Annotated in this window: 211 protein-coding genes, 5 pseudogenes and 1 riboswitch (2 of these 217 only partly in view); of the genes and pseudogenes, 137 read left to right on the top strand and 79 right to left on the bottom strand. The window is 40.1% G+C overall.

Annotation, left to right across the window (positions count from 1 at the left end; all coding sequences use genetic code 11):
- The 4 genes from A7P55_RS17610 to A7P55_RS17595 form a co-directional block, all read left to right on the top strand.
- A protein-coding gene (locus tag A7P55_RS17610; protein ID WP_171553107.1) for an FAD-binding oxidoreductase crosses the window boundary here: on the top strand, positions 1–526 show its 3' portion. It extends 893 nt beyond the left edge of the window; only the last 526 of its 1,419 coding nucleotides appear in the window; the start codon falls outside the window, past its left edge; the stop codon is at positions 524–526.
- Between the two features lie 167 nt (positions 527–693).
- A complete protein-coding gene (locus A7P55_RS17605) occupies positions 694–855 on the top strand; it encodes a hypothetical protein (protein ID WP_016163432.1) in 162 nt (53 codons plus the stop codon).
- 168 nt (positions 856–1,023) lie between these two features.
- Positions 1,024–1,458, top strand: a complete 435-nt coding sequence (locus A7P55_RS17600; RefSeq protein WP_171553106.1) for a DUF333 domain-containing protein — start codon at positions 1,024–1,026, stop codon at positions 1,456–1,458.
- A gap of 186 nt (positions 1,459–1,644) precedes the next feature.
- Positions 1,645–2,208, top strand: a complete 564-nt coding sequence (locus A7P55_RS17595; RefSeq protein WP_171553105.1) for an FxsA family protein — start codon at positions 1,645–1,647, stop codon at positions 2,206–2,208.
- 46 nt (positions 2,209–2,254) lie between these two features.
- On the opposite strand, the gene A7P55_RS17590 is transcribed toward A7P55_RS17595, so the two are convergent.
- On the bottom strand, positions 2,255–2,440 hold the full coding sequence (locus A7P55_RS17590; protein ID WP_171553104.1) for a hypothetical protein: 186 nt from the start codon (positions 2,438–2,440) through the stop codon (positions 2,255–2,257).
- 241 nt (positions 2,441–2,681) lie between these two features.
- Here A7P55_RS17590 and A7P55_RS17585 point away from each other — a divergent pair, with 241 nt between their 5' ends.
- Positions 2,682–2,939 carry a hypothetical protein gene (locus A7P55_RS17585; RefSeq protein WP_004807761.1) on the top strand — a complete coding sequence of 86 codons (258 nt, stop codon included), beginning with the start codon at positions 2,682–2,684 and terminating at the stop codon, positions 2,937–2,939.
- 59 nt (positions 2,940–2,998) lie between these two features.
- Here the strand turns inward: A7P55_RS17585 and metK are convergent, their stop codons facing one another.
- Positions 2,999–4,165 (bottom strand): methionine adenosyltransferase, encoded by a 1,167-nt coding sequence (gene metK / locus A7P55_RS17580; protein WP_004653111.1) that lies wholly within the window; start codon positions 4,163–4,165, stop codon positions 2,999–3,001.
- Between the two features lie 383 nt (positions 4,166–4,548).
- On the opposite strand from metK, the gene tkt reads away from it, so the two are divergent.
- Both tkt and A7P55_RS17570 read left to right on the top strand, forming a co-directional pair.
- Positions 4,549–6,537 (top strand): transketolase, encoded by a 1,989-nt coding sequence (tkt, locus tag A7P55_RS17575; protein ID WP_171553103.1) that lies wholly within the window; start codon positions 4,549–4,551, stop codon positions 6,535–6,537.
- A 179-nt stretch (positions 6,538–6,716) separates the two neighbouring features.
- Positions 6,717–7,217 (top strand): hypothetical protein, encoded by a 501-nt coding sequence (locus A7P55_RS17570; RefSeq protein WP_171553102.1) that lies wholly within the window; start codon positions 6,717–6,719, stop codon positions 7,215–7,217.
- 13 nt (positions 7,218–7,230) lie between these two features.
- Here A7P55_RS17570 and A7P55_RS17565 read toward each other — a convergent pair whose 3' ends face one another.
- Positions 7,231–7,641 carry an OsmC family protein gene (locus A7P55_RS17565; protein WP_171553101.1) on the bottom strand — a complete coding sequence of 137 codons (411 nt, stop codon included), beginning with the start codon at positions 7,639–7,641 and terminating at the stop codon, positions 7,231–7,233.
- 227 nt (positions 7,642–7,868) lie between these two features.
- Here A7P55_RS17565 and A7P55_RS17560 point away from each other — a divergent pair, with 227 nt between their 5' ends.
- A complete protein-coding gene (locus A7P55_RS17560) occupies positions 7,869–8,447 on the top strand; it encodes a YceI family protein (RefSeq protein ID WP_171548295.1) in 579 nt (192 codons plus the stop codon).
- Between the two features lie 123 nt (positions 8,448–8,570).
- On the opposite strand, the gene A7P55_RS17555 is transcribed toward A7P55_RS17560, so the two are convergent.
- The gene (locus A7P55_RS17555) at positions 8,571–9,248 is read right to left on the bottom strand and encodes an XRE family transcriptional regulator (protein ID WP_005316102.1); all 678 of its coding nucleotides are present in this window, start codon (positions 9,246–9,248) and stop codon (positions 8,571–8,573) included.
- Positions 9,249–9,382: 134 nt separating this feature from the next.
- On the opposite strand from A7P55_RS17555, the gene A7P55_RS17550 reads away from it, so the two are divergent.
- From A7P55_RS17550 to A7P55_RS17530, 5 genes are all read left to right on the top strand, one after another.
- Entirely contained in the window at positions 9,383–9,790 is a 408-nt protein-coding gene (locus A7P55_RS17550; RefSeq protein WP_171553100.1) for a hypothetical protein, read from the top strand.
- A 60-nt stretch (positions 9,791–9,850) separates the two neighbouring features.
- The gene (locus A7P55_RS17545) at positions 9,851–10,402 is read left to right on the top strand and encodes a hypothetical protein (RefSeq protein ID WP_171553099.1); all 552 of its coding nucleotides are present in this window, start codon (positions 9,851–9,853) and stop codon (positions 10,400–10,402) included.
- Positions 10,403–11,136: 734 nt separating this feature from the next.
- The gene (locus A7P55_RS17540; protein ID WP_171553098.1) at positions 11,137–11,877 is read left to right on the top strand and encodes a hypothetical protein; all 741 of its coding nucleotides are present in this window, start codon (positions 11,137–11,139) and stop codon (positions 11,875–11,877) included.
- Positions 11,878–12,014: 137 nt separating this feature from the next.
- The gene (locus A7P55_RS17535; RefSeq protein ID WP_171553097.1) at positions 12,015–12,410 is read left to right on the top strand and encodes a hypothetical protein; all 396 of its coding nucleotides are present in this window, start codon (positions 12,015–12,017) and stop codon (positions 12,408–12,410) included.
- A gap of 58 nt (positions 12,411–12,468) precedes the next feature.
- Positions 12,469–13,068: a hypothetical protein gene (locus A7P55_RS17530; RefSeq protein ID WP_171553096.1), complete on the top strand. Its 600-nt coding sequence runs from the start codon at positions 12,469–12,471 to the stop codon at positions 13,066–13,068.
- A 14-nt stretch (positions 13,069–13,082) separates the two neighbouring features.
- Here the strand turns inward: A7P55_RS17530 and A7P55_RS17525 are convergent, their stop codons facing one another.
- From A7P55_RS17525 to A7P55_RS17515, 3 genes are all read right to left on the bottom strand, one after another.
- Complete coding sequence (locus A7P55_RS17525) at positions 13,083–14,150, bottom strand: bifunctional HD family hydrolase/N-acetyltransferase (protein WP_171553095.1); 1,068 nt, start codon at positions 14,148–14,150, stop codon at positions 13,083–13,085.
- Between the two features lie 112 nt (positions 14,151–14,262).
- Positions 14,263–14,520, bottom strand: a complete 258-nt coding sequence (locus A7P55_RS17520; protein WP_004807702.1) for a YjhX family toxin — start codon at positions 14,518–14,520, stop codon at positions 14,263–14,265.
- A 233-nt stretch (positions 14,521–14,753) separates the two neighbouring features.
- Positions 14,754–15,287, bottom strand: a complete 534-nt coding sequence (locus A7P55_RS17515; RefSeq protein ID WP_171553094.1) for a lecithin retinol acyltransferase family protein — start codon at positions 15,285–15,287, stop codon at positions 14,754–14,756.
- Positions 15,288–15,452: 165 nt separating this feature from the next.
- On the opposite strand from A7P55_RS17515, the gene A7P55_RS17510 reads away from it, so the two are divergent.
- Entirely contained in the window at positions 15,453–16,190 is a 738-nt protein-coding gene (locus A7P55_RS17510; protein WP_171553291.1) for a phosphodiester glycosidase family protein, read from the top strand.
- A gap of 50 nt (positions 16,191–16,240) precedes the next feature.
- Here A7P55_RS17510 and A7P55_RS17505 read toward each other — a convergent pair whose 3' ends face one another.
- The 4 genes from A7P55_RS17505 to putA form a co-directional block, all read right to left on the bottom strand.
- Positions 16,241–16,468, bottom strand: coding sequence for a hypothetical protein (locus tag A7P55_RS17505; RefSeq protein ID WP_005152392.1), 228 nt, complete (start codon positions 16,466–16,468; stop codon positions 16,241–16,243).
- A gap of 249 nt (positions 16,469–16,717) precedes the next feature.
- The gene (gene trmA, locus A7P55_RS17500; RefSeq protein WP_171553093.1) at positions 16,718–17,803 is read right to left on the bottom strand and encodes a tRNA (uridine(54)-C5)-methyltransferase TrmA; all 1,086 of its coding nucleotides are present in this window, start codon (positions 17,801–17,803) and stop codon (positions 16,718–16,720) included.
- Between the two features lie 82 nt (positions 17,804–17,885).
- Positions 17,886–18,368, bottom strand: coding sequence for a GrpB family protein (locus A7P55_RS17495; protein ID WP_171553092.1), 483 nt, complete (start codon positions 18,366–18,368; stop codon positions 17,886–17,888).
- A gap of 103 nt (positions 18,369–18,471) precedes the next feature.
- Positions 18,472–22,233, bottom strand: coding sequence for a trifunctional transcriptional regulator/proline dehydrogenase/L-glutamate gamma-semialdehyde dehydrogenase (gene putA, locus A7P55_RS17490; RefSeq protein WP_171553091.1), 3,762 nt, complete (start codon positions 22,231–22,233; stop codon positions 18,472–18,474).
- A gap of 120 nt (positions 22,234–22,353) precedes the next feature.
- Here putA and A7P55_RS17485 point away from each other — a divergent pair, with 120 nt between their 5' ends.
- Positions 22,354–22,845, top strand: a complete 492-nt coding sequence (locus A7P55_RS17485) for an Lrp/AsnC ligand binding domain-containing protein (RefSeq protein ID WP_004807694.1) — start codon at positions 22,354–22,356, stop codon at positions 22,843–22,845.
- 44 nt (positions 22,846–22,889) lie between these two features.
- On the opposite strand, the gene putP is transcribed toward A7P55_RS17485, so the two are convergent.
- Complete coding sequence (gene putP, locus A7P55_RS17480) at positions 22,890–24,386, bottom strand: sodium/proline symporter PutP (RefSeq protein WP_171553090.1); 1,497 nt, start codon at positions 24,384–24,386, stop codon at positions 22,890–22,892.
- A gap of 479 nt (positions 24,387–24,865) precedes the next feature.
- On the opposite strand from putP, the gene aspA reads away from it, so the two are divergent.
- Both aspA and A7P55_RS17470 read left to right on the top strand, forming a co-directional pair.
- Positions 24,866–26,308 carry an aspartate ammonia-lyase gene (gene aspA, locus A7P55_RS17475; protein WP_171553089.1) on the top strand — a complete coding sequence of 481 codons (1,443 nt, stop codon included), beginning with the start codon at positions 24,866–24,868 and terminating at the stop codon, positions 26,306–26,308.
- A gap of 261 nt (positions 26,309–26,569) precedes the next feature.
- Positions 26,570–27,727: a lytic polysaccharide monooxygenase gene (locus A7P55_RS17470; RefSeq protein ID WP_171553088.1), complete on the top strand. Its 1,158-nt coding sequence runs from the start codon at positions 26,570–26,572 to the stop codon at positions 27,725–27,727.
- Between the two features lie 89 nt (positions 27,728–27,816).
- Here the strand turns inward: A7P55_RS17470 and gcvH are convergent, their stop codons facing one another.
- The 4 genes from gcvH to A7P55_RS17450 all read right to left on the bottom strand — a co-directional run bounded on the left by gcvH (position 27,817) and on the right by A7P55_RS17450 (position 31,713).
- A complete protein-coding gene (gene gcvH / locus A7P55_RS17465) occupies positions 27,817–28,191 on the bottom strand; it encodes a glycine cleavage system protein GcvH (RefSeq protein ID WP_005211933.1) in 375 nt (124 codons plus the stop codon).
- A gap of 80 nt (positions 28,192–28,271) precedes the next feature.
- Entirely contained in the window at positions 28,272–29,297 is a 1,026-nt protein-coding gene (locus A7P55_RS17460) for an AraC family transcriptional regulator (protein ID WP_004807680.1), read from the bottom strand.
- 128 nt (positions 29,298–29,425) lie between these two features.
- Entirely contained in the window at positions 29,426–29,866 is a 441-nt protein-coding gene (locus A7P55_RS17455; RefSeq protein WP_171553087.1) for a MaoC family dehydratase, read from the bottom strand.
- A complete protein-coding gene (locus tag A7P55_RS17450; RefSeq protein WP_171553086.1) occupies positions 29,866–31,713 on the bottom strand; it encodes an ABC transporter ATP-binding protein in 1,848 nt (615 codons plus the stop codon). Before A7P55_RS17450 ends, A7P55_RS17455 begins: the two co-directional genes overlap by 1 nt.
- A gap of 680 nt (positions 31,714–32,393) precedes the next feature.
- Between A7P55_RS17450 and A7P55_RS17445 the strand changes: the two genes are divergently transcribed.
- Entirely contained in the window at positions 32,394–32,756 is a 363-nt protein-coding gene (locus tag A7P55_RS17445) for a hypothetical protein (RefSeq protein WP_171553290.1), read from the top strand.
- Positions 32,757–32,866: 110 nt separating this feature from the next.
- On the opposite strand, the gene A7P55_RS17440 is transcribed toward A7P55_RS17445, so the two are convergent.
- Positions 32,867–33,814, bottom strand: a complete 948-nt coding sequence (locus A7P55_RS17440; protein ID WP_171553085.1) for a metal-dependent hydrolase — start codon at positions 33,812–33,814, stop codon at positions 32,867–32,869.
- Between the two features lie 605 nt (positions 33,815–34,419).
- Here A7P55_RS17440 and A7P55_RS17435 point away from each other — a divergent pair.
- The 8 genes from A7P55_RS17435 (at position 34,420) to A7P55_RS17400 (ending at position 40,022) form a co-directional block, all read left to right on the top strand.
- Complete coding sequence (locus tag A7P55_RS17435; protein WP_171553084.1) at positions 34,420–34,614, top strand: hypothetical protein; 195 nt, start codon at positions 34,420–34,422, stop codon at positions 34,612–34,614.
- A gap of 92 nt (positions 34,615–34,706) precedes the next feature.
- Positions 34,707–35,003 carry a hypothetical protein gene (locus A7P55_RS17430; protein WP_171553083.1) on the top strand — a complete coding sequence of 99 codons (297 nt, stop codon included), beginning with the start codon at positions 34,707–34,709 and terminating at the stop codon, positions 35,001–35,003.
- Between the two features lie 197 nt (positions 35,004–35,200).
- Positions 35,201–35,854, top strand: coding sequence for a hypothetical protein (locus A7P55_RS17425; RefSeq protein ID WP_171553082.1), 654 nt, complete (start codon positions 35,201–35,203; stop codon positions 35,852–35,854).
- A 186-nt stretch (positions 35,855–36,040) separates the two neighbouring features.
- Positions 36,041–37,912 (top strand): phage capsid protein, encoded by a 1,872-nt coding sequence (locus tag A7P55_RS17420; protein ID WP_216078078.1) that lies wholly within the window; start codon positions 36,041–36,043, stop codon positions 37,910–37,912.
- Between the two features lie 258 nt (positions 37,913–38,170).
- Positions 38,171–38,503, top strand: coding sequence for a hypothetical protein (locus A7P55_RS17415; RefSeq protein WP_171553081.1), 333 nt, complete (start codon positions 38,171–38,173; stop codon positions 38,501–38,503).
- A gap of 125 nt (positions 38,504–38,628) precedes the next feature.
- Positions 38,629–39,141, top strand: a complete 513-nt coding sequence (gene lptA, locus A7P55_RS17410; protein ID WP_171553288.1) for a lipopolysaccharide transport periplasmic protein LptA — start codon at positions 38,629–38,631, stop codon at positions 39,139–39,141.
- A 160-nt stretch (positions 39,142–39,301) separates the two neighbouring features.
- Positions 39,302–39,583, top strand: coding sequence for a hypothetical protein (locus A7P55_RS17405; RefSeq protein WP_004653154.1), 282 nt, complete (start codon positions 39,302–39,304; stop codon positions 39,581–39,583).
- Positions 39,584–39,770: 187 nt separating this feature from the next.
- Positions 39,771–40,022: a hypothetical protein gene (locus tag A7P55_RS17400; RefSeq protein ID WP_171553287.1), complete on the top strand. Its 252-nt coding sequence runs from the start codon at positions 39,771–39,773 to the stop codon at positions 40,020–40,022.
- Between the two features lie 36 nt (positions 40,023–40,058).
- Here A7P55_RS17400 and A7P55_RS17395 read toward each other — a convergent pair whose 3' ends face one another.
- The 10 genes from A7P55_RS17395 to A7P55_RS17350 all read right to left on the bottom strand — a co-directional run bounded on the left by A7P55_RS17395 (position 40,059) and on the right by A7P55_RS17350 (position 50,726).
- On the bottom strand, positions 40,059–41,300 hold the full coding sequence (locus tag A7P55_RS17395) for a mechanosensitive ion channel domain-containing protein (RefSeq protein WP_171553080.1): 1,242 nt from the start codon (positions 41,298–41,300) through the stop codon (positions 40,059–40,061).
- 120 nt (positions 41,301–41,420) lie between these two features.
- Positions 41,421–41,960 carry a DUF2058 domain-containing protein gene (locus A7P55_RS17390; protein WP_005316025.1) on the bottom strand — a complete coding sequence of 180 codons (540 nt, stop codon included), beginning with the start codon at positions 41,958–41,960 and terminating at the stop codon, positions 41,421–41,423.
- Between the two features lie 3 nt (positions 41,961–41,963).
- A complete protein-coding gene (locus A7P55_RS17385) occupies positions 41,964–42,644 on the bottom strand; it encodes a YoaK family protein (protein WP_171553079.1) in 681 nt (226 codons plus the stop codon).
- Between the two features lie 6 nt (positions 42,645–42,650).
- A complete protein-coding gene (gene sstT / locus A7P55_RS17380) occupies positions 42,651–43,853 on the bottom strand; it encodes a serine/threonine transporter SstT (protein WP_171553078.1) in 1,203 nt (400 codons plus the stop codon).
- A 197-nt stretch (positions 43,854–44,050) separates the two neighbouring features.
- Positions 44,051–45,751, bottom strand: coding sequence for a sulfate permease (gene sulP / locus A7P55_RS17375; protein ID WP_171553077.1), 1,701 nt, complete (start codon positions 45,749–45,751; stop codon positions 44,051–44,053).
- A gap of 81 nt (positions 45,752–45,832) precedes the next feature.
- Positions 45,833–46,144, bottom strand: coding sequence for a metalloregulator ArsR/SmtB family transcription factor (locus A7P55_RS17370; RefSeq protein ID WP_004807645.1), 312 nt, complete (start codon positions 46,142–46,144; stop codon positions 45,833–45,835).
- Between the two features lie 563 nt (positions 46,145–46,707).
- Positions 46,708–47,274 (bottom strand): TetR/AcrR family transcriptional regulator, encoded by a 567-nt coding sequence (locus tag A7P55_RS17365; RefSeq protein WP_171553076.1) that lies wholly within the window; start codon positions 47,272–47,274, stop codon positions 46,708–46,710.
- Between the two features lie 481 nt (positions 47,275–47,755).
- Positions 47,756–48,268, bottom strand: coding sequence for a hypothetical protein (locus tag A7P55_RS17360; RefSeq protein WP_171553075.1), 513 nt, complete (start codon positions 48,266–48,268; stop codon positions 47,756–47,758).
- A gap of 37 nt (positions 48,269–48,305) precedes the next feature.
- Complete coding sequence (locus A7P55_RS17355) at positions 48,306–49,361, bottom strand: linear amide C-N hydrolase (RefSeq protein WP_171553074.1); 1,056 nt, start codon at positions 49,359–49,361, stop codon at positions 48,306–48,308.
- Between the two features lie 198 nt (positions 49,362–49,559).
- Positions 49,560–50,726: a cupin domain-containing protein gene (locus tag A7P55_RS17350; RefSeq protein WP_171553073.1), complete on the bottom strand. Its 1,167-nt coding sequence runs from the start codon at positions 50,724–50,726 to the stop codon at positions 49,560–49,562.
- A 202-nt stretch (positions 50,727–50,928) separates the two neighbouring features.
- On the opposite strand from A7P55_RS17350, the gene dnaX reads away from it, so the two are divergent.
- The 19 genes from dnaX (at position 50,929) to A7P55_RS17255 (ending at position 70,977) form a co-directional block, all read left to right on the top strand.
- The gene (dnaX, locus tag A7P55_RS17345; RefSeq protein WP_171553286.1) at positions 50,929–52,929 is read left to right on the top strand and encodes a DNA polymerase III subunit gamma/tau; all 2,001 of its coding nucleotides are present in this window, start codon (positions 50,929–50,931) and stop codon (positions 52,927–52,929) included.
- Between the two features lie 110 nt (positions 52,930–53,039).
- Positions 53,040–53,678, top strand: coding sequence for a VWA domain-containing protein (locus tag A7P55_RS17340; RefSeq protein WP_171553072.1), 639 nt, complete (start codon positions 53,040–53,042; stop codon positions 53,676–53,678).
- A gap of 34 nt (positions 53,679–53,712) precedes the next feature.
- Entirely contained in the window at positions 53,713–54,354 is a 642-nt protein-coding gene (locus tag A7P55_RS17335; protein ID WP_171553071.1) for a TerD family protein, read from the top strand.
- A gap of 36 nt (positions 54,355–54,390) precedes the next feature.
- Positions 54,391–55,026 carry a VWA domain-containing protein gene (locus tag A7P55_RS17330; RefSeq protein WP_004807629.1) on the top strand — a complete coding sequence of 212 codons (636 nt, stop codon included), beginning with the start codon at positions 54,391–54,393 and terminating at the stop codon, positions 55,024–55,026.
- Between the two features lie 34 nt (positions 55,027–55,060).
- On the top strand, positions 55,061–56,119 hold the full coding sequence (locus A7P55_RS17325; RefSeq protein WP_171548269.1) for a TerY-C metal binding domain-containing protein: 1,059 nt from the start codon (positions 55,061–55,063) through the stop codon (positions 56,117–56,119).
- A gap of 21 nt (positions 56,120–56,140) precedes the next feature.
- Positions 56,141–57,949: a PP2C family serine/threonine-protein phosphatase gene (locus A7P55_RS17320; RefSeq protein ID WP_171553070.1), complete on the top strand. Its 1,809-nt coding sequence runs from the start codon at positions 56,141–56,143 to the stop codon at positions 57,947–57,949.
- Complete coding sequence (locus tag A7P55_RS17315) at positions 57,942–59,471, top strand: lipopolysaccharide kinase InaA family protein (protein ID WP_171553069.1); 1,530 nt, start codon at positions 57,942–57,944, stop codon at positions 59,469–59,471. Before A7P55_RS17320 ends, A7P55_RS17315 begins: the two co-directional genes overlap by 8 nt.
- Positions 59,468–60,523, top strand: a complete 1,056-nt coding sequence (locus A7P55_RS17310; RefSeq protein ID WP_171553068.1) for an ATP-grasp domain-containing protein — start codon at positions 59,468–59,470, stop codon at positions 60,521–60,523. Before A7P55_RS17315 ends, A7P55_RS17310 begins: the two co-directional genes overlap by 4 nt.
- A gap of 42 nt (positions 60,524–60,565) precedes the next feature.
- Positions 60,566–61,705, top strand: a complete 1,140-nt coding sequence (locus A7P55_RS17305) for a phosphoribosyltransferase domain-containing protein (RefSeq protein WP_171553067.1) — start codon at positions 60,566–60,568, stop codon at positions 61,703–61,705.
- Positions 61,698–62,519 carry an HAD hydrolase family protein gene (locus tag A7P55_RS17300; protein ID WP_171553066.1) on the top strand — a complete coding sequence of 274 codons (822 nt, stop codon included), beginning with the start codon at positions 61,698–61,700 and terminating at the stop codon, positions 62,517–62,519. Before A7P55_RS17305 ends, A7P55_RS17300 begins: the two co-directional genes overlap by 8 nt.
- Positions 62,503–63,654: a cysteine protease StiP gene (gene stiP / locus A7P55_RS17295; protein WP_171553065.1), complete on the top strand. Its 1,152-nt coding sequence runs from the start codon at positions 62,503–62,505 to the stop codon at positions 63,652–63,654. Before A7P55_RS17300 ends, stiP begins: the two co-directional genes overlap by 17 nt.
- A gap of 4 nt (positions 63,655–63,658) precedes the next feature.
- Positions 63,659–64,540, top strand: coding sequence for an HpcH/HpaI aldolase/citrate lyase family protein (locus tag A7P55_RS17290; protein ID WP_171553064.1), 882 nt, complete (start codon positions 63,659–63,661; stop codon positions 64,538–64,540).
- A gap of 25 nt (positions 64,541–64,565) precedes the next feature.
- Positions 64,566–65,765 carry a TerD family protein gene (locus A7P55_RS17285; RefSeq protein ID WP_171553063.1) on the top strand — a complete coding sequence of 400 codons (1,200 nt, stop codon included), beginning with the start codon at positions 64,566–64,568 and terminating at the stop codon, positions 65,763–65,765.
- 104 nt (positions 65,766–65,869) lie between these two features.
- Complete coding sequence (locus A7P55_RS17280; RefSeq protein ID WP_171553062.1) at positions 65,870–66,448, top strand: TerD family protein; 579 nt, start codon at positions 65,870–65,872, stop codon at positions 66,446–66,448.
- Between the two features lie 59 nt (positions 66,449–66,507).
- Positions 66,508–67,578 carry a DUF475 domain-containing protein gene (locus A7P55_RS17275; protein WP_171553061.1) on the top strand — a complete coding sequence of 357 codons (1,071 nt, stop codon included), beginning with the start codon at positions 66,508–66,510 and terminating at the stop codon, positions 67,576–67,578.
- An 87-nt stretch (positions 67,579–67,665) separates the two neighbouring features.
- A complete protein-coding gene (locus A7P55_RS17270; RefSeq protein ID WP_171553060.1) occupies positions 67,666–68,241 on the top strand; it encodes a TerD family protein in 576 nt (191 codons plus the stop codon).
- Positions 68,242–68,320: 79 nt separating this feature from the next.
- Positions 68,321–69,619: a VWA domain-containing protein gene (locus tag A7P55_RS17265; RefSeq protein WP_171553059.1), complete on the top strand. Its 1,299-nt coding sequence runs from the start codon at positions 68,321–68,323 to the stop codon at positions 69,617–69,619.
- 14 nt (positions 69,620–69,633) lie between these two features.
- Positions 69,634–70,353 (top strand): TIGR00266 family protein, encoded by a 720-nt coding sequence (locus A7P55_RS17260; RefSeq protein WP_004807604.1) that lies wholly within the window; start codon positions 69,634–69,636, stop codon positions 70,351–70,353.
- Between the two features lie 42 nt (positions 70,354–70,395).
- A complete protein-coding gene (locus A7P55_RS17255; RefSeq protein ID WP_016540361.1) occupies positions 70,396–70,977 on the top strand; it encodes a TerD family protein in 582 nt (193 codons plus the stop codon).
- 76 nt (positions 70,978–71,053) lie between these two features.
- Here A7P55_RS17255 and A7P55_RS17250 read toward each other — a convergent pair whose 3' ends face one another.
- Together A7P55_RS17250 and A7P55_RS17245 are read right to left on the bottom strand one after the other, a co-directional pair.
- Entirely contained in the window at positions 71,054–71,488 is a 435-nt protein-coding gene (locus A7P55_RS17250; protein ID WP_171553058.1) for a thioesterase family protein, read from the bottom strand.
- Complete coding sequence (locus A7P55_RS17245) at positions 71,485–72,645, bottom strand: iron-containing alcohol dehydrogenase (protein ID WP_171553057.1); 1,161 nt, start codon at positions 72,643–72,645, stop codon at positions 71,485–71,487. Before A7P55_RS17245 ends, A7P55_RS17250 begins: the two co-directional genes overlap by 4 nt.
- A gap of 764 nt (positions 72,646–73,409) precedes the next feature.
- Between A7P55_RS17245 and A7P55_RS17240 the strand changes: the two genes are divergently transcribed.
- Entirely contained in the window at positions 73,410–74,123 is a 714-nt protein-coding gene (locus A7P55_RS17240) for a hypothetical protein (RefSeq protein WP_171553056.1), read from the top strand.
- A 196-nt stretch (positions 74,124–74,319) separates the two neighbouring features.
- On the opposite strand, the gene A7P55_RS17235 is transcribed toward A7P55_RS17240, so the two are convergent.
- The 3 genes and pseudogenes from A7P55_RS17235 to A7P55_RS22675 form a co-directional block, all read right to left on the bottom strand.
- Entirely contained in the window at positions 74,320–74,952 is a 633-nt protein-coding gene (locus A7P55_RS17235) for a glutathione S-transferase (RefSeq protein WP_171553055.1), read from the bottom strand.
- Between the two features lie 106 nt (positions 74,953–75,058).
- Positions 75,059–75,388 (bottom strand): hypothetical protein, encoded by a 330-nt coding sequence (locus tag A7P55_RS17230; protein WP_171553054.1) that lies wholly within the window; start codon positions 75,386–75,388, stop codon positions 75,059–75,061.
- Positions 75,389–75,404: 16 nt separating this feature from the next.
- Positions 75,405–75,526 (bottom strand): annotated as a pseudogene (locus A7P55_RS22675) (SOS response-associated peptidase); the annotation flags it as partial.
- A 213-nt stretch (positions 75,527–75,739) separates the two neighbouring features.
- On the opposite strand from A7P55_RS22675, the gene A7P55_RS17225 reads away from it, so the two are divergent.
- The 7 genes from A7P55_RS17225 (at position 75,740) to A7P55_RS17195 (ending at position 81,502) form a co-directional block, all read left to right on the top strand.
- Positions 75,740–76,255: a low molecular weight protein-tyrosine-phosphatase gene (locus A7P55_RS17225; RefSeq protein WP_171553053.1), complete on the top strand. Its 516-nt coding sequence runs from the start codon at positions 75,740–75,742 to the stop codon at positions 76,253–76,255.
- A gap of 6 nt (positions 76,256–76,261) precedes the next feature.
- Positions 76,262–77,296, top strand: a complete 1,035-nt coding sequence (murB, locus tag A7P55_RS17220) for a UDP-N-acetylmuramate dehydrogenase (protein WP_171553052.1) — start codon at positions 76,262–76,264, stop codon at positions 77,294–77,296.
- An 8-nt stretch (positions 77,297–77,304) separates the two neighbouring features.
- Complete coding sequence (locus tag A7P55_RS17215; protein ID WP_171553051.1) at positions 77,305–78,441, top strand: YdcF family protein; 1,137 nt, start codon at positions 77,305–77,307, stop codon at positions 78,439–78,441.
- On the top strand, positions 78,441–79,469 hold the full coding sequence (locus A7P55_RS17210) for an alpha/beta hydrolase (protein ID WP_171553050.1): 1,029 nt from the start codon (positions 78,441–78,443) through the stop codon (positions 79,467–79,469). Before A7P55_RS17215 ends, A7P55_RS17210 begins: the two co-directional genes overlap by 1 nt.
- An 83-nt stretch (positions 79,470–79,552) precedes the next feature.
- Positions 79,553–80,071, top strand: coding sequence for a DUF4124 domain-containing protein (locus tag A7P55_RS17205; RefSeq protein WP_171553049.1), 519 nt, complete (start codon positions 79,553–79,555; stop codon positions 80,069–80,071).
- A 49-nt stretch (positions 80,072–80,120) separates the two neighbouring features.
- Positions 80,121–80,849, top strand: coding sequence for a hypothetical protein (locus A7P55_RS17200; protein ID WP_171553048.1), 729 nt, complete (start codon positions 80,121–80,123; stop codon positions 80,847–80,849).
- Positions 80,850–80,869: 20 nt separating this feature from the next.
- The gene (locus A7P55_RS17195; RefSeq protein ID WP_171553047.1) at positions 80,870–81,502 is read left to right on the top strand and encodes a hypothetical protein; all 633 of its coding nucleotides are present in this window, start codon (positions 80,870–80,872) and stop codon (positions 81,500–81,502) included.
- A gap of 50 nt (positions 81,503–81,552) precedes the next feature.
- On the opposite strand, the gene A7P55_RS17190 is transcribed toward A7P55_RS17195, so the two are convergent.
- Positions 81,553–83,223, bottom strand: a complete 1,671-nt coding sequence (locus A7P55_RS17190; protein WP_216078076.1) for an FMN-binding glutamate synthase family protein — start codon at positions 83,221–83,223, stop codon at positions 81,553–81,555.
- Between the two features lie 272 nt (positions 83,224–83,495).
- On the opposite strand from A7P55_RS17190, the gene A7P55_RS17185 reads away from it, so the two are divergent.
- Complete coding sequence (locus A7P55_RS17185) at positions 83,496–84,245, top strand: IclR family transcriptional regulator (RefSeq protein WP_171553046.1); 750 nt, start codon at positions 83,496–83,498, stop codon at positions 84,243–84,245.
- Positions 84,246–84,287: 42 nt separating this feature from the next.
- On the opposite strand, the gene A7P55_RS17180 is transcribed toward A7P55_RS17185, so the two are convergent.
- Genes A7P55_RS17180 through A7P55_RS17170 form a run of 3 tightly spaced genes read right to left on the bottom strand, consistent with a single transcriptional unit; the run spans position 84,288 to position 88,412 of the window.
- Positions 84,288–85,784: a CoA-acylating methylmalonate-semialdehyde dehydrogenase gene (locus tag A7P55_RS17180; protein WP_171553045.1), complete on the bottom strand. Its 1,497-nt coding sequence runs from the start codon at positions 85,782–85,784 to the stop codon at positions 84,288–84,290.
- A gap of 35 nt (positions 85,785–85,819) precedes the next feature.
- A complete protein-coding gene (locus A7P55_RS17175) occupies positions 85,820–86,983 on the bottom strand; it encodes an iron-containing alcohol dehydrogenase (RefSeq protein WP_171553044.1) in 1,164 nt (387 codons plus the stop codon).
- 37 nt (positions 86,984–87,020) lie between these two features.
- Positions 87,021–88,412 carry a GntP family permease gene (locus A7P55_RS17170; protein ID WP_171553043.1) on the bottom strand — a complete coding sequence of 464 codons (1,392 nt, stop codon included), beginning with the start codon at positions 88,410–88,412 and terminating at the stop codon, positions 87,021–87,023.
- A gap of 432 nt (positions 88,413–88,844) precedes the next feature.
- Here A7P55_RS17170 and A7P55_RS17165 point away from each other — a divergent pair, with 432 nt between their 5' ends.
- From A7P55_RS17165 to A7P55_RS17130, 8 genes are all read left to right on the top strand, one after another.
- Entirely contained in the window at positions 88,845–90,551 is a 1,707-nt protein-coding gene (locus tag A7P55_RS17165; RefSeq protein WP_171553042.1) for a ShlB/FhaC/HecB family hemolysin secretion/activation protein, read from the top strand.
- A gap of 327 nt (positions 90,552–90,878) precedes the next feature.
- Complete coding sequence (locus A7P55_RS17160) at positions 90,879–102,716, top strand: hemagglutinin repeat-containing protein (RefSeq protein ID WP_252727878.1); 11,838 nt, start codon at positions 90,879–90,881, stop codon at positions 102,714–102,716.
- On the top strand, positions 102,716–103,147 hold the full coding sequence (locus A7P55_RS17155; protein WP_171553041.1) for a hypothetical protein: 432 nt from the start codon (positions 102,716–102,718) through the stop codon (positions 103,145–103,147). The genes A7P55_RS17160 and A7P55_RS17155 overlap by 1 nt, the downstream gene beginning before the upstream one ends.
- Before the next feature lie 458 nt (positions 103,148–103,605).
- Positions 103,606–104,043, top strand: a complete 438-nt coding sequence (locus A7P55_RS17150) for a hypothetical protein (RefSeq protein WP_043969833.1) — start codon at positions 103,606–103,608, stop codon at positions 104,041–104,043.
- 475 nt (positions 104,044–104,518) lie between these two features.
- Positions 104,519–105,073 carry an SMI1/KNR4 family protein gene (locus A7P55_RS17145; protein WP_171553040.1) on the top strand — a complete coding sequence of 185 codons (555 nt, stop codon included), beginning with the start codon at positions 104,519–104,521 and terminating at the stop codon, positions 105,071–105,073.
- A gap of 91 nt (positions 105,074–105,164) precedes the next feature.
- The gene (locus A7P55_RS17140) at positions 105,165–105,635 is read left to right on the top strand and encodes an SMI1/KNR4 family protein (protein ID WP_171553039.1); all 471 of its coding nucleotides are present in this window, start codon (positions 105,165–105,167) and stop codon (positions 105,633–105,635) included.
- Between the two features lie 233 nt (positions 105,636–105,868).
- Positions 105,869–106,399: a DUF2247 family protein gene (locus A7P55_RS17135; RefSeq protein ID WP_171553038.1), complete on the top strand. Its 531-nt coding sequence runs from the start codon at positions 105,869–105,871 to the stop codon at positions 106,397–106,399.
- Between the two features lie 143 nt (positions 106,400–106,542).
- The gene (locus A7P55_RS17130; RefSeq protein WP_252727877.1) at positions 106,543–106,758 is read left to right on the top strand and encodes a hypothetical protein; all 216 of its coding nucleotides are present in this window, start codon (positions 106,543–106,545) and stop codon (positions 106,756–106,758) included.
- Here A7P55_RS17130 and A7P55_RS22490 read toward each other — a convergent pair.
- A complete protein-coding gene (locus A7P55_RS22490; protein ID WP_216078075.1) occupies positions 106,740–106,973 on the bottom strand; it encodes a hypothetical protein in 234 nt (77 codons plus the stop codon). The genes A7P55_RS17130 and A7P55_RS22490 overlap by 19 nt on opposite strands.
- A 469-nt stretch (positions 106,974–107,442) precedes the next feature.
- Between A7P55_RS22490 and hppD the strand changes: the two genes are divergently transcribed.
- Positions 107,443–108,498 carry a 4-hydroxyphenylpyruvate dioxygenase gene (gene hppD / locus A7P55_RS17120; protein ID WP_016163504.1) on the top strand — a complete coding sequence of 352 codons (1,056 nt, stop codon included), beginning with the start codon at positions 107,443–107,445 and terminating at the stop codon, positions 108,496–108,498.
- 65 nt (positions 108,499–108,563) lie between these two features.
- Here the strand turns inward: hppD and A7P55_RS17115 are convergent, their stop codons facing one another.
- The 4 genes from A7P55_RS17115 to fahA all read right to left on the bottom strand — a co-directional run bounded on the left by A7P55_RS17115 (position 108,564) and on the right by fahA (position 112,120).
- Positions 108,564–109,343 (bottom strand): IclR family transcriptional regulator, encoded by a 780-nt coding sequence (locus A7P55_RS17115; RefSeq protein WP_023269921.1) that lies wholly within the window; start codon positions 109,341–109,343, stop codon positions 108,564–108,566.
- Positions 109,344–109,628: 285 nt separating this feature from the next.
- Positions 109,629–110,177 carry a VOC family protein gene (locus A7P55_RS17110; protein ID WP_004653219.1) on the bottom strand — a complete coding sequence of 183 codons (549 nt, stop codon included), beginning with the start codon at positions 110,175–110,177 and terminating at the stop codon, positions 109,629–109,631.
- 19 nt (positions 110,178–110,196) lie between these two features.
- A complete protein-coding gene (gene maiA, locus A7P55_RS17105) occupies positions 110,197–110,829 on the bottom strand; it encodes a maleylacetoacetate isomerase (RefSeq protein ID WP_171553037.1) in 633 nt (210 codons plus the stop codon).
- Positions 110,816–112,120, bottom strand: coding sequence for a fumarylacetoacetase (gene fahA / locus A7P55_RS17100; RefSeq protein WP_171553036.1), 1,305 nt, complete (start codon positions 112,118–112,120; stop codon positions 110,816–110,818). The genes maiA and fahA overlap by 14 nt, the downstream gene beginning before the upstream one ends.
- Positions 112,121–112,476: 356 nt before the next feature.
- Here fahA and A7P55_RS17095 point away from each other — a divergent pair, with 356 nt between their 5' ends.
- Together A7P55_RS17095 and A7P55_RS17090 are read left to right on the top strand one after the other, a co-directional pair.
- Complete coding sequence (locus A7P55_RS17095; RefSeq protein WP_171553035.1) at positions 112,477–113,865, top strand: amino acid permease; 1,389 nt, start codon at positions 112,477–112,479, stop codon at positions 113,863–113,865.
- A gap of 294 nt (positions 113,866–114,159) precedes the next feature.
- Positions 114,160–115,080 carry a LysR substrate-binding domain-containing protein gene (locus A7P55_RS17090; protein ID WP_171553034.1) on the top strand — a complete coding sequence of 307 codons (921 nt, stop codon included), beginning with the start codon at positions 114,160–114,162 and terminating at the stop codon, positions 115,078–115,080.
- Between the two features lie 84 nt (positions 115,081–115,164).
- Here the strand turns inward: A7P55_RS17090 and A7P55_RS17085 are convergent, their stop codons facing one another.
- Both A7P55_RS17085 and A7P55_RS17080 read right to left on the bottom strand, forming a co-directional pair.
- The gene (locus tag A7P55_RS17085) at positions 115,165–116,463 is read right to left on the bottom strand and encodes a Xaa-Pro peptidase family protein (RefSeq protein ID WP_171553033.1); all 1,299 of its coding nucleotides are present in this window, start codon (positions 116,461–116,463) and stop codon (positions 115,165–115,167) included.
- A gap of 166 nt (positions 116,464–116,629) precedes the next feature.
- Positions 116,630–118,294, bottom strand: a complete 1,665-nt coding sequence (locus tag A7P55_RS17080; protein WP_171553032.1) for a BCCT family transporter — start codon at positions 118,292–118,294, stop codon at positions 116,630–116,632.
- 525 nt (positions 118,295–118,819) lie between these two features.
- Here A7P55_RS17080 and A7P55_RS17075 point away from each other — a divergent pair.
- The 9 genes and pseudogenes from A7P55_RS17075 to A7P55_RS17040 all read left to right on the top strand — a co-directional run bounded on the left by A7P55_RS17075 (position 118,820) and on the right by A7P55_RS17040 (position 127,868).
- Positions 118,820–120,010, top strand: a complete 1,191-nt coding sequence (locus A7P55_RS17075) for an aromatic ring-hydroxylating dioxygenase subunit alpha (RefSeq protein WP_171553031.1) — start codon at positions 118,820–118,822, stop codon at positions 120,008–120,010.
- A 1-nt stretch (position 120,011) separates the two neighbouring features.
- Positions 120,012–121,442, top strand: coding sequence for an aldehyde dehydrogenase family protein (locus A7P55_RS17070; RefSeq protein ID WP_171553030.1), 1,431 nt, complete (start codon positions 120,012–120,014; stop codon positions 121,440–121,442).
- Between the two features lie 27 nt (positions 121,443–121,469).
- Positions 121,470–121,631: pseudogene (locus A7P55_RS22670) on the top strand (rubredoxin); the annotation flags it as partial.
- Positions 121,620–122,843 carry an FAD-dependent oxidoreductase gene (locus A7P55_RS17065; protein WP_252727894.1) on the top strand — a complete coding sequence of 408 codons (1,224 nt, stop codon included), beginning with the start codon at positions 121,620–121,622 and terminating at the stop codon, positions 122,841–122,843. The pseudogene A7P55_RS22670 and the gene A7P55_RS17065, both read left to right, overlap by 12 nt.
- Positions 122,840–124,156: an FAD-dependent oxidoreductase gene (locus A7P55_RS17060; protein WP_171553028.1), complete on the top strand. Its 1,317-nt coding sequence runs from the start codon at positions 122,840–122,842 to the stop codon at positions 124,154–124,156. Before A7P55_RS17065 ends, A7P55_RS17060 begins: the two co-directional genes overlap by 4 nt.
- 11 nt (positions 124,157–124,167) lie before the next feature.
- Positions 124,168–124,521, top strand: coding sequence for an ethanolamine utilization protein EutQ (locus A7P55_RS17055; protein ID WP_016540333.1), 354 nt, complete (start codon positions 124,168–124,170; stop codon positions 124,519–124,521).
- A 145-nt stretch (positions 124,522–124,666) separates the two neighbouring features.
- Entirely contained in the window at positions 124,667–125,842 is a 1,176-nt protein-coding gene (locus tag A7P55_RS17050) for a hypothetical protein (RefSeq protein ID WP_171553027.1), read from the top strand.
- 80 nt (positions 125,843–125,922) lie between these two features.
- A complete protein-coding gene (locus A7P55_RS17045) occupies positions 125,923–126,540 on the top strand; it encodes a MarC family protein (protein WP_171553026.1) in 618 nt (205 codons plus the stop codon).
- Positions 126,541–126,698: 158 nt separating this feature from the next.
- Positions 126,699–127,868: an MFS transporter gene (locus A7P55_RS17040; protein WP_171553025.1), complete on the top strand. Its 1,170-nt coding sequence runs from the start codon at positions 126,699–126,701 to the stop codon at positions 127,866–127,868.
- A gap of 1 nt (position 127,869) precedes the next feature.
- Here A7P55_RS17040 and A7P55_RS17035 read toward each other — a convergent pair whose 3' ends face one another.
- Positions 127,870–129,360 carry an amidase family protein gene (locus A7P55_RS17035; protein WP_171553024.1) on the bottom strand — a complete coding sequence of 497 codons (1,491 nt, stop codon included), beginning with the start codon at positions 129,358–129,360 and terminating at the stop codon, positions 127,870–127,872.
- A gap of 204 nt (positions 129,361–129,564) precedes the next feature.
- Here A7P55_RS17035 and A7P55_RS17030 point away from each other — a divergent pair, with 204 nt between their 5' ends.
- Complete coding sequence (locus A7P55_RS17030) at positions 129,565–130,044, top strand: hypothetical protein (protein WP_004807536.1); 480 nt, start codon at positions 129,565–129,567, stop codon at positions 130,042–130,044.
- Positions 130,045–130,097: 53 nt separating this feature from the next.
- Here the strand turns inward: A7P55_RS17030 and accC are convergent, their stop codons facing one another.
- The 5 genes from accC to A7P55_RS17005 all read right to left on the bottom strand — a co-directional run bounded on the left by accC (position 130,098) and on the right by A7P55_RS17005 (position 134,727).
- On the bottom strand, positions 130,098–131,462 hold the full coding sequence (gene accC, locus A7P55_RS17025; protein ID WP_171553023.1) for an acetyl-CoA carboxylase biotin carboxylase subunit: 1,365 nt from the start codon (positions 131,460–131,462) through the stop codon (positions 130,098–130,100).
- A gap of 17 nt (positions 131,463–131,479) precedes the next feature.
- Positions 131,480–131,899 (bottom strand): acetyl-CoA carboxylase biotin carboxyl carrier protein, encoded by a 420-nt coding sequence (accB, locus tag A7P55_RS17020; RefSeq protein WP_004807532.1) that lies wholly within the window; start codon positions 131,897–131,899, stop codon positions 131,480–131,482.
- Positions 131,900–131,925: 26 nt separating this feature from the next.
- A complete protein-coding gene (gene aroQ, locus A7P55_RS17015; RefSeq protein ID WP_016163522.1) occupies positions 131,926–132,375 on the bottom strand; it encodes a type II 3-dehydroquinate dehydratase in 450 nt (149 codons plus the stop codon).
- Positions 132,376–133,101: 726 nt separating this feature from the next.
- Positions 133,102–134,136 carry an ABC transporter substrate-binding protein gene (locus A7P55_RS17010; protein ID WP_171553022.1) on the bottom strand — a complete coding sequence of 345 codons (1,035 nt, stop codon included), beginning with the start codon at positions 134,134–134,136 and terminating at the stop codon, positions 133,102–133,104.
- Positions 134,137–134,727 (bottom strand): ANTAR domain-containing protein, encoded by a 591-nt coding sequence (locus A7P55_RS17005; protein ID WP_004807526.1) that lies wholly within the window; start codon positions 134,725–134,727, stop codon positions 134,137–134,139.
- Positions 134,728–135,252: 525 nt separating this feature from the next.
- Here A7P55_RS17005 and A7P55_RS17000 point away from each other — a divergent pair.
- The 5 genes from A7P55_RS17000 (at position 135,253) to A7P55_RS16980 (ending at position 144,491) form a co-directional block, all read left to right on the top strand.
- On the top strand, positions 135,253–136,611 hold the full coding sequence (locus A7P55_RS17000) for an MFS transporter (protein WP_171553283.1): 1,359 nt from the start codon (positions 135,253–135,255) through the stop codon (positions 136,609–136,611).
- A 28-nt stretch (positions 136,612–136,639) separates the two neighbouring features.
- Positions 136,640–139,186, top strand: coding sequence for a nitrite reductase large subunit NirB (gene nirB / locus A7P55_RS16995; RefSeq protein WP_216078074.1), 2,547 nt, complete (start codon positions 136,640–136,642; stop codon positions 139,184–139,186).
- 11 nt (positions 139,187–139,197) lie between these two features.
- On the top strand, positions 139,198–140,817 hold the full coding sequence (nirD, locus tag A7P55_RS16990; protein ID WP_171553021.1) for a nitrite reductase small subunit NirD: 1,620 nt from the start codon (positions 139,198–139,200) through the stop codon (positions 140,815–140,817).
- Between the two features lie 270 nt (positions 140,818–141,087).
- Positions 141,088–143,868, top strand: a complete 2,781-nt coding sequence (locus tag A7P55_RS16985; RefSeq protein ID WP_171553020.1) for a nitrate reductase — start codon at positions 141,088–141,090, stop codon at positions 143,866–143,868.
- On the top strand, positions 143,865–144,491 hold the full coding sequence (locus tag A7P55_RS16980; protein WP_171553019.1) for an NTP transferase domain-containing protein: 627 nt from the start codon (positions 143,865–143,867) through the stop codon (positions 144,489–144,491). The genes A7P55_RS16985 and A7P55_RS16980 overlap by 4 nt, the downstream gene beginning before the upstream one ends.
- 5 nt (positions 144,492–144,496) lie before the next feature.
- Here A7P55_RS16980 and A7P55_RS16975 read toward each other — a convergent pair whose 3' ends face one another.
- On the bottom strand, positions 144,497–145,648 hold the full coding sequence (locus tag A7P55_RS16975) for a YbfB/YjiJ family MFS transporter (RefSeq protein ID WP_171553018.1): 1,152 nt from the start codon (positions 145,646–145,648) through the stop codon (positions 144,497–144,499).
- Positions 145,649–145,895: 247 nt separating this feature from the next.
- Here A7P55_RS16975 and A7P55_RS16970 point away from each other — a divergent pair, with 247 nt between their 5' ends.
- Complete coding sequence (locus A7P55_RS16970; RefSeq protein WP_171553017.1) at positions 145,896–146,804, top strand: LysR family transcriptional regulator; 909 nt, start codon at positions 145,896–145,898, stop codon at positions 146,802–146,804.
- A 60-nt stretch (positions 146,805–146,864) separates the two neighbouring features.
- On the opposite strand, the gene A7P55_RS16965 is transcribed toward A7P55_RS16970, so the two are convergent.
- Positions 146,865–148,190, bottom strand: a complete 1,326-nt coding sequence (locus tag A7P55_RS16965; protein ID WP_171553016.1) for a D-serine ammonia-lyase — start codon at positions 148,188–148,190, stop codon at positions 146,865–146,867.
- 82 nt (positions 148,191–148,272) lie between these two features.
- Complete coding sequence (locus tag A7P55_RS16960; protein WP_171553015.1) at positions 148,273–148,725, bottom strand: hypothetical protein; 453 nt, start codon at positions 148,723–148,725, stop codon at positions 148,273–148,275.
- Between the two features lie 344 nt (positions 148,726–149,069).
- Here A7P55_RS16960 and A7P55_RS16955 point away from each other — a divergent pair, with 344 nt between their 5' ends.
- From A7P55_RS16955 to A7P55_RS16925, 7 genes are all read left to right on the top strand, one after another.
- Positions 149,070–149,522, top strand: a complete 453-nt coding sequence (locus tag A7P55_RS16955; protein WP_171553014.1) for a hypothetical protein — start codon at positions 149,070–149,072, stop codon at positions 149,520–149,522.
- 83 nt (positions 149,523–149,605) lie between these two features.
- A complete protein-coding gene (locus tag A7P55_RS16950) occupies positions 149,606–150,085 on the top strand; it encodes a hemerythrin domain-containing protein (protein ID WP_171553013.1) in 480 nt (159 codons plus the stop codon).
- A 250-nt stretch (positions 150,086–150,335) separates the two neighbouring features.
- Positions 150,336–150,878, top strand: coding sequence for a glycine zipper domain-containing protein (locus A7P55_RS16945; RefSeq protein ID WP_171553012.1), 543 nt, complete (start codon positions 150,336–150,338; stop codon positions 150,876–150,878).
- Between the two features lie 552 nt (positions 150,879–151,430).
- A complete protein-coding gene (locus tag A7P55_RS16940; protein ID WP_005293645.1) occupies positions 151,431–151,592 on the top strand; it encodes a hypothetical protein in 162 nt (53 codons plus the stop codon).
- A gap of 184 nt (positions 151,593–151,776) precedes the next feature.
- Entirely contained in the window at positions 151,777–152,031 is a 255-nt protein-coding gene (locus A7P55_RS16935) for a hypothetical protein (protein ID WP_171553011.1), read from the top strand.
- 279 nt (positions 152,032–152,310) lie between these two features.
- Positions 152,311–152,730: a hypothetical protein gene (locus A7P55_RS16930; RefSeq protein ID WP_171553010.1), complete on the top strand. Its 420-nt coding sequence runs from the start codon at positions 152,311–152,313 to the stop codon at positions 152,728–152,730.
- Between the two features lie 60 nt (positions 152,731–152,790).
- Positions 152,791–153,018, top strand: a complete 228-nt coding sequence (locus tag A7P55_RS16925; RefSeq protein WP_171553009.1) for a hypothetical protein — start codon at positions 152,791–152,793, stop codon at positions 153,016–153,018.
- Between the two features lie 32 nt (positions 153,019–153,050).
- Here A7P55_RS16925 and A7P55_RS16920 read toward each other — a convergent pair whose 3' ends face one another.
- From A7P55_RS16920 to A7P55_RS16910, 3 genes are all read right to left on the bottom strand, one after another.
- Positions 153,051–153,728 (bottom strand): DUF421 domain-containing protein, encoded by a 678-nt coding sequence (locus A7P55_RS16920; RefSeq protein ID WP_171553008.1) that lies wholly within the window; start codon positions 153,726–153,728, stop codon positions 153,051–153,053.
- 101 nt (positions 153,729–153,829) lie between these two features.
- Complete coding sequence (locus tag A7P55_RS16915; protein WP_171553007.1) at positions 153,830–154,150, bottom strand: hypothetical protein; 321 nt, start codon at positions 154,148–154,150, stop codon at positions 153,830–153,832.
- 95 nt (positions 154,151–154,245) lie between these two features.
- Positions 154,246–154,428, bottom strand: coding sequence for a hypothetical protein (locus A7P55_RS16910; RefSeq protein WP_171553006.1), 183 nt, complete (start codon positions 154,426–154,428; stop codon positions 154,246–154,248).
- A gap of 464 nt (positions 154,429–154,892) precedes the next feature.
- On the opposite strand from A7P55_RS16910, the gene A7P55_RS16905 reads away from it, so the two are divergent.
- Positions 154,893–156,278, top strand: coding sequence for an iron-containing redox enzyme family protein (locus A7P55_RS16905; protein ID WP_171553005.1), 1,386 nt, complete (start codon positions 154,893–154,895; stop codon positions 156,276–156,278).
- Between the two features lie 48 nt (positions 156,279–156,326).
- Here the strand turns inward: A7P55_RS16905 and A7P55_RS16900 are convergent.
- Positions 156,327–156,497 (bottom strand): annotated as a pseudogene (locus A7P55_RS16900) (SDR family oxidoreductase); the annotation flags it as partial.
- A 169-nt stretch (positions 156,498–156,666) separates the two neighbouring features.
- On the opposite strand from A7P55_RS16900, the gene A7P55_RS16895 reads away from it, so the two are divergent.
- The 8 genes from A7P55_RS16895 to A7P55_RS16860 all read left to right on the top strand — a co-directional run bounded on the left by A7P55_RS16895 (position 156,667) and on the right by A7P55_RS16860 (position 164,797).
- Positions 156,667–157,545 (top strand): MaoC/PaaZ C-terminal domain-containing protein, encoded by an 879-nt coding sequence (locus A7P55_RS16895; protein ID WP_171553004.1) that lies wholly within the window; start codon positions 156,667–156,669, stop codon positions 157,543–157,545.
- 19 nt (positions 157,546–157,564) lie between these two features.
- Positions 157,565–159,844 (top strand): molybdopterin-dependent oxidoreductase, encoded by a 2,280-nt coding sequence (locus A7P55_RS16890; RefSeq protein ID WP_171553003.1) that lies wholly within the window; start codon positions 157,565–157,567, stop codon positions 159,842–159,844.
- Positions 159,845–160,136: 292 nt separating this feature from the next.
- A complete protein-coding gene (gene moaA, locus A7P55_RS16885; RefSeq protein WP_171553002.1) occupies positions 160,137–161,168 on the top strand; it encodes a GTP 3',8-cyclase MoaA in 1,032 nt (343 codons plus the stop codon).
- A 24-nt stretch (positions 161,169–161,192) separates the two neighbouring features.
- A complete protein-coding gene (locus A7P55_RS16880) occupies positions 161,193–161,444 on the top strand; it encodes a MoaD/ThiS family protein (RefSeq protein WP_171553001.1) in 252 nt (83 codons plus the stop codon).
- A gap of 2 nt (positions 161,445–161,446) precedes the next feature.
- Positions 161,447–161,962, top strand: a complete 516-nt coding sequence (locus A7P55_RS16875; protein ID WP_171553000.1) for a molybdenum cofactor biosynthesis protein MoaE — start codon at positions 161,447–161,449, stop codon at positions 161,960–161,962.
- 17 nt (positions 161,963–161,979) lie between these two features.
- Positions 161,980–162,903 (top strand): bifunctional molybdenum cofactor biosynthesis protein MoaC/MoaB, encoded by a 924-nt coding sequence (gene moaCB / locus A7P55_RS16870; protein WP_005188992.1) that lies wholly within the window; start codon positions 161,980–161,982, stop codon positions 162,901–162,903.
- Positions 162,903–164,132 carry a molybdopterin molybdotransferase MoeA gene (locus A7P55_RS16865; RefSeq protein ID WP_171552999.1) on the top strand — a complete coding sequence of 410 codons (1,230 nt, stop codon included), beginning with the start codon at positions 162,903–162,905 and terminating at the stop codon, positions 164,130–164,132. The genes moaCB and A7P55_RS16865 overlap by 1 nt, the downstream gene beginning before the upstream one ends.
- A gap of 182 nt (positions 164,133–164,314) precedes the next feature.
- Positions 164,315–164,797, top strand: a complete 483-nt coding sequence (locus A7P55_RS16860) for a helix-turn-helix domain-containing protein (RefSeq protein WP_004807462.1) — start codon at positions 164,315–164,317, stop codon at positions 164,795–164,797.
- A 1-nt stretch (position 164,798) separates the two neighbouring features.
- On the opposite strand, the gene A7P55_RS16855 is transcribed toward A7P55_RS16860, so the two are convergent.
- A complete protein-coding gene (locus tag A7P55_RS16855) occupies positions 164,799–166,196 on the bottom strand; it encodes a PLP-dependent aminotransferase family protein (protein WP_171552998.1) in 1,398 nt (465 codons plus the stop codon).
- A gap of 125 nt (positions 166,197–166,321) precedes the next feature.
- Here A7P55_RS16855 and A7P55_RS16850 point away from each other — a divergent pair, with 125 nt between their 5' ends.
- On the top strand, positions 166,322–167,185 hold the full coding sequence (locus A7P55_RS16850) for a DMT family transporter (RefSeq protein ID WP_171552997.1): 864 nt from the start codon (positions 166,322–166,324) through the stop codon (positions 167,183–167,185).
- Between the two features lie 8 nt (positions 167,186–167,193).
- On the opposite strand, the gene A7P55_RS16845 is transcribed toward A7P55_RS16850, so the two are convergent.
- From A7P55_RS16845 to tusD, 4 genes are read right to left on the bottom strand one after another with little or no spacing between them, the layout of a single operon-like run.
- Positions 167,194–167,505 carry a TusE/DsrC/DsvC family sulfur relay protein gene (locus A7P55_RS16845; protein WP_171552996.1) on the bottom strand — a complete coding sequence of 104 codons (312 nt, stop codon included), beginning with the start codon at positions 167,503–167,505 and terminating at the stop codon, positions 167,194–167,196.
- Positions 167,506–167,543: 38 nt separating this feature from the next.
- Positions 167,544–167,819: a hypothetical protein gene (locus A7P55_RS16840; protein WP_171552995.1), complete on the bottom strand. Its 276-nt coding sequence runs from the start codon at positions 167,817–167,819 to the stop codon at positions 167,544–167,546.
- A gap of 10 nt (positions 167,820–167,829) precedes the next feature.
- Complete coding sequence (locus tag A7P55_RS16835; protein WP_171552994.1) at positions 167,830–168,180, bottom strand: hypothetical protein; 351 nt, start codon at positions 168,178–168,180, stop codon at positions 167,830–167,832.
- A gap of 43 nt (positions 168,181–168,223) precedes the next feature.
- The gene (gene tusD / locus A7P55_RS16830) at positions 168,224–168,592 is read right to left on the bottom strand and encodes a sulfurtransferase complex subunit TusD (protein WP_171552993.1); all 369 of its coding nucleotides are present in this window, start codon (positions 168,590–168,592) and stop codon (positions 168,224–168,226) included.
- 66 nt (positions 168,593–168,658) lie between these two features.
- Here tusD and A7P55_RS16825 point away from each other — a divergent pair, with 66 nt between their 5' ends.
- The 4 genes from A7P55_RS16825 to A7P55_RS16810 all read left to right on the top strand — a co-directional run bounded on the left by A7P55_RS16825 (position 168,659) and on the right by A7P55_RS16810 (position 173,430).
- Positions 168,659–169,666: an NAD-dependent epimerase/dehydratase family protein gene (locus A7P55_RS16825; RefSeq protein ID WP_171552992.1), complete on the top strand. Its 1,008-nt coding sequence runs from the start codon at positions 168,659–168,661 to the stop codon at positions 169,664–169,666.
- 115 nt (positions 169,667–169,781) lie between these two features.
- Positions 169,782–171,176 carry a class II fumarate hydratase gene (fumC, locus tag A7P55_RS16820; RefSeq protein WP_171552991.1) on the top strand — a complete coding sequence of 465 codons (1,395 nt, stop codon included), beginning with the start codon at positions 169,782–169,784 and terminating at the stop codon, positions 171,174–171,176.
- 113 nt (positions 171,177–171,289) lie between these two features.
- Entirely contained in the window at positions 171,290–171,781 is a 492-nt protein-coding gene (locus tag A7P55_RS16815; protein WP_171553281.1) for a hypothetical protein, read from the top strand.
- 135 nt (positions 171,782–171,916) lie between these two features.
- Positions 171,917–172,006, top strand: a riboswitch (glycine riboswitch).
- A 179-nt stretch (positions 172,007–172,185) separates the two neighbouring features.
- Entirely contained in the window at positions 172,186–173,430 is a 1,245-nt protein-coding gene (locus tag A7P55_RS16810) for a D-amino acid dehydrogenase (RefSeq protein WP_171552990.1), read from the top strand.
- 47 nt (positions 173,431–173,477) lie between these two features.
- Here the strand turns inward: A7P55_RS16810 and A7P55_RS16805 are convergent, their stop codons facing one another.
- Positions 173,478–174,125, bottom strand: a complete 648-nt coding sequence (locus A7P55_RS16805) for a hypothetical protein (protein ID WP_171552989.1) — start codon at positions 174,123–174,125, stop codon at positions 173,478–173,480.
- A 98-nt stretch (positions 174,126–174,223) separates the two neighbouring features.
- Between A7P55_RS16805 and ispF the strand changes: the two genes are divergently transcribed.
- Complete coding sequence (gene ispF / locus A7P55_RS16800) at positions 174,224–174,715, top strand: 2-C-methyl-D-erythritol 2,4-cyclodiphosphate synthase (protein WP_171552988.1); 492 nt, start codon at positions 174,224–174,226, stop codon at positions 174,713–174,715.
- Here ispF and A7P55_RS16795 read toward each other — a convergent pair.
- The 5 genes from A7P55_RS16795 to glnL all read right to left on the bottom strand — a co-directional run bounded on the left by A7P55_RS16795 (position 174,703) and on the right by glnL (position 179,778).
- Positions 174,703–175,227, bottom strand: a complete 525-nt coding sequence (locus A7P55_RS16795) for a protein tyrosine phosphatase family protein (protein ID WP_171552987.1) — start codon at positions 175,225–175,227, stop codon at positions 174,703–174,705. The genes ispF and A7P55_RS16795 overlap by 13 nt on opposite strands.
- A 144-nt stretch (positions 175,228–175,371) precedes the next feature.
- Positions 175,372–176,292, bottom strand: coding sequence for an ornithine carbamoyltransferase (gene argF / locus A7P55_RS16790; RefSeq protein ID WP_171552986.1), 921 nt, complete (start codon positions 176,290–176,292; stop codon positions 175,372–175,374).
- 111 nt (positions 176,293–176,403) lie between these two features.
- Positions 176,404–177,045, bottom strand: coding sequence for a TetR/AcrR family transcriptional regulator (locus A7P55_RS16785; RefSeq protein WP_171552985.1), 642 nt, complete (start codon positions 177,043–177,045; stop codon positions 176,404–176,406).
- A 143-nt stretch (positions 177,046–177,188) separates the two neighbouring features.
- Positions 177,189–178,682, bottom strand: coding sequence for a nitrogen regulation protein NR(I) (gene glnG / locus A7P55_RS16780; protein WP_171552984.1), 1,494 nt, complete (start codon positions 178,680–178,682; stop codon positions 177,189–177,191).
- Positions 178,669–179,778, bottom strand: a complete 1,110-nt coding sequence (gene glnL, locus A7P55_RS16775) for a nitrogen regulation protein NR(II) (protein ID WP_004807423.1) — start codon at positions 179,776–179,778, stop codon at positions 178,669–178,671. Before glnL ends, glnG begins: the two co-directional genes overlap by 14 nt.
- 328 nt (positions 179,779–180,106) lie before the next feature.
- Between glnL and rimO the strand changes: the two genes are divergently transcribed.
- The 12 genes from rimO (at position 180,107) to lpxA (ending at position 192,448) form a co-directional block, all read left to right on the top strand.
- Entirely contained in the window at positions 180,107–181,450 is a 1,344-nt protein-coding gene (gene rimO / locus A7P55_RS16770) for a 30S ribosomal protein S12 methylthiotransferase RimO (protein WP_171552983.1), read from the top strand.
- 52 nt (positions 181,451–181,502) lie between these two features.
- Entirely contained in the window at positions 181,503–182,231 is a 729-nt protein-coding gene (gene pyrH / locus A7P55_RS16765; RefSeq protein WP_004807419.1) for a UMP kinase, read from the top strand.
- A gap of 76 nt (positions 182,232–182,307) precedes the next feature.
- Positions 182,308–182,862, top strand: a complete 555-nt coding sequence (frr, locus tag A7P55_RS16760) for a ribosome recycling factor (protein ID WP_005212140.1) — start codon at positions 182,308–182,310, stop codon at positions 182,860–182,862.
- Positions 182,863–182,869: 7 nt separating this feature from the next.
- Positions 182,870–183,619, top strand: coding sequence for a polyprenyl diphosphate synthase (gene uppS / locus A7P55_RS16755; protein ID WP_171552982.1), 750 nt, complete (start codon positions 182,870–182,872; stop codon positions 183,617–183,619).
- 2 nt (positions 183,620–183,621) lie between these two features.
- Positions 183,622–184,446, top strand: a complete 825-nt coding sequence (locus tag A7P55_RS16750; protein ID WP_004807412.1) for a CDP-archaeol synthase — start codon at positions 183,622–183,624, stop codon at positions 184,444–184,446.
- Positions 184,447–185,643 carry a 1-deoxy-D-xylulose-5-phosphate reductoisomerase gene (ispC, locus tag A7P55_RS16745; RefSeq protein WP_171552981.1) on the top strand — a complete coding sequence of 399 codons (1,197 nt, stop codon included), beginning with the start codon at positions 184,447–184,449 and terminating at the stop codon, positions 185,641–185,643.
- Positions 185,644–185,648: 5 nt separating this feature from the next.
- Positions 185,649–187,004 (top strand): RIP metalloprotease RseP, encoded by a 1,356-nt coding sequence (rseP, locus tag A7P55_RS16740; protein WP_033133061.1) that lies wholly within the window; start codon positions 185,649–185,651, stop codon positions 187,002–187,004.
- Between the two features lie 34 nt (positions 187,005–187,038).
- On the top strand, positions 187,039–189,552 hold the full coding sequence (gene bamA / locus A7P55_RS16735; protein WP_216078073.1) for an outer membrane protein assembly factor BamA: 2,514 nt from the start codon (positions 187,039–187,041) through the stop codon (positions 189,550–189,552).
- A 44-nt stretch (positions 189,553–189,596) separates the two neighbouring features.
- Complete coding sequence (locus A7P55_RS16730; protein ID WP_004807405.1) at positions 189,597–190,097, top strand: OmpH family outer membrane protein; 501 nt, start codon at positions 189,597–189,599, stop codon at positions 190,095–190,097.
- Between the two features lie 3 nt (positions 190,098–190,100).
- On the top strand, positions 190,101–191,171 hold the full coding sequence (gene lpxD, locus A7P55_RS16725; protein ID WP_171552980.1) for a UDP-3-O-(3-hydroxymyristoyl)glucosamine N-acyltransferase: 1,071 nt from the start codon (positions 190,101–190,103) through the stop codon (positions 191,169–191,171).
- A 6-nt stretch (positions 191,172–191,177) separates the two neighbouring features.
- Positions 191,178–191,663 (top strand): 3-hydroxyacyl-ACP dehydratase FabZ, encoded by a 486-nt coding sequence (gene fabZ / locus A7P55_RS16720; RefSeq protein ID WP_171552979.1) that lies wholly within the window; start codon positions 191,178–191,180, stop codon positions 191,661–191,663.
- Positions 191,660–192,448 carry an acyl-ACP--UDP-N-acetylglucosamine O-acyltransferase gene (gene lpxA / locus A7P55_RS16715; protein ID WP_171552978.1) on the top strand — a complete coding sequence of 263 codons (789 nt, stop codon included), beginning with the start codon at positions 191,660–191,662 and terminating at the stop codon, positions 192,446–192,448. The genes fabZ and lpxA overlap by 4 nt, the downstream gene beginning before the upstream one ends.
- Positions 192,449–192,497: 49 nt before the next feature.
- Here the strand turns inward: lpxA and A7P55_RS16710 are convergent, their stop codons facing one another.
- Complete coding sequence (locus A7P55_RS16710; RefSeq protein ID WP_171553279.1) at positions 192,498–193,430, bottom strand: AraC family transcriptional regulator; 933 nt, start codon at positions 193,428–193,430, stop codon at positions 192,498–192,500.
- Positions 193,431–193,619: 189 nt separating this feature from the next.
- On the opposite strand from A7P55_RS16710, the gene A7P55_RS16705 reads away from it, so the two are divergent.
- Both A7P55_RS16705 and gorA read left to right on the top strand, forming a co-directional pair.
- Positions 193,620–194,864 carry an alkane 1-monooxygenase gene (locus A7P55_RS16705; protein ID WP_171552977.1) on the top strand — a complete coding sequence of 415 codons (1,245 nt, stop codon included), beginning with the start codon at positions 193,620–193,622 and terminating at the stop codon, positions 194,862–194,864.
- Positions 194,865–195,022: 158 nt separating this feature from the next.
- Positions 195,023–196,375 (top strand): annotated as a pseudogene (gene gorA, locus A7P55_RS16700) (glutathione-disulfide reductase).
- Between the two features lie 32 nt (positions 196,376–196,407).
- Here gorA and A7P55_RS16695 read toward each other — a convergent pair.
- Both A7P55_RS16695 and A7P55_RS16690 read right to left on the bottom strand, forming a co-directional pair.
- Complete coding sequence (locus tag A7P55_RS16695; RefSeq protein ID WP_171552976.1) at positions 196,408–197,757, bottom strand: ATP-binding protein; 1,350 nt, start codon at positions 197,755–197,757, stop codon at positions 196,408–196,410.
- On the bottom strand, positions 197,754–198,425 hold the full coding sequence (locus A7P55_RS16690) for a response regulator transcription factor (protein ID WP_171552975.1): 672 nt from the start codon (positions 198,423–198,425) through the stop codon (positions 197,754–197,756). Before A7P55_RS16690 ends, A7P55_RS16695 begins: the two co-directional genes overlap by 4 nt.
- A gap of 109 nt (positions 198,426–198,534) precedes the next feature.
- On the opposite strand from A7P55_RS16690, the gene dsbD reads away from it, so the two are divergent.
- From dsbD to dsbG, 3 genes are read left to right on the top strand one after another with little or no spacing between them, the layout of a single operon-like run.
- Positions 198,535–200,484 (top strand): protein-disulfide reductase DsbD, encoded by a 1,950-nt coding sequence (gene dsbD, locus A7P55_RS16685; protein ID WP_171552974.1) that lies wholly within the window; start codon positions 198,535–198,537, stop codon positions 200,482–200,484.
- The gene (locus tag A7P55_RS16680) at positions 200,481–201,329 is read left to right on the top strand and encodes a TlpA disulfide reductase family protein (RefSeq protein WP_171552973.1); all 849 of its coding nucleotides are present in this window, start codon (positions 200,481–200,483) and stop codon (positions 201,327–201,329) included. The genes dsbD and A7P55_RS16680 overlap by 4 nt, the downstream gene beginning before the upstream one ends.
- On the top strand, positions 201,326–202,072 hold the full coding sequence (dsbG, locus tag A7P55_RS16675; RefSeq protein ID WP_171552972.1) for a thiol:disulfide interchange protein DsbG: 747 nt from the start codon (positions 201,326–201,328) through the stop codon (positions 202,070–202,072). Before A7P55_RS16680 ends, dsbG begins: the two co-directional genes overlap by 4 nt.
- 94 nt (positions 202,073–202,166) lie before the next feature.
- On the opposite strand, the gene A7P55_RS16670 is transcribed toward dsbG, so the two are convergent.
- The 6 genes from A7P55_RS16670 to paaZ all read right to left on the bottom strand — a co-directional run bounded on the left by A7P55_RS16670 (position 202,167) and on the right by paaZ (position 210,601).
- Positions 202,167–203,366 (bottom strand): acyl-CoA dehydrogenase family protein, encoded by a 1,200-nt coding sequence (locus tag A7P55_RS16670; protein WP_016540256.1) that lies wholly within the window; start codon positions 203,364–203,366, stop codon positions 202,167–202,169.
- 15 nt (positions 203,367–203,381) lie between these two features.
- Complete coding sequence (locus A7P55_RS16665; RefSeq protein WP_171553278.1) at positions 203,382–204,668, bottom strand: acyl-CoA dehydrogenase family protein; 1,287 nt, start codon at positions 204,666–204,668, stop codon at positions 203,382–203,384.
- Between the two features lie 276 nt (positions 204,669–204,944).
- Positions 204,945–206,156: an OprD family outer membrane porin gene (locus tag A7P55_RS16660; RefSeq protein WP_252727892.1), complete on the bottom strand. Its 1,212-nt coding sequence runs from the start codon at positions 206,154–206,156 to the stop codon at positions 204,945–204,947.
- 160 nt (positions 206,157–206,316) lie between these two features.
- Positions 206,317–207,729, bottom strand: a complete 1,413-nt coding sequence (locus tag A7P55_RS16655) for an MFS transporter (protein ID WP_171552970.1) — start codon at positions 207,727–207,729, stop codon at positions 206,317–206,319.
- 403 nt (positions 207,730–208,132) lie between these two features.
- On the bottom strand, positions 208,133–208,423 hold the full coding sequence (locus tag A7P55_RS16650) for a DUF1330 domain-containing protein (RefSeq protein ID WP_005188899.1): 291 nt from the start codon (positions 208,421–208,423) through the stop codon (positions 208,133–208,135).
- Between the two features lie 75 nt (positions 208,424–208,498).
- The gene (gene paaZ / locus A7P55_RS16645) at positions 208,499–210,601 is read right to left on the bottom strand and encodes a phenylacetic acid degradation bifunctional protein PaaZ (protein WP_171552969.1); all 2,103 of its coding nucleotides are present in this window, start codon (positions 210,599–210,601) and stop codon (positions 208,499–208,501) included.
- A 266-nt stretch (positions 210,602–210,867) separates the two neighbouring features.
- On the opposite strand from paaZ, the gene paaA reads away from it, so the two are divergent.
- From paaA to A7P55_RS16580, 13 genes and pseudogenes are all read left to right on the top strand, one after another.
- Positions 210,868–211,782 (top strand): 1,2-phenylacetyl-CoA epoxidase subunit PaaA, encoded by a 915-nt coding sequence (gene paaA, locus A7P55_RS16640; RefSeq protein WP_171552968.1) that lies wholly within the window; start codon positions 210,868–210,870, stop codon positions 211,780–211,782.
- A 54-nt stretch (positions 211,783–211,836) separates the two neighbouring features.
- Positions 211,837–212,127: a 1,2-phenylacetyl-CoA epoxidase subunit PaaB gene (gene paaB, locus A7P55_RS16635; RefSeq protein WP_005188892.1), complete on the top strand. Its 291-nt coding sequence runs from the start codon at positions 211,837–211,839 to the stop codon at positions 212,125–212,127.
- Between the two features lie 12 nt (positions 212,128–212,139).
- Positions 212,140–212,895, top strand: a complete 756-nt coding sequence (paaC, locus tag A7P55_RS16630) for a 1,2-phenylacetyl-CoA epoxidase subunit PaaC (RefSeq protein WP_171552967.1) — start codon at positions 212,140–212,142, stop codon at positions 212,893–212,895.
- 16 nt (positions 212,896–212,911) lie between these two features.
- Positions 212,912–213,412 (top strand): 1,2-phenylacetyl-CoA epoxidase subunit PaaD, encoded by a 501-nt coding sequence (paaD, locus tag A7P55_RS16625; RefSeq protein WP_171552966.1) that lies wholly within the window; start codon positions 212,912–212,914, stop codon positions 213,410–213,412.
- A 23-nt stretch (positions 213,413–213,435) separates the two neighbouring features.
- Positions 213,436–214,497, top strand: a complete 1,062-nt coding sequence (locus tag A7P55_RS16620) for a 2Fe-2S iron-sulfur cluster-binding protein (protein WP_171552965.1) — start codon at positions 213,436–213,438, stop codon at positions 214,495–214,497.
- Between the two features lie 13 nt (positions 214,498–214,510).
- The gene (locus tag A7P55_RS16615; RefSeq protein ID WP_171552964.1) at positions 214,511–215,284 is read left to right on the top strand and encodes an enoyl-CoA hydratase-related protein; all 774 of its coding nucleotides are present in this window, start codon (positions 214,511–214,513) and stop codon (positions 215,282–215,284) included.
- Positions 215,284–216,075: a 2-(1,2-epoxy-1,2-dihydrophenyl)acetyl-CoA isomerase PaaG gene (gene paaG / locus A7P55_RS16610; protein WP_171552963.1), complete on the top strand. Its 792-nt coding sequence runs from the start codon at positions 215,284–215,286 to the stop codon at positions 216,073–216,075. Before A7P55_RS16615 ends, paaG begins: the two co-directional genes overlap by 1 nt.
- 2 nt (positions 216,076–216,077) lie before the next feature.
- On the top strand, positions 216,078–217,616 hold the full coding sequence (locus A7P55_RS16605) for a 3-hydroxyacyl-CoA dehydrogenase (protein ID WP_171552962.1): 1,539 nt from the start codon (positions 216,078–216,080) through the stop codon (positions 217,614–217,616).
- A 12-nt stretch (positions 217,617–217,628) separates the two neighbouring features.
- Positions 217,629–218,840 carry a 3-oxoadipyl-CoA thiolase gene (gene pcaF, locus A7P55_RS16600; RefSeq protein WP_171552961.1) on the top strand — a complete coding sequence of 404 codons (1,212 nt, stop codon included), beginning with the start codon at positions 217,629–217,631 and terminating at the stop codon, positions 218,838–218,840.
- A 47-nt stretch (positions 218,841–218,887) separates the two neighbouring features.
- The gene (gene paaK, locus A7P55_RS16595; protein WP_171552960.1) at positions 218,888–220,177 is read left to right on the top strand and encodes a phenylacetate--CoA ligase PaaK; all 1,290 of its coding nucleotides are present in this window, start codon (positions 218,888–218,890) and stop codon (positions 220,175–220,177) included.
- Positions 220,178–220,239: 62 nt separating this feature from the next.
- Positions 220,240–221,199 (top strand): phenylacetic acid degradation operon negative regulatory protein PaaX, encoded by a 960-nt coding sequence (paaX, locus tag A7P55_RS16590; protein WP_171552959.1) that lies wholly within the window; start codon positions 220,240–220,242, stop codon positions 221,197–221,199.
- A complete protein-coding gene (locus A7P55_RS16585) occupies positions 221,186–221,788 on the top strand; it encodes a gamma carbonic anhydrase family protein (protein WP_171552958.1) in 603 nt (200 codons plus the stop codon). The genes paaX and A7P55_RS16585 overlap by 14 nt, the downstream gene beginning before the upstream one ends.
- Positions 221,789–222,003: 215 nt before the next feature.
- Positions 222,004–223,457 (top strand): annotated as a pseudogene (locus A7P55_RS16580) (benzaldehyde dehydrogenase).
- 54 nt (positions 223,458–223,511) lie between these two features.
- Here the strand turns inward: A7P55_RS16580 and pobR are convergent.
- On the bottom strand, positions 223,512–224,327 hold the full coding sequence (gene pobR, locus A7P55_RS16575) for an IclR family transcriptional regulator PobR (protein ID WP_171552957.1): 816 nt from the start codon (positions 224,325–224,327) through the stop codon (positions 223,512–223,514).
- Positions 224,328–224,466: 139 nt separating this feature from the next.
- On the opposite strand from pobR, the gene pobA reads away from it, so the two are divergent.
- Entirely contained in the window at positions 224,467–225,690 is a 1,224-nt protein-coding gene (gene pobA, locus A7P55_RS16570) for a 4-hydroxybenzoate 3-monooxygenase (RefSeq protein ID WP_171552956.1), read from the top strand.
- A gap of 61 nt (positions 225,691–225,751) precedes the next feature.
- Here the strand turns inward: pobA and A7P55_RS16565 are convergent, their stop codons facing one another.
- Positions 225,752–227,128: an AarF/ABC1/UbiB kinase family protein gene (locus tag A7P55_RS16565; protein WP_171552955.1), complete on the bottom strand. Its 1,377-nt coding sequence runs from the start codon at positions 227,126–227,128 to the stop codon at positions 225,752–225,754.
- A 195-nt stretch (positions 227,129–227,323) separates the two neighbouring features.
- Positions 227,324–227,629 (bottom strand): hypothetical protein, encoded by a 306-nt coding sequence (locus A7P55_RS16560; protein ID WP_016540236.1) that lies wholly within the window; start codon positions 227,627–227,629, stop codon positions 227,324–227,326.
- Between the two features lie 165 nt (positions 227,630–227,794).
- Between A7P55_RS16560 and ybaK the strand changes: the two genes are divergently transcribed.
- The 3 genes from ybaK to A7P55_RS16545 form a co-directional block, all read left to right on the top strand.
- Complete coding sequence (ybaK, locus tag A7P55_RS16555; protein WP_171552954.1) at positions 227,795–228,262, top strand: Cys-tRNA(Pro) deacylase; 468 nt, start codon at positions 227,795–227,797, stop codon at positions 228,260–228,262.
- 335 nt (positions 228,263–228,597) lie between these two features.
- Entirely contained in the window at positions 228,598–230,382 is a 1,785-nt protein-coding gene (locus A7P55_RS16550; protein ID WP_171552953.1) for an IucA/IucC family protein, read from the top strand.
- Positions 230,375–230,686, top strand: partial view of a SidA/IucD/PvdA family monooxygenase gene (locus A7P55_RS16545; RefSeq protein ID WP_171552952.1) — the 5' end (the start) only. Its footprint extends 1,170 nt past the window's final position; the window shows 312 of its 1,482 coding nt (coding positions 1–312); its start codon is at positions 230,375–230,377; its stop codon lies beyond the right edge, outside the window. Before A7P55_RS16550 ends, A7P55_RS16545 begins: the two co-directional genes overlap by 8 nt.

Raw genomic sequence — 230,686 nt, 5'->3', positions numbered from 1 at the left:
TACGGCGCCATTAGACATGCCAATTACTGAATTATTACCACAAGATCATCCTGTCTACGATACGCAATTACAGATTGATTACTATCGTGGCGTCTCCAAAAACCGTTTACTGTTCGGTGGGCAAGGAACAGGAACCAGTTGGTCTGCCGCTAAGATGAATCAGTACTTACTTGGGCGAATTCACAAAGTTTTCCCTCAGTTGGAGAATGTAGAGATGGATTTCTGTTGGAGTGGGGTCAGTGACCTGACCGTGAATGGCGCGACAGATAGCCGTAAGTTTGGAAATAAGTATCCAATTTATGCAGTACATGGTTGGAGTGGGCATGGTGTGGCGCAAACCGTCCGTATAGGTAAAGCAATTGCAGATGATTTTTCGGGTAAGAATACCGATTATGCAATGCTCACTAAAATTCAGCATAACGATATCCTCTTTGGACGTTTATTGGCACCGTTGGCGATTCCTATGTCTAAAGGCTGGTACGGCGTTACAGGAATGTTGAATCCAGGGAAAATGGTATCGTTTTAATATTTGCTTTTCTTCATTTCTAATAAAAATGTCTCCACTCTGTGAGACATTTTTTATGTTTCTTAAGCTTGAAAGATGAGAGGTGTATAAATGACTTATTCGACTTCAATTTGTTCTATATATGAATAAATATAATATGTTAGGCTAAATAAAAAAGGATGAAGTCCATGGATATTATACAAGTTAAAGATTTTTCAGCGGTAACGGGGTATACACAAGCTATTATGGCAATGGATGAGTGGGTGGATACACGACCTTACTTTTATATCATCAAAGAGCATTACTTGATTGATCAGGCTATTCGGTTGGAATACATCATTATTCAATAAGCGTATCTTTATTCTATTGGATAAGTTTATGAATGAAAAAGTATGGGCTACATCCTTATGCAGTCAGTCCATACTTGTTTACCTAAGTTCTTTTTGTTTCAAATCATAGACATAATAATCTACATTATTTTGTTATCTTTGCCTTTTCACTTTATCAGAATTCAAATTATGAAAAAGATCTTACTCTTAGGTGCAATTGTAGCCTCATTGGCAGCGTGTTCAGCAACACCAAATAAAGATATGACCCCACCAAAAATTGGTATGGCAAACCCTGCAAGCAAATATTGCGTAGAGCAAGGTGGTCAGTTGGAGATTCGAAATGAAGCCAATGGTCAGGTTGGATACTGTAAGTTACCAAATGGGCAAGTTATTGAAGAGTGGGAGTTGTTCCGCGCAAGCCAACCTAAATGTATCGCTGATGAAGCGACAAAGTTAATTGGTCAGTCTGGATTAAGCGAAAATCAAATCAAACAAAAAACCAAGTCTGAGATTGTTCGTAGTGTGGGACCAAATCAGCCTGTCACTATGGATTATCGTGAAAATCGTGTAACAGTAACGATTGATCCGCAGTCTAAGAAGATTATCCAAGCGACTTGTGGCTAATCGATAGAAATTATTGAGGCTCTCAATTAGATCAAATTTAATTGGGAGCTTTTTTATACAAGCTATCATATCAGACTTGATAAATTGAGAAATGTACCCATCAATTAGTTTATTGAGTTTATTTTATTTGTTGTGTCAGGATTGATTCTTCAAGATTGCACAAGGTTTTAATTTTCGAGATTTGACATGAATCTACTTCTTATCGTGGTATTTGGCACAATTGCCGAAGTTTTAGTTTGGATTGGCGTGGGTGACCTCGTTGGAAGTATGTGGTATGTCTTTTTCTGGTTCATTATCGCATTCTTCATTGGCTTGAATATGGTTCGTTCAAGTACATCGAGCATCATGCCTCAATTGCAGCAAATGCAGATGACAGGCCAATTAGGCAGTGATCCAGCAGTCACCAAGAAATTAGCACTGGCGATGTCTGGTTTTCTATTGATGGTTCCCGGTTTAATTTCTGATGTATTGGCAGTGTTGGTTTTAATTCCACCTGTTCAAACAGCTTTTCGTAATGCCTTGATGAAAACGATGGCCAAACGTCAGCAAGCCATGATGGATAAAATGATGGGAGGTATGGGCGCTGGTGGTGCTGCAGGACAGAATCCATTTGCTGATCTAATGCGCCAAATGCAGGACATGCAAAATCAGCAAGGTGGTGGTCAATATCGAGACTCAACCATTATTGATGGCGAAGCGCGTGAAGTAAAACCTGATCAAAAGAAAATTGAGTTTAAAGACGTGAACTGATTCAGTTTTATGTAGATAAAAAGGCACACCAATAGCGTGTGCTTTTTTATGTCTTATCTTTTTGTTGTTGTGGATTCTGAGCTGATTCTGGAGTAGTTGGCAGATCGGTTTCTTTGTTTTGTGGCTGATAGTGGCTTGGTTGAAGGGTTGTTATCTCATTTTCTGACTGTTTGTATTTACGGCTACGATTTGCACGTTCTCGAAATCCACCTTTATTAATTAATTCGGTCATGATGTATTCCAAAGTTTCAAAAGATTATTTTATCAAATTATGTGAAAGATCAAAATAATATTAAGAACTTAAAGATTTGTTTAAAATCGAAATTCTAATCAAATTGTCATAAAAAATTGTTAATTTGAATGAATCGGTCAGAAAACTAGATTGAATTCTCAGTTTTTTTTTCATAGGATAAAAGTGCGACATTTGAAATTGTTGTAAAAAGAAAATAAAAAATAAGTGGTAGGAGGAATTAATGATGTTATATCAATATCATTGTGCATGTTGTGACAAGGTTGTTGCATCAACTGATAAAGAGTGTCCGCATTGTGGCTCTCATCATATCCGTAGTCCGTATGGTCTATGGATGTTCTGTGTTGCGGCATGTCTAGCCGTTGTCGTTGTTATTAAGCTTGCGCATTTGTATACGCAACATCATCAAGAAGATCAGCCCGTTCAAAGCAATTCACTATTTGAGATGTTTAAACAAGATAATACAGATTCTGCTAAATAATTTTGGGGTAAATAAAAAAGCTCGCATTTGCGAGCTTTTTTATAGAAGAGCAGTATGGATTACAATCCAGCTGCATCTTTAAGAATTTCAACTTTATCTGTTTTTTCCCAAGTAAAGGCAGAGTCTGAACCTTCGCGGCCAAAGTGACCATAAGCTGCAGTTTGCTTATACATCGGTTGAATCAGGTTGAGCATACGTGTAATGCCATATGGGCGTAAGTCAAAGTGTTCACGTACGAGTTGAATAATCAACTCATCTGATACTTTACCAGTATTGAACGTATTAATAGAGATCGACGTTGGCTCTGCAACACCGATTGCATAACTCACTTGGATTTCACATTTATCTGCTAAACCTGCAGCAACAATGTTTTTAGCTACGTAACGACCAGCATAAGCAGCAGAACGGTCAACTTTCGATGGGTCTTTACCAGAGAAAGCACCACCACCATGACGTGCCATACCGCCATAAGTATCTACAATAATCTTACGGCCTGTTAAACCACAATCACCTACAGGACCGCCAATTACAAACATACCTGTTGGGTTGATATGGAACTTAGTGCCTGCATGGAACATTTCAGCAGGGATGATCGGCTTAACGATCTCTTCAATAATCGCTTCTTTAAGCTGAATTTGAGAGATTTCAGGGTCGTGTTGTGTTGATAATACAACTGCATCTAAACGAACAGGTTTGCCATTTTCATAAGCAAATGTCACTTGGCTTTTCGCATCTGGGCGTAACCACGGTAATGTACCAGAACGGCGTAATTCTGCTTGACGCTCCATTAAACGGTGCGCATAAGAGATAGGAGCAGGCATGAGAACATCAGTCTCACGGCTTGCATAACCAAACATTAAACCTTGGTCGCCAGCACCTTGATCTTCTGGCTTTTGGCGGTCAACACCTTGTGCAATCTCAGGAGATTGTTTACCGATCATGTTGATGACGGCACAGGTAGAACCATCAAAACCTAAATCGGAATGGTGATAGCCAATACCATTTACGGTTTGACGTACAATCGCTTCAAAGTCCACATTTGCTGTTGTTGTGATTTCACCAGCAAGAACAACCGCACCTGTTTTTACTAATGTTTCACAAGCGACACGCGCATACGGGTCTTCTTTTAGGATTGCATCTAAAATTGCATCGCTAATTTGGTCAGCCATTTTGTCTGGATGACCTTCGCTTACAGATTCTGAAGTAAAAACAGCATACTCGCGCATGAACGTCCTATCATTGGTATTTTCAAAAAGACAGAGTATGTTACATCGACTTGACGCAGAGGACTAGCACAAGCTGACTAAAAAGCATGAATTTATTTCATTTTCATTATGTTTTTATTGATATGTGTATCAGCGAAACTGATATTAATGTCTTTTTATATGAATAAATCTGTAATTTGCTGTTTAAATTTTTAGTTGAGCTTTGAGTGTTCTGTTTATCACTTGAACATTTACACAGATAATGCCAAATGAATGCGGGAAAAATAAGAAATATCGTGTATTGCACTTTACCCACTGGCGTTTTTTTAAGACAATAGTCTCAGTTTTTGAAAGATGATTTCTCATCTTCTCTCATCTTATTTGATTTAATCGGATTCTGACTTATGACAACCCCTTTAAATGAACGTCGTATTGCAAACGCAATTCGTGTCTTGGCAATGGATGCTGTGCAACAAGCAAACTCAGGGCATCCAGGTGCACCAATGGGGATGGCAGATATCGCTGATGTTGTTTGGCGTGAATTTTTAAATCATAACCCGACGAACCCACAATGGGCGAACCGTGACCGTTTCGTATTGTCAAATGGTCATGGCTCAATGTTGCAATATGCATTATTGCATTTGAGTGGTTATGAGTTATCTATTGAAGATTTAAAACAATTCCGTCAATTACATTCTAAAACACCAGGTCACCCAGAATATGGCTATGCGCCTGGTATTGAAACAACAACTGGCCCATTAGGTCAGGGTATTGCAAATGCAGTTGGTTTTGCATTAGCTGAAAAAACTTTAGCAGCTCAGTTCAACAAAGACGGCTTAAATGTTGTTGATCACTTCACTTACTGTTTCTTAGGTGATGGCTGCTTGATGGAAGGTATTTCTCACGAAGTATGTTCACTTGCAGGTACTTTGGGTCTAGGTAAGTTGGTTGCCTACTACGACGACAATGGTATTTCAATTGATGGTGAAGTTGAAGGTTGGTTCAGTGATGATACTGAACAACGTTTCAAAGCTTATGGTTGGCAAGTCCTTCGTGTAGACGGTCATGATGCTGATGCAATCCGTCAAGCGACTGTGGAAGCGAAAGCTGAAACTAATAAACCAACCATCATCATCTGTAAAACGATTATTGGTTTAGGTTCACCAAATAAACAAGGTAAAGAAGATTGCCACGGTGCGCCATTGGGTAAAGACGAAATCGTTTTAACCCGTGAAGCATTAGGCTGGAAAGAAGATTCATTTGTTATCCCTGAAGATGTTTATGCAGCTTGGGATGCAAAAGCAAAAGGTCAAACGTCTGAAGCAGCTTGGAATGAATTGTTTGCTCAATACCAAGCAAAATATCCGACTGAAGCAGCTGAGTTATTACGTCGCATCAATGGTGATTTACCTGCTGAATTTGCTGCGCAAGCAGATGCATTTATTGCTGAAACGAATGCAAAAGCAGAAACTATTGCAACACGTAAAGCAAGCCAAAATACCTTACAGGCATTCGGTCCATTACTTCCTGAATTATTAGGTGGTTCTGCTGACTTAGCTGGTTCTAACTTAACACTTTGGAAAGGTTGCCAAGGCGTACAAGAAAACCCAGCGGGTAACTACGTGTATTACGGTGTTCGTGAATTCGGTATGACTGCAATTGCGAATGGTGTGGCTTTACACGGTGGTTTCGTTCCTTACGTTGCAACATTCTTGATGTTTATGGAATATGCACGTAATGCAGTACGTATGTCTGCATTAATGAAGCAACGTGTGATTCATGTGTACACGCATGACTCGATCGGTTTAGGTGAAGATGGCCCTACGCATCAACCAATCGAACAAATTGCATCTTTACGTGGTACACCGAACCTAAATACATGGCGCCCATGCGACACAGTTGAAGCTGCAATTTCTTGGAAATCTGCTCTTCAACGTAAAGATGGTCCATCTGCACTTATTTTCTCTCGTCAAAACTTACCATTCCAAGCACGTAATGAAGCTCAAATTCAAAACGCTGCAAAAGGTGGTTATGTACTTGCTGAAGAAAAAGGTGAATTGAAGGCAATCATCATTGCAACAGGTTCAGAAGTTTCGTTGGCAATGGAAGCATATGCACAGCTTGAAGGTGTGCGTGTAGTGTCTATGCCATGTGCTGAAGAGTTTATGAAGCAAGATGCTGCATATCGTGAAGCGGTGTTACCAGCGCATATCCGTGCGCGTGTAGCGGTAGAAGCGGCTCATGTGGATTACTGGTGGAAGTTTGTTGGTTTAGACGGCAAAGTGATCGGTATGACCACTTACGGCGAATCTGCACCAGCAAAAGACTTGTTCCAATTCTTCGGTATTACCACTGAAGCGGTTGTTGCTGCGGTTAAAGAATTGACTGCTTAATTGAATTAAGTAGTATAAAAAAGCGTCCTGATTAAGGGCGCTTTTTTTTATGATGATTAAATGGAATATAAATATGAACGAGGAATACATATTCATTATATTGACCCAAAAAATGAAACAGATAATGATATAGCCGATTACTGGTACTTTATTGAAAATTAAAAGATTAAGGTGTTGTGATGAAAAAAGAATTCGAACTTCATGCTTTTGATGAAATATTAGATGATATTAAATATTGGTATTTGGAAAATTTGAATAAAAAAGAAATGTTTTGGCAGTGTGCACAATATAATTTTTTATTTCGCGCATTACAGGAAAGTTTCAAAAATGAAAATGGTGACCCAGCATTTGGTGGCGATTATAATTATCGTATGCAAGCCTATTTTGAAGAGGCTATTCAAGCTCGAGTTAAATGTCATGACATGCCCAGTTGGGCGAAGTTAAAGGGCAAAATATTAGTATTTGATGTGCACTCATCAATGTTTGACTGTTTAGCTGAGAGGGAAACAGGTCGGTTTATAGATGGTTGTGATACACCACCACCTGAGTTTTGGATTCATTTCGATGGAGAAAATTTATATTCATTTATTCCAAATGAGCTCACAAATATTGTCGACCTAGCAATAGATATTTCGATGAGTGGCTCATTGGAATGGTATACGGATGTAATTGAAATTTAATGTAATAGGTCACTCATCCAATACTTAATTCACTCTGAATTGAAATATTTGACGTCAATAACTTATGAATCGGGCAACTTTCGGCGACTTTTAATAAACGTTTATGCTGATCTTCGGTAAATTCACCTTTTAGGATAATTTTACGTTCAATATTGTTTTGTCCTGATTCCGGTTCACCATTCGGATTTAAGGCTAAATCGACATGAACATGATCAAGTTTGATTCCTTTATGTTTGGCATACATTTCTAGAGTAATCGTGGTGCAGGCACCTAAAGCCGAAAGTAAAAGCTGAACTGGATTCGGTGCAGTATCTTGACCACCTTTATCTGCAGGTTCATCTGCATACCAAGTATGGCCAGCAGGGTCTGTCAACGTAACGCGATAAGGTGTAGATGTGCTGAGTGCTTGTGCTGTATGTGTCATGTTTTACCTTGTTGTTTATCGTGAAGTATCTAAATCAAAATATACCCATTGATCATGTGATCTTGCCGATCAATTGTCTAGTATCGAATGGTCTTATGATATTGATTTTTGATAAGTGCTGTAACGCTTTTATTGTTGCACTGGTGAAACATATCGTTTTATAAAGACTAGTGAATAAAAATACTTGATCTATACACTAATCACTATATCAAACAAGGATACGAAAAATGCAATTTAAAACATTAAGCCTCGGTTTAGCAGTCGCTTTAGCTAGTTCGGTAGCATTGGCTGCGCCAGTCGACTATAAAATTGACCCAACGCATACTGCGACCGTATTCAGCTGGAATCACTTTGGTTTCTCTACACCAAGTGCAAATTTCACAGATATTCAAGGGACAATTAAAGTTGATACTGCAAAACCTGCAAATTCATCAGTAGAAGTGACGATTCCTTTAAGCAGTGTAAATACCAATGTTGCTGCTTTGGATAAAGAGTTCCAAGAAGAAGCTTGGTTTAATGCTGCGAAATATCCAAACATTACCTTCAAAAGTACTAAAGTAGAAACCAAAGACAAGAAACACTTCAAAATTACAGGTGATTTAACGGTTAAAGGTGTAACTAAACCTGTAGTATTAGATGCTGTACTGAATAAGCAAGGCGAGCATCCAATGGCGAAAGTACCTGCAATTGGTTTTAATGCAACAACAAGCTTTAACCGTTCTGCATTTGGGATCGGCAACTACGTACCCAATGTTGGTGACAAGATCACTGTGAATATTACAACTGAAGCAACTGCTGCGAAGTAATATCTTATTGAATAAAAAAGCCTAGACCATGATCTAGGCTTTTTTATGATTGTGATGGTCAGATATTATTAATATCCTAATATTAATTTAAAATAAGAATACTAATAATTAATCTCTTGAAAATTAGCTATGTTTTATTTTGGATCTGCGTTTGGATTGGTAGATATAGCGAATGGAATCGACCACTTCACCGACAAAAATACACTCTTCATCCAATGGAATGATATTAGGTTTGAATTCAGGATTGAGTGCTTGCAAGTATCTTGAATTATCAGTTTCGATCACTAGACGCTTAAATGTTGCATCTTCATGCTTTCTCACCACAATCATGTCACCTGACTGCATATCGCTATATTGCACGGTTGGATCAACCAAGATGTAATCGCCCTCATGAAAGACAGGATAATTACTGAGACCTTGTACTTTTAAATAGAAGCAGTGATCGCAATCATCTGGCAATGGCAGCCATTCTTCAACTTGTGTGATATCAACGGATTCCACATTGGTAAAAACCCCCGCTTGGACCCAGGAGAGCACTGGCGCCATATTGGCTTTTACAGGGGAGATATTGGAAGTATCTTCATGACCAGATTCTTTCGGTGTGGCATGCCCTTGACCCGTTTGTAACCAATAAGCATCCACACCTAGAAAATTAGCAATCGAAGGCAAATGTGATGATGAGCTTACCAGTCCTGTTTCAAGCTGGCTGAGAGCAGATTGTGTAATGCCAACAGCAGCAACCACGTCTTTTTGAGACTTCTTGGCTTTTTTTCTTGCTTCTTTGAGCCGATCTTTAAGCATTTTAATGCACCTTAAATCAATAAATTAAGAATATTAGCAAGCTAATGTGAAGTCAAATTAGTATTCTTATTGATTTAATATTAGTTTGCTAATATAATTGTCTTATTCATTAGGCTAAATGCTGGAGGTGCGGCATGAACAAGGCAATCAATCCAAACATGCATATTAAGCAAAATCTTGATGCGGAAATTGAAGCATGGTTGGCACAAGGCAATGTAATCACAAAGATTCAAAATACATATGAGCAGCGCTTGAAAGCAAGACCAAGTCATATTGTTAAGTTTGTATCACCAGAAAAAACCCAAAAAGAATTAAAGAAAATTGAACGAGCCGCTAATCAAGCAACAGGAGTTCAAATTCAGATGTTCAGCCAGTGGCTGGATGCGCACAAGGGACGAGCAAAAGCATTGGTGCAGATTCTAGGTTGTGCACATAGTTATATTTCTCAAATCAAAAGTGCAACTCGGCCATGTGCAAAAGCTCGATTTGAAGAAATTCATCAGGCCATGAAGATTGTTGAAGCGAGAGAAAAGTATCACTAAACGCGCCTAAAAGAATAATCGTTAAATTACAGAATATATAAATCAGTACGAGGTGAAGCTATGAATGCAAATGTAGCAAAATTTGAAAAATTTGAATGGTTAATGCAGGGGCTAAGCTTGCGTTCGCCAAATTTAGAACCTTTTGTGCGTGGTACAGGTGAGAGGGTATTGAATTATGAGGATCGTTTAGGGGTGATTGCCTCAATGCAAAGTCAATTGGCAAAGTCGGTTACCGCATTGATTGTGTTCGAACATAAAAGCAAGCAAGACTATGACGGTGTCCGTCAGTATTTGGCTAAAGTATTTATTGAACAAGCCGTACGAGATAAAAAGCGCGAGCCAGAACGTATTGCAATGTTCCATTTGGCAGAGTTGATATCACGGATGGTGTTGGATTTTGTTTTAGATCCAGATTTGGAGGAAAATTATACAGCCAAAGGGCGGTTAGCCTATGCGGGTATTAGTCGGCATCAGATGAGTGTCGATTGTTATAGAAAGACATGGAAAGGTTACGAGATTAAACTAATAAATGTGCTTGAAACTGCAATTCAAGAAGCAGAAATAGCAATAGAAAAATATAGAATAAATACTTATAAGATAATGAAGGTGTGATATTTTATAGATATAATTATTAGTTTCATATTTATTCTAATTTTATTGTTTAAATATTCTTTATTAAAAGCTCATTATAATATGGGCTTTTAATATGTAGGTAAAGTAAATCTATCTAAGAATAAGGAGGCTATTAATGTTAAAAAATATTTATCCATTTTGGATTTAATCTTTATTGTCTGTGGTGGAATTTTTTATTCAATGTATAGCTCGAATTTATTTTTTTCGAGAAAGCCTGTTCGATTAGATTCTAGATGCTATGGTGTTGATGTACATAAATCAATAAAATACAATCAGATGGAAAATTTTTGCTCATGTGTCCATGTCGGTGGGCATGTAAGTAAAGTGGAAAGCTACAAATATTGTGTAAACCTTTTTAATTCTAAATAAGAAAAATATTAAAAGAATATACAAATGATTCAATGACTGAACTTTAATTGTAGTGATTAATTTTAGTATTCATACGTTGATTTTAATGGGGTTAAGGAAAGAAATACTTACAAAGAGATAGTGATTTAATGATTCCATTTTTGAGGAAACTAAGTTATAGTTTTATTATGCTGGTCGTAATGTAAAATTTTCGATCATAATTAAAAAGCTCATTTGATAAATGGGCTTTTTTATTGCCTAAAAACTCGGTTTCTTATAGAGGCCGAGTTTTTTTATATCTACGGATTGTCAGCTGCTGTCTATTGATAGCGGCTTAAAGCCGAAAATAACTTAAGGTGATTAAAATGAATTGTACAAATAAAATGATGCAGGGCGCTTTCTCTATCAAACACTTAGATATTCTTTCTTATGCCGAGATCGTGCCTGCGATTATGCGAACAACAGCTGATCTCATAGAGACTGCATATTTTGAAGGGAATGCTCAATTAGGTTCTGTCAAAGTGAAGGATACGTGCCAACTATCTTTATCTGCTTATTTCCAAGCACAGAGAGGTCAATTTTCTTTTAGCAGCGCAAATACAACACATCGATCAATTGTCATTTTAGGTGTGGATCAGCAACCTGAACATCAGGTGAAGTTAAATCAAGTTGAGCGTGGATTTGTCATTCATAGCTATTTTTTAGATGATAAATTTGTGGTGACTTTGGGCGAATATAATAGTCTGAATAACGTCACTTTTATTGAAGATAATCCCTCAGAAAACCCAATTGTGACCTTTGAGATTACTGGTTCTCAATCGATGAAGGTCTATGTTGACTATGAACTTGTTGGAGAGTGGCATTCAACCAATTCCCTAAAATTGCCGAAGTATTATCACATTGTCGCACAAGAGGATTTAAAGCAACTCGATTTTGATCTGCGAGAGGCCTATGTCAGTCTGGATTATAAAATGCCATTAGCGCTTGAAGACAATATCTATTATCACTTAACCAGTAAAGGTGAAATCTTGGGCTTACAAGTGAACGCAGGTGATTTTGTACAGTTTCATGCTCAGCAAAGAGAGATCACTCATTTTCCGCAATAGTATGAATTTAAATTAAATAATTAAGTGATGGTGATCACAATGAATTGAGAGTAGTCCGCTATGTGGTTTTGCTTAAAATGTCAATCTAGGCCTTAACTTGCATATGTTAGGGCCTTTCTATTTATGGAGGAAAAATAATGACAGAGTTCGTTTCAACGGGTGCAGGGATTGCAGCCGTAATTAAATCTTATGGAGTTTTTTTTATTGTCATAATGGCACTCACTTTTATGTTTTTGGCTTGGATGGTTGTGATTATGACGCGGCTACCTAAGTCTCGACGTGAATGGGTGGTTTCACTCATTTCAACAGCCGTTGGCAGTATTGCAGGAGGTGCTTTTGTGATTCAGCATTTTGGCTTGCAAGAGTGGAGTCAAAACCCATATGGCGCATTTGCCTTGGGAGGTCTGTACTTCCTTTGTGGTTTGCCGGTATGGGCGATTATTCGTTGGACCTTTAATTATATTAATGCACGAGAAGATTCAACCATCTTGGATGTAGCAAAAGAGGTGAAAGACTTTAAAGACAAATTCTAAAGAAAAAACAATTCAATGCCGCCTTCGGGCGGTTTTTTATTATAAAGAGGAAAATGACATGAAAATAACACAAGACGGTTTTGATATTTTGCGCCATACATTTGGAAAATTAACTCAGTCTCAAGTCGATGGAATCAATTTCCTGATTTCAGTGCTTGATGAAGATGGGACAATCACATCTGTCCAAGCTGCTTATATCTTGGCAACGGCTTGGCACGAAACGGCTAAAACCATGCAACCCGTGATTGAATATGGTTCAGAAAAATATCTAAAGTCTAAGCAATATTATCCCTATATCGGCTATGGCTATGTCCAACTGACATGGTTGGCAAACTATAAGCGAATGGGGGATTACTTAAAAATTGATTTAGTGAAAAATCCGAAACTGGCCCTACAAGCGGATATTGCAGCCCGTGTCATGATTGTTGGAATGAAAAAGGGCATGTTTACGGGTAAGAAATTGTCTGATTACATCTATCAAAACAAGAAAGATTACATAGATGCTCGGCGAATCATTAATGGAACGGATAAAGCAGAGTTGATTGCAGGGTATGCAGAGACATTTGAGGCAGTCTTGCACGCTTCTGAAGTCACGATTTTTTTTGTTGAGAGAATAGAAGCTCATACCGATTCGATACGAACTTCTATTTTAATGTGATTTAGTCTGAGACCTTATGCCGTGGCATTAAATGCATCTGCATAAATTACTTCGCCTGTTGGTACATGCTCTGTAAAAGGCAAGATCTGAAAATATTCGGCAGGCACACCAGCTAACATCAGCCTTGAGTCTGCTTTAAAACCGAATCGGCTGTAATACTGTGGCTCACCAAGTAGAACGCAACCAACTGCATCTAAATCTTTAAGCGCTTCGATACCAGCATGCATCAGTTTAGAACCTACTCCTTGACCTTGATATTCTGGAAGTACCGAGATCGGACCAAGTCCATACCAACCTGTTGTGCCATCAGAAATCTGCACGGGTGAAAAGGCAATATGACCTATAATCTTATTGTTACAATCCGCGACTAGGGAAAGCGTAAGCTGATTGGAATTGCGTAGGGCATTCACAATAAATTGCTCGGTATGGCTTGAATGTTGTTCTGTTGCAAAAGCAGCTTTGGTTAAATCAAAAATGCTCTCAATGTCAGATGGATTTTCATCGCGAATGTGTATATTCATCTTCATTTTCTCTTGTGTTTCCTGATCTAAAATTGCACGAATTTGTTTAAGTAATGGAGCGTCATTTGTATATTTCTCTCCATAACTTAAGTTAAATTCATAATTAAAATCAGGTGAGTTGATTCCTTGATTGTGTTGAAGGATCGTTTCTAATTTATCTAATGCCTTGACGATTTTTGCTTCTGGTGTTGCTGCATCTTCATATTCTTGCCAAAGTGATCGAATCAACATTTGAGGTTGATCATCTAAACATTCGGTTAATTGATAAAGATCCTGCTTTTCCTGCTGATTCTTAGCTGGAAAATGATCTTTCAGAATGGCTGGAATATCACCATGAATGGCTTCGCCAAGGTCATGAATTAAGCACATTTTTAGTAATTTCTCCAAATCAATGTCTTTAAATTGATCTGCAAAAACTACCGCCATTAAGCATAAACGCCAGCTGTGTTCTGCGGTACTTTCCTGACGGCCATTCGATGTATGCGAAAAGCGAGTCATATTTTTTAATTTTTCCGCTTCACGTAAAAATGTTAAGCGATTTTGAATTAGGTTTAGTTCCATTTTCTTTCTCAAAAATAAACCATATATAATTTGGATAGACCCGATTGACCTAACAGTAGGATAGACATAGCTAAGACCAATCATGGGTTTATCCAAACCCAATGATTGTTTGTTAACGATTGTCTAACTGAGGACGTACAGATCTAAGCCCATGTAGATTAATTTGATAGGGCTGCCCATTACAGGATTTGATCAGTCTTTTCTTTCTTAGCTTATTAAAAACGTCAAGGTTGCAATCAGATAATAAGAAACCTTCTCGGCTATAGCATTCTACAGCGATGGTTTGACCAGCGTCATTGCGAAGTTTTACGATTTTTCCGCCTTTAGCCAAGACGTGAAGTGTCCGTTGTTCGGACTTAGATAAGTTCATGTTGTTATCCAGATATAAGTAATCAGAAGCAAAGTTAGGCTTGAAGCCAAAAAAATCGCGAAGATAACCAATTTCAATATGTGATTGAAATGTAGTTACCAGATTACTGCTATCTCCAACATAAAACCCTCGATATAGATGCGATACGATGTGTATCACTAGAAATACTAAAGCAAGATAAATTAAAAAGCAATAATTGCGTGAAAGATAACATTTTGAAGCAGAGTCAAATCTTATTTTTTCGGTCGTTTTTCTTTGAGACGTAAGTAGGCGGGTACAGATTTCTTTGCTTGCCGACGTAGCATAACTTTAATGTATAACACGATGGCAAAACATGCGGTGGCAACGGTGAGCATTAGGCTATTCATATAGCTCATTACAGAGCTAACGTAACCTATGGTTGCTAGACGGCGCTGCATACGTTCAACTTGAGTACTGGATTCAATTCCTGTAATTGCCCATGTGCATAAATGCTCACAGTTATTAATAATGAGGTGGTAGTGATTTTCATGCATGCGTGAGCGCATACGCTTTACAACAGCTTTGGCTTTGTAGCGTGGGGATTGATAATGTCTCGTATAAATTGGCTTACCACGGGCAAAACGCTGGATAGACGTCATTTCAATGGGATGCTTTTTAAAAATATGAGCAAACCCAGAATAATGAATAACCCGTCCACGACCTGCATAAATACCATGATGGCTATAGCCAAAGTGTTTTACGATGAGGTGAGCGCCAATCGAATAGCGTGGGTGTTTTTGCTGCATGTCGATACTATGATGTTTATACTCGTATTTTAGTGAAAAAATGTGAATCAATCGAGCCTATTTGCAGCATCAAGTTCATGATTATGTTTGGCGTTTGTATCTGCTATTTTGTGGTATGCGTTGCTATGGGACAATGAAGCAAATCCATGCTTAAACTTCGTATTTATGATTAAAAAATGGTTTTTCCTAACATCTGCATTTTTAGCGAGTTCGATTGTACATGCGATGCAGCATGAAACCTTGCAATTGAATCAGCAAAATTATGATGTGATTAAAGTTGAGCATCTCAATCAGTTGCAACTATTTTTAAAGCAACCTCAGAGCAATCGTTATTATCAGAAGTTTGCAGCTATCCAAAAAGCGCTACCTGCTTGTGAGAAGCTCAATTTTGCAATGAATGCAGGAATGTATCATGCAGATTTTCAACCCGTAGGCTTGTATATCGAAAATGGCAAGGAGTTGGCTAAGCTCAATGTCGCAAAGGGCTTTGGTAATTTCTTTATGCAGCCTAATGGCGTCGTTGCTTGGAATGATCATCATGCTGTGATTAAAAGCACTGCTGATTATAAGCATGATCAATTTAAAGCAAAATTTGCAACACAGTCAGGGCCAATGTTGGTCTATCAGGGGAAAATTAACAGCCAGTTTCTCGCTGACTCGAATTCATTAAAAATTAGAAATGGGGTTGGTGTTAAAGGTAATCAGTTGTATTTTGTGATTTCACAACAACGCGTCAGTTTTTATCAATTTGCCCAGTTTTTTAAGCAACAATTGAAAATCGACAATGCTCTGTATTTGGATGGTTCGATTTCTAGTTTGTATTCAGCACAAATTAAACGACATGATAAAAATTTTAACTTAGGACCAATTGTGGCAGAAGTGAATAGAGAGAAGTGTAAGTAATACTGATAACCCTAATCTCTTGATAGAAAGAGATTAGGGTGGGCTTATTTTTATTGGATTGGAGGGTTGATCATCGCAAGTAATTCTTTGCGGCTGTAACCTCGAGAAATCAGTACTTTTTTGATGCCCTTAATCACATCTTCATCTGTTGCTTTAACTAAAGCATCCAACAGTTGTTCATTGGTTTTGCATGAACAATCATTTTCAACGCAAGAAGTCTGGTTCTTGTGTTCGTTATATTGTTCATCTGCATTGAACAGTTTTTGCCAAAAACTCATAGAGCCTTCATATACAACCTAACATAGCTCGAAATATAGCCGCTTTAAAATAAAATACAAGTCAGCTTAAGTGATAAAAGCAGCAGTTGAACTTCAATTTTTTCGATGAGCCTTTGAATGTCTAACGAAATTATGACATTTGAATGACTTGATCTTTGAAAAATATCATTTTTTTATAAATATAGTTTGAATAAAAATAAAGGGTTACTGGAACCCTTTATTTAATATTGTTACATTGAAATAATTTGTTTAAATCTTTTCGAGCAAAACCCCTGACTCTATATGATGGGTAAAAGGGAATTGATCGAACATTGCGAACTTCACAATTCGATGGGTCTGACTAAGTGTTTTTAAGTTGTCATGCAGGGTATCTGGGTTGCATGAAATATAGAGAATGCGCTCAAAACCTTGTAATAGTTTAAGCGTTTCATCATCAATGCCAGCACGCGGTGGATCAACAAAAACCGTGTCAAAGTCGTAGCTTTGAATGTCGATTTCAGCTTCTTGTAAACGCCTAAATTCACGTTCACCTTGATATGCCTGAGTAAACTCTTCGGCAGATAAACGCGCAACTTGAATATTCTCAATCTGGTTTTGCTCAATGTTCCATTGCGCTGCGTAGACTGAAGATTTAGCAAGTTCAGTTGCGAGGACACGCTTAAATTTCAAAGAGAGTGGCAAAGTAAAGTTACCGTTACCACAATACAATTCTAAAAGGTCTTTTTCGGACTTTTGTGCAGCATCACAAGCCCATTCCAACATATGTTGACACACTTGCGCATTAGGCTGGGTAAAGCTGCTTTCAATTTGTTTGTACTTAAACTTGCGACCGTGAACATTCAGTTGTTCAACCACATAATCATCGCCAATAATCACTTTCTGGCCACGGCTACGCCCCATGATTTTAATATTCAGTTTTTCAGCTAACGCTTTAGCCGCTGTTTCCCATTCAGCATCTAATTTACGGTGATAAATCAGGGTGACTAACATCTCTCCACTTAAGGTTGAGAGAAAGTCTGCTTCGAAAACACGTTGCGATAAAATAGGAACTGCTTTTAATTCATCTAATAGACGTGGCATCAAGTCATTGATGCTTTGATCCGCAATCGGAAACTCATCCACGCGGATAACTTCTTTTTGTTTTCCATCTTCAGCACGTTCAAACATGGCATAGAACAAATCATCTTCGGTATGCCAGATACGAAATTCTGCACGCATACGGAAATGTTGTTCAGGCGATTGAAACACTTCTAAAGCTGGTGGATTGAACGATGCAAACTGTGTGGTAATACGTTCAACTTTCTCTTGAAGTTGCTGTTGGTAAGATATGGTCATAAAAAAGAAAACTACAGGTGAAATCTAAACGGGAATGGTATCAAAAAAAGCGTGCCAAGGTGCAGGAAATTATGACATTCACTTATTTAGATGCTGCGTCGATAGAGAGTACAGATCGGATAAAATCTGCTTTAATTTCCCGATATTGGTCTTGTGATAAGCCAACACATCTTTGTTTGAGCTGATTATATTGTTGGGTCAGGCTAGGTGAATTTCTTAATAGATCACGAAAGGTGATGAAATTGCAAAATTCTGAACCTGTCACCACGATTTGTAAGGCGACATCATGTTCTAACGATTCCAACATGCATAGCTCATGGGTACGCAATGTATCAAGTTTTTCTTTAAAGTTAAGCTGTTGTAATTGCTGAATAGCGTCAATGAAGCGATGAGCGGGGACTTCGATATAAATATCAAGATCACCTTTTGAAATTGCATTGGGAATGGCAGATGAACCAATATGCTCAATAACGGCAAAAGGGATGAGCGGCTGGATCTTATTTTTATAATCGTCAAAAAGCTGAGCGCAGTTGGGTTGATATTCAGCAGCTGATAAAAAATGCATATAAATGGTCTCATTTTTATAATAGGAATAAGATGATTTAGAAAATAATAAAAAACCCGAACCATGTAAACATGATTCGGGTTAGGAGATAGAAGACTGAAAATTAGTCCTCAGATAAAGTCATTAAACTCGCATTACCACCTGCTGCTGCAGTGTTTACGCTAATTGCTCGTTCAATGACTAGGCGTTCCAAAGGAATTTGTTCATTTGCTTGTAACTGGGTAATCCCGACAATCGCACCTGAACGATTCGCAACTTTGGTTTGCAAATCTTGCAACTGTTCAACAGAACCATGATGAAGCACTGCATCAAACGCATCTTTTTCTACACTTGAAATCACAGTGATTGCATCTAAAACATCTTTTGGTAAAGACGCTTTGTGTTTTGCCAAGAACGCATTGTCTTTCAACACAGCCGCAGTACTGCTAACTGAGAAAATCGCAAGTAATTGCTGTAACTGGCTTGCTTCATCATTCGCAATCGAAAGCACACGATGACGAGGTAAGATAATGTATTGGTTGCTTTCACCAGTAGGGCCTTGCAACTCGTAGAACTTACCTACACCAAATGCTGGAATCGTTGGAATTGCTTGAGGCATGTTTTGATTCGCCCAAGCCAATAAGCTTTGATAAGCAACATTTGACACAGCATCAAAGTTAGAGATTTCAGCTTTCACCGCAAATGGGGTTGCCAATACTTTCTCTGAACAATGTTCCATCAAGCGGTACATATAAAGCGGACCACCTGCTTTCGGACCCGTACCCGATAAGCCTTCACCACCAAATGGTTGAACGCCTACAACAGCACCAACGATGTTGCGGTTGATATATAAGTTACCCACCTCAGCACGTTGGATCACGGTATTAATGGTTTCATCAATACGTGTGTGTAGACCCATGGTTAAGCCATAGCCTTTGGCATTGATACGGTCGATCAATTGCTCAAGTTCACCGTACTTATAAGTGATGATGTGCAATACAGGACCAAATACTTCGCGCTCTAAGTCATCAAGATTTGGTAATTCGATCGCTGTTGGCGGAACAAAGGTACCTTGTGCAAGTGCTTGTTGGCTTACTGCATCGTTAAACATCAATTGATGAACAGGGTAGCCCTTAGATTTCATCTTTTGAATGTGTGTATCGATGGTTTGTTTTGCTTCAGTATCAATCACTGGGCCAATGTCAGTTTTTAAGATCGCAGGATGACCTACGATTAACTGCTGCATTGCACCTTTCAACATTTTGATGACGGTTGCAGCGCTGTCTTCTTGAACACATAAGATACGAAGTGCAGAACAACGTTGACCCGCACTGTCAAATGCAGAACTAACGACATCGAGAACGACTTGTTCAGTCAGCGCAGAAGAATCGACAATCATTGCATTTTGACCACCGGTTTCCGCGATTAACGGAATTGGTTGACCATTTGGAGACAAGCGTTTCGCAACCGTCTTTTGCAAGATTTTTGCAACTTCAGTCGAACCTGTGAACATGATGCCTTGAACGCGATCATCTTGGCTTAATTGCGCACCGACTGTTTCACCACGGCCTGGAAGAAGTTGAACAACGCCGTGTGGTACGCCAGCTTCCCAAAGCATTTGAACTGCTTGAGCTGCAATTAAAGGTGTTTGTTCAGCAGGTTTGGCAATCACACAGTTACCACTGACCAATGCAGCTGCAATCTGACCAGAGAAAATCGCAAGAGGGAAGTTCCATGGGCTAATACACAATACGGTGCCTAATGGCTTGACTTGCGCATTTACAGGTAATGCTTCGATTTGAGTTGCGTAATAACGCAAGAAATCTACTGCTTCACGTACTTCAGCAATCGCATTGGCATAGGTTTTACCACTTTCACGGCAAAGCAATACCATCAACTCTTGAATGCGAGCTTCCATCAAGTCAGCAGCGCGTTTTAAGCAAGCAGCACGTTCTACTTTATCTGTTGCAGCCCAGCTTTGTTCAGCTTGTACCGCTGCTTCTAGCGCCAGTTGTACATCTGCGCTGGTTGCTTCATTGACATGACCAACAACTTCACTGTTTTGTGCTGGGTTTGTAATTGCAATCGCATTGCTTTGATCGTGAACTGTTGATTCAAATCCAAGTAACGGTGCACTTTTCCACACGTGGTTACGAAGTTTTTGTGCAGTTGCATCAAGATCTGTTAATGGTTGATCGTTATTTAGATCAAAGCCATTTGAGTTTGGACGTAATGGGTAAAGATCATGCGGAAGTGGAATCGCAGGGTGTTTTAAGCCAAGCTGCCCTTCGTCTTTCGCAGCAGTTTGAATATCTTTGATTGGAGACTGAATCAAGTCTTCAACTTTTAAAGTCTTATCAGCAATACGGTTTACGAATGAGGTATTAGCACCATTTTCAAGTAAACGACGCACTAAATAAGCAAGTAAAGTTTCATGGTTACCAACAGGCGCGTAAACACGGCATGGAACACCTAACTTGCCATCTTCTTTAGAACCAGCCACTTGTTCGTACAATGGTTCGCCCATACCATGCAAGCATTGGAACTCGTATTGACCAGGATAGTATTTGCTTGGATCAGCCAAGGTGTAGATTGTGGCAAGTGATTGCGCATTGTGTGTCGCAAATTGCGGATACACTTGATCTGGTGCAGCAAGTAGTTTTTTCGCACAAGCGATATATGACAAATCAGTGTGAACTTTACGGGTAAACACAGGGTAGTCAGTCATACCATCAATTTGCGCTTTCTTGATTTCGCTGTCCCAGTATGCACCTTTCACCAAACGGATCATCAGGCGTTTGTTACTGCGTTTTGCAAGGTCAACGATGTAATCAACAACGTAGAAACAACGCTTTTGATAAGCCTGAATAACGAAGCCAATGCCTTTCCAGTCAGCAAGCTTAGGTTCAAAACATAAACGCTCAAGCAATTCGAGGGAAATTTCTAAACGTTCAGACTCTTCAGCATCGATGTTTAAACCGATGTCATATTGTTTTGCCAAGCACGCAAGTTCGAAGACTTTGTTGTAAAGTTCGTGATGAACACGCGCAATTTGTGCACGTTGGTAGCGTGGATGTAAAGCAGATAGCTTGATTGAGATACCAGGGCCATCATAAACGCCACGGCCATTTGATGCTTTACCAATGGCATGGATTGCCTGAGTGTAGTCGTTGTAATAACGCTCAGCATCATGTTCAGTCAGTGCAGCTTCACCCAACATGTCGTATGAGTAGCGGAAACCTTTGTGTTCAAATGGTTTTGCATGATCAAGTGCTTCTTCGATGGTTTCACCCGTAACAAATTGCTCACCCATCATACGCATTGCAACGTCGACCGCTTTACGGATGATGCCGCGACCACTACGTGCTAAAAGACCAGTCAAAACACTCGATAAGCTGGTTTGCTTCGGTGTTTCCATTAACTTGCCAGTTAACATTAAGCCCCATGCAGCAGCATTTACGAACATCAGGTTGCTTTGACCAACGTGATCTTTCCAGTTACCTTGGTTGATTTTGTCGCGAATCAATAAATCACGAGTTGCTGTATCTGGAATACGAAGCAAAGCTTCAGCCAAACACATCAACGCTACACCTTCCTGTGAAGAAAGTGAGAATTCTTGTAGAAGACCTTGAACAATACCAGCTTTACCCGCCGAGCTTTTACGTTCACGTAAATTATGCGCTAGGCTAAATGCAAGTTCATAAATTTTGTGGTCAAGATCAGGGGAAATGTTTGCTGCTTCAGCAAGTACAGCGACTGCTTCAGGCTCAGCACGTCGCCAAGCTGTATTAATGCGTTGCTCAAACTCACTTTTTTCTTTAAATTCGGTAATATAACCGTCGATGTGAGCTGTTTCCATTTGTGCGGGAGTATCCAATGTATTCATACTAAATTCCAATAACAATCTCTAGAACATATTGAGTAGAGAGGTTTAGTTAATTTATGATTACAGAATGAATCCCGAGTAACTCACTATAATTTACTTATTTTTTAGAGGAAAATTCAGTTGAATGGCCCTATTTATACATTAGATCGTACTGATCTGAAAATTCTGGATATTCTTCAAGCAGATGGGAGAATTTCTAATAGTAAATTGGCAGAATTAGTGAACCTCTCGCCGACTGCGGTGATGGCACGTGTCCAGAAGCTGACTAAGGACGAATTTATTTTGGGATATGAGGCAAAACTCAATCCGAATAAGCTGAATGCCAGCTTTTTAGTCTTTGTTGAGGTGCTACTGGATAAAACTACACCCCATGTATTGGATGATTTTATTGATGCGGTGACGCAATATCCTGAGATCGTGGAATGCCATATGGTCAGTGGTGGCTTTGATTTCTTGATTAAGCTGCGGAGTGCGGGGATGGAGGAGTTTCGCCGTATTGCAGGGCAGATTTTATGGCAGCTCCCAGGTGTGAAGGAAACACGGAGCTACCCAGTCATGCAGGTGGTGAAAGACAGCTCTAAAATAAAAATTAAATCAAAAACAAAATTTTAGACAAAAGAAAAGGGGCTCAAAAGCCCCTTAATTTTTTATCATAATTATTTCATTTCACGTGCATAGATTTCATCAGCTTGTTCGAAACGACTTGTTACCGCTGCATTTGGTGCCTTACCAAGTAAGCTCACCACAACGATACTGATCAAGGCAAAAACGAAGCCTGGAATAATTTCATAGATACCCGTGTAGCCGAAGAAGTTTTTCCATAGGATTACAGTCAAAGCACCAACAACCATACCCACCAATGCACCGTTTAACGTCATACGTTTCCAGAACAATGAAAGAATAATTAATGGACCAAATGCCGCACCAAAACCAGCCCAAGCATAAGCCACTAAGCCAAGAACTTTACTCTCAGGGTTTTGAGCAAGAGAAAGGGCAAGCATTGCAACAGCAAGTACCATTGCACGGCCAATCCAAACCAGTTCTTTTTGAGATGCATTTTTGCGGATAAAGCCTTTGTACAAATCTTCCGTCAAAGCACTAGAGCAAACCAGAAGCTGGCAGCTTAGTGTACTCATAACTGCAGATAGAATAGCAGCAAGGATCACACCCACAACCCAAGGGTTGAATAAAATTTTGGTGAGTTCCATAAATACAGTTTCAGGGTTAGCCGTTACCGCAGCAGCAAACTCAGGATGCATTTGGAAATAAGCGATACCGATAAAGCCTGAACCAACTGCGCCAGCTAGACATAGAATCATCCAGGTCATACCGATACGGCGCGCAGCTGGAATTGATTTTACTGAATCAGCGGCCATGAAGCGGACAAGGATATGTGGTTGACCAAAATAGCCAAGACCCCACGCTGCAGCAGAAAGAATCGCAACAACGCTTAAGTTTGTCGCAAAATCAAATGCATGTGGACGTACACTTTCAACAACCGCAGTAAACTCTTCCATACCAATGCCTAAAGACATGTAGGTCACGATTGGAAGCAGCAATAATGCAAAAATCATTAAGCCTGCTTGGAAAGTATCAGTCCAGCTGATTGCAAGGAAACCACCAATACACACATAACCAATGGTTGCGAATGCACCTAACCATAAGGCTGTGCTATACGGCAAATGGAATAATGTTTCGAATAAACGTGCACCAGCGACCATGCCAGAAGCACAATAAATCGCAAAGAAAACAAGAATAATCAATGCAGATGTGACGCGTAGGATTTTCTTCTGATCGTCAAAACGACCAGTAAAATAATCTGGTAAGGTGAGGGCATTGTTTTGTACTTCAGTGTGTACACGTAAACGTCCTGCAACCAAATACCAGTTTAGCCATGCACCAATAATTAAACCGATGGCAATCCACGATTCAGATAAGCCAGTTAAGTAAATAGCGCCAGGTAAACCCATGAGTAACCAACCACTCATGTCTGATGCGCCCGCAGATAAAGCGGTTACAAAACTGCCTAGACTTCGGCCTCCAAGAATATAATCGTCAAGGTTTTTGGTAGAAAAATAGGCGTATAAACCGATGCCAAGCATGGCCAGGATATATACCACGAATACAACAACTGTGGGATTAGAAAAATTCATAATGGATGCCTGTCCTTACATATCCATAATTTGCAATCACACCTGAATAGCTAAAAAATCATTGACTATTCTTGGGATTGATAAGGTCACAGATTCAAGCACAAATGATTTTTAAAATACTGTTATGTTTGTGTATTTAATTTGTATATTTTGTGTAATTTAAAATAAGTGTATGAATCTTAATTTTTTAATTCAAAAAATAGGATTTTTTTTCATCAAAATATGGATGGTGAGTGTTCAAAAAAAACTCAGAATGTATTCAAAAGTTACAATCCATAAAATGTACAGATGTAAATTAAATTAATTTAGTTAAAAAATAGGCAAAAATTCAGACACATAATGTTACATTGGCAACAATTCAGTGAAATTCCATTATAAAAAAATATAATGTTAAGCGTTTTTGCTAATGAAAATTCAGTTGCAATCTTTCATATTAATCCATTGCACCATTAGGGTGCATTGTCTGAGAGAAATGGAAAGTGGAAACGGTTCAAACAGCAACGATAAGAATAGAGCATGATTTGCTCGGTGCGAAAGAAGTTCCAACAGAATGTTATTATGGAATTCATACCCTACGCGCCATTGAAAATTTTAAGATCTCCTCACAAAAAGTTGGACAAAATAGTTACTTTATTCGTGCATTGGCGCAAGTAAAGAAAGCTTCGGCGCAAGCAAATTTAAGCTTTGGCAAACTCACTGAAACTCAAAGCCTGGCAATTCAACATGCTTGTGATGCGCTCATCACTGACACAGAAAAATGGCAAGATTCCTTCCCAATTGATATTTATCAAGGTGGAGCGGGTACTTCAATTAATATGAATACTAATGAAGTGATTGCCAACATCGCGTTGGAGTCATTAGGCCATCAAAAAGGCAAATATGAGCTGATTCATCCCAATGATCATGTCAATAAATCTCAATCGACTAATGATGTTTATCCGACCGCATTGCGCTTATCAACCTATTATTCTTTAGATGCTTTGTTCACCCAAATGGACAAGTTAATTACGTCATTTGAAAACAAGGCTATTGAATTCCGTTATGTATTAAAGATGGGGCGCACTCAATTACAAGATGCGGTGCCGATGACGTTGGGGCAAGAGTTCCGTGCTTTTGCAACTTTATTAAAAGAAGATGTACGTTTAATTAAACGAACTCGTGAATTATTGCTTGAAGTGAATTTGGGTGCGACAGCCATAGGAACAGGTGTAAATACCCCCAAAGGTTATGCCATTAAAGCGGTTTCCTGTTTAAAAGACATCACGGGTTTGAATCTAGTGGGTGCGGAAGATTATGTTGAAGCAACCAGTGACTGTGGTGTATTTATCATTTTATCCAGTACATTGAAACGCCTTGCATGCAAACTCTCCAAAATTAGCAATGACTTACGTTTGCTCAGTTCAGGACCAAGGACAGGTTTGGGCGAAATTCAATTACCTGAACTGCAGGCTGGCTCTTCGATCATGCCTGCAAAAGTAAACCCTGTGATTCCTGAAGTGGTCAATCAGATTGCATTTAAAGTGATTGGTAATGATTTAACCATTACCTTTGCGGCGGAAGCAGGGCAATTACAACTCAATGTGATGGAACCTGTGATTGCAATTTCATTGAATGAATCCATTGAATTGCTTACGCATGCAATTCAAAGCTTGGATGAAAAATGTGTACGTGGCATCAAAGCAAATGAACAAGCTTGTCATGATGCAGTGATGCGAAGTGTCGGGATTATTACGTTGCTCGATCCACTCTTGGGTCATGCGTTGTGTGATGAAATCGGTAAACAATGTATTGCTGAAAATAAAACCATTCAAGAGGTAGTTTTAGAGCGTGGTCTACTGACTCAGGCTCAACTGGATGAGATTTTCTCTTTTGAAAACTTGGTTTCTGAAGTCGATGGCATTCAAGTGGATTATGTCGCTTAAATCCTGAAAATTAAGTTGTGATAAAAGCCTAATTCAAATTGAATTGGGCTTTTTTGATTGCGCTGAGTAATAATGGATTTTTAAAATAATTTGATCGGGTCATCATAAGCTTTTATTCCTGTGATCAAGTCAACTGCCATATTACAGATTATTACAGAGTGGGTGGTTGTCTTGTCTAGACGGCTCACCTATGGTCTAAGAGGTGTCTTAAGAACACCAATGCTTAACAACAATAAATAACTGAAATGACAAAGGTAGAAAATGATGATGCATCACTTTATTAGACGCAGTTTAATCTCGATTGGAATATTGGTACTGCCTATCGTACCTTCATTGGTTTTTGCACATGGCTACGTACTGAAACTAGAATCTCGAGCTTATGCCTGTAAGTTAAATAAGAATACTCAATGTGGCAGTATTGTGTGGGAGCCGCAAAGTTTAGAAGCTCCGAAAGGTTTTCCGCAGTCTGGGCCACCTGATGGTCAAATTGCCAATGCAAATTTGAGTCAATTTTCAGAATTAAATGCACAATCACCGACACGATGGGTTAAAACAAATTTGCCCACAGGTGCAAATGACTTTACTTGGCAATTTACTGCACAACATGTGACTCAAGGCTGGCGTTATTTTATCACTAAACAAGGGTGGAATCCTTCAGCTCCCTTGGTGCGTGGCTCTTTTGATCTTAATCCCTTTTGTACGGTGGATGGTAAATATCAGAAACCTGCCAGTGTGGAAACACATCGCTGTCATGTGCCCGCTGACCGAAGTGGTTATCATGTCATTCTAGCGGTTTGGGATATCGGTGATACCAGTAATGCCTTTTATAATGTCATTGATGTAAATATCGGTTCAGGCAACCCAACGACACCAGTCGATCCGCAACCACCAAAACCAGTTCAAAGCTGGAATGATATTGGTGATATTAATCCGCTTGATGACCTATTGATAAATGATCGGGTATCGACGCGGGTGTTTGATCGTAATGGTGAAAATTCAAATTTAAAAACAGAATTACTGATTACAAGTACCGCCAATGGCAGTCGAAATATTTGGCCACGCTTATTAGCAGAAGCGATTAATCGAGAACATAGCGCGTTACGGGCAGGCGTTAAAAATACAAACGGTGAGATTATGCCTGTAAGTGGGAAAAATGATGTTTATAGTAGTTTAAATAGTGGCATCCAACGTGTCGAAATCAAAATTGAGCGTGCACCGATCAGTGGTGGTGGTTCTTATGATTTTGTTTATCCGAAGAATATCAGTACATATAAAGCAGGAACTAAGGTATTGGGCAGCGATGGGCGTATTTATCAGTGCAAGCCATTTCCTTATAGCGGCTGGTGTACGATCCAAGCGCATCAATATGTTCCTGCTACTGGTTCGAACTGGCAGGATGCGTGGATTTTAGTGAAATAATCAATGTACTAGGAAATAAAAAACCGAGTTAGACCTCAACTCGGTTTTTTAATAGATCAATCCAAATAGGTCGGTCTGATTTATAAAACTTATAAACCTGATTCGTATTCGCTATTTGAAAGCAATTTTTCAACATCAGCCATATTGTCTGGCTTAATCTTATAGATCCAACCTTTACCATACGGCTCGTCATTGACAAAGTCAGGATCATCTTCAAGATCAGTATTTACTTCAACCACAGTTCCAGACACAGGTGCGTGAATATCAGAAGCTGTTTTAACTGACTCAACAATACCTGCTTGTTCGGTTGCGGTGACATGGCTACCCACTTCTGGGGTTTCCACATACACTAAATCACCCAACTCATCTTGTGCATGGTCAGTAATCCCTGTAACAACGAGGTCGCCCTCAATTCTTACCCACTCATGCGTACGTGCATATTTCAATTCTGCTGGATGATTCATGACAACTCCTTAACAATCTGTCGTATCATTTTTATTTGGTTTATACATGCTTTTCAATAAAAACAAAAGCTTTGGTGAACTTATAAGTAAGGGTCTTTACGCCAGTTACTCGGGCTACGACCACTCCAACGCTTAAAGGCGCGGCTGAAATTCGCGACATCGGAATAACCCAATTCATCTGCAATTTGCTCCAAACTATAATCGGTTCGAGACAGCAAAGAGGTTGCATGACGATAACGGACTTCATCCACGAGCGTAGAGAAGGATGTACCTTCCGCAGCCAATTGGCGTTTCAAGGTACGATCTGACATGTGTAAGCGTTCAGCCACACTTTCAATACTGAGATAGTGCTGTTCTGAATTGGTTAAAATATCACGGACGCGCATGGCTAAACGACGACGCTCACCCAGTGCAGAGAGTTCAGTTTCACATTGGTTAATTGCAATCTGGCTGGCAATTGGATCTGCATTGACCATTTTTAAGCCAAGATATTTTTTATCGAAGCTTGAAATCAGATGGGGCTGATTAAAGCGTACTGTACTGGTTAATCGATCTTTATATTTTTCAAAGCCAGCTGGTTCAGGAAAGTCTAGATCGACTTCACCGCTGAGGTCATCAATTCCGGTTAAGGCTTTGGCCATGGTCATAATACCAATGGTTAAGCCTAAAATGATTTCAGTACGCAAGGGCTCAACTTCAATATCACATTGTAGTTGTAAAGTTGCTTTAGGGCCGAAAGTAGAGAAATATAACTGTAAAAAGGGAAGGCGTAACTGAATGAAACGGCTTGCCAGTGCAATAGCATCGGTAATGTCATGCGCCGTCATAATGGCATAGCCAATAAAACCATGAATGGAAATACGCATCTGCGTACCTAGATGAAAGCCCAGTGTACTTTCACCCGTAAGGCGCAAAGAATGTTTCACCAATTCATTCGCAATCGGTGTTGGAATTCGATAGTTTGGATCAGCCAGTTGTTCGCTGGTTAAGTGAAATGGTGCGAACAATGTTTCATCGCTATATCCCCAGCGAGAAACGACATCTAATAGCAATAAGCCATAGACGCCTGGTATTCCTTGATCTTGACGAGTTGAGGTTGTTTTCATGTGCTTTCCGTGGCGCTCATCAATTTTGCCAATATCTTTTAAACATTTAAGTCTTAAACATCTTTACATGAAAAAAAATAATCAATCATAAAAATTGTTGGACAAAAGAGTCACCGAATATTCAAGAATCAAATTGGTTTTCTAAACACCAGAATTTTGGTTGTCGATATTAATAGCACATCCCCATGTTGGTTCAAAGCTTGTGTTACGTAGCTGACGATACCACGATCATTTTTGGTTTTAGATGGCACAATTGCAGTAATTTCAATCTCTACGTGAATTTTATCGCCAACACGGGTTGGTCGAGGCCAACGTAAGCTTGATTCAGTGCCTAACAGCCCCCCTGCAACGGGAAAGCATTCCGTCCATAAACGCATAGTCACCGCAGAAGTATGCCAACCACTTGCAGCTAATCCTTGAAATATAGGATGTTCCGCTGCTGCTTGCTCATCCAAATGAAAAGGTTGGGGGTCATATTGACCGGCAAATTGTTTCACTTCTTCAAGTGTCATTTCATATTCGCGGCTGCTAAAACGATCACCAATATTTAAGTCTTCTAAATACAACATTATTCTGTGTCCTGAGTCACTCGCTGTTCAACTAAAAAACCACCTGTTTGGCGTTTCCATAATTGTGCATACAAGCCATCATTAGCAATCAGTTCCTCATGTGTTCCTTGTTCAGCAATTCGACCTTGATCAAGGACAATAAGGCGATCCATTTGAGCAATAGTAGATAAACGGTGCGCAATTGCAATGACTGTTTTGCCAACCATCAAGTCATTTAAACTACTTTGAATTGCGGCTTCGACTTCGGAATCAAGCGCACTGGTTGCTTCATCAAGGATGAGAATCGGTGCATCTTTGAGGAAAACACGCGATATTGCAATACGTTGACGCTGACCACCAGAGAGCTTCACACCGCGTTCACCAACGTAGGCATCAAATCCAACACGACCTTTTTGATCTGTCAGTTGTGGAATGAATTCTTCTGCTCTGGCTTTTTTCACTGCGAGTTGCACTTCAGCCTCAGTCGCATTTGGACGCCCATATTTAATATTTTCAGCAACAGTGCGGTGTAATAAAGAGGTATCTTGCGTAACTAATGCAATATTGGCGCGTAAGCTGTCTTGGGTAACATCATGAATATTTTGACCATCAATCAGAATACGACCTTGGTTGATATCGTAAAAATGAAGCAGTAATTGGATCAGTGTCGATTTACCAGCGCCTGAACGCCCGACAACCCCAATTTTTTCACCAGGTTTAATGGTTAAGTTAAAATGCTCGATGACATTTTTTTGGTTATAAGCAAAGCTAACGTCCTCAAATCGGATTTCACCATGTTGAACTTTTAATTCAGTCGCATCTTTCTTGTCCTGAATCTGGATCTGTTTACCTAGGGTGGTCATACCATCCTGAATGGTACCGACATTTTCAAATAGCATGGTGACATGCCACATTAAAAACTCAGCCATACTGTCTAGCTTCAGTACCATCGCTGTGGTGGCTGCAATCACCCCAATAGCAGCTTGCCCTTGTGTCCATAACCAAACTGAAGTGCCGATTACCCCAATATATAAAAATGTACTAAGTAAACGAATGCTGATTTCGTATTTAACCCCTAAACGCATTTGCTTATAAACCGTAACCATAAACTCTTGCATAGATTCTTTGGCATATTGGCTTTCGCGACCTGCATGCGCAAAAAGTTTTACAGTTTGAATATTGGTATAAGCATCCGTTATGCGGCCTGTCATAACAGCACGTGAATCTGCTTGTTTTTTGGAAATTTTACCTAAACGGGGGATAAAATAGCTGGCGATCACGATGAAAAAAACCAGCCACAACATTAAAGGAATAATAAGTACAGGAGAAATGGAGCCCAATACCACACTAATCGTAATAAAGTAGATCAGTACATAAACCAGCATATCACCTAAAATCATCCAGAATTCGCGCACAGCTAAAGCCGTTTGCATGACCTTAGCAGAAAGGCGCCCTGCGAAGTCCGTATGGAAGAAGTCTAGGCTCTGTTGTAATAACAAGTTATGAAAGCGCCAACGCATGCGCATTGGGAAATTACTAAACAAAACTTGATGTTTGACTACAGATTGCAGGCTGACAAAGAAGATATTGGCAAAAAGGATGCTAATCAGGATGGTGAGGTTTTGTTGGTTATTTTCTAAGAATGTACTTGGGTGACTTTGTGTCAGCCAATCAACCAATTTGCCTATATAAGAGAAAAATAGTGCTTCGAAGCTTGCTGCGGCTGCGGTACATGCAATCAGAATAAACAGATAAGGGCGGATGCCTTTGGTTGATTGCCAAACAAAAGCAAAAAAAGTGGTTGGTAATGGTTTGTTTAAGTCTTTCGTTGGATAGGGATCAACTAATTTTTCAAACCATTGCAGCATGCCGCATTTCCTCTAATTATACAGTACGATTCAGCTCACCCCTGTAGGATAGCAGAAAACCCGCCAGAAGATGGCAAAAGAAAACAAATGATGAGAAAGGAAACAGGCAAAAGATCAAACTTCTATTTTAAGCGAACAAGAGCGATTAGATGAATAGAGGATGGATATAGTAAGGATGTAATTTATAAAAATAGTGAGGTTTTTTAATCATCAAGCTCAAGAATTATACTCCTGATAATATGCTATTTTTTATGAATTAAATGTCTTCACGAGTAGTTAGAGACAGAAATGAATAGCCAAGATAATAAAATGGATGAATTGGAAAATGAGGATAAGCAGCAATAGAATTCGATCGCACATTTAATTGATGTTAATTCAGTAGATTTAGTTGAGTTGTAGTTGAAGTTGGAAATGGTGCATTAGATGTGGCTTCATCTATTATATATTGAGAATATTGATGTCGTTTTGATTGGAAAGTTTATCTTATAACTAAGTGTAGTTATTTAAAATAAATAGATATTAAATAAAGTTTTATTTAGTTATTCTTCATGCTTTGTTTTGTGCTTTTAAACGTAATGGTGTTTGGTTTTAAGGCGGTTTTTTGTCCAATATGATGTTATAATAAGTGAAAATTAATATATATAGAAACGGTGATGAAAATAATATCTATAGTTATACTTATGTTTTTATTCGGTATATGTCGTACAGCGGATGCTAAAAACTTTAAAGATGATTACGTTAATTTATCTGATGTTTATTTCAAATCTATAGATGATCAAATTCAATTTGAATACGGCTTAAGAGGAAAAGTAAAGTCGAAAAATGAGCAGTTAGAAGCAAAGCAAAAAGAATGCTTGGTTGAGAAGAGTAAAGTAAATCTACATAAGCTCATTATGGAACATTATTTAGAGTATCAGGGCTACATGCAGGATGCTGCTGAAAGTGTGATGGCCAAAGATGAATTTAATTTTACTCAAAATGAAGCACAAAAAAATTATGCAGTACTTAAAAATGAGTTAAAACAAACCAGATTTCCTTGTTAAGTAACGGTTAGTTCTTGTTTCTACCTGCTGTGTGTTTAAGCTCGAGTCTTGAAGAAAAACACCCTTAACGAATTAAGGGTGTGATATTGAAAAAAGATATTGCAAAAAATTTAACTTGCTACAGGTGTCTTGCCTGAGTTTTGGGTCATTTGTTCAAAATATTGTACGGCTGGTGAGCGGGCCATATATGCCAATGCCTGTTCAGTATCGCCTTCATGGACTGGGTTAAATTTTGGAGATGTCCAACGTAAAGTTGCTTTCCATAAATATTTAATGGTTGGCAGATTATCTGTTTGTGTTGCAGTTCTTTCAAATTCGCGGATAAATCTAAAGAATCCGCGACGCATTAATTTTTGAATATCTTTATGTTCCAGATCTTGTTGCCCAAGGCTTCGTGCAAAATCAGCAAGGAAGAAAATAAATAAAGGGAAAACACCCATCATAATCACTTGTCGAGACACATAAAAACCAAGTTTGTTGGTGAGTAAGTGTTCAAATAAATCATAAGCCACACAACGATGCTCAACTTCTTCGGCAAGGTGCCAACGAAACAAATCGGTCATGGCTGGATCTGCTGTATCCCAAGACTTGCTATCGAGTGTCCATTGTCCAATGGTTCCAGTAAAGTGCTCGATTGCAGCAATAACACCTACTCGGAACAGCAACCAGTATTCCTCCAACTTTTCACCCTTGAGGAATGGTATCCCTAAAGGTTTGTCACCTAAAAGAATATTAAAAATAAAGTGAGCACGATTTAACGGATCTTGGATGTCATAACCATTTTCTCTTAGAAAATCTTGCGCTTTTTCATGAGCACGGGCATGAGCAGCTTCTTGGCGCACAAATCCGATCACTTCTTGTTTTAATTTTTCATCAGCAATGTAGGGTATGGCTTTATTAAAAACCCGACAGAACCAAAATTCACCAGCAGGTAACAACATATTGATACCATTGGCAATGTGAGAACATAGCGGATCATTTGGCATCCAACAAACAGAAGATTCCGAAAAATCGAAATATACTTTTCTTGCTTTTAGTTGATGATTTTCTGTGATCATACCTGTCACCCAATATAAAATTACGAATCAATTTGCATAAGTAATTTTTAGCATTGAGTAAAATTGTTCACCATGTGCTTATAGGACAAAAATACCTGATCTAGAGATTTTAAAGATAAAATAACAAGAACTTCTCACTTTGAAGCTTGGAATGTCATACATAAAAAAGCCATATCGATTGAAGATATGGCATAAGTAAACTGAATTAAGCAAGCATTTTATGGTTGTGGAATTTACCAATGACAATAGTGTGTGTCATCATGAATCAAGCGGTTGAAAATAAATTGTGAACACTGGAACAAGCTAAACAGTTAGGTACATTGACTGAACAAAGTCTTAGAAAGACTATCGGTCTCGTGCTTCAAAATCTCAGTTTTCTGAAAAACAGTTGGCAAATGCTTTTGTAGGTTCCAATCGCAGCCGGTTTATCGGGTGTAAACCAAGCGAAATAATTTTGGTTTTAAAGGAAAGCCAACTTCATGTTGCACTTTTTTACTTTAGAAATATATAAGTTGGTTTTATAGTGCAATAGAAAAAGAAAATGCCCTAACTCTCAGAGTAGGCGTATACTGTTTATAAGTATTAGAATGATAAGGAACCAAAAAATGCTTATTAAATTTGCAGTTCGATTCATGGGTGTTCTATTTGCGGTATTGGCTCTGGTCGCTCTTGTGATTCATTTCTTTTTTTCCAGTAAGTTAACCACGGATTTATGGATTATCATGGTTCCTATTATTCTTGGTGTTCCAATGCTCACTTCGGTCATTGTTGCTAAAGATGATGAATTAAGCATCCAATAAGATTTATGTTTAATTGTATAAAAGCTTGTCAGATGATGGGCTTTTTATTTTTTTGTGGTATAAAAATAATTCAAATAATAAAGGAGCATAAAGTGGTTGTTTCTCAAATTATTCAAAAATTAGATCGTGAATATGAATTGTTCATAAACTCTCAAAGCTATCAGTCCTATAAAAAAAGTGACTTACAAATCAAAGCATTATTTTTAAAAAATGCATTGAAAGCGATTAAATATCCACATACTGGTTTAATCCCTTTAGGTGGTGGAGTGTATAAGCTACTGAATTTTGATCATTTTGAATTGGATATTAACTTGTTTAATACACCCCAATTTAGTAATAAAACAGATTTTATTGACTGGGTTTCTAAAAGTTTGTATCAAGATCTCTAAGCAAAATAGTTGAATCAATGACATTAGGCAGTCGAAAATGTTAAATAAAATATAAAAATCTTATTCACCCGATAAATGGCTTGACCAGATATCGGTTTCTCGCTTTTATTCATAGTCTTTCAACAAAAATGATTTTTAAAAAATTAAAAATAAATTATTCTCTAAGCTCTTCAATTCAAATAAAAATAGGCATTAGGATGAAAAAAATATTTGTCGGGGTGATGGGATTAACAGTATCTCTCATAGGAGTAAATGGGTGGGCAGATACACCTTTACAAGTCAATTATGGGGCACCTCAAGAGCTTGGACATCATACAGTCCAATCCATAGATCAGGGCGATCGTAGTGAGACCAGCAGCGGAATTCAGACCTCGGTATTTGCAGAATATTATGGCTCTAGATTGCAGTCGGACGAGATTGAAGGTCATGAGAAATTAAATGGCTTTGGTACAGGCGTTACATTTACAGCCTTGGATACCTTAAGTACAACATTTGGATTGAATTACCAAAAAAGTTCAGATTGGCACAGCACTGAAATCAATGTTAAAGGTGGCTATAAATTTTATAATCAAAACAATACTTATGCGAATGCAAGTATTGGCATTGGTTATGCATGGCTTGATGCAGATGACTATGATACTAAACTGCGTTATGTCACCTTACCGATTGATTTTGAATTAGGTCACTATATTCAAAAGGATCTTGCAGGCTATGTGGGACTTGGATATAAATGGTTGTACATCGAAAACTTTGATGACGTATGTACAGGTTATTTTTGTGATAGCACCGCGTCTGATGTGTTAGATCTAGATGGGATCACTTATAAAGTGGGTATTCGTTACAATTTCTAAGAATCTTTTTTTTTGCAATAAAAGAGCTCGTCATAAGATGAGCTTTTTTATTGACCTGATTAACTTTGCTTTTACATAAAGTCGAAATAAGTGTGTTCTTTTTAATCAATCCTTACTCATGCAAACAGTGAAAAAATCCTGATCGCTTAAGATAAAGATTCAATGATGAATGAGAGCATTTTTAAAATGACAAATACTTTTGAATATAAACAAAAAAATTTAAAAACAACTCCCGCAGTCAACATCCAAACGTCAATGATTAATCGTTTTAGTCCAAAGTACTGGCGCATTGATGGCCCTCAAACGATGTCTTTTGCGATTACCAATTATGGGAATGGCTTTGAAGCATCCTTCCGCTCACGTACCACAACCGATCTTGCGGGAATTATTTGGGATTCATATGATGCGAAAGACCATAAATTTTTGGCTTATGAAACCAAATATGATTATAGCGGTGTGATTTGGGACTTCGATATTGAACTGTCAGCATCTATGCCAATGTTAAATAACCCAACTTTAACACCAACATTGACGGTGCAATACAAAGCCAATGATGAGGACAAGGTCGCTTACATTGTCCTGTTCAATTATGCCAATCAGCCAGCATCTCGCTCGGCACATATTCGTATTAATTGGAATACGGTCAAGGCAGGCTTTTCAGCAACCGATTCTTTTCCTGTTACCAATATTCAGCGAATTTCTTTCTCCGGATTTACCTCGAACTACAATGCTCACTCGACGCAACCATTAACCCAAGCTGAAGATGGCTATATTCGTTTAACGAATTCGGTAACCACAGGACCAAATGCCAAACTTAGGCTTAAGCGTGTTTCTGTTCCGCAACATGACTACGGCATTTGTACCAGCTACGATGATCATTATGATCTGAATCCACAGCGCTTAGTCGATAATATGCAGGCTTTGGGCTATCACGGTTTGATCAATCACTATTGTGGCATGTCAAAGTATCCTGAGATGTCTTGGAACAGTAGTATTAATAAATGGCAAATTCCAGATACGTTGGTGACCAATCAATCTGTTGTAAATCCATGTACACGCAAATGGCATGAGCGTTTCGCTCAAGCATTGCAGAATGCTGGGATACAACCTGTATTTGGGGTGAGCTTTGAAATGTACTCGTTGGGCGCAAATGAATTCTGGGCACAGCGTGATTGGAATAGTAATTTAGGCCGTACCGGTTACGAGCCACCTAGTTATTTCTTTAGCCCTTGTGATCAAAATGCTTTGGCTTATCTACATAAAGCGTTTATTGAGTTTGCTGATACGATGGCTGTAGGCGGCTGCCCTGTAAATATGCAGATTGGTGAACCTTGGTGGTGGTATAACCAAGGTACAGATCTACCTTGTGTCTATGATTATCTGACTAAACTGGCCTTTAATGCCGATACTGGATTGTATGCACCAGATTTGGGAACCATCTATGACGCAGTAAATAAAACTGGAACGCCGTATGATGAATTCAAAGCTTGGTTAAAAAACAAATTAGGGCAAACATGCCAAGACATTCGAACCGTGATTAAAGCCAAATATCCAAATGCTAAAGTTTGTCCATTGATTTTTTTCCCAACCATTCGTACACCGATTGCAACTTTGGCGACAGATATCAATTATCCAAGTGAGCACTATAGCTATCCGAATTTCGATTACATCATGACGGAAGCCTATGATTGGATTTTGGAAGCGCGTTTAGGCTTGGCACATCAGGCAGTTGCAGAGATTCCAACACAAGATTTGAACTACCCAACTGATAAAGTGGCTTATTTGGCAGGATTTGTTCCTGATTCCTCAATTGCTCACCTTTATGGATTCGATAAGACTAAGCCTTATCGAACACCGATTTGGCAGCGTGTATTTGGGGATATGAAGAATAATCAACTTTTAGGACTGATGAAGCAGTTTATTTGGGCCTATCCGCAAGTGATGCAGGATTCTGTGACGATAGATACTGTACAGGCACCGAATGGATTCTTTGTTGAAAATACACTGTATACGCCGATTAGTGACGATACGCCATATCCACCTGAAATTTATCTATAAGTAATATCCAAAAAAGAAGTGGTTTTAAAATAGAGCCACTTCTTTTCTTATCATTTATTCAATTTTAAAACACAATCAACTGATGGCGATGTGGATATTGGAGAGACATCCATGGAGTTTTTACTTGTTCATACACAGCTAAATTTTTTCTTACCCAACTGGTACAAAAGATATCTGCGGTGTCGCACTTTAATGATAAATTAGAACAAATGACCCGCAATGGCGGATTTCTATGAATTTATTGTATGCAGCATTGTTATGAAAATCAGAATTCTATCTCTAGGCTTAATCTCAATCTTATTTGTTGGTTGTAACAAGCAACCTGAAGTTAAAAGTGAGAAAGCGCAAGAAAGTTTTGAAGTCGTGGACAATAAAATCTCCGAATACATGGACATCTTGGATAATCCAGATACGCCAAAACAAGAGCAGACACGTGTACTTTGTAAAGATTATCCTAATCTATATGAATCAAAGTATATTCCTGCTTTGCTAAAGCTCGCACCTAAGGACTATAGCAAAGAGAAGTTGATGTCTGATTTAAAAGTTTCGACGGATTATTATGCTGAAAAGTTGGATATCACCTGTAAATAACTGCTAAGAGAGGGCGCTGCGCTCTCTCTTTTGTTTTGAAAATAATAATTATTATCATTTATTGTGGGCTAGCTAGATAACTATGCTAAGATTCGCGGCTTATAAATTTATCGCTTAACAATAAAATCATGAAGAAAATTTTTTTGATTGCATCAATTTTGATGTGTAGTACATATGTTTATGCCCTTGAATCTGACTTTCAGCAGTCAATTTATATTGAAGCTATGGATACGCTTTATAGCCCAAATCGAAGCACCTTTTCGGCTTCTAATATCCAAATTAAACAAGGTACGATTGATATCCAAGCGGCTAAAGCGATAGGAACGCTGAAAAATGGCCAACCTTATCAACTTACGCTGACGGGAAACCCTGTGAGATTTCAGCAAAAAGTGAGTGATGAAAAGGGAATGGTTTATGGTAAGGCCAACCGCGTTGAATACAACACTTCAGCAACTGAAATTGTATTAAAAGGTAATGCATCCATTATCATGGATGGCTCAAGTATTTCAGGGGAAACGCTAAGATATAATTTAACCGTAGGTGATGTTGAAGCTCGTGGTAGCTCGAATAAACGCGTTCAGATGGTTATTCCACCACAGAAAAATGTGCAAATGAAGCCACTGATCAGAAGTCAGTAGGCTAGTCCTAGTACTTCGATTTGCTTCTTTACCTTGTAAAATTGTTATTCTTGTATTTGCGCGCCAAAATCTGTCGTTTAGTTGAGTTCATGGGCTTGAAAAACTGGAAATAGAACATATTATAATTTTTTTCTTATTCTGATATTACAGGCGGAATACGGTGAACGAAGAAGTTTTGTTACCTGCATCACGAGCGACTGCAATTTCTAATGCAAATGTTAAAAAATTAACAGTAGATAAAATTCTCTCAAAAATTTCCAGTACGATTAAATTAAGAGCCAGTGATGGTGATCGAGATGCCTTACAACAATTTTCAAAACATGAAGTTAGTAGCGAAGATGCGGATATTGTTGTGACTGAATTAAAGGAAGCAGGTTATAGAGTTTTCTTAAATCCTAATTTTACCAATACCAATATTCAGTTTCAGCTAGAGTGGGACTGATTTTTAAAGATCATAAAAAAGCCTCAAATGTTATTGGGGTTTTTTTTATGCGCCATAGAATTTTTCGCTTCAGTATAGAAAAAGACTGAAAATTGTTCGAAATTTTCTTTTACTAGAAGCAGAAACTTATCCCTAAATGTTTAATAAATTTGTTTATAATGTTGAAAAAATCAATTTAGAGCGATGGATGAGTTTAAAAGGATTGCTCTTTGTCATGTTAGGGATGACATTGGCTTTTGCCAGTTACTTCTACTGGGATTATAAAAAAACGGGTGGCTATCAGAAGAATAGTGATGGTTATTATGGTTATTCTTTTCCTAGAGACAATGGATTAAACAATCCAGCAGATTGTGAATTAGCAAATACAGAAAACCCAGAACAGCCGTCAGTATCAGAGGAGTGGATGCAAGGGTGTAAGAAGTACTTTGAGTTGAATTAAAAAAAGCACCCTAAGGTGCTTTTTTTAATTTTTAATTTAAGCTTTTGTTTCTTGCTCTGTAGTAAGCATTTGGAAATCATGACCTGATGGTGCTTGATAAATTCTCAAGCCAAATTCAGGAATAATTGCAATCAAATGATCAAAAATATCAGATTGAATTGCTTCATACGAAGCCCATGCAATGGTATTGGTAAATGCATAGATTTCTAATGGCAAGCCTTCACTGGTTGGTTGCATTTGACGTACCAAAATCGTTTGGTTTTGGGCAATCCCTTGATGCTGACGTAAGTAAAACTCAACATAAGCACGGAATGTCCCAAGATTGGTTAAACGACGTTGATTATACTGAGACTGATTACTCAAGTGGTTATTGAACTCTTCAATTTCAGATTTTTTAGCATCGAGGTATTGATCCAGTAGCAAGAAATCTTTTAATTTTTGCTGTTCCTCATCGCTCATGAAGTGAACACTACTTTGATCTAAGAACAGTGAACGTTTAATACGACGGCAGCCTGACTCACTCATCCCACGCCAGTTTCTAAAGGTGTCAGTCACCAGTTTATTTGTTGGAATGGTTGTAAATGTCTTATCAAAGTTCTGTACGGTCACCGTATGTAATGACATATCAATGACATCTCCGTCTGCATTTAAAGATGGCATTTCAATCCAGTCACCAATACGAACCATGTCATAAGAAGCGATTTGAACACTGGCAACCAAAGAAAGAATGGTATTTTGGAACACCAACATCAATACAGCTGCCATTGCACCGAAGCCTGCAAGTAAGGTAAACACATCTTTTTTCAAGAAAGTGCCCAAAATCATGAGGCCACAAACAACGAATAAGATCAGTTTAACAAGTTGCAGATAGCCCTTAATCGGCTTATTTCTAGACTTGGGATTACGTTGATATATTAAGTTAAAAATATTCAGCGCTTCACTGACAGTGAGTGCTAGTGTCAGGAAGATAAAAGCCTGCGCACCCATTTGCACAAAGCTGATGAATTTCTCTGGTAGATGCGGAATTGTGGTAATGCCATTCATGATGACAATTGCAGGAACGATATTGGCAAAACGCTGAGTCACACTATGTTGTGCGAAAATGGACTGATTTGGAGATTTAAATTTTGTAATTAAATGGCGAATACCACGGACGATAATTCTTTTCGCAATAAAGTTGGCAAGTGCCGCAAACAAAATCAAAATGATGAATGCAATCGCTGTTTCTAGCCATGGGTAATGGCTTAACTCACTACGCAAATACTTTAAATAATCCAAACCCAAAACACCTTATAAATTCTTTGAGCGGGAATTGTAAGGTGTAATGGTGTTTTATATTAACTTGATCACAGTTTATATACGATTTGTAAAGGCGTTTTTACATAACTGTTGGATGATTTACCACATCAGATCATCAGGAATCACATATGCTGCATATGGATCTTCCTCATCCGTAGTTTGATCATTTTTCTCGGTATTGTTATTTATCAAGATAAAGCCTTGCATTTTTTGATCAATTTTTTCCGCAAGCGCTTTAGGTAAATAAGCGTAGCTGTCTTGATCTTTGGCAATCACAAGTGAACCTGAAACAAGGGCATTATACACTTGCTGTGAAAGATAGACTTTTTTGATCTTAGCTTCATCAATAAATTGATAAGTGACATCACCTTCAATTTCTTTGACTTTGTGGTGCTTAATCATCTGAATGATCGAAGCTTTTAAGGCTTTCTCTTCGAGTACAGCTTGCTTTTCTTGATTCAATGCTTGGTCTTTGGCTAGTTTTTCTTGTTTGGCACGGTCGATTTCAGCTTTCAATGCCGCATCATCATTTTGTCCAGTGCGTTGTCCATGTTGTGCTTGCTTAGTTAATTTTTTTGCTTTCTTATTATCAACCAAACCCGCTTTTAACAATTGAGCTTGCAATGCATTTTTAACCATAATTCAATCCAAATTTGAGTTTGATGAAGAACGAAAATAGAAAATCCAGTAGGCGACACTCATTGCTAAGCTTAACGCTGCTGGAATGAGGAAGGTCTGTAAGTTTAAATAAGGATAAAGCAGACTCGCAATGAGTCCACCACATAAAAAACCGATAAAGATGAGAAGATGCAGAAAAATACGGCGTTTTTCTACTTTTAAACCACGTGCTTTATAGCCTAATGCTAAACCGATATCGGTCAGCACGCCAGATAAGTGCGTTGTGCGGATAATTGCCCCTTTATAGTGGCTCACCATTGCATTCTGTACCCCCATGGCAACACAGGCCCATAAGAGGCCGTAGCGTGGGAAATAGGGGAGTAAGAGCCAAGTGAGAAGCAGAAAGATCGCAACTAAACTAAGCGGTAGGCCATAACGTCGACCAAATGCAACGCTCCCATTGCCAAGTATTAAGCCACTATAAAAAGAGCCAATCACAAAGCAAAGGATAACCAGACTGAGGTAGATAAAATGTTCAGGCTGCCAGTCAAGCAAACTCATTGCTAACATACTGACGTTGCCTGTCATGTGTGAAACGGACTGATGCAGGACTGTAAATAAGCCCAAAACGTTTACCATCCCTGCATTCAGTGCGAGGAAGAAAGCACCGAGTTGAATCCAGTTAGGTAAACGTTGAAGTGGCATAGTAACCTATGATCTTGGATGGTCTTTGAAATCAACAGCAGCAGTAAATAAGACGTCAGTTGAAGAGTTTAATGCAGTTTCTGTTGAATCTTGCAGTACACTGATAATCATACCAATCGCAACGATTTGCATTGCAATTTCAGATGATATACCAAACAAACTACAAGCAACAGGGATTAATAATAAAGATCCACCCGCAACACCAGATGCGCCACAAGCAGAAACTGTTGCAACGACAGATAAAATAATCATGGTGCTTAAATCAACAGGGATACCAAGTGTATGTACAGCAGCAAGGGTAAGTACCGTAATTGTGACGGCTGCGCCTGCCATGTTGATGGTAGCACCCAATGGAATAGAAACGCTGGCGGTTGCTTCATTGACACCTAAACGTTGCGCCAAATCTAGGTTTACTGGAATATTGGCAGCAGAACTACGGGTAAAGAAGGCAGTGATGCCACTTTCTTTTAAGCAGGTAAATACTAATGGGTATGGGTTTGCCTTCATTGTAATCGCAACTAAGATTGGATTAATTACCAGTGCGACAAACAGCATTGTGCCGATTAATACGGCTAATAGATGGGCATAACTGGTTAGTGTTGCTAGACCTTCGCTTGCAAATGTCACGGCAACTAAACCAAAAATACCGATTGGAGCAAAACCAATCACGGTATGAATGATTTTATTGACTGCTCCAGCCACATCAGTCAAAACTTGCTTGGTCGTGTCAGAGCTATGGCGTAAAGCCAGACCTAAGCCAATTGCCCAAGCCAAAATACCAATAAAGTTGGCTTCACCAATGGCTTGAACAGGGTTTGCAATAAAACTTAAAAGTAAATTCTTTAAAATCTCTGCAAGGCTACCTGGTGCTTGAAGGCCAGTTTCTGCCGGTAAGTGTAAAAACAGTTGGCTTGGAAACAAAACACTTGCAGTTACTGCACTGAATGCAGCAAGTAGCATTCCGACTACATATAAAACCAGCACAGGTTTGATATTTGAGTTCTGACCAATTTGGAAATTTGCAATTGAAGATAGAACTAAAACAAAAACTAAAATCGGTGCAACAGACTTTAATGCTTTAATGAATAATTCACCCAATAAACTTAAGTAGGGTGTAAAGTTAGGAAAGAGCAAAGCGACGCCAATCCCTAAAAAAATAGCGATAATAATTTTGCTAACTAAGCTCAAGCGAGACAGTACATTAAACATATAAAGGCCTTATAAACCTATGCACGGTTTAAGGTTAAACAAGCGCGGTATTCTATACCTAAGAACCGTGAATAATAAAATTTTTTTTGCAATTCAATTACTTTAAAAATACCGAAAAAATTAACACAATGTTTTTTAAAAAAAATTATGAAAACATGACACATCCTTTTGTATAAAAAAAATCCAATAAAAGCTGTTCATTCTACAAGCATTTCAGGCGAAAGTGTTTGTATTGCTTGATAATGTGATAAAAATATTTGACCTGTAAGCTCATTTTTGAGCTGGGATTTACATAGTCGCTCCATAACAGGGCTCTTCACTTCGGATAGATGCAATTGAATAGTCAACTGAGCCAATTCTCGATTTAGGTCTTCTAACATTTCTAAAGCGCTAAGATCGATGTTGCTAATGCTTGAGCAGTTGATCACAACATGTTGCAGCAGCGAATTCTGGCTAACTTCTGTAATCACATGACCTTTCAGAACATGTGCATTTAAAAAGTTGAGGTTTTCATCAACACGAAAAGAAGCCACAGCTGGTGATGTAATGACATTGTAATTTGAGATATTTCTAAAGTGTTGAGTTCCTTCAATTAAACCAATGACAGCAATATGAGGGCGGCTGATACGCCAAAGCAGTAGAATAAAGGTCAGTACAATACCAATGATCAGTCCAGTTGAAATATTTATACAGGTCACACCAAAGAAGGTCACCCACATTGCCAGTCCGTCAGCTTTTGAATATTTCCATGTTTCAAGGAATGGAGTCAGTGTCACCAGCTTCCAGATAGAGACAAAAATTGTGGCGGCTAATACAGCGAGCGGCAGGTTTTGAAAGAAGCCTGTAAAGTAAAGGCTGACTGCAATCATCAATAAAGATGAAATAACACCAGACATTGGGGTTTTTGCCCCCGCATCAGCATTGACAACAGTACGAGATAGGCTACCAGAGACTGCAAAACCGGAATTAAATCCTGCAGCAATATTGGCTAAGCCTAAAGCAATCAGTTCTTGGTTACTGTCTAAGTCATCGCGCTTTTGTAGTGCTGTGGCTTGAGCAATGGCCAGTGATTCTACAAAGCTAATCATTGCAATCATAAATGCGCTTGGTAGCAGTTGAAGAATCAACTCAGTGTTCCAAGTCGGAAAATGAAAATTGGGTAGGCCTGTTGGGATGACGCCAACAGTTTTGATGACCTGATCATCGTTTCCAATAAAGGTGATGATTGCGATAGAGAGCAAAACCAGTAATAAAGGTAATATTTTGTTCAGAAAACTGGATCGAATCAGTTTCGGAAGCATAAACAAGAGGAAAACAGGAATTAGCCCACAGCTTATGCCTGTCAACGTAACTTGGTGCAAGTTTTGAGATAAGCTCAGTAAGAACTCAGGAATATTACCTGCTTGCAACGGCATATCCAGTAAAAACTTAAACTGTCCCAAGGCGATCAGTAACGCAGATGCGATGATAAAGCTTTGAATAACGGGATGGCTAATCAGCTGAATGAGAAAGCCGAAACGTAATAAACCTAAAAGCAGAGAAATGATCCCAACTAACAATGCTAATAAATAAGCAGCTTCAATATAGGCTGTTGATCCAGCAGCAAATAGCGGGTCGAGCGCTGTAAATACCATCATCGAAATAATGGCGACAGGACCAATGGAAAGGGTGGTACTACTTCCTGTAAAGGCATAGATAATCATGGGCAATATACTGGCGTATATCCCCATAATTGGCGGAAGTCCTGCCAGCATTGCATACGCCATACCTTGTGGTACCAACATAGCCAATACAATGCAGGCTGCGATCAGATCAGACTTTAAGCTGGAAAGCTGATAACAACTTAACCATTTTTGCGCAGGCAAAAGTTTAGATAGGTCTAGGTTTAGCAATTTCATGCGCAATAGTCTAAATCATAAATTTATATATATTATGCAGAAAAAATGCTAAAGAGGGTACGATTGAATTTTTTTTGAGAATTATGCCTGAGGGCAGTAATGCTCATACAGCGTATTCAAAACGACTTGCAGCTTCGGATCTAAAATTGAGTAAAAAATTTGTTTGCCATCGCGACGAGTAGAAACAACATTACTTTTTCTTAACATCATCAATTGCTGTGAAAGCGTAGGTTGGAAGATTTGGGTCAGTTCTTCAATTTGTGAAACATTAAGTTCTTGTTTAGCCAAATGACACAAAATAATTAAACGATCAGTATTTGCCAGAGATTTCAGTACAGTCACAATTGTACCAGCAGACTCTCTCATGGCGTCGATCTCGAAATCCTTTTGCATGCATATACTCTCTAGGTTACAGCCGAGGCTAGTATAAAGTCACGCAATGGAAAAATTGTAGTAAAACTGAATAATTGCAATGGTTTTTAATGAAAATGTATATCAGTAAAAGTGATAAAAGGGTGTTATACTGTTGATTAATCGGTTATTTGTGTAAAATACGTGATTAAATACACATTATTGTTGTTTTGGGAGGTTTATATCTAGTTTGAAGCCATTATGGTTCGATATTGTTTGATTTATTCTTTAAAAATACTAAATAATAAAATTAAGTGGTTAATATAATTAATGAATATAAAAAACTAAAAAAAAGATTGTGCTTCACAAAAAAACATATATAATGAGAAACAAGACAGAACGATCTGTCTGCATAAGAAGGATCGGAAGTGCGAGAGCGCAACCGCCAGAGGGTAATAATACTTATTATTCTTTTTACACTCAGACGCAAGCGTGAGCCACAATAATAACTATAAATCACGCTTTATTTTTTATGCAATGATACCTGATTTTTCAAACGTTTTTATAAAAAGATATCCCTTTATAAATAAAGGGATATCTCGTATTCATGCCAAAGCTTTTTCAAAACTGATCAAGTGTTCTACGCGCTTCCAGTATTCATCCATTGCAACTGAATGTTTGTTGACATGGGCTTGAATCGTCATACCATCTAAAATGCTGACAATCAATGTTGCAAGATGAGTCGGGTTACGAATATCAAGGTTCTTTAATAAGTTTTCAATTAAAGCCGTTAACCAAATCTTGTATTGGGTAGCAGGTTGTAAAGTAGAAGGATAGATTTTAATCACTTCTTCTAAAGCTTTCTGAAACATACAGCCATTAAAATCTTCACTGTTGAACCAGGCTGCATACCATCCAAAGATTGCTTTAAGTTGGTCAAGATGATCGTCTGGATCACATTCTGCCAAAGTTGCATTTAAAGAAGTTTGGAGATTAATGTTACGTTGCACTAAGCATTCTTCAATTAACTTTTCCTTTGAAGGGAAGTATTTGTAGAAAGTCATTTTTGCAACGCCCGATTCACTAATGATTCGATCTACACCGATCGAGTTATAGCTATGCGAATTAAAAAGTCTTAATGCAGTGGTAATAATATCTTCTTTTTTTGACATACAACGCCTCTAGTTCGCCCATCGCCAAGAGCATCATGTTGCATTTCATCATGCAATTTTGGCAGGGATTTTACATGGTATTTTGAAAATATCATAGGAAAAAATAACATTATTCATTTAAATGATTCTTTTGTCCGTATTTTCAAGTGCAGGGTTTGAAAATAATGTTTTCTATCTATAGAAAATAACTATTAATAAAATCTTAAAATGCGATAAAAGATTAGAATAACTTAAACTTATTTGATTCGTGATTATTCATCTAATTGTTTTCAAAGGATAACTGGTTTTATGAGGTGTTTAGATTTAATTATGATGGTTATGTTGAGATTTATTCTTGTTTGTAGATTTGTGTATATTTAAACAACAGTTCTACTTTTAATGCCTGCTCAGTAATCTGTTTTGAATAAGTACATAAATATAAAAAAAGCCAGTTAGTTATAGTTAAAATAAATAACTGACTTTCATCGTATAATTTTCTATTTTAAGATTTGTTTTGCTGTGATGGTAGTGTTGCAATTAGCTTTATAAAATTATGGTAAAGCATAGATTGCTGGCTTGGGGTATAGACTGAACGTTTGATGTTGCCTTTATCTGTTGCGATCGAAAGTTCGACATTTTTCGCTTTTTTCAGTTCGTAAAGGAATGTACTTGGCAGAATGAAGCTATTCGATGAGCGTCTTGGAATGAGTCGATTGATGTCTTTTTGCTGTGTTGGGCCAATTGGCTGATAAGTAAAAGTCTTATCATCGATTAAGAAAGTGAGGCTTTTGATATCATAATAATCATAACTACTGTCGAGTACCGTCTCGACTCTTAATTGCTCTTTGTGTTGTTTATCCCATTCAACAAAAACATTCGGGCAAAGTTCGTTGGCTTTGCAGTTCAAAGAGCCAGCGGTTGCGAGATTGCCTGTTGAGTTTGCAGAAGAGTCAGGTAAGGTCGCGCAGCCACTCATCACAATACAAAGGCTCAGTAAACTTAAAGTTTTTTTCATCTTTTTAACTCTCTAGGATGTACTCAATATTTCAATGTTAATGATGTAGTTGTGGACCAAGAAATTCAAATGGTTTTGATATTTTAAATTGATCGGTTGCATCACCAGCAAAAGTATTTTGTTGATCTTTGCCAAGATCAAGTTTACGCGCTAAACCATCTTTAAAGTTAATTTTCTTTAAATCTACCCAAAATACATTTGGAGAAACAGCAGATTCAAAGAAATAGAGTAGCTGTTTATGGTCTGCGACAGTTCGCCAGCGTGTAGATGAAATATTCGGTTCTTCTGCAGTATTTAAACCATAAGGCACAGATGCATTACGAATCACACTAAAGACCGATGCTAAAGCATCTTTAGGGGTGTCATTTTTAGGAATCGCATTGATATAAAAAGAAGCACGTGCAAAGCGATCAGCAGCACGATTGGTACCAGGTAACATCACTGTTCCGCCAATTTGTTGCCAATACGTATTCAGCGCCAGTTGTTGATCAAAGGTCGGGGAGTTGGTCATGACTTGGTATTTTTTATTATGATGAATGACTTGCTTGCCATCAATATATTCAATAATCGCACTATCACCAGTTTTATCTGAAATCGATAAATGTAACGTTGCGAGGCGTTGTTCGCCAGGCACGCTGTCAGTTATCAGATCAAAAGGCTCTTTTTCCAACGCACTGACAGCTTCAGCAACGCTGGCATAATTGTCGAGTACATATTGCGCCCAAGCGGAGATACTCAATTGGGGTTTTTTAGATTGCTTGGTGTCTGGATATTGTGACTCAACCAACCATAATACATTGGCAACCAATCCAGCCTCATTCATACCATCAGTCGTTGAAATATCATAACCTGTGGCAATCACACTGCCATATTTGGCTTTCCATTTTAAAGATTTTGGTCCTGCATTGCTGTCACGAATTACACCACTGGGTAAAATCCAGAGGTTGGTGGCCACATCAACTTTCCAGTCCATTGAACGGCCAGTAATAATATGATCATTATTGCCTAAATAAACGGCACGCGTACAAGCATGGCTAGTTTGTAGAATCAATGAAGATGCAATAAAAGAAAGGCATAATATTTTTTTAAACACGAGTAAGTCTCCAATTTGTTTTCATGAACTGATTTGTATGTGATGTTTTTGTAATGAATTAAATTTAGTCTATTAAAATAATTTTCTTTTTCAAGCTTTAAAATGTAATCATTAAAAAAAGTAGGGTTTTATTTTTTGATCTGTATTTTAGATAAATGTGGATAGAGTTTAATCTCTATCCACAGGAAAATGAATGTTCTAGTTTTCGTTTGGCGGTAATAACATCACAACGGCGGTATTAAGCAGCATTGTGATATCTTCTAGAATCTCGACGTCATTAAATCGTTCATCTAGCAAGAGGCTTTCACCATCTGCAATTTGTTTCAAAAATGGAATAAACGTTTCTGATACGCAAACGGTATCGCCATTTGCCCAAAATTCAAGAGACTCATCTTGTTTTCTGTAAAGCAAACGAGAGGCTGGTTCTAGAATAATTTGATAATCCGCACCAATAATCTCGGCAACATCATGAGCATCAACTTCTTCAGGTTCTGGAATGTTGTTTGGATAGCTTGCTTCACTCATATAGGCCATGATCGCTGCATCAAATTCAGGCGCCTGAGTGAGGAAATCAAGTAATTGAGTCTTTAAATATGAAAACTCAGTACTGTTAATTTCCCCTAGATGTGCTGTTTGCTGGCGTGCAATATCGATCAATGGATTTTTGAGTAAGGTATTTTCTGCAAATTTATCACTAACTTGATCAATCATTTCTGAAAGGTTTGGCATACGGAAGCCAAAAGAGTAGGTTAAGCAATCATCTTCCGCCACACCATAATGCGCAAGGCCTGGTGGTACATAAAGAAGGTCGCCTGGGGCAAGAACTTCATCAAAATGAATGTCTAAGTCGGCTAAAAGCTTCAGCGGTTGATCTGGCAAAAACTCAGTTGATTCATTGCACATTTGGCCCAATTGCCAACGGCGATGACCATGACCTTGAACCAAGAATACATCATAAAAATCGAAGTGCTTACCAACAGAGCCGCCTTTAGGTGCGTAAGACACCATGATGTCATCGTGGCGCCATTGAGGAATAAAAGGAAATTTCTTCCAAAGTTCCGAAATATCAAATGAATAATGATCTACTGCTTGAACCAAAAGTGTCCAAAGATTCGGCAGCTTTTGGAAATCACCTTTGGTTAAAGGGGATGATTTCACATGCCACTCATTTGGATTTTTATTCTTTTGACGGATTAAACGGGCAGTGACATCTTCTTCCAATGCCAGTTCTTGAACATCTGCTGGTTCTAATAAGCCAATAATTTCAGGCATTGCATTACGGACCAGCAACGGCTTTTTCTGCCAATATTCATTAAGAAATTGTTCTGCACTAATGCCGCCGAGTACCGTTAAAGATTGAGACATGGGAAATAAAACCAACAACATATAAATTAGTGCGTATTCTCCCTTGAGTTGAATATTGGTGCAAGTCTTGTCTGAACGTGATGAAAAACTCAGAAATAGTCATCAAAAGTGCAGCAATGTATTTAATCTTGATCAATTAGAAGCGGATTCATTCACAGACTTTCAAAAAAACAGTATGCTTAAGACGCAAAAAGGAGCATTCATGTATCAAGTACTGGCAAGAAAATACCGTCCACGTAATTTCAATGAGTTAGTGGGGCAAAACCATGTTTCTCGTGCTTTAACCAGCGCACTGGAACGTGGCCGTTTGCATCATGCTTACTTGTTTACTGGAACGCGAGGTGTCGGTAAAACCACGATTGCCCGTATTTTAGCCAAATGTTTGAACTGCGAGACAGGCGTGACTTCAACGCCGTGTGAAGTTTGTGCAACTTGTAAGGCCGTAAATGAAGGTCGTTTTATTGATTTAATTGAAATCGATGCGGCATCACGGACCAAGGTTGAGGATACCCGCGAGTTACTTGACAATGTGCCTTATGCGCCGACGCAGGGCCGTTTCAAAGTTTATCTAATCGATGAAGTGCATATGCTTTCAACGCATTCATTCAATGCCTTGCTCAAGACACTGGAAGAACCACCAGAGCATGTAAAGTTCCTCTTTGCAACGACAGATCCACAAAAACTGCCTATTACCGTCATCTCACGCTGTTTACAATTTACCTTACGTCCTTTGGCTGTCGATGAAATCACAGAACATTTGACTGCAATTTTAAATAAAGAACAGATCGAAGCCGATCAAGATGCGATTTGGCAAATTGCTGAATCTGCACAAGGTTCATTGCGCGATGCGTTATCGTTAACTGACCAAGCGATTGCCTATGGTCAAGGTGCTATCCATCATCAAGATGTCAAAGACATGTTGGGCTTAATTGACCGAACCATTATTTATGATCTGATTTTAGCGATTCATCAAAATCAGCAAGCACGGGTAAGTCAGCTCCTTCTACAATTTAGACAGCAAGCTTTAGACGTATCTTTGGTTTTGGATCAATTGGTTTCTACCTTGCATGAACTGGCATTGTTGCAATACTTGCCTGATCTTGCACTGAAATATAGTGAAGAAATTAACCAGAAGATTCTACAATTGTCGAAACTCATTTCTGCTCAAGATTTGCAGTTGTATTATCAAATTGCCTGTAAAGGTCGAGCTGAGTTGCAACTTGCGGTGACGCAAGAGCAAGGCTTTGAAATGACGGTGTTGCGTTTACTGGCGTTTAGACCTTTGACTTTGAATGAAGTTACCGTAACTGCAACACCTGTTGCGCAAATTACAGCGCCTGAAGCGCATCAGCCCGTACCGGATTTAAGTACAGAAAATCAGTTTGCAGTTCAGCAAGAAACGGTTAGCGTTGAACCTGAACCTGAACCTGAACCTGAACCTGAACCTGAACCTGAACCTGAACCTGAACCTGAACCTGAACCTGAACAGCGCAATCAAAATCCTCATCTCATGGTGTTTGATGCCGAGGACGGCCAGTTAATTGGATTGGATGTATCAGCGCAACAACACACGATTCAGTCGAATATCGTTGAGGCGGATGATGTGCTGGTTTTTCCTATTGAGCAAAATCCTCAAGTACAGCTGAAGCAGCCTCAAGCTGAACAGGAACTTGATCTCATCGCAGAGCCAGTGCTTGAAGTGGTTGTTTCGGAATCGATTGTTGTCGTAGATCAGCCTGTTGGATCGCTAATACAGCAGCAAGATTTTGGGCAAACAGACTTGATGCCTCAAGATATTTTAAAATTGCGTGAGCAGGTTTTGGAAGGTGAGTGGAATTTAGAAAAGTGGGAATATTGGTTCAGAACCAGCCAGCTTTCACCTGCTGTTCAAGAGTTAGCCCAACATGGTGTGATGCAAGGACAGATCAATGCCGTTTCTGTTTTTCAGATTCCTCAAGAGTATGAAGGCATGTTGTCGCAATTGCAGCATGGCTTGGAGGATGCATTAAAAACACAATGGCCACAAACGTTGTTCAGTGTGCAATATGCTGCGGTTGATTCCAATACGCCTTTAATGATGCAGAATGAGCGTAAAGAAAGAGCCTATCATCGTGCAGTCGAGCTATTACACCAAGAGCCGACAATTAAGAATCTGGTCGATACTTTTGATGCTGAATTGGTCAATATTCAGCTCAAGCCTTAGTTGGAATAGACAGAAGAGTATTTATTTTTTACTTTGTAATGATTTACATAGGTTAACAGTGTAATCTATGTTTAAAATTTAAATCATAACGAAATAAGGGTAAAAAAATAATGCGTCGTTTGCCAGTTTATTTATTACTTGATACCTCAGGCTCTATGCACGGTGAGCCCATAGAAGCCGTAAAAAATGGGGTACAAATTTTACTTTCGACTTTACGTCAAGATCCTTATGCGCTGGAAACGGCTTATTTATCTTTAATTAGTTTTGATAGTCAAGCCAAACAGTTAGTCCCTTTAACTGAATTGGCCGCCTTTCAAGCGCCAGATTTGCAAGTCACTGGGACTACAGCATTGGGTGATGCTTTAACGCTATTAGCCGATAAAATTGAACAAGAAGTGGCAAAAACCACAGTAGATGTCAAAGGTGACTGGAAGCCTTTAATTTTCATTATGACGGATGGCGTGCCAACAGATGATTGGCGTAAAGGGTTGCAACGTTTACAACAAGTCAAAACAGGCGTGATCGTGGCTTGTGCAGCAGGACATGGCGCTGATACTTCAATTTTAAAACAAATCACAGAAGTTGTTGTTGAATTGGCAACGGCAGATTCAAATACGATTAAAGCATTCTTTAAATGGGTTTCTGCCAGTATTTCAACAGGCAGCCAGAAAGTGGATGCTGGACAAAAAGAAGTCACTGGTTTAGGTGATCTGCCACCACCACCGCCTGAAGTCAACATCGTACTATAAAAGCAAAACAAAGATTAAATAAGAGGGTAAAACCATGGCTGTGAGTTTAAATAAAGGTCAAGGCATAAGTCTAAGCAAAACTGAAAATAATTTGTCTCAAGTGACCATTGGTTTAGGTTGGGATATTCAGGAGCAGAAAAAAGGCTTTCTTGGTGGATTATTTGGTGGCAATAGCGCTGAATATGATCTGGATGTGATTGCCTTCCTTGTGGGGAGCAATGGCAAGGTCAATAATCTGGGGCGAGATGCGCAGGGGAATGTTACCTTAGAAAATAGTGATGTTATCTTTTTTAATAATCAAAAACATTCTTCTGGACATATCTGGTTAACAGGTGATAACCGTACAGGTGCGGGTGATGGCGATGATGAACAAATTATCGTGAAGCTCAATGACCTTGGTCAACAATACCAGAAAGTCGTATTTGTGGTGCAAATCTATAAAGCTGCAGAGAATAAACAACATTTTGGGCAAGTCAAAAATGCATTTATCCGTGCAGTGGATACCACAGGCAAGGAAATGGTACGTTTCGATTTGTCAGGTATTGGGCAATATGATCAACAGCGTTCATTACTGTTTGCTGAACTTGTCCGCGAATCAGCAGGATGGAAATTTAATGCAGTCGGGCAGGCATCCCAATCTGATTCATTTGTGGAATGGTTAAAACAATACGCTTAAAATTTGATTTTCGGCTAAAGAAAGGTTTAGAACAACATGCGCCGTTTACCCGTTTATATTTTATTAGATACCTCAGGATCGATGCGAGGTGAACCAATTCATTCGGTGAACGTCGGCTTGCAGTCCATGTTAAGTGCATTGCGTCAAGACCCTTATGCATTGGAGAGCGTGCATTTAAGTATTATTACCTTTGATCTGGAGGCGAAGGTTTATTTGCCTTTAACGCCTTTAGATCAAGTACAGCTTGCCGATATCGATGTGCCGAGTGCAGGCGCAACTTTTATGGGAGCTGCGTTAGAGTTGTTGGCAGAACAAGTGAGCCAACAATTACAAAAAAGTACCGATGAGGTCAAAGGGGATTGGCGTCCGTTGTTATTTGTGATGACTGACGGCTCACCTTCAGATGTCTATGCTTACCAGCAAGCGATTCCTGTCATACAACAGTTAAACTTTGCCAGTATCGTTGCCTGTGCCGCTGGGCCAAAAGCCAAACAGGAGCACCTCCTGCAACTTACTGATAAAGTGGTGGTATTGGATACCATGGATGCAGCATCTTTTGCAGGATTCTTTAAGTGGGTGTCTGCCAGTGTCGTCGTTGGAAGCAGTAGTGCGGGGATTTCAGGCTCTGTTTCATTGCCGCCACCGCCGCCAGAAGTGCAGTTGGTGTTGTAAATAAAATAAAGAATACATTAAGGATAATCAGAAGATGCGCCGTTTACCTGTTTTTTTCGTATTGGATTGTTCTGAGTCGATGGCGGGGCAAAATATTCAACAGATGCAACAAGGCATCCAGTTGATTATGCAACAATTACGTCAAGATCCATATGCCTTGGAAACCGTGTATGTTTCTGTTATTGCCTTTGCAGGAATTGTTCGTACTTTAGTTCCGTTAGTTGAAGTATTTGCTTATTATCCTGCGAAATTACCTTTAGGTGGTGGGACACATTTAGGCAAAGCCTTAGAACATTTGATGAATGAATTTGATCGCCATCTGATTAAAACAACGGAAGAAACCAAAGGGGATTGGAAGCCAATCGTATATTTGTTTACGGATGGTCGTCCGACCGATGAATGCAAAGATGCGATTTACCGCTGGCAAAAGAAATATGCACGACGCTGTACGTTGATTGCCTTGGGGATGGGTAAAAACGTTGATTATGCAACGCTCAAGCAATTAACAGAGCACTGTATTGCTTTTGATGAGTTGAATGAACAAGACTTTAAAAAGTTTTTCCAATGGATTAGTGCTTCTGTGGTTGCACAAAGTAAAAGTATTGGGGATGGGCAGCAGCAAGATCATTTACCGCCAATTGATGAGCGTTATATGCGTCTGGTCAAGGATTTGCCAGCCAAGAAAACCTTAGTGGATGAAAACTGTGTCACCTTTGTCGGGCGCTGTGGCAAACTGAATCGACCCTATTTAATGAAATTTGAACGCGAAATTCAGTATCAAGCGCCCCAAGATCTAAATATCAACCTGAATTTATATCATTTTCAATTGACTGAATGCTGCAAAATTGATGAGGACTATTTCACTTGGTCTGATCAAACCCAGCATCAGCAGCAGGTTAATACCACGCTGTTACAAGGTACCCCAGAGTGTCCACATTGTTTGGCTGAAACGGCTTTTGCGATGTGTGGTTGCGGCCAATTGATGTGTTATGACGGTTTTAGCGAGGACGTGACTTGCCCATGGTGCCGTCGCCAAGTCAGTTTTGGTTATGGTGGAATGGACGGCTTCGATGTGCAACGAGGACGTGGTTAAAAGTTGGATTGAGGAAAAGCCATGTCGCAAACATTGACTCCTGACGTTCAGATAGCTTTTTTAAATACATTAAAGCAGCTGTTACAAGATCAAACTCAACTGAACCAATTTGTGGTGGATGATGAGTCCTTTAATCAATTGTTGAAAAATAAAGAAATTTATAATGCCTATCATGATTTGGCTGAACAGATATATGCGCTGATGGACTTTCAATTAGAGCAGTCGTCAGCGTTTCAACATTCTTCATTACAGCGAATTCTTGAGCAGGGTCGCTTGCCGATTTATGCCTCTATCAGCGCTGGACTCGATCCTACTGAACCAAATCAACAGCAATTCGATCATACGCAGATGATGCTGACTCCAATTCATGAGGCTGATGCATTGGAGTCAATTGATCAGCTTGATTTTCTAGACGAGCTTTATTTGTCTTCTCCTGTTGAAGCAGAAGCTGAACCATCTCTTATAAATGATCGTTGCACTGCGATGTCACTTCCGACAACCTCATTACTGTCAGTTAATTCGACCGCAGATATCGACTCAAATAATACAGACCACAATCAAAATAATGTCTCAGGAAAAAAAAATCATGAGGTGAAAATGGTGAAAAAAATGCCTCATTTTCAGATACCCAATGCACGCGTTGGGCAAGACTATCAAGCGCGTATTCAAATGCAATATCCAGTTAAAGAAGAAGTGCTGATTTGTTCTGAATCAATCAAAATCCCAGAAGACTTAGGCATCGTATTTGATGATGAAGCCCAACAATTACAGGGCATACCGTTGCAAGCAGGTGAATTTAAACTGGCATTTCAGTATAAAAACAATGAGGCGGTACAAGCGTGGTCATCGGGAGAGGTGACCTTTATTATTACTGCTGATCCACGTAGTTTGTGGCAAGTTAATGAACCTGATATCAATGCGCCTTATCAGAAAGCACATAGTGACCAACAACTGATTCAGACTGAGCATTTTAACCTTGCTGCCTGTAGCCAACGTGGACGTTCGCATGAACACGCAGGCACTTTCCGTGATGATGACTTTATAATTGCTCGTGTTGCAGAGACCGATTGGTCAGTATTGATTGTTGCGGACGGTGCTGGCAGTGCCAGTTACTCTCGACAAGGCTCTTTACTTGCGGTGCAAAGCGCAGCCAAAACGCTGACAGATTACCTCGAACAGCATCATCCACATCTGGATCGCTTATTGCAGCAATGGCAAGTTGGCAGGGATGATGAAATGACCAAGTCTGTTGCACAGCAGATTTATAAAGATTTTCACGATACCTTCTATAAAACAGCCCAAGTGGCGATTGAAGCCATTGAGCAGGAAGCCGAGTTAAAGCAGGTTGCAGCCAAGGCGTATGCCACGACTTTGTTGGTGGCTGTAGTTAAACAACGTGAGCAAAAAACCTTTATTAGTACCTTTTGGATGGGCGATGGTGCGATCGCTGTATATGCCAAAGATAAAGTGCGTTTAATGGGTAAACCTGATGGTGGAGAGTTTGCTGGGCAAACCCGTTTCTTAGATCGCAGTTTTGCACAACAGTTTGGTAGTCGCGTCAATATTGGCTATTACGATGATTGTGAAGCTGTGATTTTAATGACAGATGGTATCTCCGATCCGCGCTTTGAAACGGATGCTGGACTTGCGAACCACGAAAAATGGCAGGCATTATGGCAAGAAATTGAACCACAGTTACAGCAGACACACCCAGATCAAGCTTTATTGGAGTGGTCAAAATTCTTTAGCGCAGGGCATCATGATGATCGTACTTTGGCGATTTTATGGAACACGCCTGTGATTACGGCCGAGGATTCTGTCAATGACTAAGATTATCCAGTGTCAAACTTTAGATGGTCGGCAAGTTGCATTCGTTGATGAGGTCATTGGCTCAGGAGCGATGAAAGATGTCTATTTTTCGCCTGATAAATCTTATGTGGTGTGTTTTTTTAGCAAAGAGAAAAATCATTTCTATCAGTCACATGCTGAGCTAGAAAGACAGAAGGACCGCTTAAAGGAAATAGTTGGCAATAAATGGCAAGGTATTTTTAACAGTGCAGGTGGGGATTACTGGAAAAATGTCTTTTGCTGGCCCGATGGTTTGATTGAATATAATGGTTTATTGGGCATTACAGCCCCCACTTACCAAAAACAGTTTTTCTTTGAGCATGGCTCTAAAAATAATGATTTTTTAGGCATTAAAGGTAAGGAAAAAGAAGGGAAATGGTTTGCCAGTGCCAATAACCAAAATCGGTTTTTAGATGAAAAAGAAAAAGGTAATTGGTCGAATTATCTGCGAATTTGTATTTTAATCGCCCGTGCTGTGCGCCGTATGCATGCTGCAGGTTTGGCGCATTCAGATTTATCCTATAAGAATATTTTGATTGATCCTGTAACTGGCCGTGCCTGTGTCATAGATGTTGATGGTCTGGTCGTGCCTGGCAAATATCCGCCGGATGTGGTGGGTACGCCTGATTTTATTGCACCTGAAGTGGTGAAAACTAATCATTTAAAAAAAGATGACCCACAGCGAAATCTCCCAAATATCATGACCGATCGCCATGCTTTGGCAGTATTAATCTACATGTATTTGCTGTATCGGCACCCATTGCGTGGTGGCAAAGTCCATGATGTGAATGATCCGCAGCGCGATGAAAATCTGGCGATGGGTGATAATGCCTTATTTATTGAGCATCCAACTGATTCAAGCAATCGGGTAAAAGTCAGTCAGGTACGTCCAAGCGCTTTACCGTGGGCCGATCCAGAAAAAATTCCATTCACCGTGACAGGTCCTTATTTAAAAGAACTGTTTTTACAAAGCTTTGTGACAGGTTTACAGCAACCGCAGCAGCGACCTTCAGCCAATGATTGGGAAACTGCTTTGGTTAAAACGGTGGATTTGATTCAGCCTTGTTTAAATAGCGATTGCAGTCAAAAATGGTATGTATTTGATAATACAACAAAACCAGTATGTCCATTTTGTGGTACAGCCTTTAAAGGTAAGTTACCTGTACTGAACCTCTATTCGGCACGTCGAGAAGGCAGCTTTAGACCCGATAACCACCGTTTAATGGTCTGGACAGGGCAATCGCTTTACCCGTGGCATGCCAATAATCTGATTGCGCCGAATGAGCGCCTAACAGCAGAACAAACCAAACGTGTCGGCTATTTTATTTTTCACCAAAATCAGTGGTGGTTGGTGAATGAAAATCTGCCAGATCTCATGGATGTGGCAACCAAAACAAGCATTCCAATCGGCGAAAAAATTGAATTGCTAGATGGAAAACAAATTTTACTTTCACGTCAGGATGGAGGCCGCTTAGTGGTGGTGCAAATGGTGGAGTGTATATGACGCAAATAATAGTGAATGAGCTTGCTCAGATTGGCATTGCAGAAAATTCGATCGGGATTTGGTTTACCCAAGCACATTCTTGTCAGCGTGATTTAATTTTGGCAGCAAAAACGGCGCCGTTTGATACCCGAATTCATGTGGTGGCATCACATGCAGATGATCGTCCTGAAATTACTTCTGTTGCCGATATTGCTTTACAAGAACCACCTTTGTCAGAGCGAGTCGAGTGGGTGTTACAGCAGGCACAACGCTTAAACGTCAAATTGATCATTGCTGGGCATCATGCTGCAATTTATCTAGCGCAAAAACATCGCTTCGAGCAATTAGGCATTCGTCTAATGGCGGGCTGTGACACGGTTGAGCAGATCGAGCAACTGAATGACAAAGCTCTGTTCACTCAAATCTGTGTGACGCATGGCTTGGCGGTTGCACCAGCAACCATTGTTGAAAATGCTGAGCAATTACAAGATGCATATCATGACTGGCTGCAAAAAGGCGATGTGTGCGTCAAGCCTGCCAAAGGGGTTTTTGCTTCAGGGTTTTGGCATTTAGATCCTAAAGCGGATGCTTTTGATGTCTTTGCCAATAGCATGAGATTTAAAGCACATCCAGACACGTTCATTGAGAGCTATCGCCAGTTAGAACAACCCCCTGTGTATTTGGTCATGCCATTTTTATCAGGACTGGAGTGCTCAGTGGATATGTTGTGCATACATGGTCAGGTGCATGGTGCGATTGCACGTTATAAACAGAACAATGGTTGCCAAAACTTAACCTTTGAAGATCCAGCGATTGAGTTGGCACATCAGGTGGCTGCACTATTTGGTTGCGATGGACTCGTCAATATGCAGGCTCGATATAATGATCAACAGCAGTTATATATCTTGGAGGTGAACTCTCGACCTTCAGGTGGCATAGCACATACCTTTATGAGTGGCGTGAATTTGGTTCATTTGGCGATTGCGCAAGCACTACAGCTCAATTATCAACCTGAAAAGATGGAAAGTTCAATCACTGTACGCAGCATAAGTCAGAGTATTTGTGTAATATAAAGACCATTATGTATATTATTTTAACTTAGATTTAAGAATTATATGATTGAGATTGAATTACAACGTGGCAAACTGGATTTACAGCCCGATGAAAATAGCCATTGGAAATGGCAGGATTTACTCGGTTTTGCTGAACGAATAAATCCGAAAAGAGCTTTTTTATTTGTCTCAAAAGTCTTGGGGAGACATATTCCAGTTAGCCCGCTAGTCATGCGCCATGCGTTTACTGATTTAGCCCAACTGATTCCGAGTGATTTACCTGAACCAATTTTGGTGATTGGGATGGCAGAAACTGCGGTAGGTTTAGGCGCAGGTGTCCATCAAGTTTTACAAGAGCGCTATCCAGATGCACTCTATGTGACCACCACGCGTCATCCTGTTGAAGGCGCACCGTTATTGGCGCGCTTTTTAGAAGAACACAGCCATGCACAAGATCAATTGCTGTATGGTTCTCCTGACGCTGATATTCAAAACAAAATTTTAGCCAGTAAAAGTATTGTATTGGTTGATGATGAGGCTTCTACAGGAAAAACCTTCATTAATTTAGTATCAGCATTACAAGTGGCTGGCTTTGATCAAATTTCCCATATTGTGGCAGCCACTTTGGCGGATTGGTCATCTGGTATTCACATTGCTGGATTACATTGTCAATCCGTGGCATTGATGACAGGTAAATGGCAATGGCAAGATGCTGAAAATCCACCACAGATCAATATGCCTAAAGTGGATACCGTGGCTTTTGGTGAGTATGCGACTCTGTCTGAACCGACTTGGGGACGGTTACCGATTCAAGATACGTCTGCCTATATCCGTTTAAAAGTCGAACCTCAGCAACGGATCTTAGTGTTGGGAAGTGGTGAATATGTCTGGTCGTCTTTTCTATTGGCAGAAGATTTGCAGCGACAGGGTGCAGAGGTGAAATTTAGTGCGATCACGCGTTCACCAATTGCGGTTGGACATGCAATTCAATCTGCTTTGGCTTTTTCAGATAACTATGGTTTGGGTATTCAGAACTTTGTCTACAATATCAACCCATTAGAATATGATCGAATCTTCATTACAGTGGAAACCTGTGCTGAGTCTGTCGCCAATAGCCTATTAGACGCGATTCCAAATGCTGAAGTCATCAGCGCAGTAGAATTTCCACATCAAACTTTTAATCTGTGTAGTGCAAATGACTAATTTCTTATTTGACGCGCAAAATATTGCAACGCCGCTCATGTTGGTTGATCTGGATGACACTTTATTCCAGACCCATCGCCGTATTGCTCCCCAAGCTGACTTTAAAATGGTCACCACGGATAAACAGGGGCAAGCATTGGCGTATATGAACCCGATTCAGCAGCACTTTGTGCAGTGGTTGTTGCATAGTACACATTTGATTCCTGTTACGGCACGAAGTGCAGAAGCATTGTCTCGGGTCCATTTACCTTTCCAATACGGGGCCGTCTGCTCTCATGGCGGTACGGTACTGAATGCAGATTTCAGTGTAAATCTGGATTGGCATGCGCAGATGCAACATGCATTGGCCCCTTATCAGGCACGACAGCAGGCTTTGATTGAAGTGGTACAGCAACAGGCTACCCATTTTGGTTCTATCCGTACTTGGGTGGTCGAAGAACAAGGTTTAGGTTTATACGTGGTTGCCAAGCAAAATACCGAAAATGATAATCCCTATGCACCGAATTTCTTACCAGAATTATTAAATAGCTTAAGCCCAGCAGTTTTGGATGGGTTCTATTTTCATTTAAATGGCAATAATTTGGCTTTGATTCCAGAACCTGTGAGTAAAGCCAATGCTGCCCGTTTTTTATTGCAACAGTTTGCGTCTCAACAACGCCCAATTTTAGGTTTTGGCGATAGTTTATCCGATGTAGAGTTTTTGAATCTCTGTCATTGGTGGGGCATGCCAAACCACAGTCAATTGAATCGTTGGGTAAAACATAATTTGACGCAGCAATATAAACAAGAAGGATATTATGGCGATTATCAATAAAGATAAAGCAAATGAATTAATTTTAAAACAAGGGTTTAGCGGTAGTTATCAATCAGAACAAGTCACTTTTTTACTAAAACGGACGCATATTGAACCAACCGATACCATCGAAAAAGAACGTTTGATTCAATCAGGTGAAAAGCATTATTCGCAAATGATTAGCTTGGAGAGTGCACCGACGGAACGTCATTTACAGTTGTTTGAACAGGCCATGCAGCAAGGGCAACAACGTTTGGCTCGAGAAGTTCAACAGTTGGCACAAAGCTTGATTGCAGAATTCAAGGAACCAATTGTATTGGTGAGTTTTGTACGTGCGGGCGTACCCTTAGGCGTACTGCTTTATCATGCGATACAGGACTTAGGCTGTGACTGTGTACATTATGGCATCAGTATTATTCGAGACCGTGGTATCGATTTTGCTGCCTTGGAAACGATTATTGCTAAACATGGACACGAATCGATTGTATTTGTGGATGGTTGGACGGGGAAAGGTGCGATTCGCCAAGAATTACAACGTAGTTTAGGTGGAGATCCTCGTTTTGCAGGGCGACCTTTACCGTTGGTGGTTTTGTCTGATATTGCCGGTTGTGCATGGTTGGCGGCCAGTGGCGATGACTGGCTGATTCCATCTGGTATTTTGGGTTCGACCATTTCAGGTCTTATTTCACGTAGCATTTGTGAAGGTGAAGCTTTGAGTGCCGAGGAAATCAATGCGGATAACATTGATCAATGGCATCGCTGTATTGAATATAGTCATTTAAAAGAATTTGATATTTCGCAACAATTTATTCAGCGAATCAACCAAATTCGCACACAGCTTAATCCACAACCCAATGCAGTCTGGGGGCAAACACAACAACAGGCACAACAAAATCAAAGCCAGCAGGTGGTACAAAAACTGGCCCAAGAATATGACATTCAAAATATTAATCGGATAAAACCGAGTATTGCTGAAGCAACCCGAGCGATTTTAAGACGAGTGCCTGATCTGGTCTTACTTCGCGACGCCGATGATGCCGATACCCGTTTATTACGTCATTTAACCCAAGTCACAGAGACACCTGTACAAGTGGTGGGTGATCAAATTGCGCCATATAGAGCGATTACATTGATTCAAAAATTGGGGAAAGGATAATTCCATGTTATCTGCATTATCTTTAGGGGCAACATTATATATGCCTGCCACGCGGCCAGATTTATGGGCTGTGGTGAAGGGTGAAAAATATCCAGAGTTACGCTCTCTGGTGATCTGTCTGGAAGATGCGATCACTGAGCAGGAGATTGAGTTTGCTAAACAAAATCTCAAACAGTTATTGCAGCAAATTCAGCAGCAACAGCGCCTTGAGCAACATCCGAAAGTTTTTATTCGTCCGCGTGATATTGCGATGGCAGCTGAATTGGCAGAATGGCAAGAGATCATTGCTTTAGACGGCATGGTCTTGCCGAAGTTTGGTTTAGGCAGTTTTAGGCAATGGCACGGAGTCCTTCCGTCAGAACTACATTATATGCCAACACTCGAAACGGCAGACAGCTTTGATATGGGGCAAATGAAAGAGCTTCGTGCTGCTTTGCCTGAATTTCATAAAGTACTGGTACTTCGGGTTGGAGGCAATGATTTACTCAATTGTTTAGCTTTGCGTCGTCCGAGTGATATGACCTTATATCAAACTCCTATTGGTACACTGATTGCGAATCTCGCAGGTCAGTTTTTGCCTTATGGTTTTGCGCTGAGTGCACCTGTCTGTGAGCATTTTAGTCAGGTGAAATTGTTGCAGGATGAATTACATCTGGATTTACAGCATGGCTTATCGGGTAAAACCGTGATTCATCCTGCACAGATCTCGATTGTGCATCAGGCTTATCAGGTCAATGAAATCGAGTTGAAACAAGCGCAGGGTATTTTACAGGATGGCAGTAAGGCTGTGTTTGCTTGTCATGGCAGTATGCTTGAACCCGCAACACATCGTCGTTGGGCGGAACGGATTTTAGAACGGGCAAAAGTGTTTGGGCTAAAAGTATAAAAATCAAAAAATATAGGAATAATCGATGCAACAACTCATTACAGGAGCCAATTTGGCATTGAGCCAGTCACAGTGCCAAGTGAAAATTAAAACCACATTAGCGGCTGATATCGGTTTAGATGTCACTGCCTATGTCTTAAATGCTCAGGCGAAGGTTCGTGGTGATGCGGACATGATCTTTTATGGGCAAAAGCAGACGCCGAACCGCAGTGTGGAATTAGTCGAGGCAACCACAAAAGCACCGTATATCGCTCAATTTAATCTGAACACTCAATTATTCGATGCGGATATCAGCAAGCTTGCGATGTGTGCAACGATTGATGGGCAAGGTGCAATCAATGCGATTCAAGATATTCAGATTGAATTATGGGAAAATGGACAGCTCACGGCAACTGCAACAGTAAAAAGTGCTGAAAAGACTGAAAAAGCATTGATTTTGGCCGAAGTTTATCGTCATAAAGACCAGTGGAAATTCCGCTTTGTCAATCAGGGTTTTAATGGTGGTTTACAACCGCTAGCCGAACATTTTGGGGTAGAAATTAGTGGTCAAGCAACAACGCCTGAGCCTGTGCCTCAACCTGTACCAGCGCCGGTACCTCAGCCTAAAATTAATTTAAGCAAAATTACTTTAGATAAACGCAATAGCCAGATTAATTTACAAAAACAGGCGCATGGTTTTGGTGAGATCAAAATTAATCTGAATTGGAACCAACGGACTCAGCAGGCACAAGCAGGAGGCTTCTTTAAAAAGCTGCTTAACCAAAATCAAGGTATTGATTTGGATTTGGGTTGTCTGTTCGAGATGCAAGATGGTCGCAAATCGGTGATTCAGGCTTTAGGTGATCGATTTGGTGATTTTAACGGTTTCCCCTTTATCCAGCTTTCTGCCGATGACCGGACTGGTGCATTGACAGAGGGTGAGTGGCTTCGGATTAATGGACAGCACTGGTCGCAGATTCGCCGTGTGGTGTTGTTTGCCTTTATTTATGAAGGTGTGCCGAACTGGGCTGAAACAGATGCTGTGGTCACGATATATGTTCCAGATCAACCACCGATTGAAATCCGTTTAACTGAAGGGCAACCTTTAGGGATGTGTGGAATTGTTGAGTTAGTCAATCAAGGCGGTAGTATTCAAGTACAACGTCATGTGCGCTATGTGCCTGGACATCGTGAGCTGGATCAAGCCTTTGGTTTTGGTCTGCGCTGGGTTGCAGGTAGTAAATAAAATTGATATTTAAGTTAAACATTAGATAAGAAGAATTTCGATATCTATGTATAAATTATTTAGACCATTGAATTTAAAGTGTTCAAACGAGGAGAAAAAACAAAATGGCAATTAGTTTAAATAAAGGTGGAAATTTGTCCCTAAGTAAAACAGATCCAAATTTAGTACGAATTTTAATTGGATTGGGTTGGGATGAACGTGCAACTGACGGCGCAGCATTTGACTTGGATGCAAGTGCATTCTTATTAACTGCATCAGGCAAGGTTCGTGGTGATCACGACTTTATTTTCTACAACCAACTGAGATCTCAAGATGGTTCAGTAGAACATACGGGTGACAACCGTTCTGGTCAAGGTGACGGTGATGATGAAACCTTATTGGTTGACCTGTCAAAAGTTTCACCTGAACTTGAAAAAATTGCGATTACCGTAACGATTCATGATGCGCAAGCACGCGGTCAAAATTTTGGTCAGATTGCCAACGCTTTTATTCGTATTGTGAATCAGGATACCAATGTTGAAGTGGTTCGTTTTGATTTAGCTGAAGATTATTCGACTGAAACTGCCATGGTGTTTGGTGAAGTCTATCGTCACAATGGTGAGTGGAAATTTAAGGCTGTTGGTCAAGGCTATTCTGGTGGACTCGCTGCAATGTGCCAACAATATGGTATTCAGGTCGGCTAAGGTTCTCATTTCAACACATAAATGATGAATAGCTTAAAGCTGTTTAGAAAAGGAAAACAATGAAACATTTTCGTTTCTCAATTATTTTTACCGTAATCTGTCTAGGATTATCAGCATGGTGGGGCTTTACCCATGGCCCAAATGCTGGTTTTGCGATGATGCTCAAAGTATTGTTGATTACGACTGTACTGGCTGTCATGGAAGTGTCCCTGTCTTTTGATAATGCTGTTGTTAATGCTTCAGTGTTAAGAAACTGGGATGAGTTCTGGAAAAAACTGTTCCTGACTGTCGGTATTTTAGTTGCTGTATTTGGTATGCGTTTAATCTTCCCATTGTTGATTGTTGGTGTTACTGCTGACATGGGAATGATTGAGGTTGCGAAACTGGCACTGAATGATCCAAAAACTTATTCAGAAAAGTTACTTGCACACCATGCTGAGATTGCAGCCTTTGGTGGGATGTTCCTGCTGTTGGTGTTCTTAAACTTCTTGTTTGATGATGGTAAAGATACGCACTGGTTCCATTGGTTGGAAACCCATTTATCGAATCTAGCAAACATCCCAGCGATGTCAGTATTTGTCTCACTGATTGCTTTATTGACCATGGCTGCTTTTGTGCCTGAGCAACAGAAACTGATCGTGATTGTTGCGGGGATCTGGGGCATCGTGGTTTATATCGGTGTACAGGTACTGGGTCATTTGCTTGAAGGCAGCAGCGAAGATGATGAAGCTGATGAAAAACCGGTTACTGGTACTTCAAGTAATATTGTCAAAGCTGGTATTGGTGGTTTCCTTTACCTCGAAGTATTAGATGCGTCGTTCAGCTTTGATGGCGTGATTGGTGCATTTGCGATCACAAGTGATGTGGTTGTGATTATGCTTGGTCTGGCAATTGGTGCCATGTTTGTCCGTTCTATGACGATTTATTTAGTTGAGAAAGGCACATTAGAAGCATTTATCTATCTAGAGCATGGCGCACATTATGCGATTGGTGCTTTAGCTGCAATTATGCTTTATACCGGAACTGGTGGGCATGTACCTGAAGTTGTAACAGGCTTGATTGGTATTGCATTCATCATCTGGGCTGTATTATCTTCGATTGCTTACAGTAAACAACAAACACAAGCTTGATAAAAATGGATGAATACATCATTTATATGATGTCCATGATCCAAATGAAATAAACAATGAGTTGAAATTTAATAAGGAGAAACTCAAATGGCAATTAGTTTAACCAAAGGTGGCAACGTTAGCTTAACCAAAGAAGCGCCTGGCATTACTAAAACAACTGTAGGTTTAGGTTGGAACCCTCGTGTGACTGATGGCGCAGCTTTTGACCTTGATGCAATTGCATTTTTGGTTAATGAAAGTGGCAAGGTACGTGCTGATAATGACTTTATTTTCTTTAATAATTTAAAGTCATCTGATGGTTCAGTGGCTCACAATGGTGACAACCGTACTGGTGAAGGCGACGGTGATGACGAAACTTTAAGTGTAGACTTGAGCAAAGTACCTGCTGATGTCGCTAAAGTGATCTTTGCGGTTACGATTTATGATGGTCAAACCCGTAACCAAAACTTTGGTCAAGTTGCGAATGCCTACATTCGTGTAAGTAACGATGCGGGTGGTACTGAAATTGCACGTTATGACTTGTCTGAAGACAGCAGCACTGAAACTGCAATGATCTTTGGTGAACTTTATAAGCATGGCAGCGAGTGGAAATTCCGTGCAATCGGTCAAGGTTTTGCTGGTGGCTTAGGGCCATTAGCGGCTTCTTATGGTGTTTCTGTTTAAGATACCTGTGGAAGATAGTGTTTAGGCACTATCTTCTTTTTCGATATTTATAAATGATAAAAATAGGTTATTCCTTGATATGTTGAATTTAGTACGCGGACAAAAAATAAAATTAACTGATGTTTTACAGGGGCAATCCTCTTTTTATATCCAGATTCAATATCAAGCCGCTTTTGATTTAGATATCGCAAGTTTTGGACTTGATCCACAGTATCGTTTAAGTGATGAGCGATATATGACCTTTTATAATCAGCCAGAAACGCCATGCCAAGCGGTTCGTCTGATTGAAAATCACAATAAATGCAGTCGCTTTTTAGTTGATTCTGCAAAACTACCTGCAACTATTCAACATCTGGTTTTGACCGCTGCAATTGATGGCCAGAATGTCATGTCTCAATTACAGCAAGCTACGATTCAAATTCTTAACTTGCAGTTACAGCCAATTGCTGAACTGAAGTTAGATGGCAGCATCTTTGATCAAGAACGTGCCACCATGCTAATTGAGATTTATCGAAAAGACAGTATTTGGCGTTTAGCAGCCATTGGACAAGGCTTCAATGCCGGTCTTGCCGCCTTAATTCAACATTTTGGTGGTGAAGTTGCCGAAGAGCCGACAGCACAACAGACGGCACCTGCAGCACCGCAATCGAATATCGATTTAAAGAAAAAATTATCTTTGCAAAAAGCCGAAAAAACGGGCAATGCATCTATTATCGATTTGACCAAAAAATCATTGGTTCAACTGGAAAAGAGAAATTTACTGGGCGTGACCGCACGTGTTGCCTTAGTTCTAGATGCATCTGGCTCAATGGATGGGCAATATCGTCGTGGTGATGTGCAAAAGGTGGTGAATCGCCTAATGCCACTGGCCATTCATTTTGATGATGATGGTAGTTTCGAATGCTGGGCTTTTGCAGCCAAAACCACACAACTGGATGATGTAACCCTCAGCAATGTCAATGATTTCATTAATACCACCCAGCGTGGCTGGAAAAATTGGCAAGTGGGGGCGCGTTATAATGAGGAAATTCCAGCAATTGAAGCTGTGATTAACTATTTCCAAAAGTTCAAAGATCAAATCCCAACTTATGTTTTATTCATTTCAGATGGTGGCGTGGGCAGCCGTAGACAAATGCAGAAAATATTATCACAAGCCGCCAAACTGCCTATTTTCTGGCAATTTGTCGGGATCGGTGGACGAGATTATGGCGCACTAGAAAAGTTAGATGAAATGTCAGGGCGGATTGTCGATAACTGTAATTTCTTTAGTTTGGATCGCATTGATAGTGTTTCTGATGAACGCCTATATGAATTGTTATTGCAAGAATTTCCAGATTGGTTAAATGCAGCCAAGCAACATCAGATTGTCAGAAATTAAAAGGAATAAAGACGATGGCACAGTTTAGTTTAGTGGGTTCACCAGAGCCGTTCTTACATGTTTCGATGCGTCGTGGCGATAAAATCTATTGTGAAAGTAATGCCATGGTGATGATGGAAGCACCATTGGAATTAAAAGGGCGTTTGCAAGGTGGTTTAATGCAATCTCTATTACGCCGTTTTGCCAATGATGAATCGTTGTTCCAGCAGCATATCGAAGCGGTACGTGGAGATGGCGATTGTCTATTGTCAGCAGCATTGGATGGCGATATGCAGATTCTGGATGTCGGTGCGACGCAGTATTTACTAAGTGACGGGGCTTTCGTGGCAGCGCATGACTCTGTTGAGGTTAAAGCACGTTTAAATAGCAGTCTAGGTGGTGCATTTTTTGGTAATACCGGCGGTTTTCTGGTGATGGAAACCAGTGGGCAAGGCCAAGTGGTGGTGTCTGGCTGTGGTACCTTGTTTGAGCTTGAGGTTGAACCAAACAAAGAAGTCATTATTGATAATGGACATGTGGTCTGTTGGGATTCACGCTTAAATTATAATCTATCTGTATCTACTTCACAGAGTAGTGGTTTTCTTGGCAATTTGGTCAATAGTGTGACCAGTGGCGAAGGGATGGTATTGCGTTTTTCGGGTCAAGGTAAGGTGGTAATCTGTTCTCGAAATCGCAACAATTTCCTGCAATGGTTAACCTCGAAGTTAAACTTAAACCGTAATCAATCAAATTAAAACAATCATTTTTATCGTTCTATCCAGAGGAGTAAAAAACACATGGGAATTAATTTAGAAAAAGGCCAAAAAATCAGCTTGCAAAAAGCAGATGGCAGCAGCTTGCAACAAATCTTTTTAGGTGTGGGGTGGGATGTAGCGAAGAGCAAGGGCTTTTTCGGCTTTGGTGGCGGCGGTGGGGATATCGACCTTGATGCCTCTGTTATTTTATTTGATGATAACAAACAAGTATTGGATGTGGTTTACTTTGGTCAATTACAAAGTAAAGATGGCAGTATCCACCATTCAGGCGATAACTTAACCGGCGCGGGTGATGGTGATGATGAAGTTATTCGTGTTAATTTGAACCAGATTCCTGCACAAGTAAAATCTTTGGTTTTTACTGTAAGTAGTTTCCGTGGACAGACTTTTGAAAAAGTCGAGAATGCATTCTGTCGTTTGGTGGATCAATCCAGCAATCAAGAAATTGCAAGTTATAAGTTGTCTTCACAGGGGGCACATACTGGTTTGATTATTGCAAAGATTTATCGCCACAACGATGCATGGAAAATGCATGCCATTGGTGAAAATGTGCATGGTCGTACCTTCCAAGATATCGTGCCTTATGCTTTACCACATATCTAATGATTTAGATTAATCATGGCATGCCGCAACATCGTTCATGACAATGTTGCGGCATGTTTATTTCTACGATCTGAAATTACAGTAAATAGTGGTTTAGAGTGTCCCGCATCGCTTCTGGAATAGCGGTACTTTTTCGACTTTCTCGGTCTACAAAGACATGGACAAAATGCCCTTGAGCAGCGGCTTGCTGCTGACCTTGTTTAAAGATCGCCAGCTCATATCTGAGTGATGAATTCCCAATTTTGCCAATCGCAACACCAACCTCAACGACTTCTGGAAACGACAGTTCCTGTTGAAAGCTACAAGCTGAATCAACCACTAAGCCAATAATTTCACTGTGATGAATATCGAAACCTGTTTTCTGAATCAGTAATGAATTGGCTGCAGTATCAAAATAGCTATAGTAGGTCACATTATTAACGTGTCCATAAATATCGTTATCGGCCCAACGGGTTTGAATCGGGAAAAAGAACTTAAATTGTTCGCGCTGCTTTAAAGTCGGTTTGCTCATGCATAAATCGCCTGATAGATCTGTAATGCGTCTTGTTCGGTCATTTCTCTTGGGTTGTTTTGTAATAGTCTAGTTTGTAGCATGGCATCCTTGGCGAGTTGTGGTAGTTTTGCTTCAGCAATATTGAGTTCGCTTAACTTCAAGGTTAAGCCACTTTGGTCCAAATGATTCTGCATATGGTCAATAAACAGGTCACATAAACCATCCGTACAGCCCGTACTTCGAGGGTCTAATAATTGCATTAATTCTGCATAGTGTTGTTTGGCTTTGGGCGTATTAAATTTTAAAACTTCAACCAGTACCAAAGCATTGGTATGTCCATGCGAAAGATGAAAATGCCCACCTAATGGATAGGCGAGCGCATGCACTGCACCAACGGGGGCATTGGCAAAGGCTTGGCCTGCTAACATGGAACCCACCAACATGTTTTGGCGTGCTTCTAAATCAGCACCATTTTTCAAGACTTTGGCTAAATTATGGTTGAGTAATTTCAATGCGTTTTTAGCCAGCATATCGGCATAAAAGTTCTTTTTGATATTTGAGGTATAAGCCTCGATGGCATGCACCATGGCATCGATGCCTGTCGCTGCGGTAATATGCGCAGGTAAGCCTTGGGTAAAAGTTGCATCTAAAATGGCAACATCAGCATATAAAAAGGGGGAGACTACCCCCATTTTGGTGGTTGCACCTGTGGTGACAATTGAGATGGGCGTGACTTCTGAACCTGTTCCTGCTGTGGTTGGGATGAGAATCAGTGGTAAACGCGGTGCTTTGGCTTGGTTTACGCCATAGATTTCACTTAAGTTTTGTTGTTGTTCAGGATGGGCAAGTAGCGCGATGATTTTGGCAACATCCATTGAACTGCCGCCACCAAAGCCGATGATCACATCAATCTGTTCTTGTTTCGCAAAATCAACAGCTTCCAATACGATATGTTCTGGTGGATCTGCTTGAATATCGGAATAAATAATATACTCGAGACCAATCTGAGTCAGGATTTCTAAAATAGGCTGATGCAATTGATGCTGTATCATCCCAGCATCGGTGACAATCAATGCTTTATGGTAATTTTGTTGTGTTAAAACATTTTTAAGTTCTTGTATTGAACCTAGCCCCGCAATGATGTTGGGAACAGTTTGAAATTGAAACGAGTTCATACATACATCCTTATTTTTCATAATAAATACAACATTTTTATATCATGTGACTATAAGTTTCACTGACTAAATAAATTAACATAAGACACACTTGAAAAGTGTAACTTTGAGGTGATTATGCTGTTCAAAATGACCTATAAGCTCTTATGTCGTTTCGCCTATTCATCATGTTGAAATTATTAGATTTTATCGCAATATTTTGTTGATTTTTTTTGCAAAAACAGTACTTTTAGAACCTAATAAAAACAATAACTTAAGCAATAGTTTAGCAGCCCTTTCTTCTGTCACTTTTTAATACCAACATCATTATTTCAGAAGATTTCATGCCCAAACTCTTAATGCTCAGTCATTTTTGCCAAGCCTTGTGCACTTTTACCTTTTTTTATGTAGAAATTAGTGAGTGCGTGTATCTCATGAAAAGTAGAAATTTGCATCTTTTAAACAAGAATACTTTTTTTCGAAATCACTAAATTAGAAAAATGACAGCTGATTTTTTATTTATTTACCTCTAATGTTATTTCTCAATTTCAGTATTAGATCGAGATTCTCAGTTTGATATTTGATGAATTATAAATGGACTTGTAATGCTATTTTTCAGCGACCTAAAATTTTGTGAAGTCCGTTATTAATATTCTGTATTTCACAAAAATCTAATGTTAAAAATAAAAGAGTAGTTAATGCACTACAGAATAGCCTTTAAAAGCTATTATTTAAATAATCTAAATTTGAAAGCAACGAGCACATTATTATAAAGGAGTTTGCTCATGGTAAATAACGCAGTAGAAATGCTATTCAAACTTTTAACAGATACTAATATTCCAGAAGGCCATATTGCATTGGTACGGATTCAAGATGATCTAACTTATGATCAGGTTATGACTAATCTTGAGCAGGTTAATGCACTGCCAGGATTTACAGTAATAGGGGTTACTAGTATTCCTAATCGTGATACATCAGACTGGCAATTGACCAACTGTACATATGAGAATGGAGTTCTTAGCTGGACTGAGGGACAAATTGATTTAGGTACAGAAACCTCCCCAGATCTGGCATATGGCTATCATGCAGGCACTAGGGCAAATATTGGCGACAAGCTTGAAATGATTGTTCCCAACGTGATGTCTTTCGCATCTAGAGTATTGAGTGGCGCGCGACTAGCAGATGTAAATGGTGTCGCAGCAGGTCAAGCTAATATTGGAATTAACTGTATCAATAATAGTTTAGGAAGTCCGAATATTGGATTAACGCTGCTTGGCACTTCATATCAAACAACCGACTTGCCTGTAAAATACACAATGACTTATGTATCAGCAACTGCTGTAGAGCATGTTATAACTTCAACGGATGGAACACTTGAACTTTTCCGTGAAATACAAAACATCCCAGTATTTGAAGGAACAGCATATTTTAATGTGATTGCTACTGTTAACGAAGAAAATGAAATGTTTACAACCATTGTTTCAGTTATTAGAAGTTGAATCAATACAAGAAATGACCTTTAATGGTAATATATAAATAAGGATGAGTAGATATTAAAATACCTTTGGGTAATTTAATGTCTACTCATCTGTTTTAATAGTGTTTTATAGATTTTTATTTGTATTTAATATTTAATTAAAAAATATGCCTTTGTTTTTCTTATTTATTAAGTGACTTAACAATATATTTTTATTTTTAGACCAGCACACCATCTCGTTCAATTTTTTCTGCTGCCTTCCAACTTGGTAGTAAGCTCAAACGTTCTACATAACTTTTAATATGTGGATAATTTTCACCTTGTTGCATATGATGAATTAAGCCGTGAAGCCCAAATCCCATCATAAAGTCTGCTCCAGTCAAACGATCGTCTACTAAAAAGATTTTATCTTTTAAATAATCATTTAAAAAACCAAAAACTTTATCAAACTCAACTTGAGTATAGTTTTCTAGAAATACCAATTTCGTACCATGCTTAGCTTCTATCTGATTAAACATTTTTAATAAAAATGGCACCATCGCAGAGCTTTCAGCGAAGTGAATCCATTGTAGATAATCTGCATAAATAGCGTCATTTATATCTGGTGCAAGATGTGGAGCAAGTCTTTGAATTAACAACTCTACTATAGCACCTGATTCCGCAATCACTTTACCTTGCCATTCAATCACAGGAGATTTTCCTAAAGGATGAATATTTTTTAGTGACTCAGGTGCCAAATGAGTCGTTAAGTCACGGTAATAGCGTTGCAATTGATATGGTTGTTTGATTTCTTCAAGTAACCACAAAATTCGGAAAGAACGTGATTGGTCTAAGTGATGTAATGTAATCATGATAATGCCTGCTTTAAAAATCTTATGGGTAATTTCCCCAAGTTTTACGGTTTCCAATATACATGATAAGCTTATAGCTGCTGCTGATCACTTACTTGTAAGTAGCTTAAAGATCATCAAAAAACGAACCATCCAAAAGATTTTTTGCATTAGATTTTGCATACTCATCGGTAGTTTTTTCTGCTGCTTCTGAATCTAACCTACCATTATCATATATCCAATAGATAGCACCACAACTACTATAGTTCTTACCTCCAAGGCTTAATTTCTCTCCCTCATAGCCTAACTCCCTATATACCTCCTCGATGCTAGCAGTATGTTTTTGAATAACATCTATCATCCCTTTAGCACCATCATTCAAATACCCTCCATTTTTTTCAAAATCTTTAAATGAGTTGTAAATATTTTGTTTTGTCTGAGCGTCTAAAACTGTCATAGGTAGACCCGTCATCATGATTGGTTGGAATTAGGATAGAGCCATTATAGTCAGGGAATAGATCCATTTTATAGTCGAACGTTGGCTCATATAAATTTAATAGTTGTGCTCGGCTTCTGGTTTATAGTTGGCGCACATTGTTGATTCCCAAAAAGTACATATTCATACAGAATATTCAATAGAGACAAACACTATTTCCTTTCAAATCAAAGCAATTTTTGACAAAATAGCTGATGTCAGAAAGGTCAATTCAGGCATAATGACATTTAATCGTTTTGCGCTTATTTTGCAGGAATTTTGCATGCAATATTTTAATCTCCTTATAAAACATAATGTTGGATTATTTTTATAATGGCTACACAATATAAGGTGTTATGTGTCTGTTTAGGGAATATTTGCCGATCTCCAACTGCGGAAGCGATTCTCAGACATTATTGTAATGTGCATGGCCTAAATGTCACGGTCGACTCTGCTGGTACAAGTAATTACCATCCGAACAAAGCACCAGATCTACGTAGTCAAAAACATGCTGCAAAACGTGGTTATGATTTATCTGCGTTACGGGCTAGACAGATTGTTTTAGCAGACTTTGTTGAATTCGATTTGATTTTAGCAATGGACCATGAAAACTTCGATGATATTCAAACACTCATGTCTCAAGCTGTGCAACAGTTCGGTACACATCAGATTCGAGCCAAGTTAGCTTTGATGAGTGAGCATGATCCGCAGTTTAATCAACAAGCGGTGCCTGATCCTTATTATGGTGGTGCAGATGGCTTTGATCGAGTACTTGATCAGTGTGAATCCAGCAGCCAAGCATGGATCGATATTTTTAAAAAGCAAATCAAAGCAGGCAATAGGATTTAATTTAATATGCAGCTACAAGCGCAAGTTCAGCTTAAAAACTTAAATACATTAAATTTGAATGCGATTGCTTCACATTATGTGCAAATCAATCATCCAGATGAGGTCATTGCGGCATTAGCATTTGCGGAACAGCAGCATTTAAACGTTTTGGTGCTCTCGGGTGGCAGTAATGTTTTATTGCCACAGCAAGTACAGGCCTTGGTCATGCATTTAAATATTCAGGGCATTGAAGTCCTTTCTGAAGATGAAAATACTATTACGATTAAAGTGGGTGCTGGGCAAGTATGGCATGACTTTGTTTTGTATAGTACACAACAGCAATGGTTTGGATTGCAAAATCTTGCTTTGATACCAGGGTTAGTTGGTGCTTCTCCAGTACAGAATATTGGTGCTTATGGCGTTGAAGCGGGTGAGTTTATTGAATCGGTACAAGTTTATGATCGTGAACTAAAACAGTTTGATTCAATCTCTGCTCAAAATTGCCATTTTGCTTATCGCCATAGTATTTTCAAAGATCATCCCAATCGTTACATCATTGTCAGTGTGACTTTTAAACTATTAAAACAAGCTGAGCTTAAACTGAATTATGGTGATCTTAAGCAAGCAGTAGGCGATACACTGACCGCAGAAAACTTACAAAATCAGGTGATACAGATTCGCCAAAGTAAATTGCCAGACCCGAAAGAATTTCCAAATGTTGGAAGCTTTTTTAAGAATCCAATTTTGGCACAAGTTGAATTTGATAAAATTACTCAACAATTTCCAAACATTCCGCATTATCCGCAGGCAAATAGCAGTGTTAAAGTGGCTGCAGGCTGGTTGATTGATCAAGCAGGTTGGAAGGGTAAGCAATTAGGCTCGGTTGGGATGTTTCATAAGCAAGCTTTGGTTTTGGTGAATTATGCTGAGGCGACCCTAACGGATGTACAAAATACCTATCATGCTGTACAAAGTGATGTAAAACAAAAGTTTAGAATTCTATTGGAACCTGAACCTGTGTTATACAGTGAACAAGGTTTGATTCAAGCGCATAGTGGGTGAAGAAATCTATGGCGAAAGTACATTGGATGGTCAGTTTAGTACGGGTAATCACTATATTATTCGTGCTATTAGGCTGTTTTGTACTTTTTTTATATTCACCCTTTTACTCACAGTTTGTTGTAAAAGGTTTGAATCGTTTTGTCCCTGTAGATGTCAATGAAGTGGCTGCACAAAGTCAACGACCGGCAGCCTTAAGTGAACATGAAACGCTTGAGCCTGGTTCTAATTTATGGATTGCTCGTCAGGCTTATTTGAAGCTTATGGAAAAAACCTTTCAATCTGAAAAATCAGAGGATTTAAGGTTAATTCAAGCGCGTTATAAATTGCTGCAAGAATTGATTGCTGAGGAGCAGGAAAAAGAAAACCAAGATGAGAAAAAGCAACCGAATATTCCATTAATGAGTGAACAGCAGCCTGATCAGGATCAAGAAAGTTCAGCTGTTGTGATTAATACACCATTGGACTTTTTACAATGGAATACACCTGATAATCAGGCACTTATGGGGAAATATATTGCCTTTTTAGAAACTTATCCGATTGCATTGCCTGTGAGTGAGGATGATAAAGATCAAACCAATAAAGATCTGATTGAACTCAAAAAAAACAAAGATAATATGGTCGAGCAGCAAAGTATTTCGCAGCCAAATGCAATCGTCGTATTGGGTGGCGGGTTGACGCTTGGGGCAAATGGTAAAGATATTGTTGTGAATAATTACACTCGCTTGCGCTTAGAAAAAACATTACAAGTCGAGAAGAAATATGCATTACCTATCGTACTGAGTGGTGTTGAAGCACCCTACATGCAAGCATGGTTAAAAGAGCGTGGTGTTGAAGCGAAGCTACTTGAGAATCGCAGTATGAATACTTGTGAAAACTCTCGATTCAGTTCTTTATTGCTGCAAAAGAAAGGTGGCGCACCAACAGTGATCCTCATTACTGATGAATACCACATGCCACGTACTCGTCGCTTGTTTGCTTTAAATGGGATTGAAACGATTCCTGTCGTTGCTCCTATGCCAACAAAGTTAACCGAATGGCGTCCAAGTGAACAAAACTATGATCATAGCCGTCGTGCGAACTATGAAATGTTGGCAACAATACGTGATATGTTATTTGGCTCAAGTGATTGTCGAGAGATACCATAATGTCTGATCTTCCATTTTTAAATCCGACAATTTTAAAACAATTAGATTTACCTGTACCTAATCGAGAGACAACGCCACAGGTGCTTGAACCTTTGGATTTATCTGGTGTCACTGAAATCTCGAAACCATTACAAGCGTATCGTAAATTATATGGCTTACATTTACTGGACTGTGAACATTGGCAGGGTTATGTAGAAATGCCATTGTTCCGCGTACATGTCCAAGTATTTCAGCCCAAACAACAAAAAATCCAAGGTACAGTTTGTTTGCTACATGGCTATTTGGAACATAGTGGTATTTACCAGCCGATTATTAAAGAGATTTTAGATCAGGGCTTTAGTATCGTTACTTACGATCTGCCTGGGCATGGCTTAAGCAATGGTTCACCTGCCAGTATTCAGAATTTTGATCATTATCAGCAAGTTTTACACGCGGTTTATGATGCAGTTCGTGGTGCGAAACAACTACCTAAGCCGTGGTTAGGGATTGGACAGAGTACGGGTGGTGCAATTTGGATGCATCATTTACTGGAATATGCTGAACGTCGAGAAGACCCTATTGTCGATCGCGTATTATTATTGTCGCCATTGATCCGACCGGCGAAAACAGCATGGTGGCACAACTCTGTGGGTCTGGGCATTATTCGTCGGATTAAAAGCCAAGTACCACGACATTTCCGTCGTAATAACCATAATCCGGAGTTTCTCCGTTTTGTTCGTTTAAAAGATCCTTTACAACCTCGTATGATGGGCATGGACTGGATTCTGGCGATGTCAAAATGGATGCTGGAAATGGAACAACGACCTGCATGTCGTATTCCTGTGTGGCTCGCACAGGGTGCTTTAGACCAAACCGTAGATTGGCGTTATAACATTGAATATATTCGCCGTAAGTTTAGATTGCAGACTTTATTGATGTTGGAAGAAGGTTCGCATCAATTAATTAATGAGCGTGCAGATATTCGTGCTGCACTGACGGGTTTAATTCCTGCTTTCCTGCATGCAAAACCAAATCATCATTACTATTAATTTTGCTTTTTTCGTCATTATTTAAATGATAGAATTTTTCATATCATAAAAAAACATCAATAAATTAGATATTTGGGGCAATAATGAAAAAAGGTACATTAAGGGGTTTTTGTGTCTTTATATTGTTATGTTTTTCTTTTCCTGTTTTCGCACAAGAGTTATATAAGTGCGTAACCAGTCAGGGAACAACATATCAAAGTAGACCATGTGCAACAAAGACAGCACAAAGGACAGCATGCACAGGCTCAGTTGCGGACGGCTTTTCGGGCGATTGTCGTTCTATGGAACAGCAAAGGCAGCAAGGGATGTCGTATGAAAAAAATGCTTATACACAGGATTTAGCAAATAATAAAACCAGAACAGAGACGAGACAATCCGAATTTCAACGAGCAATTGTTGAATTTCCTGAATGTAAACAGCGCATTATGGCTTTGCAGAGATTTGCTCGTTATTCTGATCGTCGGTCTCAGTTAGTTGAGAATAACAGTCGATTTTATGCTGCAAGAGTTTGTACCGATGATGGCAGTGTATATGTGAGTTGTAATGCAGCAACCAATACATTGTTGACTCAGACTAGTCCGACTTGTCCATTCAAAAGGTAGATGTTTTTTAAAGACATAAATTGATAAATATTAAAAATGGTAATCAGTCGTGAAAGCAGCATTTATTGTAGTTGGGGTTATTTTTGCAACTTTTTTCTTGTTAAATCGTTGTTCTCATCACGATGCAACATCAGATCAGTCCATTAATTATAATCCAATTGAACAAAGACAACAGGCTTTAGATCAAATCGCTTTATTGCAACCGTTAAAGCAACATCTACCGAAGGAATACGAGACTATTCAGCAAACAGCAAATGCATCGGTACAGTCGAATGAGATGCTTGCAGCCGTCAGTAGCACATTGTGGTGGAAGTTGCGTGATATTGTCGAAAAACAAGCGGATGATGAAGGGCAAAGATTATGGAGCAAAGCATATTTGCAACAGTTGTATGATGCTAAACGCAAAGGGAATTGTTTTCCAATCGCTTTCCCGCTGTATGGCAAAACCAGCATAGATGAGAGAAGGGCATTACTGAGTTCAGCTACACAGCAGCAAACTGTAGCGGCATTAACATATATTCTCACGCATCAAGGAACGCATTCTTCGGCTGAGCTTATGCAAGCTCCACAGGCATGGGGGCAGATTGCCGATAAATTACGTCAAGATTATGGTCAGGATGCTGACTTACTCAATGCTGGAGAAACAGCGCAAGACAAGAATAAACAGTGTGAAGTGGTGATACGAACTTTTGAATATATTTTGTCTCTACCTTCAGAAGAACAAGCTCCAGTGATTCGTTGGATGTTAAATAGACATATTGCCGTGAGTGTTTTCTAAATGAAGGTTTTGATCAAAAGATGTATATAAATTTAAAAAACCAATTGGTTAAATCCACACTTCTATTATTCATGATGTTTAGCTTAGCTGCATGTGGAAAAGTTGCCCATGAACCTAAAGTTGGAGAATACGGTGAAAGCTTGGTGAACTCTGTTCTTTTAACACCGAGTGAAATTGATGCATTGAATAAAGCTGTTATTGATAAGCCAAAGGACACTTTTAAAAGACCGAATATAGGTATTAGTTTTCAAGCAGATCACAGTAAAAATCCATATCGTTTTGTTATTGTTGCGAAAGGAGTTACTCAGCAACAGGGCAAAGTCGAATTAAAATGGATTGGAGGTGTGCAGAGTGAGTCTTCTAACGGTTATCATCCAGAGGTTTTTCAAAGTGATGATAAGCACTCCTATGATTTAAATGAGCCTTTATTGCTGGTCATTAGTTCGGACCCATTCTCGGTGAGTGAACAAAATAACGGTATGAATTACAGTATCCACGCAGAACTGATGGAAGCTTCAAACGTTCAGTTTCGGTCTGTTGAGGTACAGGTCTGGCAGGGTAAAGGCTCGCAATATAATTGGACCTCTTATCTTAAATTTCTAGTGATTTTAATGGTTGTGATTTTCGGTATTTATCGTTTGATCAGTCGATAGTTCATTCGTTTTTAAATTAAAAAAGCCACCTTGAGGTGGCTTTTCAGTTATTAAAATTGATTGGCATCCGCCATTTTCCACATACGATAATAGAAATTCTCGTCATCATTTAAATCGCTATGCAGTAATTCATTTTCTTTTAAGAAGAAGTGGATCTGCGCATAGTTTTTGATTTCACGGTCATTCATACGCTGTGCCAAATGATGCGCTTTAATGTCTGATGGATGATGCAAACCTGCCGCTGCAATCATTTCAGATAAGGCGTGTAGAGTGTTTTTATGGAAGTTAAACACACGTTCAGCCTTACTTGGTACGTCGATGGCTTTTTGGCGATCTTTGTCTTGTGTCGCAACGCCAACAGGACATTGGTTGGTATGACAGCTTTGTGCTTGGATACAGCCTACAGCAAACATAAAGCCACGTGCAGAATTGACCCAATCCGCGCCTAAGGCAAAGGTGCTGGCAATATCAAAGGCACTGATCATTTTACCGCTGGCACCAATTTTAACTTGACTGCGAAGTCCTGCACCCACCAGTGTATTATGCACAAAGCGTAAACCTTCTCTGAGCGGTGTACCAATATAATCACTAAATTCGATTGGTGCTGCGCCAGTTCCGCCTTCAGAACCATCAACCACCACAAAGTCAGGCACAATTTTGGTTTCGAGCATGGCTTTGACAATGCTCATAAATTGCCAAGGTTGACCAATACATAATTTAAAGCCGACTGGTTTGCCACCTGAAAGCTCTCTCAGTTTTTGAATGAAATGCATCATTTCAATTGGGGTGTTAAAACTTGGGTGCTTAGAAGGGGAAACACAGTCATGGTCTCTGGATATACCGCGGATACGAGCAATTTCTTCAGTGATTTTATGCTTAGGTAAAATACCACCGTGACCTGGTTTCGCACCTTGTGAGAGCTTAACTTCAATCATTTTAATATTCGGATTTTTGGCTTGCTGTGCAAACTTGTCTGGATCAAATAAGCCTTCAGGGGTACGGCAACCAAAATAGCCACTGGCAATTTGCCAGACAATATCTCCGCCATGCTCTAAATGGTAGGGACTCAGGCTTCCTTCCCCCGTATCATGATAGAAGTTACCTAAATGTGCACCTTTATTTAGTGCACGAATTGCATTCGCACTCAGACTTCCAAAGCTCATCGCTGAGATATTCATGATGGAAGCGCTATATGGCTGGCTACATTGTGTATTACCAATCAGGACGCGGAAAGACTCTGGGTTTGCGGGAGGACATGGGGCAATTGAATGTACAATAAAGCGATAGTTTGGATCATAGACATCTATAATTGAGCCAAACGGTTTATCTGCATTTTCATTTTTTGCACGTTGATAAACCAAGCTACGTTGCATACGTGAAAAAGGCAGAGCATCCTGATCCGATTCAATGAAATATTGGCGAATTTCAGGGCGAACATCTTCAAAAAGAAAGCGAAAATGTCCAAGAATTGGATAATTTCTTAAGATGGCATGTTTCTTTTGCAGTAAATCGCGTAAACCAACAATGCTAAGCAACCCTGTGACTAACCAAAGACCGTTTAAAAGCGTATCGGATATAAAATAATAAATGGTATGTGGGGTATAGGTAAATTTAAACCAAGTAATAGTTAAAGCAGTAAAAATACAAAGAAACCAAACAGAATGTCTTGAAAAGAAAGTGTTAAGTAATTTATGTCTTATAGCTTGCGCTGGACTAGCCATCGGCAGGAGATTCCCATAATGAAGCAACTGACAAACGATGCCAAGAAGCTCACATAAGCTCAAGTAATGAATTGTTAGATATGAGAATTATTCTCTTATAAGTTTGCTTATTTGGTTTTTTCTGGAAAATTAACTTAAGTGTTTGCAGGATAATATTTACTTGAATCCAAGTTCCTAACCCGATTACTATCTGGCATATTGGTAACTTTCATCAATATAGATTCACTGTATTCGAAAAGAGATTGGCGATATGCAGGTGTTGGGACTTAAAAATGAATAAAAAAGGTTCATCCATTACTCGAGTTTTAGACATTATTGAGGCAATTTCTACTGCAAAACATCCACCGTCACCTTTAGATCTTTCGGTAGAGCTGGACATTCCAAAACCGAGTATTCATCGTTTATTACAAACGCTAGAGCAAGAAAAATTTGTGAAGACGGATATGTATGGGGGGTATATTCTGGGGGATCGAACCTATAAGCTGCTGATGAATTCATGGGAGCAGGAACCTCGTAAGATGGAACGCTTGGCTATCCTGCAAAAATTATCAGATCAAATTAATGAAACCTGTGGTATTGCCATACTCAGTGATAATCAAATGCTTTACACAGATCGGGTGCAGGCGAATTGGCCGCTACAGGTCTATTTACCTGTTGGTGCGACAGTACCTTTGTGGTGTACTTCGAGTGGAAAACTATTTTTAAGTTTTCAGCCTGTGAGTCGCAGGAAAAATATCTTAGCGCATTTACCGATTGTACAGCTCACCAAAAATACCATTACCGATCCCGTCTTACTTGAAGACAATTTGGATCAAATTTTTCTAAATAAACTCGGAACGGATAATGAAGAGTTTATTTCGGGTATGGTGGCTTGTTCAGTCCCGATTCAAAGAGCAGGTACTATTGTGGCTTGTCTTTATGTACATGCACCCACAATAAGAAAGTCTCTTGAAGATTTAGTGGCATATGAGCCTTTGTTACGTCAGGCGGCAAATGATTTAAATAAACTGATTGATGTTTAAAAAGAGTGAGCTAAAAACTCACTCTTTTAGTGAGTAACTAAATTAGTTGAGTGTCGGCATTGAAAATTGTGCGCCTTCGCGGACATTGGTGCTCGGCCAGCGTTGAGTAATGGTTTTACGACGCGTATAGAAACGGGCACCATCTGGCCCATAGGCATGTAAATCGCCAAACAGCGAACGTTTCCAACCGCCGAAACTATGATAAGCCACAGGCACTGGAAGCGGAATATTAATACCGACCATCCCCACTTTAATGTTGTCGCTAAAATAGCGTGCAGCCTCACCATCACGTGTATAGATACAGGTGCCATTTCCATATTCATGGCTGTCGATCAGATCCATGGCTTCTTGCATGGTTTTTACACGAATGACTTGCAGTACGGGACCAAAGATTTCTTCTTTATAGCTGGTCATATTCGGTGTGACTTGATCAATGAGTGTCGCACCCACATAAAAACCATTTTCATAACCTTCAGGTGCTGCATTGCGTCCATCGACAATCACGCTGGCGCCTTGTTGTTCTGCACTATTAATATAGTTGACGACTTTGGCTTTATGTTGCGCGGTAATCACTGGACCAAAATCATTGTCTTTATTTGAGTATGGGCCATATTTGAGCAAATCGATTTCTTTGGATAGTTTTACGATCATTTGATCAGCAATTTCATCACCGACAGCGACTGCGACAGAAAGGGCCATGCAGCGTTCGCCCGATGAACCAAAGGCTGCGCCTAATAAAGAACTAACCACATTATCTAAATCTGCATCGGGCATGACAATGGCATGGTTCTTTGCACCTCCCAAGGCCTGACAACGTTTACCTGCTGCAGTCGCGGTTTGATAGATATATTCTGCAATGGGTGTGGAACCAACGAAGCTAACCGCCTGAACACGTGGATCATGCAGTAGCGTATCGACCGCTTCTTTATCTCCATTGACGACATTCATTACACCATCAGGCAGTCCCGCTTGTTTGAGCAGTTGAGCAATAAATAAAGTGGAGGATGGATCGCGTTCGGAAGGTTTCAGCACAAAGGTATTTCCACATACAAGGGCCATGGGGAACATCCAAAGTGGAACCATAACTGGAAAGTTAAATGGGGTAATTCCTGCAACAACACCTAAAGGCTGAAACTCACTCCATGAATCGATTGCAGGTCCGACATTTTTACTAAATTCACCTTTTAGAAACTCGGGTGCGCCACAGGCATATTCAACATTCTCAATGCCACGTTGTAATTCTCCTGCGGCATCATGTCCAATTTTGCCATGTTCTTCACCAATCAACTGGCAGATTTTTTCAGCATTTTGTTCAAGTAATTCCTTAAATTTAAACATGACGCGAGCCCGTTTGATGACTGGGGTATTCCGCCATTCTGGGAAGGCTGCTTCTGCGGCGGCAATTGCTTCTTCTACAGTTGCCTTGCCAGCAAGTGCAACCTCTTTGACTTGTATGCCTACTGATGGGTTATAAACGGCTTGCGTACGTGCATGCGTTGTATGGATTGCACCATTAATAAAATGTCCAATCAGTTCCATGTGAATTTATCCTCTGTTATAAAAAATTAAAGCTTTTATGCTGACCAAAGTTGTTGATACAAGCTGACCATTTGCTCAATTGTCGGCACGATAGGGTTATTGGATGGTGAGCCCGAGGCCAGTGCCTGCTCAGCCATGGTCTGAACGACCTCATCAAAATAGTGTTTGTCGACCCCAAACTCAGCTAATGTGGGGACTTTCAAATCTTGATTAATCGCGATCAAGGTTTTGATGAGCTTTTGATTAGCAAGCTCAATCGCATCATCTGAATGCGCGCAGCCGATTGCCTTGGCACAGTCAGCGTAACGTTCTGGTGCTGCTTGGATTGAAAACTCAGTGATGAGGGGGAGTAACATTGCATTGGATAGTCCGTGCGGAACATGGAAAAAAGCACCAATGGGGCGGCTCATACCATGCACCAAGGCAACCGAGGCGTTTGAAAAAGCAATCCCTGCCAAAGTCGAACCGAGCATCATTTTTTCACGTGCTCGCTCATTGCTGGGTTGGTGATAAACGATCTGTAAATTTGGACCAATCAGTTTCATCGCTGCGAGTGCTTGCGCATCACTATATGGACTGGCTTTCTTACTGACATATGCTTCGATGGCATGGGTAAGCGCATCAATACCTGTATCTGCAGTGGTACGTGGGGGCAGAGAAATGGTAAGTTCGTAGTCGATAATTGCCGCGATTGGCAGAAAACCGAGCCCTGCACACAGCATTTTCTCATTGGTTTTGTCATTGGTAATGATGGTAAACCGCGTGCATTCGGATCCTGTTCCTGCGGTGGTTGGAATGGCAATAATAGGCAGACCGAGTTCATTGACTTGTCTAGGAAATTTATAATCTGAAATCTCCCCACCATGTTGACTCAAAATACTGATTGCTTTGGCACTATCTATCGGGCTACCACCACCAATTGCAATAATGGCATCATACTGCTGCGCCTGAATATACTTCACACCCGCTTCGATGGAACCAGAGGTCGGCTCTGGAATGGTTTCAGCAAAATAGTCACTGTCTATATTCGCTGCTTTTAGCAGGTCTTGAATTTGCGTGATATAGCCAAGTGAAACCATCATTTTATCGGTAATAATGAGTGGCTTGTTTGCACCTAAGCTTTCTAGAATCATTGGAAGCTTAGCCCGCGCATTTTTTCCAATTTCCATAATCCTTGGAAGGTGAGTTGAAAATGACATTTTTAATTCTCCGTATTAACGTCAAAATTGATTGTTTTTAAAAAGAACCGAATATTGTTCCTAGCGTGATCACACCACTGAGCGCAATCAATGGAATGATGACGGCGACAATGAACATGTCGTAATAAGATTGTTTATGGGTTAAACCACACAAGGTAATAATGGTAATGACGGCACCATTGTGAGGAAGTGAATCCAGTGCACCAGAAGCCATAGAAGCAACTCGATGCATCAGTTCGAGTGAAATACCATGTTGCAAGGCTAAATGCTTATAGGTTTCGCCCATGGTATTCAGGGCAATGCTCAAACCACCTGAGGCAGAGCCTGTGATACCTGCTAATACATTAATCACGATGGCTTCTGAAATAAGCGGATTGTTGGGGGCAATACCGACAAGAAAGTCACGTAAGATGATAAAGCCAGCCAAAGACGCAATGACCGAACCATAGCCGACTTCTGAGGCGGTATTAAAAATAGGTAAAAAGGATGAGGAGACACCCTGTTGAATTGAATTTTTAATATCGATAATAGACTTCCAGTTCAAAACAATAATGCTTAAACAAGCCAGCACCAATGCGCATATGATTGCCCATAATCCAATCACTGAATTGAGCGAAGTATTCCCAAATTGATCCGTGGCTAAATAGGCAGTGTCCAGTGACGGTAAAATCAGTTTTGTGAGTACTAAGTTGCTCACAATCACAATAAAAATTGGAGCAAATGCGACCATAAGACTTGGTTTGGCAGATATTGAATTCTGTTCAAGATGATTCTCGATATGGTTTCCATATCCTTCATTACTCAGATCTGCTTTTTTTACCCGTCTATTGAGCCACCACATGCCAGTGATCAAAATAAAGATAGATGCTAAAACACCAAGTCCAGGTGCAGCATAGAGATCAGTATTAAAAAAAGGCATTGGAATTGCATTTTGAATTGCCGGCGTGCCAGGTAATGCGGTCATGGTAAAGGTGAGTGCACCTAGCATAATTGCTGCTGGGATGAGGCGTTTAGGAATACCAAGCTCTTTAAATAATGCCGAGGCAATTGGAAAGACGGCAAAACCAACAACAAAAAGTGAAACGCCTCCATAGGTTAAAATTGCACAAGACAGAACAATAGACAGCATGGCTCTATGGTGTCCGAGTTTTTCAACAAAGAAATTGGCAATGGTTTGTGCAGAGCCAGAATCTTCCATTAATTTTCCAAATACCGCACCTAGTAAAAATAGAGGAAAGTATTTGATGATATAACCGCCTAAACCTGTCATAAACACTTGGGAATAAAACCCAAGGAGTTGATTGCTGAGACCGCTCCATGCGACAGCAAATAATGCCAGTAAGGGTGCAAGTACAATTACGCTAAATCCTTTATATGCTAAATACATCAACAATATTAAGGACAAGACTATTCCGATTAGTCCTACCATTTTATACACCTGTTTTTGTAGTTTTGTATAATGATACGAAACGTATCATTATTAATGTATATAATTTAATCGAGTTGAAGTCAAGCGCCGAAAGCAGCGTGAATATGAAAGATGGCAAACCATTTTTTGTATTTGAAATTTTGGGGGCATTCGGGAGATTTTTAATCCTATGAATAAAATTATCTTTGATTGAATACTTATAAGTTATTTAATTTAATAGGATTTACTTTGAAATGAATCTATATGCCTAAAATATGAATTAAATCTCAAAAAAACAAAAAATTATTAAACAAATCACCTAAAAGGCAAAAAAAGAGATAAAAACCATTTTTTTATTTACAACGTTTAATCAATTGGTAATAATCCACCTGATTTTTTTACTATTTATTTAATATGAACCTAAAAAAAATGAAAAAAAACCAAATATTCATTATGTTAAGTTTACTTGGAACATCCATTTATGCTGCAGAACCGCCGTCGAGTATTGTCTTAGAGGCCGATGCTATACAGCGTCAACAACAACGTGATGAAGCCTTACAGAAACAAATACAACCCGAGTCATCCGTTCAGACGGGCTTAGAACAGCAATTACAAATCAAACCGCAGCTTCAGTTTCTGAAATCACACAGCGAAGAGGTTTGTTTTGAAATCAAAAAGTTTGTACTGATTGGCGAAGATGCTCGTCAGTTTACTTTTGCCATGCGTCCAGTGACACAAGGTCAATATAATTTGATTGGGCGCTGTATTGGAGTACAAGGGCTCAATCAAGCCTTGGATTTGATCCAGAACCGCCTGATTAGTCATGGCTATGTCACAACACGAATGTTATTGCCACAACAAAATATTGCTTCGGGCACAATTCAACTTAAAGTGGTTGCGGGTAAGGTCGATCAAATTCAATTTGTTGAAGGCACCTCAAAACGTGCACATAAATTTAATGCCTTACCAGTGAAATCAGGCGATATTCTCAATCTACGTAATATTGAACAAGGCTTAGAAAATTTTAAACGTGTGCCAACGGTGGAAGCAGATTTTAAGATTAAGCCTTCCGAGCAAAGAACTGAGCCTGGCTATAGTGATTTGGAATTGGCTTGGCAGCAATCCAAACCTTATCGTCTGCATTTGGGTGTTGATGATGCAGGATCAGATTCAACTGGTAAATATCAAGGTACTGCAACCTTATCTTTAGATAACCTATTGACTGCCAATGACCTGTTCTATGGTAGCTATAACCATGACCTTGGTGGTGGAGACGCTGGTAAACGTGGTACCGATGGTTTTTACCTCAGTTATAGTATTCCTTACCAGTACTGGTTATTGAATACCAGTTATAGTCAATCCAATTATAATCAGACGGTCGCTGGGGCGAACCAAAGTTATAACTATAGCGGTAAAAGTAAGTTGATTGGTGCTGATCTCTCGCGTGTGTTGTATCGAGATGCCAAACGGAAGACTTCAGCCAGTGTCGGTGGTTGGTATCGTGAGTCGCAGAACTTTATCAATGATGTTGAAGTAGAAGTACAGCGTCGAAAAACGGCGGGCTGGAAAGCTAGCTTAGATCATAGTGAATATTTAGCCAATGCCACGCTGACGGGTAATGTCACCTATAAACGCGGTACGGGTGCATTTAGTGCAATGCGTGCACCAGAAGAACAATTTAATGAAGCATATACCCGTGTCGGTATTTTACAGGCCAATGCCAGTTTGCAAGTGCCATTCCAAGTCGGTCAGCAGAACTTACAATATTTGGCTGAGTGGCGCATGCAGCACAGTAACAAACCACTGACACCGCAAGACCGCTTCTCGATTGGTAACCGTTATACCGTGCGCGGTTATGATGGTGAACAAACGTTGATGGCCGATAATGGCTTCTTGGTTCGCAATGAACTGAGTGGCCCGATTGCGAAACTTCCGATGCAATGGTACAGCGGCATTGATTATGGTGAGGTGGGCGGGACCACTGCACACTATCCAAATCCATTGGTTGGCACCAGTTTGCTGGGTGCGGTTGTGGGCTTACGTGGACAGGTATTTAAGTCGGTCAGCTATGACGCATTTGTCGGTGCGCCGTTGAAAAAGCCAGAATATTTTAAAACCGATGATTTTACGACAGGTTTTAGTGTGAACTGGATGTACTAGTCCGCACTTTTGTTTTTTTTTTTGAATTAATTAATTAGGGTCTGTTGAATATTCATAAATGAGATGCGTTGTCGGCTAAAATTGAATCAGACAAGGCGTGAAACGTAGGTAATAGCAAGCTCTTATCAAGTTTCATAACGCAGTATGAGGCAATTTTAGCTACAACCCGGAGGGACAGATCAGTTTTCTGCCATTTCTGCGTTGAGCGTTATTCATTTAGAATGACTAAATATCATAACGCTCGCCTTGAACTGTCTAAAAAACTGATACTGTCGCAACCATAGATGAAAGTTCAACAGACCCTAAATAAAGATTGGGTATTTAGGTATGAATAAGAATCGATATCGCGTTATTTTTAGCCAAGCACGTGGCATGTTTATAGCGGTTGCTGAAATTGTAAAAAGTCGAACCAAGACCGCTGGGCAAAGTGGCGCGGTGGCAACAGATGTGAGCGTACCATCCGCTATTCATACCTATAAGAAACTGAATCCACTTAATTTTGCCGTGATCAGTATGCTGGGCGCAGTGGTCTATACCATGCCATTAAGCAGTATTGCCAATACCCAGATTATTGCAGATCGTTCGGCACCAGCCAATCAACAACCGCAAATTCTCAATTCTGCCAATGGTACGGTACAGGTTAATATCCAGACCCCGAGTGCAGGTGGCGTATCGCGGAATACCTATAAGCAATTCGACGTCGGCCAAGAAGGCGCGATCTTAAACAATGCACGCAATAATACTCAAACCCAAATCGGCGGTTGGGTGCAAGGTAACGCCAATTTGGCTAGAGGTGAAGCTAAGGTTATTCTCAATGAGGTCAATAGTAGTAACCCAAGCCAACTCAGAGGCTACCTTGAAGTTGCAGGAAAATCGGCACAAGTGGTGATTGCCAACCCAGCAGGTCTAGTGTGTGATGGTTGTGGCGTGATTAATGCCGATCGCTTTACCTTAACCACGGGTCAAGCGGTGATGAATCAAGGTTATCTGGAATCTTTCCGAGTGCGTGAAGGCCAAGTCACGATTGAAGGCAAAGGCCTAAATGGTAGTCTTACCCCATTTACAGATGTCTATGCGCAATCATTGAAAGTGAATGCAGGCTTATATGCCAAAGAACTCAATGTCGTGTTAGGCCAAAATGATATTCAAGTCAAAGACCAAACGACACCAGAATACACACCAAAGTCAAATGCGAATGGTTCAGCAAGCAACTCGTCAGGCTTTGCATTGGATGTTGGGAAATTGGGTGGCATGTATGCTGGCAAGATTTTCTTGGTGGGGACTGAACAAGGACTCGGAGTACGTAATGCGGGTTCGATCAGTAGTACTGAGTCAACTTTAAAGCTGAATGCCAATGGGGATTTGATCAACCAAGGCAATATTGTTGCGGCTAAAGATCAAATAGAGCTTAAAGCTAAGAATATTGAAAACACAGGCAATATCAGTAGTACTCAAAATAAGATTCAGTTACAGGCCACGGACATTAAAAATGCGGGTCTGATTGCTAGTCAGGATGAAATCAAGCTGGATGCCCTAGGCAATATCAATAACAATCAAGGTGTGATCAATGCTGGACGTTTGGAGTTAAGGGCCAAAAAATTAAGTAATGAAAAGGGCCAAATTGAACAAGTAGGTGGTTCCAAGCTTAATATCACAGCCCAAAGTCTAGATAATCAGCTAGGTCGAATTGGTCGTGCAGTACAAGACTCCACGAACGGCAATAGTGGTTCAGACAATAATACAGCACCGCCAACTGTTAAAAATCCGGGACAAAACAGCAGTGCACAGGATGCCAGCAAGGTTGAGGTGGTTGCACCGACCGATGTGCAGCCGAAAACCTTTGCCGATGGCGTGATTCAGGTTGAAAATCAGCTCAACAACCAAAGTGGTAAGATCAGCAATAACAATGATCTGACACTGACGGTTCGGGACAAGATCAACAATAGCGGTGGGGAATTACAACTGCCTGAATTGAAATTTGCAGGGCAGGAATTTGAAAACCAAGGCGGTAAGCTTTCTGCCAACCAGATTGATATTCAAGCCAGCAAGGTCAATAACCAGCAAGGCCAGTTAAACGCGGTTCAAGCCTTGGATATTCGCTCACAACAGTTAAATAACCAAGCGGGCAGTATTCAGAGTCAACAGGCACTGAAGATTGACAGCAAGAATATCAATAACCAAGAAGGGAAATTGCTTGCAGTAAGCAATGTCGAGTTGCAAACGAAGCAACTGAATAACCAGAAAGGTGTAATTGCATCGACCAAGCAAGATGTTGCAATCAAGGCGGATCGGCTCGATAACAGCGCGGGGCAAATTCCAGGGCAGCATTTAAGTATTGAATCGCAGCAGATCAATAACCAAAGCGGCATGCTTCAAAGTCAAAGCAAAGATTTAGTGCTAAAAGCCACGCACATTGAGAATGGCATCAGTAAAGATACAGCGGGCAATATCATTGCTGCGAAAAACCTGAACATTCAAAGCCAGCAATTGAAAAATACAGGGCAAATATACGCGGGGGACTCGGCACAGTTGCATGTCAGTCAGTTACAGCAGCATGGGCAGCTTGCGGCACAAAATCAGATTAAGGTTCAAGCCGAGCAGATTCAGAGCAATGCCGATAGTGTTTGGGCAGCAGGTCTGAGTGCTGATGGTAAACTCAATAACGATGCGGCCACACTTGAGATCACGGCACAAGATGTACAAATTGCAGGCAAATTATTGGCTGGTGCACACGCCTCAGTCAAGGCTAGCAATACCGCCGATCTGAGTGATAGTGCAGCGCAAGCCAAGAAGATTCAGGTTGAGACAACAGCGTTAAAGACCAATCGTGCCAAATTCATTGTCGAGCAACAGTTAAATCTAAAAGCCAGCCAAAGTATTGAAAATGAGCAAGGACAATACAGCGCAACGGATATCCAACTCGACACCCAAAAACTCAATAACAATAAAGGCTTGATCCAGCATACGGGCACAGGTGATTTTACCCTGAATATTGCAGACCGTATTGATAACAATGCAGGGAAAATTATCAGTAATGCTGCCCATACCGAAATCAAGACCAAGAATTTGAGCTCGATAGACGGTGCAATCCTGCATGCGGGAGATCAGCAGCTCAAGATTACTGCACAAGATTTACAAGGCCAGCAAGGCAAGATTCAAAGCAATGGCAATATGCAGCTTGAACTGGGTTCGGCCAATCTCGACCGTGCGACCACCTCAGCTAAAAGTATTGAACTGCGTGCCGACAGTTTGAGCCATCAAAAAGGCCAAATGCTGCAAACAGCCGAAGATGGCAGTTTACAGCTCACGGTGAACAAAGACCTCAATAACCGTGAAGGCGAGATTAGTGCCGCTGGCAACAGCAGCATCAAGGCACAAAGCCTGAATAATCAGACTGGGAAAATACTGAGTAATGCTCAGTTGGATCTAAGTGTAACTGATCTGAATAATGAGTCAGGGACGATTTATGCCGATAAAAAACTCAATATTGAGGTCAAACAAGGGCTAAATAATCAGCAGGGTTTAATTGCTTCACAACAGGCATTAGCGTTAAAGGCACAAGATTTAAATAACCAAAAAGGGCAGATTCAATCTGGGCAAGCGAGTGTGAACCTGAATGTGGCAGGTTCGCTCAACAATCAGGCTGGAACCATACAGTCAGCGCAGGTTTTGCAACTGAATACAGCGCAGTTAGATAATCGGGCTGGGAAACTGATTGCAGGTTCGGACGCCGTGTTGAATGCTGCACAATTGAATAACCAATCTGGAACCATTTACGCCAAAAAACAGTTGGATCTTCATGTCGCAGGGACTACGGATAACAGTGCTGGGGTGATTGCAGCCGAGCAAGCGCTGAATCTGACCTCCAACCAACTCTTGAATCATGCAGGGCAAATCCGTTCAGAAAATGCCGATCTGAATTTAACGATCAACCAGGACGTTCAAAACGATACTGGCTTAATTGCAGCCGCTAAAAATCTAAACCTAACTGCACAGCATGTCAGTTCCAAACAAGGCAAAATACAAGCGGGTGGATCGAGCAAATTACAGCTCAAGAGCTTAGATAATACTGAGGGTGTTGTTTATGCAGCTGAACAGATGGAGCTGACAGCCAAGGAATCGTTAAACAATCAAAAAGGGAGCATTGCCGCAGAGAAACAAGCTGATTTACAGGCAGGAACGATCAACAATGAAGCAGGACAAATTCGTTCCCAGCAAGACCAGTTAACGCTCAATGTCCAAAATGATTTAAATAATTTTTCGGGTGAGATTTCTGCCGCAAAAGACATCAGAATAAAGGCAAAAAACATCGCTAATAAACAAGCTAAAGTGGTTGCGGGTCAATCGCTTCAGGTTGATGCGCAGCAGATTGATAATACCGAAGGTGTGTTATACGCCAAAGCGCAGCAGAATCTTACGGTAAGCGAGCAACTGAATAACCAATCAGGAACTGTTGTTGCGAATCAGCAGCTTCAAGTAAATGCAGGTGCATTGAATAATAATGCAGGAAAAATCCGTTCTGAACAAAATCAGCTGGATCTGTATATCCAGAATCGCTTAGACAACCAATCGGGTGAAATCTTTGCGGGCAGCCATACCAAGATCAATGCCGCTGAATTCAACAACCAGCAAGGCGTGGTGTACAGCAAGCAAGATTTAGGGCTTGATGCGGTACAGCTTAAAAACCAGCAGGGACAGATCTTTGCTGAAGGCCAAGCTCAGCTCAATGTCAAAGGCAGCATTGATAATCATAAAGGTGTCTTGGCAGCCAAGCAGAATCTAGATATTCAAACTGGCGCATTGAATAATCAGGAAGGCACACTTCGTTCGGAAAATGCAGATATGAATGTCCATGCACAAGGGCAGCTGATTAACCAGCAAGGTGATATTTATGCTGGGCAGAACTTAACTCTGAATTCGCTTGGACTAGATAACAGTACTGGACAAATTGCTGCAAAAAATCAGTTGAGTATTAATACCCAACAGCAACAGCTAACGAATCAGCAAGGTAAGATTCTGGCAAAAACGGTTGATTTAAATACAGGGCTTGTGGATAACCAAGCCGGTCTGATTCAAGCCGAGCAGTCTGTTAAAATTAATACCAATCAGCAGGCCTTGCTGAACAATAACTCTGGTGAGCAAGGCGGGATTCTCAGTCAGGGTTCGATTGATCTGAATGTTTCGACACTTGAAAACCAGAAGGGCTATATTGCCTCAATGGATACCCAACAGATCACTGCTCAAAATATTGGCAATCAAGCGGGTCAAATCATTAGCCAGACTGATCTAAACATTCAGCAACAGCAGAATGGTGGAGCAATCCAGAATAATGCGGGGACAATCCAAGCACAGAAAAATCTCAATCTAAGCATAGATCATATTGATAACAGCGGGGCTGGAAGCCAGATTACGGCGGGTGAAAAGCTGACAATTCATGCCAATGACGTGATCAACAGCCAAACCAAAGATGGAAAGTTTGCTGGCGGCTTAAACGCAAAAAATCTTGAGCTTCATGCACAACGCTTAGATAACCAATCTGGTGTGATCCGTGCCAATGATCAGGCTCAACTGAATATTCAAGCCCAGTTGAAGAATCAGGCTGGAACTATAAGCAGTTTAAATCAGTTGCGTATTGGCACTGCGGAGAAAGGCCTGAATATCGATAATACCAGTGGTGAGCTACTGGCAAAAAATCAGTTAGATATTCAAGCCAATGAGTTGGTTAACCAAGGCAAAATCATTAGTGAAGGCAATGTTGAAATTGATTTAAAACAAGATTTTACCCATACTCAAGATGGAAAAATCGGTGCAAATGGCTTACTGAAGTTAAGTACGGAAAAGAATATTATCAATCGGTCTGAGTTGACGGCTGGCCAGAAAATCATTCTGAATGCACAAAACATTGATAACCAGAAAGATGCAACTATTTCAGCAAATGAACTGCATTTGCTTGCTCAAAATACAGTACATAACCAAGGTTTGATTAATGGTGGTGACCTGACCCATATTCAGGCAAATCGTGTCTGGAATGATGGTGCGCGGATTTATGGTACACATGTTGCGATTCAGGCCAATACGCTAGATAACCAGAGTAATCTTGCAGGTACAGGCGCAGTTATTGCTTCTCGTGGAGATATGGATCTCGGTATAGGAACGTTGAATAACCGTTCAGGTGGAAAGGTCAAGGACAATGGGCGAGACAATGCCTGGATTTTCAGTGCCGGTAATTTAAATATTGGTGGCAGCCTAGACAGTAACCTAAAAGCACAAGGCAGTGCAGATAAAATCTACAATGGCAGTGCGGTTATTGAATCAATTGGAGATATGCATTTAGGCGCTCATCGTATTGAAAATATGAATGAGAATCTGGTCATTCAATTGATTGAGAAAAACCGAGAACGCGTAACTGAATATGGAAAAGATGGGCAAACATGGGACTCAAAAGATGTTCGCCTAGGAAAATCAAAACGTGGCTTGAGCAATGCGATCCTATTTGTCCCAGACGTAGAAGGTGGCACTGCAACACGTGAAATCGGTGAGGATTGGACCAGATATGAGTTTACCAAAGTTCATAGTGCAGACGAAGTCCAGTCCACCAGTCCTGGGCTGATTATTGCAGGTGGTAATCTGAGTTTTTCACCTGATGCAAATTTCCTGAATAAGGACAGTCAGGTACTTGTGGGTCAGTCTATCTTGAATGGTGTTGGTTCGATTACCAATGAAAGTACGGATTTACGCAATATTGATAAAGTTGAAAATGGGACCAGCCAATGGCACTCTGTGGGTTGGAATAGGCTAAAAACCAAACATAAACATAAGTGGGGAAGCAAAGTTAATTATCAACCTTCGGATGTTGTGACCACACAACCAATCCGTTTAGGTGAGATTAAAGAACATACGCTGAATACATCAACCAATCCGACTGAGAATATTAAACAGCAATCCATCCAGCAACACGTTGATCAGGCACAAACTGGCAATCAAGCGCAACGAGACAATCAACACAGCCAAAACCAGCAGATTGATGTCAATGCAGGTCAAGTCACTTCAGACCTTGAGGTGACGATCAAGAAACCTGATGGACTGAATGCATTAAATGTTGACAGCAAAGCAGAGCTTGAGGGTGGACAGCAACAAAATGTAGATGAGGTTAAAAGTACTCAATTAGATGGAGTGAAAAAAGATGCATCCGCGATTCATCAATCGGATGATGTCACGGTAAGAACCATTACACAAGATCATATTCGTTTACCTAGCAATGCCTTGTTGATTACAACGAAAGACAGCCAAGCTCAGCATTTGGTTGAAACAGACCCGGCCTTTACCAATTATAAGAAATGGCTTTCGTCAGACCATATGATTAAAGCGCTCGGTTTAGACCCTGCATTACAGCAAAAACGTCTGGGTGACGGTTATTATGAACAGCGTTTGGTGCAAGATCAGGTTGCAAAATTAACGGGCCGACGTTTCCTTGATGGCTATGGTTCAGATGAAGATCAATATAAGGCCTTGATGAATAATGGTGCATCATTTGCGAAGCAGTACAAATTAAAACCAGGGATTGCTTTAACTCCTGAACAGATTGCTCAGCTCACCAGTGATATTGTCTGGCTTGAAGAAAAGACCATTATTTTAGCAGATGGAAGCAGCACCAAAGCCCTTGTTCCACAGGTGTATGTGAAAGCACGTGTCGGTGATCTGAGAGGCGATGGTACGCTGATTTCAGCGGATTCGATTCAGTTGGATGTTAAAGACAATGTGATTAACTCAGGGACTATAGCTGGGCGCCAAGCGGTTGTCTTAAATGCTGAAAATATTGATGTACTCAATGGTCGCATCCAAGCCAACCAAGTTGGATTAACCACTAAAAAAGATCTCAATATTATTGGTGGGCAAATTCATGCTCAGGATAAGGTTGACTTAAATGTGGGGAATAATCTCAACTTAAGCAGTTCAACCCAAAGCAGTGAAAACAAGATTGGGGAAAGCTTATTTACCCGTACCGGTATTGATCGTGTGGCGGGGATCTACACCAAAGCACCTTCAGAGATTAAAACAATTGATTCAGAAAACCTCAAAACTTCGATCTCGGTTCGTGTCGGTGGTGATGCAACGATTAAAGGGGCTGAAATCCTGAACCAAACAGGACATACCCGTATTGAAAGCCAAGGCAACTTGAATATTGGTGCGATTCAGACCGAGGTCAACAATCATGGCTATGTTGATAATAAGAACTACAACCAGTCTATTCGTCGAAATGATCAAGGCAGCAAAATATCTGGCTTAGGAAGTATTGACCTGAGTGCAAATAAAATTGATGGTAAAGCGGTCAACCTTGAGAGCAGATCAGGCAACATTTTACTCAATGCTCAACAAGGTATTCAGCTTGAAAATGGTAATAACCTTCATTCAACAGATACATCTAGTACAGGTAAATCTGGTGGATTATTGGGTGGTAAGACAGAACATAGTGAGCAATGGTCATCGAGTCAGTCTATCGCCAATCAGATCAAGGCGGGGGGCAATATTGTCCTGAATACCAAGCAAGGTGATATTCAAGCGACACATTTGAAAGCTGAAGCGGGTAAGGATATAAAAATTCAAGCTCAGCAAGGTAATGTTGTATTAAATTCGACTATTAATGAAACAAGTCAAAGTATCGCTTCTTCAAGTACAGATGCGATTAAATATAAAAACCGTCAATCTGGATTTGTGCAGCAAGAGATTGCCCAGACTGAGTTAAAAGCTGGACAGAATGTTGATATCAATGCCAGTAAAAACATTATCTTAGAAGCAAATAAAGTTGAAGCGGGTAAAAATATCATCGTGGGTAATACCTTGATGGAGCGTCAGTCTGACGGCCAACTCAAGGCGAAAGACGGCTCAACAATGCCTGAAAATGTCACTTTGAATACGCTCGAGACCCAGAATAAACAATGGGATGAGCAACAAGAAGGTTATCGAGGGATTGCCAAGGAGTTAATCAAATCAGTTGCTATTGGGGCAACTGGCCTAGGGTTAAATAAGAAAATTAGCGTCGGCTCATCTTCATCAGAGCGTACAGAAAAGACCCTGCAACAAGGCAATACACTCACTGCTGAAAATATTGCGATTGGTTCAGCCAATAATACTACGATCACCAGTGGTAACTTGACTGCTGATAATGTTCACTTATCTGGTAAGAAAGTCACCCTAGATGCAGCGAAGGAAACAGAAAAACAGAGCATTGCTAAAGGTGAGGAAACTGTTCAAGGGCTCGGAGTTAAGTTAAATAAAGATAATATCCGTCTTGGTGGTTTTGTTACAGAAGATACTGAGCAAACTACGACAACAACCAAAACCACGCATAAATCTGGTGAGATCAATGCGAAGAACTTAAGCATTGAAGGCACTGAAGGGGTTGATCTACGCGGACAAAATATAAAAGCCACTGGAGATACCGTGATTGATCATGGTCGTGGTGAGCTTAATATTGGTGGTTATGAAAATACCACCACGATTGAAGAAAAAACCAAAACTGAAACAATCAGCACGGAAGTAGGTGTTCGTAACGCTTACTTAGATGCAGCCAACGCGTTGATTGCAGTCAAAGATGCAATGAAGGCACTCTCTCAAGCAAAAGACGCCTATAACAAGGCTGAGAAAGACTATGCTGCGGGGCGAATTACCAAACAAGCTCTAAATGACAGTAAAGCCAATATTGCGATGGCAACAACCAATCTAGCGACTGCTCAGATTGCAGCAGGTGCAGCAGCGGCAGGTGCAGCCGCCGCAGGCTCGACCAGTTTTGGGACAGGCTTTACAATTGGTGCCAATGGCGAGCGTATTAAAACAGAAAGTACGACTAAGTCCTTAGAGACACAATGGCAAGGTAGTAATCTTGAACTCAACAATTTAACCCTGAAGTCAGAAGGGCAAAATGCCAATATTCAGGGCAGTAATTTACGTGCGACAGGGACAACAACTTTTGATGGCACCAAAGATCTGAATATTACTGCGGGCACAGAACGTACTCAGCAGGAAAGTAAGACTAAAACTGAAAACCAAAAAATCACGATCAGCTCAGGGGGTGGCGGTAGTGCATCGATTGGTAAGCAAGACAGTCAGTCTCAAAGTCAAAGCCTCAACCATGTAAACAGCCAAGTTGAGCTGAATAAGGTTTCGGGTAGCTTAAACAACTTGAATATCAAAGGTGGATCGGTCTCTATACAGGATAGAGGCAATCTACAAGTGAACAATATTCATGTTGAAAGCTTGCAAGATACAGCACAGAGCAGTAACAGCAGTAAAGGAGGGTCAATTGGCGGTGGTACTTCAGGTAATGTCACGCTAGGCGTAAATCAAAGCAAAGGGAACAGTGACAGTGCATGGGTGAATAACCAAAGTACATTATTGATTGGTAATGCTCAAAATGATGCCGATCTCGATGCAATGGGTGTGAAGAAAGTCATTAACGTTGGTGGTGTCATTGCTAATGCCAGCAAGCAAACTGATGGCACATTGCAAGATCATGGCAAACTTAACTTTAGGGGTGAGCTTGAGCTAAAAGATATTCAGGATCATAGCAACAATAAGCAAAGTGGTTTTGATCTCTCTACGTCGGTTGGTAAGTCAACCAAAGGATTGGATCAAAACAGCAGTAAGTTCCCGAATGGCTCAACTACAATTGGAGTGAATCGTAGCGGTCAAGAAATAGAACAAACGACAAAAGCGACTATGGGACAAGGTTCAATTAAAAATGTCGTTGAGAGTACCAATCGAGACATCAACGCGACACAAGAGATTACCCGTGATCAAACCACAGGTATGTTAGATGGTTCAGTCACGGTTGATCATCGTTTATTGACAGAGAGTGGTCGTGCTCAGATCATTGAACAGCAGAAAGATTTGCCAGAGAATTTAAAGCAAGCAACACAACAAATAAAAAATGATGTTGAAAAATTAGCTTTAAAACTACCTGATTCGAAAATTCAAAATAAAATAATCACTTCTCTTAACCAAATGGTTGGAGGAGATATGATTGCTGATGCATACAAAGAGTTCTTAAAGAATGGAGGATCAAAAGAAGAATTTTTTGTTGTAGCAAATAATTCGTATGCACAGAATTATATTAAGGATTTAGCGGAAGCAAATGAAAAAATACAAGAATTGGAGTCTAAGGGATATAGTTTAGAACAAATATTAAATACGAGCATTGCTTCAGTAGGTGATACTAATGTGATTTCGGTAGAAGGTCAGCATAAGGTTAATTTAACAACAGATACTACGATTGGTATGCAGTTGTTAACGGCCTCATATGGATTATCGAAAGGATATTCTGATTTTCAGCAGGAAATGAATCAGAAATATGGAGTAGAGATTGATCCTGAAACACTTTCTCTTGTCATAGGAACGATACTAACAGGTCCTGCTAAAACTGTTGCAAATGTTCTACTTTCTAGTCAATACGGGCAATACATCCAAAAAGCCAAGGATACTGGTGTTGATCTTGTTTCAACAAGCATAACAGCAATATCGTATGGTACAGATACAAATGTTATTTCTACGTATACGAATCCAGAGTTAAGGGATCAAATAAGTAAAGAGTCTGTTGAGACACAAGAATGGTCCAAGGATGTAAGTGAGAGTAAGGAAGGAGCAAAATTTTTAACAAACATCATTGCAGGGATTGTAGTTGGTGGGGTAGGAAAGGGTGTTGTTAAAGGGAAGGACTCTGAATTTGACATATCTAAGTCAGGGTTTGAAATAGGTGGGGTAAAAAAAGATCCTGTTAAAGAGTTAGAGGTAGGTTCATATAAGGAGCTTAAATCTAGAGCACAAGTTGGAGATGGGTTAGAACATGACCATATTCCATCATTCGCCGCATTGAAAAAAGCTAAAGAAAATGAGCTAGGACGTAAATTAACGGATAATGAAGCAAAAACGCTATATAATGAGGCAACAGTTATTGAGGTTACTAAAGATACCCATAAAGCAGGTAGAACACATAGTGGTAAAAATACAACTGAGCAAATAGCAAAAGATGCTCAGAATTTATGCGAGGCTCAACGCTGTGATATTGATGTATTACGGCAAAACCTTTTAGATCGAGGGCATAGTAAGAAAGCTGTTGATGACGCGATCTTAAAGCTAACTGAGAGAAATAAAGATAAGGGGATTCATTAGTGGATAAGCTAAGTGGAGAAATTGTTATATTTATAAATAGTCTTGGTTTGGTTCAAGGCGATGATGAAATGTTACATTCAATAATGTTAATTGGTACTAGTTTTGAATATGATGAATCAGATTTTGAAGATAGCTCTTATTATCGTTTCTTTAAAAGTGGGGTTGAGTATCTATTTGAAGAAAAGAAATTATCTGCAATATTTTTTTTCATTAAACCAAATGATGAATATAGTTCATATTCAAGAAAAGACTATTTAATAGATGGATTAAGTTTAAGTGCGACAAAAGAAGAGGTTACTAAAGCTTTTGGTCTGCCGATTTTTTCTGGAACTAATTGGATCAAATATAAAATAGATGATCATAGATATATCCACTTTGAGTTTGAACAAGAACTAGGATTAAAGCAAATAACATTAGGTCTTTTTGAATAAAATATAGTCTCATTATTAATGGGTTTATTTAAAAAGCATGTCAATATGACATGCTTTTTTATTAGATCTTGATATTTATACGTCAGTTGGTAATTTCATAAATCTAGAGTACAAGTTTGAAATGGCTTAGAACATGATCATATTCCGTCATTCGCTGCATTAAAAAAACAAAAGAAAATGAGCTAGGACGTAAATTAACGGATAATGAGGCAAAAACGTTATATAATGAGGCAACAGTTATTGAGGTTACTAAAGATACCCATAAAGCAGGTAGAACACATTCTGGTAAAAATACTTCTGCTCAAATAGAGAAAGATGCTCAGAATTTATGTGAAGCCCAGAGATGTGATCTAGATGTTTTAAGAAAAAATTTAGAAAATAAAGGTTTTGATCGCAAGAGTGTTGATGAAGCAATTAAAAATGTTATTGAGCGTAATAAAGATAGAGGTATCAATTAAATGAACTTACTAGGTAATGTAAATATTTTTTTAGATAGTATTGGGCGATCAATACCAGATAAAATAATATTAGATGCAGTTAGTGTTATTGCCATGGATTTTGAAACCTCAATAACTAATTTTGATGGAGAGAAATTATCATATTGGGAGTTTTTTAAAAGAGGGGTTACTTTTCAGTTTGATGAAAATGATACTCTTAAGGTAATTTTTATATATATTCAGAATAATGAGGAGTATGTGAAATATCCTTTTTTGGATGATTTGATTTTTAATGTTAACTATGATTCAACAAAATCTGACATTGAAAAGTTGCTAGGTATCCCTGAAAAAAAAGGCCAGAAATGGATTAAGTATGAAATGGAAAATAAATATTTGCATTTTGAGTTTGGATTTGATAATAAATTAAGTTTGATAACAATAGGTAGCCTAAAAAGGTGAGTGGAAATTAATTAAGATGATTTTTTGAATTAAATAAGTAAAAAATTTAAGACCTTATGTAAAAAAATGTTTTAAATTGAAAATTATAACTAGAGTAAATCTATGATTAATTTAAAAAGCATGTCAATAATGGCATGCTTTTTTATAGGTTTTTTATATATCTAGTTAGATAATGTAGTGGTCAAGAAAACTTAGACATCTTTTAAGAGGTTTGATTAAAAAAACATCTTTCCTTTTCCACATAGGCTAGGTATAGATTAAAAGCATGTGGTCGGATATTTCGATAATCCCCCAAAATATAGTCAGCCACTTGCTGTTGGGCTTGCTGTAAATCGATATGTCGTGACTGTAAAAAACTGTGTAAACGCTTAAACTATTCCTCACGCTATTGAGGGCAACACAGGTGTTTACCATGAAAGATAAGGTGTATCTCATGCAGGTGAAGCATCTTTAAATAGAGGTAAGTAATAATTTTATGGAAATTAAGTCTTATCGGGATTATGGTACTATAGACCCATCTATTATTTCAGAGTTTGCGTTGAAATTTGGTGTTAACTTTCCTAAGAGTTATATCGAATTATTGTCTAAACACAATGCAATTAGACCATTACTAGAAAACTTCGACTATCAAGAGGATAATGGTGATGTTAGTGTTTTGGATGTATCATTTTATGGCTATGGCTATGGCTATGGCTATGGCTATGGCTATGGCTATGGCTATGGTTATGAAGAAATATTGGTTTATGATGAAAGTGATTTGTATAAATTTCAAAACTCTATGCAGCCATCTAATGCAATAGAAATTAATCAGCCAGATGAATATAGTTATAATGGGGTTATCGTAATTGGTGAATCTGCTGGAGGAGACTATATAGCATTTGATTATCGTTATAATATAGCAACGGATAATCCTCCAATAGTTGTTATGTATCATGATGATTATATAGAAGATGAAAATGGTAATTCTAAGATGCGTATTATTAAAGTGACAGAAAATTTTGATGATTTTTTAAAATTACTCCATGATTAGTACTTAGTTTGTTATTTATAAAAAGCCATTTAAAAATTAATGGCTTTTTATTTTGATGGTTGAGGTTTAAATGTAAGTAATGGAAAGAATTATGGGAATTTATCGAGATAATGGTCAAAATTCACTAGATGAAATTGTTAAAGCTCAAAATCAAATTGGATATGCTTTTCCAAAATATTACATCAATTTGATAAAGGATCATGATGCTGTAATATTTGAGAAAAATATTTTTGATTTCATAAATATCTACAATAAACCTGATGAGAGAGATCTAAACTTCTTAAGTTTTAAAGATAATCATTCAGATGGGAATATTTTGAGAGAGCAAGAGAATATTTCTGACCTGAATAATTATGGTGTGGAGCATCTTGTTATTTTTGGTATATGTGCGAATGGAGATTATATCTGTTTTGATTATAGAGATAATGCAGAAAGCTTAGACCCTAAAGTAGTATTAGTATATCATGATGATTTTGTCGATGATAAAAGTGGGAAAAGCTCAATGGTGGTAAATAATGTTGCCGCTAACTTTGATGATTTTTTAAATTTACTCCATGAATAGTATTTAATTGGTGATTCATAAAAAAGCCATTTGAAATTAATGGCTTTTTTATTTTGATGGTTGAAGTTTAAATATAAGTAAAATTCTGTACAGCAAGGAAGAATCGGGCAACAAGAAGGTAGTATGAATGGTACTGTTGGTCGTTTTGAGTGGATAGTTGATCCTAAATTAGGTAGGGTCTCGCATATAATTTTTATTCCAAATGGTAAAATTACAGGGGCGCCAACTAACCCATGATAACTCAAGCATATGAAAAACTTAAACAGCTTAATTTTGATGATTTTGGAACTATCTATATTGGATATATAGGAGTTCCAGAATATGGTTGTTTAAGTAATGAGATGGTAAGTAGTTTTGTCGAAGATTATTTTCTAAGGACAGAAGTTGTTGCCCACGAATTAACTGAAGTCTTAAATGAATTGTTAGTTATAGATAAATATACTTCGAAAGATGATGTTCTGAATCTGTTGAGAAAAGTAGTAAATACTTTAAATATTGATATTTCAAAATCGTCTCATAAGTGGTTATTAGTTTGTTTGGACTTGAAGCTTAACGGGCTGAGCTTAGACCCAGTGTATGGCTTATTAGAGTTATCAAATTTTTGGATTGATTGGGGACAGCCAAAGAATTCACCACATATGATTCAAGGTGTAAATAATGATGTAGATGCTTCTGATTATTATACTGAAGAAAATTATAAAAGAATGATTTGTATTAATTATGATTGGTTGAATTTGGAATTAAGTAAAGAGAAAAAGAGTTAGATGTAATCATTTTTAGCCGTATTTTTAATGCGGCTTTTTATGTATAGGTTTTGCCTTTGATCTGGAAAGATAGAGTAAAATTTTTAGGAAAGATGCCAGTCAGTGGCAAAAGCGGGTGTGTCATTAGATATGTGTCGGCAGGCTTGTCCGCACCTACTGCGAGTGGCGCAGGGATTGCAGCTTCGACATTGAGTCCAGCGGCAAGCTATGAAATTGGTCAATACTTTAAGGGTAAAGATGCTGAAGGTAGTGCAGCAGGTGGTGCTGAGGCCGCAGCGCCGTTACTTGCCGAGTATTTGTATGGTAAGAAAGCTAAAGATTTGACTACAAACCAGAAAAATTACTCTAGCTCAAGCTGATAGTCATCTTTGGTGACTTTAATTTTAATCTTTTTATACTTTCTTTTATTTGGGTTTAAAGCGGAGTCAGTGACCTCAGCAGCAAAACTCGAATTTCCCATCAAGTCATAATAGGCTTTATAACCAATCAAGATCTTTTGCGGTCTACCACTATGCTCATGACTATAGCTTTCAATGAGTTGAGTTAACTGTTCTAAAATCGAAGTTTGCGTCATGTCTATCTCATTCGCCTACGTAGCTCATAGGCTTAAGCTAATCGAACTTTGTTAAGGAAATAAGACAGGCAGTCTACTCACAATACATTTATTCCTATCAGCTTGAGACCATAGTCTGATTTAGAGATATCGCCAATTATTCTTTAATAGCGACCTTTCATTGGCAGAGCCAAACAGTAATAAAATTACACATAACATAATTCAATTATGTATTGCATAAATTCAGACTTTCTTGTAGCATGAATTTATAGCTGAGAGCCAAGATCAAGAATCATGATTTCTTCATTTGGCTGACTTATGGACGGAAAGGGCTTTAACACGGATGCTTTTACATACTTATAAAAACACCGGTCGCCTTTTCTAATAACGCATGTATAGGTTGATGCTTTTAGATAGCGATTAAGCAATTGAAGAATAAGACCTATACAGAGCATTAAACGGATGAATTTATCTAAATAAGGGAAACTAGATGGACATTTTAGATAACCCATTAGAATTATGTGGTTTTGCTTTTATTGAATTTGTTTCGACGGAAAACGGATTAGATCAAATCTTTGAGACCATCGGTTTTTCTAAAGTCGCAAAGCATAAGTCTAAAAAAGTTTATTTATGGCGTCAGGGTAATATCAACATTATTTTGAACTACCAGCCTGAATCTTATGCTTCATTCTTCTTTAAAGAACATGGTCCTTCAGCCTGTGCAATGGGTTTTAGAACCCGCGATGCAGCCAAAGCATTTACTAAAGCAGTGGAGCTTGGTGCAGAGCCAATGTATTCACAAGCTGGGCCAATGGAACTCAATATCCCTGCGATTAAAGGGATTGGTGGCATGCCAATTTTCCTTGTGGATCGTGATATCTATGAAAATGACTTCGTTTTCTTTGATGATGCGGACAGAAATCCAAAAGGTGCAGGCCTGAACGAAATCGACCATTTAACCCATAACGTCTATAAAGGACGTATGGAGTATTGGGCGAACTTCTATGAAAAAATCTTTAACTTCCAAGAAATTCGCTACTTTGATATCAAAGGCGAATATACAGGTTTAACCTCTAAAGCCTTGACTGCGCCAGATGGCATGATTCGTATTCCACTGAATGAAGATTCAGACAAGGGCAACGGTCAAATCGCAGAGTTCTTGGCAGATTTCAATGGTGAAGGTATTCAGCATATCGCGTTTATTACCGATGACTTGCTTTCAACTTGGGACAAGTTAAAAGGAATCGGCATGCAGTTTATGACCGCGCCGCCTGAAACCTATTATGAAATGTTGAAAGAGCGTTTACCGAATCATGGTGAGCCAACTGAAGAGTTGCAAAAACGCGGTATCTTACTGGATGGCAATACCAAAGACGGTCAGAAAAAGCTGTTATTACAGATTTTCTCGCAAAACATGCTTGGGCCAGTGTTCTTTGAATTTATTCAACGTAAAGATGATGATGGTTTTGGTGAAGGCAACTTCAAGGCACTGTTTGAATCAATCGAACGTGACCAGATCCGCCGTGGTGTGTTAGAAGCAAAGTAATTGCATTCAAATGAAATAAAAAGCCAAGAAGTTCGCTTCTTGGCTTTTTTTATATGGATGAAACATTAACGGGTTTGAATATATTGATTGATTGCTGCAACTTCACGTTTAAACAGTTCTAAGTTCTCGCTGCCGTCATGAACCGAGAAAAACATTTCACTGTCCAGTGCCACAATACAAAATTCCATTGAATGATGCGCATTAAAGATTGGTAGACCCACCGCATTGATTCCCACCAACAAGTCGCCCTGAGCAATCGACATACCGTGTTGCAATACATGTTCTTTTAATACTAAGAATTCATCCCAATCAGTCGGTTTAATCGGATAATGGTTATGAGCCGCTTTTTCCCATTCCGCTTGCATCAACGGCTTAATCACGGCTTCAGGCATATAAGAGGCAAATACACGACCCGCTGCGGAATTGACCAAAGGCATGATTGAACCAACCTTGGTCACGATTGAAATCGGATGGTTGGATTCTATCGATTGAACCACTAAAGGGCCTTTGGGTGACCATTTGCTGATTTGAATACCACAGCCAATCTTGTTTTGTAATTCATAAATCAGGTGCTGAACCAGCTGTAACACATCGGTATGTTGAATACAGTTCAAGCCTAAACGCCATGCTTGATCGCCTAAAGCATATTGACCATCGGTGAGTTGCTTGGCGTAATTCATACGAATCAGACTGACCAGATAACGGTGTACCTTGGCAGGGTGCATATCCAGTTTGCTGGATAGATCTTTTAATATAATGGGCTTGTTGTGTTCTAAAAGGGCATTCAGTACGGCTAAGCCGACCTCAAGTGATTGAACCCCACCAGATAACTTTTCTTCAATCATTCAATAACCCTTAAGCTGCGCGCATTCACGCAGTATTTGTTGCTGTCAATTATGGACAATTTACATCCAGCACATAATGCCTGAGCATCGGGCAAAATAGAAATCATCTTTTTAAATGTATCAAATCGGCGAATTGCATAAGCATACAATTGTTTTTAGAGAGATTGCACGCAATTTTGCTGAGCCTACTATGCCTTAAAAACACACAAAATGCTTTAAATTTAGACCATAAAAAAAGGCATTAGCATTTTACAACGCTAATGCCAATTTCATGGAACTGGATTTTTATGCACCAAGTTCATCTTCGTGTAAGAAATGAGTATGGTGCGGTGCACGTTTGGTGCGACTCCATTCATCTAGCATTTCTAATTTCATTTCTTCGGTAATGCGTGCAATCTTGGCATCGGCATGGACATCATTGTAGGTCAATTCCAGACGATGACCATTTGGATCGAAGAAGTAAATCGAATGGAAGATACCATGGTTGGTGACCCCTAATACCTTGACGTCATTGGCTTCAAGATGTGCTTTTGCTGCCATGAGCGCATCTAGGTCTTCGACTTCAAAAGCAATGTGCTGCACCCATTGTGGTGTATTTTCATCACGACCCATATCGGGTTGAGTCGGCAGTTCAAAGAAGGCCAATACATTGCCTTGGCCCGCATCTAAAAATAAATGCATATACGGGTCAAAAGCTTTGGTGGATGGTACATGGTCTTCTGCAAAAGCCAGAATGAAATCCATATGCAGCATTTTTTTGTACCATTCGACGGTTTCTTTGGCGTCTTTACAGCGATAAGCCACATGGTGAATTTTTTTAATTGCAAAGCTCATGATAAAACTCCTTTTATCTCTATTCCCAATCTGGTTGTTGTTCTGGTGTGGCATTCAAGAATGCGGGAAGGGTTAAGCAATGTTGGTAGATCGACTCAATCTTGGGAAAAGCACTTAAATCAATTTTAAAGCGCTTGGCGTTATAGACTTGAGGAATCAAACAACAATCTGCAAAAGTCGGCTGGGAGCCAAAACAGAATTGCCCATTGGATTGCTGTAATTGCATTTCTAAGCTGTGAAAGCCTTCTAAAATCCAATGTCGGTACCAAAGTGTTTTTTGCTCGTTACTGATTGCAAGATCATTTTGTAGGTACTTCAACACTCTCAAGTTATTGATTGGATGAATGTCACAAGCAATGCTTTGTGCAAAGGCACGGACTTTGGCACGTTGCACCAGATCTTTCGGTAGCAGTGCTTTGGCTGGATAGCGTTCTTCCAGATATTCCAAAATGCTGAGCGACTGGGTAAAGGTCTGATCTTGGTCAAGCAGTGTTGGCACCAACTGACTCGGATTCAGTGCACGATAACTTGCCAGTTGCTGCTCATTTTTAACGAGATGCACTGCTTCAGTTTCATAAGGCAGCGCTTTCAGGTTGAGTGCGATCCGTACCCGATAAGCCGCAGAGCTACGAAAGTAACTATACAGTTTCATAGCGCTCGTCCTTTTGTTCATTAAAACGAAAGTGACGTGCCGGTAAAATGGTATTGGCAACTTCACCAAAACCCACGCGAATGCCATCTTTTTCACAGTAGCCTTTCATCACGACACGGTCACCATCTTCCAAGAAGCCACGCTTTTCACCGTTGGAAAGGTTGAGTGGTTTGGTGGTATTCCACGTCAGTTCCAGTAAGCTGCCATAAGAATCTTCGGTTGGGCCTGAAATCGTGCCTGAACCCATTAAATCGCCGACTTGTACATTACAGCCTGCAATGGTGTGGTGGGTTAGTTGCTGTGACATTGACCAATACATATATTTAAAGTTGGTTTGGCAAATCACATTAGCCTGAGAAGATTGTGGCGTTTGCACTTCAACACTGAGGTGAATGTCATAACTATTGGCGGTGTTTTCTTGTAGATAACCCAATGGTTGTGGCTGTTGTTCTGGACCTTTGACTTTAAATGGTTCAAGCGCTTCCATGGTCACCACCCAAGGTGAAATGGCACTGGCAAAGGTTTTGGCGTTGAAAGGGCCTAAAGGGACATATTCCCATTGTTGAATATCACGTGCTGACCAATCATTTAATAACACCATGCCAAAGATATGTTCCCATGCGTTTTCAATGGCAATCGGCTCGCCCAATTCAGTTGCTTTACCCACGACAAAAGCGGTCTCGAGTTCAAAGTCGAGTTTACGGGTTGCCGAGAACATAGGACGTTCTTCATTCGGTAATTTGATTTGGCCAGAAGGGCGCACAATGTCTTTACCGCTGACAATCACAGAACTGGCACGACCGTTATAGCCGACAGGCAATTCGCTCCAGTTCGGCAAGAGTGCATTTTTAGGATCTCTAAACATGGTGCCGACATTAGTGGCGTGTTCTTTTGATGAATAGAAGTCGGTATAGCCAGGAACATGAATCGGTAAATGTAAAACTACATTTTCTTGTTTAAACAACACTTGCTGACGTAAATCTGCATCATCACGTAAGCTTGGATTTTCCGCAGACAATAAGTTTTGCAAAGTGCTGCGAACCTTATGCCAATTTTGTTTGCCTGTTTCGATGAATTTATTCAGTGTTGGCTGATTAAAGCAGTTTGCTGTCGTGAGCTGTAATAAGCCTTTTTGCTCTAATGCGGCAAGGTCAAGCACCCATTCACCAATTGCAACGCCGACGCGTTTTTCAGCTTGTGCGGTCTCGCTAAAAATACCGTATGGCAAATTATGTATTGTGAAATCTGATTGGGCATCAATCTCAAGAAAAGAAGTTAAATGATGGGCCATGATTCGCTTTCCTTGTCTTTAATTCTGTTGGTCTAATCTCTTTGTTTAGGGAGTATTTTGATTAAGTGGTTGAAAGATAAATTGATATTTAAGTTTTTATCTGCCAATTCTAGTTTACTTAGAGCAAAAATCCCTGCGTCTTCATTTCTATCATACTAAAAATAATTAATTACGCAATACATAATTTAATTACATTATTCATAATATTTGTTATTTATTGAATTTTCTGTTTATATGCGCGGTTATTCGAAAAGTGAATTAATTATTTTTCGAATTAGATATAGGCATTTGTGATTAACTTATGATATACGTAATTTTAGACAGAAAAATTACGCGACACGGATGAGAATAATCATATGTCAAAACAGGAGCAAGGAAACCTGAACCCAGGTTTAAGCAATCGGCATATCCAGCTTATTGCGCTAGGTGGTGCGATTGGCACAGGTTTGTTTCTAGGTATCTCACAATCGATTAAGCTGGCTGGCCCATCGGTCATTCTGGGTTATGCGATTGCAGGGCTTATTGCATTTTTAATGATGCGACAGCTAGGTGAAATGGTGGTACAAGAGCCAGTCAGTGGTTCATTTAGCCATTTTGCTTACAAATACTGGGGCTCATTTGCAGGTTTCATGTCAGGTTGGAACTATTGGGTACTCAATGTTCTGGTCTGTATGGCTGAGCTCACAGCGATTGGGTTATATATTCAATATTGGTGGCCTGAAATCCCGACATGGGTTTCGGCATTGGCCTTTTTTATCTTAATTAACGGTATCAACCTGTTGCATGTCAAGTTTTTTGGTGAAATGGAGTTTTGGTTTTCCATCATCAAAATCTTAGCAATCCTGGCCATGATTGGTTTTGGTTCGTATTTACTTGCAACAGGAACGGCAGGGCCACAAGCTGGAATCAGTAACCTTTGGGCATTGGGTGGATTCTTTCCATTTGGTGTAGAAGGTTTGGTCATGGCAATGGCTGTGATTATCTTTGCTTTTGGTGGAATTGAGTTATTTGGTATTACTGCGGCAGAAGCACGTGATCCTGATAAAACTTTGCCGAAAGCAGTGAATCAAATTATTTATCGTATTTTGATTTTCTATATTGCAACGCTTTTCATCTTATTCGCTTTGTTTCCTTGGAACCAAATGGCACAAGGTGGTAGCCCATTCGTAATGGTCTTTGCATCATTAGATAGCCAAGGCGTCGCAACCATGTTGAACTTTGTGATCTTGACTGCGGCTGTATCTGTTTATAACGGAACCAGCTATTGCAGTAGCCGTATGTTATTGGGCTTGGCCCAACAAGGCAATGCACCTAAGTTCCTTAAGAAAATCAATAAACGTGGTATTCCGACCAATGCTGTGTATGTTTCGGCATTCGTCACCGTACTGTGTGTCTTGTTGAACTATGCATTTCCTGAGAAGGCATTTGGTCTGTTGATGATGCTGGTGGTTGCTGCGATTGTGATTAACTGGGTGGTGATTTCATGGACCCATTTGAAGTTCCGTAAAGCCATGCAAGCACAAGGGCTAACGACTAAGTTCCCAAGTATTGCTTATCCATTCAGTAATTATCTATGCATTATTTTTATGCTGAGTATTCTGGTGGTGATGTCATTGACTGCGGATATGCGTATCGCGGTCATGATGATTCCTGCATGGATTCTGTGTTTGATGCTTGCCTATTATTTGAAGCAGCGGAAATTAAGAAATGCTCAACCAAGTGTGGTGCTGAATACAGATGCTTAAGTTGTAAGTTGATAGTTAAAAAGGGCTGAATTTTCAGCCCTTTTTGTTTTTATGATAGGGAAATTATTTTGAATGAGAAAAACTCATACATCTATTCGTTTTTCTCACTTTTTATTGATTGTTATTTATGAGATTTTATCGAAATTAAAATAATGAAATAATTTATTACATCGATAATAAGTTAATTGAGCAACATCACAAGGAAGTCTGTTTGAACATTTAGCTACCTTTACTTGGACAAGGTGGCTAACACAGGTGTTCGACATGGATAGATAGGATAAACAAGGAGCGCCCATGAGAATTAAACCATTACCACCCATGAACAGTTTGATTGTATTTGAGGCGGCAGCACGCCATCTGAGTTTTACTCAGGCAGCAAATGAACTGAATGTGACTCAAGGTGCAATCAGTCGTCAGATTAGGCAACTCGAAGAATATCTAGGGAAGGAGTTATTTGTCCGTGCCAATCGAAATATTGTTTTAACACCGACTGGCTTACAATATTATCAAACCATATACGGTGCTTTACAGGATGTGTCTCAAGCAACCGCCGAAATTAAAAAATGGCAGGGTGAGCATCAGGTGACTGTTGTTACAACCAATGCTATGGCAGCCTTATGGTTATTGCCTAAAGTGGCGAGTTTTCAACAAAATGAAGGCATTGATTTAAGAATTTTAACCACCGAAAAGATTCTTGACCTGCATAAAATGGATTGTGACTTAGCTTTATTTTATTGCAAAGTACCCCCAATCGAGATGAAAGTTACGCCTTTATTCCCTGAAGAAGTTTTTCCTGTCTGTAGTCCTGCTTATCTTGCTCAATTTCAGGACAAAAGCCCTGAAAATATCTTTGGAAAGAGTTTGTTGTCTTTGGATGAATCGCAAAAGGATTGGGTCAATTGGGCTGAATGGTTTGCTTTGGTGGGATATCCGATGTTCAAGCCTAAAAGCAGAGTCAATATTAATAATTATCCACTGCTCATTCAGGCTGCCATTAATGGGCAGGGCGTAGCTTTGGCATGGGGATCTTTGGTCGATGACTATTTAGAAAGTGGGGCATTGGTTCGTCCTGTTGAAACAGTATTACGTACCCAAGCTAATTTCTGTATGTTAGAACCTACCGATCGAGGGGTTATTCCTTCGACAGTCAAACAGTTCCGTCATTGGCTTTTAGAGCAGTTGCCGGGACAAGTTGGGCAAAAAGGTTTGAATTAATTTGTATTCGTTGGAAAGAGAAAAATTAAAAGAGCTGCGGACTAGTAAATATGATGATCTAACTTTACAGCTCTTTTATACAATCTAATTAATCAGCAAACGTGACTCAAAAGGATATAGGGTCAGGATTTCGGGGCCATTTTCGGTAATCAGAACCTGATTCTCAAGTTTAACGCCTGACCCACCTTGCTTATGTCCCACGTAACTTTCAACACACAGAACCATATTCGCCTCTAGAACACCATCATAACCATAACTTTCCCAAGCTTCTTTAAAGTAAATACCAGGTGCTTCATCACATAAGCCTACACCATGATAAAGAAAGGAATAATGGTTATAGTGATTTGGATCATACTGTAAAGCATTGTGCGTAAGTTCTTTAAAGCTTATACCTGTGCGTAATAATTCGGTATTAAACTGAATTTGATCATATGCCATTTGATAAATATTTTTTTGTTCGGCAGTAGGCGCTTTATCTCCACATAACCATGTCCGAGAAGTATCCACACAAATGCCATAAGCACCGATCAGATCGGTATCAAAACCTACGAGGTCACCATTTTGGATAATACGTCCACTACACTCCTGATACCACGGATTGCAGCGTGGGCCTGAGGAGAGCAAACGCGTTTCAATCCATTCGCCACCACGGGCAATATTTTCAGCATGTAAATATGACCATAAGCGCTGTTCTGAAATCCCTGGTTCTAAATGCTCATGCATAATTTTTATTGATGTATCTGTAGCATGGACTGCACAACGCATTGCACTGATTTCGTCTTCACCTTTAATCGCACGTGCAAGTTCCATAATGACTTCACCATTTTGAATACTTAGCCCGAGTTGCTCTAATGCTTTAATACCTTCGTCATTGCACTTATCTATGGCAATTTTTTTATTCCCTTTGCTGAATTGTAAAACCACCTCATATATTTCATTCGCCCATTTTTTTACTTGCTCATCAATTCGAGTTCCAGCACAAAAATAGAACCATGAGATAGAGGGGCGAATGTGTGATACAACCTTGGAATGATCGGCTAAAAAATCACAGTGATCAAACTCCCAGAGAATGACTTCACCTTCAGCAGATATATAGGTATAGCGTCCTGCATTATGTAACAACCAGACTTGCATGTTGGTTGTACCTGTTGCATAACGGATATTAATAGGATCGTATAATAATATGCCTGCTAGCCCATGTAGTTTTAATAATTTACAGATGCGATCTAACCGATACCGATGCATGCGGTCGAGATTAGGCATTGTAAGACCAGCCTGATTCCATTCAGATATTGCTAAGTCACCTGGCCCAATTTGATGCATATTTAAATGTTCTGGATGGCGATTAGTAATGCGGTTTTGGTGAGGTTTTTTATTTTTCATTCAATTTCCTTGAATAATATGCTTAGTAATCGCCAATGAGTGAATCATCTCGATCTGCTATTAAGTTGTTTCTTGGATAAGTCCTTAAAGCGCTATTTTAATTTTTTAAGGAGAATCATTTTTAGAATGCTTCTCCTTGGGATGTCCTCATATCTAACTAAAGAATTTAATCTTTTAGTTCACTTGGTGGATGCTTTGTTACAACCGCAATATTGGCAATGTATTCCTGTTTAAATGCCTTCATTAAGGCAAACATTGAAATGGTGAGAAAAACGATAATTGGAAAGCCAAATAGAATAACAGCGGCTTGAATTGTTTTTAGGCCACCTGCATAGAGTAAACCTAAACTAATTGCGGTAACGAATAGACACCAAATGATTCGAATACGAATAGGTGTATCCTTTTCGGAACGCGTATCCAGAAAACACAGCACATGAGTACCAGCATCTTGAGAAGTAACGAGATAGGTAATCAGTAACAGACAGGTCGCCATACTGAGGATTGATCCGAATAATCCACTATCTATGGCATTAAATAATTCAAATACAGCTAGCGTATTATCTTGCTGAGTTGCTTTTACAATGGGTCCACCCTTAAATTCAACAGCAGCAGGTGAGATTGTTGATGCTTGAGATACCATCGTGTCTGTAGATGGCGCGATTTGATTTTCAATCAATGCGGTTTGTTGTTCAAAACTTTTACGGGCATCTTGTTCAATTTTGAGGGCTGAACCACCAAATACTGCAAACCAAAAGAAAGTCACTAAAGTTGGAACAATCAGCACACCTGAAATGAGTTGGCGAATGGTACGTCCTTTAGAAATTTTGGCAATAAACATCCCTACAAATGGGGCCCATGTTGGCCACCATAACCAGTAGAAAGCGGTCCACCAGTTTTGCCATTCTGAATCTTTTTGGGCATCACTCCATAAACTCATCCCAATAAAGTGCGATGTATAGTTGCCAATGCCTTCGATATATGAATTGGTGATATAGCGTGCAGGGCCGATAAACATCAGAATCAAAATGAGTAGGATGGATAAGATAATATTAACTTCTGAAAGACGGCGCATACCTGTGCCAATACCACGCACAACTGAGAAGGTTGCAATACTCGACAATGAAATCATGAGAATAAATTGAACAGTAACGCTGACTTCTATATCAAAAACTTTATGCAAGCCTGCATTAATCTGTAATACACCGATGGCGAGTGTTTGTGAAATGCCGAAGGTTGTAATAATAATCACAAGTATGTCAACGATATGCCCGATTGGACCATAAATACGATCACCAATGATGGGATGCAAAATTGAACGTAAGGAAAAGGGTAAGCCTTTGCGAAATGAAAAGTAGGCAATGGCTAAAGCGGCTAAACAATAAATCGACCAAGCGTGTAAACCCCAATGAAAATAGGAAATTTGCATTGCCATACTGGCTGCTTCATCGGTTAAGCCTTTGGTAAAAGGGTTGCTTGCATAATGGTTCATCGGTTCGGCGACACCCCAAAACACCAAACCAACTCCCATAGCACAAGAAAATAGCATGGAGATCCATGCAAAATAGCTATATTCAGGTTGATCTGTATCTTTCCCGATTTTGAGTAAGCCGTATCTGCTACACATCACATACAGCAGGAAAAAGCACATTGCTGAAACAGAAGATAAAATAAACCACTTCATATTGTGTAATAAAACACTGGATAAATCGGCGAATATTTTTCCCGCGGAATCTGCGAAAACAGCACAAAATATAACGAATGCAACTACAAATACTTTTGAAATTATTGAAACGACTGAATGAGAATCAGTAGCCCCTGTTGTCGTACGCATAACTCCTCCTTGGATGCGTTGCAAATAACTAAAAACTATTAGCTATCAGATGCGAATAATACAGAGTAGTAATGAGGAGGAAGAACACTCAACTGATTTATTCTCATTCATCAGTGAGTTTTAATCATGGGAGATGATGAGAACTCTTGCATAAGTCATTTTTGAGCTGTATTGAATTCGCAATGAAAGTTCCTTTTCTTTTTTAAATGGATGAGCGTCGTTACGAGCAAGCGGGAGAGAATTTATATGAAGAATCCCCCTCATTCTAATAAGGGAATTTCAACAACAATTTTTTATTAATGATGGATCATTCTTCGATTTTTCAAAGAACTCTATTTTTTAATATTTAAGTTGATCATAAAAAATAAATCTGAAGAGCATGATTAAAACTCATAGATACCTAGCTAAAAAGTCGTTTGTGAGACAACTCGATATTTAACACAATCTCCAAAGAAATAGCAGAGTGTGCAAATCATCTCAGCGCAGGGAGTTCTGCATTCGTTCAAATATAAGGGAGATCATCAGATGAATAGTCGAGTTAGCCAACAATTAATTACGGTTCAGCAAGTTGATAATGTTTTAAATCCAATTACTGAATCTAATGGTATGCCCAATTTAGCTTATACCAGCAATGAATATTTTAATTTCGAACGCGACAATATTATAAGTAAAACATGGGTGTGTGTGGGTTTTGCTTCAGATTTACCCAAAAATAGTTATGTAAAGCCCGTGAATTTTATGGGTATGCCACTGGTCATGATGCGTAACCGTGATGGCTTAGTTCAAGTATTTCATAATGTATGCAGCCATCGTGGCATGCAACTGGTACATGATGAAGGTACGATTGAAGGCGTTATTCGCTGTCCATATCATTCATGGAGTTATGACCTGAATGGTAATTTAAAAGGTACTCCGCATGTCGGTGGAATTGGCCAGCACAAAGATGAACGCTTTAAATGTGAAAAACATGGTTTGAAGGCACTCCGTTCTGCGATCTGGATGGATATGGTCTTCGTTAATATTTCTGGTGATGCCGCATCTTTTGAAGCTCATATTGCACCATTAATGCAGCGTTGGAAGCCTTTCCTAGGTGAAAATGGTTTAGAGCTTATTCGCAGTAGTAATGTGGGTTCACATTTTGAACTACCAGTAAAAAGCAATTGGAAGCTTACCGTTGAAAATTATTGTGAAGCCTATCATTTGCCTTGGGTGCATCCGGCATTAAATACCTATTCTAAGCTTGAAGATCATTACAACATCATGTTCGAAGATCGTTTTGCAGGTCAGGGGAGTTATAAATACAACCTATCAGCGACAGCAGGCACCCATTTACCAAAATTCCCAAGTTGGCCTGAAGATCAACTACGCCATGCAGAATATGTTGCTGTATTTCCAAACGTATTGTTAGGTATTCAAGCTGATCATGCATTTGCCATGATGATTGATCCAATTGCACCAGAACAGACCATAGAAAGGCTCCGTTTATATTACGTCAGCGATGAATCTTTAAATGCCAAATATGATGCATGCCGTGAAGCAACATTGGAATCATGGAAGGTGGTTTTTGCTGAAGATGTTTTTGCTGTCGAAAATATGCAGAAAGGTCGTCATTCTCCAGGCTTTGGTGGAGGTGTTTTTTCACCAGAAATGGATTTACCAACACACTTTTTCCAAAAGTGGTTAGCTACTCAGGCCAAAGCTGCGTTGGAGGCCTAACATGCAACATTATCTGAACTATGTGAATGGTCAGTGGCGAGATGCTGCACGCCAATTTGAGGTGATCAACCCTGCAACAGCTCATGTTTTTGCAACCGTAGCTCGAGCAAGTATCGAAGATGCAGATGCAGCAATGGCTGCGGCTAGAGCTTGTGTAAACAGTGGTGCTTTAACTGATGTACGTCCTGCACAACGTACAACTTGGATGTTAAAAGCAGCAGAAGCAATTCGTGAAATTGCAGAAGAGGGCGCATTAATCCTATGTCGTGAAAACGGTAAAAATGTTGATACGGCACGTGAAGAATTCGATGAAGCAGCTCGTTATTTTGAATACTACGCAGGTATGGCAGATAAAATTGAAGGAATCTCAGTCCCTTTAGGTAAAGATTATATTGATTTCACTTCGTATATTCCAATGGGTGTATCGGTTCAGATCGTACCTTGGAACTTTCCTGTTTCGATCTGTGCACGTTCACTTGCACCAGCTTTAGCAGCTGGTAATGCCGTGGTGATCAAGTCACCCGAAGTTTCGCCGTTAGGAATGGTTTTACTCATCAAAGCCATTGAGCAAGCTGGTTTTCCACAAGGTGCAGTGAACTTACTGTGCGGTAAAGGCTCCGAAGTGGGTACTCATTTGGTTAAACACCAAGAGACCAATCAGATTGTATTCACAGGTTCCGTTGCAACAGGCCAACACATTTTGAAAGATGCGGCTGAACGTGCAACACCTGCTGTAATGGAGTTAGGTGGTAAGTCAGCGGCTATCGCTTTTGCAGATGTTGATTTAGAACAGTTACTGCGTAGTGTTAAAGTCGGAATTTTTTATAACTCAGGGCAAGTCTGCTCAGCAATGTCACGGTTATTAGTACACCGTAGTCGCTATGAAGAAGTTAAAGCAGCGGTCGTTAATCTTGCAGAAAGCCTAACAATAGGAATTGGTGAAAGTAATGCCGAACTTACACCAGTTGTTTCTAAAGATCAGCAGCAACAGATTCTTGCCATGATTGATAAAGCGCGTGAAGAAGGTGCAAAAATCTTAACAGGTGGTAGAGCAGCAGATCTAGACGGCTATTTTGTCTTACCTACGATTATTGAAGCAAAAGATGACATGTCGATTGCTCAGGAAGAAGTGTTTGGTCCAGTCATGGTGATCATGCCTTTTGATGATGAAGACCAAGCAGTTGCAATTGCTAATGGCACGGACTTCGGTCTTGTTGCTGGTGTGTTTGGTGAAAATCTAAATCAAACACTTCGAGTTGCAAATCGTCTTATTGCTGGTCAGGTCTTTATTAACGAATGGTTTGCAGGTGGTATTGAAACACCGTTTGGTGGCGTGGGCTTATCAGGTTTTGGTCGTGAAAAAGGGCAGGAAGCCATCTACAGTTATGTTCAGACTCGTAACATCGGTATTCGTTTGAGACATAGCGTGTAATGTGTAAGAAATAAGGAAATAGACAAGATGAGAAAGTGGTTATGTATTGTCTGTGGCTGGATCTATGATGAAGCGAAAGGCTGGCCTGATGATGGGATAGCACCAGGAACGAAGTGGGAAGATGTTCCTGATGACTGGATGTGTCCAGAATGTCAGGTGGGTAAAGCTGATTTTGAAATGCTCGATATCACAGATGTTGAGGAGGACGAAATCCCTCAAGTAGCAGCTGCATTGATTGAACCCGTGGTGATTATTGGTAGCGGTCATGCGGGTTATCAATTGGCTTCGGCTTTACGTGCCAAATCTGCAGACTTGTCTATTACCGTATTTACTGCTGATGATGGTGCTCTATATAGCAAACCCGCATTATCGAATGCTTTGGCATTAGGTAAAGATGGAGATAGTCTAGTTCGTGAATCTGTTCTGAGCTGGGAACAACGTTTAAATATCCGCGTTTATCCACATACCAAAGTGACTCATATTGATAGGGAAAATAAAAAGCTTCAAACCACAATTGGTAATTATCCTTACGGCAGACTCGTACTTGCTACAGGTGCAACACCAGTTGTCATTCCGATTGATGGCGATTCTACGGCAACTATAAGCGTAAATGACCTCGCGGATTATCGCCGTTTTCGTCAGCAATTATCAGATAAACAACACGTCACAATTCTTGGGGATGGTCTGATTGGTTGTGAGTTCGCAAATGATTTAGCTGCATATGGCATTAAAGTTACGGTTGTAGGGCTTGGCAAATGGGCAATGGAACGTCTTATTCCAGAACCTCTAGGTCATGCATTACAAAATGCGCTAAGTGAGTTAGGCGTAGAGTGGAAATTACAAAATAGTATCCGTTCTATTCAATCAGCTAATGGTCATTACCAATTAACTCTCCAGGATGGTCAATCCGTTGAAACTGATGTGGTATTAAGTGCAGTGGGCCTGAGACCCAATATTGCACTTGCTCAAGCCGCTGGCCTAGAAACAGCACGCGGAATCTGTACGGGACTAGATCACCGCAGTAGCGATCCTACGATTTTTGCTTTGGGAGATTGTGCTGAAGTGAATGGTCAGTGGGCGCCATATATCAATCCAATCACGCAAGCCTTACCTGCTTTGGTGAATAACCTTTTAGGCCAGTCAACTGCTGCGGATCTGAAATCAACACCAGTTTTAGTAAAAACTCCAATTTTGCCGTTATCAGTCTTACCTGCAATGGGGATAGGTGAGTGGAGAGTGGAAAAGCATGACGGAGAGTTTGCTGCTGGTTTCTACAATGAACAAGGCAAGTTAACAGGCTTTGCCTTGCTCGGACGTCAATTACAACACCACCGTACTGAGTGGCTTGAAAAATTAGATTCCTGTTCATCCACAGTTCAAGTTAAAGGAATAACAAAATGATTGCTTTACCAAATGATGATAGTACCTGTGGTTGGTATGCGGCATTGCCTCCAGCGGGTCCTGTTAAAAAGTTAATCGGTCCACAAAAAGCAGACTATGCCATTATTGGAGCGGGTTTTGCTGGATTAGCCGCAGCTCGTAGATTGGCAGAACTCAAGCCGAATGCCCGCATTATTCTAGTGGATGCACAACGTATCGCTGAAGGTGCCTCAGGTCGTAATTCAGGATTTGTGATTGATTTACCGCATAAATTTGCATTATCACATCCGGATCCTTCGCATAAACAAAAATTATTAAGTCTAAACCGATCGGCAATTGCTCAATTACAAGGCTTAGTAGAGCACCATAACATTGATTGCCAATGGTCTGCAGTTGGCAAATACCAAGGTGCAGTAGGTGAAAGAGGTGAAGTTCATCTCAATCATTTTGAACACTTGATGAAAGATTTGGGTGAGCCATACCGTTGGGTCGAAAAAGCTGAGCTGAAAAAAGTATTAGGTTCAGATTTTTACAGTCGTGCAATTTTTACCCCTGGCTCTTACTTAATGCAACCAGCAGCACTAGTAAGAGGTATGGGGGATAATCTACCAGCTAATGTTGAATTATTAGAGCAATCACCAATCCGTGATTTGAAAAGAAATAATAATCAATGGGTATTACAAGGTGATCATGGCCTAATCACCACGCCTAAAATCCTTCTAGCAACAAGTATTTTCACGCGTGAATTTGGTTATCTCAAAAACCGTTTATTACCTGTCATGACCTTTGCAAGTTGGACGAGACCGCTGACTGATCAAGAAATGAAAATTTATTTGGGTGAACTCAATTGGGGATTGACGCCTGCCGACCATGCTGGAACAACATTACGTATGACAGCAGATCGTCGTATCTTGATCCGTAATACTTATAAACATGTACCGAAATACGGTGCCAATGTCAGTGATGATAATCGGCACTGGATACAGGCTGATCATCGTAAAGCCTTTTTAGCACGTTATCCAGAGTTAGCTGATGTGCCATTTACGCATACTTGGGGCGGTGTTTACGCAATTTCTCGTAACTTCACCAATTTCTTTGGTGAATTAGAAGATGGTGTTTATGCCAGTGCTTGTGACAATGGTGTTGGAGCAGCTTGGGGCACAATTTCAGGAACGCTTTTAGCTGATTTGGTTGTAGGTGCAGACTCTCAAGCGCTAAGTGATATTCAATTTGTGACGGGTATGCCCAGTTTAAACCCACCTGAACCATTTTTAGGTCTAGGCGTGAAGACCCGTATTCGATTTGAAAAATGGCGTAGTCGTAGTGAGTTGTGAGGTAAAAGATAATGAGTGAAGTTCGTTTAGTTGATAGTAAACAATTGATTTTTAACCTCCGTGGTGAAACACCTCAAGGTACTGCTTATGTTGCTAGAGCATTAGGAGCCGATGTTTCTCCAAATATGGGTATCGGTTTTGCACGTTGGGAAGGGGCGGAAGTGAGTTGGAAGTTACTTTATGACGAAGTCATTTTTGTCATTGAAGGCTGTTTTGAACTCACTGCAAATGGACAGAAGTACGAAGTTCGGCCAGGGCAGATGCTCTGGATACCTGAGGGTACAGAACTTATTTATGGTGGGCATGCCTGCTTTGGTTATGTAGTATATCCAGGTAATTGGAAAGAAATACATGGTTTATCTTGAACTTAATTCCACCACTTTTAAGCTGAAAATTAATTTTCAGTGTTGGTTTTTTTAGATTATGACTCATATGAGCAAAGTCTCTTGATTAAAAATGAGGGAGAAATAACCACAGATTTCTCTCCAACATCTATACAAGGAGATATGAATGCATACCGTATTTAGCAAGTTAAGTGTAGGATTATTTGCAGCTGGGGTGACACTTCCTAGTTTTGCCGCAATGACTTTGGGTGACCCAAAAACTGATACAGGTGCTGTGACGGTTTCAGGTGCATTGCGAGCCAAATATAATTATAAAGATTATGGTCCAAATATTGACTCGGATAACAGTATTAAGTTTGATGCTGCGATTGTGAATATCGCTTATGAATCACCTAAAGTCTTTGGGAATGTACAGTGGCGTTGTTATCAATGGTCTGAATTATGTGATTTTTCAACTTTAGTGTCGGCCTATGCGGGTTATCGTTTAAACAGTACAGATCATATTACACTGGGCTTACAGCCTGTACCTTTTGGTCCTAGCCGGTTTTGGGATAGCAGCTTTTATGCGGGTCTCAATTATACAATGGGACTTCAAGATGTACTCAATCTAGGGATTAATTATCATACTGAATTGCCTTCAGCCACCAAGATTGATTTAGCATACTTTGCCCGCGATGGTGGTCATTATACTGGGACAGCAGATAAAGATACGGCTCGTTATTCTGCCAATACAGTGAAAACAAATGATCCAACCATGACGAGCTTAAAAGAAAAAAATATGTTTGTAATGAGAGCTAAACAAGAGCTTAGTTTTTTCAATAATGATGACTTAGACATGGCTGTCGGCGGAAGTTACTGGTATTCAACGATTGAGAATCAACAGAATCATAAAGACGGCAATCGTAAAGCTTGGTCATTATTTAATACGCTCAACTATCAGAACTTGGGAATAACCCTGACCGCTGGACAAATCAAAATTGATAATAAGGATTCAAATTCCAATTACTCGACATTTGGTTCATTTGATTCAGCATACAACATTGCAAATAGTGGCACTTTTTATTCAGTCGATGTGAACTATATCTTTAAGGATGTCATAAATGGACTAAATGTTACGCCTTATGTGGTCTTGAGTGGATTGAATAAAGATGAGCAGAATTATAAAAACTCTCAACGAAATATCATCGGCGCAGCTTGGAACTATAAGAAGATCTCGCTTTATTCCGAATATATCACCAGTAAAAATGACCCATTTATTGGTGGAACTGCAAATTCTTTGGCAGGCGGTGACGATAGTCAGTGGAACAAATTGTTGAATGTCATGTTTGTTTATAATTTTTAATCATTTGCAAACAATCGTATGAACTCAATCTTTCGTAGAAAGTTGATTAACCTATTGAGGACTCATTGGAGTATGGGGCGATGACTTCTTCTTATTTGAGCACATTTCTCTTATTTTTCTCATTGTTGAATCCATTTCTTATGAGTATTTATATGATTGGGTTAATTAGACATACAGAGACCAAAATATTTAATCGTGCGCTAATACAAGGTGGGCTGATTGCTTATGTTGTGTTTATACTTTTTGCTTGGGGAGGTGAGGCAATTTTTAGTAAGTATTTAAATGTACGATTTGAATCGTTCCAGATATTTGGTGGCCTTATTTTTTTGGTCATTGGTTATCGCTATGTTTTCCAAGGGGCAGATACGATTGGTGAAATGAGAGGTGCTCCAGAGCATCTAGCGGGTACAGTCGCCATGCCTTTTATGATTGGCCCTGGAACAATCAGTGCTGCCGTGGTAACAGGCATGAGGATGTCAATTACTGAAGCAGCAATTGTGATTGCATGTACGCTATTTTTAACATGTAGTGTATTAATCGTGATGAAACTCTCGCATGATCATTTGCGTTATAAGCATGCCAAATATATTGATCGCTATTTCGATATTGTGGGTCGACTTGCTGCACTGCTTATAGGCACAATTGCAATTGATATGATTGTAAACGGAGTTACAAGACTCGTGATGAAAACTGCTTAATGTAAATGCAGCAAGTGCATTTGGAAGTGTAGGCTAATTATCGTTTTATAGAGGATTTAAAGCCAATAATTTGTATATATAATTGGACGCTAAAAATAAATTAGCTGCTCACTCTGTTAGAGTGGAACTCGTTATATAGGTCTAATGATCCAAGATAAATGCAACCACTGACCATTAATACCAGACTCGCTGGCTTCTACTTTTTCTACTACGCCATAGTCGGGACATTCATGCCGTATTGGAACCTGTATCTACAAGATCAGGGGTTCAATTATCAAGAGATCGGTATTCTTTCTTCAATTGCGATTATTACCCGTTTTTTTGCGCCATTGATTTGGGGCTGGATTGCCGATAAATCAGGTAAAAGAATGCTTTTGGTGCGTATTGCGACATGGATGGAAGCCTGTATCTGGTTTGCCATATTTGTGATTCCGAATAGCTTTCAATCAGTCGCTTTGCTGATGCTGATTTTTAGCTTCTTTCAAAATGCTATCTTGGCGCAATTTGAAGGGGTAACTTTATTTTGGCTTGGCGAAAAACGTGCAGAACTCTATGGCAAAGTGCGTAAATGGGGTTCAGTCGGTTTTATTGTCGGTGTATTTGTCATAGGGGCTTTGTTGGAAGTTATTCCAATTTCAATGCTGCCAATTTTACTGCTCTCTGTTTCGTTTTTGGCTTTTCTCTGGTCATTTAGTATTAAAGAACCAGAGCATGCACCAAGTTCACAAAAAACACTTGAACCGCTAATGCCGATTTTAAAACGACCTATTGTGGCGGCATTTTTCAGTATCGAATTTATTTTGCTGTTTTCATTGGCGCCGTTTTATAGCTTTTATAGTAACTATCTAAAAGAAATCGGCTTTAGCACTACACAAATTGGTAGTTTATGGGCGATGGGGGTGATTGCTGAAATCGTCATGTTTGCTGTGGCACAAAAGCTATTCTTTACTCGCTTTTCATGGCGAATATTGGTGGTGATTTGTCTGCTTTTGACCAGTTTACGTTGGTTCTTAGTTGGTATCTTGGAGAGCAATTACATTGGGCAGTTGCTTGCTCAATCTTTGCATGCCTTTAGCTTTGGCTTGTTCCATCTGATTGCCATGAAAGTGATTTTCCAGAACTTTACGCCTGAGCAGCAAGGCCGAGGGCAGGCGTTGTATAGCACCATGTGGGGTCTAGGGGTAGCATCTGGAAGTTTATTGGCAGGGCACTATTGGCAAGTTTTTTCAGGTGCGACGATTTTCTTCTGCGCCAGTATTGCCGTGTTATTAGGTTTATTGCTTGTAGTATGGCTGCCGAATCAAGTGGAAACAGCAGCCAAAAGTTAAGCTAGATTTGGATATTCTTATATTGTGGCAGCCACGGTTGTGCTTGTTCTAGTTGAGCAGCAAGTTGCAACAAGCGGTCTTCACGCCCAAAAGGCGCGATAAACTGGCTACCAAGTGGCATACTGTGTTTATTCCAGTACAAAGGGACTGACATGGCAGGTAGGCCTGTTACATTGGCGAGCTGGGTAAAAGGTACCCAACTTAAATTGTCCTGCACCATTTTCTCAACCAGTTTACCTTGCGCCAGATAATGCGCTTTACCAACTTTTAACAAGCCTTTGAGAATGGGTTTCTGCCAAGCGGGTGTGGCAACCTCACCATTTTTTGGTGCGACAGAAGCTGTGGTTGGGGTGAGGTATAAGTCATAATTTTCAAAGAAAATATTCATCTGGGTACTGTATAGCCCCCAATTATTTAAGGTATGAATATATTCTGTTGCCGTGGTCTTCGCTCCAAAGGCAGCTAAAGCTATCGAATCGAGTTCGAAATCACGATCAGTAGCACCCGCCATTTGTTTGATTTGTGCCTGCATATAGGAGAACTGACTGAACCATGTCGTAACGAAATCTTTTGCAAGTTCCAACCCATCAATTTGCGGACGATCTTCAACCACAATATGACCCAATGATTCCAATAACTTCGCTGTTCGTTGCACAGCTTGGATGGCATCTTTAGAAATCTTGGTGCCAATTGGTGATTGGGTACTGAAGGCAATGCGGAGTTTCTTAGGTGCTTGCTGAATAACATCTAAATATTTTTGTTCAGGGGCTTCAATTCGAAATAATGAGGTTTGTTCAGGGCCTTGCACTGCATCTAGCATGGCCGCACTATCTCGAACGGTTTTGCTGAGTACATGTTGCATCGCTGCGCCATGCATGGCTTCACTAAATTGTGGTCCCCACGGTGTACGTCCACGACTGGGTTTTAATCCAAACAAACCACAATAAGAAGCAGGGATACGAATTGATCCACCACCATCTCCAGCACCTGCAATCGGTACCAACCCAGCTGCAACGGCTGAAGCGGACCCACCAGAAGAACCACCGCTATTATGTTTTAAATTCCATGGATTGTGGCATGAACCCCACGCATCTGGTTCTGTAATTCCTTTAATACCAAACTCTGGGATATTGGTACGACCAAATGTGACAATACCAGTTTGTTCCCAGCGATTGACAATTTCTGCATTAAAGTCTGGTGTGTAATTGATTTTTTTTAATGCATGGCTGCCATAGGAGGTTGGTATACCTTGGTATTCTTGGAATAGGTCTTTGACGAGAAAAGGAACGCCTGCAAATGCACCACTAAGGTTCTGTTGCGCGTGTTGTTTGGCTTGTTCGTACATCGGGATAATGATGGCATTCAGTTTCGGATTGACCTGATTGCTCCGTTCTAATGCGATTTCGAGCAGCTCTGATGGGTGAACTTCTTTGTTTTTGACTAACTCAGCTAACCCTAAACCATCGTACTGTACGTATTCTGAAAATTTCATGGCTTTTATCCCTAAAGCGAAAATCTTTATAAAGTAAAAAGTTAAATACAATTTGAAAAATAGGATACCTGAAAAAGTGTCAAAACAAGCAACTAAATTACATGGTAAAAATATTGTGTTTATATGGTTATGAATGCATGCTTTTATCAAAAAATATGCTAATTTAAGCCTATGCACCGTTAAGATGACGACTTAATTAAATCTATGAAAAATATTTATATTATTGGATTATTATGGGCTTGCTCAACATGGACTATGGCAGAGACGGTCGTAAATGACAAAGCAACTGTGACACCCCAACAAATAGCCAAAGCAAATGCAATTCGGGTCACAACTCGCCCTGAAATTATGGGACTGTGGGGAATGGAAATTCCAAACAATAAGAAGTGTGTCGAATACTACAACTTCCGTGGTGCAAGTGATGTGGTGATTAAAAGTGGTCAAGAATGGTCCTATGGCTTATATGATTATCAGCCATCAGAAGATCATAAAGAGCGCTTGCCAGCATTAGTTCTGCAAATCAAATATGACAATAATGAAATGGACTGTTCAGGTCAAAAGCAAGATCAAACGGGTGAAGTTTCTCAATACTTTGTAAAATGGGCCAATGATTCAACCATCGATTTTTGTGCTAGCGAGAAAGGCGACAAGTGTTTTGCAACCTTGCGTCGTGTATTACCTTAATAAGATTGAGTTAGACATAAAAAAGCCTCTTATAATTTAAGAGGCTTTTTTATTTAGGCTTTTTCAGCTTTTGGTTCAAGCTGTTTTAGCAAATGTTTTTCAAGATAATGAATATCCATTGCCTGTTCACAGAAATTTTTGTCTTGTAAGATCAAATCTTTATGCAATGGAATATTGGTTTTAATTCCTGTCAAAATCATTTCATCTAATGCATGGCGCATACGAGCTAACGATGTTTCACGGTCTTTACCATGCGAAATCAATTTTGCAATCATTGAATCATAGTAAGGCGGGATGTTATAGCCCTGATAGATGTGTGAATCTAAACGGATACCGGCACCACCTGGCGCATAGAAACTTTCAATTTTACCTGGAGAAGGTAAGAACGTGGTTGGATCTTCAGCATTGATACGGCATTCAATCGCATGACCTTTAACTTCGATTTGCTCTTGTTCAAGTTCAAGGCCTAAACCTGCAGCAATACGAAGTTGTTGTTCAATGATATCAACCCCAGTCACCATTTCAGTCACAGGATGTTCAACTTGAACACGGGTATTCATTTCAATGAAGAAGAATTCGCCATCTTCAAATAAAAATTCAAATGTACCTGCACCACGATACTGCATCAACTTACATGCGTTCACACACGCTTCTAAAATATCAGCACGCGCTTGTTCAGGTAGGTTTGGTGCAGGTGCTTCTTCTAATACTTTTTGATGACGACGTTGTAAAGAACAGTCGCGATCATAGAGGTGAATCGCATGGCCATTACCATCACCAAGAACCTGTACTTCGACATGACGTGGTTTCTGTAAGAAACGTTCCATATAAACCGTATCGTCACCGAACCACATTTCAGCATCGCGTTGCGCCGCTTGAACCGATTCAAGTAGTGTGTCGACACGTTCTACAATACGCATACCACGACCGCCACCACCGGAAGCCGCTTTCACGATCAATGGGAAGCCGATTTCTTTTGCTTCCGCGAGTGCATTGTTAATCGTTACAGCATGGTCACAGCCAGGTACGGTTGGTACGCCAGACTTTTTCATTGCAATAATCGCTGATACTTTATTCCCCATCAGGCGAATATGTTCAGGGCGAGGGCCAATGAAAATAAAGCCAGAACTTTCAACGATTTCAGCAAATTCCGCATTTTCGGATAAAAAGCCATAACCAGGATGGATTGCATCCGCACCTGTGATTTCTGCAGCAGTAATAATTGCAGGAATATTTAAATAGCTTTCACTACTTGCACCCGGCCCGATACATACTGCTTCATCAACGAAGCGTAAGTGCATTAAGTCTTTATCAGCATCTGAATAGATACCAACTGTTTTAATGCCAAGAGTTTTACAAGCCCGAGTAATTCGTAAAGCGATTTCGCCACGGTTTGCAATTAATACTTTTTGCAACATAGGAATCCCCAAACTGATTAAGCACGGTAGCGGAAAAGTGGTTGACCGAATTGGATCACTTCACCATTTTTCACTAGAATTTCTTCAATGACGCCGCTTTTTGTTGCTTCAATCGGGTTCATGATTTTCATTGCTTCAATGATCCCTAATGTTTCACCCGCAGATACTGTTTGACCTACATTTACAAATGGCGCTTCACCTGGACTTGGTGCTGCATAGAACACACCAACCATTGGTGATGATTCAACTGCACCACGTGGTGTTTTTGCTGCTGGTGCTGGCGCAGCAACTGTTGGAGCTGCAGCTACAGCAGCCGCGGCATAAACAGGAGTAGGGCGAGTTAATGAGATAGATTGGTCGCCTTCCTTAACTTCAATCGCTTGTAAGTCAGATTCAATCATCAAGTCGATGAGCTTCTTGATTTTACGGATATCCATGAGTGAGCATTCCTAAAAAGTCTAAATTAGTTAGAAGATTGAATTTTTTCGATAGCGTAATCGAGAGCAAAGGAATAACCCTTTGCACCTAAGCCACAAATTACGCCAATGGCTTTATCTGATAAATATGAGTGATGACGGAATGATTCACGGGCGTGAACATTTGACAAATGAACCTCAATAAATGGGATCGCAACACCAAGTAAGGCATCGCGTAAAGCAACTGAGGTATGGGTCAAGGCAGCAGGGTTGATAATGATAAATTTCACACCCTCGTTTTGTGCTTGATGGATACGATCGACAATCGCACCTTCCCAATTGCTTTGAAAAGTATCTAGTGTAAGTGATGCATGTTGGGCTTGAGCGGTGAGTTGCTGGTTAATATCATCTAGCGTGAGATAACCATATACCTCTGGTTCGCGTTTTCCTAGCAAGTTCAAATTCGGTCCATGAATTACCAAAATGGTTGAGCTCATTCAGCCTGCTCCAATTCTAAATCTGCAAAAGTTTTTTGCAAGATGTCTGCAAAGTTTGCTTATTATGGCATAAAATTCTGCAATTTTTTATAATTTGTTTTAATCGATGAAGAAATTTGCATGCCAAGCATGGTGCATATAATGAAAACTTTGCAAGGAATTGGCAATGTTAAAATATGACAAAATTTAGCGTAATTTTATTTTTAAACATTCTAAACTGAATTACCTCATTTCGTTCATGGGATTTGTGTAACTCAGCAGTCAAACTATTTATATTTTGGTATTTTAGCGCGACTTAAATCCTTAGAAAAGAATTGGGTAAAGTGTATTTTTATGTGATCCAATAGGATGAATGTTTCATACTAACATATTGTTTTTATGTGCTTAAATTATTATTTATGAAGATGTTAAACCCATAGTTGCTAAAATATAACTATTGAATAGTTTTTGATACTACTTAGCCATTGCCTGGCATTGTGAAGCGCGTTGTTACCGCAATGCAAGATGATTAGAGATTGAACACTGTTGTCGCTTATTCAGTTGGCAGAAATGATAAAAATTCGCATTCTAGATGGCAGTTAATGACATAAAAATGTCCGAAAAAGATATCTCTGCTTTCAATATGATAGTGATTACTTAAGGGGTTACTTTTGATTGGCGTAATCCCTTTTGGGTCTTTCAAAAGCTGTCTTGATCGTTAAAGACAGCTTTTTTTTGTCCTTAATTTTATGGGGTATTTGCAGCAGCTTGATATGTTTCGAGCAGCAGACAATTCTGTGCTTGAGTCAGATAAGTGTCTTGTTCTAGCTCCAAAGCATTCCATTTATTCATTTGTTGAAATAACCATTCAAAGTCTTGGGCTTTTGGTTCAGCACTGTTGAGTACAAAATTCCGAATGATATTCTGGATGGCAAAGTACTTTTCAACATGAACGTCTGGCGAACAATGAAATTGAATGACATCAAATTCAATGAGAAGTTGCCATACAGGGCTGAAATCATCCAGTTGACGTAATTCTTGTTGCGCTTTGATAATGGCACTGGTCAATGCAACCAATGTATGTGGATGTTGCTGCGCCCATTCTTGCGTAACCGCTAAGACTTTGTCGGCAACATTAGGAATAATATGTTGGCTCGAACAGACGATGTGACTTAAACCCTGTAACTCAGCTTGCGTATTCCAGGGTTCTCCGACACAAAAGCCATCTATCAGATGATTACTCAAGGCCTCGACCATATAGGGTGGCGGCAATGTTTTCACCTGAATCGATTGTGCGAGCTTCGGATCAGCCAAAGCCAGCCATTCTCTTAAACAATAGTGATGAATTGAGTGTTGAAACACATGCGCCAACGAGACGTTTTGATGCTGGTGAATGTAATCCGTCAGTTTCTTGGCTGAACTTTCCGCAGAATCTTGTTTCTGAATATCGAGTGCATAGCAGAGCTTCTGGCTCAAGCTAATAAAGGCACGGTTTTCACTGAGCAATAACGGGGTTTGCAGTGGAATCCCGATTTGATCGTTGCCTACAGCCGCAGCAGGTAACATAGCAGACAGACAATGAGCAGCATCGAGTAAGCCAAAAGCAAGGCGATCTCTTAAACTGGCCCAAGATGCCTCTTTGACTAAATTCACCTTCAAACCGACATCTTCAAAAAAACCACGCTGTTTTGCCCAAAGTAATGCGACACAATCAAGTAAAGGAATATAGCCCAGTTGTAATTCGGTTTTCTCTACTTTTGCTAATTCGACTAAATGGCTCATCTATTCATCCTTTAGTTGATTATTTAAAAGTTGTTGGGCATCGAGTAAACGCCGCGCCATTTCTCCAATGGTCATACGATGGCTCATGGCATTCTTTCGGAGTAACTGAAAGGCGGTGTCTTCGGTTAAGCCATGTAATTGCATCAGCAATACTTTGGCTTTTTCGACATCCTTACGGTCTGCCAACTTGGTTTTAGCATCTTTGAGGTCACATTCCAGCTTTTTATGCTTTTTATATTGCTCAATTGAAATGTCTAAAATCGTGTGCAGACGGCTTGGATCAATACCGTCGACAATATACGCGGTAATCCCTGCATCGATGGCTTGTTTAATCATGTCTTTGTCAGTGTTCTTGGTAAACAGAACGGTGGGTAGGTCAAAGTTACTGACACAACTTTCGATCACATCGCGATGTGGGTGATCCATATCAAGCAGAATCACATCGGCTTGAAGATGTTCGAGTTTAAAAATATTGAGATGATCGAGGGTAAAACAAGCCACTACATCAAAGTCATGTTCAATCAAACAGGTTTTTATGTATTCAGCTCGAGCCTGGTCGTCATCAATAAGTGCGATCTTGAGTTTCGGCATAAGTATATAGGTCAAACGGTGGGGTTATGCACAGATATAAAGTGCTGTGCGTATTTTTTTTGAAGCAAAATTAGTGCCAGTCAATTGTTTTCATTTCTTATTCGGTGCAATCGCTCCATGGGGCGTATTGTTTATGCGCTTTATTGTATCGTTGTGACCAATTAGAAGAAATGAAAAATTTGAATTATATCCTCCAGAATGAAATATGCACTTTTTAAGTGCGTAAAAAGAGTTGTTTTGAAGCAGTGCGAATTATGCTTTAAAACAGTTCGTTGTACTGAACTTGCACTCTTTAACCGAATTTGCATTCATTAAAAAGAAAGAATAAATAGATAAAATATATATAAAACAATGGTTAATATTTTATTTCCATGCCATTAATGAATACTTGGCACAGCATTTGCTAACTATTCCTTGAGTCAAAGATGACTTGCAAAATTGTAAGACGGCCAACGATGTCCGATCTGATCGGTTTGTTGATACAGCGTGATGTATTAACAACACATGATACGTTCAGTATGGGAGATGGCAATGTCTTTAGATTTATCGGCGAAAAAAGCCACATCAATTAAGTTATTTAACTTTTCCGCACCAGCGATGCGGGCATTCCACATGAGTTGGCTTGCTTTCTTCGTGTGTTTCTTTGCTTGGTTTGCCTGTGCACCGTTAATGCCAGTGATTGCAGGCGAGTTCCATCTCACCAAAGATCAGATCGCCAATATCAATATTGCTGCTGTTGCAATCACGATTGTGGTTCGATTAATCGTTGGCCCATTGTGTGACAAATATGGCCCACGTAAAACTTATACTGCACTCTTATTGCTGGGCAGCATTCCTGTATTTGGTGTTGCTGCAGCCAATAGTTATGAATCCTTCCTATTTTTCCGCTTATTGATTGGTGCAATTGGCGCCAGCTTTGTGATTACGCAATACCATACCAGCATTATGTTTGCACCAAATGTTGTAGGCACCGCAAATGCCGCTTCAGCGGGTTGGGGGAATGCAGGTGGTGGTGCGACACAAGCTTTGATGCCTTTACTGTTGTCTGCCTTGGTGATGTTCGGTGTTGAACAAGCCTTGGGTTGGAGAATTGCATTGCTTGTACCGGGTGTGATGATGCTGATCGTAGGTGTGCTTTATTGGAAGCTGACCCAAGACTGCCCACAAGGTGATTTTAAAGAGCTACGCGCGCAAGGTGTGGTAGTTGGAAGCGATAAAAAAGGTGGCATGGCAATCCTAATGCATGCAGCACGTAACTATCGGGTCTGGATTCTATTCTGCTCTTATGCGGCATGCTTCGGTATCGAAATTTTCATGCACAACATCATTGCGATGTATTACGTCGAACACTTCAACTTTGGCTTAAAAGAAGCGGGACTGGCTGCAGGGGTTTTTGGTTTGCTGGCACTGTTTGCCCGTGCGCTTGGCGGTATTGTTTCAGACAAAGTGGCACTGAAAAAAGGTTTGGATGGCCGCACTAAAATCTTGTTTCTGTTGATCTTGGGTGAAGGTCTATTCCTAATGCTATTCGCGCATATGAATAGTGCAGTTCTTGCAATCCTCAGTATGACTATCTTCGCACTGTTTACCCATATGGCATGCGGTGCGACTTATGCCTTGGTTCCATTTATTGATCGTGATGCACTCGGTGGTGTGGCAGGCATTATTGGTGCAGGTGGCAATGTCGGTGCAGTCGCAGCAGGATTCTTGCTAAAAGGAATGGTCGATTTTCAAACTTGTTTAATGGTTTTAGGCGGCTTAGTGGTCATTGCTGCAAGCTCAGTAATGCTGATCCGATTCTCGGTAGAGCACAAAGAAAAAGAACAACAGCTGTTTGAGCAAGCCATGTTGGAACGTCGTTCAGAACAAAGCAGCGCAGCTTAATCAAAGATTAGATTTGAGGAGAAACACAATGAAATTAGTGATGATTGGTCACGGTATGGTGGGGCATAAATTTATCGAAGCCATCTTAGAGAAAGCTGATGATGAATTAGAAATTACCATTCTTGCTGAAGAACCACGTATTGCCTATGACCGCGTACATTTGACTGAATACTTCTCTGGTAAAACAGCAAAAGACTTATCACTGGCTCGTTTTGATTTTGCGGACGCGCACGGTATTGATTTAAGACTAAATACCAAAGCGATGGAAATTAATGCGGTAGAGCAAACAGTCACCACCAACTTTGGCGATGTGATTCATTATGACAAATTGGTATTAGCAACAGGTTCATACGCCTTTGTTCCCCCAATTTCAGGTAACGATCGTGAAAACTGTTTTGTGTATCGTACTATTGAGGACTTGGATGCGATTCGTGCAGCAAGTTTAAACGCAAAGACAGGTGTGGTAATTGGTGGCGGCTTATTGGGGTTGGAAGCGGCCAAAGCATTGCGTGATTTAAATCTGGAAACGCATGTCGTGGAGTTCGCACCGCGTTTGATGGCAGTACAAATTGATGATCTTGGCGGTAAAGTATTACGCCGTAAAATTGAAAATCTTGGGGTAAAAGTTCATACCCAAAAAGCGACTCAATGTATTGAAGCAGGTGATAGTGCAACCCATGTCATGAAGTTTGCGGATGGCAGCGAGCTGGAAACAGACATCATTTTATTCTCGGCAGGGATTCGCCCACGTGATGAATTGGCACGACTCAGCGGCTTGGCATTGGGTGAGCGTGGCGGGATTAAAATCAATGATTACTGCCAAACCTCAGATCAACATATCTATGCGATTGGTGAGTGTGCGCTGTGGGATAACAAAATCTATGGCTTAGTCGCACCTGGTTATGACATGGCACGAATTGCTGCAAAACATATCCTAGCAGAGGAAACCCATTGTTTTGCGGGTGCAGATATGAGCACCAAGTTGAAGTTGATGGGGGTCGATGTTGCCTCTGTTGGTGATGCGCATGGCATGACGCCAAACTCACTCAGCTATTTCTATGCGGATGAAGATAGCTTGGTCTATAAAAAGATCGTGGTCGATGCAGACAAGACTAAATTGCTCGGTGCGGTCTTGGTGGGTGATGCCAAAGAATACAATGATCTGCTACAAATGATGCTGAATGGGCTGGCACTACCAGAAACGCCTGAAAGTTTAATCATGCCAGGCTTTGCCGATTCAGGTGCGAAAGCAGGTGGCAGTGGTGTCGATTTATTGCCTGATAGTGCAACCATTTGTTCATGTAACAACGTATCTAAAGCCGATATTTGCCAAGCGATTTGTGACGGTTCAACCTCACTCGGTGCTTTGAAGAAATGTACCAAAGCAGCGACAGCCTGTGGTGGTTGTGCACCGTTAGTGACGCAAGTGTTGAAGTCTGAACTACAACGCCAAGGCGTAACGGTGAATAACCATGTTTGTGAACACTTCCCATACTCACGCCAAGAAATTTATCACTTGGTTCGTGTCAATGAAATCAAGACCTTTGATGATTTGATTCATCAACATGGTCATGGTCTAGGCTGTGATATTTGTAAACCAATGGCGGCTAATATTTTGGCATCGTGCTGGAATGATTTTGTACTGGAACCAAGCCATGCAGGCTTACAAGACAGTAATGATTACTACTTGGGCAATATTCAAAAAGATGGTTCATACTCGGTTGTGCCGCGTATGGCAGGTGGGGAAGTCACACCTGATGGCTTAATCGCTGTTGGTCAAATTGCCAAAAAATATAACCTATATACCAAAATTACGGGTGGACAACGGGTCGACTTATTTGGCGCGCAAATTCATCAACTCCCATTTATTTGGGAAGAACTCAACGCAGCAGGTTTTGAATCTGGCCATGCGTACGGTAAATCCTTACGTACCGTGAAATCCTGTGTCGGTAGTACATGGTGTCGTTATGGTGTTGATGATTCTGTTGGCTTGGCGATTGAACTTGAGAATCGTTATAAAGGCCTACGTTCACCGCATAAATTAAAAATGGCGGTGTCGGGTTGTACTCGTGAATGTGCAGAGGCACAAGGTAAAGACGTAGGGGTGATTGCCACCGAGAAAGGTTGGAACCTGTATGTCTGTGGGAATGGCGGTATGAAACCACGTCATGCAGAGCTATTGGCCTCAGACCTTGATACCCAAACCTTGATTCGTTATATCGACCGTTTCTTTATGTTCTATATCCAAACTGCAGATCGTTTACAGCGCACCAGTGTATGGCGTGACAATATGGAAGGCGGTTTGGATTATCTTAAATCAGTGATTGTCGATGATTCGCTAGGGCTTGCAGAAGAGTTAGAACTCCGTATGAGTCATGTGATTGGCACTTATCAAGATGAATGGCGTACCGCAGTTGAAGATCCTGAGATCCGTAAACGTTTCCAAACCTATATCAACGCCAGTGCAGAAGAGCAAGCTGATCCACATATTCAATTTACTCAAGTACGTGATCAGATTCGCCCTTTGAATGACGCTGAACGCTCAGTCGATCGAATCCCAATGGTTGAAGCATAAGGAGAACTCAAATGACTAGTTTAAAAAACATCGATATGCTGCCAGAAAATCAATGGGTCGAGGTGTGTGCGTTAGATGACATCACACCAAACACAGGCGTAGGCGCACTAATTGAAGGTCAATCCGTTGCATTGTTCCGTGTCGGGCATGAGAAGCGGATTTATGCACTTAGCAATAAAGATCCCTTCAGCCAAGCCAATGTGATGTGTCGCGGTATCATTGGCGATTTACAAGGCGAACGCGTGATTGCATCGCCGATTTATAAACAACATTTCAGCTTAGCGACAGGTCGTTGTTTGGAAGATAAAGATCAAAAGCTATTGGTCTTTCCAACCAAAATTGAAAATGGTCGGGTCTGGGTCGGGACAGTTCCGCAAAAGACTTATATTACCAACAATGGTGCTGCGCAAGAAAAGTTGAAATTGGTGCTGATTGGTAATGGTTTGGCGGGGATGCGTTGCCTAGAGGATTTACTGGACATGGCACCAGATCGCTATGAGGTGACGGTGATTGGTGAAGAACCTTGGGGCAATTACAACCGGATTATGCTGTCACCAGTACTTTCAGGTGAAAAAACTATTGATGACATCATGTTGCATCCACATGCTTGGTATCGCGACAAAGGGATTCAATTCATTGCGGATGATCCTGCGGTAAAAATTGATCGTACTCGTAAAGTGGTACATACCGAGAAAGGCGAAAGCGTTGATTATGATCGTTTGATTATTGCGACTGGTTCATCGCCTTTTATTCCACCCGTGCAAGGTGTGGATTTAAAAGGTGTGATCAGCTTCCGTGATATTTATGATGTAAACACTATGATCAAATATTGCGAAAGCAAGAAGAATGCCGTGGTGATTGGTGGTGGTTTGCTGGGTCTGGAAGCGGCGTATGGATTGAAACAACGTGGCATGAATGTGACAGTTCTACATCTGATGGAACGAATTATGGAACGTCAGTTGGATGGGCGTGCCAGCCGTATGTTGCGCCATAGTATTGAGCAAAAGGGCATCAATATCATTACGGAAGCCAATACTGAAGCATTGATTGGTGAAGACGGTCATGTCAGTCAAGTCCGACTTAAAGATGGAACTGTGTTGGATGCTGATTTGGTTATTTTTGCGGTCGGGATTCGTCCGAATATTGCTTTGGCGCAAAGTGCGGGACTACGCTGTAATCGCGGCATCTTGGTGAATGACACTATGCAAACCTTTGATCCAAGTATCTATGCTGTGGGCGAATGCATCGAGCATCGTAATCAAACTTTTGGTTTGGTTGAACCGCTGTGGGGACAAGCCTTCATTTGTGCAACACATTTGGCTGAACATGGCAGCTTAACCTTTAAATCACCAACCGTACCAACGCAGTTAAAGGTGAGTGGTGTCGACGTATTCTCTGCTGGGAATTTTGAACCGAAAGAGGATTATGAAGACATCATCCTCAATGATGATAAACGTCAAATTTATAAGCGTATCATTATCCAGAAAGACAAAGTGATTGGTGCGGTTCTGTTTGGTGATACGGAAGATGGCATGTGGTATGCCGAGTTGATTGCAGATCAAACACCCGTTTCTACATTTAGAAACAAGCTGTTATTTGGTAAGGATTTTGCAATGAAAAAGGCAGGGTAATATTTCTAAGAAATTAAATTCCTATGTAAGTAGTTTGATACTCGGAAAAGTCATCTGCAACCTGCATGGTTTTTGTAAGAAATGTTTCTGCGATGAACCTAAGTAGGTGACAGAAGAGAACAGGTTTTGCAGATGACAATGGTTTTGCCTACTTTTCCCGAAAGAAAAGTAGGTCGAGCCGAAGGCTTAGCCTGAAAATAAGATAAAAACTCGGTAAGACTCCCGAGAGTAAGCATCTTTAAAAAGATTAACTAGGTAAAAGGGGCAGTCATGAACAGTATTCAAATTTTAGAACACAGTCGCTCCGATCAAGCAGAAACAATCATAACAAAAACAACATGTCCCTATTGTGGCGTGGGCTGTGGTGTGGATGTCAGTGTGCAACATAAAACGCATGGCACGACGGTACAAGTCGCCGGTGATATGAATCATCCTTCAAACTTTGGACGGTTGTGTATCAAGGGCAGCAATCTTGCAGATACGTTGGGCTTGGAAACCCGAGTCTTACAGCCTATGTTTGGCCGTAAAAACTATCGTCAAGTGACGACTTGGGATCAGGCCATCGAGAAAATTGCAGAGCAGTTTCAAGCGTGTATTGATCAGTATGGAGCAGACAGTGTTGCATTTTATGTCTCAGGTCAATTGTTGACAGAAGACTATTATGTGGTGAATAAGTTTGTAAAAGGCTATTTAGGCACTGCCAATATTGATACCAATTCACGCTTATGTATGTCATCTGCGGTTGCGGCACATAAACGGGCTTTTGGTGAAGATATTGTTCCAGCCAGTTATGAAGATTTTGAACATACTGACATGGTAGTTTTAGTCGGCTCCAATACGGCATGGTGTCATCCTGTTCTGTATCAACGCATCATGCAGGCCAAAAGCAAGAATCCAGATTTATTTGTAGTTGTGGTTGACCCTCGTTTTACCAGTACCTGTGAGCAAGCGGATTTACATTTGCCGATCTTACCGGGTCAGGATGTGGCTTTATTTAACGGCTTGTTTCAGTATTTATATCACAATGATTGTATCGATCAGCATTTTGTAGAGACCTATACCGAAGGTTTAGCGGCACTTTTAGCCGCGAGTGAAAGTGAGCAAGATGTTAGTGCTTTAGTGAAACGCACAGGAATATCCGCAGAAAAATTACAACTGTTTTTTGATAAATTTGCGCAAACAGAAAAAGTGATCACCTTATTTTCGATGGGGGTTAATCAATCCTCTCAAGGGGTGAATAAAGCCAATAGCATTATTAACTGCCATTTACTGACTGGGAAAATTGGCAAATTAGGTGCAGCGCCATTTTCTATGACGGGTCAACCCAATGCCATGGGCGGTCGTGAGGTGGGTGGACTCGCCAATATGTTGGCTGCACATCTGGATTTGGACAATCTTTCACATCAAAAATTGGTACAAGATTTCTGGAACAGCCCTGTGATTGCCAAGCAAGCAGGCTTAAAAGCAGTTGATTTATTCCAAGCAGTGGAAAGCGGCAAAATCAAAGCGATTTGGATTATGGCAACCAATCCTGTGGTGAGCTTACCCGATGCAGATCAAGTCAAACGTGCATTGGAAAACTGTGAGTTTGTCGTGGTATCAGATATTTGTGCAGATACCGATACCACGGCTTATGCAGATGTATTGTTACCTGCGCTGGGTTGGGGGGAAAAAGATGGCACAGTCACTAATTCTGAACGCCGTATCTCACGACAACGTGCTTTTTTAAATCCGCCAAAGCAAGCCAAAGCGGATTGGTGGGCGGTGGCTCAGGTTGCGAAAAAACTAGGATTTAATGGTTTTGATTTTAATCATGCCTGTGACATTTTTAATGAACATGCGGCTTTATCGGCTTATCAAAATGCCAGTGTTGACCAACGAGACCAAGTTGAAAATTTCCGTTATTTCAATTTAAAAGGTTTAATGAATCTAAGTCTTGATGAATATAACCATCTGCGCCCAATCCAATGGCCTGTCTGGGAGAAAGGTCAAAGTGTTGCGGTTGAACAGCTGTTTGATCGGGGGCGTTTTAGCCATAAAAATAAAAAAGCCAAACTGATTCCCACTGTTGCCATCGATCCAGTGCATGCTATCTCTGAAGATTATCCATTGGTATTGAATACGGGGCGGATTCGTGATCAGTGGCATACCATGACTCGCACGGGTTTATCGGCAAATCTCACCACACACCGCGCTGAACCATTTTGTGAGATTCACCCGAATGATGCGTTAAAATTTGGTATTCGTGATAAAGCTTTGGTTGAAGTTCGCTCGGAATGGGGCCGTTGTGTGCTGCGTGTGACCTTGGCACAAGGGGTGCGTCGTGGTCAAATCTTTGCACCGATTCACTGGACTGAGCAAGTCGCTTCTGATGCGCGGATTGGTAAAGTGGTCAATCCTGTGGTGGATGCGATTTCAGGCGAACCTGAATTTAAACATACCCCTGTTGCAATTCAACCGTTCCATACCACTTGGCAAGGCGTGCTCTATGTACGTGAAGGCTTTGAACATCAGATTAAAGCTTCATTGCAAAATTGTGCATGGTGGACCAAGATCAAAACTGCAAAAGCCATCCGTTATGAAATTGCTGATCGTCACAGTATCGATGAGACCCAAAAGAATCTGAAAAGCTTCCTGCCTTTTGTCGATGAAACCTATGAATGGTTAAGTCTGGAGGATATTTCATCGCAGCTCAGCCATAGTGTGATTTTAAAAGACGGTATTCTGGTTGCCAGTTTATATATTGCGCCTGTCGATTTATTGCCTGATCGGGATTGGGTGGCTAGCCTATTCAAACGTGAACGATTAAGTGCCTTGCATCGTAAAGCACTGCTAGCTGGTATGCCAATGTCCGCTGCAAATAATGATGGACCATTGGTCTGTAGTTGCTTTAAAGTGGGTAAAAATAAGATTATTGAAGCCATTAAAATGCAAAATATCACGCATGAAAAACAAGTCACTGCATGTTTAAAAGCAGGCGGAAATTGTGGTTCCTGCTTACCTGAAATTCGTGGCTTAATCAAAACCTGTCAACTGGAGGCAGAAGCATGAATACAGAATATCCCGCTACAGATTTGGTGATTTTGGCGGGAGGGCAAGCGCGCCGTATGAATGGCGTGAACAAGCTACTGCAACAGTTCGATGATCAGATTCAACTGTTAAAAATTTCTGAGCACTTTAAGACCCAAGTACAACATATTTGGGTGAATAGCCATCGTGATCGTTCGATTTACCAACAGATTGAACCAGATATTCAATGCTATGCCGATGATCAGCATGGTTTTTTAGGCCCATTAATGGGCATGAAAAGCGCATGGTCACATGTAGAATCTGACTGTGTTTTATTTATTCCATGCGACGTCACCTATATACCAAATCAGGTTTTAGTCAAACTTCATCGAGCTTTACACAAGACTCCTCAAGCACAGGTGGCGTACGTCACAATGAATGGAGATGCTTTATATCCATTTTGTTTGCTAAAGCGAGAAAGTTTGTCGGTGTTGGAACAAGCAATCGCTGAGAACAAACTCAGCTTGCGAGATTGTTTTAAACAATTGAATGCACAGACGATCGCATTTCAAAAACAAAGCCTGTTTTGTCATAGTATTAACTCCTTAGATGAGTTGCAACAATACAAGCAGATGAAGGTTTTTAAACAATCTATTTCAGGTTAATGGATCTACTTAACTGATTTAAGGCTAATCAGTGTTGCAATCAATAATGCAGTCGCTGCGGTTATCAGTGAACTGTTGAGTGTATGATAGATTGTAAATAGGGCATTTGCTGTGATTGGCCCGATGATCTGACCGAGGCCATAGACGACGGTCATAATGGCAATTAAATTACTTTTGCTTTGACGAGCGATTCGCTGCGCCACAGGCATAGCAATGGTCACAGTTCCCATAAAGGTTCCACCCACCAGTAATGCGCTCAACAGATAACCCAACGCGGTTGGCAGCATGATGGGTAATACAACGCCGACAGCCTGTACTCCCAGATTAGAAGCTAAAGCGATTCGAGTCCCAAGTCTGTCATGGAGATAATGCCAAAAAAAACAGGAAGGGATCGCACCCAAGCCGAAGATCGCCCAGATCTGTGCTGCATCAATATTCGGTAAGGCCTGTTTGACCAGCAAAGGTAAATAGGTTGCGGTAATGATGTAGCCAAAACCAGCCAAGGCATAAATCAGAATTAGGGCGTAGGCATGGGGAGCTTTGCGATTTGTACTCAAGATCTGCTGAGTTGAAACAGCGTTAGGTTGTTGAGCCTGTGATAAACCAAACATTGCAATACAGCTAAAGACCAGACTTGATAGACCGAGCAATAACCACAGTATTTTGCTGTGCCAACTCAGATGTGTGCCAAAAACCAAAAGCTCGGCAGAGAGGGCAATCCCGAGACCAACTCCTGCATACAAAATAGGGGCTTGATGTGTTTGTTTCTGCTGTTCGAGCAACCATAATGAGGCGGATACCATGGCGAAAGCACTAAAAACCCCAGCCAAACCACGAATCAAGATGATCAGGCCAATCGTGTCAATACAGCTGAGTAGGATCAGACAAACTACCGTACCCAAAGTGGCAATAATGCTACCGAGATAACTCTGCTGGGATTTAATCTTGATCGCAAATAAAGCCCCAAATAAATAGCCTGCATAGTTCGCTGAAGCAGCTAAGCTGGCATGCTGTAAATTGATGATGCCTTCATCAATCATATGTGGGTAAACTGCCGTAAAAGCAAAGCGCCCGAAACCCATACCAATTGCCATAATCAGTGCGGCACAGCTTGCTGATTGTAGTGAGCTGCTGCTGTTTTTTCCTAGTTCTGTCATGACGTGTTTATTCCAAACCTTAGTCGCTATGACGCATGTGTTCTAGAGGTGGAGCCTTGGCAAGAAATTTGTAATCAAGTAAATAAAGTCCATAGCTAAAGAAACTCAAAATACAGATTAAAAATAGCAACTTAGTACCAGACATTGTTTAAACCATCTTTGGGTGTTGAGATATGAATGTCTATTTAAACAAGCGCTATTAATCATGTAAAATGATTTGAATTGATACGAATTATCTCTAATAGTGATGGCGATGCAGATTAAATCTTTAGAAATTTTTATGATGGTGGTGAAGTTAGGAAGTTTTTCCGAGGCGGCAAAAACACTCTATACCGTACAATCCAATGTCACCAGTCATATCAAAAAACTGGAAACAGAATTGAATGTAGAACTTCTACATCGTCAGAGCCCCATCCAACCCACCAGAGCTGGGCAGCAGCTGTATGGTTATGCTGAAAAAATGCTGCATCTACAAAAAGAGATCTTGGATAGTTTTTCCGATCGTCATCTCGCAGTCAATCTCCCTTTGGAAATCGGAAGTATGGAGACCACGGCAGCCGTACGACTGCCATCATTGTTTCGCGATTTACAACAGCACAGTCCAGGCTTTCCTTTTGCATTATCGACAGCACCCACACGAGATTTAATTGATTTAGTCCATGCATCCAAGCTGGATTGTGCATTTGTAGCACATCATGCACCGATTGACGGGATGTTTAATTTACATGTCTGGACCGAGCAATTGGTGCTGATTTCTTCCAAGCATGCGCCAGCACAACTTACAAATGAATATTTGATTCAAAAGAAATTCATTGCCTTTAAGCAGGGCTGCAGCTACCGCAAAGCCATTGATCAGTTTTTATCTGCACATCATTTACCCGCAGCCAATGTGATTGAAATGGGCAGTTTGGATGGTATTACTAGCTGTGTCAGTTTAGATGTTGGCCTTGCAATTTTGCCAATGAGCTATGTACAGCAATCCCATTTTGCTCAAAGTGTGAAGATTCATCCCATTGGCTCAGCTACAGCTCAGATCAATACCTATCTTATTGCGCATCGTGATACGAACACATGGGCAACCAATATGCATCATTTCGTTGAACATGTGAAAGGCATGAATCAGCAGCTTGAGAAAAGAGAGGAAATACTGGTTTAGCACAAATGAAAACAGAGAAGACGGAACCTCTCTGTTTCTATGTTGCTAACTAAAACATACTCATGCTTTTGCCAGATAATTTTCCATTTCCTGTTTAGGAACCATGCCACCGCCTGTTGCCCAAACGATGTGATTGGCATTTTGTAATTGCTGCTCAGTAAATTGATGTAAAGCCGCATAGCGTTGATTTCTGTTGACTAAAATCGGACCCAACATACCTGCAAGTGCGGAAGGTTCAAGTTTCAAGTTTTCAGACTGGTTGAGCATTCCGAGCAAGCGATACATGCTCTGATCATCAAGCGTATAAAAGCCATCTAACAGCCGTTGCATGGCTCGACCAACAAAACCAGAGGCACGACCCACGGCTAAACCATCAGCAGCAGTGATATTGTCAATACCAATATCCTGAACGGAAATTTCATCATGTAAACCAGTGGATACGCCGAGTAACATACATGGGGAATGAGTGGGTTCGGCAAAAATACAATGCACATGATCGCCCAGTGCCATTTTTAAGCCAAATGCAACACCACCTGGGCCGCCACCAACGCCACAAGGCAAGTAAACAAATAGAGGATGATCTTGATCAACAACAATCTCTTTTTGTTTTAATTGTTGTTTTATGCGTTCACCTGCGACTGAATATCCTAGAAATAGAGTGCGAGAATTTTCATCATCAATAAAAAAACAATTTGGATTTTCTGATGCTGCTTTTCGGCCTTGCTCTACAGCTACGCCATAATCTTGATCATATTCAATGACATTTACACCATGTGAACGTAACTTGTCCTTTTTCCATTGGCGGGCATCTGCTGACATATGTACTGTCACATCAAAGCCTAATTTTGCGCTCATAATGCCAATGGAGAGTCCGAGATTACCTGTTGAACCGACGGCAATACTATATTGACCAAAAAAACCTCTAAATTCAGGGCTGTTTAGCTTGGTGTAATCATCTTGAACGCTGAGCAGTTCAGCTTGTATAGCAAGTTGCTCCGCTCGATAAAGCACTTCATAGATACCACCACGTGCCTTAATCGATCCAGAGATGGGTAGATGACTGTCTTTTTTGAGCCATAGCTTTCCAGCTATTTTTTGATTAAAGTGAGCCTCAAGATGCTGTTGCATATTCAGGATATCGATCAGCTCAGATTCGATAATACCTTTCGTCGCAAGCGTTTCAGGAAAGACAGCCATCAAGTAAGGTGCAAAACGTGCTAAGCGATCCCGGGCATCATCAATATCTGATTGATTAAGCCCAACATAAGGTAAACCTTCATCTAGCGTGGTGAAATTAGGGTTAAACCAAACTGTCTCTTTGAGCTCAATCAGGTCTTTAACAATTGGATATGCTGCTACAAGTTGTTGGATCTGTTCTGACTGCATAAGCGTACTCAAAAAATTTAAAGAAAGTGAATACTTAACGAGGTACAGCCTAAAGTAATTTGGCACTTGGATGTACTGTTTCTCACACTTTAGCCTGTAAAATTTTTATCACTTGCCCATAGATAGATCGCAAATAATCATTTAATGGAAGCAAGGTTTGACCAGACTTGCTGCGGACATATTTAAAATAAGGAATCAGTGGATATTCACTACTTTCACAAACAATTACTTTGGGAAACCACTCTTGATGAAATTGATCAGCAGTAATATCAATAATGATGCCATTCACGAGCAGATAGCAGTGCGCAATTTCGGGTGCTTGAGGTGAAATTTGAACCTTTCCAACTCGATAGTCCGATTTAATAGCATGAACATTCAGCAAGTAATACTGCAATAGATCACAGGCATCGGCACCGCATTCTTTTGGAAACTTGCTGAATACACCTGTAATAAAGCCATGGGTGACATGATCCAATGCTTCGCGAAAAGCCTCAGCAATCGCTGTGAGGGTTTGAATATCATTTTGATAAGCCATTTCTCTCATTCTTGAAGTAATAAGTATTCTTTTAAGTTAAGCGCTTTAAATGTAAGATTTAACTAAATTTATTTATTTAATTGTTAAAACTATGAGCTGATGTAATTTAAATTGACTTTGAATAAATGATTGTTTTATACATGAAATCTTAGGTGTACTTTCTGTTGCCTTTCGCGCACGGAATCTGAAGTTTATAAGCCAAGCGGGGGAGAGGCTATTATTACGAAATGTTAAAAAGTTGCATAATGATCATACTATTTACAAGTTTAAAGTGAATCATTACAAATAAGAATAATTTCCATTTCATAATAAAACTAAGTACATCACTTGAGGGGATCGAAAAAATGCCTCAATATCTGAAAATTGCTGAGAATATTTATAGAAAATTTCAGCAAAATGATCAGTTTATGATTGATAAACAAGACTGTTTAAATCTCATCATCAAGCAGATTCGTAAAGAGTTAATCGATACGGATTTAAAGTTGGTTTACAACTATATCGATTTTGTCGATGGCTTTAAAGAACCCGCAAAAGATGGTCGTATCAGTCTGGATATTAGTCTTATTCCAAGCTATAAGCACAAGGATGAGTTTGTTCTATGGCTTGCGGGGTTTATTGAAAAAATTACAGAAGGCGGTGTGAAACGTCTACCACCGATACATAAAGATATCCCACCAGAATTTACTTTTCAAAGTGATCCAAATGTTATTTTGGACATAAGAAATGAGCATAGCGGGGAAAGAATTATTTCTTACTTTAGAAGTGATGATTTCGCTGATGAAATTAAAGGCATTTGAAATTTATAAAGAATTTCAATATGACTGATTTAAATTCGTGTTAATTAGAACAACAAAACGTCTTTCAAATTAAGGTGTAGGATATGCCAACAAGCGAGAATGCATTGACAATATTTGAAGTTTTACGTGAAAGTCATGAAAAACAAAGAAATTTTTCTGAAAAGTTAACTAGAACATCAGGTGATAGTGAAGAAAGAAGAGAACTTTTTGAGCTTCTGAAAAATGAACTTTTTGCACATGCTGTGGCAGAAGATCGATATTTATACATTCCACTAATGATGTCAGATGCAGGATTGAATATTACCCGTCATGCTTTATCAGAGCATCATGAAATGGATGAACTGCTGGAAAAGCTGACAGAAACTGAATTCAGTCATACTGGCTGGCTTGCGATTGCTAAAAAATTATCTCATGTCGTTCATCATCATCTAGAGGAAGAAGAGCATCGCTTTTTTCAACAAGCAGGGAAAATTTTGCCTGAGCAGCAGAAAAAAGACTTAGCTCAGAAATACCACGCAGAATATATAAAATATTTAAATAAAGACAAAGATAGTCTGAGTTAAAATAATAGAAGTGTATGGAATCCTTAAACCCTCAATATGAGGGTTTTTTGAGTTTAATCATTTAACAATGTCATCCTATTTCAAGATGTTTCTCTATTTACCATAAGTGATAAACATTAACTTAAAGAAAATTCTTATCACTGTTTTTAACAAATAACTCGCTTATGGTGAAAGTACAAACAATTCATTTATTCAAATTCCAGTTGAGAGTTTTGTTTTGAGTGAATTATTTTCTTAAAGGAGAATAAAGATGATAAACCAAGATGATTATGATCGTGAACGTATTAGAAATGCGCCAGATGAAGTAAAAGAAGACCTAAATGCCGATCCGATTACAGGTGAGCCTGGTTCACATCCAGTTGGGACTGGGATTGGAGCTGCGGGTGGTGCAGCAACAGGTGCTGTCATAGGGAGTGTTGGCGGTCCAGTAGGGACTTTAGTGGGTGGTGCTGTAGGCGCAGTTGTAGGAGGTTTGGCTGGAAAAGCTGTAGGAGAAGCCATAGATCCTACGATCGAAGATGCCTACTGGCGCGAAAACTATCTGAATCAGTCTTATTATAATGAAGCAAACGCCAAATATCCGAATCTAGATTATGATCGGGATTATCGAGATGCCTATCGAGTGGGTTACGAAAAACGTTATGGTTATGATCCAGATGTGGCGTTTGAGGAGGTTGAACCAGAGTTAAGAACTAACTGGGAACAGGCCAAAGCTGAATCACGCTTATCTTGGGAAGAAGCAAAACATGCTTCACGTGATGCTTGGAATAGAAATAGTAAGCAGAGCAAATAGAGATCAGCATTGGTAAGGCTTAGAACCCTATTCTTAAAAGAATAGGGTTTTTTATGCAAGGAATATTTGCTGTTATTTTATATGTCTATAAATGAAAATGGTCTGTATGGTTTTTCGGTATTAATCAGTAAATAATAGATGAAATATTTATTTTTCTATAAGGAGTTTTGGGGTGAAAGCAAATAAACTGAGGGGGAAATTCACCTCGATTTTTTAAATTGATATTTAGCGGTGCAGAGTGATATTTGAAACACCTAACAAAACCTATGATTCTAGATTTTATTTTAATTAAAATTTAATAAATTTTAGTCTCAATGTTTTGATTAATACAAAATCTTTTTAAATTAAACTTGTTTCTAGATGTTTTATTAATATTTTATTTAAAAATATAAATCCTTGTTTTTAAGGCTGTTACTTTATTTTTGTTGTATTGGAGTTTTTGATTTAATTACATAAAATTTCATTCTTTAAGAAAGTTAAAATAAATAGGAGGGAAAGTTACATGAAAAAAAGTCAGTATATGGTTTTTGAAATAGATTAATGAGGTATGACATGTTGAAGACAATCATTACTTTAGGAACAGGTGTTGCTTTAGGCTGCTATTATAAGTCTCATAAAGATAAGACCAAATTATCAGGTGAGAAACGAGATGAGGATATTAACCTGAGTGATGAAGTTAAGGGGAAAAAGGTGCTGAGTAAGTACCTGAAATAGACTTGAGAAAAGAAGCTTGGTTACAAGCTTCTTTTATATTACCCCGTAGTCATACAGTATAACTAAAGGAATATTTGGAGATAATCGAAGAAATAGTGATGAAATCTCATCAAATCATCATTTTGATGGTGAATAATTTTCTATCTATTTTAGTGAAATCTTAAACAAGCGAGAGGTAATGAAAATGAAGAATTTACTTGTGAAAAGTATCGCATTAAGTTTTGTTTTCACACTTGCAGCATGTGAAAAGAACAAAACAGCAGATAATTCAGCGCTTCGACAGGAAACAACCACACCACATTCGATGGAAACTGAACCTGTGCCAAATAGTAATCAGCTACACGATGATATGCTGCATGATGCTTCAGCACCTGTAACAAATCAAGATGGTACATCAGATGCTCATACGGGCAGCGCCACCTCGCAGCAAACCCCTTAGCTGTTCATACTCAATATAATAAATCTATAGGAAAAAGTTGAAGTTTGAGCAATAACTTCAACTTTTTCAGGCGTTTTGGGAAAAATAAATGTAAGGCTAGATTTTGCTTTTATGTGATGAGTTATACATTATTTATCGATAGTGATAGGTTTGGCACTTATCCTGTAATTTTTATGTATACGAATTTTTATTTTAGTAGCATAAGTCAAAACAATATTAACAATTGATTACTGTAAATAGAGCAAACTCGCATAATAGAAAAAATAAAGGAATAATCTCATGCCTCAATATTTAAAATTAGCAGAAAAAATATATTTGAATGTTAAAGATTCAAAAGGCTTTGTAGATGAACCTTTAGAAGATCTAAATAATTTAATGATTGAGCTGCGGATTGAAATAAAAGAAACAGATTTTAAGATACTTTATAACTATATAAATTTTGAAGATCTACTCATGAATTCCAAAGATTTGCCATTAAGTTTGGATATTAGTATTTTACCTAAAAGTAAAAATAGAACCGAATATATTCTATGGCTTGCCAGTTTTATTGAGAAAGTCACAATATCCAAGAGTAAAAAAACATCTAACTTAAACAGTAAGGTGATTGTGCCTGACTATCACTATGATGATGTGGGAAACATTGTGAATAGATCAAAAAATAACGGTGATGCAATTGTTTCATATTTCAAGGATAAGTAGTCCGTCTAACATATTAAATTTTACTCAAACTTGACTAAGTTATATCGAAGGGGTTTGGAAATGGTAAAGCAATATATGCTAAAAGAAGTTGATGCTAGCAGTGAGACAGGCGATAAAATTATTGTCGAGCAAATTTATGAAATGGAACCTGCTGCAGATTTAGTGGTCGGTAACTTAGCATGGTCACCATTGTCTAAAGTAGTCATTAGAGATACGGTGATTCAACTCAATGAGGACTTAACATTTACACATCCACGGACTGGAAAAACTTTTAGAATTGGCACTTAACATTGAGAAGGGTTGAGTATATCAAGTGAGATTTAGCTGATATGTGGTGTTAGCAACGACTCAGCCCAATCCTTGCTGTTGCAACGTGTACATTCTTGCTCTAAGTGAAGCAAATGTTGGGTCAAGCCACAATACATGCAAGAATAATAGCGTTGAGTATTTATTTTATCTGCCTTTTTATAATGTTGAGGGAATAAGGGTAATCCCCATTTGGTATCTTCGTTGGCATAAAAAAGAATACTTAGGCAGCCATCGGTTTCCAGTAAAGCAACTTTGACTTGTCCCAAGTGTTCTACACTTTTCTGACGCATTTCAGCAAAGAACTCATCATGTGAGTATTTTTCCTTTTGCATGTCTTGTATCACTAATAACCCATCCTCCACGATGCATAGGGGCTTTCCTTCAAGAAGAATTTCAATCTTTTTACTCTTCATCATCGTCCAAGTGACAAAGCGATAGAGAATAATGATTGTGCACATAACTACAAATGCTTGAGCAATCGGTGCATCGTCAATAAACATCGGATCACCAGCCGCACTACCTAGACTAAGGATGATGGCAACTTCAAAGATAGATAATTGTCTAATTCCACGCTTACCTGAAAGTTTGAGAAAAACTAAGATTAGAAGGAACATTACACAACAGCGAATGATAATTTCCAGAACAAGATTCCAAGTTGTGTCGTGGAGGAAAACACCCATTAAATCCATTAATTAGATACTCATTCTTATCATTAGTAAGTGTATATATTTTACCCAATAAAAATGAGCTTATGTTTCCAATAAGCTCATTTTTTGTAGCCTAAGTGATTTTATATTCTATCCCAAGCATCTTTGATGGCTTGCTTGGCTTGTTCCCATTTCAATCTTGATTCAGCTTTTAGTTCTTCCCATGATTCTTTGAGGTTTCCTTCAACATCCTCAAATTGGGTATTGCGGTCATGCTCAGCACGTGCGCGACTACCAAGCTCATAAGCTTTGGAAAAATCTCGGTCATAGTCAAGATCTGGTGTATCGAGTGAAGCTTCTTGATAATAAGGGCGCGTCGCATAACTTGAACGCCAATGATCATTGGGGTCGATATTTACGCGTGAACTTTGATTATTGGTATTGGTTAAATTCGGATTTGTCATAATAATTCTCCAGCTAACTTTGCAGATTAGATAAAATTTAGGAGAATATTTTTATTATTCTCCTAAATATCTATGGATCAAAAAATAATCAGAAGTTATTTCTGTTGATTATTTTGGTTTGATCCTTGGCGATTCTCATCTTTTTGATGAGATCCCTGTTGTTGACGATTGTCATTTTGCTGTTGTTGCTGCTGTTGACGGTTGTCATTGTTTTGGTTTTGCTGCTGTTGCTGTGGATTATTACGCTCTTCATTGCGTTGATTATTTGTATTACTCATGATCGTACACCTCATTTGGTTTTAGATTTTATCTGAGTAAATCAGATGATTTAATTAAAACATGTTTTTAATTTTAAAATAGTGTCAGCCTGTTTCATTGTATTTAAATGTAATGCAGTTAATTTTGATAAATTATGGTATTTTAATGGTTTAGCTTTTTTTATTTTTTTAAATTTAAAACAGTATTAATATAACTTTATATATGGATTACATGTTGCAATATTTAACTTTGATTTAGTCTAGTTTTATGTATTTTTATGATTTATTTTTAAATAAATAATTCAAAACATTAGAATGTAAAAATTCATCAATCACAGGGTGTTGATATAGATCGTATTTTAAATAGTGCTGTTGCAATATTAACCAGAATTAACAAAATTAAAGCAGGAGTCAGGGATGAACAACGTAATGTGATCTTATATTTTCGATTCGGAGAATGAAAATGCCAGTCGTTGTAAAAAAGATTGCTTGATTTATTACAGGATCATCATAAAAACTATTACGAGTTAGTTAGTTTTTTTCTAGATGGAGATATATCTAATTTTGAAAAAGAAAAGCAAGCCGTTAATTTATTAATTCATGAATTAGAAATTGTAAACTTAAAAAAATCATATATACCCAATAATGCTGAGGAAATAAAAGATTGGTATCAATCTGAAAATAGAAAAGTATGTCAAAGCTATCAAGAATATTTATCTCATCGGAAGTCTGGAGAAGAACGTCAATACTTTAAAAATATAGGACAGGCTTTTGATTTTTTAGTGAAAGTCGCACCGACCAAAAAGGTAGACGGTGCTTGGCTATACAGCATCGTCAATTATTGGAATGATCCGACTTTTCATGACCTTATTGTGATTTATTTGGAAGAACTAGGGCTAGGGCAAGCAAAATCCAATCATGTATGTATATATGATGATTTGCTTCGCAATCTAGGTTTAGATGATTTTGAATTTTTTCTTGATGATGAATATTACCATCACGCCGCCATTCAATTGGCTTTCGGATATGCGCCCCCTGAATTTATCCCAGAGATTATTGGCTTCAATCTAGGATACGAACAACTCCCTTTACATCTTTTAATTACCAATTATGAACTCAAAGAGTTAGGTATTGATGCCAAATATTTTAACTTGCATATTACGATTGATAATCTAGCCAATGGTCATGCGCATAAGTCTTTGAAGGTATTAGAAAATGTATATAAAAAATATAAAGATAAAACAATTTTTATGGATAAAGTGAAACGTGGCTATGCTTTAAATCAGCATGGAATTTTATCCTCACAGGTTATTCAAAATCTTGATCTGGAAAGTTTCGTTCATAAAATTTTAAAGCGTAAGGCGATGATCGGCCAATCAGTGCATAACCAGAAGCAATTGATCGGATGTAAGTCTATTAATCAGTGGTTAGCAAATCCACAGGAAATGAGTGATTTTATTGAGCAACTGGTTGAGAAAAAATGGATTAAATTTAATCTTGATCCTGAACAAAGTATGTTCTGGCGAATGATTAGTCATGAAGATGGGAAGATGTACGGTGTGTTTACTCCCGCAGAAAGACAGATTATTTATGATTGGATTGCTGGCGACCAGTACTCGGCAACCGTTGCTCCTTATCATCATAATAAAAATAAAGATCAGCCTTTGCATGACTTTCTCTTTAGCTATATTTCAGACGGTGAACTGGAATATTTACAGCTAAAGATTAATCAAACCGATAATTTCGCATTGAAGTTATGTCAGTTAATTCCGTTCTTGGCGCCCGAATCTCATCATAAAAGCATAGGGTTGTGGAGTACCCAGAAATACGTTGAATTACTATTTCCTTATTTAAAAAATTCATCATCTTAGTCAGTTCTAATCAAGATAAAAAAACCTCCTTTTGGAGGCTTTTTTCACTTATCCATTGACGATTTCACCACCATTGACATGAATCACTTGCCCTGTGATGTAACTGGCATCATCAAAAGCTAAAAATAAATATGCAGGTGCAACTTCGCTGTGCTGTCCCATCCGTCCCATTGGCGTGTCTTGACCAAATTTTGCTACAGTTTCAGCATCAAAACTACTCTTAACATTTCATTTTTAAATTTATGATGAGTGCACTTGACCTTTATTAAAATGAGTTCTATTTTGGAACTTGATTAAGCTTTCACCATATCAGGTGTGTTCGATCAGGGCTGAAATTTACCCCACTATGGTTTGGAAAGTGAGAAAAATAAAGGAACAGGAGTTTCATATGTTTGGCATTCGTTACCAGCAAATACCCTTGCACGTTTTATTTGAACATCAGGCAACTTTGGCAGGTCTTGGAAAAATTGGTTTGCGTAGCCTCAAAAAGCATCAGCAAACGCAGCAGACCGATTGGCAGTCGTTAGCACCAATTAATGAAGTGATCAATCCCCCAAGCCTTGAATTGATAGACCACTATGTACGCTGGAGTGGTGCAGAAGTCAGTAAATATCAAACTTCTATTCCGCCACATATGGTGTCGCAATGGGGACTTTCCTTTGCAACACGTTTGCTGTTACAAACCAACTATCCATTGAGCCAAGTTATTAATCAAGGCGTAAGCCTTAAGGTTCATGGCAAGCTTCCACGAGACCAAAAGCTGCTTATCCAAGCTAAAATTGCAAATGTAGATGAACGAAATGGTCTAGCACGTATTTCTGTGCAAATCACTACGGGTACGATTGCACAACCTGAGTTAGTTGAGACCGTGCTGCACATGGCATTTATTCTGCCTCATTTTGAGAAAACCAAGCGTACAGAAACAACAGAACATAAAACATGGCAAAGTTTGGGTGAATGGTCTGCGACAGCAGATGATGGTTTTAAATTCGCATTATTGACAGGTGATTTTAATCCAATCCATTGGGTCGGTCCTTTGGCAAAACTTTCAAGCTTTGGTCAAAAGGTATTACATGGATTTGGTGTGTTTGCGCGTAGTTATGAATTATTGCCTGAGACAATACAGCAAATTGATGTTCGCTTTTTAAAGCCAGTGAAATTGCCGTCACAACATAATCAAGTTGAGATCAGTACCAAACCAACACCAAGCGATGTTCGGGTTGTGGGCTCGGCAGGACAAATCTGTTTAATGGGTCAATACTCATAACATAATAAGGGGATAAAAAATGACGACTGCTACAGCAACCAAACAGGATGTAACCGCTTGCATTTTATGTTCACGTAATTGCGGACTTAGTGTAGAAATTGAAGATAACCAGTTCAAGAAAATTAAAGGTGATGATCAGCATCCTTTTTCTCAAGGTTATATTTGCCAAAAAGCCGCACGTTTACAGCATTATCAACAACATGCTGATCGTTTAACTTCACCGTTAAAACGTCAGACGGATGGTTCATATCAAGAGATCAGTTGGGATCAAGCAATTCAGGAAATTGCTCAACAGTTGCTACAAATTCGTGATACGCATGGTGGAACTGCATTTGCATCAGTAGGTGGTGCTGGGCAGGGTAATCATTTAGGTGCAGCGTATGGTCGTCAATTGCTCTATGCGATGAAAAGTTTCTATTCCTACAATTCATTGGCTCAAGAAAAAACGGGTGATTTCTGGGTCAATGGACGTTTGTTCGGCAGTCAGGCTTGTCATACCACCGAAGACGTTGAGCATGCAGATTATGTACTGTTTATCGGAACCAATCCCTTTCAGGCGCATGGTATTCCAAATGCAAGAGATACCTTAAAACATATCAAAAAAGATCCAAATCGTACAATGGTGGTTTTTGACCCACGGGTGACGGAAACCGCGAAACAAGCTGATATTCATGTGCAATTAAAACCTGGAACCGATGCTTATCTGATGTCAGCAATGATCGCGATCATGTTGCGAGAAGAGTTATATGATCATCAATTCATCCAGCAACACACGCATGGTCTTGATCAGGTTAAACAGGCATTTCTTGCAATTTCGATTGAAGAATACATTCAGAAAGCAGATGTTCCGGTGGAATTGATTTATCAGGTGGTACGTGGTTTTTCTCGCGCAAAGCGGGGGTGTGTACGGATCGACTTAGGCATTCAACATACCTTGAACACCACCTTGAATGGTTATCTTGAAAAGCTTTTGTATTTATTGGCAGGTCATTTTGGCAAACAAGGTAGCAATAACCTGCATACTATGTTTATCCCGATTTTGACCAATACCGATGAGCGGAATCCAAAATATCGTCGTACGGTTTACCATAAAATGTTCCCGATTTCTGGCTTTTTCCCACCCAATATTTTGCCTGATGAAATCTTAAAGGCAGGAGAAAAGCGTGTTCGTGCGGTATTTGTAGATAGCTGTAATCCTTTACTGACTTATCCAGATACAGCCGCATACGAGCAAGCATTCCAGTCACTTGAGTTATTGGTGGTTGTGGATGTAGCAATGACTGAAACAGCACGATTAGCGCATTATGTTTTACCTGCGCATAGTCAATTTGAAAAGTGGGAATTCACAGGGTTTAATTTGGAATTTCCTAAAAATGGTTTCCATTTACGTCATCCATTATTTAAAGCTCAAGGGAATAGTTTGCCTGAGGCTGAGATCTACACGCGCTTGCTTGAAGCTATGCATATGATACCGAAACAATTTCCTATCCTGAGTAAAATTGCGGAAAAAGATTCGGCCAATACCTCATATCTTGCTTACTTTGGTGCACTTGCTGCGAATTTTGCGAGAAACAAAAAGTTGACTCCATTTGCAGCATCGATTGTGTATCGCACTTTAGGCAAGACCTTAGCCAATGAAGCAGCTTCTACGGCATTGTTACTTCCATTGTGTATGCAATATGCGACTCGCTATTATAAAGCTGTGAAGCAAGCAGGCTATGAAGGCAATCGCTTCAATCTGGGGGTGAAATTATTCCAAACCATTTTGCAGCAACGTTCTGGAGTTGTATTGTCTCAACATGACTATGCAGATGTATGGGATTTGCTGGCTTATAAAGACAAAAAAATTCGCTTAGCGATTCCAGAGATGTTTATCGAATTGGCACAGTTAAGACAACAGTCCTTGGACTTGACCGATGCATATCCCTTTATTTTGCTTGCAGGTGAACGCCGAAGTTATAACGCCAACCAAATTTATCGTGACCCTGCATGGCGTAAAGTCGATGCTGAAGGCCGCTTGAGGATGAATCCCGATGATGCGTTGAGTTTTGGCGTTGAAACTGGTCATCTGCTGCAGTGTATTTCTGAACATGGGGAAATTCAGGTCATGGTTGAGCTCGATGAAGGAATGCGCAAGGGTGTAGTGTCATTACCCCATGGTTATGGCTTACGTTACCGTGGTGGTGAGCCAATAGGGCCTCAGCTGAATCGTTTAACTTCTGCTCAGCATTGTGATCCATTGTCTAAGACGCCATATCATAAATATGTACCCGTTCGTTTAGAGCGTTTAAATACTTAGACGATAGAAGAGTTGATTTTATGATGTATTTGCACCATCTTCTTGCATAGGAAATAAAACATGCTGTGGAATGGTGCAAAATAATTTGAACAAAAATACTCAGGACAAAGCCTATTTTTGTTTATAGATTGAAAGAGTTGCTGGTTTGAATGAATAAGCAGCATAGGCAATGCTGATAGGGTAAAACTGGAATAATTATTGCTGTAATAAAAACAATTCACTGTGATGCGTAAAACAAGGATGCACAGAACTTGTGCTAAACCCAGTTCAAAGATTCACAATATGAGTGCATATGATGAAGCATGAAATAGACGACACGAGCATACCGATCTTACAAGATCAGTATGGTCGTATTAAGCGTAAGTTACGGATTTCCGTGACAGACCGTTGCAATTTCAAATGCATTTACTGTATGCCTGAACACCCCGAATGGATGAAAAAACAAGATTTACTCAGTTTCGAGGCACTCTTTATTTTCTGTCAATACATGGTTGGACAAGGCATTGAGAATATCCGTATTACGGGTGGTGAACCTTTGATGCGTCAAGGTGTGGTGCATTTTATCCGAGATTTGCAAAGTTTAAGAGCTTTTGGGCTAAAACGTATTTCAATCACAACCAATGGGCATTATTTGGTGAAGTATGCTGAGTCATTGAAGCAGGCAGGTTTGGACGATCTTAATATCAGTCTAGATAGCCTTGATCCGCTTCAATTTAAACAACTCACAAAAAAAGAGCTTGCACCAGTATTAGCTGGTATTGAAGCTGCAAGAGAAGTTGGCCTGCCATTCAAAATTAATTGTGTACTGATGCAAGGTCAGAATGATGACCAAATTGTGGCGATGGTGAAATGGGCCAAACAACAGCAGATCCCATTGCGGTTTATCGAGTTCATGCCGCTGGATGGTGATCAGCATTGGACGGATCAAGCCGTAGTGAGTGAAGCGGAAATTTTAAAGCAACTCGCGCCGCATTATGAGATTCAGGTCTTAGCACAGCAGCATGAACCCGCGCGCCTCTATCAGCTTGATGATCAATATCAGCTCGGTATTATTTCAACAATTACCCATTCATTTTGTGGTGACTGTGACCGAATTCGATTGACAGCTCAAGGCGAGTTATATAATTGTTTGTTTGCAAGACAAGGCTTAAATATAAAACCTGATCTACAGCAGGTGATCAAACAAAAAGCTGAACTCAAACTGTTAGCATGTCATCAACTTGATCAAAAAATTAAGCCTTATATTTGGAATAAAGCGCAGGGTTATCATGCAATACAACATCAGCAGGCACGTAAAATTAGCATGCACATGCTCGGTGGTTAGGAAAGAAAGTGGTCTGGAGAAGATATGCAAACCATTGAGATAAAAATAGAAGCCTTTGGCGCAATTGAACGGTTATTACCCAAAGCGCTGGCATTTGAGTTTGCAGAAGATCAAATGGTTAAAGATGTATTGTCACACATTACAAGCTTGTATCCAGATGCCAGTACAGCCATGGAAAAATGTGCCTGTGCGATTGGTGAGGATATCGTGACACGTCAAACCGCATTAGATACATCCTGTACATTAGTCTTGTTGTCGCCAGTGGCGGGAGGTTAAACATGCGTGAATTTGCCCGCGTCCAAGATCAGGCTTTAAGCCTAGACAGCTTTGATCCAATTCAGTCATTTCCTGAATGTGGTGGCATTGATATATTTATTGGTACGGTACGTAACCATCACGAAGGTAAAGCAGTTAAAGCCTTAAAATATACTTCTTATACGCCTGTTGCAGAAAAAATGATTCGTGCAATCGAACAGGAAATCAAAGAGAAATATCAAGTCTCCTATGTTCGGGTGATGCATCGGATTGGCTATTTGGATGTCAGTGAAACTGCGATTATTGCCATTGCTTATGCAGCCCATCGCCGTGAAGCATTTCAAGCGTGTGAAGAGGCAGTCGAGCGCGTTAAGCACGAGGTACCGATTTGGAAAGAAGAGTTTTTTATGGATGGAACCAGTCAATATGTCGAGGGCTGCTGTATTCGTAAAGATCAGACTGAGCAGGCTGTTCATTCCCACTCTCATAAACATGACCACCATCATCAACATTGTGAACATGAGCATACACACGAATAAAGCGTCAGGAAGTTAAAATGAAAAATGTTGGGATGAAACCCGAGAGTTATCGTGTTGCAGAAGCGCAAGCGATTTTACATGCACCCGCACATTGCATTCAGTTACTGCGAGACGGTAATACCGAAAAAGGTGATGCTTTAAAAACTGCACGTATTGCGGGAATTTTAGCCGCTAAACGTACGGACGAGCTGATTCCACTCTGTCATCCATTACCGATCTACCGCGCCGATGTTGATTATGATCTACATGATGATCATGTGGTGATTCTGACCACAGTTGAGACCATTGGCCCAACTGGTGTGGAAATGGAAGCATTAACAGCTGCAAGCCTAGCTGGTTTAACGCTGTATGACATGCTTAAGCCGCATTGTGAGCCAGAAGAGCTATGCTTAGATCAATGTAAGTTGCTCAAAAAAAAAGGTGGTAAATCACACTTTAAGCGTACTTTACGTCAACCTGTTTCAGCTGCAGTAATTGTACTGTCAGATACGGTTGCTGCAGGTCGTAAACCCGATACTGCAGGTAAGTCAGTGGTTGAGACCTTGACTGAGGCGGGCTTTGATCCGATTCATTATCAAATTTTGCCAGATGAAGCTGATCAGCTCAAAGATCTAGTCCTAGAACTGACCAAATCTTATGCTTGTATTATGACGGTGGGTGGAACTGGAATTGGCAAGCGCGATATTACCGTGGACACCCTAGAGCCACTATTGGAGCGCAAACTCGATGGCCTAATGGAGGCAGCACGTTCATTTGGGCAAAAACGAACCCCATATGCGGCGATGTCACGTGGGGTTGCTGGCTTTATTGATCGCTCATTGCTAGTAACTTTACCAGGAAGTCGTGGTGGGGCAAGTGAATCTATGGCGGCAATTTTACCAGCGCTGGTGCATATTTTTGATGTCTGTCGTGATCTACCACATCCGGGAGGTTATGAATAATGTCAGGATGTGGTGCTGAAAAAGGTCTGATCAGTATTGATGAAGCGTTAGCATTGGTGCAAACCCAACCGAAAGCTTTAAAAGTTGAGACTCTGCTTTTAGCCAATGGACTGAATCGTTATTTAGCCAAAGCGATCAATTCCAATGTCGATCTGCCAAGTTTTTCGCAAAGCGCAGTGGATGGTTATGCCCTGAATAGTTCTGTTGAGAATCTTCAGGACACAGTATATGACGTGATTGGTGAAATTAAGGCAGGCAGTGAGTCTGAGCATCAGCTCCAAGATGGGCAAGCGATTCGTATTTTCACAGGTGGGAAAACACCTGAGGGAACAACGCATGTTGCTCGACAAGAAATAGTCGCCGTTGAAGCCAATCAAAGCATTCGCTTGACTGAACATATTTCAGCGCAAGCGGATATCCGTTTTGTTGGTGAAGAAGTGCAATGTGGTCAGCAATTGGCGGATGTTGGGCAGCGAATTAATATTGGTGCACTCGCTGCACTCAGTATGGCGGGTGTACAAAGCATCGATGTTTTTCAAGCACCTAAAGTGGTTGTGGTCATTACTGGAGATGAGGTTGCGGAGACGCCAGAAGATTTGCAGGCAGGGAAAGTTTTTGATGCCAATGGGCCACTATTGAAAGCTTGGTTGCAAGACTATGGCATAGATGTGGAAATTCTGCACATTGCAGATGCAGCTGCAGAGGTAACGCAATGTTTTGAGCGCCTAAAGCAGCAATATGATCTGATCATTACCACAGGTGGTGTTTCTGTTGGCGATTATGATTTTGTTCGCCCATGTGCATTTGAAACAGGTTTTGAGCAAGTCTTCTGGAAAGTGAAGCAAAAACCGGGGAAGCCCTTATTCTTTGCCGAATACACACGGCAAGACCATAATTGCTATTTATTGGGTTTACCGGGTAATCCTGCTGCTGTCTATGTTTGTATGCAAGTCTATGGCAAAGCCTTGTTAGATGCCTTGCAAAACCAACGCCAACCCTTGCAATGGTTGAGCGGTGTGCTGACACATGATTTAAAATCGGATGCGCGTGAACGTTTTTTAAGAATGCAGGCTTATTTTGATCAAGGGCAACTCAAGTTCCAAAGTTTGGCGAAACAACAATCACATATGTTGAGCAATTTAATGCAAGCAAATAGTCTGGTACGTATCCCAGCCAATACCAAACTGGAAGCAGGACAAATCCTTGCTGGGCTATTCATTCACAACTAAAGTGTTTTGATGAATTTATGTAAAATGACCGAATATTGGTACTTTTAGCCAAGTGCCAATATTGCATCTGATGGATAAGGTGGTTTAGTGTATATTTTATATTGTTTAGTTTCTAAACATGACGGTTCAAGACATAGATGTCTTTTTAAATAAAACTTTAAAAAAATGATTAGGTGATAATAATGAAATGGGACGAAATTGGCGACCAGCCATGTTCAGTGGCGAGGACGCTCTCAGTGTTGGGTGATCGTTGGACAATGCTCATCTTACGCAATGCATTTATGGGTATACGCCGTTTTGATGATTTTCAGCGTAGTTTAGGACTTACACGTCATGTACTTTCAGAGCGTTTAAAACGTTTGGTTGAACATGGGATTTTGACTAAAGTACCGTATGTTGATCGTCAAGAGCGTTTTGAATATCAATTGACAGACAAGGGCTTAGATCTTTATCCAATTATTCTCTCGATGGTGCAGTGGGCAGATAAATGGATGGATATGGGACTGGGCAAACCTGTTGAATTTACCCATAAAAGCTGCGGTCGGAAAATCAACCCTAAAGTGGTGTGTTCTGAATGTGATGAACCGATTCAAGCCAAAGATGTTCGTGTCGCGGCTGGCCCTGGTTATTTCGCTTTTATAGAGCAAAAAAAGCAAAGTGCCTGATTTATAAATTTTGTCGTTCTGTCTCTTGTTGAATGGCATGAGATAGAACCTCAAAAACTTTGGGTTGCAGTGATTGGGCTACATTAAAACGAATAAAGTTTTTGAAATTCTGGCTTTGGCTAAATGCATTTCCTGGAGCCAAAATTACCCCATTGTCTAAGCAGCGCTGTGCAATACGTGCTGTATCGAAGTGGTGTGGTAATTCACACCATACAAATATCCCCGCTGTGGGTTTAACCCAGATTTTGATTTCCAGCTTTTCAAGTTGTTTGATTGTTGCATCCATTGCTTTGGCTAAGCGGATTTTTAATTCATCTAAGTATTTACGATAATTTCCATCAGTTAATGCTGCATATAAAATTTCTGAAGATAAATTACTTCCACCAAAGCAAGTCGCGATTTTGATATCAGTTAAATCCTCAATCCATTCCGCTTTGGTTGCAATATATCCTGTACGGACTGAGCCTGATAAAGTTTTAGAAAAACTGCCGATGTGAATGACACGAGATAAGCCATCCAAAGCTGCGAGACGAGGGGCACTATGCAGCTCTAAATCTGCAAAAATATCATCTTCAATCACGATCAAATTAGATTGCTCAACCAGTTTTAAAACCTGATAAGCCGTTGATGCTGTTAACACAGCACCTGTTGGGTTATGAATGCCTGAGTTGGTAATGTAGAGGCGTGGATTGTAGTTTTGGATTGCCTGCGAAAAGGCGTCAAGATCAGGCCCAGTCGGTGTATAAGGGACACCGATGATTTGGATCTGGTGAACTTTAAGTAGCGCATGAAAATTGAAATAACAGGGATCATCAACCAAAACCACATCATTCGGTTTGAGAAAATAACGACAAATTAAATCAATCGCCTGCGTACCTGAATCGGTCAATAATATCTGATTTGGACGCGCTTCTATGCCTTTGCTCAAGATTCTTCTTGAAAGTAATTCACGTAAAGGGGCTAGGCCTAAAGGTGTTGAGTAATCTGTCAAAATGTTTGGAGACGCTTTGGATACTTTACGAATCGCTTTGCGGATATTTTCGTGTGGCATCCAGTCATCAGGTAACCAACCACATCCCGGTTTTAGAACACCTTGTTTTGCTTCTAAGGCTTGTCTTGAAATCCATAAGGGATCGATGCTTCGATCAATCTTTGGATGGATTTCAGAGATAGACAAAGGCGCAAGTGGTCCTGCAACAAAAAAGCCCGAACCTGTTTTAGCTTCAATAATCCCTTGTGAGGCTAGACGTTCATAAGCTTCAACAATGGTTGAAACAGATAAATGAAGTACAGCAGCTAAAGCACGAACTGAAGGTAAACGAGAACCAGGAAGTAATGAACGGGTTTTAATCTGCTCATGAATGTGCTGTATCACGAAATCAATTTTTGTACTTTTCATCTCGATCTATCTTTAAACTGTATGGGTTAGTAAGCCAATACAGTTATTTGGAATTGTACTGTACTGTGTATGGTGCATAAACCATAACACAGTTTAAATTCTTCACATAGATCTGGAGAATTTAAATGAAAACTTTAAGTAGTGGTTGGATGAATGGGCTGATTGGCGTGATTATTTTTGCCGGTTCACTACCAGCCACACGCGTTGCGGTTATGGATTTCAGCCCTACTTTTTTAACTGCTGCTCGTGCCGCAATAGCGGGTCTTCTTGGTTTGGCTTTGATTTTATTATCACGTCAGCAATTACCAACGCGAAAAGATTGGTTGCCATTATTTTATGTTGCGATTGGGGTTGTTGTTGGCTTTCCGTTATTTACAGCATTAGCACTTCAATACGTCAGTGCTGCACACACCATTGTCTTTGTAGGTTTATTGCCTTTGGCGACTGCTATTTTTGGTGTGCTACGAGGTGGAGAAAGACCGAATTTTGTATTTTGGTTATTTGCAGTTTTAGGTGCTTCGCTGGTTTTTGGTTATATGCTGATTCAAACAGGAAGTTGGGCTTTCAATTACGGTGATATTTTCATGCTATTGGCAATTATATTCTGTGGTTTTGGTTATGCCGAAGGCGGAAAACTCTCTAAACATTTGGGAGGTTGGCAGGTGATTTGTTGGGCATTAATTATTACATTGCCGATCATGCTGCTCATTTCATATCTGTATATGCCTGTGAGCTTTGCACAAATTTCAACATCGGCAAAACTTGGTCTGGCTTATGTATCTTTATTCAGTATGCTGATTGGTTTTTTCTTTTGGTATAAGGGCTTGGCACAAGGCGGGATTGCAACAGTTGGGCAACTTCAGCTACTGCAACCGATCTTTGGTTTGGTGATTGCCGCAGTCTTATTACATGAACAAGTAAGTCCAGCCATGTTTGGCGTCACAATTGCAGTAATTGCCTGTGTTGCCTGTGCCAAGAAATTTGCGTAAATAAAAAATTATAAACAATTTGCAGGTTTAGGTACGCCAGCCAAACGACTCAAATGGCGAGCGACTAAACCTGTATTAAATTTCTGCTGCAATGCTGCATTATCAATTTCAGGACTAACGGTTTTCATTAAAAACTTAATGAGTGGACGTGTTGCAGGCGAGTGTCCAAACTGCTGATAAAACTGGCGTACTGCATAAAGAATCTCAAAATGCCAGTTGGTTAACTGCAAATCTAAAGACTTCGCTAATTCTTGTGCAACGTCTTGATTCCAAATGGTGTAATCAACTAAATGGCCGTCTTGGTCTAACTCTAACTGCATAAAATAGCCTAACAAATTTAAAATGAATTGAAGATGTCTTACTTCAAAGAAACACAACGTTTGAATTTTAGAGCTAAATCCGCAAATTGTGCATAATCGATCGCTTGAATTTGAGATTTAATTTCATCATCAAGTAAGTTGTGTTCATTCCTTAAACAATAAATGTTGTAATAAGTTGCTGTAATCGCGTTAGGTATGTGAGTCGCTGCATTACCCATAATCACAATATAGTCATCAGATTGTGCCATTTTTTTTAGATCAGACCAAACCTGATCTGCCGCAGATTGGACCAAAAAGAGCATTGTTTGTTCCATAAAAGCCACCTTACCAGTACAATATGTGATCAAAATTTTGTAGGAATTCAGGATTGAGATCAATAAATTCGATCTCCTGATCAGTATTTTTAACAGTACTAAGTTCTTGATTTTTAGATTCAATCAGAATTGGGGTCAAATCGTAGAACTCAAAACTTTCAACCATGTTGGCTGCAATTTTGAACGCATGTTTAAGTTGATCAAATTCTAATTTATTGTCTAATAAGTTAATTGCCGCACATTTTAATAATACTTTGACAGAAATACCAAAGGTTGCTAAAACCATAGTAGCGGACAAGCTTTCATTGATTTGCAAACTTGTTAAGTTAGGTTGAGTTAGAATGACGAGTACAGATTTCACACAATTTACCTTTTCAAAGCAACACTCTAGTAAAGAACTTTAATTAAAATTGAATTAAACGAGAACAGCTTTGTACTGCGTCAGCAAGTTCTCCGAGACCCACAAGTTCAAAGCCATTGGCTAAGTTGTGATGTTGAAGTGAATGACGTTTTGCATTGTCCGCATCAGTGATACCCCGAGCAAGGGCAGCACTGACACAGACAGGGAGTCGAATGCCAAGCTTTTGCCATTCGTGTTTTAAGTTGCGTTGATCATCGGGAAACCACTGTAAGTCATTCGCAACCTGAACACCATCTTGGTAAAAGAAGACACGAACGTCTTCATCCTTATTTTGAAGCGCTTGAGCTAGACCAAAAGCATGCCAAGCCATAATCGACGTAGGAGAAGAAGTGATTAGCAATAGTGTGCTCATGGAATATTCACTATGGTCATAATTGGCAAAAAATGATGGACAGATATAAAGGAAGGTAAGTATACAATGATTTTGCTGACAGGTGGTTTAGGCTTTATTGGTTCACATATTGCTTTGAGCCTTTTGGCTCACGGGCAAGAAATCGTCATTGTGGATAATTTAGCCAATTCGACCTTACAAACTTTAGAACGTTTAGAATATATCTCAGGAATGTATATTCCATTTGCGAAACTTGATGTTCGAAATACACCAGCACTTAATAAAGTTTTTGAACAATATTCCATCGACACTGTGATTCATACTGCCAGTTTTAAATCATTAGAAGAATCTGCTTTAAAACCTCTTGAATATTATAATGATAATGTTAGCAGCATTATGAGCCTGTTAAGAGCCATGCAGAGGATGGGTGTGAGACAGTTAATCAATTTGTCCAGTCTGGCGGTTTACGGCCAATCAAGTGCTGAACTTAAGGAAGAGACTGAATTTAACTATAAATATTCGAATCCTTATGTTCGATCTCAGCAAATGGTTGAAGATATTATTGCAGATACTTATCGTGTCGATCCCGAGTGGAGGATTGTAAATCTGCGGTTATCCAATATTGTTGGTGCATTTGAGCATGGTGTATTAGGTGAATTTGTCACTCAACTGCCTAAGAATATCGTGCCATTGGCTTTACAAGTTGCTGCAATGCAGCGTGAATGTATTGAATTGCAGAATCAGGCCCCAACTGCCGATGGAACTGTTGAGAGAAGCTTTCTGCATGTTTTAGATGCATGCGATGCCATTTTAATGACCCTAAATTGGTTAAGTACGCAGAATAACTGCATGGAGTCATTCAACATCGCACATTTACAACTGACCTCAATTCAAAACCTTTTAAATGAAATTGAGAAAGTGACTCAGGCGAAAGTGCATGTTCAGCCCGCAGTATTTCAGCATGATGAAATTGCACAATTAGGTGCAATAATTGACAAGGCAGAGAAGGTTCTTAACTGGTCACCAAAACGACCTTTGGTACAGATGATTGAAAATGAATGGCGCTTTTATCTGAATACCTTAAAAGGTAATTAAGATAATGATTCTTATTTACAATTATATCTGCTTTGATTAGGATAACGGCAACTAGCCAAAGCATCACTTTGCTTCAGCCCGTGAGAACTTTAACCAAATAGAGTAGAGGTTGTTTATGCAAATGCGAATTGAACACGACACAATGGGTGACATTGAGGTCCCGAATGAAGCCTTATGGGGTGCGCAAACGCAGCGAAGTTTACAAAACTTTAAAATTGGTCAAGAACGCTTGCCACGTGCCATGATTCGCGCGATGGGGCTTGTGAAAAAAGCTGCTGCAATCACCAATGCTGAGTTAAAACAACTGCCTGAAGATTTGAGTCAGTATATTGTCGGGGCTGCCGAAGAAGTAATTGCTGGACAATGGGATTCACAATTTCCATTGGTGGTTTGGCAAACGGGTTCAGGTACACAAAGTAACATGAACTGTAATGAAGTGATTGCCAACATTGCCAATCAGAAATTAGGCCAAGTATTGGGTGCACAAAAACCAGTTCATCCAAACGACCATGTCAATCGTGCACAATCAACCAATGACTCGTTCCCAACTGCAATCCATGTGGCTGCAAGCATTCAAATTAATGAATTACTCATTCCAGCCGTTGCGAAGCTAAAAGAGACTTTACAGCGTAAGTCAGAAGAATTTGATGATATCGTCAAAATTGGCCGTACCCATTTACAAGATGCGACACCTTTGACCTTGGGCCAAGAATTTAGTGGTTATGTTTCACAATTAGAGCATGGCTTGAAGCGTTTACAGCAAGCACTGTCTGGTTTATATGAATTGCCTTTAGGTGGGACCGCGGTTGGTACTGGATTAAATGCACATCCAGATTATGCGGTTAAAGCAGCTGAGCAATTAGCTGAGTTAACAGGTCTGCCTTTTGTGACCGCACCAAATAAATTTGAAGCATTGGCTGGACGCGATGCTGCTGTGTTTGCATCAGGTGCATTAAAAACACTTGCAGCAAGCTTAAATAAAATCGCCAACGATATTCGTTGGTTGGCCAGCGGCCCACGCTGTGGATTTGGTGAAATTCGTATTCCAGAAAATGAACCTGGTTCAAGCATTATGCCAGGTAAAGTGAATCCGACCCAAAGTGAAGCGATGACTATGGTTGTTGCTCAAGTTTTAGGGAATGACACCACAATTAATGTAGCGGGTGCTTCGGGTAATTTCGAGTTAAACGTGTTTATGCCTGTAATTGCATATAATTTATTGCAATCTATCCAGTTATTAGGTGATGCATGTAATAGCTTTAATGATCACTGTGCAGTGGGTATTGAGCCAAATCGTGAGAAAATTGACTACTTCTTGCATAACTCATTAATGCTGGTGACTGCATTGAATCCTGTGATTGGCTATGAAAACTCTGCCAAAGTCGCGAAAATGGCTTATAAGGAAAATAAAACCTTAAAACAAGTCGCGGTTGAACTTGGTTTAGTGACTGCTGAACAATTTGATGAAGTGGTTAAGCCTGAAAATATGGTTTCTCCGAATAGCAAATAAGCTTGATTTTTGAGTAAAAAAATCCTTCTTTAATAGAGGGATTTTTTATGGGTAGTTTTTATAAATTGAACTGCGTACAATATCCTTTTGATTTACCTGACTGTTGCTTCATTATGCTGAATATCTATTTAACAGATACCAAAACCAACATCCAATTTTCTGATCTTCCAAATGAAAATCCTGTTAAGTTTCTGTTGAATTTAAAGAAAATTTTTCCAAGTACTGCTGATTTATTATTGCCAGTTTTGCCAGAAGATAATGATTTGGAAAATGTTACTTGGGAAGCAACCTCAAAAGACTTTGAAATTTTCAAAAAATTATTAGAAGGTTGGGGCATCATTGAGCTGCGTTTAAGCGCGATCACCACCTATAAAGACAAAAACTTTGCCAACGAATTGGTAAAAAAAGCACAAGTTAGACGTAAGCAAATTACCCAAAGTCAGCCGCAATTATCACTCATTGCTTTGGATTATGTGTTGATGCATGAAATTCATGCGCTGATTGATGCAGAATTGGTGATGATTGGTGAGAAATTCTATTTACCAACGTTACGAGAACTTTGGAAAGGGCAATTCTCAGATCAGATTTTGCAATGTAAATTCTAATATTTAAAGCAGACTTCAGGTCTGCTTTTTTATTGCCTAAGTAACTTGAAATAGCACAATTCTTCGCCTACAAACAATTACAAGAATTTAGTGTCGGTATTTTTAGGCGGCATATATATTGCTTATAGGAATATAAATATTATTGCGGGAGAGAAGTTCTTCAATGAACTCGCCGAAGGAGCAACGACCCCGGAAACTCTCAGGCAGAAGGACTGTAATAATAGAAATACAATCTGGAGAGCAGTGCTCAACTTGTAGAAATTAACAATTTTTTTCTTCTATGATAAACACTCACCGAAGGGGAAGGCTAAATGATTAATTGGTAATCATCTGCCGAAACTCTCAGGTACCATGACAGATGGGGCTATGCATTAAGAAATGTTATGCATTTCTAGGAGTTTGCTATGCCACATGTTGTTGTGATTGGTGCGGGGATTACGGGTGTAACATCTGCTTATGAATTAATTAAATTGGGTTATGAGGTGACGGTGATTGATCGCCATCTGTTTCCAGCCATGGAAACCTCTTTTGCCAATGGTGGGCAATTATCTGCCTGCAATGCCGAAGTCTGGAACCAAAAAGCAACGGTGCTCAAAGGTATCAAATGGATGAGTAAGAAAGATGCACCATTATTACTCAACCCATCTTTTAGTGTGCATAAGTATCGCTGGCTGATTGAGTTTTTGACGCATATTAAAAATTATAAAGCCAATACCATTGAAACAGTGCGATTAGCCTTGTTGGCAAGACAGCGTTTATTTGAGGTGGCTGAAAAGGAAAATATTTCTTTTGACTTGGAAAAACGTGGCATTTTGCATATGTATCACACCAAGGAAGATTACCAAATTGCCAAGCAAGTCAATGATGTGCTGGTTGAAGGTAAGTTGGAACGCAATGCGATTACCCCTGAAGAAATGAAAGCCATCGAACCGACATTAACAGGCGACTATTATGGGGGATATTACACTGCAGGTGATGCGACAGGTGATATCCATAAATTCTCTGTTGGCTTGGCTGAAAAAACACAGCAATATGGTGTGAAATATTGTTTTGGCTTAGATGTTGTTGATGTCAAATTTACTCAAGATAAAGCGGTTGTTCACTGCAAAAATAGTTCCGAAAATGTCAACCCGAGCGCGGATGGAATCACTGAAATTATTGCCGATTTAGTTTTGGTCTGTGGTGGTGTAGGAAGCTATCAACTCGCTGACATGCTCGGTGATAGTGTGAATGTCTATCCTGTCAAAGGCTATTCCATTACAGTGCAGTTGAAAGATGAACGAAGTGTTAAAAATGCACCGTGGGTGAGTTTACTTGATGAAAGTGCCAAGATTGTAACGTCTCGCTTAGGTGCTGATCGTTTACGTATTGCTGGGACAGCTGAATTTAATGGATATAATCGAGATATTCGTGCTGATCGTATCCAGCCTTTAATTAATTGGGTCAACCAAAACTTTGATATTTCGACTGAGCATGTTGTGCCATGGGCAGGTTTGCGTCCAATGATGCCGAATATGCTGCCTGTGGTAAAACAGGGTAAGCAACCACGAGTGTTTTATAACACTGGTCATGGGCATTTAGGTTGGACTTTGTCTGCGGCGACAGCGGTATTGATTAGCCAAGAAATTGCAGAAAAATTCCCAAGCTGAATCAAAAAAGCCGATGTGAAAACATCGGTTTTTAAATGTTAAGACCATTAATCGTACAAACGATAGATCCCAGTAAATCTGCCGCAATCTTTTTGTGCAGATTTAATGATTAATAAAGCTTTTTGAAAATCAAATTGATACTGGCATTTTTTTTCATTATCAATAATTTGGCCTTTTTGTTCAGGCGTACTATATGCCAATAATGATAAGGTTTGAGTTTCTAGACGATTATTGGGATTGCGATATGCAGTGCCTTCTATTTTAAGTTTATCTTTATCCAACTGATGGATCTGTAAATGCACAGGTTGAGCTGCTAGTTTACCGTGTTCATATTTTAGATAATGTTGTGTCAAGGTTTGGTTCATTGAGGTATAAAAATTCAAATCATCCAAACGTGCATCAAATTGCTGTTGATAACAGCTCTTGGTTTTGCATTGCTGTACTTGATTCAGCCATAGTGTTTGGGTGTCATGTAATAGTTGTAATGGGGCGTCCGTCACCAAATAAGCGGTTAAAAACTTGGCATTGAGCTTCAGACGCTGCTCTTTATATTGCTTAGCGCAGATTTTTTGAGCTTCTAAATCCTTGCTGTTGCAGTCAATTGCTTCCGCATAGGCAAATGTTGAGCAAAAACAACTCAATGTGATGATGTAGCCAGATTTCTTTAATTGATTTCTTACAGTGTTAAACAGCATAATCACTTATACTTTCAGTCTAATTTGCTCAACGTACTATAGCGAAATAGAAAGCCTGAATACAAGATTAGTTCGGTATATTGTAAAAGGAAAATCATATGGTTGCTCAAATTCGGATTGGACAAGGGATTGATGTACATGCGTTCGAAGAAGGTAATTTTGTTACTTTAGCGGGTGTTCAAATTCCACATACGCATGGTTTAAAGGCGCATTCGGATGGGGATGTGGTATTACATGCACTGAGTGATGCTTTATTGGGTGCGTTGGCACTCGGTGATATTGGTCAGCATTTTCCCGATACAGATCCTGAATACAAAGGTGCAGATAGTCGTTTGTTACTTAAACATGTCTATCAATTGATTTTAGATCGTGGTTATCAGCTCAATAATGCAGACATTACGGTTGCTTGCGAACGTCCTAAATTAGCGAAGCATAATTTAGAGATGCGTCAAAGTATCGCAGATGTTTTAGATGTTGATGTGACTCAAATTAGTATTAAAGCCACAACAACTGAAAAATTGGGATTTACTGGTCGCCAAGAAGGCATCTTGGCAACAGCAACTGTATTAATTTCGCATCAAGCAAAGTGATTGCTGTTAATTAATGATTGTTCTAGTTCTTGTGTTGCTTTACGGCCTTGCAGTTGTAAAGTAATGCTATGAATTAAGCCTGTCCAAGTTTCGTTTGGTTCCCAAATTTGGTGTAAAAGTTCTTGGGCAATTGGTAGGTCAATATTCATATAAAATTGGCGATAGAGATACATCAAACTACTGACACGCATATTGTCGTCGCAATGTAACCAAATGATCTCGTTTTGCACCAGATGATCAATGAGATCCAAAACAAAAAGACATTGTTCAGAGCAAGGCACATCCCAACCGATTGGAATGTGAATGTAGTTTAAACCCAAGTCTAAACAAATTTGATCTTGCTCAGATAGGTGGTTGTCTGATTTGCTGGTCGCAAGATTAATGACAGTACTGCAACCATATTCTTTAATCTGTTGCAGTTGCTCAGCAGTCGGTTGAGCAGAGCTAAACAGATGTTCATGCACCAAAGAAAAGCTTGGTATTTGAGATAGGGCTTGTTCAAGTGAAGTCATAACGTCCGCTGTGTATTGAGTGAAGTTCTCATATCATGAGAAACTTAATCTAATGGGCTTGTCTTACTATAAGTGTTTTTATTTCAGTGTTCAATTTAGAACGCACAAATAAAAACAGCATCGAATGATGCTGTTTTTTAAAACTTAGTCTTTTTTCAGATTCTCATTCAGTAAGAATTCCATCAACGCTTTTTGTGCATGCAAACGGTTTTCTGCTTCATCCCAAACCACAGCATTTTTGTGGTCTAACATATGTTCAGAAATTTCTTCACCACGGTGTGCAGGTAAGCAATGCATGAATAAGCAATCAGGGTGTGCTAAGTCCATGAGTTTTTCATTGACTTGGAAATCTGAGAAAGCTTTTTCACGTAACTTCTGTTCTTCTTCCTGACCCATGCTAGCCCATACATCAGTCACGATGAGATCTGCATTCACAGCTGCATCTTCAGCTTTATTAAAGACTTCTACGCAATCAGCAAACTCAGAGAGGAATTTTGCTTGTGGCTCATAACCTTCAGGCGATGCGATTTTAAGCTTAAAGCCCATCATGTGCGCTGCTTCAATATATGAATTGCACATATTATTTCCATCGCCAATCCACGCTACGGTTTTACCCTCGATGCTACCACGGTGTTCTTGGAAAGTTTGCAAATCAGCAAGTAACTGGCAAGGGTGGTGATCATCAGTCAGACCATTGATGACAGGTACAGTCGAGTAAGATGCAAAACGCTCTACAATATCGTGACCAAAAGTACGGATCATCACGATATCAAGCATGCTCGAAATGACACGTGCAGAATCTTCAATTGGTTCACCACGGCCTAATTGCGTGTCGCGTGGTGAAAGAAAAATTGCGTTACCACCAAATTGGCAAATACCCGCTTCAAAAGAAATACGCGTACGTGTGCTCGATTTCTCGAAAATCATTCCCAAAACTTTACCAGCAAAAGGTTGATAGACCGTATTGCTATGTTGCATGCGTTTAAGTTCTTGTGCGCGATCTAAAATACGCTGCAATTCTAAAGAGGATAGGTCTCGTAAAGTAAGAAAATGCCGAAGCGCCATATTTGCTCCCCCAATAATTATTGAATAAAAACAATAATTAAGTGATGATTAATGGGTGTAGAAAAAAAGGAATTGAATACTATACTATACGCGCAAAAAAAAGCAAAAGAATTAGACCTTTTGGTGGGCTTTTAAAAACAAATCTACAGAATAATTAATATAATCAATGATTTCAGCATCATCAGCTGGCACGTCTAAACCCATTAAGTTGCGCCACTCGACATCACGTAAAATGCCAAAATACATGGTCGAAGAGAATTTTGGTTTCGTACAATAAATCTCGCCGCTGTTATGGGCATGCTCTAGTGCAAAAGCAATCGTATTTTGAATATTGAGTGCACATTGATCGTAGAAATAATGAGCGAGCTGTGCATCTTTTTGAGTTTGCTCGGTAAACATCCGCATGAAAGCGATATTTTCAGGTTGAATAATGTGGTGATAAAAACGTTGAAGGGTTTGTGTGAGGTAGCTTCTTAAATCAGGTTTTTCAGGTGTATAAGGAAAACAAACACCTTTAAAGAAAACTTCTCTGCGATAATCACAAATGGCTGTGAAGAGTCCTTCTTTATTGCCAAAGTATTTATAGATAGATGTTTTTGAACCACCTGCATGATTGACGATATCATCCAAAGATACTGCCTCATAACCTTTTTCTAGGAATAAATCGGTTGCGCACAATAATAGTGCGAGACGACGTTCTTCTCCGCGGCGAGTTTGAGGTTTAGCACAGCTTGGATAGCAAATATCAGACATTATCTACTTTGGGGTGGTGGGGTTGATTCTAGTATAACAAAAACCATATCCATTGTATGGTTATGAGATTGATGAGTGTTTCAAAATTTCTCAATTCAAATAAAAAAGCGAGTAACGTGTACTCGCTTTTCATCGTCTTTTAATTAAGCAGAACGAATTTCTTCGTCGTCATCGTCATCACTGGAATCCATGCCTAACTCTTTGAGTTTGCGGGTAAGGGTATTGCGCCCCCAACCTAAAAGCTCAGCGGCATGGCGCTTACGTCCGCGTGTTTGTTGTAGCGCAGCATTAATCAGCGTGCGTTCAAACATGGGTGTAGCGATGTCTAGAAGTTTCATTTCACCATTTTTAAGCTTTTGGATTGCCCATTGTGCCAATAACTCATCCCAATGATGAACGGCAATCCGTTCAACCAAAGCAGGGCTGGTATTTGATGCAGCTTGAGCATCATTATTTTTATGCACAGATGCTTGTTTAAGCTCAGCAGGTAGATCTTCCGGATAGACTTCACGGCCCGTGATCATGACCGTTAACCAGCGACAAGTATTTTCCAACTGGCGCACGTTACCTGGCCAAGGTAGCTGTTGCATATAATCCGTAGTTTCTGTACGTAAAATTTTAGGACTGACTCCAAGCTCTTTGCCTGCACGTGTCAAGAAGTGTTGTGCTAACATCGGAATGTCTTCGCTACGATGTGACAACTTTGGAATGTGAATACGAATGACGTTTAGACGGTGATATAAGTCTTCACGGAAACGCCCTTCATTCACCAATTTTTCTAAATCTTGGTGGGTTGCAGCCACGATACGTACATCAACCTTGACTGGGATATGACCACCTACGCGGTAGAACTCACCATCCGCTAAAACACGAAGCAAGCGTGTTTGCGTTTCAAACGGCATGTCACCGATTTCATCAAGGAATAAAGTACCGCCATTGGCTTGTTCAAAGCGGCCTTGATGTTGTGTGTTGGCACCTGTAAATGCGCCTTTTTCATGACCAAATAACTCGGTTTCAATCAAATCTTTTGGAATGGCTGCCATATTTAGTGCAATAAAAGGTTTGGCGCGACGAGGTGAGTGTTTATGCAGTGCATGCGCAACCAATTCTTTACCTGTACCCGATTCACCATTAATCAATACGGTAATGTGTGATTGTGATAAGCGACCAATGGCACGGAATACTTCCTGCATTGCAGGTGATTCACCAATAATTTCGGTCGATTGCAAAGGTGAAGCGGTTTTGGTGGCTTCTTGTTGTTGCAATTTATTGATATGCAAAATCGCACGATTAACCAGAGCTAATGCTTCATCAATATCAAAAGGTTTCGGTAAATACTCAAAAGCACCGGTTTGATAACTTGAAACAGCTGACTCCAAATCAGAGTGTGCTGTCATGATGATGACAGGTAGATCTGGATGCGTATTTTTAACTTTAGATAAGAAGGTTAAACCATCAATCCCTGGCATACGAATATCGGTTAAAATTACATCGGGTGCATCATCATGTAGACGCTCAAGTGCAGTTTGTGCCTCTTCAAAGTTGGTGACGTCGAAACCTTCTTCTTTAAAGGTTTTTTCCAGTACCCAGCGCATGGCACGATCGTCATCTATTACCCAAATTTTATTTCGTGACATGGTTTAACTCCCAAGGTAGATATAGGCTAAATACGGTTTTTCCTGGAACTGATTGACACTCAATCATTCCGTTATGTTGATGCATAATATTTTGAGCGATACTGAGACCCAGTCCAGTCCCTTTGGCGCGACCAGTAACTAGCGGATAGAAAACAGACTCCAATATACTTTCAGGAACACCGGGACCATTGTCTTCAATGTCAATGCGAACCGTTGAGCGATTCAGCACACCATTAATGGTGACAAGGCGTTGTATTCGGGTTCTTAAAACCAGCTCTGGCTCTGAGTCGGTAAAAAAGTCTTTATTTTCAGTCATGGCCTGTACGGCATTGACACTGATGTTGAGCATGACCTGAATCAGTTGGTCTCGATCGGCCATGACATCAGGCAAGGACAAGTCATAGTCGCGTGTGATCTTAATTTTTTTCTTGGTTTGATTTGCAATAAGTGAGCGAACGCGCTCTAAAGGTTCATGTACATTGACATGTTCATAACTTGGTAGCTGACGGGAGCCAAGCATGGTATCCGCAAGGTTGGTCAAACGATCGACTTCACTAATAATAATGTCAGTAAATTCACGATAGTTATCATCACCCAAACTGCGGGCAAGTAGTTGTGTTGCGCCACGAATACCTGCGAGCGGGTTTTTAATTTCATGTGCTACACCGCGAACTAACTGTCGAGCGACTTGATGTTGTTGAACGAGGTTTTCTTCTTTCGAAATTTTCAACATACGGTCAATCGGATTGAGTTCAATTAATAGCAGTGGGTGATAGCTTTTGCCTGCATTAAGTTGTGAAGCAGTGTAATCGACATGAATCGGTTTGAAATTCACATTGATCACGGCTTCACGACGGGTATAGTGTTGCCCACTTTCTAAAGTGTTTAATAATGCTTCATGTGTATTAAATGAATCATCATGCGCATGCAGTAAATTTAATACAGGTTGACCCGAGGCGCGGAGCAAGCTGATATCAAATAATGCTTCGCAAGCAGAATTTAAATAAAAAATATTAAGCTTACTATCGACCAATAAAATGGCAGTGCTCAGATTATCTACTAAGAGTCGATAGTCGATAGTGTTCTGTTGATCCATTTGTGAATCATCCTGTTTTAAAATGGCGCAATAAATATAAATTTTAATGAATAGCCATTAACTTCTAAAATGTACTTTATGCAAAATACAAGCCAACTTTGTATTAACTAAATTTCAATCACTTAATTCAGAAAGAATCGATTTATACGGTATTTTTCACATACATCTGCTTATTTCAATATTTTATTATGCTTCAAATTGGTGCGTTGTTGGATTTTGTTTAAAAATTTGGTCGTATTTTGGTGCATTACACAAAGAGATGGCTTTGCAGCTATGCGGAAGCAAAGAAAAGTCATACAATACGCCGATTCAAGTGGAGCGCAGATTCATGAAGACCCCCAAAGTCGGTTTTGTATCTTTAGGTTGTCCTAAGGCATTGGTAGATTCTGAACGAATTTTAACTCAGTTAAAGACTGAAGGTTATCAGGTTGCATCAGATTATGACGGTGCAGATTTGGTTGTTGTTAACACCTGTGGTTTTATTGAATCTGCAGTGCAAGAGTCTTTAGATGCCATTGGCGAAGCCATGAGCGAAAACGGTCGAGTGATTGTCACTGGTTGTTTAGGTAAAGACGAAGATAAAATTCGCCAAATGCACCCAAATGTGCTTAAAGTAACAGGTGCAGCAGCTTATCAAGATGTAATGGAGGCCGTGCATGAGTATGTGCCAGCTCCTCCAAAGCACAATCCATTCATTGATTTGGTTCCTGAACAAGGTGTTCGTTTAACACCGAAGCATTATGCTTACTTAAAAATCTCGGAAGGCTGTAACCACCGTTGTACATTCTGCATTATTCCAAGCATGCGTGGCGATCTCGTGTCACGCCCTGTAGGAAAAGTGTTGGATGAAGCAGCAGCATTGAAGCGTGCTGGTGTAAAAGAAGTCTTGGTGATTTCTCAAGATACTTCGGCTTATGGTGTAGACACCAAATACAAGTTGGATTTCTGGAACGGTCAGCCAGTAAAAACCAAGTTTTACGATATGTGTGAAGCCCTTGGTCAGTTAGGCATCTGGGTGCGTTTACATTACGTCTATCCATATCCACATGTGGATGCTGCCATTGATTTGATGGCGCAAGGTAAAATCCTACCTTATTTAGATATTCCTTTTCAGCATGCCAGTCCGCGCATCTTAAAATTGATGAAGCGACCAGCCCATAGTGAAAATACTTTAGAACGCCTTAAATTGTGGCGTGAAAAATGCCCTGAATTGGTGATTCGTTCAACTTTCGTTGTTGGTTTCCCTGGTGAAACTGAAGACGATTTCCAAATGTTGTTGGAGTGGCTGAAAGAAGCTCAGCTTGATCGCGTTGGTTGTTTTACCTATTCACCAGTTGAGGGTGCGACAGCAAATGATCTACCTGATCATGTGCCAGAAGAAATTAAACAAAATCGCTATGAGCGTTTTATGGAAGTGCAGCAAGAGATTTCGGCTGCAAAACTGCAAAAACGTATTGGTCAAACGATGACTGTATTGGTGGATGGTCTAGAAGACGAATTCCCAGTTGCTGTGGCACGCTCATATGCAGATGCGCCAGAAATTGATGGTAACGTTTTTGTTGAAGATATTGATAAGAGTGTGATTAAAGCTGGCGATTTGCTAGAAGTCGAAATTACCGATGCAGATGAATATGATTTGTATGCAAAGTTAATTCAGACTAAATCTGCTTGATGTTGAATTAAATTTAATAAAGTTTTGAGATTGGTCGGTTTGGAGTATAGGTATGTCAGCTTCTAAAAATCCACGTTATGCACGAATTTTGCTAAAGCTTTCTGGTGAAGCTTTGGCTGGTAATAAAGATATGGGTATTGATGCCCAAGTATTAGATCAAATGTCACTTTCAATCGCGCATTTGGTTGGTTTAGGTGTTCAGGTAGGTATTGTTGTTGGTGGTGGTAACTTATACCGTGGTAGCCAATTACAGAAAGACGGTCTGGTTGGTCGTGTTACCGGTGATCAAATGGGCATGTTGGCAACTGTGATGAACGGTTTGGCACTGCGCGATGCATTGGTGCGCCGCAATATCAAAACACGTCTTATGTCTGCATTGTCGATTGGTACAGTGGTGGAACCATATTCAAGCCGTGATGCGATTCGTCATTTAAGCCAAAATGAAGTATGCGTATTTGTTGCTGGTACAGGTAATCCATTCTTTACCACAGATACAGCTGCTTGCTTGCGTGGTATCGAGATTGAAGCAAACTTGATCTTGAAAGCAACTAAGGTTGATGGCGTTTATAATAAAGATCCAAGTAAATATGATGATGCCGTTAAATACGATCATTTAACTTTTGATCAGGTTCTAGATGAGAAACTCGGAGTAATGGATCTTACGGCAATTTGTTTATGCCGTGACCATAATGTGCCATTGCAGGTTTTTGATATGAATAAATCTGGTGCATTGCTATCTGTTGTAATGGGCGAAAAAGAGGGTACTCACGTAACGAACTAATGTACGTGAGCCATAAAGCTCTTTATACTAATGTCTAAATATTTTGTAATACCTATGAATAAGTAAGGAAGATCATATGATTAACGATCTCAAACAAGATGGCGAACAGCGTATGCAGAAGTCGCTTGACTCGTTAGAGTTAGGCTTTGCTAAAGTTCGTACAGGTCGTGCGCACCCATCTATTTTAAATGGTGTGATGGTTTCTTACTATGGCTCTGATGTTCCCTTGAATCAAGTGGCAAACGTTGGGCTTGAGGATTCGCGTACACTATTGGTACAACCATTTGAGCGTTCGATGGTTGCTGCGATTGATAAAGCGATTCGTGAAGCAGGTTTAGGATTGAACCCAATTACTGCTGACGCAATCCGTGTACCAATGGCTGCGTTAACTGAAGAAACTCGTCGTGACATGCAAAAAGTTGCACGTACTGAGGCAGAAAATGCCAAAGTTGCGATTCGTAATATTCGTCGTGATGTGTTAGGTGATATCAAAGCATTGTTGAAAGAAAAAGAAATTTCTGAAGATGATGATCGCCGTGCGTCAGATGAGATTCAGAAAATGACTGATAAATATGTTGCAGAGGTTGATAAGCGTCTTGCAGCGAAAGAAGCAGAATTGATGAAGGTCTAATGTTACTATGACCTTGCAAGAAGAACCGCTTCTTCCTCAACATGTTGCCATCATTATGGATGGCAACAATCGTTTTGCCAAAAAAAAGCAAATGCAAAAAGGTGATGGGCATCGTGAAGGCAAAAATGTCTTGGATCCTATTGTTGAACATTGCAAAAAAGAAGGTGTTAGTGCATTAACCGTTTTTGCATTTTCAAGCGAAAACTGGAATCGACCACAGTACGAAGTCGATTTGTTAATGAAGTTGTTAGAAGAAACAATTCATGAGCAATTGCCGCGTATGGAGAGGTTTAATATCGCGCTACGCTTCATTGGAGACCGTTCGCGGTTGTCAAATGAACTGCGTGATTTAATGCAATATGCAGAGCAGAAAACAGCAGCTTTTGATTCAATGACGCTTACCATTGCCATCAGTTATGGTGGTATGTGGGATATGGCACATGCAGCAAAAGTGATTGCGCAAGAAGTACTTGCTGGAAAACTTCAAGCAGATCAGATAAATGTTGATTTATTTGATAAATATGTCAGTCTAAATGATCTGCCTGCTGTGGATTTGTTAATTCGTACAGGCGGAGATTACCGTTTATCTAACTTCTTATTGTGGCAAGCTGCGTATGCGGAATTGTATTTTACCGATACCTTGTGGCCAGAATTTACCATAGAAGAGTTGGATCGCGCATTTCGTGTTTTTTCAGGACGTGAAAGACGCTTTGGTAAAACCTCAGAACAGATTCAACAAGCGAAAATAGAGAATTAATAATGTTAGAGCGGATTATTACCGCATTGGTGTTAGTTGCTGTTGTTTTAAGTTGCATGTTTGCAACGCAATCACATTATCCAATGTTTGTGCTTATGATTTTAGCCGCGGGGGTTGCAGGTTATGAGTGGTTTAAACTTATGCCTAGAACTACAACGCCTGTGTCAAAACCTAAGGCTTGGGTATATGGGGGATGTGTTGCACTAATATCAACACTGGCATTATTTTTTGATGATGTAGCACTTTTACTCTGGGCTGCATCCATTCTCACTTGGTTGGGTAGTATCTATTGGGTTAAGAATTTCCCACAATCTGATAGTTGGTACAATGTATCATTACATATTGTTGGATTTATTCTTATTTCTGCTGCAGTGACTGCCCTTTATGGCGTGTGGCATAGTTCACCGTGGTGGCTGATGTATTTGTTCCTTTTGGTATGGGGAGCAGATAGTGGTGCCTACTTTGTTGGACGTAAATTCGGTAAGAAAAAACTTGCACCCTTTGTGAGCCCTAACAAATCTGTGGAAGGTTTGTATGGTGGTATTGCAACAACCATTATCATTATGTTGGTTGTACAGTATTTCTATCTAAATTTAAGTGTTATACAACTGATCTTATTTTTGGTCCTTTCAATTATTACCGTGTTTGCTTCGGTGTTGGGTGACTTGTTTGAATCTATGATTAAGCGTCGTGCAGGAATTAAGGATTCAGGTCGTGTTCTTCCTGGGCATGGCGGTGTATTAGATCGTATCGATTCTTTACTTGCCGCTGCACCGATTTTTGCGACAGGTATGTATATATTAAAACTTATTGGTGTAGATCTTTAAATGACTCAAGCTGTTTGTATATTGGGTGTTACGGGTTCAATTGGACAAAGTACTTTAAAAGTATTGGAACAACACCCAGATCAATACACTGTATTTGCAGTCTCTGCATATAGTCGTTTAGATGAACTTTTAGAAATTTGTAAAAAATATCATCCGAAAATCGTTGTTGTGCCAAATGAGAAAGCAGTTGAGTTGCAACAACGTTTCAATCAAAAAAATCTAAAACAGATTGAAATTTTAACGGATGAAACAGGCTTGATCACAATCGCTGAACATGCTGAAGTTGATATTGTGATGGCAGCGATTGTTGGTGCTGCTGGTCTGCTGCCAACACTTGCTGCAGTAAAAGCAGGTAAGCGTGTTTTACTCGCTAATAAAGAATCACTGGTCATGTCTGGCGACATTATGATGCAGGCAGCAAAAGAGAATAAGGCGCTATTATTGCCTGTAGACTCTGAGCACAATGCAATCTTCCAGTCTTTGCCACATAATTATCTAAATGCTGAAAGAACGGGTCAGCCACAATTAGGTGTCTCGCAAATTTTGTTGACTGCATCTGGTGGCCCTTTCCTGAATCACAGCTTAGAACAATTAAAGGATGTAACGCCACAACAAGCATGTAAGCATCCGAACTGGTCTATGGGGCAAAAAATCTCCGTAGATTCTGCAACTTTGATGAATAAAGGCTTAGAATTGATCGAAGCTTGTCATTTGTTTTCAATATCAGAACATTTTGTTACAGTTGTTGTTCATCCACAAAGTATTATTCACTCCATGGTGCAATATGTGGATGGATCAACTTTGGCACAAATGGGTAATCCTGATATGTGCACACCAATTGCACATGCATTGGCGTGGCCAAAACGTTTAGCAACACACGTTCCTGCATTAAATTTATTTGAGACAGCTCAATTAAATTTCCAATCACCTGATCTTGTTAAATTTCCAGCATTGGATTTGGCACGTCAGGCAATGCGTGCAGGCGGTTTAGCACCAACGATTTTAAATGCCGCTAATGAAATTGCAGTTGCAGCATTTTTGCAACAAAGAATTCGATTTACTCAGATTGCTGAAGTGGTCGAAAATACTTTGCAAACTGTACAAAATGCTAAAGCAGAAAACATAGACATCATTTTACAGACTGATATGATCGCAAGACGAATTGCAGAAAAGTATATTGTGGGTATAGGAGGCTAAATCGTATGAATGCACTATTTATGATTGTTGCAGCGATTTTATTGCTTGGTCCTCTGATCGCAATTCACGAATTTGGTCATTATTGGGTCGCGCGCAAACTAGGTGTTAAGGTTCTGGTCTATTCCATTGGTTTTGGCCCAACTTTATTGAAATGGCAATCTAAAAAATCAGGCATCCAATATCAACTTTCAGCATTACCGCTCGGTGGTTATGTCAAAATGCTGGATGAGCGTGAAGGGAATGTTGCTGAACAAGATTTACCTTATGCGTTTAACCGTCAATCTCCATGGAAACGGATTGCGATTGTTGCTGCTGGCCCGTTAATTAATCTGATTTTTGCCGTGTTTCTGTTTTGGATTTTGTTCTTGCCGGCGCAAGAACAGCTGAATACCCGTATTGGTAAAGTCATGCCGAATACGCCAGCTGCACAAGTTGATCTACATGTAGGCGATAAAGTGTTAATGGTTGATGGTCAAACAACATCGACATGGGAAAAGTTGAATTATGCTTTGGTCAACCGTGTAGGTGAAACTGGGCAGGTTTCAATCATTGTTGACCGTGCTGGAACAGAGAAGCAATTTAGTTTACCGATTAAAGAATTTTTGAAAGATCAGAGCCAATCACCATTAGATGTACTTGGCTTCTTACCTTATCGCCCTGTAATCCCTGCAACAGTCAAAGAACTGAGTGCGGATGGCGCGGCAGTCCGTCAAGGCATGAAGGTAGGAGATCAGATTGTTGCAATTGATAATGTTGCAATGAAAGATTGGTTTGATGTGGTTGATGTGGTTCAAAAATCACCAGAAAAGCTTTTGAATATTGATGTGCTACGTCAAGGTCAACTTGTGCATTTACAAGTGATGCCTCAAGGGCAACGCGATAATATGGGCAATACGACTGGGATGCTCGGCGTGAAAAGTGATGCTGGTAAAATCACGATTCCAAATGATTATAAGCAAACCATTCAATATTCGCCTGTTGAAGCGCTTGTTGTCGCTTTTGAAAAGACAACACAGCTTTCAGGCATGATTTTCAACTCCATCATTAAAATGGTGCGAGGCTTAATTGGTTTAGATAATTTATCTGGTCCAATTACAATTGCCAAAGTTGCTGGTCAAAGTGCGGAAATGGGGTGGCAAACCTTTATTTCATTCATGGCTTTGATGAGTGTAAGTTTGGGGATTCTAAATTTATTGCCGATTCCGATGTTGGATGGTGGTCATTTAGTTTATTACTTTATCGAAGCAATTCGTGGTAAACCTGTTTCTGAACAAATACAGATGTTTGGTCTAAAAGTTGGTATGGTACTGCTCGGTAGCATGATGCTTTTGGCTTTATTTAACGACTTCATGCGTTTATAACAACGCAAATGGAATTTAACTTACTGGAAAATATATGGGCATGCGTCACACACATTTATTAATGCCTTTGGCACTGGTTAGTGCGATGGCAGTGGTACAACAAGCATACGCAGCAGATGAGTTTCTTGCACGAGATATACGAATTGATGGCTTAGTGCGTTTAACACCTGCAAGTATCTATTCTATGTTACCAATAAATAGTGGCGATAGAGTAAGTGATCCAATGATTGCTGAGTCAATCCGCACTTTATATGCCTCAGGTTTATTTGACGATATTAAAACCTATAAAGAAAATGATGTTTTAGTTTTTAAAGTTGTTGAACGTCCAGTTATTTCTAAATTGGAATTTAAAGGCAATAAACTTATTCCGAAAGAAGCTTTAGAACAAGGCTTAAAGAAGATGGGTATTGCTGAAGGTGAAGTGTTTAAGAAGTCTGCATTACAGACCATTGAAACTGAGCTTGAACAACAATATACCCAGCAAGGTCGTTATGATGCAGATGTAACGGTTGAAACTGTTGCACGTCCAAATAACCGTGTTGAATTAAAGCTTAACTTTAATGAAGGTACGGCAGCTAAAGTATTTGATATCAATATTATTGGTAATACTGTCTTTAGTGATAGTGATATCAAGCAAGCTTTTGCAGTCAAAGAAAGTGGTTGGGCATCGATTGTTACGCGTAACGACCGTTATGCACGTGAGAAAATGGCGGCTAGTTTAGAAGCTCTACGTGCACTCTATTTAAACAAAGGTTATATCAACTTTAATATCATCAACTCACAATTGAATATTAGTGAAGATAAAAAGCACATCTTTATTGAAGTTTCAGTGGATGAAGGTAGTCAGTTTAAATTTGGTGAAACGAAATTCTTAGGTGACGCACTTTATAAACCTGAAGAGTTACAAGCGCTAAAATTGTATAAAGATGGCGAAACTTATTCACAAGAAAGAGTAAATGCGGTTAAGCAGCTGTTATTGCGTAAGTATGGTAATGCTGGCTATTACTATGCTGAAGTGAATGTTGTCCCTGATATTAATAACCAAACAGGTATTGTTGGTTTAAACTACTACATCAATCCTGGTCAACAAGTAACAGTACGTCGTATTAACTTCACGGGAAACAGTAAAACTGCGGACGAAGTGTTACGTCGTGAAATGCGTCAAATGGAAGGCGCATTAGCAAGTAATGAGAAAATTGACTTATCTAAAGTTCGTTTAGAGCGTACAGGCTTCTTTAAAACAGTTGATGTTAAACCTGTTCGTGTTCCAAACTCTCCAGATGAAGTTGACTTAAATGTCAATGTTGAAGAACAACATTCTGGTACTACGACACTTGCAGTAGGTTACTCTCAGAATGGTGGTGTAACCTTTCAAGCAGGTTTAAGTCAAACCAACTTTATGGGTACAGGTAATCGTGTTGCGATCGATTTGTCACGTTCTGAAACGCAAGATTACTATAACTTAAGTGTAACTGATCCATACTTCACTATTGATGGTGTCAGCCGTGGTTATAATGTTTATTACCGTAAAACCAAGTTGAATAAAGACTATAACGTTAACAACTACGTCACCGATAGTATTGGTGGTAGTGTAAGTTTCGGTTATCCAATCGATGAAAACCAAAGCTTAAGTGCCTCTTTAGGTATTGATCAAACCAAAGTACGTACTGGTCCGAGCGTTTCGACTTATATCCGTGATTATTTATTAGCGAATGGTGGTAAATCGACAGCTCAATCTACTTGGTGCCCTAGTGGGGTAAATGAGAAAGATGCAGATCAAAAGGATATTGTTGGTACTTGTGAAGGTGGTTTTGCAACCTATGACAGTGCTTTTGAAGGTACGTTTTTAACCTATAACTTAAACCTAGGTTGGTCATATAACACTTTAAATAGACCTATTTTCCCAACTTCGGGTATGTCTCATCGTGTTGGTTTGGAAATTGGTTTACCAGGCAGTGATGTTGATTATCAGAAAATGACTTACGATGCACAAGCCTTTAAATCACTTTGGGGCGGATTTGTACTTCGTGGTTATGGTAAGTTAGGTTATGGTAACGATCTACCATTCTATAAGAACTTCTATGCGGGCGGTTATGGTTCTGTGCGTGGTTATGACAATAGTTCGCTAGGTCCTAAATACCCAAGCGTTATTTTCCAAGAACAAAAGCAAAATGACCTTGATCCAGAAGAAGTAGGTGGTAATGCTTTAGTTCAATTTGGTACAGAGCTTGCAATTCCATTGCCGTTTAAAGGAGACTGGACAAGACAAGTGCGTCCAGTATTATTCGCAGAGGGTGCACAAGTGTTTGATACTCAGTGTGATGTGCCAAAAGGTAGTGTTCGTGTTGATGGTCAGGATGTTGATATTAAGCAATATTGTAAAGATAACAATAAGTTAGATTTTGGCAATATGCGCTATAGTGTTGGTGTCGGTTTCACATGGATTACCATGATTGGTCCATTATCATTGAGCTATGCATTCCCGCTGAATGATAAAAAAGGCGATGATACTAAATCAATCCAATTCGAAATCGGTCGTACCTTCTAAGTACGACCTCGTTTAGCGCTGTAACATATATAAAGGATGTAATAATGAAAACATTAACAATGCTCATGTTAGGTTTGGGATTCACGGTTTCTGCGTCTGTAAATGCTGCAGGACTTGGTGTGGTTGATTTAGCGAAAGTTGTTGAAAGCAGTACTTATCTAAAACAACAAAATGCGAGCCTAACTCAGTCAGTTAAACCAACTTCGACTCGACTGGAGCAATTGGGTAAAGAACTCGAATCTTTGCAGCAAAAAGCACAGACTGACGGTCAAAAAATGAATCAGGCTGATATTCAGAAACTTACTGCTCAATATCAAGCAAAATTAAGTGAATTTAATTCGACTCAACAAGGCTTGCAGACAAAAGTTCAGTCAAGCCTACAGGCGATGAATACCACTTTTGAGTCACGTGTGAAGCAAGCTGCTGAACAATTGCGTAAAGAAAGTAATTTAGACTTTATTTTAAATAAAAATTCTACGATTGCCTCTGACGCACAGTATGATTTAACTGATAAAATGATCCAAAAGGTCAATGCTATTAAATAATCAATGAATAGACGTACTTATCGTTTAGAAGAAATTGCTCACCTTGTCAAAGGTGAGTATTTCGGTGAGAAGAATTTCCAAATTTCTAATTTGGCAAGTTTAGAACACGCAGAAAAACAGCATATTTGTTTTGTAAATGGTGAAAAATATTTGGCGGCAGCTGAAGCAAGTCACGCTGGTGTATATATTGTCACTGCGGCACTTAAACAGCAGCTTCTAAACAAACAAAATTTTATTGTTGTTGATAATCCTTATTTGGCATTTGCCACACTTACACATTTATTTGAAAAAAAGATAACTCATTGCGGCATTGAGAGTACGGCTCGAATTCATCCATCTGCAATTATCGCTGATGATGCCTATATAGGGCACTATGTTGTCATCGGTGAAAACTGTGTCGTGGGTAACAATACCATTATTCAAGCTCATGCTTTTCTTGATGATGACGTCGAAGTTGGAAAAGATTGCTTTATTGATGCCCATGTTACTATAACAGGTGCCGCAAAATTAAAAGACCGTGTTCGCATTCATGCCAATACGGTGATCGGCACTGAAGGTTTTGGTTTTGCTCCTTATCAAGGGAAGTGGCATCGTATCGCTCAACTTGGTTCGGTTCGTATTGGAAATGATGTTCGTATTGGTTCAAATTGTAGTATTGATCGCGGTGCACTCGATGACACAATTTTAGAAGATGGTGTCATTATTGATAACCTTGTGCAAATTGCTCACAATGTTCAAATTGGAGAGAACACTGCCATTGCCGCCAATTGCGGAATTGCAGGAAGTGCGAAAATTGGCAAAAACTGTATCATGGGTGGTGCTTCAGGTGTGGTTGGGCACCTTGAAATTACAGATAACGTGACACTTACAGCAATGTCAATGGTCACAAAAAATATTTCTGAAGCTGGAACATATTCTTCTGGCATGGGACTTTTTGAAAATAGTCACTGGAAAAAGACGATTGTGCGCTTAAGACAATTAGCAGATGTGCCATTGACCCAAATCGCCAAAAGGCTTGATCATATGCAAGCTCAATTAGAGTCCCTTGAATCAACCCTTAAGTTACGTAAATAATTTATTATGACTGAGTCTACATTACCATCATTCACAATGCCTGAATTACCTATGGATATTCTTACCATTCGTGAATATTTACCGCATCGTTATCCTTTTTTACTTGTTGATCGTGTTACTGAAGTAACTGAGAATAGCATTGTCGGTTATAAAAACGTCTCGATTAACGAAGAGTTTTTGCAAGGGCATTTCCCAACTTACCCAATTATGCCAGGCGTGCTGATTATTGAAGCTTTGGCACAAGTCTCTGGTATATTAGGTTTTGTACTTACAAATCAAAAGCCGAAAGCAGGTTCTTTGTTCCTGTTTGCGGGTGCTGAAAAAATCAGGTTTAAAAAACAAGTTGTTGCAGGTGACCAGCTTATCTTAAAATCTGAACTTGTGATGCAAAAACGCGGTATTTACAAGTACAATTGTACCGCTAGTGTCGATGGTAAGGTTGCCGCGACAGCAGAGATTATTATTTCCCACCAGAAAATAGAGCAGACATGAGTAGTCAAAATTTAATACATCCTACAGCAATTATTGACCCGTCTGCAGAAATCGCTTCTGATGTACAAATTGGTCCATATTGTATTGTAGGTCCAAATGTAAGTATTGACTCTGGTACAAAATTACATTCACATGTTGTTATTGGTGGTTTTACGAGAATTGGTAAAAATAATGATATTTTCCAATTCTCAAGTATTGGGGAGATTTGCCAAGATTTAAAATATCAAGGCGAAGAAACTTGGTTAGAAATTGGCGATCATAATTCGATTCGTGAGCATTGTACCTTGCATCGCGGTACTGTTCAGGATCATAGTTTGACCAAGATTGGTAGCCATAACCTATTAATGGTGAATACACATATTGCACATGACTGTGTTATTGGGAACTATAATATTTTTGCCAATAATGTGGGTGTCGCTGGGCATGTTCATGTTGGCGACCACGTGATTGTTGGTGGTAATGCGGGCATTCATCAATTCTGTAAGATTGACTCTTATAGCATGATCGGCGGAGCTGCTTTAATTCTTAAAGATGTACCTGCTTATATTATGGCTTCTGGTAATCCTGCACGTGCCTTTGGTATGAATATCGAAGGAATGCGTCGTAAGGGCTGGTCTAGAGATACCATTCAAGGTTTAAGAGAAGCGTATAAGCTGATCTATAAATCTGGTCTAACGACAGAACAGGCAATTGAACAAATTCGTAATGAAATTCTAGTAAAAACACCTGAAGCGCAACTGTTTATTGATTCGTTAGAACAATCAACACGCGGTATTGTGCGTTAATAACTGAGCAGAAAAGAAAAAAGACACCGCGGTGTCTTTTTTTATAACTTTAACTTTCTTGTTCAACAAACTGCTGACGATATTGCTTCGGAGAGTGTTCAAAGGTTCGCTTGAATGCCTGACTAAACGCTGTTTCTGAAGAATAGCCAACTTTATTGGCAATTTGCTGTACAGAATAATTACTTTTACGTAGATACTGGCTGGCTAAGCGCATACGATGCTGTTGTAAGTAGGCGAGAGGAGACTCACCAATTACTTCATGGAAGAGGCTGGCAAACTTTGAGCGCGACATACAGCATTGTTCTGCCAATGATTCAACTGTCCAAGCATCTTCAGGATGATTATGGATTGCAGCAAGGCTATTACTCAGTTCAGGATGGTTGAGTGCACTGAGCCAACCATGTTGAGTCGAGATCTGTTGGATATGATCTCGAATACATTTGATCAATAAGATATTTACCAGATGATCAATGATGATATCGCGTCCTGCTTGGATATTTTGGGTTTCTAAAGCTAAAAAATGCAAGCCGATTTGTAACCATTCTGGTGCATTAGTATCGCCATGTTGAAGGTGGATAATTGATGGCAAAGCCTGAATAAAAGGCTTGGCCATAATGGTGTCAATTTGGCAACGTATTGTTAGAATCAGATTTTTTTCGGATGACTGAGTGCCGAATTCGATGGCTTCTTCTTTATGACCATCGAACAGCTTTGAAATATCAACGGCATCAATTAGTTTAGTAATTGTATTATCTGCACCTGTATGTGCTTTTCCAGACGGAATAACCACAATTTCACCTGCATGTGCAGTTAAACTATTTTGCGCGTCAATTTGAATGAAAACAGAACCAACTAAAACAATATGAACAATTAAGGCGGTTTGATCTTGGCAGATAAAACTCCATTCTCCTTGAGTTTTCAAGTAGATATATTCAGTGTGATTTAAATGAATATCAGCAAATATTTTACTTAAAGCATCCATATGATTTTTTAACGATGTATTCATTTAAATTATAGAGAGCTGAGCCAATAACTCAATATGTGTTTATAGGACAAAAACAGGGTGGATGATGCCAAAGACTTTGACATAGGTTTTTTGGACGCTTGCAACTGTCATGAATTTCATAATTCCTCAAAATATACTTATATATACAAAGACATGGATTCGATGATGAATGCGCCAGTAAATGTTGAGCAAGAACTTACGCCAGTAAGCATTCCAAAGTCAAAAACTGAATTAGATCGTAAACGTTATTTATGGGCCATTAGCCCAGCTTTGCCTGTAATCGGAATTGGTATTTTAGCAGGTTATCAATTTGCACCACGTCCATTGAAGAAAATCTTTGCTTTAGGCGGCCCAATTGTTTTGCACATTGTGATTCCAACGATTGATACCATTATTGGTAAAGATGCAAATAACCCAACTGATGAAGATATTCGATTACTTGAAAAAGACCCATATTATTCTCGATTGGTGAAAAGCTTTATTCCTTTGCAATATGCAGCCAATGTCTATGCATGTTATTTAACCAGTCGTAAAGAAACGTCTTTCATTGATAAAATCTTTTTAGGGATTTCAATGGGTGCCATCAACGGGATTGCCATTAATACTGCACATGAGTTGAGTCATAAATCTGATCGTATTGATCATATCCTTTCACATTTGGCGTTGGTACCAACCGGATATAACCATTTCCGTATTGAACATCCTTATGGTCACCATAAACGTGCTGCGACACCTGAAGATCCAGCATCTTCACAAATGGGTGAAACATTCTATGAGTTTTGGCCACGTACGGTCATTGGCTCTTTCAAATCAGCAATTGAAATTGAAACGACTCGTTTAAAACGTAAAGGCAAAGAATTCTGGTCAAAGGACAATGAATTGTTGCAAGGCTGGGGGATGAGTGCGGCTTTCCATGGTTCGATGGTTGGTTTGTTTGGTAAAGGGGTTATTCCTTATTTAGCGACTCAAGCATTCTATGGCATTAGCTTGTTTGAGATTATTAACTATATCGAGCACTATGGTTTAAAACGCCAAAAAGACAAGAATGGTAAATATGAGCGGACCATGCCAGAGCATAGCTGGAACAATAATAATATTGTGACCAATTTATTCTTGTATCAATTACAACGTCACTCTGATCATCACGCTTATCCGACGCGTCCGTTCCAAGCGTTACGTCATTTTGATGAAGCGCCTGAATTGCCAAGTGGTTATGCAAGTATGTTATTACCTGCATTAATTCCACCACTATGGTCAAAAATGATGGATAAGCGTGTCTTTGATCACTACAAAGGTGATTTAAACAAAGCCAATATTTATCCAAAGCGTCGTGCAAAACTATTTAAGAAATTTGGTGTAGTCGATCAATCTTTGCAACAGGCTCAGATTGAAGTTGTGACCACTGAATAATCCAAGAAGCCTTCCAAAAGTAAGGCACTGATGAGTCATCATCAGTGCCTTTTTATTTTCTTGTATTAAAACTTTAACCAAGTAAGGATTTTAAATTTTCTTGCTGTATATCTATGTATAACTTAAAAATAATCTAGTAATTAGTTTATGAGGCGATGATGACAAAACATTATGATTATATTGCGATTGGTGGTGGGAGTGGTGGAATTGCATCGGTTAATCGTGCGGCAATGTATGGTAAAAAATGTGCATTGATCGAAAAAGCAGAGATTGGTGGAACATGTGTCAATGTGGGCTGTGTTCCTAAAAAAGTCATGTGGTATGCAGCTCATGTGGCTGAATCGATTCAAAAGTATGGACCTGATTATGGCTTTAACAGTAAAGTCGAGTCATTTGATTGGCAGATTTTGATCAAGAATCGGCAGGCCTATATTGATCGAATTCATCAATCTTATCAAAATAGCCTAAGCAAGAATCAAGTTGATTTGATTCATGGGGCAGCATATTTTATTGATAAAAATACCATTGAAGTCAACGGTGAGCGATTTACAGCGGATCATATCTTAATTGCAACAGGGACACAGCCTTCATTACCTAAAATAGATGGGGTTGAATATGGTATAGATTCGAATGGCTTCTTTGAATTAAGTGCTTTACCAAAAACCACCGCAGTGATTGGTTCAGGTTATATTGCAGTTGAATTGGCGGGTGTGCTGAATGCTTTAGGTTCTCAGGTTGGATTGTTTATTCGTAAAGATTTACCTGTAAGACGTTTTGATTCGTTTTTGAGTGAAACTTTGGTTGAGGTCATGCAAGCCGATGGCATCACTGTACATAGCCAAGCCGTACCTGAAAAAGTCACAAAAAATGTGGATGGTTCAGTCGTGCTGCATTTAGAAAATGGTGAAAGCCATAGCGTAGATTGTCTGATCTGGGCAACGGGTCGAGAACCCAATACTGCACGTTTAAACTTGGACAAAGCCAATGTTCAGTTGGATGATCGTGGTTATATTCAAGTCGATAAATTCCAGAATACCTCACAAAAAGGTGTCTATGCTGTCGGAGATATTACGGGGAAAATGGAACTAACACCGGTCGCGGTTGCCGCTGGACGTAGACTGTCTGAACGACTCTTCAGTCAGAAACCAGATGAGCATTTAGACTACGACAATATTCCAACCGTGGTGTTTAGCCATCCACCGATTGGAACGGTGGGGATCACTGAAAAAGAAGCGGTTGAACAATACGGCCAGCAAGCGGTAAAAGTCTATAACTCCTCGTTCACTGCCATGTATAGTGCCATTACTCAACATCGTCAACCGACCAAAATGAAATTGGTTTGTGTCGGTGAGGAGGAAAAAATCGTGGGTATTCATGGCATAGGTTTTGGGATGGATGAAATTCTGCAAGGTTTTGCTGTTGCCTTATAAATGGGGGCAACCAAGAAAGACTTTGATAATACAGTTGCAATTCATCCAACCTCAGCCGAAGAGTTTGTTACTATGCGCTAGTGTCTTATCTGTGTGGTCATTTCGCTTTGTTATCATGGAGAAATGACCACTTTAAGACCATTGGGGGAATTTTGGCTGAACCTGATTGTGAAGCCATGTTTTTCCAATAACAATTTTACCAATGCTAACCCGAGTCCATGACCGTTGTTGTGTGCAGATTTACGCCAAAATCGTTGTGTAAGTAAACTAAGATCATGGTCATTTAAACCATGACCTGTATCACTAATCACTAAATCATGTGTTTGCATATAGATTTGAATTGGGGCTTTCGCGTGTAAATACGCATTTTCAATTAAATTTTTAAGCACAATCTTTAGAGCTTCATCAGGGAGGTTGAGTAGAGATAAACTATTCCAATCAACTTCTAATTGCTGTGGTAGGTCGTGATATTTTTGCTCAAGTTCATTGATCACCTGTTTGAGGCTAACAGTAACATCGACTCTATTCAGCTCTGGTTGAACAAGTGTCTCTGTTTTACTTAACAAGAGTAATTGTTCCAAAAGTTGTTCATATCGCTGGATGCTGAATTCTGCTTGTTCTAAATTATTCAGCAGCTTTTGCTGATCCTGCCCAGACTGCATCAGCATCAATTTACTTAACTGCACATGGGTTTTAATGGCAGTGAGCGGACTACGTAGTTCATGTGCAGCAAATGCACTAAAGCTTTTTTCATTTTCCAGGCTCTGATGCAAGTTGTGTACAAGCGCGAATATGCTGTCTACAAAGGGTTGAATTTCTTTTGGGATATTTTCAGTGTTTAAATCGAGTAGATCGGTTGCTGCTGCTGAAGAATGTTGGTCTTGTTGTTTTCTCAGGCGTTGTGCAATGTGATCCAGTGGCAGAAACTCGACACGAATAATCCATAAGATCAGAAGAATACATAGAATTAAAGTAATGATTAAAGGCATCAGCACAGATTGTAAAATTTGTTTGAGCAAGGAGTAGCGTAGTTGTAATTTTTCCGCAGTGACGACCCGGATTTGGCCCTTTTGCAGGACATAACTACGCCAATCAATGCCATTTTCCTGCCAAGTACTAAAGCCTGCTTTTCTGCTGGTTAAACTGGGTGAACCTTGGGTTCTTACTAAAACTTGTTGGTCTTCTGCAGGGTCATAACTCGAAAGTGAAACCTCACAGACGATTAAATTTTGCGGATTATGTTTTTGTTGTACGGAATCCAAGCTATTCATGATTTGATCAACTGGGAGTTGTTGAATTAAATGGGCAACCATTAATGCTGAAGCTGAAAGCCGCTCATCTAAGGTCTGCTGTAGGCGTTTTTCCAGATCGACATAAAGCCAATAAAATACCAAAGACCACAGCAGAATAAATACAAAGCAAATCGTGGTGACTAATCGCCATTTTAAACTGTAATTTTTCATATGCTTTGCTCAGGCACTTTGAACAGATAACCTACACCCCGAATGGTTTGAATGATGTCTGGGTGAATTTTTTGCCTTAAATGGTAAATATGGACATTAATTGCATTACTTTCGATACTGTCCTGAAAACCATAAACTTTATCAATGAGATGCTCATTTTTAAGGATCTGGTTTGGGTAGAGCATAAACGTTTCAAGCAAGCTGTATTCACGGCGAGAGAGGTTGAGCAATTGATCTTGGTAATAGGCTTGTTGCGTATCTTGATGCAGTTTTAAATCGCCTATCTGTAAGATGTTCGAGGAATAGCCGCGGTTCCGTCTTGCTAAAGCATGGACTCTGGCAATCAAAATAGGCAAATCAAAAGGTTTGGTCAGATAGTCATCCGCACCTGTATTGAGGGCTTCAACACATTGCTGCGTTTGATTACGTGCTGTAAGAACAAGGACAGGTACGTGTAAACCCGCTTTTCGCCATGTCTGTAAGAGTTCCAATCCATCTTGGTCGGGTAAGCCCAAATCCAATAAACATAAATCCACCGCGCTGTTTCGAATAAAATAATCCGCAGCTTTGGCAGTATTGACATGTTCAACCGAAATATTTAGATAATCCAGTGCGGCGACAATCCCTTGTGCGATATAGGGGTCATCTTCAACAAGTACGACAAACATGGCTTTTCCTCAATCAGTGTACTCATTTTACAAACAAATACAGCTGTTAATGTTCTCTTAATTTTGTCTATTTGATAATGCCTGCATATTAAATTTTAGACCTATTGTTATGCGATTTCATTTTTTAACCGCTCTATTTCTTGGGCTAAGTAGTGGCACATGGGCTGCTTCAGACTTTCTGCCGCCAGATCAAGCATTTAAATTTGAAGCCAGTTCTATTTCTAAAGATACTGCAGAATTAAAATGGGACATTGTCCCCAAATATTATCTCTATCATGATCAATTCAAAGTCATTGCGAATGGGAAAAATATTCACTTAAATTTGCCGAAAGGACAGCAAAAAGATGACCCTACCTTTGGCCTAACCGATGTCCACTACAATAACGTGACTGCGGAATTTAAGGTACAGCCGAATCAACAATACCAGATTCAATGGCAAGGCTGTGCCGATGACGGGCTTTGTTATCCTGTACAACGAATGACGATTCAGACGGACGACACTGGTTTGTTACCACAGACTAAGCCCGTATCTTCTCAAACCAATTTGGCACTTTTAGCGCAAACACCGCAAAAGACCACACCAGATTCAGTTCTGCGCGATGAGCCTGCAAAAACAGCACCAATCGCGCCGAAAGCAGTACCAGCCCTTACTGATGCTGAAAATGTTCAGCAAAAGGCTGAGCTGTCGGATGCAGACCAGATTGAAAATGTCATAGAGAATGACAGCAATAGCAGCGTTGTTTCAGCAGCGCAATCGAGTTCTCTTGCTCAATCGATATCTGAGCAAAGTTTCAAACAGGACTGGAATAATGATCAGTTTTTTCTGCATTTATTGTCTAGCCAAACCGTTTGGATCAATATCATTGTTTTCTTGGGGCTTGGCATCTTATTGGCATTTTTACCGTGTTCCTTGCCTTTAATTCCAATTCTTTCAGGAATTTTAGTTCAGCAGAAGAAAGGACACCGCGCTGCATTAATTGCGATCACCTTCGTGGTCAGTATGGCATTGGTCTATGCGTTGATGGGATTGGTGGTGGCTCAGCTTGGCTTTAATATTCAGCGCTGGTTTCAAAACCCAGTTTTCATCAGCCTATTTGTACTGATGTTTATTGTGTTTGCATTGAACCTGTTTGGTCTTTATCAATTATCTTTACCTCAGGCCTTATTACAACGTCTAGATCGGCTGCAACAATCACAGAAGGGTGGAACCTTTATTGGTGCGGGTGTGATGGGGGCAGTATCGGCTTTAATCGTGGGCCCATGTATGAGTGCGCCACTTGCAGGCGCTTTACTTTATGTTTCACAACTTGAACATGGCTGGTTAGGTGGGCTTTACTTATTCTTGATGGGTCTGGGAATCGGAATTCCTTTGTTTATTGCCAGTGTATTTGGGGCAAAGTATTTACCTAAACCTGGATTATGGATGGAGCGATTAAAATTTAGCTTTGGTTTTGTAATGCTGGCAATGGCGATTTATTTTGCTCGTCCATTACTGGGAAATGCAATCTATCATTCTGCTTTTGCCATTGTACTGTTTGTCGCTGCAGGATACTTAATCACAATTCTGCGACACATCATGAAATTAACGCATCGATTGCTGATACTTGCTGTGATTGGTGTTGTGGCTGCAACAGGCACATGGCACGCACATCTTGCACTATCATCTTTGAGTCAACAACAGGTGTCCAGCTTACATCAATGGATTGTGGTGAGAAATCAACAAGAGTTACAGCAAGCCTTGTCAGCTCATCCTGATCAGCCAGTTCTAATCGATGTTTATGCAGATTGGTGTGTTGCTTGTCAGCCGATTGAACGTCAAGTGATTCCATCAGTAGAGGTACAAGCCGCCATTGCCAATGTTGTCAGAATTAAATTGGATTTAACCCATTATGAAGCGTCTCAAGACCTAATTTTAAAGCAACGTCAAATTTTAGGGCCGCCAACAGTTTTATTCCTGAATGAACAGCATGAGGAACTGCGAAATTTACGTTTAACTGGCACATTTACTGCCCATCAGTTGGTTCAGAATGTTAAGCAACTGTCTGGAGTGCAACCATGATGATGTCTTCAGAAGCACTACATATCGGTGGATTTATTCTGCCATGGTCATTGCTGAGCATTTTACTGGCATGGCTCGCTGTATTTTTATGGGGAATATACCTCAGTCGAAAGAATCAATGCTCTGAAAATGTCTGGCAGCATTATAAAGATTCGCTTTGGTCAGCTGTATTGATTGGGTTGATTGCAGCAAGAGTCGTTTTCGTACTGATACATGCGGATGCCTACTTTTCACATCCGATCGACATCATCAAGATTCAGGATAAAGGCTTTAGCCCCTATGCGGGCATGGTGACCGCTGCTGTGTGGTTTATTTGGAAAAATCGCGCTTTAAAGTACAAGATGCTAGGCAGTAGTTTACTGGTTTTTGTTGCGGTACAACTTGCAAGCCTAGCGTTACTTAAACCTTTTCAAGTCCAAGCAGAATATCCTGCACTTGGTTTTCATGACTTGCAACAACAGCCACAGGCTTTAACCCAATTTATTGGGCAAGCTACAGTGATTAATTTGTGGGCAAGCTGGTGTCCGCCGTGTCATCGAGAAATGCCTGTGTTGTACCAAGCACAACAAGATTATCCAGATATCCATTTTGTCATGATCAATCAAGGTGAAGCTACGGATGTCATTAAAAATTATCTCAGCCAGCACCAGTTCAACTTTAAAAATGTTTTAGCCGATCCAAATGGTGAAATGGCTCAACAGATGAAGATGTATGGTATGCCCAGTACTTTATTTTTCAATGCTCAGGGGCAACTTGTAGAGCAGCATATGGGGGAACTCAGTCCTGCAATGCTGAAACAATATCTGCAAAAAATGACTCAACTACATGAGGTATCTTCTCAATGAACCAGAATCTTAAACGTTTAGCTGCTATTGCTCTCGCATGCTCTACAGCGCAAGGATTTGCCGCAGTCCCGACCATCAAGCAGAAACTGGAAAAAGACGGATTTAGCTTTGTTAAACAAATTGAAGCACCTGCCCAAATGACAGGCTGGGCTGGACATATGCAACAAAATCCAATGACTGTTTTTATTTCGAATGACAATAAATATTATATTGTTGGGGATTTGCACAATGCCAAGGGGGATAACTTAACCGTTGATGCGCTGAATACGCATGTCAAACAATCGGTTCTGGATGAGGTTTGGAAAAGTCTGGAAAAATCGGCTTGGATTCAGGATGGTAATGTCAAAGCACCACGGATTATTTATGTCTTCTCTGATCCAAACTGTCCGTATTGTCATACGTTTTGGGAAAAAGCCCGTCCTTATGTCAAAGCAGGTAAGGTGCAACTGCGCCATATCCAAGTTGGGGTGATCCGTGCGGAAAGCCGAGGACAGGCTGCCACGCTTCTGGCTGCATCCAATCCACAGCAGGTTTTTGAAGCATTTAATGCGGCGAAGGGGAAACAAAAATTGAAAGAATTAAAACCGATTCCAGCGCATCTTGCAGAAAAATTGGAATCGAATGAAGAAATGATGAATAAATATGGTTTTTATGCCACACCAGCTTTAGTCTGGAAAAATAGTCAAGGTCAAATGGAAACAGCGCAGGGCTTACCTAAGGATTTAAAACATGTTTTTGAATAAAAATCGATGAATAGAAATGCCGATTTATATGGCGATACATCAAATAAAAAGGACGTTATGAAAACGTCCTTTTTAGGTTATTGCCGATTCAAAATTATTTTAGTTCACTTGATGATTTACCCAATTCACGGCGGGCAATGATCAATTGCTGAATCTGTTGCGTACCTTCAAAAATATCCAGAATTTTTGAGTCACGCGCCCATTTTTCCAATAATTCATCTTCAGCATAGCCAACACTGGCTGCTAACTCCACACATTTGAGCGTGATTTCATTACCCACACGACCCGCTTTGGCTTTAGCAATCGACGCTTCTTTCGAATTTGGCTTTTTATTGTCTGCCATCCAGGTTGCTTTAATCATTAATAGACGTGCAGCTTCCCACTCAGCTTCCATACGATAGATTTGCGCTGCTAGATTTGAGGTCTGTAGGTAGGGAGTGGTGTAGTCTGGATCAAGCTGATCTTTGAAAATCTCTTTGATGCGTTCTAAGGATGCTTTGGCACAACCAACGGCCATTGCTGCAACCAGTGGACGGGTATTGTCAAAGGTTTCCATTACACCTGCGAAGCCTTTAGCCACATCAATTTCAGGATTACCTAGCAAATTGGCAGCAGGTACACGGCAGTCAATAAAGCTAATCACTGCCGTGTCAGAAGCTTTAATGCCCAGTTTGTGTTCAAGACGTTCAACTTTCATGCCTGCTGTGCCTTTTGGTACCACAAAAGACTTGATCGCAGCACGACCTAATTTTTTATCCAAGGTTGCCCAGACCACAACCGAATCAGCACGGTCACCCGAAGTGACAAAGATTTTTTCGCCATTCAGGATATAATCATCGCCATCTTTGGTTGCTGTGGTGCGAATCGCAGCTGAATCTGAACCACAACCCGGCTCGGTAATTGCCATGGCTGCCCAAGTGCCTTTGAAGCGTTCCAGCTGTTCATCATTGGCGACTGCTGCAATCGCAGAGTTACCCAGACCTTGGCGGGGCATACTCAATAATAGACCCGTATCGCCATAACACATTTCAATGATGCCGAGTGCCGCAGACATATTGCCGCCGTTTACAACAGCGTCCAGATTAGCTGTTCCACGTTTACTGGCATTAGCAGCACCAACACCTTCGCCACTTTCATTCATGCCATCCAGTAAAGCCGCAAGCATATCCAGCTCTTTGGGATAGGCATGTTCAGCTTTATCGTATTTACGTGAAATCGGACGGAGTACATTGAGTGCAGTTTCGTGTGCCTGATCAACCAGCATTTTGAATTTTTTCGGATTTTGTAAATTCATTATAGTTCTCCAAAATTAAGCATGTAAGCCAGAATGCAAGATTGCAGTCGCACGAAGATCACGATACCAGCGCTCAACAGGATGTTCTTTGGTAAAGCCATGACCGCCAAGAATCTGAACGCCATCTGTCCCCATTTTCATTGATTTCTCAGCGCAAAGCAGGCGAGCAAGATAGGCCTCCCGATGGAATGGTTTGCCAGCTTCTGCCAAACTTGCTGCGTTAAGAACCAACATACGCATCGCATCAATTTCAATCGCCATATCTGCAATCATGAATGCAACACTTTGACGGTGAGAAATGGGTTCTCCGAAGGCAGTACGTTCATTGGCATATTTGATACAGTAGGCTTTGATTGCTTCACAGGTTCCAACAGCCATCGCACACCACATCAAGTTACCTAGATCGACAAAGGCAGTGTAATCAAAATCAGCATCTCCTAAACGTAAGGCTGGCGTTTGATTAAATTGAAGGGTTGCGGTTTCAGTGGCCTTTAGGCCCATTGCAGGGTTGGCTTTGATGGCAATCGTTTCATTGGATTGCACCACAAAAATATCAGGCTGGCCGTTGAAATCTGCACTGACCAAGAACACATCAGCAATATCACCTAAAAGTACTAAGCTTTTTTCACCCGTGATATAGAACTGCCCATTGGCTTCAGATGCCGTGGTTTTTAACTGGTATGGGTTAAAAGCAGGGGTTGCCTCCTGAAAGGCAAACGTTGCTGTAACATCAGTATCTTCTGCAAATACCAGTAAGTACATGGATTGAACTTGGGTTGAACCCCAACGGGTTATTGCATTGATGACACTAAAGGTACTCAGCAAACCTGCAGTCAGACTGAAATCACCCTTCGCCAAGCTTTCTGCAATCAGAATATTACTCACAATATTCTGTTCTGCTGCCACACCACCCAATGCCTCTGGCAAAGCATAATAGTTGAGCCCCAAATCAACCAAATGTTGCCACAGTTCTTCTGGGAATTGTGCATGATGATCTGCATCATGTGCCAATGTGTAGAGCACTTCTTCAGCAAATTGTGACATAGCATCAACCGTCATTTGCTGTTCTTCAGTCAGACTGAGATCAAACAAATTTTTGTTGCTCTGATTTGGAAGACGCTGTTTATCGATTGGTTGTGGCTTAAATGCTTTTTGTGTTTTATTGAGTACTTTAAAGCCTGTTTTTGAACCTTGATATAATGATTTCTCTACAAATTTTCTTAATTTGAGTTGATCAAGCATTTCGCTTCCTGCGAGTTTGGTGATCAAAGATAGCCCAAGACCTTGAGCCTTATTCATCATATTCGACATGATTTTATCCTAGAGGATGGTTGTAAATTTATGCTGACATGCTCCTGCTCAAAAAACTATGTCTTGTTTGACATGCCGATTGGAGAAAGATAAAGGGTGAAATAGCCGTTTATTGTTTTTTATCATATTGTTTTTTAAATATTAAAAAAAATATGGGCGAAATTGTTTTTTTTAAAATTGACCAAAATGACAGAGCACTGATGTTATTGAATCGTTGTATGATCACTGGGTCATATCGGAATGGCTGCCAGTGATCATGGTTTCAACTTAGAAGCGTTTACTATAATTCACGAATAAACGGTCCTCACCAAAGTCATTACCGTGTTTCACATCATAGTCAATGCGAATGTATTGCAGTGCAAAGCCTTTGAGATAGGGCTGTTGAAAGGCATAGTTAAGAATGAGATTGGATTCAGTCTCATGATTTTTCTCACCATTGGTTGCTTTAAAATCATGACCATAGACATATTTCACCATCGCATTTAGCCCAGGCACGTAGTCCTTAAAATCATAGCCATACATCAGGTGATAAGACTTTTCATTCTTTTTAAAGAAGCCTGTGGCATTCCAGTTAATAAAATAGGTTTCAGGCAGAAAACCGTCAGGCAGCGGATAAGCGGACTCACCCATAATCTGCTGATAACCTAAACCAAAAGACTGATTTTTAACTTTGAGCATTTCCAGAATTCCAATATTTTGGGCATCAATATCAAAGTTATTGCCATCATTTTTGGCATTGAAATACTTGAACTTGGAGTTAAGGCTGAAATTTGGCTGCTTCCATGTATTGTCTAAGCCTAGATAGTGCTTGTTATACAAGTCCTCTAAATTAGCAAAGTAATATTCTGCTTTAAGGGATGGGATGAACTGATAGCGTAAATCTACATAATTTAAACCATCGGAATATTCAGTTTTGCCATTGGCAGTAAAGGAAAACTTGCGAAAATCCTCTTCATTGCGAGGAGATACTTTGGTGACTCGCCCAATTTCGGCATAGAGTTGATCAGAGAGTTGTGACTTAAAGTTGGCTCCCCAATAGGAAGCGAGTAACTGGCGGCTGTTATCAACTGCGGTGACTGGCAGATCAAGCCATAATTCACCAATACTGAACAAGGTTTTGTCATAACCGAGTTTAAGCGTTGCTCCATATTTTAAAAAGTCAGGCGCTTGTGATTGGGTTTGTGTGTCAAATGGTAAGACGGTGTCGGCTACATGCTTGTCTTTACTTAAACGTACTGCATATTGAACAGAAGCATCTGCACCAATTGTGACGGGCTTATCTGCGATTTGTAGGGGTGTATCCTGCATATTTGATTTGTAGAATAAAGACGCTGCTTGTGACCAGCTACCTGTATCTTTGAGGTTTGGGTTGTCATAGTCGCGGTTGATATAGGCATTTTTCAGGGTCAATTTCCACTCTTCCTGAGTAGATTTGCCGTTTTCAGCAGCAACAACTATCGGGCTGGAGAATCCAAGCATGACGAATAAAATTGCTGCTCTTAAGTATAGCGGGTTAAATTTATGTACGTGATTCATCATCCATATCCAATTTTAGTACGCCATCCCTCGGCGCTATTATTTTAAAATTCAGATTGAGCACCTTCCTTCATATAGCTTGAAGGAAGGGAGGTAACAACTTTTAGCCGAGTTGTTCGTGTTTGATGCTTTCACGATAATATTTGCAGCCTTTGTAGAGCAGAAATACACCGAGTAAGCCTGCAACTGCATTTACAATTGAGATGGAGTTACCCACCATCAATGTATTTTGAAAATATTTATCTGTTAATAGCGCAACAGCGGTTGTACCTACACCTAAAGCAATCAAATTTGAAACCAGTAGAAATTTTGCTGAGACCTGAGCACGTAATTGGTTCGGGGTAAGCATTTGAGTTGCAGCAGCCGACGCAGGAATCGGAAAGGTTGAGAAAAACATAGCCACAAAAATTAAGGCAAAGGATAAGTACATATTATCGACTTGGGTAAACAGCACACTTGGGACAATAAGTGCTGCACAGCCGATCATTCCTGCTCGAATCGCTGCATCGCTATACCCCTTTTTAGAGAAATGATCGATGAGCCATCCGCAAAATAGAGCTCCAGCCGTATTTGCAACCAAAATAATACTGCCGAGGACGTAGCCTGTTTGGCTGGCGTCTAGACCAAAGTGTCGCATGTAAAATGCTGGCGCCCATCCAAGTAGCGAGTACAGCATCATGGTATAGAACGAGAAACCAATAAAGTGGCAAAAAAAGGTCTTTCTGTGTGTGCGAATAAAAGCAATTGAGTTTTTAAATGATGCTTGGATTAGCTGCCCGTTTTGATCAACTTTCAAGCCTTTTCGTGTTGGTTCCTTTACCGTTAAAATCATAACTAAAGCGAGTAAAACACCTGGAAGCCCGACGATAAAGAAAGTGAGTTGCCATGTTTTTAATTGTCCAATGACTGGCAGGACGACTGAATCAACATTTTTTAAAAGACTAATCACATAACCGCCAATTAAAAAAGCCAAACCAGAGCCAATAAATGCACCAATCGCATATAGCCCTAACGCACGACCTAGTTTCTCTTTGGGGAATAAATCGGTCACGATGGAGTAAAAAGCGGGGGATAATGCAGCTTCACCAGCACCTACACTTAATCGTGCGAGAAACATCTGAGCAAAGTTTTTGCTTAAGCCACATGCGGCTGTTGCTAAGCTCCAGAATGCAATACCAATCGAAATAATCTTAATCCGTGATTTCTTATCAGCGAGTGCGGCAATCGGGATGCCCATAAAGGCATAGAACAAAGAAAAAGCCAAACCTTGCAATAGACTAAATTGGGTGTCAGACAGCATCAGGTCATGTTTAATCGGTTCGATCATCAAGGATAAAATTTGACGATCTACAAACGAAAGAATATAGGCCAACATGCAAATCACGACGACATACCATTGGTAGCCATAATGTTCGCGTTCTAAATGTGGTTCTGGATGTATATGAATCACTTGTTCAGGCGATAGCTCTGCCTTTTGCTCATTCCTGAGCATACTTTCTGGGTGGTTATCATTCATTCTGCATCTTCCTATGATGACTGTGGATTAAATGATACTAAATAAATATTATTTTTATAATTTAGTGTCATTTTTAGTCTATTTTATTTTATGGATCCGATTCAATAGCTATTCTTAAATAAAGCTTAATTTTTAATTTTATTGAAAAAATAGAATGATTTTTACAGAAAATAAGAAATCTATATTTGAGGTTATTTTTATTTATTGTGTTGTTATTATTTGATTTATTTTGTTGAATTCTCATGTTTTATAAAATGTAAATAAACATTGCATTGCCTGTGGGAGATTTTTATTTTAAAAATGTATAGGTGTGACTATTTATATTATTGTTAAAATAATTTTTAAAGTGATTCTTAAATTTTATAATTTAATAAAATATGTGGTTAAGTCTTAATTAAGATATTTAGTCTAATCCCTCAGTTAGAATCACCATATATTCGCCTGCCAAATCTCGGTGTTTTTTTGCTTCTTGATAGGCATCACTGTGATACCAATTTTGAGCTTCCTGCATACTGCTAAATTTAATGATGGCAACGCCGTCGCTTTCTATATTTTCTAATGCAATAGACTGACCATAAAACACAATCGGTTCAGCATCAAAGCCTTGGCTCGCTTTGCGTGCTAAGGATGTATAGGTTTTCATCTGATCTTTATTTTTGAGTTCTTTACGAATCAAAATGATATATGCGCTCATTGGCTTTCCTGATTGATAGAGACTAAGTGTTGATTTGTTGATGGATACGATGTCATATCCATCAACGCTCATGTATTAAGCTGCGCGGGCAACCAAAGTTAAAATATCATAGGTTGCAACCAATTCATCTCGCTGATTTTTAACCTTGATATCCCAAACCACAACACCGTGTTCAGGTTGAGATAGATCTTTTTGTGGTTTAGGGGTTTTCTGTTTGCAGGTCAGTTCAACCCGAATAGAATCACCGATTTTGACAGGCTCAACAAAACGTAAATTATCCATACCATAGTTGGCAATCACAGGGCCTTGAGCGGCATCGACAAATAAACCTGCTGCGGCAGAAACAATGAAATAGCCATGTGCCACACGCTCACCGAAGAAAGAGTCTGCTGCCGCGATTTTATCGGTATGCGCATAGAAATAGTCACCACTGAGGCAGGCAAAATTAACAATATCGGCTTCAGTCACGGTACGACGTGCAGTCAATAAACGCTCACCAATGACCAGTTCATCAAAATCCTTTTTAAAAGGATGGACGCGGTCTTGCTTGATGTTTGAACCCGCGGTCCATGAATGCGTCACTTGAGTAAGGCTGTTCGGTGAACCTTGAATCGCCGTCCGTTGCATATAGTGTTTGACTGCGCGAATGCCCCCGAGTTCTTCACCGCCACCAGCACGACCAGGACCGCCGTGAACAAGGTGTGGGAGTGGAGAGCCATGTCCTGTACTTTCTTTGGCAGATTCTTCATCCAGAATGTGTACACGACCATGCCATGGCGCAATTTTTTGAATGATCAATTCGACATTCTCATCACTATTCTTTACCACAGAGGCGACCAGACTACCTTCACCACGCGCCACAAGATCGGCAAGTTCGTCAATTGATTGATAAGGCATCAAGGTACATACGGGGCCAAAAGCTTCAGTGGTATGTACCAAGCTTGTCTGTAGTGGTTGCTCACACAGTAACAAGGTCGGTGGGAAGAATGCACCTTTCTCAGGATGGTCAGCATTGATTTTGAAAGTTGTCTCGTCACCAAATACAATTTTGGCTTCTTTCGCCAGTTCAGCAACTTTCGCAGCTACATCAAGTTTTTGTTTAGGACTGGCTAGCGCGCCCATGGTGGTGTCTTGTTTTTGTGGATCACCTACGACGACTTTTGCTAGTTTAGCACTGAGTTTTTGCTGCACTTGTTCAAGAAGTGCTTGAGGTACAAAGGCACGACGAATCGCGGTACATTTTTGTCCTGCTTTGGTGGTCATTTCACGAAATACTTCGCGTACAAATAAATCTATAGTCGCCTCATTTGCCGATGGACTGAGAATCGCACTGTTTACCGAATCAGCTTCCATACTAAATGGAATTGAATATTTGTTCAGATGGGAGTGGTTGCGGAGTTTTTGGCCAGTATAGGCTGAACCCGTAAAGGTGACACAGTCCTGTGGGCCTAAGTGATCAAAAAGATCATCAATTTGTCCACAAATCAGTTGTAGTGATCCTTTCGGTAGAATTTGCGTATCTTCAATCGCTTTAACAACTGCTTGGGTGAGTTGAGCACCATCAGTGGCGGGTTTGACGATACAAGGCACACCCGCCAATAGCGTTGGTGCAATTTTTTCTAGCATGCCCCAAATCGGGAAGTTAAAGGCATTGATATGTATTGCGACACCTGCTTTAGGACTCAGAATATGCTTGGCACCAAAAGTGCCGTTTTTAGAGAGCTGAATCCAGCTATCCTCAGTAATAATTTTTTCGTCATTGAGTTCGCGGCGTACCAGACTTGAATAGGCAAATAAGGTTTGGATACCACCCTCGATATCAATCCAAGCATCTTTACGTGTCGCACCAGTGGCGTAGGCAAGCGTATAGAACTGTTCCTTTTGCTCGAGTAGCTGTTGGGCAATTTGTTTTAAGGCATTGGCACGTTGATGAAAGGTCCAGTTTGCCAGCTCAGTACCATGCTGTTTGGCATATTGCACGGCTTGATGCATGTCGATGCCATGACTGCTGACGCTATAGATCGGTTCGCCAGTAATGGCATGTACAACAGTACGTCTTTCTTCATGGCTTGAATGCCATGTTCCATAAACATAAGAAGCCAGTTGTGGCAGCTGTTGAGTTGAGTTTTGGTATTCGGTGTCCGGTGCTATTTCTTCACGTTGTGCTTGTTCAAGCATAATCAAACTCCATTTTTATGTGATACATCAATTATAAAAATACTTAAAATATGATTCATAATTTCATCTTGATTCAGCTAAAAGTCAACATTATTTTATTTTTGTTGGTGAGTTGAATTTTAATTATTTTTAATAATTGTAAATAAAACAATAACATATTTGTGATTTTTTGATTGTTTTTAATTTGATACAAAAATATTAATTGACTTTGTTTTTTATGTATCGAAAAATAGATTCATGGATGGAATTCTCAAGAGAATCTACAAATGGAAAATAAGTATCAGAAATTTGAGCACAATATAGCCAATGACATCACCATTGAAGCCAAAGATGAAATGCCTGAGGCGTATCGCAAAACTTTGATTCGTCAGATTGGGCAACATGGTCATTCAGAAATTGTCGGTATGCTCCCAGAAGGTAACTGGATTACCCGTGCACCGACCTTGAAACGTAAAGCCGTGTTATTGGCAAAAGTTCAGGATGAGGCAGGGCATGGTCTTTATCTTTACAGTGCTGCAGAAACATTAGGTGCAGACCGTGATGACATGATGGAAAAACTGATTGATGGAAAAATGAAATATTCCTCCATCTTCAATTATCCGACTGTGACTTGGGCCGATGTAGCGGCAATTGGTTGGTTGGTGGATGGTGCTGCGATTGTGAATCAGGTGGCGTTGTGCCGTACCTCTTATGGCCCATATGCACGTGCTATGGTACGCATCTGTAAAGAAGAAAGCTTTCATCAGCGTCAAGGTTTTGAAGCCATGATGGTGCTAGCCGCTGGAACACCTGAACAAAAACAAATGGCACAAGATGCTGTAAATCGCTTTTGGTGGCCGGCACTGATGATGTTTGGGCCAAGCGATGAGCATTCTCCAAACAGTGCGCAAAGTCTGGCTTGGAAAGTTAAACGATTCAGTAACGATGATTTACGTCAAAAGTTTGTCGATAACACGGTTCCTCAAATTTTGCAGCTTGGTTTAGAAGTTCCAGATGCTGATTTGCAGTGGAATGAAGAAACAGGTCATTACAGCTATGGCGAGATTGATTGGCACGAATTCAATGAAGTTATTGCGGGTCGAGGTCCATGTAACCACGAACGTATAGAAGCACGACGCAAAGCTTGGGAAAACGGTAAATGGGTTCGAGATGCAGCTGTTATCTACGCAAAAAAGCAGTAAGCCGTAACGCAAGTCGCTTAAGCAAAATTTATGGACAAAATTGAGGACATCAAAATGGAAGATAAAAATAACTGGTCGCTTTACGAAGTATTTATTCGTAGCAAACAAGGTCTAAGCCATCGTCATGTCGGTAGTTTAAGAGCATCTGATGATGAAATTGCACTGCAACATGCGCGTGATGTCTATACCCGCCGCAATGAAGGCATCAGCATCTGGGTGGTTCGTTCAGAACTGATTAAATCCTCACAGCCAGATGAAAAAGCAGAGTTTTTTGAACCTGCACTGGACAAAGTCTATCGTCATCCGACTTTCTATCATATTCCTGATGGCATTGAGCACATGTAAGGGAGTATGCAAATGAACAATATTGCTTTATCTAAGTTCTTATTACATGTCGGTGATAGCCAACTGGTATTGGCGCAACGTTTGGCTGAATGGTGTGGTCATGCGCCAGAGCTGGAAATTGATATTGCTTTGGCCAATATCGGTCTGGATTTACTGGGACAATCCCGAAATTTCCTGACTTTGGCTGGCGAATACGAAGCTGAAAAACGTGATGAAGATCAACTGGCCTATTTCCGCAACGAACGTGAGTTTTTCAATTTATTGCTATGTGAACAGCCGAATGGTGATTTTGCACAGACCATCGTACGCCAATGGTTAATGGATCATTATCACTTGTTATTAATGACGTCTTTAAGCAAAAGCGCAGTAGCTGAGATTGCAGCGCTGGCAATCAAATCATTGAAGGAAGTGAAATATCACATTCGTTTTTCGACCAGCTGGATGGAGCGTTTAAGCCTCAGCACAGCAGAAGCACATCAACGTGTACAACAGGCATTAGACAATTTGTGGCGTTTTAGTGCTGAACTGTTTGAATTGACGGCTGAAGAATATGTACTGGTTGAGCAGGGTTTAATTAGTGATTTGTCCAATGAAAAGTCGCAATGGGACAAGACAATTGCTGAAGAGTTAAAACGATTTGAGCTGACAGTTCCTGTAAATGGTGCTTATCGTCGTGGCGCCAAACAGGGTCTACATACGGAGCATTTAGGATATTTGTTGGCTGAAATGCAGGCCATTCAACGCACTTATCCTGAAATGACTTGGTAACACAAGGAGTTGAGCCATGCAAATGATTCGTCATTGTATCGATCAGTGTTGGGATGTTCTTCAAACGGTCAGTGATCCTGAGATTCCTGCGTTATCTGTCGTGGATTTGGGCATGATTCGTGGGGTGGAACTGAATGATCAGCAAGAAATTATTGTTCGATTGACCCCGACCTATAGTGGTTGCCCAGCCACTGACTTATTAAAAGCACAGATTGTCGAAGCCTTGGCGGCAGAAGACTTGACCCCTGCAAAAGTCATGATTGATTTATCAGAAGCGTGGACCACGGACTGGATGTCGGACGCAGGTAAGCAGAAGCTGCAAGACTATGGTATCGCGCCACCAGAGGGTTTAGCCCATCAGTGTGGAACACACGTTCATTTAAAAGATGGTGTGGTGTGTCCACGGTGTAAAAGTCGAAATACCAAGCTGCTCACGGAGTTTAGTTCGACCGCGTGTAAGGCCTTGTACAAATGTCAGGACTGTCTTGAGCCCTTTGATTATTTTAAATGTATTTAAAGTTTTAGATAAGGAAATCAGCCATGAGCCAATTTATTCCCTTAAAAGTAAAAAGTATTACGCCTCAGACCGATCAGGCCATTTGTATTGCGTTTGATCTTGTGCCTGAGCAACAAGAACAATTTAAATTTCAGCCAGGTCAACATTTAACGATTCGTCATTTAACTGAGGCAGGCGAGATTCGTCGTTGCTATTCAATTTGTAGCTATGCGCCGAAAGAAGATATCAGTATCGCAGTTAAAAAAATGGATCAGGGGCAATTTTCCAACTGGGCCAATGACTATCTAAAAGTCGGTGATGTCCTTGATGTCATGCCTCCACAAGGTGTTTTTTTCCAAAAAGCAGCTCGGTCTGGTGGCCAATCATTTCTCGGTGTAGCTGCTGGCAGTGGTATTACCCCGATTCTGTCGATTATTAAGCAAGTTTTGTTTGAGCAAGCGACATCAAACTTTACTTTGCTTTATGGCAATCGTTCGTGGAAACAAACCATGTTTGCTGAGCAAATCATGGATTTGAAAGATCAATTTAAAGAACGCTTTCAGCTGATCAATATTTTTTCACGTGAGTTCAACGACAGCGAATTGCTAAATGGTCGAATTGATGAAACAAAATTAAAGCAATTGTTTGATCATGATGTGCTAGAAATCAATTTTGATCATGTTTTTGCCTGTGGCCCAGATGAAATGATGGACACAGTCGAAAGCCTGCTACCGACCTATGGTTTAAGCAAAGACAAGATTCATACCGAACGTTTTAATACGGGTCATGTCCGTAAACGAGCAGTTGATGCCGATGCGAATCGTAAGGAAGAACAAGTCAATATTGTACTAGATGGGCGTGAACTGATCGTGTCTGTGTCTCAGGACGATGAAAGCATTTTAGATGCAGCATTACGGGCCGGTGCAGATTTACCTTATGCATGCAAAGGCGGGGTGTGTGCGACCTGTCGTTGTAAGGTGCTCTCTGGTGATGTTGATATGTTCTTGAACTACAGTCTTGAAGATGATGAAGTCGAAAAAGGCTATGTATTGAGCTGCCAAACCTTACCTAAAAGTTCAAATGTCCGTTTGAGCTTTGATGAGTAGAGGTGAGATAGTCATGCAAACCTTGATTCAGGTTGAAACGCCAATAGATGGGGTCATGCTGCTCAGCTTAAACCGTCCAGAAAAACGTAATGCTTTGAATAATGCCACTTTACAGGGTCTATGTGAGCTGCTGGAACAAGCAGAACATAATCCTGAGGTGAAAGTGGTTGTACTGACGGGCAATAGCAATTGCTTTGCTGCGGGTGCAGACCTGAGCGAATTGGCTGAAATGGATGCCGTAGCTTTACAGCTCGATATCCGTCCCAAGCTATGGCAGAAGATCGACAGTTTTACTAAACCCATCATTGCCGCAGTAAATGGTTATGCCTTGGGTGCTGGATTTGAACTGGTTTTACATACAGATATCGTATTGTGTGGTGAAAATGCCAAATTTGCATTGCCTGAAATTGGTTTGGGCATGTTACCAGGTGCTGGTGGCACACAACGTTTGGCACGCTTAGTCGGGCAACAATTGACCATGCGCTGGGCAATGACAGGTGAAATGATCTCGGCTAAACAAGCGCAGCAACATGGGATTTGTAGTGAAGTGCTGCCGACTGTACTCACGGTGGAATATGCCATTCAACTGGCAAGCAAGATTGCCAAACAAGCGCCCTTAGCAATTCGCGTGATCAAGCAATCGATCAAAAGTATTCATGAGACCACCTTAAGTCAGGGACTGAAATCCGAACGGCAAAATTTTGTTTGGTTGGCAGCAACAAAAGATCGAAACGAAGGCATTAATGCATTTTTTGAAAAAAGAAAACCAGTGTTTAGAGGTGAGTGATGGACTATAAAAATATTATCGTGGAAGAAAAAAATGCGGTGGGTTATTTAACCTTTAATCGTCCCCAAGCATTGAATAGTTTCAATGTGGAGATGCATCGTGAGGTGGCTGAGGTTCTGAATCTGTGGGCAAAAAAACCAGAGGTTCGTTGTATCGTGATCAGTGGCGAAGGCCGTGGTTTCTGCGCAGGGCAAGACTTGGGTGACCGTGTGGTAGATCCGAATGCTGCCGCACCTGATTTGGGTTATTCAATTGAAACCTACTATAACCCGCTGATTAGAAGCATTGTACATATGCCGAAGCCCGTGATTTGTGCGGTGAATGGTGTAGCCGCTGGTGCAGGTGCCAATATCGCCTTGGCATGTGATTTGGTGATTGCCGCAAAATCTGCCAACTTTGTACAAGCATTTTGTCGTTTAGGTCTGGTACCTGACTCCGGTGGAACTTGGTTCCTGCCACGTGCAGTCGGTCATGCGCGTGCCATGGGGCTTAGCTTACTCGGTGATAAATTGCCCTCTGAAACCGCCAAAGAATGGGGCATGATCTGGGATGTAGCTGAAGATAGTGAATTGAAAAGCAAGGTTACTGAACTGGCAGAACGTTTAGCCAAGCAGCCAACCTTTGGTTTGTCACTGATTAAAAAGGCTATTCATCAATCCAGTAACCATAGTTTTGATGAGCAGATGCATTTAGAACGAGATTTTCAGCGTATTGCTGGGCGTTCAGAGGATTATCGTGAAGGGGTCCAAGCCTTTATGAATAAGCGTGAGCCAAACTTTCAGGGGCGTTAAGCATGAATAATCTGGATTTGTCTCATGCCAAAATCGCCGTGATTGGCTCGGGCACTATGGGAATCGGTATTGCTCAGTTGGCAGTCATACACGGTCATTCTACCGTTCTCTATGATCTCGATCGTGAAAAGACCAAACAGGCTGTTGAAGGGTTACGTCAGACCTTTGCCAAACTGGTTGAAAAAGGAAAGATGACCTCTGAGCAGGCACAACAAGCACTTTCACGTTTGAGCATTGCTGATCAAATCGAAGCATTGGCAGGTGTCGATTTAGTCATAGAAGCGGTAGTTGAAAAGCTGGAAGTGAAACAGGCTTTGTTTAAGCAGTTGGCGACGATTTGTTCTGAACAAACTATTTTCGCCAGTAATACCTCATCTATTTCGGTGACAGCAATTGCATCTGCTATTCCACATCCTGAGCGTGTAGTTGGACTGCATTTCTTTAATCCTGCACCAGTGATGAAACTAGTGGAGATTGTACAAGGCTTAAAAACGCCAAATGATGTATGTCAGGCCTTAAAAGCCTTAATGCAGGCTTGGAAAAAAATCCCGGTGCTGACCAAGTCGACACCTGGTTTTATTGTGAACCGTATTGCTCGTCCATTTTACGCAGAAGCATTTCGTGCTTTACAAGAACAGGTCACAACGTATGACCAATTGGACTATGCCTTAAAGCAGTGTGGTGGTTTTGCGATGGGGCCGTGTGAGTTGACGGATTTGATTGGGCAGGATGTGAATTTTTCTGTGACACAAAGTGTCTATGAAGCGTTCTTTTATGAGCCGCGTTATCGTCCGAGTCTGGTACAAAAAGAGCTCGTCGATGCAGGCGCATGGGGGCGTAAGTCAAAACAAGGTTTCTATCACTACGATGAAAAAAATCAGTATGCGACTTTTCAGCCTCAAACCATTGTTACTCAATCCTTTCACGCTGATGTTCAGGTCAAAGGTACATGGGCTGAATGTCCGCATTTATTAGAACGTCTAGGCTTAAGTTGTGCTTTAGCAAGCAATGAAAATATCATTCAAATTGATGATATTGATCTACGTCTAAGCAAGGGTGAATCAGCCAATTTAAAGTATTTAAGTCGAAAAACGGTGTTGATGGATTGGCACCATAATTTCGCGCAAGCGCAAGCTGTAGTATTGAGTCATAACACGTTATGTCAAACAGATGATCTGGCAAAAATCGAAGCGTTTTTTGCTCAACAACAGATCAAGGTTCTTTGGATCAGCGATCATCCCGCACTGTTAACTTTACGTACCATTGTTTTATTGATCAATGAAGCCTGTGAAGCCAGTCTGCATGGGATTGCCAGTATGGAAGATATTGATAATGCCATGCGCTATGGCGTCAATTATCCTAAAGGGCCGTTTCAATGGATGATGCAATTGGGTGCGCAATATGTGTTGCAGACTTTAACTAATCTATATGCCATCTACGGCGAAGAAAAATATCGTGCAAGTCTTTATCTTAAGCAATACGTGGCCAAGCAGCAAAGTGTGATTGCTGACTATTCAAAAAATTTAACAGAATGTGCATAAGCAGGAGCGATCATGGAAGACGTTTTAATTTGTGATTTTATTCGTACCCCGATTGGACGTTATGCAGGGTCATTGAGTTCGGTGCGTACTGATGATCTTGCGGCATTGCCAATCAAACATCTAAAAGAAAAGCATAAACATTTACCGTGGCAGGATTTAGATGAAGTGTTTTTAGGCTGTGCCAATCAGGCGGGCGAAGATAACCGCAATGTCGCGCGTATGGCGACGTTGTTAGCAGGTTTACCTGAGTCAGTTCCTGCAATGACAGTCAACCGTCTCTGCGCTTCTGGGCTGGATGCGGTCGGTTTGGCGGCACGTTCGATTAAATCGGGTGAATCTCAATTTGTATTGGCGGGCGGTGTCGAATCTATGAGTCGGGCACCTTTTGTACAGGCCAAGCCAACAGAAGCGTTTGGTCGTAGCCCTGAAATATTTGATACCACCATCGGTTGGCGTTTCATCAATAAAAAGATGAAAACCGACTATGGCACTGACAGCATGCCTGAAACAGCTGAGAATGTGGCTGAGAAATACCAGATTAGCCGACAAGACCAAGATACGTTTGCGATTCGTAGTCAACAAAAAGTGGCTGTGGCACAACAAAATGGTTTTTTTAGGGATGAAATCTTGCCCGTTGAACTGGTTGATCGTAAAAAGAACATCACCATTTTTAGCCAAGATGAGCATCCTAGAGCAGAGACCAGTCTGGAAAGCTTGGCGAAATTAAAAGCGCCATTCCGTAAAGAAGGTGGTTCAGTGACTGCGGGTAATGCATCGGGTGTCAATGATGGCTCGGCTTGTGTGTTACTGACCAATCGTCAATTTGCCGATACGCATGGTTTAACACCTTTGGCACGTGTGTTGGGACTTGCCAGTGCTGGGGTTGAACCGAAATATATGGGTATTGGCCCAGTGCCTGCGGTGCAAAAATTGTTGAAACAAACAGGTCTTAGTTTAGAGCAAATGGATGTGATTGAGCTAAACGAAGCTTTTGCAGCTCAATCTCTGGCTTGTATGCGTGAGTTAGGTCTTAAGGATGATGATGCACGAGTCAACCCGAATGGTGGTGCAATTGCGTTGGGTCATCCACTGGGTATGAGTGGGACGCGTTTGGTCATGACGGCAACCCGAGAACTAAAAAGACGCCAAGGAAAATATGCACTATGCACCATGTGTGTCGGTGTCGGGCAAGGTGTCGCCCTAATCTTAGAAAATTTAGCTTAAAGCAATTGAAACGGTTCGAATAATATAACGACATAGGAGAGACGGCAGTGGATAGCCTCATCACAGAAGATGTAGAAAAAATGACGCTTGCGGAGTTACGAGCGTTGCAAACCAAACGATTAAAAGACACCTTGAGCTATGTTTATGCGCATAGCCCAGTGTATAAGAAAAAGTTTGATGCAGCAGGTGTGCATCCAGATGATTTCGTCAACTTGGATGATTTGGCTAAATTTCCTTTTACCACCAAACAGGATTTAAGAGAGAACTATCCCTTTGGTATGTTCGCAGTACCACAGGAGCAGATTGTACGTTTACATGCCTCGTCAGGCACCACAGGCAAACCCACTGTAGTCGGTTATACCCAAAAAGATATTCATACTTGGTCGGACATCGTGGCGCGTTGTCTGCGTATGGCAGGTCTAAGTGCCAAAGATATGATTCAGGTGGCTTATGGTTATGGTCTGTTTACTGGTGGTTTAGGTGCCCATTATGGTGCTGAACGTTTGGGTGCAACCGTGATTCCGATGTCAGGTGGTCAGACAGAGAAACAGGTGCAACTGATTCAGGACTTTAAACCGACAGCAATTATGGTCACGCCATCGTATTGCGTCAGCATTATTGAAAAACTGGAGCAGCAATTCGGCAGTGCCCGTAATACTTCGTTAAAGGTTGGTATTTTTGGTGCTGAGCCATGGTCAAAAGAGTTACGCCGTGAGATCGAAGAGCGTTTGAATATCAAAGCCTTGGATATTTATGGTTTGTCGGAGATTATGGGGCCAGGCGTTGCGATGCAGTGTTTGGGCGAAGGTGAAGGACTGACGATTTGGGAAGATCATTTCTATCCTGAAATTATTAACCCAGAAACAGGTGAAGTGTGTCAGGATGGCGAACTCGGTGAATTGGTCTTTACCACCATCACCAAAGAAGGTTTACCAATTATTCGCTACCGTACCCGCGATTTAACTCGTTTATTGGCTGGACAGAACCTTGCCATGCGCCGTATGGATAAAATTGTAGGACGTAGTGACGACATGTTGATTATTCGCGGTGTCAATGTATTCCCGACACAGATCGAAGAACAGATTTTACAAGTGCCGAGTCTGGTACCGAATTATGAAATTCTGGTGGCAAAGAAAGGGCATATGGATACTTTGCATATCCGTACCGAAATGTGCCATAACTGTGACAAGCAGGCGCAGCAGTTGGCTCAGCAGTTGATGCAGCGGATTAAAACCATGATTGGGATCTCAGTCACTGTGGAGGTGGTCAACGAACTGACCTTGCCACGTTCTGAAGGGAAAGCAAAACGCGTCATTGATATGCGTCAGATTGCTTAACATTATGACCATTCAGGGTATAGTATCCTCTATATCCTGAATCTAAACGCCAAGATAAAAGTATGAGTGCAAAGTTACAGCAAATTATTGATTCGATTATTCAGAATGAAACCTTAAGCGGAACTTCGCTCATTTCCACTATTTTTGGGGATTCAGTGCTGCATCGAGGTGGAAATATCAGTCTTGCCAGCTTGATTCAGTTAATGGAGTTGTTTGATTTTAATGATCGTGCTGTACGAACTTCAGTTTTTCGCTTGGTTAAAAGTGATTGGCTTGGTTCAGACAAGATCGGCAGAACTAGTTTTTATCGTATTACCGATGCCAGTCGTTCAAAATACTTACAGGCTGAGCAGCGGATTTATAATGATCAAATGAAAGAATGGGATCATTCTTGGGATTTGATTTTGATGTCGAGTCTAGACACTGACAATAAGGCTTTTTTAAAGAAAGAACTGGAATGGTTGGGCTTTGCCAATATTTCCACCAATCTGATGGCTTATCCAGGTTCGAATCGTCTGCAATTGCAAAAGTTGTTGGTTGATCTCAATATGAGTGAACAAGTGGTGGTGTTTAAGGCCGAGACCTTACAGCTGTTTAATAACTCAACTGACACCATTAGCCGTATGTTAGAAACCAATTGGCCGATTGATGAGCTGCGTCAACGCTATCTCCAGTTTCTGGATATGTTTAGAGAGATTGGTACGATCTTGATGCAAGAAGATGAAGCGATTGAACCGATACAAGCTTTTCAGATTCGGACCTTACTGATCCATTATTATCGTCGGATTTTACTCAAAGACCCTGCATTACCCCTAGAGCTGTTATCTGCGGACTGGCCTGCAATCAATGCCCGTACTTTATCCATGAATATTTATAAGAAAGTTTTTGAAGCGGCAGATGACTATTTCCTGTCAGTCGCTGCAACATCAGAAGGGCCAATGCCGAATGCAACTGCACATTTTTGGCGTCGTTTTGGTGGCTTAACCCAGAGTAATGAGAGGTCGAGTCATGCCTTGTTATAGCATTGATGGGGTGATTCCTGTGGTTCACCCTAGTGCATTTGTTCATCCTACTGCGGTTTTAATTGGTGATGTGATCATTGAAGCTGGAGCTTATATTGGGCCATTTGCCTCATTACGTGCGGATTTTGGTCGTATCCAGATCAAGCAGAATGCCAATGTACAGGACAATTGTATCATTCACGGTTTTCCACAAAGTATCACCCTGATTGAAGAAATGGGGCATATTGGTCATGCTGCCACTTTGCATGGATGCCGTATTGGTAAAAATGTGTTGATTGGCATGAATAGTGTGATTCTGGATTATGCAGAGATTGGTGAAAATACCATTATTGGTGCAAACAGTTTGGTCAAAACCAAAGATCAAATTCCTGCTAATGTACTGGCAATGGGAAGCCCTGCAAAAGTTGTGCGAGATTTAACAGAACAAGAACGTGAATGGAAAATCAAAGGAACGCAAGAATATATTCACTTGGCGCAGCGTTGTTTAAATAGCATGACAGAAGTCCTGCCTTTAGTGGAAAATTCACCTGAACGTAAGACCTATCAAGATTTTCAGTCAGATCACCAAATCAAGCCAACAACAGCATAAATAGAACATTTGAGCTGATCAATTTCTTTAGAACATCCGCGATAACAAGACATCAAAAAGCAACATTTTGTTTTTAAATATTAGTTGATGATGGAGTGTAAATTTTTCTACTTTTTAAGTCAGAAAAATACAGGAAAGCATTTTTCACTACATTTTTGGATATAAATCGGACTAAAAGTGAATACTTTATTTAAGGAAATACAACGAGGTTAATGATGTCTATTTTAACAAAAGAAATTTGGGATCAAAAATTATTTCGTGGTACATGGCAATCCGCCAAAAACGGTTATCAAGTGGTTGAAGTTGCGACTGGAGAGTCCTTAGGGCAGATTGGTTATGCAGATGCATCCGATGTGGTCGAGGCGGCTCAGCAAGCCAAGATTGCACAAAAGCAATGGTGGGCGCTCAGTTATCAAGAACGTCAGGCGGTATTTGAGCGTGCTGTGCAGATTTTAACTGAACATCAGGCTGAAATTATTGAATGGTTGGTGAAAGAAAGTGGTTCGCTACAGTTGAAAGCTGGTTTTGAAGTGAACATTGCTATTCAAGTACTGAAACATTGTATCGCTTTACCCGCAACCGATCAGGGCACATTACTGCCAACAGCTGCAGGTAAATTGAGTTTGGCCAAGCGAGTGCCTTTGGGTGTGGTCGGTGTCATTTCACCGTTTAATTTTCCATTGTATCTTGCGCTACGTGCGGTTGCGCCAGCCTTGGCGCTTGGAAATGCGGTGGTCTTAAAACCTGATGAACGTACCGCGGTCTGTAGCGGTTACGCGATTGCCCGTATTTTTGAATTGGCTGGTTTACCACAAGGACTGCTACACGTACTGCCTGGTGGGGCTGAAGTGGGCGAAGCACTGACCTTTGATAAAATATTGCCAGTATTCAATTTACCGGTTCAACGCATGTAGGGCGGATTGTGGGTGCAAATGCGGCTAAAACACTGAAAAAAGTATCGCTTGAGTTAGGCGGTAAAAACTCGCTAATTATTCTGGACGATGCCGATATTGAGCTTGCGGCAGAGAATATCGCGTGGGGTGCTTTTTTGCATTCAGGTCAAATCTGTATGACTTCTGGAAAAATCCTGATTCAGGAAAAGATCTATCCGCAAGTCAAACAACGTGTGATTGAAAAGGTCAAAAATTTTGTGGTGGGCAATCCTTTGCATAGCGATGTCACGATTGGCCCTTTGATTAATGCCAAACAATCACAACGGGTTGAGCAGTTGGTCAATGAAGCAATAGCGCATGGGGCTAAACTGGAAGTTGGTGGACAGGCCAATGGTGTGTTTTTTGAACCAACGGTCTTAGCAGATGTCAAACAGGACAATCCAATTTTTGCTGAGGAAATTTTCGGTCCTGTTGCCGTGCTGATTCCTTTTAACAGCGATGAACAGGCCATTGAACTTGCAAATGATGGAGATTACGGGCTTTCGGCGGGGATTATTACTGCCAATGTTGGCCGTGGCATGCAGCTTGGGCAACAGCTGAATGTTGGGTTATTGCATATCAATGATTAAACCGTGAATGATGAAACGGTGAATCCCTTTGGTGGCTTTGGTGCTTCAGGCAATGGCACACGGATTGGTGGACCTGCGAATGCGGATGAGTTTACTCAATGGCAATGGATGACGATTCAGGCACAAGCGCCTCATTATCCATTCTAAGCTATCTTGGAAATTCCTTCTGATTTGTCTCTAAAGCATTAGGGACAAATCCTTTTAAATCACATTGCGTAGTTCATTGGCGGTGTTGCGCAGTAGCGGCAAAATCTGCTGGACTAAATAATCTTCTTGTACTCGGTTGGTCTGTGACATGCAGTTTAGCGCTGCAATCGCTTTTCCTTGGGCATTGATCACAGGTACAGCAATCGCAATCACACCGAGTTCGTGTTCTTCTTTGGATAGGCAGTGATCTGCTTCTGATATTGTTTTCAGTACCTCAAAAAACTTGATTTCGTCGGTTATTGTAAAAGGGGTTAAACGTCTTAAACCGAACCTTTTCACCCAGTCCCGTTGAGCTTGTTCAGATAACGCTGCTAATAATACTTTGCCTGTTGAGGTTGCATGTGCAGGTAAGCGATTGCCCAAATGCATACCATAAGGGCTGACACGAAGATTATCCTGCTGAGGCAGATAGCTACGTGCAATCGGGACTACCTCGTTATCATCTAGAACCACCAATGAAAAGGTTAATGTGGTTTGTGCAGATAAAAGATTCAGGAAAGATTGGGCAATTTTAGGCAGATGGGCTGAACTTAAATAAGAACTTGAGAAACGTAATACACGATGGGTGAGCCAGAAATAATGCTCATCTGTCTCTAAATAGCCTAGATATTTCAAAGTTTTAAGATAACGCCGTGCTGCTGTCCGACTGATTCCAGTCCGTTCAGCCACTTGAGTGACATTTAAACGTTGTCGATCAACCCCAAAAGCCTCCAGTAAAGCTAGGCCCTTTCCTAAACCTGCAATGTAGTCTTCCTGACGAATCTGTTCATATGAACTAGGGTGCTCTAATACAGCATCAACCTTAACCATGCTTCCATTCCTGTTATTGTGATGTTTTGTCCGATATTCGGACAAATGAAATGATAAACGGTTCTTTTCAACTTGGCTATCTCGTGCACACAACTTAAAAGCAGTAAGTTAAAAGACAGCAGATCACAAGGAAGATGTCATGGAAATTTTAACAACACAGGTCGCAATTATTGGTGCTGGTCCAGCCGGATTGTTACTTGGGCAGCTCCTATACCAAGCTGGTATTGAGCATATTATCGTGGAGCAGCGCAGTGCTGATTATGTCGCTTCACGGATACGCGCAGGTATCTTAGAACAAGTATCAGTTGATCTACTCCAACAGGCTGGTGTCGATCAGCATTTAAAAGAGAAAGGATTACCGCATTCAGGCATTGAGATATTGACCAATGGCCATAAGCATCGAGTCGATTTATCTGCACTAACGGGCGGAAAGCAGGTCACCGTGTATGGTCAAACCGAAGTGACTAAAGATTTGATGGCTGCCCGAGAAGCTGCACACCTAAAATCCTTTTATGAAGCTCAAAATGTACAGATTAGCGATTTTTATCAAAAGCCTAAGGTGCAATTTGAATATCATGGTCAAACCATCCAGATAGAATCAGACTTTATTGCAGGTTGTGATGGCTATCATGGAATATGCCGAGCCAGTGTGCCTCAGGATAAAATCAAGACTTATGAGAAAGTATATCCATTTGGCTGGTTAGGGGTATTAGCCGATGTGCCTCCCGTTGCCGATGAATTGATTTATGTCCAATCAGAACGTGGGTTTGCTTTATGCAGTATGCGTTCAGCAACGCGGAGTCGTTACTACTTGCAAGTGCCGATCAATGATCGAGTTGAAGATTGGTCAGATGAGAGGTTTTGGGAAGAGCTCAAATTGCGTTTAGATGCTGAAAGCCGAGAAAAGTTGCTAACAGGACCATCAATCGAAAAAAGTATCGCGCCACTACGCAGTTTTGTGACTGAACCCATGCGCTTCGGCAAGCTGTTTTTAGCCGGTGATGCGGCACATATTGTTCCACCAACGGGCGCAAAAGGGCTGAATCTTGCCGCTTCAGATATTGCTTATCTCTCCAGTGCTTTGATTGAGTATTATGTCGAAGGTTCAGATCAGGGTATTCAGGAATATTCAGAAAAATGTTTACAACGAGTTTGGAAGGCTGAGCGTTTTTCTTGGTGGATGACCCACTTATTGCATCGCTTTGAAACAGAAACTGAGTTTGAACATAAGATTAAACAAGCCGAACTCAGTTATATCCTTGGCTCTACAGCGGGTAAGACGACCTTAGCAGAAAATTATGTGGGTTTACCCTATGAGAGTAAAAACATGACTGAGCAAGTCCATGTTTCAATTGCTCAATAGAGCAAATAAAAAAGGCCTGTCCAATGCGTTGAGCAGGCCTTTTAAATATTGAATAAGTTACTTATTCAGCAAATTGCGGAATCATTTTACGTACATTGGTCTTTGCTTCAATCACGGTCATAAAGGTATAAGCACCAATGAATTTGCGACTAATAAACATAAATTCTTTTGGAGGAATCGAGAAATAGCGTGACGCCATCGATTGACCAGCCTGTTGCATTACACGATTATGCAGTTGGCTCTTTTTCCAGTCATAGCGATCTTGATCATCCATAATCCCTGTAGGCATATCTGGATTGTTGCTTGGGCAGCTAAATGCCTCTGTTGCAATCAGGAACACATCCGCCATACCAGGTTTAACACTTTCAGGCATGGCATCAAAGAATTCATAGCCTGTCATACCTTTAACCATGGCATTTTTATCATGCTCATAACCTGCATGAATCAGATTGCGGGCTACGGTCAGTAAATTGTTATCAAATTGGCGAATTGCACCAAAGTCGAGTAGCACAATTTTATCTTTAACATCCTCACCGTTGCCTAAACGAACCAAGTAGTTACCAAAGTTCGGGTCAGTCTGCATTTCACCCCATTCAAATAGTTCACGCACTGCGATTTCTAAAGAGGCTTCGCCTAATCGGTTGCGACGCTCTTGAGGGAGGGAAAGCATTACTGGGCTATTGACTGGTACGCCACGCTCAAAGGTCATGCACAACACTTTCTCAGCGCAAAACTCCTCAATGATTTCAGGCACTACATAACGAGGATCATCTTTCAATCGCTCAGCAAAGCGACGGGTGGTTGCCGCTTCAATGCCATAATCGACTTCACGATGCATCATTTCACGGACTTCATCAAACCACTGATCAAACTCACGGGTTTGAGGTACCATGCGAGTGAGCTTCAGCATGTTCTTAAACAGATTCATGTCGGAATCAATGGCTTCAGCAACACCTGGATACTGGATTTTCAGCACTAACTCTAAACCATCAGACTTACGGGTAGCACGATGGACTTGGGCAAGTGAGGCTGTTCCAATCGGTTCATGATCAATCGTCAGCTCATCGAGTTTCGAGCCCAGTTGATCTTGTAAGTGCGTTTTAATTGCAGGCCAAGCCAAGGCAACAGTTTGGTTGTTGAGTGTATTTAAGGCTTGTGTGATTTCTTCAGGTAAAAAATGTTCGCCGTAAAGCGCCATCATTTGCCCAATCTTGACGATTGAACCTTTTAATTTCCCAATTTCAGAAACTAAATAGTGCGCCTGTTCAGCCATGGCTTTTTTACGTTTCTTCTCTTTTTCTTCTTCACTAGAAAATAGGGAAGTAGCACTTGCAGTCGCCCAACGTGTTCCAGCAAGTAAAGAAGCTTTTGCAATAGATAAGCGACGATCCACCGATGAGGTTTTTAGATTCTTAAGCTTATCGTTCTGATCTGACATGAAAGAAAAGTCCTATGCTGAAATCGGAGGGTTGAAAGCCGAGACTTGAATTGTAGCGGATATTACAGCTTTTGAACGTATTAAAATAGTTCAATCTCTTGAATTATCAGTCTAAATTTGTGCAATAAGAGCAACTACTCTTAAATAGCCTAAGTAAAAATTTCGTATTTACGTGATCTTTACTATACATATGTCCTAAATTTTAAACTGAATTTTGAGTGAAGACTTTCGCATTAAAGCCGCTCTGTTGCTATGGATATGTTTCACTAACATTCGCTTAACCTGACTATGATGAAAGCCAACCGCATAAGCTTTGACAATAATAATACTGGGCAGAGTAAAGAAAAAATACTTGGTGTCGTCTAAAGTCGCATCTCTGAAAATGCCTTCTTCAATAAGCATCTCTCTGAGAAATTGTTTTTCAGCTTGTACTGTGCTGGATGATTCATCATCCCAATAATTCTGACGCATTGCCATCAAATTATTATGCTTATAACTCATAGAACCATTGAGCCTGTTTATTTCACCGTTACCCAATATATGAGGTTGCGAGGTCATTTATCAAGAATAGATTTATATCAAAAATAGCCTAAGCAAATTTAAACCTTTATTTAAAAATGATACACTTATCTAAATGCTAAACTTAGACAAAAATACTGAATTGTTATGACACCTGCTTGTAAACTATTGGAAAAAAATAAAATATCATTTTCTATTCATGAGTATGAACATGATGTAAATGCAAAAAGTTTCGGACTGGAAGCAGCAGAAAAACTCAATTTAAAGGTGGAAGAAGTTTTTAAAACCTTAATGGTGACCGACGAAAAGAATTATTTCATTGCGGTTCTACCAGTGAATCACCAACTCAATCTAAAAAAAGTGGCGACAGCAGTAGGCTGTAAGAAACTACAAATGGCCAATCCTAAAGATGCTGAGCGCCTAACAGGTTATCTGGTAGGGGGGATTAGCCCATTAGGACAAAAGAAACGTCTTAAGACCGTTATTGATGCGACGGCGAAAGCGTTTGATAAAATTTATGTCAGTGGTGGGAAAAGAGGGCTGGACATTGGTGTTGACCCGCAGGATTTAGCAGCATTGCTTGGTGCAGGATTCTTTGATCTTTTAGACAAATAAAATAAAAGCTGTAGACAATGTAATTATTAAGATACTGTTATTTCTATGTTTTTCTAAATCTATAAAAGCTATTGCCAATACAAAAATTATCATTTTATTTAATGAGAATTATTATTATCTTTTTGTATCTTTATTAAGCTAAATCAATATTTAAAACAATTTAATTCAATAGCTTATATCATTTATTTCAGGTTCTTTTATGGAATTGAAATAGTAAATGATAATAATTATCATTAGTTCCATCTTAATCGCAAACTCCCTTGTGCTTAAGATATGTTTCAGGCCTAAAACATTTCGAAAAACAAATTAACTCTCTTGAAAGAGGATACCGTCAGATGCAATCACTTGCCAATCGGTTGGCGATGCAACATTTCGTCAATGCATATACGCAAGAAACTGGCAAAGGTCACTTGCTAGATAACAGTCAGCAAAGTCCACAACAACAAGCGTTTAGCCAAGGTTTGACGCTGTTATCAATCCCTATCCATTCTATTCAAGCGCAATGTAATTTTCCTCTATCTTATGTCAGTCGAGTCGGGCGACATCGCTTAGCAGATCTTCCACAAATTATTATTCATGGTCAAATCAAGACATTCAGTTCAGTTGCAATCGTCGGGTTATTGCTTGAAGAATTGGTTTTTGAGTCCTCTATTCCATTAGATGCAGCTTCTTTGCTGGAGAAGTGGATTCAGAGCCGTGATGCATTGCAACAGTTTTTAGCGCAGCGAGAAGCTGATTTCGACGATTTGGTAAAAGCCGGCCAGAATTTTATTGAAACCGAACAGGCACTGATTCTAGGGCATAGCATGCATCCAGCGCCTAAAAGTAGAACAGGTTTTGTACATGAAGACTGGTTAAAGTTTTCACCTGAACACAAAGGCAAGACACAACTACATTATTGGCTGGTGCATCAGGACTATATTTCCGAAGGTTGTGCCACGGATGAAAACATTTCAGCTCAATTAAAAACAGCGCTACAGTGGTATCTGTCTGAAAATGATCTTAATCTCTTAAAAACCCACACCGAATATAAATTACTCCCATTACATCCTTGGCAAGCCCGTTATTTGCAAAGTAAGCCTTGGTTTGAACGTTTAAAACAAACGGGGCAGTTAATTGATGTAGGCTTACGAGGCTGGCAATTTTCTCCAACCACTTCAATCCGAACACTGGCGAGTTTTAATGCGCCGTGGATGGTAAAACCATCACTTTCGGTGATGATCACCAACTCTATTCGGGTAAATTTGGCTAAAGAATGCCACCGTGGTGAACTTACGCATCGTCTATGGCACAGTGAATTTGGTCAGAATATTTTAAAGCAATGCCCAAGCTTAAAAGCGGTGAATGATCCAGCATGGATTGCTTTAAAAATTGATGATGAAGTGGTGAATGAAAGTATCTGTATTTTCCGCGATCAGCCATTCCATCCGCATCAGCAAGTCACATGTATTGCATCCTTATGTCAGGATCATCCAGATAAGCCTTTAAATCGTTTTAATGCTTTATTCGCAAAAATTGCAAAAGCACATCATGAAACCGATTTTTCAGAAATTGCTCTGGATTGGTTTAACCGCTTCCTTGAAGTCAGTTTGCAACCGTTGATGTATCTATACCATCGTTATGGCATGGCTTTTGAGTCACATCAGCAGAATGTGCTGTTGGAGTTAGAGAATCATTTCCCTAAAACCTTATGGTTACGTGATAACCAAGGTTTTTATTATATTGAAGAGTTTGCAACCGAAATTCTGCAAGCACTGCCTGAACTGAAAGAAAAAGCATTTGCCGTTGGCCCTAAAGATTTCGTGGATGAACGTTTTAGTTATTATTTCTTTGGTAATACCTTGTTTGGCATTATCAATGCCATTGGCGCAACAGGCTATATTACTGAAGATGAATTGCTCGAACATTTAACAAGTTTCTTGCAGGAGCAATTGCAGCAATATCCAGACAGTACCTTGTTGCAGGGATTATTGTTTAATTCAACACTGCCTTATAAAGGTAATTTGCTCACACGTTTGCATGAGTTAGATGAGCTCATCGCACCAGTTGAAAATCAATCTGTCTATGTGCAACTGCCAAATCCGCTGCGTATTTCACAGAAGGATGTCAGTTATGCTTGATTTTATTGGAATTGGTCTAGGGCCATTTAATCTGAGTCTGGCCAGCCTGCTACATAATAAAAGCACACTGAACTATGCAATTTTCGAGCAGAAAGCTCAGTTTGACTGGCATGCGGGAATGCAGTTGCCCAATACGATATTGCAAGTGCCGTTTATGGCGGATCTGGTGTCAATGGTTGATCCAACCAGTCCATTCAGCTTCTTGAATTATCTGCGTCATCAGCAGCGTTTATATAAGTTTTACTTTTTAGAACAGCCGCATATTCCACGCTGTGAATATAACCACTATTGCCAATGGGTTGCA

Origin of the sequence: Acinetobacter sp. Ac_5812, assembly GCF_013072695.1 — a bacterium.
Taxonomy (GTDB): Bacteria; Pseudomonadota; Gammaproteobacteria; order Pseudomonadales; family Moraxellaceae; genus Acinetobacter.
The sequence above is the reverse complement of the archived record's forward strand: the minus strand, read 5'-3'. Positions and strand labels throughout refer to the sequence as shown.

What these genes read in the sequence shown, in the direction of transcription:
- A7P55_RS16615 (WP_171552964.1), top strand. Translation starts at nt 214,511, where the DNA reads ATGCAAACCTTGATTCAGGTTGAAACGCCAATAGATGGGGTCATGCTG.
- A7P55_RS16865 (WP_171552999.1), top strand. Translation starts at nt 162,903, where the DNA reads ATGTCAGGATGTGGTGCTGAAAAAGGTCTGATCAGTATTGATGAAGCG.
- A7P55_RS17070 (WP_171553030.1), top strand. Translation starts at nt 120,012, where the DNA reads ATGCAACATTATCTGAACTATGTGAATGGTCAGTGGCGAGATGCTGCA.
- A7P55_RS17585 (WP_004807761.1), top strand. Translation starts at nt 2,682, where the DNA reads ATGATGTTATATCAATATCATTGTGCATGTTGTGACAAGGTTGTTGCA.
- A7P55_RS16695 (WP_171552976.1), bottom strand. Translation starts at nt 197,757, where the DNA reads ATGAAAAATTACAGTTTAAAATGGCGATTAGTCACCACGATTTGCTTT.
- A7P55_RS17385 (WP_171553079.1), bottom strand. Translation starts at nt 42,644, where the DNA reads ATGCCACTTCAACGTTTACCTAACTGGATTCAACTCGGTGCTTTCTTC.
- A7P55_RS17050 (WP_171553027.1), top strand. Translation starts at nt 124,667, where the DNA reads ATGCATACCGTATTTAGCAAGTTAAGTGTAGGATTATTTGCAGCTGGG.
- A7P55_RS16710 (WP_171553279.1), bottom strand. Translation starts at nt 193,430, where the DNA reads ATGGATGCTTTAAGTAAAATATTTGCTGATATTCATTTAAATCACACT.
- A7P55_RS17195 (WP_171553047.1), top strand. Translation starts at nt 80,870, where the DNA reads ATGTATATAAATTTAAAAAACCAATTGGTTAAATCCACACTTCTATTA.
- A7P55_RS17325 (WP_171548269.1), top strand. Translation starts at nt 55,061, where the DNA reads ATGCGCCGTTTACCTGTTTTTTTCGTATTGGATTGTTCTGAGTCGATG.
- rseP (WP_033133061.1), top strand. Translation starts at nt 185,649, where the DNA reads ATGAATGCACTATTTATGATTGTTGCAGCGATTTTATTGCTTGGTCCT.
- A7P55_RS16670 (WP_016540256.1), bottom strand. Translation starts at nt 203,366, where the DNA reads ATGAATTTACAAAATCCGAAAAAATTCAAAATGCTGGTTGATCAGGCA.
- A7P55_RS17545 (WP_171553099.1), top strand. Translation starts at nt 9,851, where the DNA reads ATGAATGCAAATGTAGCAAAATTTGAAAAATTTGAATGGTTAATGCAG.
- A7P55_RS16815 (WP_171553281.1), top strand. Translation starts at nt 171,290, where the DNA reads ATGCTGAATATCTATTTAACAGATACCAAAACCAACATCCAATTTTCT.
- fabZ (WP_171552979.1), top strand. Translation starts at nt 191,178, where the DNA reads ATGACTGAGTCTACATTACCATCATTCACAATGCCTGAATTACCTATG.
- A7P55_RS16620 (WP_171552965.1), top strand. Translation starts at nt 213,436, where the DNA reads ATGAGCCAATTTATTCCCTTAAAAGTAAAAAGTATTACGCCTCAGACC.
- A7P55_RS17075 (WP_171553031.1), top strand. Translation starts at nt 118,820, where the DNA reads ATGAATAGTCGAGTTAGCCAACAATTAATTACGGTTCAGCAAGTTGAT.
- A7P55_RS16860 (WP_004807462.1), top strand. Translation starts at nt 164,315, where the DNA reads ATGAAATGGGACGAAATTGGCGACCAGCCATGTTCAGTGGCGAGGACG.
- A7P55_RS16895 (WP_171553004.1), top strand. Translation starts at nt 156,667, where the DNA reads ATGTTTGGCATTCGTTACCAGCAAATACCCTTGCACGTTTTATTTGAA.
- A7P55_RS16970 (WP_171553017.1), top strand. Translation starts at nt 145,896, where the DNA reads ATGGCGATGCAGATTAAATCTTTAGAAATTTTTATGATGGTGGTGAAG.
- A7P55_RS17260 (WP_004807604.1), top strand. Translation starts at nt 69,634, where the DNA reads ATGGCACAGTTTAGTTTAGTGGGTTCACCAGAGCCGTTCTTACATGTT.
- A7P55_RS17600 (WP_171553106.1), top strand. Translation starts at nt 1,024, where the DNA reads ATGAAAAAGATCTTACTCTTAGGTGCAATTGTAGCCTCATTGGCAGCG.
- A7P55_RS16960 (WP_171553015.1), bottom strand. Translation starts at nt 148,725, where the DNA reads ATGGCTTATCAAAATGATATTCAAACCCTCACAGCGATTGCTGAGGCT.
- A7P55_RS17560 (WP_171548295.1), top strand. Translation starts at nt 7,869, where the DNA reads ATGCAATTTAAAACATTAAGCCTCGGTTTAGCAGTCGCTTTAGCTAGT.
- A7P55_RS17110 (WP_004653219.1), bottom strand. Translation starts at nt 110,177, where the DNA reads ATGAGCTTTGCAATTAAAAAAATTCACCATGTGGCTTATCGCTGTAAA.
- A7P55_RS17460 (WP_004807680.1), bottom strand. Translation starts at nt 29,297, where the DNA reads ATGAAAACAACCTCAACTCGTCAAGATCAAGGAATACCAGGCGTCTAT.
- A7P55_RS17210 (WP_171553050.1), top strand. Translation starts at nt 78,441, where the DNA reads ATGTCTGATCTTCCATTTTTAAATCCGACAATTTTAAAACAATTAGAT.
- A7P55_RS17225 (WP_171553053.1), top strand. Translation starts at nt 75,740, where the DNA reads ATGGCTACACAATATAAGGTGTTATGTGTCTGTTTAGGGAATATTTGC.
- A7P55_RS17255 (WP_016540361.1), top strand. Translation starts at nt 70,396, where the DNA reads ATGGGAATTAATTTAGAAAAAGGCCAAAAAATCAGCTTGCAAAAAGCA.
- A7P55_RS17525 (WP_171553095.1), bottom strand. Translation starts at nt 14,150, where the DNA reads ATGGAACTAAACCTAATTCAAAATCGCTTAACATTTTTACGTGAAGCG.
- A7P55_RS17080 (WP_171553032.1), bottom strand. Translation starts at nt 118,294, where the DNA reads ATGCGTACGACAACAGGGGCTACTGATTCTCATTCAGTCGTTTCAATA.
- A7P55_RS17160 (WP_252727878.1), top strand. Translation starts at nt 90,879, where the DNA reads ATGAATAAGAATCGATATCGCGTTATTTTTAGCCAAGCACGTGGCATG.
- A7P55_RS17360 (WP_171553075.1), bottom strand. Translation starts at nt 48,268, where the DNA reads ATGAAAAAAACTTTAAGTTTACTGAGCCTTTGTATTGTGATGAGTGGC.
- A7P55_RS16965 (WP_171553016.1), bottom strand. Translation starts at nt 148,190, where the DNA reads ATGCAGTCAGAACAGATCCAACAACTTGTAGCAGCATATCCAATTGTT.
- A7P55_RS16665 (WP_171553278.1), bottom strand. Translation starts at nt 204,668, where the DNA reads ATGATGAATAAGGCTCAAGGTCTTGGGCTATCTTTGATCACCAAACTC.
- gcvH (WP_005211933.1), bottom strand. Translation starts at nt 28,191, where the DNA reads ATGAATCATCCAGCAGAATTGAAATATGCACGTACGCATGAGTGGGTA.
- A7P55_RS17170 (WP_171553043.1), bottom strand. Translation starts at nt 88,412, where the DNA reads ATGGTAGGACTAATCGGAATAGTCTTGTCCTTAATATTGTTGATGTAT.
- A7P55_RS17275 (WP_171553061.1), top strand. Translation starts at nt 66,508, where the DNA reads ATGAAACATTTTCGTTTCTCAATTATTTTTACCGTAATCTGTCTAGGA.
- bamA (WP_216078073.1), top strand. Translation starts at nt 187,039, where the DNA reads ATGGGCATGCGTCACACACATTTATTAATGCCTTTGGCACTGGTTAGT.
- A7P55_RS16890 (WP_171553003.1), top strand. Translation starts at nt 157,565, where the DNA reads ATGACGACTGCTACAGCAACCAAACAGGATGTAACCGCTTGCATTTTA.
- A7P55_RS17365 (WP_171553076.1), bottom strand. Translation starts at nt 47,274, where the DNA reads ATGTCAAAAAAAGAAGATATTATTACCACTGCATTAAGACTTTTTAAT.
- A7P55_RS16930 (WP_171553010.1), top strand. Translation starts at nt 152,311, where the DNA reads ATGCCTCAATATTTAAAATTAGCAGAAAAAATATATTTGAATGTTAAA.
- A7P55_RS17205 (WP_171553049.1), top strand. Translation starts at nt 79,553, where the DNA reads ATGAAAAAAGGTACATTAAGGGGTTTTTGTGTCTTTATATTGTTATGT.
- A7P55_RS16795 (WP_171552987.1), bottom strand. Translation starts at nt 175,227, where the DNA reads ATGACTTCACTTGAACAAGCCCTATCTCAAATACCAAGCTTTTCTTTG.
- A7P55_RS17180 (WP_171553045.1), bottom strand. Translation starts at nt 85,784, where the DNA reads ATGGAACTGATTGGACATTTTATTAATGGTGCAATCCATACAACGCAT.
- moaA (WP_171553002.1), top strand. Translation starts at nt 160,137, where the DNA reads ATGATGAAGCATGAAATAGACGACACGAGCATACCGATCTTACAAGAT.
- pyrH (WP_004807419.1), top strand. Translation starts at nt 181,503, where the DNA reads ATGTCAGCTTCTAAAAATCCACGTTATGCACGAATTTTGCTAAAGCTT.
- A7P55_RS16690 (WP_171552975.1), bottom strand. Translation starts at nt 198,425, where the DNA reads ATGTTTGTCGTACTTGTTGAAGATGACCCCTATATCGCACAAGGGATT.
- A7P55_RS16975 (WP_171553018.1), bottom strand. Translation starts at nt 145,648, where the DNA reads ATGACAGAACTAGGAAAAAACAGCAGCAGCTCACTACAATCAGCAAGC.
- trmA (WP_171553093.1), bottom strand. Translation starts at nt 17,803, where the DNA reads ATGACCATATCTTACCAACAGCAACTTCAAGAGAAAGTTGAACGTATT.
- hppD (WP_016163504.1), top strand. Translation starts at nt 107,443, where the DNA reads ATGGACATTTTAGATAACCCATTAGAATTATGTGGTTTTGCTTTTATT.
- dsbD (WP_171552974.1), top strand. Translation starts at nt 198,535, where the DNA reads ATGCGATTTCATTTTTTAACCGCTCTATTTCTTGGGCTAAGTAGTGGC.
- A7P55_RS17265 (WP_171553059.1), top strand. Translation starts at nt 68,321, where the DNA reads ATGTTGAATTTAGTACGCGGACAAAAAATAAAATTAACTGATGTTTTA.
- A7P55_RS17335 (WP_171553071.1), top strand. Translation starts at nt 53,713, where the DNA reads ATGGCTGTGAGTTTAAATAAAGGTCAAGGCATAAGTCTAAGCAAAACT.
- A7P55_RS16955 (WP_171553014.1), top strand. Translation starts at nt 149,070, where the DNA reads ATGCCTCAATATCTGAAAATTGCTGAGAATATTTATAGAAAATTTCAG.
- pcaF (WP_171552961.1), top strand. Translation starts at nt 217,629, where the DNA reads ATGGAAGACGTTTTAATTTGTGATTTTATTCGTACCCCGATTGGACGT.
- paaZ (WP_171552969.1), bottom strand. Translation starts at nt 210,601, where the DNA reads ATGCTTGAACAAGCACAACGTGAAGAAATAGCACCGGACACCGAATAC.
- A7P55_RS17445 (WP_171553290.1), top strand. Translation starts at nt 32,394, where the DNA reads ATGTTTTTATTCGGTATATGTCGTACAGCGGATGCTAAAAACTTTAAA.
- A7P55_RS17590 (WP_171553104.1), bottom strand. Translation starts at nt 2,440, where the DNA reads ATGACCGAATTAATTAATAAAGGTGGATTTCGAGAACGTGCAAATCGT.
- lpxA (WP_171552978.1), top strand. Translation starts at nt 191,660, where the DNA reads ATGAGTAGTCAAAATTTAATACATCCTACAGCAATTATTGACCCGTCT.
- A7P55_RS17595 (WP_171553105.1), top strand. Translation starts at nt 1,645, where the DNA reads ATGAATCTACTTCTTATCGTGGTATTTGGCACAATTGCCGAAGTTTTA.
- nirD (WP_171553021.1), top strand. Translation starts at nt 139,198, where the DNA reads ATGACTAGTTTAAAAAACATCGATATGCTGCCAGAAAATCAATGGGTC.
- maiA (WP_171553037.1), bottom strand. Translation starts at nt 110,829, where the DNA reads ATGAAACTGTATAGTTACTTTCGTAGCTCTGCGGCTTATCGGGTACGG.
- A7P55_RS17250 (WP_171553058.1), bottom strand. Translation starts at nt 71,488, where the DNA reads ATGAGCAAACCGACTTTAAAGCAGCGCGAACAATTTAAGTTCTTTTTC.
- A7P55_RS17230 (WP_171553054.1), bottom strand. Translation starts at nt 75,388, where the DNA reads ATGACAGTTTTAGACGCTCAGACAAAACAAAATATTTACAACTCATTT.
- A7P55_RS17175 (WP_171553044.1), bottom strand. Translation starts at nt 86,983, where the DNA reads ATGTCATTTTCAACTCACCTTCCAAGGATTATGGAAATTGGAAAAAAT.
- A7P55_RS17165 (WP_171553042.1), top strand. Translation starts at nt 88,845, where the DNA reads ATGTTAAGTTTACTTGGAACATCCATTTATGCTGCAGAACCGCCGTCG.
- A7P55_RS17240 (WP_171553056.1), top strand. Translation starts at nt 73,410, where the DNA reads ATGGTAAATAACGCAGTAGAAATGCTATTCAAACTTTTAACAGATACT.
- A7P55_RS17305 (WP_171553067.1), top strand. Translation starts at nt 60,566, where the DNA reads ATGATTGAGATTGAATTACAACGTGGCAAACTGGATTTACAGCCCGAT.
- A7P55_RS17555 (WP_005316102.1), bottom strand. Translation starts at nt 9,248, where the DNA reads ATGCTTAAAGATCGGCTCAAAGAAGCAAGAAAAAAAGCCAAGAAGTCT.
- A7P55_RS17340 (WP_171553072.1), top strand. Translation starts at nt 53,040, where the DNA reads ATGCGTCGTTTGCCAGTTTATTTATTACTTGATACCTCAGGCTCTATG.
- A7P55_RS17290 (WP_171553064.1), top strand. Translation starts at nt 63,659, where the DNA reads ATGTTATCTGCATTATCTTTAGGGGCAACATTATATATGCCTGCCACG.
- A7P55_RS17310 (WP_171553068.1), top strand. Translation starts at nt 59,468, where the DNA reads ATGACGCAAATAATAGTGAATGAGCTTGCTCAGATTGGCATTGCAGAA.
- A7P55_RS17400 (WP_171553287.1), top strand. Translation starts at nt 39,771, where the DNA reads ATGAGTTTAAAAGGATTGCTCTTTGTCATGTTAGGGATGACATTGGCT.
- A7P55_RS16560 (WP_016540236.1), bottom strand. Translation starts at nt 227,629, where the DNA reads ATGAGTTATAAGCATAATAATTTGATGGCAATGCGTCAGAATTATTGG.
- aroQ (WP_016163522.1), bottom strand. Translation starts at nt 132,375, where the DNA reads ATGAGCTCAACCATTTTGGTAATTCATGGACCGAATTTGAACTTGCTA.
- ybaK (WP_171552954.1), top strand. Translation starts at nt 227,795, where the DNA reads ATGACACCTGCTTGTAAACTATTGGAAAAAAATAAAATATCATTTTCT.
- A7P55_RS17085 (WP_171553033.1), bottom strand. Translation starts at nt 116,463, where the DNA reads ATGAAAAATAAAAAACCTCACCAAAACCGCATTACTAATCGCCATCCA.
- putP (WP_171553090.1), bottom strand. Translation starts at nt 24,386, where the DNA reads ATGAATTTTTCTAATCCCACAGTTGTTGTATTCGTGGTATATATCCTG.
- paaD (WP_171552966.1), top strand. Translation starts at nt 212,912, where the DNA reads ATGCAAATGATTCGTCATTGTATCGATCAGTGTTGGGATGTTCTTCAA.
- A7P55_RS16875 (WP_171553000.1), top strand. Translation starts at nt 161,447, where the DNA reads ATGCGTGAATTTGCCCGCGTCCAAGATCAGGCTTTAAGCCTAGACAGC.
- A7P55_RS16660 (WP_252727892.1), bottom strand. Translation starts at nt 206,156, where the DNA reads ATGCTTGGATTCTCCAGCCCGATAGTTGTTGCTGCTGAAAACGGCAAA.
- A7P55_RS17010 (WP_171553022.1), bottom strand. Translation starts at nt 134,136, where the DNA reads ATGAGCCATTTAGTCGAATTAGCAAAAGTAGAGAAAACCGAATTACAA.
- glnG (WP_171552984.1), bottom strand. Translation starts at nt 178,682, where the DNA reads ATGTCACGAAATAAAATTTGGGTAATAGATGACGATCGTGCCATGCGC.
- A7P55_RS17510 (WP_171553291.1), top strand. Translation starts at nt 15,453, where the DNA reads ATGATTAAAAAATGGTTTTTCCTAACATCTGCATTTTTAGCGAGTTCG.
- A7P55_RS17000 (WP_171553283.1), top strand. Translation starts at nt 135,253, where the DNA reads ATGGCAATGTCTTTAGATTTATCGGCGAAAAAAGCCACATCAATTAAG.
- paaX (WP_171552959.1), top strand. Translation starts at nt 220,240, where the DNA reads ATGAGTGCAAAGTTACAGCAAATTATTGATTCGATTATTCAGAATGAA.
- uppS (WP_171552982.1), top strand. Translation starts at nt 182,870, where the DNA reads ATGACCTTGCAAGAAGAACCGCTTCTTCCTCAACATGTTGCCATCATT.
- A7P55_RS16845 (WP_171552996.1), bottom strand. Translation starts at nt 167,505, where the DNA reads ATGCAGTTAGAGTTAGACCAAGACGGCCATTTAGTTGATTACACCATT.
- A7P55_RS17060 (WP_171553028.1), top strand. Translation starts at nt 122,840, where the DNA reads ATGATTGCTTTACCAAATGATGATAGTACCTGTGGTTGGTATGCGGCA.
- A7P55_RS16785 (WP_171552985.1), bottom strand. Translation starts at nt 177,045, where the DNA reads ATGTCTGATATTTGCTATCCAAGCTGTGCTAAACCTCAAACTCGCCGC.
- argF (WP_171552986.1), bottom strand. Translation starts at nt 176,292, where the DNA reads ATGGCGCTTCGGCATTTTCTTACTTTACGAGACCTATCCTCTTTAGAA.
- sulP (WP_171553077.1), bottom strand. Translation starts at nt 45,751, where the DNA reads ATGAAATTGCTAAACCTAGACCTATCTAAACTTTTGCCTGCGCAAAAA.
- A7P55_RS17470 (WP_171553088.1), top strand. Translation starts at nt 26,570, where the DNA reads ATGATGATGCATCACTTTATTAGACGCAGTTTAATCTCGATTGGAATA.
- A7P55_RS17135 (WP_171553038.1), top strand. Translation starts at nt 105,869, where the DNA reads ATGATAACTCAAGCATATGAAAAACTTAAACAGCTTAATTTTGATGAT.
- A7P55_RS17515 (WP_171553094.1), bottom strand. Translation starts at nt 15,287, where the DNA reads ATGCAGCAAAAACACCCACGCTATTCGATTGGCGCTCACCTCATCGTA.
- A7P55_RS16980 (WP_171553019.1), top strand. Translation starts at nt 143,865, where the DNA reads ATGAATACAGAATATCCCGCTACAGATTTGGTGATTTTGGCGGGAGGG.
- A7P55_RS17520 (WP_004807702.1), bottom strand. Translation starts at nt 14,520, where the DNA reads ATGAACTTATCTAAGTCCGAACAACGGACACTTCACGTCTTGGCTAAA.
- A7P55_RS16550 (WP_171552953.1), top strand. Translation starts at nt 228,598, where the DNA reads ATGCAATCACTTGCCAATCGGTTGGCGATGCAACATTTCGTCAATGCA.
- A7P55_RS17440 (WP_171553085.1), bottom strand. Translation starts at nt 33,814, where the DNA reads ATGATCACAGAAAATCATCAACTAAAAGCAAGAAAAGTATATTTCGAT.
- A7P55_RS17535 (WP_171553097.1), top strand. Translation starts at nt 12,015, where the DNA reads ATGACAGAGTTCGTTTCAACGGGTGCAGGGATTGCAGCCGTAATTAAA.
- A7P55_RS16915 (WP_171553007.1), bottom strand. Translation starts at nt 154,150, where the DNA reads ATGACAAATCCGAATTTAACCAATACCAATAATCAAAGTTCACGCGTA.
- A7P55_RS17530 (WP_171553096.1), top strand. Translation starts at nt 12,469, where the DNA reads ATGAAAATAACACAAGACGGTTTTGATATTTTGCGCCATACATTTGGA.
- A7P55_RS17565 (WP_171553101.1), bottom strand. Translation starts at nt 7,641, where the DNA reads ATGACACATACAGCACAAGCACTCAGCACATCTACACCTTATCGCGTT.
- A7P55_RS17145 (WP_171553040.1), top strand. Translation starts at nt 104,519, where the DNA reads ATGGAAATTAAGTCTTATCGGGATTATGGTACTATAGACCCATCTATT.
- A7P55_RS17140 (WP_171553039.1), top strand. Translation starts at nt 105,165, where the DNA reads ATGGGAATTTATCGAGATAATGGTCAAAATTCACTAGATGAAATTGTT.
- accB (WP_004807532.1), bottom strand. Translation starts at nt 131,899, where the DNA reads ATGGATATCCGTAAAATCAAGAAGCTCATCGACTTGATGATTGAATCT.
- A7P55_RS16945 (WP_171553012.1), top strand. Translation starts at nt 150,336, where the DNA reads ATGATAAACCAAGATGATTATGATCGTGAACGTATTAGAAATGCGCCA.
- paaA (WP_171552968.1), top strand. Translation starts at nt 210,868, where the DNA reads ATGGAAAATAAGTATCAGAAATTTGAGCACAATATAGCCAATGACATC.
- A7P55_RS16650 (WP_005188899.1), bottom strand. Translation starts at nt 208,423, where the DNA reads ATGAGCGCATATATCATTTTGATTCGTAAAGAACTCAAAAATAAAGAT.
- A7P55_RS17090 (WP_171553034.1), top strand. Translation starts at nt 114,160, where the DNA reads ATGAGAATTAAACCATTACCACCCATGAACAGTTTGATTGTATTTGAG.
- A7P55_RS17390 (WP_005316025.1), bottom strand. Translation starts at nt 41,960, where the DNA reads ATGGTTAAAAATGCATTGCAAGCTCAATTGTTAAAAGCGGGTTTGGTT.
- A7P55_RS17415 (WP_171553081.1), top strand. Translation starts at nt 38,171, where the DNA reads ATGAAAATCAGAATTCTATCTCTAGGCTTAATCTCAATCTTATTTGTT.
- A7P55_RS16855 (WP_171552998.1), bottom strand. Translation starts at nt 166,196, where the DNA reads ATGAAAAGTACAAAAATTGATTTCGTGATACAGCACATTCATGAGCAG.
- A7P55_RS17455 (WP_171553087.1), bottom strand. Translation starts at nt 29,866, where the DNA reads ATGTTGTATTTAGAAGACTTAAATATTGGTGATCGTTTTAGCAGCCGC.
- A7P55_RS16705 (WP_171552977.1), top strand. Translation starts at nt 193,620, where the DNA reads ATGAATGCGCCAGTAAATGTTGAGCAAGAACTTACGCCAGTAAGCATT.
- A7P55_RS16805 (WP_171552989.1), bottom strand. Translation starts at nt 174,125, where the DNA reads ATGCTGTTTAACACTGTAAGAAATCAATTAAAGAAATCTGGCTACATC.
- A7P55_RS16565 (WP_171552955.1), bottom strand. Translation starts at nt 227,128, where the DNA reads ATGTCAGATCAGAACGATAAGCTTAAGAATCTAAAAACCTCATCGGTG.
- moaCB (WP_005188992.1), top strand. Translation starts at nt 161,980, where the DNA reads ATGAAAAATGTTGGGATGAAACCCGAGAGTTATCGTGTTGCAGAAGCG.
- A7P55_RS16910 (WP_171553006.1), bottom strand. Translation starts at nt 154,428, where the DNA reads ATGAGTAATACAAATAATCAACGCAATGAAGAGCGTAATAATCCACAG.
- A7P55_RS17330 (WP_004807629.1), top strand. Translation starts at nt 54,391, where the DNA reads ATGCGCCGTTTACCCGTTTATATTTTATTAGATACCTCAGGATCGATG.
- A7P55_RS17605 (WP_016163432.1), top strand. Translation starts at nt 694, where the DNA reads ATGGATATTATACAAGTTAAAGATTTTTCAGCGGTAACGGGGTATACA.
- A7P55_RS17435 (WP_171553084.1), top strand. Translation starts at nt 34,420, where the DNA reads ATGCTTATTAAATTTGCAGTTCGATTCATGGGTGTTCTATTTGCGGTA.
- fumC (WP_171552991.1), top strand. Translation starts at nt 169,782, where the DNA reads ATGCAAATGCGAATTGAACACGACACAATGGGTGACATTGAGGTCCCG.
- glnL (WP_004807423.1), bottom strand. Translation starts at nt 179,778, where the DNA reads ATGGATCAACAGAACACTATCGACTATCGACTCTTAGTAGATAATCTG.
- A7P55_RS16840 (WP_171552995.1), bottom strand. Translation starts at nt 167,819, where the DNA reads ATGGAACAAACAATGCTCTTTTTGGTCCAATCTGCGGCAGATCAGGTT.
- A7P55_RS17450 (WP_171553086.1), bottom strand. Translation starts at nt 31,713, where the DNA reads ATGCTGCAATGGTTTGAAAAATTAGTTGATCCCTATCCAACGAAAGAC.
- fahA (WP_171553036.1), bottom strand. Translation starts at nt 112,120, where the DNA reads ATGGCCCATCATTTAACTTCTTTTCTTGAGATTGATGCCCAATCAGAT.
- A7P55_RS17030 (WP_004807536.1), top strand. Translation starts at nt 129,565, where the DNA reads ATGAAAAATATTTATATTATTGGATTATTATGGGCTTGCTCAACATGG.
- A7P55_RS16935 (WP_171553011.1), top strand. Translation starts at nt 151,777, where the DNA reads ATGAAGAATTTACTTGTGAAAAGTATCGCATTAAGTTTTGTTTTCACA.
- A7P55_RS16605 (WP_171552962.1), top strand. Translation starts at nt 216,078, where the DNA reads ATGAATAATCTGGATTTGTCTCATGCCAAAATCGCCGTGATTGGCTCG.
- paaG (WP_171552963.1), top strand. Translation starts at nt 215,284, where the DNA reads ATGGACTATAAAAATATTATCGTGGAAGAAAAAAATGCGGTGGGTTAT.
- A7P55_RS17350 (WP_171553073.1), bottom strand. Translation starts at nt 50,726, where the DNA reads ATGTCTCAATCTTTAACGGTACTCGGCGGCATTAGTGCAGAACAATTT.
- A7P55_RS17065 (WP_252727894.1), top strand. Translation starts at nt 121,620, where the DNA reads ATGCTCGATATCACAGATGTTGAGGAGGACGAAATCCCTCAAGTAGCA.
- A7P55_RS17270 (WP_171553060.1), top strand. Translation starts at nt 67,666, where the DNA reads ATGGCAATTAGTTTAACCAAAGGTGGCAACGTTAGCTTAACCAAAGAA.
- stiP (WP_171553065.1), top strand. Translation starts at nt 62,503, where the DNA reads ATGGCGATTATCAATAAAGATAAAGCAAATGAATTAATTTTAAAACAA.
- A7P55_RS16825 (WP_171552992.1), top strand. Translation starts at nt 168,659, where the DNA reads ATGATTTTGCTGACAGGTGGTTTAGGCTTTATTGGTTCACATATTGCT.
- A7P55_RS17235 (WP_171553055.1), bottom strand. Translation starts at nt 74,952, where the DNA reads ATGATTACATTACATCACTTAGACCAATCACGTTCTTTCCGAATTTTG.
- A7P55_RS17115 (WP_023269921.1), bottom strand. Translation starts at nt 109,343, where the DNA reads ATGATTGAAGAAAAGTTATCTGGTGGGGTTCAATCACTTGAGGTCGGC.
- A7P55_RS16750 (WP_004807412.1), top strand. Translation starts at nt 183,622, where the DNA reads ATGTTAGAGCGGATTATTACCGCATTGGTGTTAGTTGCTGTTGTTTTA.
- A7P55_RS22490 (WP_216078075.1), bottom strand. Translation starts at nt 106,973, where the DNA reads ATGACGCAAACTTCGATTTTAGAACAGTTAACTCAACTCATTGAAAGC.
- accC (WP_171553023.1), bottom strand. Translation starts at nt 131,462, where the DNA reads ATGTTGCAAAAAGTATTAATTGCAAACCGTGGCGAAATCGCTTTACGA.
- A7P55_RS17215 (WP_171553051.1), top strand. Translation starts at nt 77,305, where the DNA reads ATGGCGAAAGTACATTGGATGGTCAGTTTAGTACGGGTAATCACTATA.
- A7P55_RS17035 (WP_171553024.1), bottom strand. Translation starts at nt 129,360, where the DNA reads ATGAAATTTTCAGAATACGTACAGTACGATGGTTTAGGGTTAGCTGAG.
- tkt (WP_171553103.1), top strand. Translation starts at nt 4,549, where the DNA reads ATGACAACCCCTTTAAATGAACGTCGTATTGCAAACGCAATTCGTGTC.
- A7P55_RS17190 (WP_216078076.1), bottom strand. Translation starts at nt 83,223, where the DNA reads ATGGCTAGTCCAGCGCAAGCTATAAGACATAAATTACTTAACACTTTC.
- A7P55_RS17005 (WP_004807526.1), bottom strand. Translation starts at nt 134,727, where the DNA reads ATGCCGAAACTCAAGATCGCACTTATTGATGACGACCAGGCTCGAGCT.
- paaC (WP_171552967.1), top strand. Translation starts at nt 212,140, where the DNA reads ATGAACAATATTGCTTTATCTAAGTTCTTATTACATGTCGGTGATAGC.
- A7P55_RS17285 (WP_171553063.1), top strand. Translation starts at nt 64,566, where the DNA reads ATGCAACAACTCATTACAGGAGCCAATTTGGCATTGAGCCAGTCACAG.
- A7P55_RS17420 (WP_216078078.1), top strand. Translation starts at nt 36,041, where the DNA reads ATGACAAATACTTTTGAATATAAACAAAAAAATTTAAAAACAACTCCC.
- A7P55_RS17095 (WP_171553035.1), top strand. Translation starts at nt 112,477, where the DNA reads ATGTCAAAACAGGAGCAAGGAAACCTGAACCCAGGTTTAAGCAATCGG.
- sstT (WP_171553078.1), bottom strand. Translation starts at nt 43,853, where the DNA reads ATGTTTAATGTACTGTCTCGCTTGAGCTTAGTTAGCAAAATTATTATC.
- A7P55_RS17045 (WP_171553026.1), top strand. Translation starts at nt 125,923, where the DNA reads ATGACTTCTTCTTATTTGAGCACATTTCTCTTATTTTTCTCATTGTTG.
- A7P55_RS17245 (WP_171553057.1), bottom strand. Translation starts at nt 72,645, where the DNA reads ATGAACTCGTTTCAATTTCAAACTGTTCCCAACATCATTGCGGGGCTA.
- A7P55_RS17505 (WP_005152392.1), bottom strand. Translation starts at nt 16,468, where the DNA reads ATGAGTTTTTGGCAAAAACTGTTCAATGCAGATGAACAATATAACGAA.
- ispC (WP_171552981.1), top strand. Translation starts at nt 184,447, where the DNA reads ATGACTCAAGCTGTTTGTATATTGGGTGTTACGGGTTCAATTGGACAA.
- A7P55_RS16940 (WP_005293645.1), top strand. Translation starts at nt 151,431, where the DNA reads ATGTTGAAGACAATCATTACTTTAGGAACAGGTGTTGCTTTAGGCTGC.
- A7P55_RS16985 (WP_171553020.1), top strand. Translation starts at nt 141,088, where the DNA reads ATGAACAGTATTCAAATTTTAGAACACAGTCGCTCCGATCAAGCAGAA.
- A7P55_RS17540 (WP_171553098.1), top strand. Translation starts at nt 11,137, where the DNA reads ATGAATTGTACAAATAAAATGATGCAGGGCGCTTTCTCTATCAAACAC.
- A7P55_RS16920 (WP_171553008.1), bottom strand. Translation starts at nt 153,728, where the DNA reads ATGGATTTAATGGGTGTTTTCCTCCACGACACAACTTGGAATCTTGTT.
- A7P55_RS17055 (WP_016540333.1), top strand. Translation starts at nt 124,168, where the DNA reads ATGAGTGAAGTTCGTTTAGTTGATAGTAAACAATTGATTTTTAACCTC.
- A7P55_RS17425 (WP_171553082.1), top strand. Translation starts at nt 35,201, where the DNA reads ATGAAAAAAATATTTGTCGGGGTGATGGGATTAACAGTATCTCTCATA.
- A7P55_RS17150 (WP_043969833.1), top strand. Translation starts at nt 103,606, where the DNA reads ATGAACTTACTAGGTAATGTAAATATTTTTTTAGATAGTATTGGGCGA.
- murB (WP_171553052.1), top strand. Translation starts at nt 76,262, where the DNA reads ATGCAGCTACAAGCGCAAGTTCAGCTTAAAAACTTAAATACATTAAAT.
- A7P55_RS17320 (WP_171553070.1), top strand. Translation starts at nt 56,141, where the DNA reads ATGTCGCAAACATTGACTCCTGACGTTCAGATAGCTTTTTTAAATACA.
- tusD (WP_171552993.1), bottom strand. Translation starts at nt 168,592, where the DNA reads ATGAGCACACTATTGCTAATCACTTCTTCTCCTACGTCGATTATGGCT.
- A7P55_RS17550 (WP_171553100.1), top strand. Translation starts at nt 9,383, where the DNA reads ATGAACAAGGCAATCAATCCAAACATGCATATTAAGCAAAATCTTGAT.
- A7P55_RS17300 (WP_171553066.1), top strand. Translation starts at nt 61,698, where the DNA reads ATGACTAATTTCTTATTTGACGCGCAAAATATTGCAACGCCGCTCATG.
- A7P55_RS17185 (WP_171553046.1), top strand. Translation starts at nt 83,496, where the DNA reads ATGAATAAAAAAGGTTCATCCATTACTCGAGTTTTAGACATTATTGAG.
- A7P55_RS17570 (WP_171553102.1), top strand. Translation starts at nt 6,717, where the DNA reads ATGAAAAAAGAATTCGAACTTCATGCTTTTGATGAAATATTAGATGAT.
- A7P55_RS16880 (WP_171553001.1), top strand. Translation starts at nt 161,193, where the DNA reads ATGCAAACCATTGAGATAAAAATAGAAGCCTTTGGCGCAATTGAACGG.
- pobA (WP_171552956.1), top strand. Translation starts at nt 224,467, where the DNA reads ATGGAAATTTTAACAACACAGGTCGCAATTATTGGTGCTGGTCCAGCC.
- A7P55_RS16680 (WP_171552973.1), top strand. Translation starts at nt 200,481, where the DNA reads ATGATGATGTCTTCAGAAGCACTACATATCGGTGGATTTATTCTGCCA.
- A7P55_RS16655 (WP_171552970.1), bottom strand. Translation starts at nt 207,729, where the DNA reads ATGAATGATAACCACCCAGAAAGTATGCTCAGGAATGAGCAAAAGGCA.
- pobR (WP_171552957.1), bottom strand. Translation starts at nt 224,327, where the DNA reads ATGGTTAAGGTTGATGCTGTATTAGAGCACCCTAGTTCATATGAACAG.
- dsbG (WP_171552972.1), top strand. Translation starts at nt 201,326, where the DNA reads ATGAACCAGAATCTTAAACGTTTAGCTGCTATTGCTCTCGCATGCTCT.
- metK (WP_004653111.1), bottom strand. Translation starts at nt 4,165, where the DNA reads ATGCGCGAGTATGCTGTTTTTACTTCAGAATCTGTAAGCGAAGGTCAT.
- frr (WP_005212140.1), top strand. Translation starts at nt 182,308, where the DNA reads ATGATTAACGATCTCAAACAAGATGGCGAACAGCGTATGCAGAAGTCG.
- A7P55_RS16925 (WP_171553009.1), top strand. Translation starts at nt 152,791, where the DNA reads ATGGTAAAGCAATATATGCTAAAAGAAGTTGATGCTAGCAGTGAGACA.
- putA (WP_171553091.1), bottom strand. Translation starts at nt 22,233, where the DNA reads ATGAATACATTGGATACTCCCGCACAAATGGAAACAGCTCACATCGAC.
- A7P55_RS17495 (WP_171553092.1), bottom strand. Translation starts at nt 18,368, where the DNA reads ATGCATTTTTTATCAGCTGCTGAATATCAACCCAACTGCGCTCAGCTT.
- rimO (WP_171552983.1), top strand. Translation starts at nt 180,107, where the DNA reads ATGAAGACCCCCAAAGTCGGTTTTGTATCTTTAGGTTGTCCTAAGGCA.
- A7P55_RS17280 (WP_171553062.1), top strand. Translation starts at nt 65,870, where the DNA reads ATGGCAATTAGTTTAAATAAAGGTGGAAATTTGTCCCTAAGTAAAACA.
- ispF (WP_171552988.1), top strand. Translation starts at nt 174,224, where the DNA reads ATGGTTGCTCAAATTCGGATTGGACAAGGGATTGATGTACATGCGTTC.
- A7P55_RS16810 (WP_171552990.1), top strand. Translation starts at nt 172,186, where the DNA reads ATGCCACATGTTGTTGTGATTGGTGCGGGGATTACGGGTGTAACATCT.
- A7P55_RS16950 (WP_171553013.1), top strand. Translation starts at nt 149,606, where the DNA reads ATGCCAACAAGCGAGAATGCATTGACAATATTTGAAGTTTTACGTGAA.
- A7P55_RS16585 (WP_171552958.1), top strand. Translation starts at nt 221,186, where the DNA reads ATGCCTTGTTATAGCATTGATGGGGTGATTCCTGTGGTTCACCCTAGT.
- nirB (WP_216078074.1), top strand. Translation starts at nt 136,640, where the DNA reads ATGAAATTAGTGATGATTGGTCACGGTATGGTGGGGCATAAATTTATC.
- A7P55_RS17040 (WP_171553025.1), top strand. Translation starts at nt 126,699, where the DNA reads ATGCAACCACTGACCATTAATACCAGACTCGCTGGCTTCTACTTTTTC.
- paaB (WP_005188892.1), top strand. Translation starts at nt 211,837, where the DNA reads ATGGAAGATAAAAATAACTGGTCGCTTTACGAAGTATTTATTCGTAGC.
- lpxD (WP_171552980.1), top strand. Translation starts at nt 190,101, where the DNA reads ATGAATAGACGTACTTATCGTTTAGAAGAAATTGCTCACCTTGTCAAA.
- A7P55_RS16730 (WP_004807405.1), top strand. Translation starts at nt 189,597, where the DNA reads ATGAAAACATTAACAATGCTCATGTTAGGTTTGGGATTCACGGTTTCT.
- A7P55_RS16850 (WP_171552997.1), top strand. Translation starts at nt 166,322, where the DNA reads ATGAAAACTTTAAGTAGTGGTTGGATGAATGGGCTGATTGGCGTGATT.
- A7P55_RS17315 (WP_171553069.1), top strand. Translation starts at nt 57,942, where the DNA reads ATGACTAAGATTATCCAGTGTCAAACTTTAGATGGTCGGCAAGTTGCA.
- A7P55_RS17370 (WP_004807645.1), bottom strand. Translation starts at nt 46,144, where the DNA reads ATGCAAAAGGATTTCGAGATCGACGCCATGAGAGAGTCTGCTGGTACA.
- dnaX (WP_171553286.1), top strand. Translation starts at nt 50,929, where the DNA reads ATGTATCAAGTACTGGCAAGAAAATACCGTCCACGTAATTTCAATGAG.